The following is a 230,686-nucleotide window of genomic DNA, read 5'->3' as shown; positions in this document are numbered from 1 at the left end:
GTTTGATGACTTTACCATTGAGAAGGGTTAAACCCTTGCCAAGTGCGTAAGCCACATGCTCGTTCTGAACAGCATGTTCACGAACCAAACGACCATAAAAGTCATACAGTAACCAGCCGACACCGTTTCCTTCGTCACCATTTTGATCCATTCCTATCGCATCGCCAATAAGTTTAAACTCAGAATCAGCCGGTACTTCTGTTACTTCGTCAAAATCTTTTTCAACGATCAGGATGCCACCGGTGGCATTATTGCCATAACCGAAATTGCTGCTGTTTGATCCGTTATTCCCAGAGACATGGCTATTAAAGATATTGCTAAAGGCAATGTCCCAGTTTCGAGTTTGACGATTTGTTTCCGGTACGCCTTTATTGGTCTCCAAGCTATAATACACAGTCGGTGCAGCATTTTGGCCATCATTTTTGTCTGTAGCAGCGAAATCGCGTACCGTGATCAATTTATTGTAAAGACCCGTATTGCTTTCTTCTTCTTTTGGTGGCTCGACAATAGGTTCTACTGTTGAATCTGATTTGCTGCAAGCAGTATTGATTGCCAGACCAATGCAGAGCAATGCAATATACTTTGTTCTCGTGAGCTGTCTTGATATATTCATCTGTTATATTTCTATATTTATTTAAAATCATTCTAAATAATAGTAAAGGTAAAGAGTTTGACCTATAACTTGTGTATGAAAAATGATATTTTATATATTAATTTTGATTTTGACCTGTTTTGTACTTTCAGGATGTGGCTTGAGTTTTTTATCACATTGGAGACAAGCACAAGACAATATTTACAAAAAGAAAAGAATCCATATTGCGATGTGAATACAGATTCTCAGTTAGTCTTGTTATTAAGACTATTTTATAAACTTTTTAAAATTAATATTGTACGTTGCATTTCCATTGAGAGCTGTAATTCCAGCTGCCTGAATAACGAAAAGTTCGTCGCTCTTATCGCTTAGCTTTTCCCCTTTATACATTACGATGTAACGGTTAGGGGTGGGATATACAGCATGATTATTTTTAAAATCATAGATTATCCATGTTGGTCCTGTCGCTGGAGCACCAGCACTGGAAGCATCTATGCCCAATTTTTCTGTGGAGGTTATATTGGCACCTAGTACTGCCGCTAATGTCAATTTTTCAATACTTGTATTCTCTTGATCGAAATATCCCATTTTATAGTTTTCAGCTAATGTATTTTGCAGAGTAGAACCATACATGCCAGATAGATTTATCATACTTTTTGATTCCTCCTGAACACTATTTGTCTTGAAATCATAAAAAACTTTTGAGCCTGCGGGAACTTCAATTTTTGCGACTGCCGTTATAGCTGTTGCATCGTTAAGTTTGCTTTCTTCAACTTTATCATCATCCTTGCTACAAGAAGTAAAACCGAAACCCAAAGCACAAACAAGTGCTGCTGTTGTAAATAATTTGTTCATCTTTAATTTAATTGCGTAATTTTTACTTATTATAATGTATTTGTATTCAAGTTTTTACTACCGTCTTCCTGCATGTAATATTTAAAAGTGTAGTAGGGGGCGGGCCAGTTCATATTGGTCACTGCTGAGGGATTTCCCTTATAGGCATTGATCAATTGCAATTTGGCATATTTGCCATCAGGTAGGCGAATGGCATAAGTACGGTTTGGGAGGGCCTGCATGATATGCGTGCTCAGGCTGTACTGAAACCAGCCGAGCGATTCGGAATTGGATGCCCAGCCAATTTTACCGGTTCCGCTTTTATTGAATTCTTCATCCGAAGGGGCGACCGTAAGGCTTTGGTAAGATTGCTTTAATAGCATGACAGCTGTATTGTTGGCCTCCCCCTGATACCCCGGATTGAATTCATCCATGGCATTGTTGACAAAAACTTCAGAATTATATGGACCTGTAAAAGCAATGTCCCAATCTTTTGTTTTCAGCCATTGGATGGAGTCGGCCTTTGTCTTGATCCAGATTTGCTTTTTGTCCTTAAATCGGAAAAGAAACATGTTGAAGGGTCGTTTTTCTTTACCCTCGGCACCGTCACCCATTGCGGCATCGGTGTCGCCAGCCAGATCTTTAATGACCACACTCTTGCCATCTTCTAGTCCAATCGTATAGTCTTTGTCCTTCCCGCAGGAAAGGAGCATAAGTGCCAGAAAACCTGAAAAAATACAACGTCCAATCTTATGAAATGAAAGCCAGATGCTGCATTCCGCTATAATGATGTTAATTGTTCTCATTGTTTTATCTACTATTTTGTGTACTTCTCTTTAGCTTTAATATCCAATCTCTAATCCTTCATCCAGCGATAACTGACTCCGCCCATAATTACCCTGCCCGGCTGGCCCAAAAGGTAGCGGCTGGTGAAATTGAATAGGTTGTCGCCGATCAGACGAAAGGTTAATCTTCGGTTCATTAGACTTTTTTCGACCGTCATATTCACAAGTGTATGGTAGGGGATAAAGATGTCATATTTGTCAATGAATTGATTGCCGTTATTCTCCTGAAAGGGTGTTTTTCCACGGAAATTGATGCGGGCATTGACGTTTACTCCCCAAGGTTTATATTCGTATTGGGCTTTGAAATTGAACATATGGCGCGAACGGTCCTCAATTCCCCAATAGTCTGATTTTTTACTTTGCCGATAGAGGTCGGTTGCCGCATCATTGATTTGGTTATAGGGGTAATTGCCAGCTGCAATGCTATCCAACACACTGAGATCCTTTGCGATCAGGTATTGATAACCCATGGACAATTGTAGATCTTTGGTCGCCTGATAGGTCATGGAGACTTCAAAACCTTTGTTCATCGCTTTCGGTAAATTACGGTAACTGTAGATCTGTGCGATGCTAGTACCGTTACCTACGCTGACGGTATTGATCTGATTGTTGATGCGGTGATAGAAAAGGGAGAAATCTGCCTGAAATTTCTTTGAAGGATTCCAGGTTAGTCCGATATTGTTGGACAGGCTAGTCTCGGCCTTTAGGTTGCCGGCGACTAAATTCAGCATATAGCTGTTCTTATAACTCAATTCGCCCGCCTGGTCCATGGCGGCAATAACGTCGGCTACCCGTTCGCTTCCCACAACTAGATAGTTGGCGGCTGGGTTGAAGAAGACCTGATAGCGCATCTTGTAGTCTGGTGCTTTGAATCCTGTACCAAGGCCGCCTTTGACCAATAAGGTTGGACTGATATGGTATTGCAAACCCAAGCTTGGACTCAAATGCCCGTTATAGACGTTGGTTTGATCATAGCGCAAGCCTAATGTCGTCAGCAAACGGTCAATCGGTTTCCATTCCGTCTGAAGATAGACAAATGCGCTGTTCAATGAGCGTTTGGCATCCAGGTCCTGATTGTCCATTTGCTCTACACTGCCACCTATTCCACCGGTGAACTTAAGTTGTTGCACCGGACTGTAGGCAAATTGTTGTTCGATGCGATGTACATTTTGGCCAAATTCTTCAGCGCTGGCCAAAACCCCTTGTTGCAGCCACTGTGCCGCAATCTGAGAATGGAATCTGGAAAAGTAATATCGTGTCATGCTACGCAGGCCCGAATCAAAATTGTGGTCGTAGCTGGCCGATAGATTAATGTCCTGATCTTTTTGTTTATCCTGTAGCGTTCTATCCTCCGACCAGGCATTGATCATTTCGGATTCACGCGCTGCAAATCGACCCGTGATGCCCAGTGTTCCAAGTTTACTGGTGCGGTAGCGTACCCGTCCCTGAAAGCTATAGTTGGTATAGGGGGGGAAGGTTGTACTTTTCGAGTTGAGGTATTGTTTGTCGGTATTGAAACCATCCGTACGGTAATAGTTGCCGGAGACAACAGCGCTGCCGCGCTGATTGGAAAATGGTGTTTCGCCCTCTATTGTTGCATCGACCGTATTTAATGTGCCGTAGAGTAGCGAAGCATGTGCTTGGGGGGTTAGGGCGCCATGACGTGTAATGATATTGATAGCACCGCCAAGTGCATCGCTGCCGTATAAACAGGACGATGCTCCCTTAATGATCTCAATGCGTTCGATATTGGTCACTGAAATACGTGAAAGGTCAAAATTACCGCTATTACGGCCAAGCATAGGCTGCCCGTCGACCAAGACCATGACATAGTTGCTGCTAAACCCCTGAATTTGCACACCTACAGCTCTGGAGCCACCTGCAATATCGTTCACAATGGCAATACCGGTCTGCTCTTTCAGCACTTCGTCTAACCTCCGACTCCCCATCAATTCAATCTCTCTCTTGGTAATGACCTTGACCGGCATAGCTGCATTTTCAGCTTTGATCAAGTTATCAACAGCTTCCAATTTGCGGTTGACCTCAACCTCGTCGATCTGACGGTTATCTGTTTGTAAAGTGATTGTGAGTTGCTGGTTTTTATCCGTCAAATCTACAAATTGACGCAGCTCCTTATAGCCTAATGCTTGCGCGACAAGTTCATAACGACCCGTATAAAGTTTATTAAATTGAAATCTCCCGGCTGTATCGGTCTTAAAAGCGTATTTATCCGGATACAAATAGACGGTCGCACTGGCTATTGCCTTGTTCGACTCGTTTTTTAAAGTTCCGGAAATCTTCCATTTTTCCTGGGCTTGCACAACATAAATTTGGCAGGCACATAAGGTGATTATCGTATTTATTCGAATAGAAGAGAGGTTTTTAAACACTATTTTTATTTTTAATCATTCTAAATAATGTTACAAAAAACGGGAATACTATTGGATTTTTCTATATGCAAATTGTCATAAATTCTATTTATTTCGATTTTTATTATTGGTAAGGGGGTTTATTTTTCAGTGTATTAGTCTGTTTTACAACTGCATATATTGTTTTTGTTGTTGTTTGAGTTTATTTATATGGATTGAAAATAATTTGTATTTAGACTGATTATTGATTTGTTTTGTAGTCAAATAACAGTGCTGTGCCGAAAAATTGGAATCAAAATTCTGTACAGTTTTAAAGGAGTTAAAGAAAGAGATGCGTAGAATTTACTTAATTATGCTATGTTGTTTGTTGCATATCGGCGGATGGGCAAACGCGCAGCAACGGATTATTACATTGAACAGTTCGCTGACGGAAACAATTTATGGGCTTGGTTTAGGCGATCGCATGATCGCAACAGATGTGACCAGCATCTCCCCAAAAGCTGCAGCGGCATTGCCGCGGGTGAGTAAAAACCGTTCTGTTTCGGCTGAAGGGGTATTGTCTTTTAAACCTACGCTTGTACTAGCAAATGAGGGGGATGTGGCCAATGCGGTCATTCAGCAGATCCGTGCCGCCGGTGTAAAGTTTATTTCGGTCAAACCGAATTATTCTGCTACTGGCGCTTTACGCTATATCCAGGAAGTGGCGGATGCTATCGGAGAGCCATCCTTAGGGAAATCTTTGGTATCACATACAAAAATAAGTTTGGATCATACACTAGCATTGGTGAAAAAAGAAAATAAAGGTAAAGCAGTTCCGAAAGTATTGTTTTTGTATGCGCGCGGAACAGGGACAATGAGTGTGGCAGGAAAGGGTAGCAGCCTGGATGCCATGATCAATTTAGCCGGTGGAAAGAATGCCGTACAGGAATTTTCGGATTTTAAGCCGTATACGACGGAGGCATTGGTGCAGGCCAATCCAGATATTATATTACTGTTTGATTTTGGTGCGAGTAGTTTAGGTGGAAAAGAAGCTATTCTTAAATTGCCGGGGATGCGCATCACGAATGCCGGTAAAAATGAACGTATACTGGTGATGAATGCCTCCTTACTAGTCAACTTTAGTAATCGGCTGCCTGATGCGATCTTGGAACTGCACCGTGGATTTGGAAAAGTAATGGATTCAAAATAGATCAGGTGCAAAAGAAACAAAAGTTAATATTGCTGGCTTTGAGCCTGATATTGTTTATTACGTGTATTATTGCATTAGGTCTGGGAGCCTATCATATACCGGCAGGAGATATTTTATCCATGCTCATGCAGAAGCTGCATTTGTCTGCAATTTCTAATCAAGACAGCATGCATGCCGACGTTTTATTTGAGATCCGTATGCCACGTTTATTACTGGGGCTTTTGGTCGGAGCCGCTCTGGGTATCTCGGGCGCCGCCATTCAGGGAATTTTTCGAAATCCGCTCGCAGAACCCGGGTTAATCGGTATTTCTTCTGGCGCCTCCTTGTTCGCTGTACTGATTATCGCATTTGAAACGTTCCTGTTGACCTCGCTGTCAGCGTGGCTGGGTTATTATATTTTGGCTTTTGGTGCTTTCGTTGGTGCCGGACTAACTGCATTTTTAGTGTATCGTATTGCCAGTAAAAATGGCCGCCCCAATGTGACAACGATGCTGTTGGCAGGTATCGCCATCAATGCATTTGCGGGCGCGCTTACAGGTTTGATGACTTACATGTCTACAGAGCAACAGCTCCGCACCATTACGTTTTGGATGCTGGGCAGTCTAGGGGGTGCAACCTGGGACAATTTATTGGCTATAGGTCCTTTTATATGTATCTCCCTGCTTATTCTTCCGTTTTTTGGAAAGTCTTTGAATGCATTTGCCCTGGGTGAACTCCAGGCCGATTTATTGGGGATGCGTACTGATCGTGTAAAAAGGTGGGTGGTCATCTTATCGACTTTGGCTGTCGGTGCCTCGGTAGCTGTCTCGGGAATTATTGGTTTTGTAGGACTTATTGTCCCGCATACTATACGTCTGATGGGAGGGCCAGATCATCGTTTTGTACTTCCGGGCTCGCTGCTCTTAGGTGCTTTGGTGCTGACGCTGGCGGACGTTGTCGCCAGGGTATTGGTAGCACCCATAGAATTGCCTATCGGTGTGATTACGGCCCTGTTGGGGACGCCTGTATTTTTGTATATTTTAATCAAGGATAAATAGTCTTCTTTCGGATGTTTAAATACTATTTTTTATGTTGCGTGTAGAAAAAATCAACTATGAGGTGAAAGGCCGAAAACTACTGAAAGACATCACCTTTCAGGTTCGTAAAGGTGAGATTTTAGCTGTCCTTGGAGCTAATGGGGCCGGAAAGTCTACCTTGATGGGGCTCCTGTGTGGTGAAAAGAAGCCTGATTCTGGACAGATTCATTTCAATGGCAAATTGTTGTCTGCGTACGATGCAGCGACATTGTCCAAATGCAGGGCGCTCCTGAGTCAGCAGCAACAGATGACATTGAGTTTTAAGGTGGAAGAGATCGTATTGATGGGGAGGTATCCGCATTATAAAAATACGCCCACAGTGCGTGATCATCAGGTGGTGGCCGAAACGATGGGGCTCTGTGGTGTCACGGCATTCGCTGACCGGGATTTTTTGAGCCTTTCAGGGGGGGAGCAACAACGTGTTCATCTCGCGCGTGTTTTAGCACAGATCTGGGATAATCCCGACGCGCTCCTGTTACTTGACGAACCTATTTCGGCTTTAGATCTGCATTATCAGCAAAAGGTGCTGGCGATTGCACGTGCATTGGCCCGTAAAGGATTTATGGTTATTTTGATTGTCCATGATGTTAATTTTGCAGCGATGTATGCCGACCGAATCCTGATGCTTAAACATGGACGTAAACTCTTTCATGGTACACCAGTGGAGGTTTTGGCACAGAAGGAAATCTACACGATTTTTTCGGTTGAATCCAATGTGATCATGAATCCACGTACATTGAAGCCTTATGTTCAATTGAAGGAGATGGAGATTGACCTGGAGTAGACCTGACAATCTTCACGTTGTTTCTGTCTAACAGGGATTTATTTAGATAGATTATAAATAATTTTTATTTACCACCCTAATTCGTTAATTTTAACTGTATCAGGCTTATTTGGATTGTAATCATGTTGGTGAAAAGTAAAATAGTTGAGTTGGCGGATTGGCTTTTTGAAGAAGAAATTCCAGACGGATATGTGCCTGATAAGCCTTTAGTTGAAAATAAAATCACGATCCATACGGAGCCCGTTCACATGGAGAATTTTCAGCTTTCTACCTCGGGTTTGTTTATATTGCATTCGAAAATGCAATTTGATCGGCCCGTTCAGATATTGACCGAAATCGAAGGGGAGACCATTACCAGTCAATTTATATTTTTTAAACCAACGGAGAGTAAATTGCCCTATGGGATGAGCAGACATAATATCCGGTATATTCCATCTGTTAAATCGATTCATCAAGTGGAACCTGGTATAGAGTATACCTATTTTATTGCTGTGATATCCAAGGAGTATTACCTGAATCTTATTAAGCGGGATTCATTATTGCACCAGCAGTTTGTGCATGAAATCGAAAAAGGGGAGTATACATCGTTTTCAGAAGAAGATCTGATGGCGACCTATGAGATGCAGCACACCATAGCCGAACTCATCGAATCGAAGAAAAAAGGTGAGATACGTCGGCTGCATACCGAGTCTCGTATTGTTGAATTGTTGATGTATCAATTTGAGCAGTATAACGAGAAAAATGATCAGGCCGTTTCATTGTTCCATGACGAAGATGTGCAACGTCTGGAGCTGGCCCGGCAGATTCTCGAACAGCGTATTGCCAATCCACCGACACAAAAAGAACTCGCGGCAGAGGTATTGACAAGTGAAAGTAAGCTGCGAAAGGATTTTAAAGAATATTTTTCGGTTACAATCCACGATTATCTCACTCGAATCCGCATGGAAAAAGCCAAAAGTTATTTATTGGATGATAAGATGACAGTTTATGAAGTTGCTTTGCTGACCGGATATGGTCATCAGAATAACTTTAGCAGTGCGTTTAAAAAATACTATGGAATTTCCCCCGGCGAGCTTAAAATGTAATTAGCTATTCTTTAGGGGCAGGATTATTTCATCGTGCAAAGCATAGCAATCGTACTCCGGCTGCATTTTTCGGCTATCCAGTCCCGTAAACTTGCTAAATGCCGGTAGGATAATCTGTTGTGCGGAGACCCAGAAGCAGGGCAGACGGAGATGTTTATTGGGGGGAAGCTTAATACTGACGCCCGGATGAATATGTCCACTGATGGTGAAAGCCGAAGGAGCTATGATCGGTTCATGTATAAAGGAGATCTGCTCCAGCTCGAATTTGTCGTTATGATAGATCAAATCAATCTGCTTAGCTAATTTCTCCACCTTTCTATCATGGTTACCCAGGACGAGATGAAAATTGAGATCAGCATATTTTTGTTTAAACGCTGCCAGTAAAAGTACTTCCTGATTGACTCCTGCATGAATAAGGTCGCCGACAACCAAAATATTACCCGCCTGGTAGTGATCAATTAAAGAAGCTAGTCTTTGGAGGTCGAGGCTAGATGTATCTGAAGGGATAGGAATTCCATGTTTACGGAAATGTGCGGCTTTACCGAGGTGAAGGTCGGATAGAATGAGGGTATTCTGCTTCGGCCAAAAGATCGTACGTTGATTGTTAAGGATGAGTGTTTGTTTATTGAATGTAATGTGCTGTTCCTGTATATTCATTTTCTTCGTCCACGTTTTGATTTATTTGCATGCTCCATGCGTTGAATCCGTTCGATCAACGCTTCACTAGAAAGGGACTGACGTAAACTGTCCACTTTGATCGGGAAACTTAACGGTGTATATTCCTCTGCAAAGGTATAGATGATTTGGCTATTGTTTATTCTCTCAAATGCTTTTATCAGACGGTATTCCTCGAGTTGTTGGTTGAACACTTCGGTGAAAGCTTGCTTTAACAATAGATTGTCCGGATCATGATCCATTAAAACACGAAATATAATACCCGAGGAAGCTTGCAAGGATTTGTTGTTTTGTTGGGTACCAGGATAGTTTTGTATCACCAATCCGGAAATTACAGCAATATCGCGGAATTTGCGGCTCGCCATTTCAGCAGCATTGATGCTACTGATCACATCTTCCATGAGATTCTCCCGGCTCAGTACCTCGGTTAATTGCGCTTGATCCAATTGAATTTCTTTATCGGAATAAAGTTCGAAGCCATAGTCATTCATGGCCATGGAAAAACTAATGGGGTAGCGTTTGCTGATCCGGTAAGCGATCAGCGCAGCCATGACTTCGTGGATCAATCGGCCTTCCAGGGGATAGAAAAACAGATGGTGTCCTTCTCTGGTCTTGATGTGCTCGACAAGAAATTGTGACTCACCGGGCACGGCCGAGAGGCTTTGCTGCTTCTGGATCAACGGCGCGAGGAAGCGCAATTCTTTTTCAGTGTTGTCGGGACTTATTGCTTCTGCAAGTTTTTTACGTAGAAAATGGCTCAGGTTGGAAGAAAGTGGTAATCTGCCTCCCAACCAGCTTGGTGTGATGGCCTTACCAGATGAATTTTTGACAAATACAGTCATATCCTTGACCATAACAAGTTCGAGAATCCGGCCAGCAAGGTTAAATCGTTCGCCTTTCTTCAATTTGCTGATAAAATATTCCTCAATCATACCGATATATCCGCCCGAGAGGAACTTTACGCGCATCATCGCATCACCAACAATAGCGCCGATATTCAGCCGATGGAGCAGGGCGATGCGTCTATTTTTTATTATCCAGTTGCCATCATTGTCCTGTACTACTTTGTGAAATTCTTCATAACGTTTGCCGATTTTGCCACCTGCGGTGATAAAATACATACACCATTGCCATTCCTCATCTTCCATATAGTGGAACGCATGGGTCCGGGCAATGATCTGATGGAGTTCTGTCGATTGGAAACCGCCCCCGAGCGCGATCGTGACCATAAATTGCACTAACACATCGAAACCCTGGACCATGGGGTCGCGGTTTTCTATCGTTTGGGTTTTGACAGCTTCCTTTAAAGCGGCAACTTCGACGAGTTCCAGGGAATGTGTCGGAACGAAATAGATAATGGATGTTTCAAAAGGGCTGTGGCCACTTCTTCCGGCGCGTTGCATAAATCTGGCGACACCTTTGCTTGATCCGATTTGAATCACGGTGTCCACAGGCTTAAAATCCACGCCCAAATCAAGTGATGAAGTAGATACCACTGCTTTTAGCTTTCCACTGCTCAGATTTTCTTCGATCCATTCGCGTATGTGAGCATCTACTGAGCTGTGATGCAGTGCAATCTGTCCCGCAAAATCGGGATGCGCTTGTAGTAATAGCTGATACCAAAGTTCACTTTGGCTACGGGTATTGGTGAAAAGGATCGTACTCTTGCTTTCCAGTATAATGGGGACAACCTGATTTACAAGATTGCCTCCAAGATGCCCGGCCCAGGGAAGGAGCTCCACTTTGTCGGGATAGATGGATCTTATCGCAATTTTCTTTTTCTCCTTTGCGATAATCTGCACGCTCTTTTTTGCTGCCGGCAACAGTACATCCATCGCTTGATCCAGATTGCCTATAGTGGCGGTGATACCCCAGATCTGGAGATCTTTATATTTATATTTTAAGTATGATAATGCCAGTTCGACCATGACACCACGTTTATTTCCAATAAGTTCGTGCCATTCATCTACAGTGATACAGCGGATATTTCTGAAATATTTGTCACGTTGTTTTTGAGCGAGCAGGAGATGAAGGCTTTCCGGAGTCACCAAAAGGATATCGGGCATTGCTTTGGTTTGTTGCGCTCTGATCTTTGGATCAGTGTCCCCATTCCGTACCTGTACGATCCAATCCAATCCGATATCGTCTATAGCGGTCTGCATTGCTCTGGCCAAATCCTTTGCCAGGGAGCGCAAAGGCGTGATCCATAGTAATTTTAGTCCTTTTTGGTAGCGTTCGGGATGATTCATGTAATCGATCAAGACCGCCATAAACACCGAAAATGTCTTGCCAAATCCTGTCGGGGCAATGACCATTCCACTGTATCCCAGCATGTACCGGTCCCAGGTTTTAACCTGAAAGCCAAAAGGGGTATTGCCCAAGGATTCAAAATAACGATTGACGACCTTGAATCCTTCACTGTGTATTATCTTCTGACTCAACTTATGGTATTAGTTTTTTAATATTTTCCAATGTATCTATATCCGCTGCTTTTTTGTCCCTGCGCCAACGCAAAATGCGTGGGAAGCGCAGGGCGACCCCCGATTTGTGGCGTTTGCTGTAGCCTATTCCTTCGAAGGCAATTTCAAATACAAGTTCGGGTTTAACAGTTCTTACGGGCCCGAATTTCTCCACGGCATTCTGCCGAATATAGCGACTTACCTCTAGTATCTCTTTATCTGTAAGTCCCGAATATGCTTTTGCAATGCTTACTAAGTGATCACCATCTTTAACCGCAAAGGTATAGTCCGTATAATGTGCACTTCTGCGCCCGCTGCCTTTTTGCGCGTATATCAACACGGCATCGATGGTCATGGGATTGACTTTCCATTTCCACCAGCCACCTTTTTTTCGGCCAACATAATAGATGGAGTCTTTCTTTTTAAGCATAATGCCTTCACTGTTCAGCGCACGCGAGGCCGCTTGTAATTTCCGTAGGTCTGACCAATTTTCACCATGAATAAGTGGAGACAATTGGATTGTGGAACCAACTTGACCTTGGCACAACTGTTCCAATAATTTACGCCTTTCTTGCAGCGGCTCAGATCGGAGGTCTTTACCATCCAGCTCCAATAAATCATAAAGGTATGCAACAATAGGGACTTCTTCACGTAAAGTCTTGGAAATTACCTTGCGATTGATCCTTTTTTGTAGTTCATTAAAATTCAATATCTGACCTTCTTTCGCGGCGAGGATTTCACCATCCAAGACAAAGCTCCCTTTCCATTGTTTGAGCGCCTCGGTGATCTCTGGGAACTGTACAGTGACAAGTTCCTCGCCTCTTGACCAGATAAAGATTTCGTCGCCTCGTTTTATCAGCTGTCCGCGTATACCGTCCCATTTGTATTCGCATTGCCATTCCGCAATCAGACCGAGTTCTTCCACTTCTTTTTCAACAGGGTAGGCCAGACAAAAGGGATATGGTTTTGAGAGGCTGGTATCGCTATATTCGCCACGAACGAGTTTGTCAAATGCGTATTCATGAGGATTCCACTCGCCCATAATACTGTGGGTAACAATACTTGGTTCGATCTGGAAATGTGTCGCAATGGTATTTATCAGCCCTTTGGACGATATTCCTAAGCGAAAGCTGCCACCCAACAATTTGTTGAAAATAAAACGCTCAATGGTGTTGAGCTTGTTCCAGGAAGTGAGCACAAAAGCTTTTTTTTCTTCCATTGAAGCATTTGCCAATTGTAGGATTTCTTCCATCCATTCGCTGAGACTTTTGTCTATTTTTTCAGATGCGGGGGGCAGTAATAAAGCTAAGGTTTCGGAGAGGTCACCGACAGCAGCGTAGCATTCGATAAACAACCATTCTGGAATACCGGTAATTTCCATTACCCAAGTTTTAAGTTCTTTGATGGAAATCACACGCCTTGGCCTTTTGCCGGTCATTAAAGCGAGAAACCAGCGTTTATCTTTCTCAGGCGCAAAGGTTAGAAAGCGGATAATCGCTTCTTTTTTTAAACTGGCTTTATTGCTGCTGTCCAATGCATTGATCAATGTCGCAAATTCTATCATACGCTTAATTCTTCTCCGTAATTCGTATTTACCTCCTCGGCTTCAATACCTATTTCATTCAGATATTTGCTGAATGAGGCTGTCTGTCCATGCGTGACATACACTTTTTCAGCCCCACTTTCCTTTACTGCTTGCAACAACCCATTCCAGTCCGCATGATCGCTGATAGCGAAACCTGCATCTGCGCTGCGCCATCTTCGTGCACCACGGATTTGCATCCAGCCGGAGCATATCGCATAGGCAACATGTGGTATCTTTTGGAGCAGTTGCGTATCAAGTAATGCCGGTGGTAGCAATACGATCTTGCCGTCGAGCTGTTTCATATCCGTCATCAGGTCGATAATTTGATAGGATGGTAATTTTATACCGGCATCGCTATAGGCCATATTTAATTTAGCGATACTATTATGCACATATATTTGGCCCATATCCTTTACCGCATTTAATATCCTTTGGGACTTGCCCAATGAGTAGCCAATAAATACGGATGTCTTTTTGTATCCCTGATTGTGTGTGATCCATGCATTTAATCGTTGATTTTGGATTTCGACACTTTCCCAGCGATAGAGCGGCAGACCAAAAGTACTTTCGGTAATTAGCTCATGACATTTTACGGGTTCAAATGGGGTAGACAGCCCATCATCCTGGATCTTGTAATCTCCGGTAAAGACCGTCACTTTACCTTTGTATTCCAATCGTATCTGTGCTGAGCCAATGATATGCCCTGCAGGATGTAAAGAAATTTTTACACCGTTGATCTGGATCGTCTGGTTGTAAGCTAAGCCTTCAACCCGAATATCGGACCCAAGACGACTTTTCAATATACCAACGGTAAAATGGTGACAAAGATACTTGTTCATGCCCGGGCGCGCATGGTCTGCATGGCCATGTGTAATGATAGCAAGATCAACGGGTTGCCACGGGTCCAGGTAAAATTTGCCGGGAATACAATAAATGCCTTTTGATGTGAATTGAATCATATCGAATCCTTGTTTTTGACAACATGACTTCTATTTGTAGCATGTTATGTATTCAAACAGGCAGGGATAAGTTAAAGTTTTGTTTATTTTTTAGTGAAAGTCGATCCTAGTGATTAAATTGCGGGGGTAAGGAAATTTTTTACCTGAAGAATGGATCCGGTTAATTTTTTTACATTTGTTTACTTTGATTCTTAGTTTAAGCGCTCTATGATATTGATAGTCGATGACAACCCAGATAATATTTATTCGTTACAAAAGTTATTGGAATCCAAAAATTTCAAAGTCGATACTGCCCATTCCGGTGAAGAGGCTTTAAAGAAGATTTTAAAATATAATTATGCTTTAATCATATTGGATGTGCAGATGCCCGATATGGATGGTTTTGAAGTTGCTGAGAACATTGCAGGATTCAGTAAGACTAAGGAGACACCGATTATATTTTTGTCTGCTGTCAATACCGATAAACGTTTTATTACAAAGGGTTATGATTCAGGAGGGCTGGATTACGTCACCAAACCTGTCGATCCGGATATCCTGATGCTCAAAGTCAAAACATTCTATCGGCTGTATGAGCAGACTCAGGCCCTCAAGGATATCCAGCAGACTTTGGAAATGGAAGTGGAAAGACGGAAGCAGGCGCAATCGGAACTTCGTTCAAAAGTTGACTATTTACATACCTTACTGGAATCTTTACCACAAATTGCTTTTACCTGTGACCATCTTGGTAATATTGGCTTTGTCAATGGCCGTTGGTTCCAGTTTTCGGACAGTGAGAACACATTCCCGCAGACGCATCCTGAAGACCGGTCGATCATGGCTGAATTGCAGGAAAGTCTTGAGTCCGGTAAACCTTTGGAAATGGAGGTACGGGTTAAAAAGCAGGATGAATCCGGTTATACATATCAATTATTAAGGGTGTGGCCCATTTTAGAGAATGGCGAAAATAATTGGGTGGGGACATTTACTGACATCGACGTCCAAAAGAAAGCGGAGAAGGAGAAGGATGAGTTTTTGAGTATTGCGAGCCATGAACTGAAAACACCGCTAACAAGCATCAAAGCTTATATGCAGCTACTTGACCGCAAGTTAAGTCTCGACAAAAGCTGTCCAGAGGCCAAGTATGTTGGCCGGGTTCAGGATCAGGTCGAAAAGCTCAACAGTTTGATCACGGATTTGCTCGATCTGTCGAAAATCGACAATGGTAAACTAGGGATCAATAAAAAGGTATTCTCGCTTGAACGAATGGTACAAAATGCCATTGATTCCATTGTTCAGACCCATGATCAGAGTAATATGGAATTGTATAGACAGGGGGATATCTCGGGACTAATGGTCTATGGTGATGAGATACGCCTGGAGCAGGTTCTTGTTAACTTTTTAACAAATGCTTATAAGTATGCCGCCGGGACAGAGAAGGTGATCGTCGATTGCAGTGTAATGACGGATGTCGTAAAAGTCAGTGTAATTGATTTTGGAATCGGTATACCTGAAAACAAACTGTCTGATGTTTTTGACAAGTTTTACCGTGTAGAAGAAACTTCCTTTGATTTCCAGGGACTGGGAATAGGGCTTTATATTTGTTCGGAAATTATCCGTAGCCATCAAGGTACCATTGCCGTCGAAAGTTCTGTCGGTAAAGGGGCCACATTTTATTTTACATTACCATTAAATCTGCCTACAGATGCCAAATAAAACACTTAATAACTTATCTATAGGAATTGGTTTTTCACTCCTTGCCCTGTTGGTGAGTTCTACAGCATCGTATCTGGGGATTAAAGAACAGAATAAACACCGTCAGGAGCTGGCCGTTACCCGAAAAATAATCAGTTTATCAAATATTATCCTTAACTCTCTGCAAGGGGCAGAAACGGGAAACAGGGGGTATCTGCTCACGGGGAAGGAGAATTACCTGGAACCATTCAACCAGGCTTTAGCGAGCCTACCGGGTGAGTTGAAGGAAATAAAGGAGCTTACGAAAGCAGATCCTGAGCAAAATGTTCGCGTAGATAGTTTATTTACAGCGGCCCAGCAAAGGTTAGCCGTATTAAAGGAGTCGGTGAATGTCAAAAGGAACGGTGGGACTGTTAGTCTGGCGCAGCTGGATGAGAGCAAATCCGCCATGGACAAGTGCCGTAGCATCATTAAGGATATTATTCATTTCGAAGATGATGGTATCGATCAGAAATCTATCAATTTAGATAATTCTTCGTTTATAACGACCTTATTTATTGTGATCAGTGCATTGCTATCACTGGTGATTACGGCATACTTTTATTTTCGGCTAAGGGCAGACTTTCTTAAACGCTTAGCACTGGAAAAGTCGCTCCGTGAGAAGGATGAAGGGATTGCCCGCAGATTAAATATGGTTCAAAAGATCACTAATCGTATTGCGCTAGGGGATTATGATGTCAAAGCGGAGGATATTGAGGAAGACGACCTTGGCGCGATAGCAAAATCCGTTAACCGGATGTCAAAAGCCTTAAAGAAATCATTCGATCAGCTTAAAGATAACGACTGGCTGCACATGGGATATGCCGATCTTTATACCGGATTGGTTGGTAACAAAACCGAACGGATACTTACCACAGATTCGGTAAGGGGATTGGTCAATTATATAGGGGCTATTACCGGAGCGATTTATGTTTTTAATGAGGAAAAACTTGAACTATCTGGTGCTTACGGATTGGACCCAAAAGCACAGCAATATTTTCTCCCAAATGAAGGTTATGTCGGACAGGTCTTTGTTGATAGGGAAACGAAAATTATAAATAATATAAACACGGAAGACTATATCGTGAGTTTTGCCAGTGGAAAGGTCAATGTACAGCACCTTATTTTTGTACCTATTGTATTGGCTGATCAGGTATTGGGCGTGCTGGAGATCGGGCACCGTCAGCCTTTTGCGGAAATTGAATCAACATTCCTGACGGAATGTGCCAGACAACTTGGTATCGCTATCGCTTCGGCGAGGGGCCGGGCTAAAATTCAGTCACTTTTGGAAGAAACTCAAGTACAATCTGAAGAATTGTTGACCCAGCATGCGGAGCTGGAGAATCTGAATACGGAATTGGAGGCGCAGACCTTGCGTCTGCAGTCGTCCGAGGAGGAACTGAAGGTGCAGCATGAGGAATTGATGCAATCAAACCAAGAACTGGAAGAACGTTCAAAACTGTTGGAAGACAAAAATCTATTGATTGCCGAACGTAACCTGGAAATTCAGCAGAAAGCGGAAGAACTCGCTTTAAGTACCAAATATAAGTCTGAGTTTTTGGCAAATATGTCCCATGAGCTGCGTACACCATTAAACTCCATCCTGCTACTTTCGCGTTTGCTATCTGAGAATAATGAACACAATCTTAGCGCTGACCAGATCGAATCGGCTAAAGTGATCCAAAGCTCGGGAACGAGCCTTTTAACCTTGATCGACGAGATATTGGATCTTTCAAAAATTGAGTCGGGTAAAATGACATTGGAGTATGCGACACTGAATTTAAATGATATCTCGGCAGATCTGAATAATTTATTTCTTCCGATTGTCAATGAGAAGGGCCTGACGTTCACAATCAATATTGATCCCGGGGTCAATAAAAATTTTCAGGGCGACCGGCTTAGAATTGATCAGGTGCTACGGAATCTGATTTCAAATGCGGTTAAATTTACAGCAGCCGGTGAGGTGAGACTGGATATTTACGAGGATAGTACCGATAAGGATAAGCTTGTTTTTGCCGTGATCGATTCGGGTATAGGGATTCCGCTGGAAAAACAGAAGATAATTTTCGAGGCTTTCCAACAGGCGGATGGTTCGACAAGACGAAAATTTGGAGGGACAGGACTAGGTTTGTCTATCAGTAGAGAGATTGCACGCTTGCTGGGCGGTGAAATCAGGCTTGAGAGTGAGGAAGGAAAGGGAAGCACGTTCTTATTTGTTATTCCGAATCATCCGGTAGAGCCCGGGGAGCTGCGTACGAAAGAAGAGTTGCTTGTAGAAGAGATCCATTCTGAAATAGAGGAGGTGCGCGAGCTTGTGGCGGATGACGTCTATAATCCCGCTACAATACGTATTCCAGAGGAGTTGCCTGATGATCGGGATAGCATTGTTGAAGGCGATAAGGTTATTCTGATTGTCGAAGATGATATCAATTTTGCGAAAGCATTATTGAAATACACGCATAGTCAGCACTACAAGGGTGTTGTTGTTGTGCGTGGGGATCATGCATTGCCGGCGGCCAAGAAATATCACCCACAGGCGGTTCTATTAGATATTCAGCTGCCAATCATGGATGGCTGGGCAGTAATGGATGAGTTAAAAGGGGATAAGACCACAAGACATATTCCGGTACATATCATGTCTTCACTTGAAGTGAAAAAGGAGAGTCTGTTAAAAGGTGCAATTGATTTTATCAATAAACCCGTCGCTTTGGAGCAAATGACATCTGTTTTTCAGAAAATCGAATCTGCTTTGAGTAGGTCTCCTAAGAAGGTGCTGATTGTCGAAGAGAATCCTAAACATGCTAGCGCATTGGCTTATTTTTTAAGTAGTTTTAATATTTCACTTGAAGTAAAAGATAATGTTGAAGATAGCATCACAGCGTTGGGGACTGCTGAGGTAGACTGCGTAATTTTGGATATGGGTGTTCCCGATGAAATGGGTTATAATACCCTGGAGGCCATCAAACAGCATGAGGGACTTGAAAATTTACCGATTATCATATTTACGGGTAAAAATCTGTCGAAGTCAGAAGAGCTGAAGATTAAAAAATATGCAGATTCGGTAGTTGTTAAGACTGCACATTCTTATCAACGGATTTTGGATGAGGTCGGCTTATTTCTGCATTTGATTGAGATAAACAGCTCGGATGATGTGCGACGAAAAAACAACGGACTTGGCGCATTAACGGATGTGCTGAAAGGAAAAAAAGTGCTGGTGGCCGATGATGACGTTCGCAATATATTCTCGATGACAAAAGCGTTGGAGAAATTTCAGGTACAAGTTATTCCAGCAATGGATGGCAAGGAGGCGCTGGACGTATTGCGCTCGGGTGAAGCGATTGATATTGTGCTGATGGATATGATGATGCCCGAAATGGATGGGTATGAAACAATCAGGAATATCAGGCAAACACCTCAATTTGCGGCATTGCCGATTATCGCAGTCACCGCAAAATCAATGATTGGCGATCGCGAAAAGTGTATACAGGCCGGAGCTTCGGACTATATATCGAAACCTGTGGATATAGACCAGCTATTGTCGTTACTGCGTGTATGGTTATATGAAAATTAATTAAGGCGGTTTAATGAATCAAAATAAAGTGATATTAATTGTAGACGATGACAACCGGAATATTTTTGCGCTCGGTTTGACCTTGAGAGCGAGAGGATACCAGGTTGTCAGTTGTACTTTAGCAAAGGATGCAATTCAACTTTTGGAAGAGGGAAATGATATTTCATTGGTGCTAATGGATATGATGATGCCTGAGATTGATGGCTATGAAGCGATTCGTTTGATTAAGGCTTCCACGGTCATTAAAGATCTTCCCATTATAGCTGTAACTGCCCAGGCAATGCCTGGTGATCGGGAGAAATGTCTGGCATCGGGGGCGAAGGCTTATGTTTCAAAACCGATTGATGTTGATTTGCTGTTGACAGAAATAGAACGATTGATATAGCGATGTTAGGTCATAATATAATTAAAGATGAGGAGATCGATATTTTATTGGAAGATATCTATCGGCGCTATGGCTACGATTTTATACAGTATAGTCGCGCATCAATCAAAAGAAGGATCAACCGGATTATGACGAATGACCGATTTGCGAGTTTTGCCGAGCTCCGATTCGCATTGAAAGACGACCCGGAGTTTCTGCAGCATTTTGTGGAGGAGATTACGGTGAATTTGACGGAGATGTTTAGGGATCCCTTGTTTTTCCGGCAATTGCGTGAGGAGATTTTGCCGCAACTGGGAACCTATCCGCTGATTCGGATTTGGATCGCTGGATGCTCAAGTGGAGAGGAGGCTTATTCGCTCGCAATTTTATTGAAGGAGGCCAATCTGCATCATAAATCATTGATCTATGCAACGGATATTAATCCGCGGGTGTTAGAAATAGCGCGTAATGGAATATATCCGTTAAGCCAGATTAAGTCGTTTTCAGAAAACTATATTGAATCCGGTGGAAAGCAAGACTTTTCTAATTATTATACGGCAAATTATGAATGGGCGAAATTTGATCCGGAGCTGAAACAAAAAATGATCCTATCAACCCATAACTTGGTGTCAGATACCTCATTTAACAGCTTTCAATTAATACTGTGCCGGAACGTGTTAATTTATTTCAACAAGGATTTACAAGACCGCGTTTTTAAGCTATTTGATGTAAGTCTGGAAAATTTGGGATATCTTGCATTGGGCAGTAAGGAAACCATAAGGTTCTCCAGTATACAACAGAATTTCACCGCAGTGGGTGATCAAAAAATTTGGAAAAAACTTTATTCGTTATAATAGGGTTCTATTTAAAAATGATACGACATTCAAACCATAGTAGACCCCTATAAAAGACATAAATTAAGCTATATGAGTAAAAGAAAAACTGTACTGATATTTGAAGATGATACGATTATTTTGGAGGTCATAACAGTCGTGCTGACAGATTTGGGGTTTCATGTTGAAGTTTCCGAGACTTCACACGATATTATTCAAAAGGTAGAAACAACAGAACCTAATCTTATTTTGATGGATAATTGGATCCCAAATATTGGGGGAGTAGAGGCAACCCGCCTGCTGAAGGCTGATGAGCGGTTTAAACATATTCCGGTTATTTATGTGTCTGCCAATAACGATATTGAATCATTAGCTGCTCGTGCAGGGGCAGATGATTTCCTATCCAAACCCTTTGATCTGGAAGATCTGGAAGATATTGTTAATAAACATATCTAACAAAGATCGGATCGTACTATTGTTATATCCTATTGACAAACGACTTATAGCCTACAGATTTTTGTAGGCTTATTCAATGAGCTATGATGTTGAATCCCCCGTCGGTATCCGTTGTAATTCACTCGGTTCATTTTTTTGTCGTTTAATACTTTTGATCAAACATTGTTTGCAAAAGTCTATAAACGACAAAACCCGACTACCGTCGGGCTTTATTTTTGGTGGCGGAGAGTGAGGGATTCGAACCCCCGAACCTGTGACAGTTAACGGTTTTCAAGACCGCCGCATTCGACCACTCTGCCAACTCTCCGCGACAAAAGTACGATTTTTTGCTCTCCTGCCAAATTTTATTTTAGAAATACTTCTTATTTTGCTTTTATAAACTGGATATCAGCACTAAATTTTACGTCATCACTCACCATCACACCGCCTGTTTCCAAAGCCGCATTCCAATTAAGTCCAAATTCTGAGCGTTTGATCTTTCCTTCTACGATAAATCCAGCTTTGGTATTTCCCCAAGGGTCTTTCTGAATACCTGCAAATTCCACTTCAAAAACAACAGGTCGAGTCACGTCCCGGATAGTCAGATTTCCTTTGATTTGTTCATTCGCTAAGCTTGTTGCTTCAAATGTTATCACTGGGTATTTTTCTACGTCAAAAAAATCAGCACTTTTTAAGTGTCCATCCCGTTGTTCATTTCGTGTATTGATTGACGCGGTATTGATAGTTACCTTTGCAAGTGCATTATCAAAAGTATCATTGTCTGTATCGAGATCTATTTGAAAACTGTCAAAGTTTCCTTTAACGTTTGTGATCATCATGTGTTTTACTTTGAATTCTATCTCGCTATGTGCAGCGTCTAATTCCCATTTTCCTTGTGCCATAATTTTTGTGTTTTCTTATTTGTTTAATAACACAAAGGTAACAGCAGCTTTTAAATTTTTGTTTGACCTAGATCAATAAAATAATCTTGTTGAAAAGCAATCAGTTATTGAAAAACCGCAAAAAAAAGCAGATGATATTTTGGAATTGTTGAACAAATGTCTACTTTTGCATTACCGAAAACGACGCGCCAATAGCTCAGCTGGATAGAGCATCGGTTTTCTAAACCGACGGTCTCAGGTTCGAATCCTGATTGGCGTACGAAACTGTAAAAAGGTCCTTAATATCCTTATTAAGGACCTTTTTTACTTATTAGCAAGTTGCAGCCATGCTACATGCATCTTGACCCAACCTAGGATCTGAACAGGTATTGTTCTCCTTTTCAATTTGTCCCTTTCATTAAAAATTGCACTGTTTTTAGCGAAACTATGTAGCCTGAGGATAATTTATCCACGATTTAAGTGTAGTCATCCTATCGTTAAGCATCTGTTTTTTTGTATCTTTAGTGAAATTTGATATATATTGATTTTGGCTTATCATTACTGATCTGAATGATCTATAAGGGGTAATGGTAAGTTGAATTAAAGATCTAATGGATACAATATGGATGAAACATTCAAACAACAGGTGTATGAATTGGCGAGACTAATTCCAAAAGGGCGAGTCTCAACTTATGGCGCAATTGCTAGAGCGCTGGGGTATCCAAATCATTCCCGCCATGTTGGAAAAGCAATGGGGGGGTGTCCCAAAGATGTGCCTGCGCATCGGGTGATTTCAAGTGGCGGAGTACTGTCGGTTCCAGAGTTTCAGTCTAAACTGGAGAACGAAGGTGTTGGAATAAATAATCTCAGGATCAAGGATTTTAAAAAGATATTTTGGAATCCGATGGATGAAGTTTAATAAATCGATAAAAGATGAAATACTGCGCTTTTCTACGAGGGGTAAATGTAAAGGGAACCAACATGAAGATGGTCGATGTATGCCAGGTATTTAAAGATGTTGGGATGGATCATGTGAGTTCAGTGTTGGCTTCCGGAAATATTGTTTTTTCTTCGGGTAGGTCTGCGGAAGAACTTAAAATAGTTCTGGAAGCAGCGATGTCCAGTTACTTTTCCTATGAAGCCTTTCTTTTCATTAAGTCGCAGGAAGAAACAAATTTATTTTGGAGTAGCATTCCCTTTGAAAAACATCCCGATTTTCATATTTATGGTTTTGTAGGTTTACATGGGATAGAAGAAGTACTCATGGATGAATTTAATAAAAGTGCCAAAGCCGATAATGAAAAAGCGGAAGTGATCAATGGACTGTTTTACTGGCAGATCCCCAAAGGAAATACATTAGATTCAACATTCGGAAAAGTTTTGGGTAAGAAAAGTCTGAAGGATAAGTTCACCAGCAGGAATGTGAATACATTTGAAAAAATTTTGAAGATCATGCATTAAATCAATGTGTGTTGATATAATGAAATTATATGCAAAAAGTGTATTGATTATCGGAAGGCAATCAATACACTTTTATGTTAATGAAGTAATTTATACTTTGATTTAGCCCTTATTAATCTCCGCAGATTGAGCCCATATATTGATATGTCCATCTTTTGCATACAGATCAATTTCCCGGATTTCCTCTGGACTAAATGATAGATTTTTGAGCGATCCCACACAATCAATGACCTGTTGTGGCTTGGATGCGCCGATCAGTGCCGAAGTCACTTGCTGTTTGCGAAAGACCCAAGCGATGGCCATTTGGGCCAAAGACTGCCCCCTACGTTGTGCAATAGTATGAAGTGCCTGTATATTATGTCTGTTTTCCTCACTTAAGAACTTGGTCTGCAATGATTTTGACTGTGATGCCCTGCTATCCTCTGGAATATGATGTAAATATTTGTCCGTTAGCATACCCTGGGCGAGTGGCGAAAAAACAATAGAGCCAATACCGATTTCATCCAGTGTGTCCAATAGCCCATCTGTCTCAACCCATCTGTTTAACATAGAATAGCTGGGCTGATGAATAATAAACGGTGTTCCCAAGGATTTCAATATTGCGTAAGCCTCTTTGGTGCGTTGCGAATTATAAGACGAAATACCAATATAAAGGGCTTTTCCACTTCGTACAAGTTGATCCAACGCCATCACGGTTTCTTCTAATGGTGTATTTGGGTCAAAGCGATGTGAATAGAAAATGTCAACATAATCTGTACCTAGACGTTTTAAAGATTGATCACAACTCGAAATAATATATTTTCTGCTGCCCCATTCGCCATAGGGGCCATCCCACATGTGGTATCCTGCTTTCGACGAAATAATCAATTCATCCCGGTGGTCAGCAAACTGTTGTCTAAGAATTTGTCCGAATGCAATTTCTGCACTTCCTGGAGGCGGACCATAATTATTGGCGAGATCAAAATGCGTGATTCCAAGGTCAAAGGCCGTCGTGCAGATATCAACTTTGGTTTGATGGGCCGTGTCGTTTCCAAAGTTGTGCCATAGACCTAAAGAAATAGCTGGTAACTGAAGACCGGATTTACCACAACGATTGTATATCATCTGTTGGTAGCGATCAGGGTGTGGGATATACTGCATAAATTTGAATTGTTATAATCCAAATATAATAATAAACGGATTTCCTCGAATTGAAATTTAGTGTATTTTTATACGAAATTTTGAATAAGCTTATTCTATAAAAAAATATGAAGAAAATCACACTGATTATAGGCCTGTTGTTCATTTGGATGAGTAGCAGTAATGCACAGTCAAAACGGTTGTTATTTAAAACCACATTTGGAGAATTTAAGGTGGTACTTTATGATTTTACGCCAAATCATCGGGATTTGATTTTAAGGTCGATAAAGGATACTGTTTATCAAGGTGCATTGTTTAATCGCATTATTGAAAATTTCGTGGTGCAGGGTGGCGAGCACGATATAGATATTGAAAGGAGAGAAGCGGTAGACCCCCAGCACCGTAAACCACGTTTGGCGGCTGAGTTCGACCCGCGTGCTTTTCACAAAATGGGCTCATTGGGGGCGGGACGTGATGGTAATTCTGAAAAGGCATCTTTCTTAAATCAAATCTATTTTGTCGTTGGAAAGAAGATCAGTGCCGCTGATCTCGATAGTCTGGAAATAAAAAAGGGTATAAAATATAGTAAAAAACAGCGTAAGGAATATTTAGCGCACGGTGGGCAACCTAGACTTGATCATGATTTTACAGTCTTTGGCGAAATATATCAGGGTCTTGATGTAATCTTGAAGATAAGTCAGGTGAAAACAGATCAACAGGACTTCCCTTTAGAAAAAGTGCCTTTCAGTATTGTGGAGATCAAAGAATAAAACCATCTTTAAAGATGGTTTTATTCTCACAGAAGGAAGCTATTTTTTATATACTTTCCTTTATTTGTTGTGTTGTTCAAACTCTTCTTTTAATTTCTCGTAACGTTCTTTCCATTCGTTAGGTAGTTTTTCGGGGATATTTTTCAGGCTTTTCAACTGAAAAGCAAATACACAGGCGGCAAAGCCGACTGTACTAATTGCCATCCCGGTCCATATTACCAGAGATAACCCAGCAAAAAGTGGGTTCCAAAGTAAAATAAAACTAAAAACAATCCCTAATAACGCAAATAATGTAATCCAGCCCCAAGATTTACTACCATAGTTTTTGAGATCAAAGGAGAAGGACAACAATTGAAAAGACCTAAACAAAGCATAAAATCCGACAATAAAAGCCAAAGTTCCCGCAGATAACAGGGGGTTGGTCATCAATAAAATTCCAAATAAGGCGTAAAGGATACCACCGGTAAGGTACCAGCCCCAACCGTCAACCTCATTTTTGTTTTGTAAGGCAAAAATAATCTCTAGTATCCCCGAAACAATGAATGACCAGGAAAACAACATACTCAATGCGAGAAAGGATGCGACCGGCGTGGATATCGTATAGAAACCCAATAAAATCAAAAGAATTCCAATGATAAGCGGAATATACCAATGTTTAATGGAGGATCTGATTGTTTTTAAAAATGAATTTGCCATAATAATGTTGTTAAATTTAAATCTTTCCAATCTCTTTCAAAATAATGTAAGATGCCTATACAATATTGACTTCAGTATTTGCATACTTCAATCCCGCTTCAATTTTATGAACGTAAATGTTTATATTATAGATTATTATTTTCAATTCGCCAATTGGTTCAAATACTTTTTTCAATCATATGCTACTTCGTATCAGCAAACGTTTTGTTGTATATGGAAACATTACGCTGAGGGCAGGCCTCGTCGTATTTAATAATATATGAGTGTTAACAGTTACGTTAAACATTTGTTTCGGATACGCTCATATTTCTTGTTTTTTTGGAATTTGTAAATCATTTTGAAATCATGGACTCGAAGCTAAAAAGAATGAAACTAGCAACGTTAATAATTGGGAGGCGTCAATTTATTGACGGACAGGATATAGTAGGCGAACTTGCTGTCGCAATTCAAAATCAAAAAGTGTGAGGTGGAGAAAAGATAAAAAAGAAGAGTCCTCCAAGCATATTCGCTTGGAGGACTCTTTCTATGTGATTTGAAAGACTATCGATGATTTAGAATGCTACTTTTTTAGGATCCGATCCGGAGAAACCCATTGCTGGTAATGTCCGAATTGTCTTGATATCCTCCTCCGTAAGATCGAAGCTATCAATATCCAAGTTCCGTTTAATATTTGCCGGATTGGTGGATTTTGGTAGTGGTAAGATCCCCTGCGAGAGCGCAAATTTAATACAGATCTGTCCGACGCTGGTAGACTTCTGCTCAGCCAAAGCGATCAGGGTCTCGTCCTGCAATATTCTTCCTGATCCCAGTGGAGACCATGCCTGCACTAAAATATCATTTGATTTGCAAAGGTCAACAGTTTCCTGTTGAAGGTAACCAGGGTGGAATTCGATTTGATTGATAGCTGGGATGATTGCTGCTGTTTCCAATAATTTGGCGAGATATTCTTTTGGGAAATTGCTAACCCCGATAGCTTTCACTTTTCCTTGTTGGTATAAATACTCCAGCGCTTTCCAGGTACCGGCATTAATCGCTGCCCAATCCTCAAATTGAGTTTCGTTGGCAGGCCAGTGTATCAAATAGAGGTCTAAATACTCCAATCCCAAGTCTGTAAGGGATTTTTCGAATGCAGCGATTGCCTTATCATAACCGCGTTCAGTATTCCAAAGTTTGGTTGTTATAAATAAAGTATTACGGGCTATTCCACTGTCCTTGATCGCTCTGCCGACACTTTTCTCATTACCATAAATTGCCGCAGTGTCAATATGTGTATATCCTGCAACCAGAGCTTCCTTAACAGCTTGGTATGCGTCTTCTCCTTCCGGAATTTGCCAGGTTCCAAATCCAATTGCTGGAATATCAATTCCATTGTTCAATTTGAATGATTTCATGCTTAATTGTATTTTTTTGTTTGACTAAATTAGGGTTTCAATCGTATTATCTCGTCACTGAAATGTCAAGAGGGCTGCATTTTAAACCGACAGCGGCAAACTTATTCTGTATTGCCAAAATATATTTATTTTCACAATTTTATTGTCAAAAAGGTCGGATTAACGCATGGTTTATAGCATTAATTGTTATCTTTAGGCGAAATTTTGAGAAATTTAGATTTTTCACTGATTTCACATAGCATTAAAAATTAAACATATTTCTAATAGATTACTATGTCAAACAAATCAAAAATTGTTTGGACAAAAACAGACGAAGCACCTTTGTTGGCGACTTACTCGTTTTTGCCTATTGTACAAGCGATTACAGCTACAGCTGATATCGATGTTGAATTGAGAGATATCTCTTTAGCAGGTCGTGTTCTTGCAAGCTTTCCAGAATTTTTAAAAGAAGATCAAAAAATTGCCGATGCATTGGCAGAGTTGGGGCAGATGGCAACAACTCCAGAGGCAAACATTATTAAGTTGCCAAATATTTCAGCTTCTATTCCACAGTTGAAGGGTGCTATTACCGAATTACAAAAAGCAGGTTATGCTATTCCAAACTACCCAGATGAAGCAGCTACTGAGGAAGAAAAATCCATCAAAGCTAAATATGCAAAAGTGTTGGGATCAGCTGTAAACCCGGTATTACGTGAAGGTAACTCTGACCGTCGTGCACCTAAGGCTGTGAAGAATTATGCTAAAGCAAATCCACATAAGATGGGCGCTTGGGCAAAAGATTCAAAAACTAAGGTAGCTTCAATGACATCTGGTGATTTCTATGGTTCAGAACAATCTGTAACAGTAGAAAACGCAGGTCAATTCAAAATTGAATTTGTGGATGCGCAAGGAGCTGTTACTGAATTAAAAGGTCTTTCGCCGTTAAAAGCCGGTGAAGTAATTGATACTTCGACTTTAAGCTTGAATGCATTGAAAGGTTTTGTTGTTGATGCGATCGCTGAAGCGAAAGCTGCAGGTGTATTGTTATCTGCGCATTTGAAAGCAACAATGATGAAAGTTTCAGATCCAATTATCTTTGGAGCAGTGGTTGAAACATACTTTGCAGATGTGTTTGCAACTTATGGCGACTTGTTCAAAGAATTAGGGGTCAACAAAAATAACGGTTTAGGTGAAGTATATGCTAAAATTGCAGGTCATGCAAAAGAAGCGGAAGTGAAAGCTGCTATCGATGCTGCGATCGCGCAAGGCCCTGCTTTAGCGATGGTTAACTCAGATAAAGGTATTACAAATTTCCATGTTCCGTCTGATGTGATTATTGATGCTTCTATGCCTGCAATGATCCGTATCGGTGGTAAAATGTGGAATAAGGAAGGCCAAGAAGAAGATACGCTCGCCATGGTTCCTGACCGTTCTTATGCAGGTGTTTATGAGGCTACAATAGAAGACTGTAAAGCAAATGGCGCTTTGGATCCTAAAACAATGGGTTCTGTTCCAAATGTTGGTTTGATGGCTCAGAAAGCTGAAGAATATGGTTCACACGACAAAACTTTCCAAGCTACTGGTGATGGTGTGATCCGTGTCGTGGATGCCGAAGGTAATGTATACATGGAGCAAAAGGTCGATGAAGGTGATATCTTCCGTATGTGTCAAACAAAAGATGCACCTATCCAAGATTGGGTAAAATTAGCAGTAAACCGTGCGCGTTTGTCTGGTACGCCAGCGATATTCTGGTTAGATAAAGATCGTGCTCACGATAGAGAGATCATCAAGAAAGTAAAGAAATACTTGCCTGATTTTGATACAACAGGTTTGGATATTAGAATCCTATCGCCAATAGAAGCTACTAAATTCTCTTTGGAGCGTATCCGTAAAGGCGAAGATACGATCTCTGTAACCGGTAACGTATTACGTGATTATCTGACAGATTTATTCCCTATTTTGGAAGTCGGTACTTCAGCGAAAATGTTGTCTATTGTACCATTGATGAATGGAGGTGGTTTGTTTGAAACTGGTGCTGGTGGTTCGGCTCCAAAACACGTAGAGCAATTTCTTCAGGAAGGTTACCTACGTTGGGATTCATTAGGCGAATTTTTGGCACTGGGTGCTTCTTTGGAGCACTTGTCGCAAACGCAAAATAATGCTAAAGCATTAGTTTTAGCAGAGACGTTAGACGAAGCAACAGAGAAATTCTTGGCAAATGACAAATCTCCGGCACGTAGAGTGGGTCAGATTGATAACCGTGGATCTCATTTTTATTTAACATTATATTGGGCTCAGGCTTTAGCTGCTCAAACGAAAGATGCAGATTTAGCAAATCGATTTGCAGGTGTTGCAAAAGTCTTGACAGATAACGAAGCTAAAATCAATGAAGAATTGATCGGAGCACAAGGTCAGGCACAAAACATCGGTGGTTATTACTTCCCTAATGACGAATTAGCCACAAAAGCTATGCGTCCTTCCGAGACATTAAATAATGCAATAGCAGGTATCTAATCGCAATTGTCTTAATTAAATAATGAGAGCCCCGATCATTGATCGGGGCTCTTCTGTTTAGGTTTGGTTGTTTATATGCTCTTACTATATTGGGAGGAATGATCTATTTTAATGAATGTTTGACACCTTTAAAGGTCATTTCGACAGGTAGAATGTGACCATTTTTGTCAAATTTCATCTCATCGATACAGGTGACACGCTCATTGGCTCCTTCCTTACCTAGTGGTCTACGGTGATAGACGATGAAATATTTGTCTTTATTGGGTACTTTGATAACGGAATGATGTCCAGCACCGACAGCAACCTTTGGATCGCGTTCGAGAATTGTTCCGATACGTTCAAATGGCCCAAACGGGGAATCGGCAATTGCATAAGCCACTTTATAATCCGGACCAGTCCAACCACCTTCGGACCACATGAAGTAATATTTACCATTTTTAATAAACATAAATGGCCCTTCCACATAATCCTTTGGTGTAATTTCCTTGTAATAGGTGCCGTCATCGAATGGAAGCAAGCCTGTAAAATCAGATTTGAGTTTGACCATATTACAATGCTTCCAGCCACCATAGTACATGTAGAACGTTCCATCCTTATCTTTAAATACAAACTGATCTATAGGCTGCGCACCATTGATAATATCATTAATCAATGGCTTTCCTAGCAAATCTGTATAAGGCCCTTCAGGTTTGTCTGCTACTGCCACACCAATTCCGCCGATTTCCCCCTGATGGACATCGTTTGCGCTAAAGAATAGATAATATTTGCCCTTATTTTCAAGGACAGCCGGAGCCCACATCGCTTTTTTTGCCCATGTTACCTGATTGTTCTGAAGTACGCGAGGATGTTTTGTCCAACTAGTTAGATCTGAAGAGGAAAATGCATCAAAAAATACCTGTTCTTCGTAAGGTGCCGAATAAGTGGGAAAAACCCAATATTTGTCCCCATAGATGATACCCTCGGGATCGGCATAGTTTCCACGAATGACGGGATTCTGTTGTGCAAGGAGTGTGGTCGCCAATAATAAAGATGTTGTCGTAAAAAATGTTCTGATCATCGTTATGCTTTAAATGCTTAAGATACCACATCTTGCTTGTTGGGGTATTCAAAAAAAAATCATTTTTATGCTGATTTTTCTCAATATTTTCAAAATGTTAAAATTATGTTAAAAAGAGGCGATGCTTTCGATTCTTTCCGCTTTATTTCACATATTTGTTTATGTCATTTCCAAATGGCATAAATACTTTTCATAAAATAGGTTAATAATATGGCTAAGATACCCGAAGTCCCCCAGACTTCGGGTGTTTTTTTATTCACGCTCTAAACCGAAGATCATGACTAACCTTCCGTCGATATATAAGTTCAGCGTCTGCTCGGCGATATCAAATTGAATCTGCTTTTGCTCAACAACTGCGAAGAAATCATTTTCAATATTGGGGCCATTACAAGACTTCATGGTGCTTGCCAAGTGCGGAAAGCTTATCAGATTGTCTTTAATGCTAAAATTTCCCCAAAAATTATTACACCCCGTCGATCCGGCGATCGTTCCATTTTTTGCATCGAAACCAATATTGGCCCTATTGCTTGTTACATCTTTGCCATTTAATTGAAGTAAATTCCACTTAAATCTGGCTAGGAATGCGGCAACACTGGGGAGCTCAGTGACTTTATCTTTGGAAATAATATTAAGCAATTCATAGCGTATGCTGTCTGTATCTTTTGCTTTCGTTTGCTTTACTTTGATGCGATAACGATAGTGTTCCTGGTAATCAAAACCGAGAATGGGTAGCGAAATATATTCCCATTTGTTTTTTTTGTTGGATTTTATTTGTAGACAGGTCAATTTTCCGGAGACTGGATCATTGACATAATTCTCACCGATATCCCAAATGGCGATGTCAGAATGTTCAACTGGTAATTTGCTAATAATTTCCTCCAGTGTATAGATTGATGCTTGTGCTGTTTTTGTCTTTTTTACACGAATATTGTACTCAAAACCTGCATTGTAATTAAACTGTTGGATTTCCGTATAAAAATTCTCCCAATCCTTACTATTGTAATACTTTACAAGGTAAGGGGGCGTATTGTCAAGTCCAGATTTTACTTTTATCCGAAAGGAACTGCTCTGTGCCTGTAAAGTGTATTGGAATAAAAATAACGGAATTAAAAATAAGCTGGATTTAAGGGATTTCTTCATAATGGGCATTAAATATCAATAAAAACGTATCTTTAAACATGAATATTGCACGAACAAAAGTACTCTTGATGATTGTACTTTTTTTGTCCGGCCTACGGATATATGCCCAAAATAACAAGGATTATTTTAAAACACAAATCTCCTTAGGTGAATTGACAGATACACAGCTAAAAGAAGTGTCTGGAATTATGGCGGCTCAAGAGGAGGGGTGTTTTTGGGTTCATAATGATAGTGGTGATGGTGCAAACATCTATCTGATCGATCGTCAGGCCAATCTACTCAAAAGATTTAGGCTCGAAGGTGTAGATGTGATTGATTGTGAAGATATCGATCGCGTAAAAATCGACGGTAAAAATTACTTGATTTTGGCTGATATCGGCAATAACCTTGGGAAGCGAACTTGGGCAAGCTTGTATGTATTTCCTGAGCCTTCAGCCGATGATTCGCTAGTCATATCCAAAAAAGATATTAAAACCATATTTGTCAAATTTCCGGGGCAAAAACGTTTAGATGCGGAATCCATTATGGTCGATCCCCGTGATAATATGTTGTATATCGTTTCCAAACGTGAATTTCATTCCACAGTATACAGTGCTGCTGTTTTTAAGAGTGTCCGGCAACAGTATTTTACATTAACTAAAGTCGCTGAACTTCCTTTTACTTTTGCTACAGCTTCTGCTATCGATCCAACAGGAAGAGAGATGCTTATCAAGAATATTACCCATATCTTTTATTGGAAGAGAAACTCGGGTGAATCTTGGTCAGGGGCGCTACAACGGAAACCAATCGAAGTACCTTATGCAGTAGAGCCCCAAGGGGAAGCAATTACTTTTGACAATAAGGGTACTGGTTTTTATACAATTAGTGAACGTCCATTTGGTTTAAAATCCTATCTTTATTATTTTGAAAAAGTGTCTAAATCAACCGATAAATAACAGATCCAATTCAGTAAAAAAGCTTATTGATATGGGCCTGAATAGATTGAATGAATATATATCCAATTGCTAACATCATGAATTTAAAACAATTTTTACTTTTAACACTTGCGCTATTTTGCTTTGTAGCGGGTAGTAAGGCTGCGAGGGTGGATACCTTGAATATTCCGAGTCGGAGCATGGCAAAAGAGATTAAAACAGTGGTTATTCTACCTAAAGGTTATTCGGTGAATACGAAATATCCTGTTCTCTATTTACTTCACGGATATTCAGGTAATTATAGTAATTGGGTTAAAAATACCACTGTAGCTTCGTTGGCAGATCAATATGGATATATGGTGGTTTGCCCGGATGGAGGATTTGGAAGTTGGTATTGGGATATCGCAAATGATCGGAATTATCAATATGAAACATTTGTTTCCAAAGAACTGGTTGATTATATAGATCAGCACTATGTGACAGTCAAGGACCGAAAAGGTAGAGCAATTACTGGCCTGAGTATGGGAGGGCATGGCGCTTTGTCTCTTGCGATCAAACATCAAGATCTCTATGGGGCAGCCGGTAGTACGGCAGGAGGTGTTGATTTTAGACCGTTCCCTTTAAATTGGGAAATTAAGGATCGTATCGGTAATTATGCAGATGCACCGCAGATTTGGGATGACCGAGTGGTGATCAATATGATTCCGAAATTGCTGAATAATAAACTTCGTTTAATGATTGATTGTGGTAAAGAGGATTTTTTCTACCCTGTCAATGTCGCACTGCATGACAAACTCATGTATCACAACATCAACCATACCTTTGTTACAAGTGAGGGTGGGCATAATTGGACCTATTGGTCACGCTCTATTATCTATCAAATGGCCTTTTTTAATGAATTTTTCAATCAAGCAGAAAAAAAATAGAAAGAAAAATAGATAAATATTTGGCTTAAATGAATAAAATGCTATTTTTGTTTGCAGAAGATCTTGACTAACAAATTATAAACTTATTATTAAGCCTTGCAAATTGTAAGGCTTTTTTATTATTTTCAATAAATTTTTGATTTCAATCTGTTATGCTTAAACCTATAAAGGTTGTTTTTTATTTTTCTTCTATTTTGTTTTGCGCACAGCAATCCTACGGCCAACAATCTAAATCTATATCGGGATTTATCAGAGATAGTATCAGTGGTGAAAATATTATTGGCGCTTTGGTCCGTAATGACACAGAAAAAAAATCGACGGCTTCTAATAAATATGGATTTTTTAGTTTATCCCTTCGTGGAGAGGAGGCCTTTTTGGAAGTTTCCTCAATGGGATATAGAACAAAGGTTCTACCCGTCCAAATAGGAAAAGACTCTACTTACATTGTGCAATTGGTACCCGAGGAAAATCAATTGGCTGAGGTGGTTGTCACTGGAAATAAAAGAAAATCGATCAAAGATTTGACTCCCGGTTTGACACAATTTAGCCCGAGGGAGATTGAGAAAGTTCCTGTATTATTTGGAGAGAAAGATATTTTAAAGACAATTCAATTGTTTCCAGGTGTGACAAGTGGAGGTGAAGGAAGTAGCAATTTTTATGTTCGTGGAGGTGGTGGAGACCAAAATCTGATTTTGTTGGATGAAGCCCCAGTTTACAATAGCTCTCACCTTTTTGGTTTCTTTTCAACCTTTAATTCCGATGCCATCAAAGATGTCAACTTTTATAAAGGTGGTGTACCCGCTCAGTATGGAGGGAAGATCTCTTCGGTCATGGAAATAACAACCTTGGATGGAAATAACCAGCATTTTAATGTTGAAGGGGGATTGGGATTAATAGCGTCACGACTGAAGGTCGAAGGGCCTATACAAAAAGGAAAGAGTTCATTTATGATATCCGGTAGACGTACCTATGCCGATTTATTCCTGAAGCTTTCAAGTGATGAGAATATCAAGAAAAGCGCATTATTCTTCTATGATCTTAATGCCAAGCTGAATTATAGGATTAACGATAAGAATACCCTTTATTTATCGGGATATTTCGGTAAAGATGCCATGGCATACCATGATTTATTTGACTTCAATTGGGGAAACGCAACCGGAACGATGCGCTGGAATCATGTCTGGAACAATCGCTTATTTAGTAATACTACCTTGATATTCAGTAAATTTAATTATCAGGTGAAGATTGAAGACGACAATAATTTCAAGATTCGTTCGGATATCTTCAATTATAACTTTAAACAGGATTTTCAATATAGCCTCTCGGACAGTCATAATTTAAAGTTTGGTCTACAGGCGGCTTTACAGGAGATTCGTCCAGCAAGTATCGAAGCTGGTGAGGATTCCAAAGTAAATTCACTGCATATTCAAAAGCGCAAGGGGCTGGACATTGCCGCTTACATTTCGGATGATTGGGCGATAAATGATAAATTTAAATTGAACTATGGTGTTAGGGCGACGGCTTATGCCGCTTTAGGACCGGGTATGTTCTATACCTATGATAATGCTGGAGAAGCTGTTGATTCAACCTATGTGGGAAATGGAGAAATGGGTAAAAAATATGTTTACCTGGAGCCACGTCTCTCTCTAAACTATGCCTTGAATGAATTGACAACATTAAAGGCTTCTTATAATAAAAATGTGCAGTATCTACATCAGTTGAGTAATACAACTAGCAGCTTACCCACAGATCAGTATGTATTAAGCAATAATACGATAAAACCGCAATTGTCAACACAGTATTCCCTGGGCTATTTTCGCAACTTTGCATCCAACAGGTATGAATTTTCTGTAGAAGGCTACTATAGAGACCTTAAAAATCAGATCGACTATAGGAATGGAGCGGATCTACAGGCCAATGAACTTTTAGATGGTGAACTGCTATTTGGAAAAGGAAGAGCATACGGCATTGAGTGGTTTATAAAGAAACGATTGGGAAGGCTGAGTGGATGGATAAGTTATACATTATCCAAAAGTGAAAGACAATTTGATCAGATCAATGATGGACAGTGGTTTAATGCGCGCCAGGATAAGATTCATAATATTGCTGTAGTAGCGCAGTATCAATTGAATCCGAGATGGAATCTAAGTGCAAACTTTGTATATTATACGGGTGATGCTGTAACAATGCCCGCAGGAAAGTACTTTGTTGACGATAGAACGATCTTCTATTATGATAAGCGGAATGGCCAACGTATGCCGGCCTATCACCGCTTGGACCTTGCCGCAACGTATGATATCAAGCGTACAAAAAACACTTATTCCAGTTTATCTTTCGGAATTTATAACGCATATAATCGAAAAAATGCTTATTTGATTGATTTTAGAGAGAAAGAAGGACAATCCAATGTGACAGAGATCTATAGGATAGCATTGTTTGGAACCATACCCTCCATTACTTGGAACTTTAAATTTTAACACAACATGAGAAAGATAGTAGGATTGATCGCCATAGCCTGGATAACTTTGATTGGTTGTGAAGATAAAATTGATTTGAAATTACCTGAAAACACGGGACAGCTGGTGATCACGGCTGATCTAATGGTGTCGGATCAACAACATGAGATCAGTATTCAAAAAGTCGTCAGTTTAAAAGAATCAATGTTGGCTCCGATAACAGATGCAGAAGTTTACGTAAGAAATCTGCAGAATAATCGCATGTATACCTTTTTGCCCGGAGCCAATGGTGTTTATACCAACAAGACATTGCGGCTACAGGAAAAGTCCAGTTATCGACTGTACATCAAAACCGCTGATGGAAAAGAAATTGAAGGAACTTCGACAGTGCCATCCTATGTAGACGTGGATTCGATAGGGCTTTCCGAACGGATCATATTTACAGATACCATCTATTATCCCACACTGGTCTTTAACGATCCTCCGGAAAAAGGAAATTATTATAAATATAAGATGTCTGTGAATGGGGGAGAGCTGCGCTTTATAGATGTGTTCAGTGATAAATATAATAATGGTCTGCAAGTACAACATGATATTGTCGACCGCGATAGAGATCTCAAGATAGGAGATAGGGTACGGGTTTTGCGTCAATGCATTGATCTTGGCGCATATAACTATTGGAATAGCTTCCAGATGATTAATCCTGGAGCAGCATCGCCTTCCAATCCGATTTCAAATCTTTCCAACAATGTTTTGGGATATTTTAGTGTGAGTGTGGGGAAATATTACGAATCTGAAGTGGTTTTATCAAGAACTAGGCCCTAATACTTATTCTAGTCTTGCTATTTGATATTGATTTGCTAGGAGAAATTCAATCGTTTTAGGTAAAGCATATTCAACTCGGGGAATGGCTTTGATATTGTCATGGAAGATGATGATCGAACCATTTTGTATGTTGGTAAGTACGTTTTCAAGGCATTTTTCAGGACTTAGGCTCTGATCAAAGTCACCGGACATGATATCCCACATTATCACACGATAATTTTTGTATAACTTTTTAAGCTGTGATTTTGTTGCTTTTGCATAAGGTGGACGAAAGAGATCGGTTTGTGTTAGCTCTTGACATTGAGTTACATTATCGATATAGACCTCGTCATTTGTATCCCAGCCTTTGAGGTGATTGTAAGTGTGATTACCCACTTGATGTCCTTCTTGTAAAATTCTTTGGAACAAATGTGGATTTTTTTTAATATTTTCACCAACACAAAAAAATGTTGCCTTGACCTGATATTTTTTTAGGATATCGAGTATAAAAGGTGTAATTTCAGGAATTGGACCATCATCAAAAGTGAGATAGACTTTTTTTTCCGTCCTCGGCATTTGCCAGATCGATCTGGGGTAAAACCAACGAAGGAAAAAAGGGGATTTGACAAAATACATAACCGATAAATGAAGTTCAAATCTATAAAAATTGTATGGTTCTACATATGAACATGAAAAGATTTTATTATTCTGCAGTAATATTTACTGGTTTTTTTCTTGGAACGAACAACCTAATCCAAGCTCAACAGGTAGTTGGGGTAGCCGAAGCTATACGCATGACTTTGGAACGTAATGTGCAAATTAAGCAAGCCGAATTGAGCAAAGATCTCGCTGCTCAGGACCTATTTCAATCAAAGAGTAATTTATTACCTGATTTAAGAGCTTCCGTTGATCAAAATTTCCGTTACGGCTTTGCCTTCGATTTGACCTCGGCACAAATTGTCAACAATGCATGGACTAGAACTACCGCTGGATCGGTAGGGTCTAGCGTGAATATATTTCAAGGTTTCCAACAAGTCAATCAAATAAAGGCAAATAAATTACAGCTGGAATCAGCAGCTACACAGGTGGATAAAGTGAAAAATGATCTTGTTTTAAATGTCCTTGTGAACTATTTAGAAGCCATCACCAATCATGAATTGATGGTAGCAAGTGAAGATCAGATTGCCTTATCGAAACAACAATTTTCATTAGACTCTATTCAGTTTTCTGTTGGGAATAAGACCATTGCTGATCTTGCAAAATCAAAAAATCAGGTCGCTACGAATGAATTGAACAAAGTAAATTTGAAGAATTCGTACGAGATGTCCTTATTAACTTTGAAACAATTGATGGAAATGCCTTCCGAAACAGTAATTTCTTTAGAACGCCCAAGTTTGGAATCTGTTTTGCTAAATGCAGTAGATAAAAATGCGATGGATGTATATCAGAAAGCATTAACAAGACAACCGGATATTCATAAATCTGCTTTGGATAAGGATGCCGCATTAAAGCAAATCGATATTGCCAAAGGGGGATACTACCCAACACTCAATTTGAGCGTAAGCTATGGTACAAATTATTCTTCAGCGACAACTCGACAAACTGACCCATTAGATATTACAACGATATATCGTGTACCTTTTAGCCAACAAATATCGGACAACAAATCATTTTTTACAGGTTTGTCACTTGCTGTTCCAATTTTTTCTAAGAATCAGAATAAGGTTAACGTTGCGAAAGCTAAGATTGGTTTAAAACAGGCGGAGGCTGCTGAGCAATTGGCAAAGAACAATTTAAATAAGGCCGTTAGTCAAGCTGTTTTGGACGTTAATGCCGCCAAACAAAAATATACTTCAGCAACGACAGCATTCGAAAGTGCTGAAACGGCTTACAAAGCAACCAAAGAACGATACGATATCGGCATGGCAAATTCCCTGGAATTATTTACGGCGCAAACCGAACGGAACAAAGCGGAATTTGATCTGATTCAAGCAAGATATAACGTAATATTCAGATCTAAGATTATTGATTATTACTTAGGAAATCCAATTCAATTCGACAACAATTAACCTATTTGATTAGCAAAAACAATGGCAAAGAAAAAACGTAGTGTAGTAAAGATTCTATTAATAGTCGTAGCGCTCCTGGCAATTTTTGTTTTTATCGGCTTTCAGGCCGGTTGGTTTGGAAAAGGAGAGATTACTAAAGTCGCTGTAGACGTTGTGAAGGAAACGGATGTAGATGAATTGGTGTCTGCCAGTGGAAAAATACAACCGGAAATAGAAGTTAAGTTGAGCTCGGAAGTTTCGGGTGAGGTTGTTGAACTAAATATCAAAGAAGGTGACTTTGTAAAAAAAGGACAAGTACTCTGTCGGATTAAACCCGATATCTTACAGTCTGGCTATGATCGCTCTGTAGCAGCGATGAATTCGCAACGTGCCAATCTAGCGGCTGCACAACAACAACTAAAACAGCAGGAAGAAAATTTCAAAAATGTAGCTGCAACTTACAAGAGAAACCAGGAGCTTTTTGAAAAACGGGTTATTTCCGCAGCTGAAATGGATAAGAGTTCTTCTGAGTACTTTTCGACCCTCGCAGCGATACAGGCTCAAAGAGAGACTGTAAAATCAAGTAGATATGGTATCGATCAATCACAAGCTTCTGTAAAAGAAGCTCAGGATAATCTGAACAGAACAACCATTTATGCTCCGACGGATGGTATTATCTCTTTATTGTCTATCGAACAGGGAGAACGTGTGGTGGGAACAGCGCAAATGGCAGGTACTGAAATTATGCGCATCGCCAATATGTCTTCGATGGAAGTAAATGTTGATGTCAATGAAAATGATATCAACAACGTCAGAGTAGGAAATCAAGCTGAAATTGAAGTAGATGCTTTTCAAGATAGAAAATTTAAAGGTATTGTTACCGAAATTGCAAGCTCATCCAAAAATATCGCAACGACAACAGCGGCAACCTCATCGACAGACCAAGTCACCAATTTTAATGTAAAGGTGCGTATTAGCGCGGAATCTTATCAGGATCTGATCAAAGAAAATGTCGCTTCGCCGTTCAAGCCTGGATTATCCGCTACTGTACAGATTTTTACAAAACATGATAAAGGCCTGGTTGTACCTATCCAATCGGTTACTGTAAGATCGGATGATAAAGATTCTACGAATACAAATAAGAAAATACAAGAATATGTATTTGTTTTAAAAGATCAGACAGTAAAACAAGTTCCGATCAAAACTGGAATTCAAGATGATAAAAACATTATTATTCTATCCGGATTGAAAAAAGGAGATCAAGTCGTTTCTCGACCATTTGATGCTATCTCTAAAACGCTAAAGGATGGTAGTAAAGTGGAAAAAGTAGATAAATCGGTGTTATAAAATTATATCGGTACAATATTTATAACAAAAGAGAGGTGTTTTTTAATACCTCTCTTTTTATTTTCCTTCTAATTTATTAAATTTATGCAACCCAATCCCTAACAGCTTATGAAAAGGCTATTGACTTATTTTAAATTTAACAAAACAGAGCAAAATGGGTTCTTTGTTATATTGGTGATAATCATCGTCTTTAGTATTATATATTCCCTTGTTAGTAGAGAAGATAAAAATGACCCGATTGCCCATCAAGCAAGGGTTTTTGAACAGTCATTTCATGATTCAACTGATGCCGAAGATTATCCAAATAAGAAATTTAAGGTAGCCGATGTTCATTTGGAAAAGAGGGTAGCTCGTTCAGGTCCGGATCCCGGTATAGAAAATAACGTTGTAGATACTAAGCTATTTTATTTTGATCCCAATAATTTATCTGTAGAAGCATGGCGCGAGCTTGGCCTCTCGGATAAGCAAATTGCTGTGATCAAGAACTACGAGAAAAAAGGTGGCCGGTTTAAAGATAAAAATGATGTTAGGAAAATGTATTCCATCAACGCAAAATTATACAAAAAACTAGAACCCTTTATCCGCATTAAAGTGGAGACAACAGGTCCAAGTACGGTAGCTAAGGCCCCCTTGCTTTACGATAAATTTGAAATCAATCATGCCGAACTTATAGATCTTAATACCTGTGACACAATAGCCTTGATGAGCCTCAAAGGGATCGGTGCAATTCTTTCTAAACGCATTTTGAAATATAAAGAGGTGCTTGGCGGTTTCTATCGGATAGAGCAGCTAAAAGAAGTTTATGGTGTCACTTCGGAAACATATGAACTCATTAAGGACTATATTACGGTGTCTAATGTAGAGGGAATCAAAAAAATCAATATTAACCAGATTGATGCCAATTCATTGGGCAAACATCCGTATCTTAGCCCAAAGGATGCGAAATTAATAGTTAATTATCGAGATCAACATGGCAATTATGCTAATATAGAAGATTTTACCAAGATAGGTACACTTTCAGATCTTGCTATTGCTAAAATCGCGCCGTATTTAATATTTGAGAATGATTCAAGATAAATTGAAACTGGAAATCCGGGATATTGTGGATTTTCCAAAACCGGGTATTGTATTCAAAGATATTACCCCCTTGTTGAAAGATGCTGAACTTTGCAATGAAATGATCGACGCGATTATTGACCAACTTCAAGGAATAGAAATTGATGCTATTGCAGGTATTGAAAGCCGTGGATTTCTTTTTGGATTTTTACTTGCCAACAGATTAGGATTGCCCTTTATTCCAATTCGTAAGCAAGGAAAATTACCATTTAAAACGATTTCTGAGTCTTATGCGCTAGAATATGGTCAGGCAACGATAGAAATTCATGAAGATGCATTCGAAAAAGGTAGCCGTATTTTGATCCATGATGATCTGTTGGCAACGGGCGGAACTGTCGTCGCAGCAAGCAAACTTATTGAAAAATTGGGCGGAGTGATTGCAGCTTATAGTTTTATCATTTCATTGGATTTTCTCAAAGCAAAAGGCAGATTGTCTCGATTTAGTGATACGATCTCCTCGTTGGTGAGCTATTAATGTAGAATTTAAGTGTTGATTTAGACGATATCATATGATACTCTTTGCAAATGCTAAAATAAATATTGGACTGCAGGTGGTTGCCAGGCGAACGGATGGCTATCATGAATTGAATAGCATTTTCTATCCCTTACCAATCTATGATATTATAGAGATACTGGAGACAGATGCACAAGATTCCGCGCTGACAATACAGGGGAACCACATACCCGGCGAATTCGCAGATAATCTCTGTTTAAAGGCGCATGCATTGTTAAAAAAGGAATTTGACATTCCTGCTGTCAGGATTGATCTAATCAAACAAATTCCAATTGGAGCTGGATTGGGCGGCGGATCTGCGGATGCATCGTTTGTATTGAAAGGACTTAATGAGCTGTTTAAACTAAATTTGACAAGTACACAGTTAAGGAGATATGCCGCGAAATTGGGGGCAGACTGCCCATTCTTTATTGCAAATACGCCCGTGTTTGCAACTGGGATAGGGACAGATTTTAAGGAGATACCGCTTGATCTGAATGAATACCATATCGCGGTTATTATGCCTGATATCCATGTCTCTACAGTCGAAGCTTACAGTGGAGTGAAACCGATGCCCTCAGATATTAATCTGGAAGAGGCGATCCGATTGCCTATTCAGGAATGGAAATTCCATATTCGAAATGATTTTGAAGAATCTATTTTCGAGCGTTATCCCTTGCTCAAAGAAATTAAAGATGCTTTGTATCATAAAGGGGCAATATACTCCTCTATGTCAGGTTCTGGCGCTGCAATCTATGCCATTTTTTGGAAAAAGATGGATTTAAGTGAGTTTTCCAAATATGGTAAGGTTTACTATCCCGTTGTGTTAGACAGATAATTAAAGTTTGTAAAAAGCAATAGGCCATACTTAGTTCTAAATGTATGCCTATTGCTTTTTTAGACTGATAATATTAATATTCTTCTTCTACTTTGTAATCTAATAGCTCACTGGCTTCTTTGAGGACCTTCTCTTTTCTTTCCTTGTTAAGTCCAAGAATATCCAGTTTATCCGGATTGTTTACAAGATCTTTTACCAAGATCAACTGATTTTTTAAGAGCTGCTGTTCTTCCAGGTCCGAAAGTGTGGTTAAACAGGTGACCGGATAAAAGACTGCTTTATCGACTCTTCTTTTGATACTATTCTCTTTTGGATAATCCCAAGAAAGCAAGTTGATGCCGTAATAAGTTGCAAAATCGATCGAATCTGATGTAAAGTAGGCATTAGTGATGAGCCAGCCTTCCTGAAACTGTAATTTTTTGCCAAAAAAATCATAATCAATTCCACTGATATCTTTGAACCTCGATAGGTAGTACATTGGTGTGGTAACGGAGATCTTGGCGTCAATGTCATTTCTAAACTTACACTCCGCTGTCATCAACTTACCGTCTTTATAAGCGACAACATCCAATTCATGGGAAACAGCATGACCTTGTACCGTCTGCCCAGTGGTGCTTTCATATCCGATTGAACGAAGCAAATGTGAGATGTATTTTTCAAAATAAAAACCCTCAGGTCCAAGATCACGTAAGGCTTTTTTTAGGCTGTATCGCGCGGCAAATGAGTTTCGAACGGTTTTCAGTGTATCGAAAGCCAACTGATATAACTCCCTGGTTGAAATCCCATCGTATATTTCACCGACAACACTATTATATACTTCGTTTACCTGATCGCTATTTGCTCCCGAACGGGAAAGAGAATGCCGTAAGGCGTCTCCATTAAAGGGTACTAATTCTCCAGAATATTTTTTGACTTGCATGGATGTTTAATTTGATAAATACGAATATAAGGGATGTGATCCGAGAAATCATATAAAAACTATTATTCTATTTCTAAACTTTTTTGGATCATAATTTGTTTACATAAAGAAACAATACTTAAATATAGATAATTATGAGTAACCTATTGCTATTTGCATTTGACAAGATTAAGGCTAAGATAAAAGATGATTGCATTGAGGAGAATATCGGTGCTTCCGAACGCGTGCTGTCTGTGATTGCGGGTGGCTTTATTTTGGGTTTGGGCGTAAAAAAGATATTTAAATCTCCACTGACTGGGCTTTCAGGATTGACCCTTGGTGGGACGTTAATTTATCGTGGTGTAACAGGACATTGTGATGTCAAAAAATTGCTGGAAGATAAAGATGTTAAAAAAGTTGAGGTAATAGAACACCGTTATTTTGTTAAATAACAGAGGGAATAACTGTATTCTGCTAATAAATAAACCAGCTTTTGTAGCGGCTTACCGATATTTTATTTGAAGATTTTAAGGTACACACTTTTTCTTGTTAGTAAGCTGTCATCATCATGTTGGTGCAATGACTCGGCTATAGATAGGTGGACTCAACGTTGAATAACTGGGGTTGTAGTAAATATAGAGCGAATATACTGGAAATTTGTGGGTTAAAATGTAGTGCAAAAATAAGCGGCCGAAAATTATCTTTTCAGCCGCTTATTTTTTTAAATCCTGCTGTTTAGTCAGCTATTTATACATTAAAACGGAAGTGCATAATGTCACCATCTTGCACAATATAAGTTTTTCCTTCTACAGCTAATTTGCCGGCTTCCTTTACAGCACTTTCTGAACCTAGACTAACAAAGTCATCATATTTGATCACTTCAGCACGGATAAATCCTTTCTCAAAATCTGTATGAATGACACCAGCTGCCTGAGGCGCTGTGAAACCAGTCTCAATTGTCCAGGCACGTACTTCTTGAACGCCTGCTGTAAAGTAGGTCGCTAAATTTAATAAGGAATATGCTGCTCTGATCAACTTATGGACACCAGATTCTTCTAATCCGAGGTCATCCAAAAACATCTTACGCTCTTCGTAACTCTCCAATTGAGCGATTTCAGACTCAATTTGTGCAGATATAACCAATACTTCAGCTTTTTCATCTTTCACGGCTTCTTTTACACGATCCACATAAGCGTTACCCGTATTGACAGAGCCTTCATCCACATTACATACGTAAAGTACTGGCTTTGCGGTTAACAAGGCTAAGTCTTGGATAAATTCAAAATCTTCGGCTTCAATAGGTGCTGTACGTGCTGACTTGCCTGCCTCCAAATGTTCTTTAACGACAGATAGGATGTCAAAGGTCTTCTTAGCATCTTTATCACCACCGGTTTTTGCCATTTTCTCAACTTTTTGGATACGCTTTACCACAGTATCCAAATCCTTAAGTTGCAATTCTGTATCGATGATTTCTTTATCTCGGATTGGATCTACCGATCCATCCACGTGGATGACATTACCATCATCGAAACATCTCAAAACGTGGATGATCGCATTTGTTGTGCGGATATTTCCTAAAAACTGGTTACCTAATCCTTCACCTTTTGATGCTCCTTTTACCAATCCGGCGATATCGACGATTTCAATGGTATTTGGAACGATACGTTGTGGATTGACTAACTCAGCTAATTTATTTAGACGGGCATCCGGTACGGTAATTACCCCAACATTTGGTTCAATTGTACAAAATGGAAAGTTTGCTGCCTGTGCTTTCGCATTCGACAGACAGTTAAATAATGTTGATTTACCAACGTTTGGTAAACCTACGATACCGCATTGTAAAGCCATATATAGTGCAAATTTTTGAAATTCCACAAAGATAGAAAATTCACTGTAATTTTTAACTATCTTGTGGAATGCTTCGATGGTACAAAATTGATAACGCCCAATTTCTAAAGGATAAGGGGATAACAGAGCATAATTTTGGCGGAAAGACCATTTGTCTTACTTGGTTTGAAGATCAATTGCATGCCTTCTCCAGGAAATGTCCCCATGCGGGCGCTCCGCTCAAAAATGGTTGGTGTGAACGGGGTAAAGTGATCTGTCCCTTCCATCGCCATGAATTTGATCTTGTAACAGGCAAGGGTAATCCTGCCCAACATGACTTTATCCATATTTACCCCGTTAAAGAGGAAGAAAACACCTATTATGTGGGTCTTGAGAAAGGATTTTGGCAAAGTTTTCTCGGTTTTAAAAGTAACTAAAGTATCATATCTCTTGATGCAATCGCATATCTAAGCAGTAAATAAGTATATTTGCTTTCGAAAACAAATTAAAAACATGCAGGGGAAAAAGATTGGTATAATTGGTAGCGGAAGCTGGGCGACGGCCATGATTAAGATGCTATGCGAAAATGACCAAGACAAACATATTTTTTGGTGGATTAGAAAAGAGGAGGATGCAGAGTATATTCAACAATTCAAACACAACCCGACCTATTTGAGTGGTGTTTCTGTTGATTTGAGTATTACAACCATCGATACCAATGCCAAAAATGTTGTTGTTAATTCAGATATTGTTATTTTAAATACGCCAGCAGCCTATTTAAAAGATGCATTGAGAGGAGTCACAAAAGAGGATTTTAAAGATAAAATAGTCGTGTCAGCCATCAAAGGGATTATTCCTAAGGATAACCTGATTATCGGCGAATTTTTGGAACAGCATTACGCGGTCGATATCGAACGGATCTGTGTGGTCGGAGGACCTTGTCATGCGGAAGAAGTCGCATTAGGCAAGCTTTCCTACCTGACATTTGGATGCAAAAATTTGGATAGTGCAGCACTGGTTGCTTCGTTTTTGTCTTCCAGAGTCATTAAAACGATCTTGTCAGAAGATATTTTAGGAATTGAATTTGGAGCGGTATTAAAGAATATTTATGCCCTTGCCGGGGGTATATGCCATGGGTTGGGCTATGGCGATAACTTTCAGGCAGTTTTGGTTTCCAATGCTATCCGCGAGATGCGTCGGTTTGTTGCTAAAGTAGATGGCGATACATCCCGAGATGTCAATACCTCAGCTTATTTGGGAGACCTGTTGGTTACAGCATATTCGCAGTTTAGCCGCAATAGAACATTTGGTAATATGATCGGTAAAGGGTATAGCGTGCAATCGGCTCAGCTTGAAATGAATATGGTGGCCGAAGGTTATTATGCTTCTGCTTGTATTCAGGAATATGCCGAAAAATATGCTGTCGAATTACCTATTTGTGATGCCGTATATCAAATTTTATATCAACATCAGCCTGCATCTAAAATTATTCAAGCCCTGAGCGAAAAATTAACATAAACTAGCGATAGAGTAGATGATTACAAAAGAAGCGATAGCTTTAGCTTATAAAGAAATTCAAGATGAAATATGCCAGGCTTTGGAACGCTTGGACGGTTCGGCCCGCTTTGAGGAGGAACTATGGGAAAGAGAAGGTGGTGGTGGTGGCCGAACACGGATTATTCAAAACGGCAATATATTGGAAAAAGGTGGAGTTAACTTTTCCGCTGTGCATGGCAAACTACCCGAGACAATAAAAAAAGCGTTTGGCGTCGATGAAGACGATTTTTTCGCCACCGGAGTTTCGATTGTCATTCATCCCAATAATCCGTGGGTACCGATCATTCATATGAACATCCGATATTTCGAATTGAATGAACAGATGCGTTGGTTTGGAGGAGGGATTGATCTGACACCACATTACGTGAATGAAGATGATGCGCAGTTTTTCCATCAACAATTGAAAACGGTCTGTGATAAACATAATCCGACTTTTTATGATGAATTTAAAAAATGGGCCGATGACTATTTCTTTATTCGTCATAGACAAGAAACCCGTGGAATAGGAGGGGTTTTCTACGATAAATTAAATACAGCGAAAACAGGTATGGCTATGGAAGATATCTTGGCATTTTCCTGTGACTTAGGTCGTAGCTTTGCACCGACCTATACTGCGCTGGTTGAAAAAAACAGAAATAAAGTATATAACGATACGCAGAAAAATTGGCAATTGATCCGTCGGGGACGCTACGTTGAGTTTAATTTGGTCTGGGATTCTGGTACTAAATTTGGACTGGAAACAAATGGCCGTATCGAGTCCATACTGATGAGTCTACCATCTCAAGCCAATTGGGTATACGATCATCACCCTGAAGAAGGCTCCGAAGAAGCCAAGACCTTATCCTTGTTGCGAAAAGGTATTAACTGGATTTCATAAAATCGAAAAAGAACTAGATGGTTTCATACCAAAAATTTACTTTAGAAAACGGCCTACGTGTGTTGGTACATGAGGATCATAACACAGCAATGGCCTGTGTAAATATATTGTACGATGTAGGTGCAAGGGACGAATCTCCGGAGCAAACCGGTTTTGCTCATTTATTTGAACACTTGATGTTTGGCGGTAGCGTCAATATCCCTAGTTTTGATACAGAATTACAAAAAGTAGGTGGTGAGAATAATGCTTTTACCAGCAATGATATTACCAATTACTATATTACTTTACCCTCTTCCAATCTGGAAACAGCCCTTTGGTTAGAATCGGATCGTATGTTAAGCTTAGCATTCTCTCCACAGAGCCTTGAAGTACAGCGGAATGTAGTAAGTGAAGAATTTAAACAACGTTATCTCAATCAGCCTTATGGGGATGCTTGGCTTAAATTGCGTCCTTTAGCGTATAAAGTGCATCCATATCGTTGGGCCACCATCGGCAAAGAGCTAAAACATATCGAAGATGCGACCATGGAAGATGTCAAGGCCTTCTTCAAATTGCATTACAATCCACAGAGTGCAATTATGGTTGTCTCGGGTGATGTTCATTATGAAGAAGTTAAATCCTTGGTTCAGAAATGGTTCGGCGATATTGATCCCGGTCAAAAATATAACCGTCAGCTACCGCAAGAACCGATACAAAAGGAACTAAGAAGGGAAACGGCTTTTGCTCCAGTACCACTAGATGCACTTTACATGGCTTTTCACGGACCGGCACGACTGGAAGATGGTTACTTTGCGATGGACCTACTCTCGGATATTCTTTCCAGAGGATCTTCATCAAGACTATACCGTAGACTAGTAAAAGAAGAGCGGCTTTTTAGTGAATTAAATGCTTATGTGATGGGTAGTATTGATAATAACCTGTTTGTTATTGAAGGTAAGCCTTCCGAAGGAATATCGTTGGAAGAAGCCGAACGTGCAGTATGGGGAGAACTCGATCTGTTGAAAAAAGAATTGGTGTCTAATACCGAGCTGGAAAAAGTTAAAAATAAAATCGAGTCAACAAATGTATTTGCTGAATTATCAATCTTGGATAAGGCAATGAATTTGGCCTTTCATGAGTTGCTTGGTGATGCCGATGGTATCAATACCGAAGTGTCGAAATATTTGGCTGTTACGGCCCAAGAAGTACAAGCACAAGCACAAGCTATTTTTAATCCCGAAAACGCATCAGTATTAATGTATAAAGCACAAGAGGAGGAGATACGACATGTTGGATAGAACAAAAGCACCTGAATTCCGTGAAATCGGTCATATAAGTTTGAAAGAACCTGTCAAAAAGCAGTTCGCAAACGGGTTGCCAGTGTATGTATTTCATTCTCCTGAACAAGAACTTGTCCGCATTGAATGGATTTTTGAAAATAAATACCTCGATGTACAAAATGAAAATCCGCTACTGAATAGTGCATTAAGTGCATTGCTAAAAGAAGGTACAATGAGCATGTCAAGTGCCGAGATTGCAGACAAAGTAGATTTTTATGGTGCATTTCTCGTCCCTGAATACTCCTTTGATGTAACCTCCTTGTCTTTGTATACATTGAACAGACATAGTCAGGTTTTGCTACCGCTTGTCAAAGATATACTGACAGAAGCATCTATTCCACAGGAGGAACTTGATACCTATCTACGTAACAACAAGCAAAAATTTCAGGTATCCATTCAAAAAAATGATTATTTGGCACGACGTAAGTTTTACAACTTGGTTTTTGGTGAAAGCAACCGTTATGGTCGTACGCCAAAACTAGATGATTATGATGCGATTAATCGTGATCAATTGATTGCATTGTATCAGAAAGAGATTGTACCGAGCAATTGTACATTGGTTGTGTCGGGAAATGTTTCTGATAATTTGATGAAAGAGTTGGAGCAGATTTTTGGATTCGAATGGCCCGACGATACAGCAGTCACTACGGCAAATAATCCTGTATTTATTCAAGATGCCGGTGGTATAGCTTATGAAGAAAAAGAAAATGCACTACAATCAGCTATTCGTCTGGGGAATCAAACCATTTCGAGAACCCATCCCGATTACCCTGCGCTACAATTTGTAAATACATTATTGGGTGGATTTTTCGGTTCGCGATTGATGCGAAATATCCGTGAGGAAAAAGGATATACCTACAGTATTGGTTCGGCGGTTGCGACCTTAAAACATACCGGCTTTTTAACAATTGCTACGGAAGTTGGTGTAGATGTAACAAATGCAACGTTAACAGAGATCGAGAAAGAAATCAACCTGTTGAAGACCACATTAGCCATGGACGAAGAAGTCGAGTTGGTGAAAACCTATATGGAGGGATCGATGTTGGGTTCTTTGGAGAGTATCTTTTCTCACGCGGATAAATTCAAAAATGTCTTGTTGAACGATATGAGCTTAACGTATTATTCTTATTACATGGAACAGGTCAAAAACATGACACCCGAGAAAGTTCGTGATATCGCAAATAAATATTTCGATTTTAACCAAATGATTAAGGTTGTCGTAGGTAAATTCAATCAGTTGGAACCGATTCATCAAGCGGTTGTAAATTAAATTTCACAGACTACAAAAATCAAATTCAACTTTGTATTTTTGGTTTTTGTAAAAAAAGCATACTATCCAGCATGGAATTAAAATTAAAGAGGCCATTGGTATTTTTCGATTTGGAGACGACAGGAGTTAATGTCGCGACAGATCGTATTGTAGAAGTATCATTTTTGAAAGTGGTGCCCAGTGGTGAAGAAACTGTATATACGAAGAAAATTAATCCAGAAAGACCGATTCCTGCAGAATCAACGTTCTTTCATGGTATTCGTGATGAAGATATCAAAGATGCACCAACATTTAAAGCCATTGCGGTAGAATTAGCGGCATTTATTGGCGATGCGGATTTGGCAGGATACAATTCAAATAAGTTTGATGTACCTATGCTTATGGAAGAATTTTTACGTGCAGGCGTAGATTTTTCGTTGGAAGGGCGTGCCTTTGTTGATGTACAGAACATCTTCCATCAAATGGAACAGCGTACTTTAAAGGCAGCGTATAAGTTCTATTGTAATGAAAATCTTGAAAATGCACATACTGCTGAAGCGGATGTTCGTGCTACGTATGAAGTCTTAAAAGCACAGTTGACAAAATACGAAGGATCAGCATTTGAAGATCGTCATGGCGTTGTATCTTATCCTGTTGTCAATGATGTTGCTGCATTGCACGATTTTACAAATTTAAGTAAACCCGTAGATTTTGCAGGCCGCATCGTATACAACGAAGATGGATTAGAGACCATTAATTTTGGTAAACACAAAGGAAAACCGATTGTAGAAGTCTTTGAACAGGAGCCTAGCTACTATGCGTGGATGCAGAACGGTGATTTTCCTTTATATACAAAAAAAGTACTGGAAAATATCTGGATCAGATATAAGAAAGAAAAAAGCGAGCAAAAAGCGAAAGCAGCTCCGACGCATTCAGTAGAAGATAAAAAAACTGCTAAAAAGGAATTCAATCAGCAAAAAGAGGAGAAACCTCAAAATATCTCTTTGGATATGTTGAAAGGATTGCAAGATAAATTTAAAAAATAACTTTATTAATAGCTTAGAAAAAGGATTATGGAATTCAAACAAGAAGTGGAGCATGTACAATGTCTGATTATTGGTTCAGGACCGGCGGGATATACTGCAGCAATTTATGCTGCCCGTGCGGATATGAAACCAGTGGTATATACAGGTATTGTACCGGGGGGGCAGTTGACACAAACCACAGAAGTGGACAATTTTCCGGGATATCCAAAAGGGATTACCGGTCCAGTTATGATGGAAGACTTACGGGAACAAGCTGAACGCTTTGGAACATCCGTACGCTTTGGTTATGTGACAAAAGTTGACTTCACAGGTGATGTACACCGCGTAGAAATTGATGGAACAGTTCAGGTTACTGCCGACACAGTGATTATTGCTACAGGAGCAACAGCGAAGTGGTTGGGCTTAGAATCTGAACAAAAATATAACGGTTTTGGTGTGTCAGCTTGTGCTGTCTGTGACGGTTTCTTCTTTAAAAATCAAGAAGTTGCCATCGTAGGTGCTGGCGATACAGCTGCAGAAGAGGCGACTTATCTCGCAAAATTGTGTTCGAAAGTACACATGTTGGTGCGTCGTGATGAGTTCCGCGCTTCTAAAGCAATGGTGCACCGCGTCATGAACACACCGAATATTGAAGTACATTACAACTCAGAGGCTAAAGAGGTTTTAGGGGATGGTCAAGTGGTGACAGGAATCCGTGTAATTAATAATAAAGATCAATCTGAGAAAGATCTTGAAGTAACAGGTTTCTTCGTTGCAATCGGTCATAAACCCAATACGGAGTTGTTTACTGGCGTATTGGAAATGGATGAAACAGGCTATCTTATTACCAAGCCAGATAGTACTGCAACCAATATACCAGGAGTGTTTGCCTGTGGAGATGTACAGGACAATATATTCCGCCAAGCGATTACTGCGGCTGGTACTGGTTGTATGGCTGCACTTGAAGCAGAAAGATATCTTGCTGCAAAAGAAAACGGAGAATAAGATCCTCCAAATCGTGGATACCTTTGGGATATCAACTCTAGCGAGGATGAAATCGCAAAAAAATTATAAACATAAGCCCGATTCGATATCGGGCTTATGTTGTTTTAGACCATTATCCTCTACAATAATCCTATTGATAGATTTATCTTACGAGAATAAATAATTTTTTTAGGGAAGAACTGTCACTAATACCCCGCTAATTGATCCTTCTCACACAATAAAGAGCCTTTTATAAGAAGATCATAAATAGTTTTCAAAAAGACTACTTATTTAGTAGTCTTTTTGAAAACTATTTATATATTTGTATTGTCGTTAACAATTGGCGTTGGCAACGAATATAAAATCTAGACTACAAATTTTGAACAAGTATGAAAAACGACTATCTAAAGCCGCTAAAAGGCAACCTAAAACCTATCCCAACTTTTAATCTCTTCCTCTTCATTTGTCGAATGCGAATGTGTAGTTAAGCACAACCATCTTTCTTGTTTATAAATCATTAGACAAGCAATTCGCATTTTAAAAAAACAAGAGTACCAAATGGCATTGGCACTTGTTTGCATATTCATATTAAATAGAACTGACAATGAAAAATTTCAGCGTACTTTCGTATGCTATTTTAGTCGTGCTTTTTCTCTATACATTCGTATCTGCGAAAGCACAGCAACCTCAACCGATTATCAACGCGTCCCTAATAGGTACAGTTATTGACGCAACGACCAAAGAACCCATTGAGGGGGTGACCATACAGTTGGAGGCTGTTACACATAGCGTAAAAACAGATCAGAAAGGGAAATTCCAATTCGTAACCGGGCAAAAACTCCCTTTTACATTAATCTTAACTTTTGTTGGCTACCAGAAGAAAAGAATAATCGTCAACACATCACCGGCAATTATTGAGTTGGTTCCTTCATCTGAAGATCTGGAGGAGGTTGTCGTGGTGGGGTACGGTACTCAAAAGCGCCGTGATCTGACGGGAGCTGTGGCATCTTTGCCAGAAAATCTGCTCCGGCAGCCTGTTTCTTCGCTAGATCAGACCTTGAAAGGAGGTGTCTCCGGTGTTCAGGTTACACAAACTTCGGGACAACCCGGCGGAGGGGTGAGCATCCGCATTCGGGGTGGGGCTTCCATACAAGGCGGAAATGAACCACTGTATGTCATCGATGGATTTCCAGTCTACAACCAGACAGAAAGCACTGGTGTGGGAAGCGGTACCCCTGTCAATCCGCTGGCCAGCATAAATCCAGCAGATATAGAAAGCATTGAGGTCCTAAAGGATGCGGCTGCAACAGCAATATATGGATCTCGTGGAGCAAATGGCGTTATCTTGGTCACAACTAAAAAAGGTAAGGCTGGCCATGTACAATTGAACTATGACGGTAGTATAGGCGTACAGCGTGTGCTCAAAAACATTGATGTCTTGAATGCCCATGATTTTGCTATCCTTCGTAACGAAGCCTTATATGATGCTAATCCCAGCTTAGGTCCATATCAATATCGTAAACAGGCAGAGATAGATCAATTGGGCGAAGGAACAAATTGGCAAAAAGAAGCTTTTCGGACAGGTAACATACAAAATCATCAACTTGCACTGTCTGGTGGTGCCGAAAAAGTACAGTATTTCCTCGGTGCCAATTATTTTGATCAACAGGGTGTTATCGCAAATACAGATTTCAAACGCTTGGGGTTCCGTTCCAATATCAATACAAATCCTTTTGACCGTTTGCAGGTAGGAGCCAATGTATCTATCAATAAAACCAATGCACAGATTGCCCCAACGGGTATTGTCAATGCCTTGCTCATTATGCCTCCCACAGCAACAATCTACGAGCCAAATGGTGGGTATACGTTACGCAATCCATTTGAAAATATTTTTGCAAACCCCATTGCGACATTGAAAGAAACCACAAATACATCAAATGGTTTACGGATTCTGGGTACTTCCTTTGCGCAGTATCGTATATTAGAGGGGCTACAAGCTAAAGTGCTTTTTGGGGTTGATCTCAACAACCGCGATGATAAATTCTATCTACCATCCTACATCTATGAAGGGAGCGGATCAAAAGGTGAGGCAAGTCTAGGAAATTTAGATGGAACATCCTGGTTGAATGAAAATACCTTAACCTATACCGGCGCTATTGGACAGCATAATTTTAATGCTTTGCTTGGTTTTACACAGCAGGAAAATAAAAATGAAGTTTTTAGGGCTGGAGCACAGAATTTTGTTACAGACGATTTGCTTTTCAATAGCCTACAAAGTGGTTCCACCATTATACGCCCTTCTTCGGATACCTACAATTGGGTGCTACATTCGTACCTGGTGCGGGTTAATTATAATTATGCCAATAAATACTATGCATCAGCGAGCATACGTCGCGATGGAAGTTCCAGATTTGGTGCCGACAATAAATGGGGTAATTTCCCCTCATTGGCATTCTCCTGGCGTGTAGCGAATGAGCCTTTTTTTAAGCAAACTTTTCCCGGCGTCAGTGATTTTAAGATACGCACCAGTTTCGGTACCACAGGAAATCAGGAGATCGGTCAATATCAGTCGCTTTCAACCCTGTATAGTTTAAATTACCTCTTTGGAAATAACCTGGCCACAGGCTTTGCCTCGCAACGGATACCCAATAAAAACCTGGGCTGGGAGACGACCTTTCAATATGACGCTGGTTTTGATCTTGCTGTCCTGAACAATAGACTACAGTTTACGATTGATTATTATTATAAAAAGACAAAGGATCTATTACTAAATGTGGAGATCCCCTGGACTTCGGGTTATGCCACTTCATTGCAAAACTTTGGTTCAGTTTCCAATAAAGGCGTGGAGTTTGGTTTGAAATCAAAAAATTTACAAGGTAATCTGAGCTGGAATACCGACCTGAATGTTTCGTTTAACCGCAATAAAGTACTAACTATCGGTGAAGGTGCGATATCTTATATTTCTGGAAACTATATTATTAAAGTCGGTGAGCCCCTGGGTACTTTTTATGGTACCGTTACCGACGGTATTCTACAGTTGGGAGAGGAAAGTAGTAAAGGCGCATTGACGGGAAATGCAAATCCAAAGGCCGGGGATCGCTTATATAAGGATATTAATGGAGACGGTCAATTTACAACCGCCAATGATCGCACGCTAATTGGTAATGCACAGCCTGATTTTATATTCGGTATCAGCAATACTTTTTCCTACAAGGGGTTTGATCTCTCTTTCTTGATTCAGGGAACAGTTGGTAATGATCTGCTGAATATCAACCGTCAAAATCTTGAGATGTTTACAGGACAACAGAATGCATCCATCGATGCACTTGACCGTTGGACCGCGAGTAATCCAAGTCAACTGTATCCTAGAGCGAAACTAGATCCCGCTCCTATATTTTCGGATCAATTTGTTGAAAGTGGTTCATTCGCACGATTGAAGTCCTTACAACTTGGCTATAGCTTTCCAAAAGAATGGTTAAAAAATGCGCACATTACAAATCTGAATCTGTATCTGGCGGCGCAAAATCTATTGACCTGGACGAGTTATAAGGGATTTGATCCGGAGGTAACTTCGGGCAGCAATGTTCAGATTGGGACGGATGCCGGCATTTACCCAGCTGCCAAATCCGTTTCCTTAGGTGTTTCCTTAACCTTTTAAGTTTTACAGATACCAATGAAAAAAATATATTTCAATCTTACCGTAGTATTGATTTTGCTGACAGGGATATCCTGCTCAAAATTGACAGAAAACCCCGAAAGCACATTAGTTTCGGAGCAGTTTTACCTCGATCAGGGGCAAGCCGTTGCCGCAGTAACAGGTACTTACCGCAAATTGTATGAGACAGGGCAGTCCCTTTACAACAGCCTTTTCCAGATTGGAGTAGAGATGGCTACAGATGATTATGAAGCTGGACCCAGAGCACGAAATGCCCATGTACGTGCCCTAAGTAATCTGACCCATGATGCCTCAAATGATCGAATGGAGCAACTCTGGAAACAGAGTTACGATGCAATTAATGCATCAAACCTAAACATTGTCCATATCGAAGCGATGACACAAAATCAGATTGATGCAACGGTACAGCAGCGTTTGATCAATGAGGCAAAATTTCTCCGTGCACTGCACTACTTCAACCTGGTACGCTGGTTTGGTCCAGTTCCACTTGTGGTACGTCCTATAGAAACCTTATCCACACAAGAGCTGTATGTGACAAAGGCCTCTGAAGATGATGTGTATGCACAGATCATAAATGATCTGAAAGCGGCCGCCGGTCTACCGAATTATAAGAATTATAGCGATGCAGATAAGGGACGCGCTACATCCGGCGCGGCCAGAAGTCTTTTGGCTAAGGTATATCTAACGCGAGCGGATTGGACAAATGCCAAACTGTTTGCTCAGGAGGTGATTGATAAAGAGGGTTATGCACTTTTTCCGAGCTTCGCTGATGTCTTCGATATAGAGAAAAAGAATGGTGTTGAACATATTTTCTCGGCACAGTTTAAAGGGAACAGTGGCTATCAGGGCAATTCATTGGCCAGTCGTTCGGCACCAGCCGATATACCCGGTATCAATGGGGATTATGCCGACGCCCTACATGCCGAAGGTGGGCTTTACAAAAGCTTCGTAGCAACCGATAAACGTCTCCCCATCACATTTACAACTGGCATGACATCACCTACTGACGGAAAATACTACGCATTGGCTAAGCCACAATTCAATAAGTATTATGATGAGACCGTGGTCGGTAACCAATCACAGTCCGCTAAGAATACACCCATCATCCGTTATGCTGAGGTCTTACTCATTTTTGCTGAAGCGGAAAATGAGTTAAATGGTCCAACGAAGGAAGCAAGAGATGCAATCAACGCAGTACGTACAAGGGCAGGGGTGGAGAACGTGCTGGATAAGGAGAATAAAGATAGTTTTCGGGAGCTTGTATTTGAAGAACGCCGCAAGGAATTGGTGTATGAGTACCAGCGCTGGTTTGACCTCGTACGTCGGGGAGCAAACTATTACATCACGAAACTCAAAGCAGCGGGGAAAATAAACGCAGCAGCAAGACACCTTCATTTTCCAACTCCGCAGCGAGAGCTGAATTTAAACCCAAAACTGGTCCAACATCCGGATTGGTTGACGAAATAATAAAGATATAAGTTCAACAAAACGAGTTAAATTATGAAAACAGTATTTATTCTTTTATTGACCGGTCTAAGTTGCTTCCTGAATAGAAGTATAGCACAGGATAAACGGCCAAATATTGTCTTGATTCTGGTCGACGATTTGGGTTTTTCAGATATCGAGCCTTATGGTGGAACAGATTTCCATACACCAAATTTAACGGAATTGGCACAACAAGGCACGCGTTTTCAGGAGTTTTATAACAATTCAATCTGTGCCCCAACACGCGCAACATTGTTGACTGGGCAATATGCCCATCGTGCCGGTATGGGCTATTTTAACGTTAATCTCGGTTTGCCCGCCTATCAGGGATTTCTAAATCAAGAATCGCGGACATTGGCCGAAATACTGCGAGGAGCTGGTTATTCGACTATTATTTCCGGAAAATGGCATGTCGGCGACGATAATGATCAATGGCCTGCACAACGTGGGTTTGAGCGCTCCTTTAATTTTGTGGGTGGAGCCTCCAATTTTTATGAAATCAATGATCCCGAAAATCCCACCGTACCCTTGTATCGAAATAACAAAGCCTTCTATTTACCTAAAAATCGGTATCTAACAGACGAAATCACTGATCAGGCAATCGGTTTTCTACGCGAGCAAGCACAGGATAAAAAACCATTTTTCTTATATCTCGCCTTTAATGCACCACATTGGCCTTTGCAGGCTCCGGAAGAGGAAACCCAAAAATATAATGGTGTATACCAACAAGGTTGGGACAGCCTGCGTGTGAAACGCTACGAAAATGCACTTCAAAAAGGTGTTTTTCCTAAAGGTCAGACAATCGCTGCAAAGGACTCCAGTGTGCAGGAATGGAACAAGCTTACTTATGATGAACAACAATATTGGCAACGTCGGCAACAAGTGTTTGCCGCAATGATCGATCGTGTGGATCAAAGCATCGGAAAGGTTCGGCAGACATTAAAAGAACTAAAAAAAGATAAGAACACCATTATCATCTTTTTATCCGACAACGGCGCCCAAGGTGGTGAGCGTAATCGCATTTATACATCCCGAAATACCGAAACCGTTGGTTTGCCCGGCTCCTATGATGTACAAAATAGCAGTTGGTCTCAAACAGGCAATTCACCCTTGCGAAGCTATAAGGACAATCCTTACGAGGGCGGCATTGGTTCACCATTTATTGTCTGGTATCCCAAAGAAGTTAAAGCCAATGTTGTGAAGCGGGGAACAGGACATCTGATTGATATTGCGCCTACATTGTATGATTTTGCACAAGCGAAATATCCATCGAAAGAAGGAGACTTGACCACCAATCCACTACCAGGTATAAGTCTACGGCAACTACTGCGTACAGACAAAAACCAAGTTGACCGCCAAGCCCCCCTGTTTTGGGAACGGGCCGGAAACAAGGCTGTTCGATATGGTAAATGGAAACTTGTCTCCTTATTTAAGGAGGGAAATAAGCCGCAACTTTATAATATCGACGAAGACCGCGGGGAAAATAGAGATCTCGCCGATCAATACCCTGAGATCGTTAAAGACCTCGAGGCTCGTTATACAGTCTGGGCAAAAGAGAATGGTGTAGTAGATTATAGACTGCTGAAACCAACTGGTCAATTTCGCTAAGTTCAGAAAGTAACTAGTTGATGGACACATAATTTAAATAGATGAAACCATCATGATTTATTCAATCGCACTGGGAAATGAATAACCGAGCAAAGCGAGTTCATGAATACCGCTTAAAACATACACTCGATGAATAAATCCGATAGCTTCATCACGATTAAAAAACAAATTTATAAGCATGAAAAAGATAACATTATATATAGCCCTTATTTTGGGATGGGCAAGTACTGTTCTGGCACAAAGTAAAAAGCCAAATATTATCTTGATTCTCGCGGATGACCTTGGGTATTCAGATTTAGGTGCCTACGGCTCAGAGATTGAAACCCCCAATCTCGACCGTTTGGCGAATGAAGGGATACGCCTGAAACAGTTTTACAATAACTCCATATGTGCACCTACGCGTGCATCGCTGATTACGGGGCAGTATCAACACAAAGCAGGGGTGGGGTATTTTTCAAATGATTTGGGCCTACCGGCTTATCAGGGTTATATCAATGCGGAGTCGTTGACTATCGCTGAGGTCCTTCGCTCCAATGGCTACATCACAGCGACATCAGGCAAATGGCATGTATCTGGTAAAGGTAAGAGTCTACCTTGGGATCGCGGTTTCGACTTAGTTTTCCCGAGAGAGGAAAAGAATGCTGATTCGGGCGCTCCAACTTTCAATAAAACAACAGATTCCGCGGGTTATCCCTTGGAAAGTTCCTTTTCCACAGAGCTGATCAATCGGGCAGCTGAAGGCTTTTTGGATCAGATCAAAGGTCAAGATAAACCTTTCTTTTTGTACTTGGCACATACTGCCCCACACTGGCCTTTAGTTGCCCTGCCAAAGGATATTGCCAAGTACAAGGGACGCTATGATAAAGGATGGGAAAGTATCCGTCGTGAGCGTTTTGAGCGTCAGAAACAATTGGGTATTGTTGAAAATGGGAGTACGCTCTCTGTTGCTGATGGGGATATTTATGATTGGGAGCGTTTATCTTTTGATCAAAGACAGCTATGGGCCAAGAAAATGGAGGTATTCGCTGCGATGGTCGACCGTTTGGATCAAACTGTAGGCAAACTATTGCAAAAACTGAAAGACAACGGACAATTGGACAATACCTTAATAGTGTTTCTGTCTGATAATGGAGCACCTGCAGAGGATCTTGTTCGTTGGTTTCATGGTGCTCGATTAAATAGCGGTTCGGTTGGTACCGTGGGTTCATTCGAATCACAAAGTAAAAACTGGTCCTATGCATCAAATACACCATTCAAGGCCTTTAAAGATTATACCTATGAAGGTGGTATCAATGCGCCGTTTATAGCTTGGTTTCCGGGCAAGATCGCACAGGGTATTAAAAAGGGTACTGGACATATCATAGATTTGGCGCCGACCTTCTATGAATTGGCTGGAGCTGCGTATCCAAAAGAATATCAAGGACATCAGGCGAATAAGCTTCCAGGGAAAAGCCTAGTTCCCGTACTGTTACAGCAGGAGGATACGGTCAAACGGGAAGAAGGTCTGTTTTGGGAACGGGCAGGAAATCGTGCCGTACGGATCGGAAAGTGGAAATTGGTATCAACCTGGCCCTCCTATAAATGGGAATTATACGATCTGGAACAAGACCCTACAGAACGAAAAGATATAGCGAGCCAAAATCACGAAGTTGTATCACGTTTATCAACAGCTTATTTTCGCTGGGCAAGGGATAATGGGGTGGTGGATTTCGCCGAATTGGAGAGCAAGGAGCCTGTCAGTATGAAGGAGTTTAGAGCGAGTAAAACCCAAGAAATCGCTACACCAGCGTTTCGCTTTTAGGAGGGAGAAGCATTGATAAAATTGAGCTACTGATATATGCGAGGGGAATGTAAATTGATTCGAAGAAGTCTAGGCCAAACAAAAGAGCAGCAAATCCCTTGGATTTGCTGCTCTGCTATAATAATTGAACATACGATATTCAATTCTAATTTGGTTCAGTTTTACAAAATTGACTTTTGGAACAGTTGTATTCACTATTTGTTTTCTTCGACTTCAAATACTGTATCAATCTTCCAGGTAGTCTTATCTTTGGAAGCAGCAACAGCCAGGCGGTCGCAGCGTTCGTTCAAAGGATGACCAGCATGCCCCTTGACCCATACCAGTTTGACCTTGTGTAGTTTATAAACGTTCATTAAACGTATCCATAAGTCCTTATTCTTTTTACCAGCAAATCCTTTTTGGATCCATCCATAAACCCATTTTTTATCAATCGCATCAATGACATATTTGGAATCGGAATATACGGTAACTGTTTGGTTTAAATTTTTTAATGCTTCCAGCCCCACAATAACAGCCATCAACTCCATGCGGTTGTTTGTCGTTTTTCGATACCCTCCTGAAAATTCCTTTTCGATGAGTTTCCCTTTAAATGCTTCGTTGTCGCCTGTATAAATGGTCCTCAAAATGGTTCCATAACCACCCGGTCCCGGATTTCCGCTTGATGCCCCGTCTGTATATAATTCGATCATACCCTTCAAACTTAGATAAATTTGCGTTGAAATACAATTATAATTGCACCCCTTGCCTCTACAGCTTGGTACTCTGTCACTAATATTGGGGAGTTATACGGTTTAGCAAAGGCTTCTTCGCTGTAATTTATCGCTTACACAATAGGATTCTGACGATTTATATGTATTTTGCCGGCTTAAACTCGTTATGTAATTGATAATTTAGCTTTATGAAGTTTCAAAAGGTTTCTCTTTTTGTTCTTTTGGCGTCGACCTGTCTAAACGTCACCGCCCAGAACAATGTACCAGCACAAAAAATGGAATGGTTTGAGGATGCCAAACTGGGGATTTTTATTCATTGGGGTATTTACTCCGTTGATGGTATCTCAGAGTCGTGGTCATTCTTCAATAATTATATTAACCACGATAATTATATCAAGCAGCTTGATGGATTTACAGCCAAAAATTATAAGCCAAAGGAATGGGCTAAATTGATCAAACAAGCTGGGGCAAAGTATACGGTTATCACGACAAAACATCACGATGGGATTTCCTTATGGAATACCAAAGCGGATAAGGCTATTACAACAATGAAAGATGCTGCTGCAAAACAAGATGTTATTACACCATTTGTACAAGCTATACAGCAAGAGGGCCTGCATACAGGTTTATATTATTCATTGCCAGATTGGAGCCATCCCTATTATGATGTGTTTACTCGCGCAAGAAAGCGTTATGAACTGGCCAAAGAACCCAACCGTTGGAACCATTATGTAGAATATTATCAGAAACAACTCAGTGAGTTATCACAGCAATATAAACCCGAACTGATCTGGTTTGATGGGGACTGGGAACATAGTGCCGAGGAGTGGAAAGCAAAGGAAACTCTGGCGCTGTTGCGTAAACATAATCCGAATATCATTATTAATTCGCGGTTGAACCATCACGGTGATTACGAAACGCCTGAACAAGGTATTCCTGTAACCCGTCCGGAAACTAAGTTTTGGGAACTCTGCTACACCATGAACGACTCCTGGGGCTATCAACCATTTGACAAGAAATACAAATCACCCAACATGATTATCCGCACCTTGGTTGATTGTATCTCGATGGGCGGAAATCTGTTGTTGGATATCGGTCCAAAAGCCGATGGAAGCATTCCTGAAGAGCAAATGAATATTTTGAAGCAGCTGGGAAGATGGACAAATAAACACGCAACGGCTATTTATGGTACAAGAGCAGGTATTCCATTTGAGAATTATCAAGGAAAGTCCGCTTTGTCAAAAGATGGGAAAACACTTTATCTCTATGTATATGAGCAAAAACCGCAATTACAACTAAAGGGTTTGCTGAATACAGCTCTTCCAGAGCTTTCAGTTGTGGGGGATGCCGCCTCAAAGGTGACAGCAACTACTGCCGATGCAGCAATCCAATTGGATCTAACGAAAGTTAACTTCGATCAAGATGTTACCGTTTTGGCGTTGAAATTCAAGGATAAGGTTCAATGGCAGGCTCCACATGGAAAAGAGGTAAGCCTGGAAAATGTTTTAAACAACAAACATACTGGTACTGCGTTAAATCAAATTGCGTCAACACTGCATGTTGGAAAGAATATCTTCGATCATTCCGGTTTGACATTAGACGGTATGGAGACTAAGTTGGCTACGGGGCACCTGACAAATCCAATCGTGTTGGATTGGGTTAAAAAGCATGCTGAAGCACTTTACGAAACCGGAAAAGGCTTGCCAGAGGGACATTATGAAGGCTTAAGTGCACTTTCCAAGGATCGTCAGACCCTTTATCTTTTTGTGGAAGGAACTCCTACAGGACCTATTGCACTTAAAGGAATAAAGAATGGTATTGCACGTATTCGAGTCGTAGGTGAAGGTTCTATGATTAACCATGAGATTTTCAATAAGCTCTATTGGAGCAGTATTCCGGGGATAGTTTATATCCAGGTACCAAAAGAGCGTTTGGATAAAAATATGACAGTGATTGCGGTATTGTTGGATTCGCCTTTAGCATTGCACCGCGAAAAGGTAGGCGCAATTGAAAATAATCTGTAACTTCCTTTTATTAAATTATATCTAGCCCAAGATAATCCTATCTTGGGCTTTTTAGTTCTAGATGAATGGTAATATTTGATGCATATCTTATGGAGAGAAGCATTTTTTATACTAACTTAGGCAGATGAGTCTATCGTATATTTTTCTGTTGTCTTTGTCAACGGTTATGCTCTTAGTTTCCTGCAGTGCCGGAGATGGAAATAAAATGGAACGACAACGGGCGGATTCGCTTTGCAATGAAGTAATCAATGGAAAATTAAACCTGGAGAAATTGGCGGAATCCGATGAATTTATGTATTTCGATGAAAAATATTTTCATGAGCCTGCCGATTTGAAGACAATCACTGCTTTTGATAAGGTACAGATTCAGGTTGTAACTTATCGGATTTACAAACATGTCAAACTTGTGGATAACAGATACCAATTTGCTGTAAAACAAGCCAAGGATCTACATATACCCAACAAAGCATTTGTCTATTACCAGCGGTCTTTTGATGAAATGAACCGAAAGGCGGCCGCTAGCAAGGATTCGATTCGGTTGGAGCTTCCAGATGATTATGCTACTAGGTTGATAAAGGAATAAGACAGGTTGTTCATTTTCAAAAGAAAGTATGTCTGAATCTATCAAAATCGGGAGATTTTCTTATTTTTAAAGGACTAAAAAGCCAAATGGAAAAGAAAAATATCATTGTATTGACAGGAGCAGGTATTTCTGCCGAAAGTGGTATACCTACTTTTAGGGATGCGAATGGGCTATGGGAAGGGCATGACGTGATGGCTGTCGCCTCAATCGAAGGCTGGAACAAAAATCCAGTACTGGTGCAGGAATTCTACAACCTTAGACGGAAAGCAGCATTGGCCGGACAGCCAAATGCAGCACATCTGGCCTTACGTCAATTAGAGTCAGCTTACCAGGTTACGATCATTACACAAAATGTAGACCTATTGCATGAGCGGGCTGGTTCCACAAAGATTATCCATTTACATGGCCGTTTGGATCAATCCAAGTCATCCCTTGATGATCGGTTGGTTTATCCAATTGAGGGGGACGAGATAAAAATGGGCGAACTCTGCGAAAAAGGTAGTCAACTGCGACCAAATATTGTCTGGTTTGGTGAGGCTGTCCCAGAGATTGAACGGGCGATGTTGCACGTTGCTGAGGCAGACATCCTGATTATTATCGGAACTTCGTTACAAGTTTATCCTGCCGCGGGACTTCGAGAATTTGCACCGAGCCATTGCCGATCATTTTTAATAGACAAACAGATTCCGAATAGTACAGCATTGGGCCGTGTGCAATGTTTTGAACAGGCAGCGACGGTGGCAGTACCAAATTTAGTAACACAGCTACTTCAGGAAGCCTTGGATAAAGGCTAATATAACAATGAATTATAAACCCACCATGGTTGTGAGTTAAATGGAATAAATTTTTTAAGATGAAAAGAATAATAGGATTGTTCTGTGGTTCTGTTTTGGCGGTTGCCTGCCACAACAACTCGGAGGTAAAAGTAAACACAAGTACAAACAATGCGCCGATACAACTGGATAGCGCACAGGCAAAACATCTCCTTACATTGCCCTTGCACTGTATTGAAGTTGAATATCCCAACAAATTGGGACAGGTGCTTGGAAGTGATCAGGATTTGAAGGGACCACGGACTTTGCATCCCATTTTTTATGGCTGTTTTGACTGGCATTCATCTGTTCACGGCTATTGGTCCATCGTACGCATTTTGAAGCAATTTCCGGATTTGGATAAATCTGGAGCTATACGGAAGCAGCTTAATCACAATATCACAGCCGAAAATGCAGCAGTAGAACTAACTTTCTTCCAGGATAAAAATAATAAGAACTTTGAGCGGACCTACGGTTGGGCATGGCTCTTACAGTTGCAAAAAGAATTATTGACCTGGAAAGATCCGGATGCAGAACGTTGGGCAAAAATTCTGGATCCAATGGCAAAGCATGTTATGAAAGCTTATCAGGAATATTTACCGAAATTGGTCTATCCGATCCGGACAGGCTATCACGATAATTCAGCTTTTGGTCTTTCATTGGCATTGGACTATGCACGGGGGACAAACAATGCCGCCTTCGAAAAATCTTTGACGACAAACGCTGTGAGGCTATATGATCTTGATAAAAACTGTAATATCTCTTTTGAACCCAGTGGAAGCGATTTCCTTTCACCCTGTCTTGAGGAAGCGCACTGCATGAGTGTAGTTTTAGGCGAGGACCAATATCGAAAATGGTTGAAAGATTTTCTTCCCGAAATTTTTAATCCGGATTTTAATTTGGAACCTGGTATCGTAAAAGATCGTACGGATGGACATCTGGTTCATTTGGATGGCTTGAATTTTAGCCGGGCTACCTGTCTGAATGGTATCGCTAAGGCACTCCCTGAATTGAAGCATTTGCATGGTTTGGCCAATAAACATTTAAAATATTCATTACCTAATATCACTTCCAAAGATGATTATATGGGATCGCATTGGCTGGGTACTTTTGCCCTTTATGCGCTTTCTAAAAATTAATCGTCAAAAAAAATAATAGAAGCTGTACAATCGATCTTCGGACAACAGCCAGAAAATACAATCCTCCTATTTTTATTAATATTAGGATTGTATTTTACATGTTTTTCTCACCCCATTCATCCATGAGGACCAAGATTTTTTCCAGTGAGCGACCAAGATCGGTCAGTTCATATTCAACTTTAGGTGGTACCTGCTGATAGACAATTCGATTAATCAGCCCGTCCTGCTCCAGCTCTTTCAATTTAGCAATGAGCATGCGCTCTGAAATGCCAACCAACCTTTTTCGCAACTCACCATAACGTAGTCTTTCCTCATGGAGGAGATAAGACAGGATATTTATTTTCCATCTTCCACCAATAGTAGATAAGGTAAATGCAATACCACAATGATCTTTCCAATAAGTTTCATTGATTGTATTGGTGGAATTCTCTTTTCTGTTGTTCATACTTACTTTTTTGTTGGTATCATACAATTTGGTACGTACTGTTATTCATGCAATTTAATAAAGAAATTTGTAGCTCATCAAATAAAATATAAAAATGGAAACTATAAAATCTATTGTTCATTGGTTGAGTTATGCCTATTACCTATACGTATTTGGGTACGCTTCATTGTTTAAAGTCTTTCAGAAACAGTCCATGATGCAGAGCATGGATTCATTAGGCTTTAATAAAATATGGACGTTGGGCATTGGAATAGGAGAGCTGTTCGGTGTTATACTCCTGCTGATCGGTTTATACAAACCCGAGTTTAAGAATATCGGTGTCTTGCTTCTGTTTCCGTTTGCCGTAGGGGCGTTGACAGCACATATGGCTCATCAGGAATACCATCATTTCTATAATTCGCTAATCATGTGTGTGCTGAGTATTGTCATATTGGCGACGGACAAACAGTTTAAAATCACCGTCTAGTTTTTTTGTGTAGCACAAATCGAAATCAATTGAAATATATTCATGATTTGTGCTACTTTTTAATTGTTTTGATCAATACGATCTGAGTGTTTTATTTGGCTTTACTTATCCAATAGAATTCCTGATCGGTATATTCTTTACCATTCGATTAGACTTTACTGCTAAACTTCCTGCTATTTCTTGGTTAATTACACATAGCGCATTTTTTTTATGCTATGTTATGTTTCACTCTTGTTTTGGAAGTAACGGCTTTTTTAACATCAACATCATCTGTACACATGAGTACGATACTTTATGCATTTGCCATCAGGGCCATTACAATCAGTTTTTTCATACGGCATCTGGTCCTGACCATCGGATATCCTAAGTAGCCATCATTAATAAATAATAGCCTTTTTCTATACCCAGTTTCAAGAAAATGTCTGCACGGACTATTTATTTCGAGGTCCAATCTAAACAATATCAGTCGGGTGATGGTTTACTTACGGGATTTACTCATAAGCATCATATGATGCTTTAAATAGATTTGTTATAAAATATATGATAGAAAAGAACAATTCAAAAAAGATCAATGACCATTTGGCTAATGAACGTACATTCTTAGCTTGGATAACGACGAGTTTGGGGATTATGGGTTTTGGTTTCGTTGTCGTCAAATTTTCCTTATTTATACAACAGGTAACACTCATGCTCAGCTCAAAAAAAACGATGGATATTGAACATGAATATTCAGGAATTGTTGGTGTTTCAATTGTTATTATAGGTTCAATTACTGTCGTATTAGCTTATATAAAATATAGAAAAGTGACCAAACAGATAGAGGCGGAAAACTTTACCTATGGCTCGTATACGATTGCATTGATGTCTGCTTGTTTTCTGATTATCGGCCTTCTGCTCGGATGGCATTTGATCGTTAGCTTATAAAATCAATATCTGCCAAATGGATAATACGATTTACATCAGGCGTTGTTGACAAATAGACCATAAATCTCAAGAGTAGGAATACCATGACTGGCGTTACGGATATTAAATGAACAGTAATGAATTTTAAAAGAATGCCTAACAGGTGAAAATATCTATTTACTTTGTATGATGTAACAGAATAGATATGGTAAAAGTTCAATAGAGATAGTGAAATTGATAATGGTTTTGCTATTAACAACGAATAGCAAAAAATAAGATATCCTACAATCCTTCGTAAATAAAAAAAATACTTGTCAAATTTTCGGTTGTAGAAAGAATGTATTCGCTATAGATTTGTTCTATCATCATAAATAATCGCATTATGGAATTAAGTTTCGAACAAATGTATCAGGCTATCATTGATAAAGATATCAATTATGAGGGTATATTTTTTACTGCTGTAAAGACAACGGGAATTTTTTGTCGACCTTCCTGTACTGCAAGGAAACCCAAACCTGAGAACATCGAATTTTTCAAATCGACCAAAGAATGTATCCTGCGTGGATATCGTGCATGCAAGGTATGCCATCCACTTGAGATGTTAAGTGAAACACCCGCCTACATCAAACAGATTATAGCCGAACTATCAGCCGATCCGAGCATAAAGTTCAAGGACTACGATCTACGTCAACGCCACATCGAGCCGAACCAATTGCGACGCTGGTTTATGAAAAATCATGGCATAACCTTTCATGCCTATCAGCGGATGTTTAGAATAAATTCGGCATTTAAAAAAATCCAAAAGGGCGCTTCCGTGACAGATGTCGCTTTTAACTCCGGATTTGAGTCACTTAGTGGTTTTGGCGATTCCTTTAAGCATATTTTTGGAGTCTCTCCGAAGAATAGTAAAGCGCAAAGTATGATTGATTTAAAGCGAATTGAGACCCCGTTAGGCACTATGTATGCTTGCGCTGTACCACAAGGTGTATGTCTACTTGAGTTTACAGATCGAAAAATGCTCGAAACAGAGTTCAAAAATCTTGCGAAAGCACTCAATGGAACAATTGTCCAAGGCGATAATCCCCATTTTCCCTTGCTAGAAAGGGAGCTTCAAGCTTATTTCGAGGGTAGACTAAAAGAATTTACAGTGCCACTATTTACACCAGGTTCGGAATTTCAAAATTCTGTATGGCAGGCGTTGAGAGAAATTCCATACGGACAAACAAGATCTTATAAACAGCAGGCGCTTCATATCGGAAAACCAGAAGCGTTACGTGCTGTCGCCAATGCCAACGGAATGAATAGGATTTCCATTTTGGTACCCTGCCACAGAGTGATCGCTGCCGATGGAGGTCTAAGCGGTTACGGTGGTGGTATCTGGCGAAAAAAATGGTTGCTGGAGCTAGAAAAGCAATTGTGCTGATCGCACGAATTCCTGTATTTCCTAATTTATAAACATTAATTCTATTCCCATGAGTACGACTATTAATAAGTGGTATGCACTCCTTATTGTGCTTACAGCACCCTTATTGTATGTGATTGATATATTTATCATCAATATTGCCATACCAACAATCAAAAGTAGCCTGCACGCATCTGATGGTGAAATACAGCTTGTTATCGCATCCTATTTATTGGGTAGTGCATGTTTTTTGATCATTGGTGGGCGAGCGGGAGATTTTCTGGGCAAAAAGAAAGTTTTCTTTTGGGGGATGTTGGCCTTTACATTAACCTCCTGCATCTGTGGACTAAGTCAGACAGCAGCACAGCTAAATATTGCCCGGTTTTTTCAAGGTGTAAGTTCTGCTTTTATGGTTACCCAATCTATTTCTTTGATTCAATTGCTGTTCACAGATACAAAAGAGAGGGCAGTTGCCATTGGATGGTATGGTATAACTTTGAGTATTGCTGCGATTATTGGACAGGTATTGGGGGGGTATCTGGCCGAAATATATTTTTTCGTTGAAGGTTGGCGTTTAATATTTTTTATTAATCTTCCTGTTGGGATCCTTTCGCTTTTGGCTATCCATCGTTACTTGATCGAAACACCGAAAACTGCTCAGGGTAGATTTGATTATCTAGGCGCTTTTGTGCTAACAATCGGACTAGCCTGTCTGATCTATGCATTGACAGAGGGAAGGGAAAATAACTTTCCTTGGTGGTTTTATGTGTTGTTTATCCTGTCGCTGTTATTTTTGACCTTGTTTGTTTTTATTCAGCAAAAGAAACGATTAAATAAACAGTATCCGCTGATTGATATTTCACTGTTTAAAATAAAGGATTTTAGCATTGGCTTATTTGCTGTATTGTTTCACTTTATGCTCCATACCGCATATTTATTGATAATAGCTGTTTATTTACAAAGTGGATTGGGGGTAACGGCATTAACATGTGGGTTGTATTTTATCCCCCATGCGATTTTCTTTATGTTGTCTTCTCGAATTGCTTCCATGTTACTGCCGAAGTTTGGCAAGACGGTTCTACAATTGGGATTAGCGATCATATTGCTTTCGTTTTTAATGCAGATTTTCTTTTTTACAGAGCAAGACAAGCCGTTCCTATCAGTGTTTTTTTTAGCCCTCTATGGTCTTGGAAATGGCTTTGTATTACCTTTTCTCTTGAATGTCGTTTTAAACAATATCCATGAAAAAGATGCAGGTGCTGCTTCAGGAGTATTTTCAACATTTCAGCAAACAGCGTCGGCTTTGGGAATCAGCGTTATTGGAGGCGTTTTTTATACCGTATTGAACACAGGGGGCTATCTTGGGAACTATCTGTTTGCTTTACAGTCCGGACTCATGGTATGTATCCTCTTCTTAATAGTTGTTTGGGGAATGTTATGTCTATTGCCGAACGAGAAAAAGCTGTAATTATTTGGCAGTTGATCCACATATAGGGTAGTACAAATAAGTCGCATCTTTTGTCAAGCCAATTTTTATGTCTAATCGTAATGATTTAATCATCTTTTGAACATCAATCCTACTAATTGATGTTCAAAAGCAAGATTAGCTTTTCATATTCATTCTTTCTTCCTGAAGATCGAGTATGCGAAGGTGTTTTCTAATGATTTCTTCGTCTAATAAAAGCTCTTCACGATTCTTATTGATCAACCACATTCTTTGAGTTTCTAGGATGTCGATATAGATTTTTCTGTATTCAGCGTAGTTAATGATGATTTCCGAACTGGTCAATTGGTTTTCATATTTCTGCAACTGATCTTTCAATGTCGGAAAGCTGTCTACTTTGTCAGCGTAATCTTTACGAATTTTCTCTACAGCTACTTGGGCAAGTTTGTTTTGGATTTCGTAATCGATTTCCTTTTCTGTCCGCACAAAATCTCGATCTACTGGCGGGAATTTCTTTAATAAAAAGGGAAGCGTAAGCCCCTGTACAAGCAATGTTAATAGAATAGCGACAAATGTGATAAAAAGGATCAGATTTCTTTGTGGAAAAGGTGCCCCATTCTCTAAAGTTAAGGGAATTGAAAGTGCTGCAGCCAGGGAAACTACCCCCCGCATTCCGGTCCAGCCAATGATCATGGGTGTTTTCCAGCCTGGGGACTGTGCGTCTGCCACAGTGATGAAATTTCTCATCACTAAAGTGGTAATTACTGCCGCATAACCCGCCAGAATCCGCACAATAACCAGCACCGCTGTAACCGCAACTCCATAACCAATTGCGGTGTAAATATCAGTATCCCCTAAACCGTTCACAATTTCGGGCAAATCCAAGCCGATGAGCATAAAAACAATTCCGTTGAGCAAAAAGCAAAAACTTTCCCAGACTGTTACTGTGCGTATTCTGGATGCACTACTCAAAAAATCGTGACTGCGATAGGAGAGAAACAATCCACCGCTTACCACTGCTAGCACTCCGGAGGCATGAAGCTCCTCTGCCGCCAGATACATGGAGAATGGCGCAATGAAAGTCAGCAATATATCTGTATTTGGATCCGTTGGTAGGATTTTGTGCATTTTCAAGAAAATATATGCAAGTGTAATTCCGATACCTACACCACCGACGCACATCCAGACAAAGCTTCCTGCTGCCTCATACCATACAAATTGGCCTGTTGCAGCGGCAATCATCGCAAAACGGAAAATGATCAGCGAAGAAGCGTCATTCAGCAAACTTTCGCCTTCAAGAATTGATGCCAGTCTTTTCGGTACTTTTACAAATTTTAAAATTGCACCTGCGCTTACCGCGTCAGGAGGAGAAACTATTCCGCCCAATAAAAATCCCAAGGCTAAAGAGAATCCTGGGATAAAATAGTTCGCGAAAACCGCAACCGATAATGCAGTGAAAAAGACAACGACGAAAGCAAAGCTGAAGATAATCCTGCGCCATCGCCAGAGTTCCTTCCAGGAAGTTGACCAAGCGGCTTCATACAATAATGGTGGTAAAAAAATAATAAATATTAATTCAGGCTCCACTTTTATCGGTGGTACCCCTGGAATAAAACTTATTAAAAGTCCTGCCAATACAAGCAAAACAGGATATGCAACCTGAATTTTTTTTGCCAGCATAATGAGCATGGTAATCAACAGGACCAGAAAGAGATAGAATGCGAAATTTTCTAACATGTATTCGTTTTAGATACATAAATATATATTAAAATTTTAAAAACATGTATAGCCCGTTTAAAATTTAAATTGAGCTAAAAGCTGCACAACTTTGCTCAGCATGATGCTCAGAAAAATATGTTAGAAACCTTTGGCATTGAGAACAACTTTGAATTAATAGGACACAGAAATTTGATAAAAGAACAAAACCTGTAGGTATTCTCCAAGGCATACCATCTCGAAAAGCATAAATCATCCTTCCATTCAGTAATAAAGAGTCAAGCCCAATGAGATGACTCTTTATTACGTTGGTGTAAAAATGAAGCTGATCTTTCAGAAAACACTAAAATGTTGGTGGTGTAGTATTTAGATCAGAATTCAAGAAGTCATCAATCATCGGAACTAACCAATCTATGCGGTACATCATACCGATATGTGTTGTTCCGGGTAGAATGGCCAGACGAGATTTAGGTAATCCATGTATATCACCCATTTTCCCACCGCCCAAGGCGCGAAATAATGTTAATGCATGTTCATATTGTATGCCATCGGCATCACCAATAACCATAAAAAGGGGGGCTTTTATTTTTTTCGCGTCTTTGGACCAGTCGTAAGGTTCCAGGTCGATGCTGATCACTTTCTTTACAAATTCGGGAAAATGTTTTGGATCGTTGCCAAGACTGTCGTATTGTTTCTCGATGGGCGAACCTTTAAATATATCCGCTGTTATCGATCGATAAGAGGCTTCTACATCAGGCCACCATCCATCATGTGCATAACTGCCAGACAGTACGATTAACCTCCGCACCTGTTCGGGATGCCGTATGGCCAGCTGAAAAGCTACGCCGCCACCCATGCTGTAGCCCAATATGTCGGTACTATCTATTTGAAGATGTCTCAATAATCCAGATACATCATCGGCCATACCCTCATAACTGATTTTTCGAGCAATATCTCTGGTACGTCCGTGCCCCTGCATTTCCGCGACAATTACTTTTCGCCCCTTAAACATTGGGATGGCCTGAGACCAGTTCAATGGAATCGTCATATAGGATCCGTGGAGTAATACAAGAGGCTTACCTTCACCATAAACTTCATAATACATTTTTAATCCATTGACATCAGCATAACCGGTTTCTGATGGTTTGTTAACAATCGATGTATTCGCTGGAGAGCCCGTTCGATCGTTTTTCTGTTGTTGACAGGATATAAATAACGCAAAAACTAGTGTTATTATTAGCCCTAATGTCATTTTTGTTTTCATATTTATTTGATTGTTAAAATATTATAAACAAATTTATTCTTTTTCAATATTGAGTTTAGGTTGAATATCCGACAATTTAAAGGGGGAAAAACGACAAAACGATAGGGGATAATTATTTTAACTATTTTAGTGGGAGAAAAGCGGAACATCGAACGTTCCAGTATGCTTACAGACTCTTAGGATAATCGGTCAATCATGGGAAATACCGTTGCGGAAATGTTAGAAATGTATGGGCTTAGTACAGCTGAGAGCTTGATCGATAACTTGGGCACTACTTGGAGTGAAAATGAAATAAGGGAATATTGTTGGCAGGTACTAAGAACTTTTCCTGATCTAAAAAAGGAAAACTGGTCAACAGGAATAGAAGGTGGAGATTATATCTATAGTTTATCCGGTCATTATATATTTATTACAGATGATATCTGGAGCTTTAACCTGATTGCTCAGAGACTAGTATTGGAGTTGTTGGTCGCAGAAATGATTGGGTTAAATAAAACAAAGCATGATGATATTTAATATTGGCGGATGGGGTCACGGATCCTTGTCTTATCGTTCGATTCTGAACATACAGTGTCCGATTATGATCAATATCTGACCGTCAATATGTCGTAGTGTGTTGTTTAACAGTAGTATACTGTTTTGGCAAGTGAGTTGATAAAGAAGTTAATCGAGAAAATTGCGTAAAAGATGAAGCGGAAATCATCAGCTTTTTTGCAACAAAAACCGAAAAAAGCGATATGAATTATATTATTCGGAATCTAAAACTTAACATCTTATGAAGATCATAAAATCTTTACCTATTGCCCTAATTTTCGGCCTAACGGTCTCAACAGCTTGTGCGCAAACCGAAAGTCAGCTCCAAAAAGAAATTTCCGGTGTTGAATCAGGGTTGATACCACCTGTCCGTTTTGAGGGGGAGCAGTCTTGGGATATTGCCTCACGTATGAAGTTTTATAATATTCCCGGTGTGAGTATTGCTGTTATCAGAGATTCAAAAGTTATCTGGAGTAAAACCTACGGTGTTGTAGATCTCGAATCCAAGGCTCCAGTGACCGCCAAGACATTGTTTCAGGTTGCTTCTATGAGCAAGCCGGTCAGTGCTTACGCTGCGCTAAAGGAGGTAGAGCTTGGCAAATTAGCTATAGATAAGGATGTGAATTCATTTCTAACTTCGTGGAAAGTTCCGGATAATGAATGGACAAAAACGAAAAAAGTCACCCTTAAGAATATCGTCAGCCATACTGCTGGTTTTACAGTAAGTGGATTTCCGGGATATAAAGTAACAGATCCGATTCCCGGGGCAGTAGCCGTATTGAATGGAGGGAAACCCGCCAACACTCCTGCGGTCTTTGTAGATAAGCTTCCAGGGGCAAATTTTCGCTATTCAGGAGGAGGATATACTGTGATGCAACAGATGCTTATGGATATCGAAGGGAAAGATTACACGAGCATTATGAATGAGAAAGTACTGCTACCATTGGGGATGAAGAATAGCACATTCGCACAACCACTTCCAACTGGACAAGCAGCGTTTGCAGCCACAGCCTACTCTGCAAATGGAAAGCCTGTTGAAGGGAGATACCATGTTTATCCAGAGCAGGCTGCAGCAGGATTGTGGTCTACAGCCGAGGATTATGCAAAGTTTGTTATCGATATTCAACATACATTGGCTGGCAAAAGCAATACAGTTATTTCCAAAAAGACAGCAGAAGAATTTACCAGCCCTTTCATTGAATCCTTTATCGGTCTAGGGCTATTTATTGAAAACTATGCTGGAGCGGTGTACTTCTGTCATGGTGGTTGGAATGAAGGTTTTAGTTCCTATTTTATTGGAAGCAAGACTAGTGGAGACGGGGTTGTCGTATTGACAAATACCAACAAACCTCTATTTATTAACGAACTCGTTCGCGCTGTCGCTTTAACCTATAAGTGGCCCAACTACATTGCTCCAGCTAATAAAATTTTACCGGCAACCTCACAAGAGCTCAGTTCCTATATCGGACGTTATTGTGCTGATAAATATGGATTAATCAAAGTCTATAAAGAAAATAATAAACTGATGGCTATACAAAATCTGGACCCGCCTGTCGAACTGATTAAAGTGGGGGTAGACACATTCGCGATGCATGACTGGGATTTTAAAATGGCTTTTGTAAAAGATAAAGCTACAGGTAAGGGGGAGCTTGTTCAGGTTTTGCGTGATAAAACAATCCATGCCAGAAATCCAAAGCTTAACGAAGGCGATGTCATTCCGTTGGAGCTGATTTTAGGAGGTCATTTTGAACAGGGCGTAAAAGCCTATCAACGTGCAAAAGAAGAGGATAGCGAACATAGACTGCTTTCAGAAGAGTTTCTGAATGGTACAGGTTATGAGCTCCTTTCTCAAAAGAAATTGACCCAAGCGATCGATATTTTCAGAGTCAATACGATTTTATACCCCAAGAGCGAAAATGTATATGATAGCCTGGCCGAAGCTTATCTGAAAGCGGGCCAAAAAGACAAAGCAAAGCAGAACTACAAAAAGTTGATGGAAATCAATCCTAAAAACGAAAAAGTAAGTAAGATATTAGAAACCCTATAATAAAAGTGTAATGAGGTAATTTTTTGTTAATTTGCACACATGTCAATGCAAGCAAATGCCTATCAATTATTTTCCAAAGAGATTCTATCTATCTGGAAAAGTCAGGATGTGTCCTATATTAAAGTGGAAGAATTATCTACCATCGAAGGGATTACCTTTTTTGAGCTAATCCCTGATTCAGAGCTTTTGGATGGGGGAGAACTCGATACACTTTATGCGATAGATTCGGAGGATGTCGATGATATGCTATTATTCAGTAAGAATGTTAAGTTTGTCGTCCACAATATTTATTTGGAAGAAGATTAAGTAGATTAAAGAACAGCACAAATGACCTTGGGTAGTTACAATCTATTGCGCGCTGCGGTTGATATGGACCAGCGGTTGAGCAGTGACGGTAAGTTTTTAGGACGGTTTAATGTCATGGGAACCAAGAAGGAAAATTTTCAGCAAAATGTCGGTCACGAACAGTTTGTTTTGAACCCATCCTTTAAGTATAATGCCAGCGAAAATACGAACGTAATATTCGAATATATTCTCTCTCAAAATAATTTTGAAGGTGGATTTTCAAGGTATGCCTATGGCATAGACGATTTTAAGGAGGTGAAAAAGAACTTTTCATTTAGCGATCCGATTATGAATCCTACCAAGTCCTAGGAACACAATATCTATGGGACAATCAACCATAACTTTAACGAGGATTGGCTGTTGACTCTATGCGTTGTATGATGAAACATTTCAGGAGCAAGTGGGATTGTTGCTGGATGGAGGGACTGCAGATCCATCCTACGGGCGAAACAAAGAGATTGGCCTGAAGAAAACCTGGTTTCAGAATAAATTGATGACCAATTTAACAGTTTACCATTTGACAAAGACCAATATGCTCACTGCGGAGGCTGGAGATATACGCACTATGTATGGCGTGCAGTCAATCCGTAGGGATTTAGGTTGAACCTAGCCTATAAGTTCTAATGCGTGCCGTTACACAGTAAAAATTATTTGTCATATATTTTACTGGGGTGTCCAAAAAATCGGGCACCCCTATTTTTATGCAGTTCTGCTTACTTCCCCACGACAAGCTCACGTTGACTATTCCATAGCAGATTAATTATAAGAAAATGCGACACTAAGTAAAAGCGTGGACATATGGACGATTATACTCTAACCATAAATGGTATTTGTAATAAGCGATTGATCTGCGATTTCATGTTGATCAACAAGGTAGATCTGTCAAAAGAGAGATAACCGTTACAAAAGGCTAATCAGCAATTTATATTTTTTGGGATAATTATTTTGGAAATGTATCGTATTTATTGAAAGTCATTAGAATCGATTTACCATTTTTTTGATCACTCAGGGATCATTCGCTTGCTATTATTTAACCTATCAGTCAACAATAGGATGTCTTGTTATTTGTAATTAGTCTAATTAATTTCATTTATACAATTGGATGTGCTATATTCGGCTCCATAATTTTTTTTTATGGGAATCAGATCTATATCTATTGCAGTAGCGATGCTTTCGCTCACAGGAGTCGCCAATGCGCAGACAGCGAGTATCTTTGGTAAAATAACTACAATTGATGGTAATCCGGCAGAGTCCGTCAATTTGACCATTAAAGGAATTAATCGGCAGACGCGGACAGATAGAAGTGGGAACTACAAATTTGACCGATTGAAACCTGGAAGTTACCAGATTGTCGTCAGTTTCACAGGGCTAAATTCGATTGAAAAGGAAGTAACTGTTGAAAATAATAAACCTGTCATCTTGGATTTCGCTTTAAATGAGAACTACGCTCAACTGCAGGAGGTACTGGTATCTGCTTTCAAAGTCAACCGAACGATCAGCGCTGTAGCCAAGATGCCCTTGAGCAATATAGAGAATCCGCAGGTCTATAGTACCGTTTCGCATGAGTTATTAAAACAACAGGCAATCACAAATTTTGATGATGCCCTGATCCGAAATGTCTCGGGGCTCAGCCGCACATGGGAATCCACAGGTAGAGCAGGAGATGGAGGTGCATATTTTTCCTTGCGGGGTTTTGAAGCACAAAGTAATCTTGTCAACGGACTTCCTGGTTTATCCAGCGGTATCCTAGATCCGGCCGGAATAGAGGAGATTCAAGTCTTGAAAGGACCCTCCGGTACGTTATTCGGCGCCAGTTTTTATGGGTATGGTGGTGTAATCAATACGATTATGAAAAGACCGTATTTTGAAAATGGAGGTGAAGTTTCCTACAACTATGGTAGCAATAAGTTGCATCGGGCGACAGTTGATCTCAATGGCGTACTGAATAAAAGTAAAACCCTGGCACTCAGGATCAATTCAGCCTATCATCATGAACACAGTTTTCAGGATGCGGGATTTAAAAAATCCTTTTATTTTGCACCATCGTTGACCTATAAAGTAAATGATAGGCTTACAGTTAATCTGATGACCGAATTGCTTGATATGAAAAGGGCTGTTGCTCCCGTTTTTTTCCATTCGGATAGGGTAGCACCGCTTACATTTAAAACTATAGACGAACTAAACCTTGATCCCAAGCTTTCCTTTACAAGCAATGAACTGACCATCAAAAATCCGCGGACGAATATACAGGGCGAAGTACTCTATAAAATCAATGAAAAGTGGAATTCGCAGACCGTGGTTTCATTTGGAAAGGTGAAGTCGAATGGAATATACACTTATATATGGGGTAACCAGGGCAATTTTTTTGACCAATATTTTCACAATGAAAATCAAAAGACCAGAACCTATGATCTGCAGCAAAATTTCAACGGTGATTTTAAATTGGCTGGCTTAAGAAACAGGCTTTTGGTTGGTGTTGACTATTTTTCAAGGAATGTAAAGGAAAATGGATCCGGCTGGGGACTAGGGCGTAGGGTAAGCCCACAGGGTGAAATAAAAGTACCATTGGATGAAAACTCAACAGTATTAGATCCCGTTCCACTGACCAAGGATGCCATTGACAAGTTGCTTGCAGGGACACAAGCCGGAGGTTCTTCCCATATCAAAAATAGCTCATTTAGTGTATATGGTTCCGATCTAGTGGATCTTACAGATAAACTCTCCGTTATGGTGAGCCTGCGGGCAGATTATTTTGACTCAAAAGGCGATGTTTCCAATAAAGACGATAATTATAGCCAATGGGCACTTTCTCCAAAATTTGGAATTGTCTACGAGATCGTAAAAGATAGAGTCTCGATATTTGCTAATTATATGAATGCTTTCTATAATGTCGCACCGAGCATAACCTATGACGACAATAATGTAAAAACAGGTGTACAATCATTTAAGCCCGAACGGGCTAACCAATGGGAATTTGGCGCCAAAGCAAATTTGATCAAAGATAGACTATGGACCACATTAGCATTATACGACATTACAGTTGCAAATAGAGTATACAGTACACCAATCGGATCTATACAAGGGGGGAAGGTAGAAAGCAAGGGTTTTGATTTTGATATTGAAGCATTGCCTTACCAGGGAGTTTCGGTAAAAGCTGGCTTTAGCTATAATGATATCCAGATAATTGCCGGGAATGGAAATGACTTCTATAATGAAAAAGGACGAGCTCCCGGAGGACAAGGTCCGGGTACTTTGGCAAACCTTTGGGGAAGTTATCAGATTCAGCATGGGAAGTTGCGAAATCTCGGTTTTGGAATCGGAGGTAACTATGGTGGAAAATATAAGGTAGTAGACAATAGTGTGACGGGTGTATTTGAACTTCCGAGTTATGCGCTTTTAAACGGAAGTATCTTTTATTCTTTTCATAAATTCCGCGTAAACTTTAATATGAACAATATCAACAATAAACAATACTATATTGGTTATTGGTCTGTTAATCCACAACAAAAAAGAAATTTTGTGACAACAGTTTCCTACAAACTGTAATTTAAGATGCTTACCAAATTGGAGGAGATTTAGCTGAAATCCTTCAGACGCTCCAACGGCAGATCGTTTAAGGACCTGCCGTTTTTGTTGCTATATCCAGGGATTTTATTTCCCATTTTATGTTATCAAAAGGCCAAGCTTCTCGAAGGAGAGCGCAACTGGCCAGCAGCGAAGTAGATTTTACTAAGTATGTGCCATCGGGGATTTGTAAATTTGAACACGGACAAAAAATAGTTGTTTGGCGACTTGGCTACTATTGATTCCAATCGGGGTAACTACAGGCTGGTTACTTTAGAATCTGCTCTCTGTACCTGATTCCCATGCACCCATGGTATCAATAATTTGATGAAGGCTTTTTCCGAATTCAGTCAGTTCGTAATCAACCGATACAGGCATGGTATTATTTTGTGTTCTAGTGATAGCTTGTTCGGTTCAAGGAACCTGTTTTTATCCCTATGAATTAGCCGGAATTATTTTTCGGATGGCATTGCTTAAAACCTGTATCCCAGTGACAATGCGGTGCGGAGCCCCGCAAAGGGTCCTTTGGTTGTTATGGTGACACCTTCGGCGCTGACTTCTTTTTTCAGATCTAGTACATCGATGTCAAAATGGTCCAATTGTTTTCGAACCTCCCGTTGTTCCTCTGCGCTAAGTTGCATTTTCCCCTCAAATGTACCTTTGTTGAATCCATAATTTGGACCGATAATCCGCCAGTCTAAATAGATCGCATCACCGAGGCGCCATTGGCTACCGATCGCCACTCCGACAGTAAGAGCATTCAAAGAGCCTGAAATAGGAACCTTTTTTTGATAGTCTGACTGATCGACCGAAAGTATGGTGGAGAGGTGGTAGTTGGAATACTTGATAAAGGGTGCGATATAAAATCCTTTAAACGCTTCTTTATTTCGGAGGTAAAATCGCAACTCTGGTGTAAACGAAAAAGCCGCAAGTTTTGCCTCGCCAAGAATATTATAAGTATCATCGACACCGGATTCCCATATCGACCGGAATGGAAGGCCAGATTTGGGACGTAAACTAAGCGTTCCGTTCAGTGATATATGCTCCTGAATGGTTTTTTCATATTCAAATGCAAGGTTACCAACTGAGAGAGGCAGTAGATTCAATTTAATTAAATTGGATGATTTCTGTGCCTTTAGTCCGGTAATTGCTAATAATCCAATAACCAATGTCGTCAAGTAGTGCAGATTCATAGTTGATGTCGTAAAATAAAATGCCAAATATATCGGAATAGATGATATCATCCAATGTTATTATACAATTTGGGAAATTCTTTTTTATTCATGGAAACGTTGTTTTACAAGGATTTATTTTATCTCGATGGAAAAATAAAAAAGGATAACCAGCTTGCTGAGCCAGTAAACTCCCCGACAACTATATGGTAACAATTTAACAAGATGAGCTGGATAAAGATTAATCAGCGGTAAGACATTGTTTTTAATCTAAACACGTTAAAATTTCTTTAAAGTGTTTTAAAATTAATTTGTAGTGATTGAAATGATTTGTTGTTAACTATTGTGATTTAAGTGTTTCAAAACTATAGTGTTTATTATACACTATAACGTTTTCGGTAATTACGCAATCGTTTGATGAAATTTCTTAAAGCTTTTCCGCCTATATTGTTACTGATTTTAAACCGCTAAATTTCTTGATATAGAAATTTAAAGATACGATGAAAATAGGTAACGGATATAAAAATCCGGGATGGGGTTCTTGCGAATAAAATAATTAATACAATTCATAAACTTAATTTAAAAACCAATGAGAAAGAACATCTTTTATGTTATTGCATTCTGCTTTATTGCTGCATTTTCATCCTGCAAAAAGGACGGTGGTTGGATGATTCCTATTCCTGCTGATCCACAAACCCTGGAACTGGCTGTTGCAGACAGTGTGCAGATCTTCAAAATTACACCATCGGCTTCTACAGAGGTGGATCGACTACAATTCAGGGCAAATCACAACGATATGCAGGCTACAGGATTTTATGTCGCTCCCAATAGCACAATTACGCTGAACGTAAAAATCAATGCCGGTACCACTGTTGCCCGTCTGGCAATTGGTACGCCTTTTCGAGATAATATTCGACCAGTTAGACAGTATTTTAATCTTCAGGCGGGAACGCAGACCTTCACAGCCGATCAGTATGGAGGTTTAGTGTATGTGATTTATACCACCAACAATTACAGTACCCCCGGAGAAATTGAATTGACCTTTGGAGATGGCTTCATTCCTGTTCCGTATTTCCAAAAAGGGAAAACAACACATGCACAATGGTTGTTGACTTTGGACTCGCTTAAAAATATAGCGCCGGATGTCATGTTCTCTTCTGACCGTACGATTATGGTCGCCAATATGGATGAGGCTCTTCTATATCGGAACGAAGATCAGCAGTTAATTGTCGATCGACTGGACTCTATCATCGGCTTTTCAAATTATATTAGTGGCTTGAGTGGGGCAAGCGGCGTACATGCAATCCCTTATAACAAACATCTAATTACTGTTAGAGATTCTTCTGCTGGGGGGTATATGGCCGCTGGTATTTCTATTTATTTTACAGAATCATTATCGTATAGAATGCTGCAACCTAAATACCTCTCCAATACAAATGGCTGGGGAATCTGGCATGAAGTGGGGCATACTTATCAGCAAAAGGCTTGGACTTGGGGCAATCTTACCGAAACAACAGTGAATGTCTACTCATTGGCCAGCGAAAGAGGATTTGGTATTCCTGTGAGCCGTATTACCGCAAATAATTCCTGGCCAAAATTAGATACGTACTTTCAAAAGAATATAGCAGACCGTGATTTTAATGCGGGTGATAATGACCTAAAAATGATTATGTTCCATCAATTATGGTTGGCATTTGGCGATAACCTCTATATTAATTTGAGTAGATCTACACGTGAAAATCGACCAACCATTTCTACTGATGCCGAAAAGATGCGTTACTTTATGCTTTCAGCCTGTCAGATTACACAAAAGGATCTCTCAGATTTCTTTAGAAAATGGGGCTTCAAAGTTGATGAATCTGTTTATACAGAAATTGCTAACCTTAGTTTAACTGCACCGGCTCAGGATATTACCTTATTGAGGGATTAGACGATTTGATGTCGCTGTCAGCTGACATTATCCTCATTGTTCAGATAGTCTTTTAGAATAGAGGATATTGGAAATAAAAAGGCAAATCATTTTATTGATCTGCCTTTTTTGGGTAAGTAATGGGGCTCGAACCCACGACCCCTAGAACCACAATCTAGTGCTCTAACCAACTGAGCTATACCTACCGTGATTTTGATGTCACAAAAGTAGTATTATAGCCCATATCTTCCAAATGTTTTTTAAACTTTTTGATTAAACAATTGTCTATCAAATGGTATATTTTTATCGGAGCATATTGAAAGGCGACAAAAGATAATATTCGCGTAACAATTTCGGTTCAAATGGCCATAATTGGACCTTGGTCTATTATTTGTATTATACTATTTATGGGAAAATTTTTAAAATTTTTAATCGTTGTAGCCATTTTGGCAGTAGGAGCCTGGTTTGTCTATCAAAAATATAATAGCGGACCACGGGTAGAGAGCAAGCATCAGCTTCTTGTTGATCGCATTGAAGCTATGGGTAAATTGGAATTGGTGAAATATCGCTACAGCGATGTTGTTGAACATAAAAATATCAATACGTTCTTGCCTACGGCAAGCGTATTGCTAATTGTCAAAGCTGATGCTGTTGGTTGTGTGAATTTAACAAAACTGACACCGGAGGATATTAAGGTGGTAGGGGACTCTGTTTCCATTAAATTGCCCGCTCCGGAGATTTGTTATATTAAGATTGACCACGAAGCATCAAAGGTATATGATACCAAAATGGCTTTCCTCCGGGAGGCGGAATTGGTTGATGAAGCTTACAAAACTGCTGAAAAAGCTGTAGCAGATGATGTGAAGAAATCCGATATCCTGCAACAAACCAAAGCAAATGCAACGACTGTGTTCAAACCATTGTTGCAGGGACTGGGCTTTTCGAAGATCAACCTTACTTTTGAGTAGATGGGTTAAGCTCATGTTGATTTTTTCTTGATCTCAGAAAGGTTTGTTTTAATGCTGTATATGTGATCTGTACCTACTTGGGGTAATACCTTTGATGGATTTAAAAATTTTATTAAAATTCGAAAGGCTATTGAAACCACAGGCAAAGGCTATGTTGGTGATCTGTAATTTATTTTCAGTAATCAGTCGGCATGATTCACTGATGCGTACTTCATTGACAAACTGAACAAAGGTCTTTTGTGTACGGGACTTAAAATAACGACAGAACGAATGTTTGGACATATTCGCTAGGGTCGCAACCTGATCCAGCGGAATCTCTTTTGTAAAGTTGTTGAACACAAACTTAAAGATACGGTCGATTTTCTCATTATCTACCGAACTGTAATTGTGCGTGTAACCTGGACTGGAAAGATACGCATATTCATCGGTTGTAATCAACAATTCGATGATTTCAAACAGCAATATTGTTTTTCTAAAACCATAGTCAAGATGAACTATTTGTTCCAATTTGTGTTTTAGCTGCTGCTTTGTTTCTCCCCGAAATAGAAGTCCCCGCTTGGAGGCAGTCAGAAAAGCCTCTATTTTATGTGTTTTAAAAAACTGCCCCAATACCTCTAAGAGTAATTTAGGCTCGACATAAAGTGCCATTGAGCGCGATAGATCTGTCGAATCCTGATTCGAGTTGTCATTGTGCCAAACATGGGGTAGGTCCGGCCCCACAAAAGTCAATTCATCGGTCGAAAAACTGTCGATACTGTCACCTATAATACGTTTACCCTCACTTTGGACAATATAAGTCATCTGGCAGGCACTGTGAAAATGGAATTCGGTGGAAAAAAACGGCTGACAGACTTCTTTTGTTGCAAATGTCGCTATCTCGGATCCCTCCAATATTTTTGTGAAGATGGGTTTCATTTACTGGTTATCATGTTGTTTAATGGAGGTTAAATATAGCTTATTTTGTCATAAATACGAAATTATAGTCAAAATATCGTTAATATAGTGTCAGTATTGAGCAATCTAGGTACAGTTTTATTGTCCTAAGAGTAGTAGTTTAGCATGATGTAAAAAGGAATATTGATAACAAGAATACCTAAATATGATATTAAGAAAATTAGTTCCATTTGTACCCTTTATGCTCGTTTGTGCAATCTCGATTTTAATGGTTTGCTGTGGACGGGGTGGAGAAATTGAATCTGTCAAACGCTATGCTTCCATTACAGGAGTAAAAGCTGAAAAATTGGAATATTACAAAAAACTACATGCGGATGCGTGGCCGACGGTGCTGCGGAAAATCAAGGAATGCCATATCCAGAACTATTCTATTTTTTTGAAAGAGGTGGATGGGCAACATTATCTATTCAGCTATTTTGAGTATACCGGAGCGGATTTTAATGCCGATATGCAGCGGATGGCTGCTGATCCCGAAACGCAACGTTGGTGGAAGGAAACGGATCCTTGCCAGCTGCCACTCCCGGATGCCCGTGCCAAAGGAGCGGTCTGGTCGGATATGGAAGAGGTATTTCATACCAACTAACTGAAATAGAAAATCCGAATAATAACCTAAAACAAAAAAATGATGAAACCATTATGATTTATTCAGCTACTCTAAAAAGTGGATAAATCTGATAGCTTCATCACAATTGAAACCGCCGAAGGCAGCATGAATGCCTTAAAGAGAAAATTGACTAATGAATAAACAAATTTATACAGATGAAAAAGCAGGTGTTTTTTAGTTTAACCTTATGCTTATTGGCAGCTAAGGTAATCGCCCAAACGAAAGTTGTTATACCTACAGCATCCGATAAACCCAATCGATACCAACAGGAGCAGATCGATCGCAAGTATGGAATGTTTATCCATTTTGGTATAAATACCTTTCACGATCAGGAGTGGACGGACGGGTCAAAACCCACCAGTTCTTATACCCCAACAACCATTGACGCAAAACAATGGGTATCTACGGCGAAAGCTGCCGGAATGAAATATATCATATTGGTCAGCAAGCATCACGATGGTTTTTGCTTATGGGATAGTAAATATACTGATTACGATGTGGCAAATTCAGCTAACAAGACGAATGTTGTGGCGGCGCTGGCAAAGGAATGCCGTAAGCAGGGCATCCGTCTGGGACTTTATTATTCCTTGTGGGACCGGAAACAGAATGGCAATGTGAATGACAGAAAAGCGGATAGAGCCTATAATACCTATATGCTCAGTCAATTAACGGAGCTGCTTGATATGACCAAGAAGTATACAGACATCGTTGAACTTTGGTTGGATGGCGGCTGGGAAAAGGAGAATTACAGATGGCCCGCACAGGAAATCTATACGCTGGTCAAAAGTAAGGCTCCTCAGTGTCAGGTGGGTATCAATTGGACCATTGGTAGTCCCGAAAATGCAGATAAACACGTTGTGCAGCCTAAGGATCAACAGAATTTATTCCCGATACGTTATTTCCCAAGTGACTTCCGTTTAGGTGATCCATATTTGCCAGGTACACCCGATCCTAAACTCTTTACAGCACAGGGAAATATCTACTACATGCCTTTCGAGACAACAGTTGTACTCGGCGAGCGCTGGTTTTATAATACAACAGACAAAAAATACAAGACACTTGCAGAACTGGAAGATATCTACCGTACAGCAACAGCACAGGATAATATACTGATCCTGAATGTTGGACCCAATAGGGAAGGACGTATCAAAGAGACAGATGTAGCGTTGCTTCTCCAATTGAAAGAAAAATTAAAATTATAAAGCAGAAATACACCTATCCATAGATTATAAAAATTAGTATTAGTATGATTACAACGTACGATATCCAGGATCGCCGATTTCCCTTAAATACTGGAGCAGGTAGCGATGCTATACATAAAGATCCTGTATATTCTTATGCCGTTACCCGTTTGTTAGACGATAAAGGACGTGTGGGCACTGGCTTGGCATTCACCATAGGAGCGGGAAATGAACTGGTCTGTCAGGCGGCAGCATTTTATGCGGAGCGGATCAAGGGAATACCCATCGAAGAGCTGATGGCGAACTTTGGCGCAATCTTCAATACACTGAGCAATGAACAGCAGTTTCGTTGGCTAGGACCGCACAAAGGTATTGTACACCTAGCGCTGGCATCGGTGACAAATGCATGTTTTGACTTATGGGCGAAAACGCGAGCTGTTCCGCTCTGGAAATTATTGATCGATCTAACGCCAGAGGAAATTGTCAACACCCTGGATCTTTCCTATCTGGAGGATGAGCTGACAAAGGAAGAAGCCATTGCGCTGATTGCTGCAAATAGACAGAGCCGTCAGGAACGAATGAACATTATTGAAAAGGGATATACGGGTTACGATACCTCTGTTGGCTGGTTTAACTATTCAGACGACCAGGTCAGAGAAAACTGTAAACGGGCTATTGCAAACGGCTTTACGGCCATGAAACTGAAAGTGGGTAGCGCGGATCCGCTCCGTGACATCATACGGGCCCATATTGTTCGGGAGGTAGCTGGTGATCAAGCGACAGTCATGTTGGATGCTAATCAACAATGGACATTACCGCAGGCGCTGGCGATATGTCATGAACTCAAGGCAATGAATCCGTTTTGGGTGGAAGAGCCGACACATCCAGATGATATCGTTGCGCATAAAATACTGACTGATGCCATTGCACCGATAAAGGTCGCTATGGGGGAACATGTGCCTAACCGGATTTTATTCAAAAACTACCTCCAGTTAGGGGCTGCAGGTTTTGTACAGGTAGATGCGGTCCGTGTTGGCGGTGTGAGCGAATTTATTGCGGTCAGTTTGCTCTGTCGCAAATACGGTATCCCTATTGTACCACATGTAGGGGATATGGGACAATTGCACCAGCATCTTGTGTTGTTTAATCACATTAGTCTTGGCCATGAAGCCCTGTTTCTTGAACATATTCCACATCTCAAATCTCACTTCGTACATCCTGTAGTCATCGAAAATGGTGTTTATCGGACGCCGATGGAAGCTGGAAGTAGTTGTGACTTAATCTAAAAATTAGCTTATGTTAGGAAATATAGATTTGGGTATCGCAGTAGCCTATATTGCATTGATCCTGATTGTCGGTATTCGCGCAGGTATCGGCGGTAAGAGAAATACAGGAACGGCCGAAGGTTACTTTCTCGCCGACAAAAGCTTGCGGTGGCCAGCAATCGGATTGGCGCTTTTTGCGACAAATATATCGACTGTACACTTGGTGAGTCTTGCGCAAAGTGGATTTGATACGGGTTTACTTAATGGAAACTTTGAATGGATGGCCGCATTTACTTTGATCTTATTGGCTTTGTTTTTTGTACCCTTCTACCTCAAATCTGGTGTGGCAACGCTCCCGGATTTTTTGGAAAGAAGGTATGACCGTTCCAGTAGAGATTGGCTGACGTTTATTTCCATTATATCTGCCATAGTGATTCATATTGCCTTTTCCATGTTGGCCGGAGGTATTGTACTAAAGACCCTTTTTGGGATCAATATGTATTTGAGTATTACAGTAATATGTATTATTACCGGAATGTATACTATCCTTGGCGGACTGCGTGCGGTGGTTGTGACAGAATCCATTCAGACCATTGTATTATTAGCTGGCGCATTTATCATCAGTTTTGCGGCCTTCAATCGCATGGGTGGGTGGATACCGATGAAAGATGTCCTGATTGCTGAGGGTGGACTCGACCGCTTGTCCATGCTCCGCGGTGCTGATGACAGCAGTGGCATGCCCTGGTATGCGGTGTTCTTTGGTTATCCCATTCTGGGGATCTGGTATTGGTGTGCGGATCAGACGATTGTCCAGCGCGTACTGGGGGCGAAGGATGAGAACCATGGTCGTGTGGGTGCGCTGTTCTGTGGTTTTCTGAAAATTTTGCCCGTATTTATTTTTGTACTTCCCGGGTTATTCGCTTACACTCTCTTTAAGAGTGGGCATCTTGATCTAAGTAGCCTGGGCTTAGACGCAGCAGGCCATGTGAATTCCAAAGGAATATATACGCTGATGATCACGCAGCTGTTGCCTTCTGGCTTGATTGGGATCCTTGTGGCAGCTTTGTTGTCCGGGTTAATGAGTCAGATTTCTGGCGCCCTTAATTCGATCTCTACGATGGTCAGCTATGACATTTTTAAGCAACGGAAGCCACAGGCCACTGATAAACAGCTTATCCGTATCGGGAAAATATCCGCTGTGATCGCGATGGCTTTTTCGCTAGCTCTATTGCCATTACTGGACAGGTATGAAAGTATTTTTAACGGAATAAACGATGTGATCGCCCATATTGCGCCTCCCATTACCTGTGTATTCCTTTTGGGGGTGTTCTGGCGGAAAGCGTCGGCGGTATCGGCCAAACTGACGCTGTGGATCGGATCTTTTTTTGGTATGGGAGTCTTTATTCTGAATAAGGTCCTGCCAGATTCCTGGATCGGGCAAACTCCATTTATGATGATGGCATTCTATCTTTTCTTGACCTGTATGATCATTCAGATTATCTTATCGTACCGGTATCCGGTACAGCACAGCGCGGAAAGCGAGCAGCTCTATTGGAAGAGTCCATTGGAGCCACTTCGTGGGGCCGCATGGAAAGGAATAGGGAATTACCGCGTTTTATCGGGACTATTGTTGGCTATTGTCACAATTTTATACATAATTTTCAGGTAAGAAGTTACTTGTCGTATTTTAGATCTTAGAATTAATTGAATAAGCTTTTATAGATTTATCGTGAATAGATTGAAGGATAAAGTGATATTAATCAGTGGTGGTACTGCTGGAATCGGTCTGGCATGTGCGCAGGCCTATGCAAAGGCTGGGGCTCAAGTTGCTTTTATCGGCCTTGATCAGGCCTCTGTCGCTGCTACTGGCGAATTATTAGGTACTCCACATCTGGGTATCTGTGCCGATTTCTCCCAGGAGGAGGATGTGAAGGCAGCGATAGACCAAACAGTCGCAACCTTTGGGCGATTAGATGCCATTCACAACAATGCTGGTCTTGCGAGTCCATCCAAACCGTTGCATGACACCACGGGACAGGAATGGGCCAGATTGTTCGATGTCAATGTGAAAAGTATTTTGTTGACAACACGATATGGCTTTTCTCATCTGAAAGCCTCAAGAGGGTGTATATTAAATACAAGCAGCCTCGTGGCGGAAATTGGCCAGGAAAATCATGCCGCTTATGCCGCAACAAAAGGTGCTGTCAATGCCCTGACCAAATCAATGGCGATAGATTACGCAACATTGGGGATCAGGGTTAATTCTGTCATGCCCGCGGCGGTGATGACGCCTATGCTTCAGCAATGGGCTTTGGAGCAACCGGAGCCGGAACAGATATTTGGTTTTCTAAAAGATATCCACCTCTTGGGCTATTGCCCGGAAGGGGATGTAATCGCAGATACCTGCCTGTTTTTGCTGTCCGACAGTGCCCGGTTTATTACCGGGGTGAACCTGCCTGTGAGTGGTGGTGCCGAGCTTGGCTACCGACGGAATAGCTAGGAGATTATTGCTAAATAGCGAACTAATTTCAAATTATATAGTATATTTGGCGCGCAGATAAATCACTGCCAATATTTAATACATCAATCATGAGCCAAAAGTTTACATACAATACCCGATTTCCTGCTGTTGAAGACTTGAGAAGACAGGCAAAGAAAAGAATTCCAAAATTTGCATTTGACTATTTAATAGGCGGTTGCAATGAAGAACTGAATCTTGCTAGAAATGAAAATGATTTTGACAATATTCTATTAAAGCCGCAGTATCTTCAGACGAGCGGGGAAATTGATATGTCCGTAGAACTTTTTGGTCGCCACTATAGTGCACCATTTGGTGTTTCGCCGATTGGTTTACAGGGCTTGATGTGGCCCAATGCGCCAGAAATTCTGGCGAAAGCCGCTGCAGAAAATGATATCCCTTATATATTGAGTACTGTATCGACAAGTAGTATTGAACGTATTGCTGAGGTGTCACAAGGTAAAGCCTGGTTTCAGCTTTATCATCCTACGGAAAATAAGTTGCGCGATGATATCCTGCGACGTCTGAAAGAGGTAGAATGTCCTGTGCTTGTTGTGCTGGTTGATGTTCCTGCTTTTGGACTACGGTACAAAGAGATTAAAAGTGGATTGTCCATGCCGCCAAAGATGAACGTCGCCAATATCCTACAGACGTTTGCTTGTCCTACCTGGGGAATTGAAACACTTAAACATGGTATTCCATCTTTTGCAACCTTAAAGCCTTATATGGAAAAAGGCCTGGATCTAGCGCAACTGGGGCAATTTATGAACAGAACGTTTACGGGTAAAGTAGATGTTGAAAAGATCAAAGCTATTCGGGATTTATGGAAGGGACCTTTGGTATTAAAAGGGATTGCGACAGATGAGGATATGCAGGCTGCTATTGTATTGGGCGTAGATGGCGTTATCGTTTCTAATCATGGCGGAAGACAGCTTGACGCCAGTGAATCATCCATTAATTCATTGATTCATCTGGCAGCCAACCCAGACTATAAAAGCAAAATCAAGATTATGTTGGATGGTGGTATCCGTTCTGGAGTAGACCTTGCCCGTGCACATGCTGTGGGATCTGAATTTAACTTCATGGGGCGACCATTTATGTATGGCGTAGGTGCACTGGGAAATGCCGGCGGAGAACATACCATCAATATGTTCAAAGCACATTTATTTCAGGTGATGAAACAGCTAAGCATTTCGAAGATTGATGAGTTCCCAAAACGTTTACAGAAGATATTATCGTAATACAATCATAATAGCATTAGAAAAGCCGTATTAAACACAACTATTGCTGTGCGTAATACGGCTTTATGAATACAGATTCTGTGTGGCTTGTTACCAGTCTATTGTTCTGCTGTCATTGTCGCCAAGACCCCATTGTTCGTTGACTTGTCCGTTGGAGTCTTCGGGTCTAGCAGTTGCTGAACCGGCTGCGATACCTTGCTCGAGTTCGATCCGGTACGCCTTAACCTCCGGTGCGATATAGGCTATTTTCTTTTTCATAGTCTTTTATTTATTGTATTATATTTGATAAATCTGTTCTTATTTTTTTAGCTATAAGTTCTTAGCTACAAGGTATTTTCTTCTTTCCTGCACCTACACCTTTAATGATAGTACGACCATCAACAAGCTGAGTTACTTTTACAGTGTTGCTCTGTGTGCTTCCCCAAGGAAAGGTATTGAAGGCATTACCATTGTTCAATACAAGTTCATATAAAGGTCCACCATTAACCTTACTGCCAAACATGGTCACTTTACCTGTTCTGCTGATCACAAGTTTGATCAACGGGTTGGCTGCAGTTCCTTGCATATTATAGACCTGGTCAATTCTTTTACCTGTTTGTACATTTGTGCCGGCATATTTACTTCCATCTAGGAATTGGATATTTTGTGCTGAAGATGCGCCAACTTCAAACTGGATTTCATTTTTTGCCAGTTTCACGCCATTAATTTCCATATTGAAAGCATTGTCCAGTTCGGTGATATCAAACACAAATCCATAATCTGCTGCAGGAGCGGTGAAGCTTCTGGAGATCGTGGTTCCGCTTGGATAAAATACACCATCAATACGGATTCCGGTTTTACCGTTAACGACCACTGCTGGATAGCTCCAGTTTAATCCATTACTGGTCACATCTTGTGTACAGGTTTTGAAATTAAGCTTCAGATCATATTTCTGTCCGGGATTGATCTTTACATTTGGAATGGTAACATTTGATTTGGTTTCACCATCAATGGTCAGGCTTCCAAGTTTAAGCGTTCCAGTACTTGTTGCTGGGTGGATCAATAGGGAAGGAGTGCTGACAACTGTACGTAGGCCAATACCTAAAGCCGGAAATTGTGCTTGTACACCTGCGTCGTTTAATCCGTTGTATGTAAGCGCTTCATCCGAAAGTTTTAAGTTGGCCGATGTATGACTTGGTTTAAACACTGCATTTTCAAGTTTAGTGATGGCCCCGGTCATGTTGGCATCCATTGTCAAAGTTGTGATAATCTGACTGAAGCGGTGTTTCAACACAACATCTAGGTTGTTAACGCCTTTGTTTACTTTCAGTGTGTTCGCGAAATACATCAGGTCGCCACTGATATTATTGAGGCTTGCTGAGGATAAAGTACTTTGATTGCTAATATTAGGTACTGTACTTGTGCTATTTGTTGAGTAAGCAACAAATGTATAGGTTTTTCCAGCATCAAGAACAATCCCCTCTGCAACAGCTTCTCCACCATAGCTATAGGTCTTTTCAGTCACGTAATTCCCTTGGCTATCAAAGACAACTACTTTATATTTAACATCTTTGTCCAGTTTTTTCTCAGTTACTTGCGTTGTCGTTGTTGCTTTGGCACCCGATGAGGCCACCAATCCTTTATTGACTGCGGTAGCTGAGCTATTTGTCAATACAACATCAATGGAAGAACTATTGCCAAAAGGAACAGTCATCTCCTGTACTTCGGAAGCACTGCTTGCGGTAGAGGCTTTTGTGGACCCTTGCTTTTGACCGATAGCGTTACTTTCGTTCTCACCATAGGCCTCAACCCCCTGAAGATTGATCTTAACCACAGTTTCCTCGGTTAAGGGGGTGGTTTCGCCACTCTTTTTACAAGAGTAAATACTTGAAGCAACCAGCATAATGCATCCCAGCATCAATACATTTTTAAGGTTGCGGTAATTTTTCGTTTTCATGTAAGTAGACATTTTAATTTTACTTGTTTCTTAGTGTTTTTGATTGATTTGTACTTGTGTGATTTTTTACTTTTTATTTATAGGGTTACTATTTAAGCGTATTATCATTTTTATTTTTTTCACCTTGTCAAAATTTACAGGTGCAATTATATAGATAGCTTTCTGCTTAATCATTATGATTTTCATTAAGTAATTTTTCTTGTAGTGAAAGTTCTACAAACAAGCATTAGTGTTTAAACGTTGATTTTAAGTGCTTTGGTGGTGATTGTCTACTTTTTTATTTATAATTCTATTGGATTAATATTTTCTCCTTGGTTAATATTGGATTTGTATGGGATAATCTGATGGGAAGGACTATGATGATAGGATGTCTGCTATTATGGCACAGTTTTCGTGTAAATTATTTATATGACTGGGTAAATACGGTATTCGTTATTAAGGAATGTTGCCTGTGTACGTCAATTTGGACTAAGCGTAAGCTTGGACTACAGCGTTAGTGAGACAGCGCAGTATGCAGTTGAATGTTTTAGGACTTTAATAGTTAGTCTCTATACAGAAGATTGTTGGCGATTGGTTTAGTGTGATAGGGGCTGAAGCCTATTGCAAACTTGATTAATTTAGTTCGCCAGTAAAGCGATGTTATTATAAAAGAATAAATTTTTGAAATATTTTTCTAAATTTGTATAACAATGAGGGTAATTGTTTTCATATTGATCACCTATATCTTGGGACTTTCCTTTGTCCCATGCAGTGACGCGAACATTCGCAGCGAGGTGACAGCCATGGAAACACAATTCAATGAACCTCATAATCATAGTGAAGATACCACCGATGCCTGTTCTATTTTCTGTTATTGCAACTGTTGTAGCGGAAATATTACAGCCTTCGAATATCAGTTACCAAAAATTGAAGGTATCCCGATTTCAATTTATTTTGATAATCGGATGCCGGTTCTCAATACACCTATTTTATCTAGCTACTTCGGAACTATCTGGCAACCGCCTAAGGTAGATGCTTAATTATCACTTTTTATAGCCGTACGCAAACATTATTAAGGAATTTTGCTTTTCTAATTAATGTTAGCCATCGGTGTGTAGCTGTAACTTTTGAGGTTACAGGGGAATAGGATATTCTATATATCTATTATTTAAGCATTAATCAAGTATATTGTGTTAGATAGTATAATTAAATTTAGCATCAAGAATAAGATCATTATTGGTTTAATGACCTTGTTACTTATTATTTGGGGCGGTTGGAGTGCTACAAAGCTGCCCATAGACGCCGTTCCGGATATTACCAATAATCAAGTACAGATTTTTACCTCCTGTCCGACCTTGGCGGGTCAGGAAGTGGAGCAGCTGGTTACTTTTCCGATCGAACAGAGTATCGCTACGGTACCGAAGATCGAAGAAATCAGAAGTATTTCCCGTTTTGGACTCTCGGTGATTACTGTTGTTTTTGAGGAAGATGTCGATATCTACTTTGCGCGACAGCTTATCAGTGAGCGCCTAAAAGAAGCAGTGGACCAAATTCCACAAGGCATCGGTAAACCCGAGCTAGCGCCCGTTAGTACGGGTTTGGGGGAGGTCTATCAATATATCATTCACCCCAAAAAAGGCAGCGAAAGCAAGTATAATGCAAAGGATCTTCGGACCATGCAGGATTGGATTGTTGCGCGCCAGCTTTACGGTACACCCGGTATTGCTGAGGTCAACAGCTTTGGTGGTGAATTGAAACAATATGAGGTCGCCGTTGACCCCAATCGCCTTAAGGCGATGAATATCACCATTCCGGAAATTTTCACCGCATTGGAGAAAAATAATCAGAATACCGGTGGAGCTTATATTGACAAAAAACCGAACGCATACTTCATTCGTGGCATTGGACTGGCTACGTCGCTGGAGGATGTGAAAAATATAGCGATTAAAAAAACTGGTGCTGTACCTATTTATGTCAAAGATGTGGCCGATGTGCGTTTTGGACATGCGGTCAGGTACGGTGCTCTGACATATAACGGGGAAGTGGATGCCGTGGGCGGTGTAGTGATGATGCTGAAGGGTGAGAATAGCAATGAAGTGGTCAAGCGTGTGAAAGAGAAGCTCCCTACGATCCAAAAATCCCTACCCAATGATGTGGTGATCGAACCCTACCTGGACCGTACGGATCTTGTTGGTCGTGCAATAGGTACTGTTGAGAAGAACTTAATCGAGGGCGCGCTGATCGTTATATTTGTATTGGTGCTATTTTTGGGAAACCTCCGGGCGGGGCTTATCGTTGCCTCAGCCATCCCATTATCGCTGCTCTTTGCGTTGGGATTGATGAATGTTTTTGGTGTGAGTGCTAATTTAATGAGTCTAGGTGCGATAGACTTTGGTCTTATTGTCGATGGCGCGGTAATTATCGTGGAAGCAACGCTTCACCATCTTGGCCTGCGCAAGTCTACTGAAAAGCTGTCACAATCGGAAATGGATCATGAGGTGTTTGAATCTGCTTCAAAAATCCGGACCAGTGCGGCATTTGGTGAGATCATCATTCTGATTGTCTATATTCCTATCTTGACATTGGTCGGGGTGGAAGGCAAGATGTTCCGCCCGATGGCACAGACCGTAGGTTTTGCGATCTTTGGCGCATTGATCCTTTCGCTGACATACATTCCAATGATGTGTGCCCTGTTTTTACCTAAAAAACATCATGACAAGAAAACGTTCAGTGACCGTTTTATCGAAAAACTTCAGCGTATCTATGCGCCTTTATTGCAGAAAGCTATCCGTTTCAAATATATTATCGTCAGCTTGACAATCGCTTTCTTTGCCATATCTGTTTTCTTCTTTAAAAATATGGGGGGAGAGTTTATCCCGCAGTTGCAGGAAGGGGATTATGCTTTTCACTGTATATTACCACAGGGAAGCTCTCTCTCGCAAAGTATAGAAACTTCCATGCAGGCTTCCCGTATCATTAAAGAGTTTGACGAAGTAGAAATGGTTGTTGGTAAAACCGGAGCCGCTGAAGTACCGACGGATCCGATGCCACCGGAAGCGACCGATTTGATGGTGGTACTGAAACCCCAGAAGGAATGGAAGTCCGGCCGAAGTTATAATGAACTCGGTGCAGCCATCCTTGAAAAACTGGAAGTTATCCCAGGTGTTTTCTTTGAAAAGAACCAGCCGATACAGATGCGATTCAATGAGCTGATGACCGGGATCCGTCAGGATGTGGCCGTGAAGATTTTCGGTGAAAATATCGACTCTCTGGCATCTTATGCGAATATCGTGGCGGCACAGATTCAGTCCGTTAAAGGGGCTACTTCTCCACAGGTGGAGCGCGTGTCGGGGCTGCCACAGATCAATATCGTATATGATCGTACACGTATTGCCAATTACGGTCTAACGATTCAAGATGTCAATGATGTGGTAAGTACGGCTTTCGCTGGTCGCAGTACTGGACAGATCTATGAAAATGAACGTCGTTTTGATTTAGTTGTTCGTTTGGATACGACACACCGCAATAGCATAGACGATGTACGCAATCTGATGATTCCAACGGATACAGGTATTCAGATTCCACTGTCGCAGGTAGCAGCCATTGATTATAAACTTGGCCCCGCGCAGATTAGTAGAGAAGCCGGAAAGCGTCGGATCGTCATTGGCTTCAACGTCTCGGGAAGGGATGTGGAGAGTGTGGTCAAAGATATCCAACAGCAGTTGTCGACCAAAGTGAAATTACCTGCTGGTTATTATTTCACGTATGGAGGGCAGTTTGAAAACTTACAGAAAGCAAGCGCTCGTCTGATGATCGCAGTGCCTGTTTCCCTCTTGCTGATCTTTATGCTATTGTATTTCACATTCCATTCCTTTAAGCAAGCAGCGCTGATCTTTACAGCCATTCCAATGAGTGCAATTGGAGGTGTTTTTGCCCTGATGCTCCGCGGTATGCCTTTCAGCATCAGTGCCGGAATCGGTTTTATAGCTTTGTTTGGTGTTGCTGTACTAAATGGTATTGTACTGATCGGGACTTTCAACCAACTGAAGAAGGAAGGTATGGATGATATTTTTCAGCGCGTGAAGGAGGGAACATTGACAAGGTTGCGCCCCGTACTGATGACAGCTACTGTGGCTTCGCTGGGCTTTTTGCCTATGGCAATTAGTACGAGTGCTGGAGCGGAAGTTCAGAAACCGCTGGCGACGGTTGTTATTGGCGGACTGGTGACAGCAACCTTCTTAACATTGTTTGTACTGCCTTTGCTGTATATTATTTTTAACTCAAAACTGAATATGAAAAAAGGAAATGTGGGTAAGACCATTGCAACGGTATTGGTTTTCCTATTTTCTACCATTGGATTTAAGGCCTTTTCACAGGAACGGATCGGGATTGATAACGCAATCGGTATGGCATTGAAGAGCAATCGCCAGTTTCAGGTCAATGAGGCCGAAATAACTGGAGCAACTTATAATGTTAAGTCTGCGAATGAAATCCCAAAGACGGGTGTTTTTGTGGAGAATGAAGATTACCGACCCAGCGATAAGACAGGGATCATGAAAATCGGTATCACGCAAAGCATCGCATGGCCGGGACTCTATTCGGCGCGTAAGGAATATTTTAAGCAGCAGCTAAAATATGCCAATCTAAATACCGAAGTACTCCATGCCAATATTAAGAAAGATGTGCGCACAGCATACTATCAGCTCTGGTATCTTCAAGATAGACAGAAGCTCTATGTGGAGTTGGACAGTATCTACTCGGCAATGTTTAAGGCGACCGAATTACGTTTCAAAACCGGAGATGTCGCAGCATTGGATAAAATTGCGGCGGAGGCGAAATTACGGGAGTTGCAAGCGCAATTGGTTCAAAACAAGAAGAATATGCTGGTTCAGCAGCAGCAATTGATGATGCTCCTCAACCGCAATGAATGGATATTACCTGTAGAGCAAGCGCTGGAAAAGATAAAAATGGACGCGGATGTACAAAATCCATCGGTTGATGCCTCACATCCTGTTTTAGCTTTGCAACAACAGAATGTCAATATTGCCTCCTCCAATATTGCGGTACAGAAAAATACAAATAAGCCTGAATTTTCGGGCAGATTCTTTTCACAGCGCCTTTGGGGCGCAAAAGATCCTTTTACGGGATTCTCGGTATCGGCATCATTTCCTGTATTTGGCCTGGGTGCTTATAAAAGCAAGGTAAAAGCTGCAAACGCGGAAATGGAGGCGCAACAAAGACAGCTGGAATATGATACACAAGTTTTTCAGACGAATAAGGTGAATGCATTGGCTGATATTGAGAAAAATACTGCACTGTTGCAGTTCTATGAATCCGCAGGCCTCAAGCAAGCTGACGCCATCATCAAAGCCGCGAGCCTCGGTTACAGAACTGGTGAAATAAGTTTTGCAGAGATGAGCCAGTTCTTAAGTCAGGCGATCGGGATCAGACAGAACTATTTAGACGTGCTCAATCAATATAATCAATCAGCAATCCAATACAATTACTTCAATAATAAATAAGTCAACGATGAGAGTTATCATAAAAATATTTTTTGCACTAGCGATTACAACAGTTTTATATAGCTGCGGATCAGATTCAAAAGGTGCTGGTGATGCCAAGAAGGAGGAAGGGAAAGGTGCTGCCGAAGAAAGCCATGAGGAAGGGCCCGTGACGGTAGCGGCATTGAGTGAACAACAGATAAAGGCTGTAGGTATTGCTTTTGGAACTATAGCGGAAAAGGAGCTGACAGCGACAATCAAAGCCAATGGTCTTCTCAGTGTTCCCAATAACAACAAAGCCAATGCGACAACCTTGTATGGTGGCGTAATTAAGACTTTAAATGTGCAACTAGGTGACATCGTGCGCAAAGGCCAGGTTATTGCAACCATTACGAATCCACAATTTATTCAGCTTCAGGAAGAATATGTCGCTCTGGCGAGCAAAATTACGCTTGCAGAACAGGAGATGGCAAGACAGCAAGAACTCAATGAGGGCAACGCTGGAGCAAGAAAGAATTTGCAGTCTGCAACGGCGGATTTCAATAGCCTTCGAGCCAGAAAGGCATCGTTGCAACAGCAGATTCAACTGATGGGCATCAATCCCAACAGTGTGAGCCTTTCCAATTTGCGGGCTTCACTCGTGGTGACAAGTCCGATTAATGGTACTGTGAGTAATGTCTTTGCCAAGATAGGTAGTTATGTGGATGTTTCATCACCGGTTATTGAGATTATAGATAATAGTCTATTGCACCTTGATCTTCAGGTTTTTGAAAAAGACCTTCCTATGATCAAAATTGGACAGATTATTAATTTTCAATTGACAAACAACCCTGATAAAACTTATTCGGCTAAAGTATTTACCATAGGATCGTCTTTTGAAAATGATAGTAAAACAATTGCTGTTCATAGTACGGTGATCGGTAGCAAGGTTGGTCTGATAGACGGTATGAATATCACAGGTATGATCGGGATCAATAATGTGACCACTCCGGCGGTTCCGAACGACGCGATTGTGGAAGCGGATGGTAAGTTCTACATTTTCGTAGAGACAAGCAAGCAGGCCGAAGAGCATGAAGAAGGCCACGATGATCACGGACATGCGCATGATGAGGGTGAGGCTAAGCACGAACATAAAAATGAATCAGAAGCTGCTAAACATGCAACTGAACAGGGTAAGAATGTGAATTTTGAGAAAATTGAAATTCAAAAAGGCGTCTCCGCATTGGGATATACTGCCATTACACCAGTACAGGAAATTCCTGCGCAAACTAGAATCGTTGTGAAAGGAGCATTTTTTATCAATGCTAAGATGAGCAATACAGGTGGGCATGAACATTAAGTAGTAGCATTTGTTAACGAAGTAATCATGATAAGGTATGGAACACAAACATATTTATGATGGACAAGGTAAACAACTTTGTTGTACACAGACGGAAAAAATATATAATCAGGCAGGCGCCCAACGTTTAATACAGGGCGCGCCTGCCCAGGATCAGGCACATAGTCACAGTGATGATGACGGTCATGATCATTCAGTGGCGGATGGCAGTACATTGAAACTCTTTCTGCCAGCAATAATTTCATTTGTCCTGCTGATTGGGGCCATTGCAATGGACAATTGGGTACCACAGGAATGGTTTAAGGGCTGGATCCGGATCATTTGGTATGTACTGGCTTACATTCCGGTTGGATTCCCCGTGATTAAAGATGCATTGAAGAGTATTGGAAAAGGAGAGATTTTCTCTGAATTCTTACTGATGAGTATCGCAACCATTGGTGCTTTTGCAATCAAAGAATACCCAGAGGGTGTTGCTGTCATGCTTTTTTATGCGGTAGGGGAAGTGTTTCAGACATTGGCTGTCAGCCGTGCCAAGAGCAATATTAAGGCGCTCCTGGATCAGCGCCCGGATGAGGTGACCATTGTTGAAGCAAACAGTAGCCGGGTGATCAAAGCTGAGGCTGCAGCAATAGGTGATGTCATCCAGCTGAAGCCCGGGGAGAAGTTGGGCTTGGATGGGGAACTTATCTCCGATACGGCCTCCTTCAATACGGCGGCGTTGACGGGAGAAAGTAAACCTGACACAAAGACCAAAGGTGAAGTTGTGCTGGCCGGAATGATCAACATGAATACTGTGAGTCTGGTAAAGGTGACAACAGCATACCAAGACAGTAAGTTGAGCAAAATCCTTGAACTTGTACAAAATGCGACCTCGCAGAAGGCCCCTACGGAGCTCTTTATCCGGAAATTTGCGAAAATCTATACGCCGATTGTGGTACTTTTGGCGATAGCGATTTGTCTGCTGCCTTACTTTTTTGTCGGACAATATGTATTTAGCGATTGGCTTTATCGAGCGCTTGTATTTCTCGTGATTTCCTGTCCATGTGCCTTGGTGATCTCGATTCCATTGGGCTATTTTGGTGGCATAGGTGCTGCGAGTAGAAACGGTATCCTGTTCAAGGGAAGTAATTTTCTGGATGCGATGGCAGCGATACAGAATGTTGTCATGGATAAAACCGGTACGATGACTGAAGGGGTTTTCAAAGTTCAGGAAGTTCGTTTAGAACCAGATTTTGATGAAGCGACAATCCTCAAATTGGTCAATAAAATCGAAAGTCATAGCAGTCATCCGGTAGCTACAGCAATTAGGGAATATGCGGGTGAGGTCGATGAATCTGTAAATTTGACTGATGTCGAAGAAATACCGGGGCATGGACTGAAGGGTAGTGTGGACGGCAAGGTGTTTTTGGTTGGTAACTTTAAGCTTTTGGACAAGTTTAATATCAGCTATACCATCGATCCCAATACAATCGTTTATACCACAATAGCCATTGCATTGGATAGTCGCTTCGTCGGATATGTTACCATTGCAGATAGTATCAAAGAAGATTCTGCACAAACCATACAACTCTTGCACAAACTTGGAGTGAAAGCGACCATGCTAAGTGGCGATAAGAGTACGGTCGTCACTTATGTAGCGAAGGAATTAGGTATTGATAAAGCCTATGGAGATCTTCTTCCGGAAGATAAGGTAAATAAAGTCAAGGAGATAAAGGCTATTGGTGAAAGTGTGGCTTTCGTTGGTGATGGCGTCAATGATGCCCCCGTAGTGGCCTTGAGTGATGTTGGTATAGCTATGGGGGGACTGGGCAGTGATGCAACCATCGAAACTGCTGATGTAGTCATACAAGACGACAAACCATCTAAGATACCAATGGCAATTAATATTGGTAAACAGACCAAAAAAGTGGTTTACCAAAATATAGGATTGGCATTTGTGGTCAAAGGGGTGGTTTTGATCCTTGGCGCCGGAGGGTTGGCTACGATGTGGGAAGCGGTGTTTGCGGATGTGGGTGTATCTCTTATTGCTATACTGAACGCCATCCGGATCCAAAAGATGAAGTTTTAAATCAATTTTTAGTTAGGATGTGCTTACCCTTCAAGTTGAAATATTGGAAGGGTAGGTCTTCTATTGTCTAATTTTTAAATTCTCCATGACATGAATATAGTCCAATTTATAACGACCCTATTTATCCTATGGTTTGTATTACTATTGTTCCCTTTATTGTTGCGCGCTCAGGATAGTCTTGCACTTAAAACAAGTAGAGGAATGCAATTTTCCGCTATTGATAACCACGATTTCCAGTTGCGGAAGTTTATCGTTCCAACAGCGCTCATAGCCTATGGTGCGAGCAGCTTTGCCATCCCCAAGATGAAGAAATGGGACTTACAGACCCGGAATGAAGTATTACATAAGAATCCTGCAAGGACAACAATAGACAATTATACCCAGTATTTCCCTGCGGTGATGGTGTACGGTCTCAATGCATTTAATATTGAAGGGTTTCACGATTTTAAGGACCGCACGCTTATTTATCTTACTTCGCAGCTGATTTCAGGGGCGATTGTGTTTCCTGCCAAACAGTTTATAGCTGAAGAGCGCCCCGATGGATCCAATAAGAAATCCTTTCCTTCAGGCCATGCGGCGACCGCATTTGCGACAGCCCATTTTATGTATAAAGAATATCGTGATAAAAATATATGGCTCGGTCTTGCAGGATATCCTTTTGCGTCATTTACTGGTATATATCGAGTGATCAATAATAGACACTGGGTGAGCGATATCGTTGCAGGCGCGGGAATAGGCATCGCCTCCACTGAGCTCACCTATTGGCTGTACCCGAAGATGACAGGTCTGTTTCGAGGGGGAAAACAACGACAAGGACAAACAGCATTTATACCCTATATAGGACATAATAGGTTTGGAATAAATGCTGTAAGATCATTTTAATAAACTTTTTAAACACTAATTTCTTGTAAAATAGCAAGCCCAATGATTCGGGTATCTTATAGGATTTAGTCGAGCCTGCGTATAGCTTTCGTCTTAACTGCTTCGGCATGTGTCCGCTATGAATCCGACATGAGTCCGTGGTGAGTCCGAGTTAAACACGGTATCATAGCGGTATGACGATACACTCATTATGATCTCATATCGACTGAGGGGCGAAGAAGGCCATATCCTGTCTCAAATCAGATCCGAACTTACGTCAAATAATGGATAAAACACGGAATCCGTTCCGGAAAGCTAAAAGTATAGTATGTTAATCAGTTTAAATGTATAATATATAAATATAATCGTATAAATATTAAATACGTTAAAATTTAAATATTTAAATTTATCCATATATGGGTATAGATTTTATATATTTTTCAAAGGTTGCTGAATTGAAAAGAGCTGACATTTATTTTGCCACGAGTTTTTCATACAGCGGCCAGAGTTCCGCAAGGTCATCATCTGATTGTGCTTCTGGATAGTGCTCATCATGGAGATTGCGGATTTCGACACCCTGTCCCTGATCATTTACCACAACAGCGGCCCGAAGTTCGTCGGTTCCATCATAATAAATGCCCACACCAACAAGCTCGCCATTGAGAATAATTTCACTGACAATATACTTTCTTGCAGCCTTACCTTTGTGGGTACTATGACCACTAGAAATCGTGTTTCCTTTGTTATAATGTCTTTCCATAAGCATAGAACACTGGAAATATCAATTTGTTGTTTTTTTTAGCTATTTTCTGCCTTCATGCGATCGAAAATAATTTAAAATAGTTCGGAATATTCCATAGAAAAGGGGGGCTTACCTTATATTGTGTAATACAATGGAAAAGAAAACATATCTTATTTTCGGCATTAGTAAAGGATTGGGAAGGGCAATCACACTGCATCTTCCAGATCCGTCTGATGTTGTATTTGGAGTGTCCAGAAGTAAACCCGATTATTTGGAGGACAACGCTAATGTGTGTTGGGTGCCGTCTGACCTATCCAACCCTGTGGAGGCTGTTAACGCAATCAAAGACAGGATAAAAAATGCGGAAATTGACTATTTTATCTATAATGTCGGTATTTGGGAGAATAACGCTTTTAGCGACGACTATGATTTTGCGTCTTCTACGGTAGCGGAGATTAGCAGCCTGATCAATACCAATGTCACTTCATGTATTTTAAATATTCAATCAGCATTGGATAATTTGAAGCAGGCCGAAAATGCCAAAATTATTTTGATCGGTTCTACATGGGGGCTTGACAACCACAATGGAAGGGAAGTTGCGTTTTCAGCAACAAAATTTGCACTGCGGGGTGTGGTTCATGCATTGAGAGAACAACTTCGACCTGATCAGATTGCAGTATCTATATTGAACCTTGGTTATCTGGCAACAGCGCATGATGATGAGAATAATCTGGAAACGAACACTCATGAAATAAATGACGATCTTATTCCATTATCGGATGTCATTCAGGCGTTAAGATTTATTATCTCGACATCAAAAGCAAGTTGTGTAAAAGAGATTCATATGCCGGCAATGAATGACAGGAATGTATAATGATCCGAATGCAGGAGATGTAGATCCCTATTGTTCTAATGGCCAGTTACAAACTTTAATCCAAGAATAGAGGCGATTAGCGTACCGATAAAGAATAGACGCCAGAAGCTTACGGGATCTTTAAATACAAGGATTCCTATAATGACTGTGCCGACAGCCCCAATACCCGTCCATATTGCATAGGCGGTTCCTAAGGGAAGCCCTTGCACGGATTTGATCAATAACACCATACTGACGATGAGACATAATACGAAGATACCGTACCAGGTATAGATGGCATTGCCTGATACCTCTTTTGTTTTTCCCAGACTGTAAGTGTATCCTACCTCAAAGAGTCCGGCGATGATTAAAATTACCCAATTCATATTTTATTCTTTTATACAAAGATCAGTAATGATATCTTTTTAACATTTTACAAATGTTAAAAAACAAGGGGCTAATGATCTAGCCAATATTACCTCCAATTCTATTGTAGATAGCGTCAAATTTCACCGGTATATCTTCCCCCAAATACATACGCTTGGCAGATCTATATTCCTTGTATCCTGCATTATAAAGAAATGAAATGGCATCTAAGTTATTTTGTGGTAATACAAGGCTAGCGTTTGAGTTGATATGAAATTGCAGTAACGCAAGTCCAGCAATCCGCTGTTCTGCAACGATAAGACCATCTCCTAAAGAAGGGAGATAATAGCCCGATAACGTCCCGTCTGTAAGGTAGACAAAGGACTGATTAAGCTGTGTCTCTAGTTCGTTGGATCTATCTTCTCCGGAAACGGACTGATCCATAGTCAATATTGCATTTCGGTAATCGGGAGTATATTTTTTGATATGCTCATCAGGCGTATCGGGCAATATAGGGTGTATGTCTTTAAAAAACAGGTATTTTGTGCTTTCTTTAAACCCAATTTTATGATAGAGGTAAGCCCCCATATCAGTCACAATTAATTGAATGCTTCTACAGCCATGAGTATGGGCTATCCGAATCAGTTCCAAAGTAATGGATTTACCGTAGTTTTTTCCCCATTCATTTTTGTCGACGATGATATGCCCCAACCATGCGATATCATGGTGTATAATACAGGCACCGATACCAACAATTTTGTTCTCAACAATCAGTTTGATCGGAAAGCAAAAGTCCGAAAGGATATAGTTGGTTACTTTAGCAGAAATTGAGCCCCATTCTTCCGGAGCTAATACCGATACAGATTCAACATCATTAAGAAGAATGGGTTCAAAAGCCATATAATGTGCGTTTAGGAGATCGATAGTGAAACGATCCTTTTTGCTTATCTATTATAATTTTACTGCTCTGGTAGCGATAAATGTAGGTACGTATTTATCAATTAAAAAACGAGGATTGGGTTGCATCTCCTCATCAAAGTCTGTGATCACAAAGCCTGCCTTTAATTGTCCACCAATCAGATCAGAGAGGGAGTGGCCAAATACAAGGGCTTCCTTATTTTCTATTTTTCTTGTGATCTGTTCCGGACTTAAATCTTTTACATCTGCATAAGGCAAGCTGTATTTGGGTCTAATAATTCCAGCTGCTATGTCTTCGGGATTTCGATCAGCAACAAAAACAACAGGGTTAAAAAAACTAGTGAGTAATGTTCCCCCCTTTTTTAGAACGCGGTAAGCTTCCTTCCATACCGGATTGACATCCGCTACGTAATGATTGGATACAGGGTGGAATACCATATCGAATGATTCGTCCACGAAAACGGCCAGGTCGGTCATATCTCCCTGAATGGTTGTTAGCGACAATCCGTCACGTTCGGCAACTTGGGCATCCTGTCTCAATTGCTCCGCTGAGAGGTCAAAGACAACGACATCAGCTCCTGCAGCAGCCAAAATTGGGGCTTGCTGACCACCGGCAGAGGCTAAGCATAGTATTTTCTTCCCTGCCACATTTCCGAGCCATGCCTTATCCAATGGTTTTGGTAAAAGGTGTATCTCCCAATGTCCATTTTTTGCTTGATTAACCAAAGTGGTATCGACAGCATTGGACCACTCATTTTGTTCCAATGCTTGTTTGTTCCAAGCCAATTCATTGTGCTGTAAAAAATCTATTTCCTGTTTCTGCATGCTATACGTTATGATCAACGATAACTAATATTATCGTAAGGATAAATATAAGTAGTTTCGTAGAACTTGGCTTTAATTTTTATCGCAGGAAATAATTTTTACCAAAACATTACGAATGTAGAACAAAAATCATTATTTCATTGCAGATTTATTGTATTTGTTACGATAGGCTAAAGGAGAGAGGCCCGTAACTTTGCGAAATATTTCCCTAAAGGCTTTTGAATCGGAATAGCCTACTTCATACATGACTTCGTTCACTGTTTTTCCAGAGATTTCCAGTTCTTTTTTTGCAGATTCGATTTTTACACGTTGTAGATATTCAATGGGTGTGTTACCTGTCGCTTTTATAAATCGCCGGTCGAAGTTCCGTCGGCCTACGGTAAATCGTTCTGAAAGTTGTTGAATGGAAATCTTCTCAGCGAAATTATGCTCAATATACTCCTGAGCTTTGATGATCATTTCATCCCCATGCCTTTTTTGACCATTAAAGATAACGAAATCAGATTGTTGTTGCCGGTCAAGGTCAATCTGGAATATCTTGGAACAATAGATTGCTGTCGGCCGATCATAATACTTTTCAACCAGATAAATGAGCAAGTGTAAAAATGAATATCCACCACCGTTGGTACAAATACCTTCTTCATCTGTTATAATGCTGTCAGTCTTCATGGTGACACTGGGAAATAACTGCTTGAAATTTGTTTCAGCACTCCAATGGATTGAGCAGTTTTTGTTTTCCAACAGACCCGTAGAGGCGAGTATATAGGCTCCAGTACACATGCTGGCCACATTGGCACCATGGGTATATTGATTACGTATCCAGTCAAGAAATGGGGTGTTTTTGGTATCTAATGCTGTAAAGTTCGGGGCGACGGCAGGAATTACGATCAAGTCGGTCTTGATGATGTCGGTAATTTCTTTCTGCGGCATCACAGCAAGTAAGCCATTCAAGAAAACGGACTGTTTTGAAAGACCGACCAGTTCAATTTTAAACATTGTTTTATCATGATGCTGATGGTGGTACCTATTGGCTTCGGTAAAGATATGATAGGTACCAACAATGCATGACAATGTATTGGGGCCAGTCTGAACTTCGGGGACCAAAATTGTTAGGTGTTTCATCTTTCTTGTTTAACATTGAATAATCTGATTGATCATCTATTACTCAAATATAAGAAAATGTGTTGTCCAAATCAACCGTTCATAATGTCTATTTGGCACCCTGTTTTAGATTTAAAATGTCGATATCTTTGGTTTATATAGGGCAGGTTTGATATTTAAGTAATTGAAAAATAAATACTAACAAAAAATAGATGATGAAAAAACTGGATTTTACAACCGACATAATCGTTGAAGCGAAACCGCAACAGGTATTTGATGCGATTATCAATGTTCGTGGCTGGTGGTCAGAGAACATTGAAGGGGGGACAGAAGCACTACATGATGTATTTTCTTATCACTACCAGGATATACATCAGTGTAAGGTAAAGATAGTTGAAATACAGCACAATGTCAAAGTTGTATGGCAGGTGTTGGAGAACCATTTCAAATTTACGACCGATAAACAGGAATGGGTGGAGAGCTATGTGATCTTTGATATTATTGATCTCGACGGTAAGACACAATTAAAATTTACTCATCAGGGGCTTGTACCTGATATGGAATGTTATGATGTTTGTCAGGCAGCCTGGACATATTATATCCATGAAAGTCTGAAGCAATTGATTCTAACAGGGCAGGGACTTGCTACGCTCAAAGAGAGCGTGCTGTCCCTGGCGGAAGTTAAAGAACAATTATTGGCGAAACAAAAGGGTAAAAGCATCTATCATAGATTGCTGATTAAAACCCCAATTGAAAAAGTATACTGGGCAATCACGACTCAAGAAGGGTTGGCAGGCTGGTGGACACCCGATACCATTGCTGCACCCGCGGTAGGTAGCATCTTGCGGTTTGGCTTTGGCCCGGATTATTTCAAAAAGATGGAAGTTCTTGTGTTACATCCCTATGCACTTGTCGCATGGCAATGTAAAGAGGGGTTTGAGGAATGGATAGGCACAACACTGACATTTGAATTAATACCACATCAGCAAGGCTGTTCACTTTTATTCCATCATGACGGTTGGGATAATTATAGTGGAGAATTTGCTTCCTGTAGCTATGATTGGGCATTGTTCTTTAGGAGCCTCAAATTTTTGTGCGAAACAGGAAAAGGATTTCCGTACCCTGAATTCAATCAGTAAGGCAAAAGCGCTTCATCTAGATTCAGATTTTGGGGGCAGTTTTCGCTCACCGTATGAGCATTGACTTCTTTAAGAAAGCGCTGGAAATATTTAACTAGGCGCCGATGCAAGAGCAGTCCCAATTATACCGCAATAATTGGGACTGTTATTTCTAGCAGAAGACGGGTTATCCAGGACGATTTTTTTGTCTGACAGACATGTGCAAATAGAGCCAGAAATGGACAACAGAACTAGTAAATGCAAGATCGTTCCACAGGCAGTCGGTATTTCGGCCAACTGTTCATACTTGGAAATCGAATAGTACATAGCTTATTTGACCTTCCTGTCTATGATCTGGAGGCTGTCTTTTGGAAAACGGTTTTTTAACCAAAGACGTAATTTTAATTGTTGTACTTCAGCTAAAGGATTTTTTGACGCATAGATAAAGGCAACGACATTTGCTAAACTATCTTTTTTTGCATAATACTGTTGTTGTCCTATGCTATAGGATTGTAGTTCTGGAAAAAGTACTGCTAGATCTTTATCTAATTGTGGGCTTGCTACCTGATATTTCGCAAGTTCATTGTTGAGCGCCCGTATGGTTAAATCTTTATCATTTACAGCAGCACTTCGTTTGTCGATTTCACTAAGAATAGTTGTTTTTAAATCGAGGCTATCCTGTCGAATGATCAGATCAGTTTGCGCGATACCAAATGATTCCATGGATTTTTTCAAAGCCGCGATTTCTCGGTCACTAAATTTCTTCGCTAAAAAGGCTAATTCTAAACGTTTCGGTTTAGTGAGCAATTTTTCGTAGACGACCGTGTAACCTTTATCACTAAATTGTTGCTGAACAAATTGTTTAACCTTATTCGTGTATTTCTTCTCTTGTAGTAGATTATAGGCGAAGTATAAGCTTGGTATTACTAAGGCAAGAATAATCAGTGTGATGCTCTGACTTATTCTTTTTTCCCTTTTTGGATCAACATAATGTTTCTTGGGATATCTGAGGTATTTTACGATCGTAAATGTCGCTATACATATAAATACACAATTGATGATGTAGAGGAATAAAGCCCCAGCAAAATAACTTAGATTTCCAATGGCCAGTCCATAGCCTGCGGTACAGAGCGGAGGCATCAGCGCTGTCGCAATGGCCACGCCTGGTATTGGATTCCCTTTATCTACCCTGGTTATGGCGATAACCCCGACCAATCCGCCAAAAAGTGCAATAAGTACATCATAGATATTGGGCGAGGTACGCGCGAGCAATTCCGATTGCGCTTCTTTAAATGGGCTCAGGAGAAAATAGCAGTATGATACAATCAGACTGATCAATGTTGCGATCAGTAAATTCTTGATCGATTTCTTTAAGAGTTGAAAATCAAATGTACCCAGCGCAAAACCAGCTCCCACGATCGGTCCCATCAACGGGGAAATAAGCATAGCACCAATGATTACCGCGGTTGAATTTACATTGAGGCCGACAGAGGCAATAACAATCGCACAGGCCAAAATCCATGCATTGGCACCGTGGAATGAAATATTGTTGATCACATTGTCAAGAACGGCTTCTTTTCGTTCCTCTCCTGGATGTAAATCAAAAAATTGGAGTATCTTATTCATAACAGATTGTTTTTCTCTATGCGAATATACATAAGAGAACTGATTGTTCTTAAATGAAAGAAGTTTGCTAACTTAGAAAAACCGAATAGGTAGCGTTACCATTACAGGATGAGTTTAGCAAGGATTCAACAGATCATTAGATACATTGAAAAACATTACGATAAAGACCTTTCCATTGAAAGACTGGAGTAGCTGTCAAATTATTCCTGCCAAAATACATAACGCATATTAAAGGGATGTTCAATGAATCGATTGGGGCCTTTCAAAAACGATTAGAACTTGAAAACGCGTATAAAAAACTGATTTATACAAATGAATCTATTAGCACGATCGCTTACGCGGTTGGCTTTGATAGCTTAAAACCTTTTTCCAAATATTTCAAAAAACAATTTGCACATTCGCCTAGTGATGCACAGAGTGAAAAGGCGAGCATTTTCCGGGATTTTATTGCTGGAATAGCAGTAGAACATCAATCTATACATCATTATATTGTCTTTTTGAGGGCAGAACAGGATATTAACAAACTATATGCAGCAAAAAATAGTGCGGATATCTCTTACCAGATTGTCAAACTTCCGCTAACGCAAAATAATGTGGAAACTGCGTACCAGGAAGAGTCGTCATCGGTATTGATGTTCGAAATCTATACGCTAATGGCGGAATGATTCACTGTGTTACCCAGCAACAACCTCAATAATTTACTTCGAGGATCTAAATTGGAAAATCGCTACTCTTATAATTAAATATCTTTTTTTGACTTAAGTCAATGTTTAGGGAAAAGCAGCTGCTGATCTTTGTCCTCTGACTATGAAACCACTGAACAAGTAATGTCCTTTTTTAGCGCTTTACTTGTTCAATGCACTTTATCAGGGTGTAAGCCTTGATAAAGTGTTTTTATAACATGATGGGGGCAGCGGTTGTACATAATGCCATCCTGTGATATAGGATGCCATATAACATATTGATTAAATTAAAAATGATGGAGAATCTATTGGAAGTATTTGGTAGTAATGCACATGAAAGAGTTGAACGTGCGCTGACAGAACTCCGTAAGGGAAGAGGTATTTTACTCATTGACAATGAGGATAGGGAGAACGAAGGTGATCTTATTTTTTCGGCTGAAAAAATGAACCATGGGGATATGGTGCAGATGATCCGCTATTGCAGTGGTGTAATCTGTCTATGTCTGACGCATGAAAAAGCAGATGAACTGGAATTACCTTATATGGTCAATGACAATTCAAGTCCATTTCAAACGCCGTTTACGGTTTCTATCGATGCAAGATTGGGTGCTACAACTGGGCTTTCGGCTGCGGATAGGCTTGCGACTATAAAAGCAGCCTCTGCGATTGGCGCCAGCCCTGAAGACCTGGTGCGCCCGGGGCATATTTTTCCGTTAAGAGCTCATGCCGATGGCGTACTGGGTAGAAACGGACATACGGAGGGTAGTATTGACCTGATGCGTTTGGCAGGTTTACAGCCGTTGTCGGTATTATGTGAACTTATGAATGCGGATGGTAGCATGTCACGTTTGCCGCAGATTGTGGCATTCGCATTAAAGGAGGAGCTTACTGTCTTGTCAATAGCAGATATTATCGTTTATCGCCAATCGAATTAAGCAGAAAGTTGATTAGTCATGATCACAAATTATATTGTTTATGAATGAGAAAGATTCAAAAAAAATACGTTCGGTATTTACTGTGAAAGACAAAAAATACCTAACTCCACATCTGATTCGGGTAGTTTTTGAGATTAACGAAGAACAACTTGTCTGGCTTTCGGGTGTTCGATCCGGTTCCAATAATAAACTGTTTATTTCAACATCGGATGACGAAAAGCCACAAGTAAGAACCTATACAAATCGTCAAATAAATCTTGTCGCAAAGGAACTCGCTATTGATTTTGTCCAGCACGGAGATAATGGCCTGGCATCAGCGTGGGCGATAAATGCCGTGGTTGGGGACCGTTTGGAAATCGGTATGAAAGAAAGTATGAGGCCCTTGGTTCCGGATGCCGCACATTATTTAATTGCTGGTGATGCCACCGCTTTACCTGTCATTGCGGCTATTTTGGAACAGCTACCCTTAGGAGTGAAAGTCAAGGCCTTTATAGAAGTTGCGACAAAAGAAGATGAACTTGTGCTTTCTACGATTGCCGATGTAGATCTCGAATGGATCCATAACCCACATCCCGAACAGGGAAGTGTACTCGCAGAGCGCGTAAAGGCATTTGAATTTGATGACAATGGTTTTGCCAGATATATCTATCTAGCAGCAGAATATGATATCATTAAAACTTTGCGCCATTATTTTCGTGTCGAAAAGTGCTGGAATACAAAAGAGATGTATGCCTGTTCGTATTGGAAAATCGGTGCCAAAGAAGGAGAGCATTCGGATGAAATAAAACCCTAAAGCTTGATCATTACGATAGATTTGTCCTTGCAATTTTGCTAACTTTGCTGTTTCGCGACTTAGGACAAATGCATGGACAATCTATTGATATCATATATAACAAGTAAGATAACTGTAACAGATGAAGAACTTAGTACTATACTCGGTTTTTTCAAACCTATCAAATTAAAGAAAAATGAACTATTGCTGGCGAATGGAGAGATTAGCCAGCGTTCTTTTTTTGTTGTCAAGGGTTGTCTACGGATCTTTTTTATTAATGAAAATGGACAGGAAGCGATACGTTATTTTGCTTTTGAAAACCAATTTGCGACCGCCCTTGTCAGCTTTATTACCTCAGAAGAATCCGAGGAATTTATTCAGGCTGTTGAAGAATCTGAAATCTATGCCATCAGTCATAAAGATTTCTACCATTTGTTGAACGTTGTTCCGCAATGGGAGAAATTTTATCGGATTTACCTGGAAATAGCCTATGTTACCAATACCAGACGCTTAATGTCTTTCCTTATGCAGGATGCGCTGGAAAAATATCGACAATTGTTGACAGAAAATCCGATGATCGTCCGTAGAATGTCGAATAAAATGGTCGCATCTTATTTAAATATTTCGCAGGAGACACTCAGTCGCTTGAAATCGAAATTGTAGTTTTTTGTGTTGCGTTCATTTTTAGCAAAAGGATGGAATGTTCTCGGATGCTTTTATTAGGGTCGTTTTACCTGATACGGCATATGTGTTCATTATTGGACAGTCAAACGTTCATTAATGGACATCTAAAAGAAGGTGTTATTTTAAGTTGTTGTGATTCAGTAAGTAATAATATTGGTAGATTAGTTGAATTTGCTTTAATTATTAAAATAGCCGTCAAATACAATAATAACCTGGTTCGGTAAAGATTTCGATTATCGCGTCATTGAATAACAACATATGAAAATTAAAATAGTACTATCCGCGATATTGATCGCCTATTGTGCACAATCGCAAGCACAGAAAATCAATTTTAAATGGGAAAAGGATTCTATTGGTGAGAGACTGATCGACAAAATTGCGATGAGCGTACCGGTCACTATAGAAAATAAGACTTATGCTTTTCAGTTTGACCTGGGGGCTAATGCGACATTAATTTATGATCAATGCTTCTCTGACGCGGCATTTATTAAATCGAAAAAGATAGATCCTACTTCTGATGCGGGAGGGCATACTATTTTTACCATTGATGACCAAAGTTTTAATATTGGTGACTATCCGATAAAGAATCATAAGCTCTATGGTCTACTGAATCATAGTCAAGGGGAATCTTGTGGAACAGTTGGAGCAGATGTCTTTCAGGGGAAATGCCTAATTATTGATTTCCCAAAGCAAAGCATTACTGTTGTTAACGAAGTGGATAAGGATATGGACCGCAAGACGGCATTCGTACCAATGAACATCGTCAATAATAAAGCAATAATCCCCTTGAAGATCGATGGTAAAACGTATAATTTTTTATATGACAGTGGTTCAAGTATATTTCCGATCGTAAGCTACAGACAGAATTTCGATCGTTTAATCACAAATGCAAAAGCTAAAGATGAACTGAATATTCGAAATTTTAATAATCCTCTTATTGTAAAATCTGTTGAGATAAATACGGCAGTCCAGATCGGAGATAACACATTTGGTTTGAAGGAATTTTGGTATACTGAAGATGATTTCTTCTCCTTTAAACAAGATAATATTGATGGGATTATCGGCAATATCTTCTTTATGGATAAAACGATTGTTATTGATTTTAGAAATAAAAGATTTGGCATTATAAAAAAGTAGACAGTTGTATTTTAATCTTCAGATGTATCAGATTGATATCTGATAAAAGAAAAGGCCAGCTCATCTTTTGATGGGCTGGCCTTTGTTAGATAGTATTGTCTTCGGAATTTAATTTTCAAGCTGTTCTTTATTCTTTCGTCTGAAGGCTGAATATACGATAATCACACTGATTGTCATTAGAATAAACGCGAGGAAAAAAGGCGCTCCGGAGAATTTGAATGGCGCATTATCATGTGTAAAAAAGTAAAACAGATTGGTCATCATTGGAGGGCCTATAATCGATGTTGCACTCATTAAACTGGTTAACGCTCCCTGAAGTTCTCCCTGTTCATTCGATGGGACATTTTTAGTAATGACAGATTGCAGTGCAGGACCACATATTCCACCTAGGCAATAAGGGATAAGAAAGACAAACATCATCCAACCTTGATTGGCAAATGCAAACAATAAGAGTCCTATCGCATAAAAGATCAGTCCATAATAAATGCTTTTTTGCTCACCGAGTTTTGGTGTGGTCCAACGTATTAAGACGCCTTGTACCAGACCGATCAATAAACCGATGACCCCAAGTGAGATACCAACCATTCTTTCGGTCCAGTTAAATTTGTACATGGTAAAGAAATTCCAGTTACTCTGTACGGCATGGCCCGCAATATAGATCAGGATCAATGCGACGATCAAACCTGAAATTTCGGGGTGTTTTCCCAAAAATCGAAAGGATCCGATGGGATTTGCGCGCTTCCAGTCAAAAGCCCGTCGCTTATCTTTGTCTAAACTTTCGGGCAGAATAAAATACCCATACAGAAAATTCAATAGACATAAACCTGCGGCAGCGTAAAAAGGAACTCGTGCACCGTAATGGCCAAGCAATCCTCCGATGACGGGGCCAATAATAAAACCCAATCCGAAGGCAGCACCAATTAATCCAAAGTTTTTGGCCCGATCCTCATCGGTAGAAATATCCGCGATATAAGCACTGGCGGTTGTGAAACTTGCTCCGGTCAATCCTGCAATAACCCGCCCCAAAAATAGCCAACCTATCGAAGGGGCGAGGGCGAGAAAAATGTAGTCTACTGCAAAGCCGAATAAAGAAATCAAAATAATCGGTCTTCGTCCATATTTGTCACTCAGATTACCTACTACAGGAGAGAATATAAACTGTGTAAAAGCATAAGCGAAACCCAGCCAGCCACCGTACTTTGCAGCTTCACTGATGTCGCTGTGGATCAGTTCTTCAATCAATTTTGGAACCACTGGAATGATAATACCCCATCCTGTGATATCGATAAGTAAAGTGATAAATATAAAGCCTATGGCGGCCTTTTTCTTGGAGTTGTCAATCATGGCCTAAAAATAGAAAATTCCTGAAAAAATTCACCTAAATTTTAAAAGGTTAATTTGTGGTAAACTATTGGACTAATTGAGAAAGTTGATCGATAATGCCACTGTGCATGTTGTAGGTTTCAAATCTACTGGGAAAAATAAGTTGTATTGTACCTATATTCAGCACTTAAATAGTGTGGCAAACAGCATGATGTCGTACCGGGAAGTTACAGGAATTGGCTATAAAGCAAAGTTGATTTGCTTCGTGATGTAGTGATGTCGCCAATACTATTTTATCAGGATCTGAAATAACCACTTCTGGAAACAGATCAACCTGCACAAATCTGCCACTTGCATCAGGGCTGGTTTCTAATACCGCCTCGGCATTGTCCGTGTACGAAATCACCTCGATGTTATTTTTGGAACATACATATAGATAAGACATCATATGGCAGGAAACAAGGCTACTCAGTAAAAGATCTTCAGGGTTATATAATGTTGGGTCACCCTTGAAAGCTTTTGCCGCTGAGACCTGTAAATCTGCCTTGCCCTGGATGGAAATCCGATGGCTCTTATTATATACCTTTGGTAAGGATGTAGACTGTTCCTGATGAAACCATGTTAAACTGGCCTTAAAGTAATGTTTGAAACTCATTCTATGAAATAGCGCTTTTATTAATTTCTACTTATGATACCAATACTATATTCGAACAAACGAAATATAATCTGTGTTGATCGGATCAAGTCCATTTGTTCTCATTTCTGAGGCTATCTGCGCTCTGTGATAAGTGCCATGATTAAATACATGTAACAGGATGTCTCCAAACGAATTCTGGAACTGTTCATGCTTTGTATTGGTATAGGATATGATTGTAGCGATCTCAGCAGCATCAGCGTAGACCTTTTCCTTAAATCCCGAAGAAGCCAGTTGATGGTAGTGTTCACATGTTAATAAACTATGCTCATCCCAAACACCTACGGGAGGTTTTTCTCCATTCAGTCGATATAACCATATCAGCTGTGCATTCATTATATGACTGAATAATTGTAAACAAACTGAAGGAGTTTTTTCGGCTTCCTGTTTCATTTTCTCGATGAGCAGGTTATTCGCCCAATCGTTATATAACCATAATTGTATTAGCGGAGTTGACATCTCGAATTACTTAGTTGCGGTATTAAATATACGTAAGTTAAGTATATAAAGGTGGGTTGAAGCATTAATTTTATTGCTGTCCGGTAAGTTAAGTTCACCCACAAACGAACAATAATTGTCCGCAAACGGACATATAATATGATTTTAAAATTATTTAATATATTGTTTATCAGTTGTTTGTTTGAATTGTCGGGCAGATTGATTATGGATTTAACCTGATGAGCAATTATGTCAAGACAGCCTTCCGCAGTCTGATAAGAACGAAGGGATTTACAGCGATCAACATCATCGGCCAGGCTGCGGCGATGCTGATTACATTATGGGTAGATTCTTAGCTTCATTTTGATAGGGGGTATCCAAAAACAGACCGTCTTCATATCGTCGGATCTATCGGTAAAAATAATCAATCCATACATGCTTCATTGGCTAATCCTGTGGATTGTTTAAGGGACGAATGATAAGCTGAAATGATTATCTTTGCGGATAATTGAAAAACACTGAATGGATAGTAAAAAAGTTTATAGGGTCATTGGTTACAATGTATTGTATATTGCAACCAATCTTTTGTTGTATTATCCATTCGATATGAAATCGACAGGACTAGGCTTTTGTGCTGTTGGCTTGGCCCTGATCAATTTATATTATTTTCTGGAATGGAAAAAAGATGCCAAAAAAGTGGAGTTTGTACAAAAGTACAAAGCTGTTCATCAGCGGTCCTTGAGTAAAGCCACAATAAATTACAAAGAGACATATACTGTAAGTTCAAGTATATTAGCGATGATGATTTTTGGGTCAATTATTTGCTTTTCGGGAATTGGTATGTTTTACGAGAAATCAATCTTCGGTGTTTTCGTCTTGTTTCTTGGAGGGAAATTTCTACTGATTCCATTTACAGAGAAAACAACCATTAAGTTGGCTCCTAACGGGATATACATGAGTGATTATCAGTTTGTGTTTATCAATGATATCCAGGAAATTAATTTTAAACGCTACCTTGGAAAGAGTAAATGCGAAATGTTTCTGAAGATAAAAGATCCGGCATTGTATGGCTTAAAAGATTCACGTATAGCTGTTCCAATTGGGGGGGATATGAAACAGGTTGAGCACTTGATTGTCGTCGTGAAAAAGTTATTTTCAAATATACGGATATCTCAAGATATTTAAATATTCGTTTGATCGAAATAAATTTATTATTTTTAGTAATCTTTTGATTAATAGACTTAAAGGAAAACTTGATGAGAACTTCTTTACTGTGTTTATCGATGTTTTTACTATTTCCTATTTTGACCTTTGCTCAGAATAATTACTTCATTACAGGCAAAGTAGATCAGTTGAAAGATAGCAGTAGGCTTTTTCTGGTTTATAACAGTGATGGTGTCTCGTTTGTTGATTCCACAGAAACGAAAGGGGGACGCTTTACGTTTAAGGGGCAGCTCGCGTATCCGGTTTATTCTGCGCTTTATCTCCATAAAAACCCCTATGTGAACAAGCTACAGCCCAGTGAGAAGCTGGATTACTTCCGCTTTTATCTGGAAGCTGCTCAAATCGGGATGAATGCGAAGGATTCACTAAAAAATATTGTAATGAATGGATCCAAACTCAATACGGAAAATGCAAAGCTTCTAGAGATGAAAAAAACTGTTGACAATAAATTCGACGCATTAAATAAAGAATTTTCCAAACTTCCACTAGAACAACAGAAAGATTCTGTCATATTTGCCCAGTTTCTCGCACGGGAAATGAATCTTATGGATGAAAATTACAGTGTCTACCTGGATTTTGCTAGAAGCCATCCCGATTCATACCTCAGTGTAATTGGTTTAAGTTTTGTCGCAGGTCAGGAGAAATTTTATGCATCGGCCAAGTCAGCGTTTGAAGGTCTTTCGAGTAGGCTAAAAGAAAGTCCTCTGGGCAAGGTGATTCCGTTGCAACTGGAAGCCCAGTCCAAGACCAAAGTCGGGCAGCAGGCGCCAGACCTAACGCTCAAAAACCCGGAGGGGAAAACCATCAAAATTTCGGATTTTTCGGAAAAGTATTTACTCTTGGATTTTTGGGCGAGTTGGTGTGGTCCTTGTCGTGCAGAAAATCCGAACCTTGTAAAAGCTTATCAAAAATATCATGACAAAGGATTTGATATACTGGGAATCTCCCTGGACGATGCGGCACGGAAAGCTGCCTGGATCGATGCAATAAAAGGAGATAGCCTATTATGGGCTCAGGTTTCGGATCTAGGGGGCTGGGACAGTTATGCAGCAAAAATTTATGGAATTAATGCTATTCCTGCCAGTTTTCTGCTCGATCCGAAGGGTAAAATAATCGCCCGTAATCTAAGGGCTGAGGAATTACAAAATATGCTGAAGAGGATCTTCGCGGATCTACCGACTCCGTAAGATCGCTATCTTCCTATCCAAAATATCCCTGTAAATTGGGCTTTTACAAAACATGACATTTTGTTCCAAAAATAAGTATGAAAAATTGCCTACAATTGCAAGCGATTTTCTATCTTGCGCCTTTAATTAGAGATCACATGGCTATAAGATATTCGGGCTGTAAGCAGGTTTAACTGAGTGCTGGATGCTTTAAAAATTTATTTTTTCAATTGTATCTTATTTTGATACAGGTGACAGAATGAACGCGTCAGGTCATCGGTGGAAGAGCGGCCGATTATTTTTGTTTTAGATATTATTCGACTTATTTGATGGATGTTTTTTTTGAATTTCTAAATAACCTCACAAATCCAGACTGGATTGTTTCCCATGGAGGTTTGTATCTTCTGTTGTTTATTATTTTTGCTGAGACAGGTATACTCATTGGCTTTTTCCTTCCTGGAGATCCTATTCTTTTCATTGCAGGAATGATTGTTTCCAATATGAGCATTTCGCCTTCGGAACAGGTGCCTACCTTACTATATTGGATTGTGCTTGTATCGTTGGCTGCAATTCTGGGTAACTTTGTTGGATATTGGTGTGGGAAGATCTTTGGGAAAAGAATCATGAGCATGGAGGATAGCTGGTTTTTCAAAAAGAGCTATATCTTTAAAGCACAGGAGTTTTACGAAAAAAGGGGCGGAGGTGCTATTGTGCTTGCAAGGTTTCTTCCTATTGTTCGGACTTTTGCTCCAATTGTCGCTGGTATTGTTGGGATGGAGTTCAGAAAATTTGTGTTGTACAATGTGATTGGTGCGGTTGTCTGGTCAGGGAGTCTAGTTACACTTGGTTATTTGTTAGGTGAGAATGTATGGGTGAAGGAGAATCTGGAGCTTGTTATTATCGTTATCGTTTTGATAGCAACGGCACCAGTCATTATAAAAGCATTTACTTCGAAAGACAAAGCAAAGATTGCCCAATAAGATATTGATCATCTTCCTAAACCAATAGGAAGACTATATGATGCAATAACAATTAAGATGATCGTCCACTTTGTAGGGGTGATCCGCTATTTGTTTGATTTCATCGCCTTCACTTTCTTTGTGGTCGCGTCATTTATAAAATTTCGGTACTCTTTGGTTTCCATTCCATAGCCTGCTATTTTGCCATCGTGATTACTATGGATTCCAAACCCATAGATTTTTGTAAGTGGAGATGCACGTAGGCAAGCTTGCCCTTTTGAAAAGAATATATTCTTTGCCTCTTGATAGTCTGCTTCATTAAGTGCGTTGCGATCAGCATAAATCTGAAAAAGAAGTTCATCGGAAGTGTATCTATATGGAAATTGTGTGATCAGTTCATATTGTATTTCCGCTATTGTCTTTCTATTTCTTATAGGAGGGACTGTTCCTTTGGATACTTGTGTATCTTCAGCTACTTCAATAAATGTGTCAAAGTAGTTGGTGGAATGAAATTTCATATGTTATTTTTTAGGTGTACTGTCACAATAATTCAAGAAATAAGATGGGAGCAAAATAGGTATTCCTATGGAGTTGTCAAAAGTTTTTAAGGAAATTATTATCTGTATTATTACTAATTTCATCTGTGTTTTAAACATTTTTTTTCACGAAAAAGAAATGTTTTGCAGTATTTTTCTTAGATTTACAGAATTATTACGCAGCACCCTACAGTATACCTATCATAAATGGCTACAAATCAATAGATTAGTGGCCATTTTTCTTTCAATACACTATACGGTATTAATGATTAATCCATTTGCTAATTCACATGAAAATATAGCATAAAGTAACAAATGGTTGTTCTAGCCCTTTTCACTATTCAAATTTATAACAATAATTTATAATATTCCTTGTTTTGAGAAAATTTATTGTTCGAATATAGGTTGGCTATGTTATTTTCTTATAGGAATGAAAAAATATAATAACTATAGTTACAATGGTCAAACATGTATATTCGTTTTGTGTAAAACTTGTCTCTCAAGGACTGTATAAGTATTTTTATATTTTTTTTAATTTTAACATACAAGGGAAATTTTATTTTTCTATATTTGTATATCGTTAAAACATTTTCTACTTATTCAGCTTGAATGCGCGATCTGAGTAAGCTTTTATAGGGGAGTATTTCCATATAAAAATGTACATATGATATGTATACTGTAGGTAGGTGTATAATTTAACAGTGGTAGCTGTAGGGGCTACCACTGTTGTTTAAAATAGCTTTTCTTAAATTAATGCTATGATCTAAGTTTTATTTCTTTATTGAGAACTTCAGCCCGCCCTAGGCTGTTTGTGTTAAAATTCGATTTTCATAGATCGGTGTGTTCCGGTATGTCCTAAGTATATCATCAAAAATTTCCAGCAAATGACTCTCTGAGCAGATGGGTGATCTATTTTTTACTTTATATTTATGGTATTATTATGAATACCTAAAAAAATATCTATGGAAATTAACGAACACATTGATTTTGCAACAGCAAGCTTCAAAGAATTTGAGAATATTGCTGGTTTTGATATGATGGATACTGCAAAGTATTTTAGTTCCTACATCAATTATATGAAAGAAAATCAGCATCTTAACTTTAGATTTATAACACAAGGCTGTGGGCCGACCGCTATAGTAAATTCACCATTTTTAGAGAAACCAACAGAGTGCATAAGTCTTGTGTCAAACGATTACCTTAATTTTTCCCAACATCCGAAAGTGAAAGCTGCAGCAATAGCTGGGATAGAAAAATATGGCACAGGGGCAGGAGCATCACCGTTAATAGGAGGGCATCATGAATACCATGTCGCATTGGAAGAGAAGATTTGTAAATTTTTCAATCGTCCGGACGGTTCGAGTATCGTTTTTACAACTGGATATACCGCAAATAGTTCTACTTTATTGAGCTTGTTGAAACAGGAGGACTGTGCTATTGTTGATATGGAAGTACATGCAAGTGTTTATGAGGGCTTATTGAATACAAATGTCAAGCGATTTCCACATAACAGTATGATTCATCTTGAACGTGCGTTGGCTGACGCGGAGAGTAAGTTCAGAACTAAGTTGGTGATCATCGACGGTGTATATTCCCAAAATGGTGATTTAGCCACGATGGATGAAATTTATACATTAACCAGAAAGTATGGTGCCTATTTAATGGTGGATGATGCGCATGGAATAGGTGTAATGGGGGATAAAGGTAGGGGAACCATTGAAGCCTATAATCTTTTGGATAAAGTAGATATTATTGCTGGTACTTTGAGTAAAGCGTTTGGTCATATAGGAGGTTTTATAGTTTCAACGCCAGAAATCATTAATTACCTTCGTTATCAATCCAGACAGCAGGTATTTTCCTCTACATCGACCCCCGCAAGTTTCGGTTTATTGAAAGCCATTGATTTAATTGACGAAGAGCCTTATTGGCGAACAAGACTCAGTGACAATGTGGCTTATTTTAAAGAAGGGCTGTTGTCTCTTGGTGTAGATATTGGTATGTCGGCATCTCCAATTATTCCAATAAAGATCGGTGATCCAATTAGAACTGCTCAGGTATCGCGCATGTTATTACAAAAAGGTGTTTATGCAAATTGTATTGTCTATCCTGGCGTGGCAAAAAAAGATGCCCGTATCCGCACAAGTCTGATGGCTACTCATACAAAGGAGCATTTGGACAAGGTATTAAATACACTGGAGGACATCAGTAAGGTTGTAAGCCTAAAAAAATCAAGATAAATTAATCTTATAATATTTAATTATTTATTATATTGATCTGAATGCTTAATTTTAGCGGTTCAGATCAATACCATATCAATAACAGATGCGTAAAACTTATAAAGGAGAAAAGAATGATAAAGAACGTACCATGAACAAACTTATTTTGTCTGTTGGTCAGGTTCTTAGAGATAAGGGGTACACGGGCTTAACAATTGCTAATATTTCTAAAATTGCAGGTGTTGATAGGAAGCTCATTTCACTTTATTTCGGCTCCGTTGACAATTTGGTTGAAACATACATCAGAAGTAAAGACTACTGGGTGTCTGCTACGCTGGGTGCTGTTGAATATTTTGGTACTGCTCCAACCGAGGGCTCAAAGGGCTTTCTCGAATCATTATTACTAAACCAAATGGATAGCTTTCTGGAGAATACCGAAATGCAAAAAGCGGTTCTTTGGCAGATCAGTGAAAAATCTGAGATTATGTCTCAGATCACAAGAGAACGGGAAAAGATGAGTGCTTTGTTTTTCGCCTTTGCCGATAAGGAAATGGAGGGTAAAAATGTCGATTTGCGGGCTATTAGTAGTATTCTGACTGCTGGAATCTATTATCTGGTATTACATTCTATAAATACAGAAAGTACTTTTTGTGAGATTGAGCTTAACGCTGATGGTTTAGACAGAATTCGCAATGCGGTTAAAACAATTCTCTCTTGGGCTTATGGAGAGAACGAAAAACATCCGACCGAAGCTTGATAAGGGGGCAGTATTGCGCTATGCCACTCTGTCAATTATGGCAAAGAAATTCAACTGATTATGACAGACATTGTCATACAGATATCAATATTCTATTTAAAGAATCGTTCAATTCGTCATCATCATTTTTTGGCATATCATTCGCCTGTTTAGATTAAACGATTTGAAACATGGCAAAGAGGTTATTGCTCATATTAATGCTGTTTGTAATTGGTGATGCTTATTTCTTTCAGGCATTCACGACCGTTATTCATACTCCATTTTTACACAAAATTTATTGGTATCTAGATGTATTGTTGCTTATCGGAGTGTTTACCCTGATTTTTCTTCGGCAACAGGGCAAAGATATTCAGCGACTGGCAGGAGATCTGGTTACTTCTTTTTTGATCGTATTTATTCCAAAATTGCCAGCCTTTCCGATCCTATTGGCGGAGGACTTGGTACGACTATTACAGGGATTTCCTCCACGAAGTATTTATCTAAGCGAATTTGTGCTTGTACTGGCTTTACTGATTGTTTTAATTATTATTTTTGGCCTCACCAGAGGGCGACATCTATATCGGGTAAGGGAGGAAGTCTTAAGTTTTCCGGATCTGCCAGATGCATTTGATGGATTTAAAATCACACAGATTTCGGATATTCATTCTGGAAGCTTATCGGATGTTAATGGAGTCCGAAAAGGCATCGCACTAGCGAATGCCCAGGATGGTGATCTTCTCCTGTTTACAGGTGACCTCGTCAATAATAGAGCCGTTGAAATGGAATCCTGGATCTCAGATTTCACTTCGCTAAAAGCTCCGTTTGGTAAATATTCTGTACTCGGAAATCATGATTATGGAGATTATACACAATGGGATAGTGTTGAATTGAAAGCATCTAATCTTATTAGGTTGAAAGAAATTCATGGGGAGATGGGATTTCAGCTGTTGATGAATGAATCTATATCAATTCGAAAAGGGGATGCTAGCATTGCGTTGATCGGGGTGGAAAACTGGGGAAAGGGTGGTTTTCATCAATATGGAGACTTAAGTAAAGCAACATCCGGTCTCTCTTCGGACTCTTTTAACATATTGATGTCACATGATCCTTCTCATTGGGATCATGTCACTTTAGATCACGAAAAACATGTGCATCTGACATTGGCCGGGCATACGCATGGGATGCAATTTGGTATAGAGTTGTTCGGATTTAAATGGAGCCCGATACAATATTTCTATGAACAATGGGCTGGATTATATCAAAAACAAGGCAAATACTTGTATGTCAACCGCGGCTTTGGCTATCATGAACTCAAGGGCAGGATAGGTGTATGGCCAGAGATTACGGTTATCACGCTAAAAAAATCTATTTCATAATTTTCGGAAGGTGTTGAGCTGATGCTGTTCGGAAGGTCAGACTTATTTTGCAAATCAAATTTTAGGCATATTCATGGACAAGATTGGATAATATTTTTTGTTCCGAAGATTAATTTTATTATATTTAGTCATCGTAGCTTGTTCTAAAGAGGAGCGATAAGCTAAGTAGTAATAACCAATTGCATCAAATTAAACAAAAGAAAAATATCCTGTTCTTGACCTAATATAGGTAAATATGATCAAGCGGATTGTCATATAGATCCTTCAATGGATGCGTTCGATAGTTAATTAGATTTGTAAACCAATTATTTAATTTGAGGTATGGCACACAAAGTAGTTTCCCTTATTTTGGGAGGGGGTAGAGGGTCTCGACTTTATCCATTGACACAACAGCGTTCTAAGCCGGCTGTTCCCATTGCTGGGAAATATCGATTGGTCGATATTCCCATTTCGAATTGTTTAAATTCTGGATATAACAAGATATTCGTTTTAACACAGTTCAATTCAGCTTCTTTGAATACGCACATCAAAAACGCTTATAATTTCAGCATTTTCAGTAAAGGTTTTGTTGACATTTTGGCTGCTGAACAAACGAACGAGGGCGATCGATGGTTTCAGGGAACAGCTGATGCCGTGAGACGTACACACAAGCACCTATTGAATGTTGACTACGATTATGTATTGGTCTTATCGGGCGACCAGCTCTATCAAATGGACTATTCTGCTTTAGTCGACTTTCATGTGCAGAACGGCGGGCACATCACAATTGCAACCATTCCTGTCAATGTAGCCGATGCGACCGGGTTTGGCATTCTCAAAGCCAATGAGGCAAATGTAATTACGGCGTTCACCGAAAAACCCAATAAAGAGGAGGTGTTGAATTGGTCTTCAGAAGTCTCCAGTGAGATGGCCAAATGTGGACGGAATTATCTGGCATCGATGGGGATTTATGTTTTTTCAAAAGGTGTTTTGCTCAATTTACTGCTTGCCAATCCAGGCATGGACTTTGGGAAGGAAATATTACCAGATGCCATTAACAAGTATAAAGTACTCAGCTATCAGTTTGATGGTTATTGGACAGATATCGGAACGATAAAATCTTTTTTTGATGCCAATATTGGATTGACTGCAGATGTTCCTGATTTCAATTTGTTTGATGAAACAGTATTTACACGAGCGCGTATGCTACCACCGTCAAAGATTTCAGGAACTACACTTAATAATACAGTTATCGCAGATGGTTGTATCCTCAATGCCGATAAGCTCGAACGGTCAGTGATCGGTATACGTTCCCGTATTGGTGAGGGCACGGTAATTAAATCGACTTATATGATGGGATCAGATCATTACGAACAACTTGAGGAAGTCATTGAATTGGGGAATACCCAAAAACCGCCACCGGTTGGTGTTGGAGAACGTTGTTATATCGAAAATGCCATTTTGGATAAAAATTGTAGGATAGGCAATGATGTCAGAATAAAAGGAGGACCACATCTGGAGGATGGCGATTTTCAGACGCATACAATCTGCGATGGCATCGTTGTTGTAAAGAAAAATGCTGTAATCTCGAATGGTGTAAGTATAGGCTGTTAGCTATTTTTCAGACACAAATGAGTAAAGGACTAGGAGCTTTATGCACCTGGTCTTTTATTGAATTGTTTGCCTGATCCGAATTTGCGTTAACATTTACACAATTCTAGCGCAAGTTGTCATCAACACGACCACACATAGTATCAATAAAACGATGACAGTTGTAGTATAAGGGGTTCTTCTCATGATCTTTTTTTATTTATTACTTATAAATTTAATTTGGCAAAAGTCATGCCCATTATCATAACCTTCATCTTGATCGTTAAAACTGTAGTTTGAAATCTACAATCGATTGGTTTTGTGCAAAATGTTTAAATTCTATCAAGCGTAGCCAGGAACTTTCGAAAAATACGCAATCTACTCTCTTTTTATTTCTTATTAATCAAGGTAATTGATAGGTGTACTTGAACATCTGATCTTATGCGGTTGGTGTAACCCCAATTTCCTTCAGCGAAAACAGTTTCGTGAAATGAATAATACGTACTAAAAGAAGGAGATTTTAGCCGGATTGCGCAACCAACGCTATTTTTTATCGCTGAAATGTGAGATTTGAAATCGATTAATATTAGGAAAAATTATCCGTTTTTTATTTTATTATTTCTTATTTTCGGCACGATATTAATCATCGGAATAGTTGACGGAAATTGGATGTTTTTCTTGCTTTTCGTTGGTTAACATAGATATTTCACTTTATAAAACTATAATGTTTAAGCTAAAAAATAACATAAAGATAACCCATTTCGTGTTATTGATAAGTATTCTTAATTTTATATTTTTCCATATCCCTTTTTTCTCATTTGTTTTTAAAAATATTGATTTTAAAAGTCTGAATGGCATTGTTCTGATCCTAAGCTTAGTGATTTTAATGCTGGTTTTAAACGCTTTTGTACTCTATTTAATATTTTTTCTGTCACGCCTTGTTGGCAAAGTTTTGCTGATTTTCTTTTTCATTGGCAATTCCATCGCGGTTTATTTTATCAATACCTATAGTGTTATCATAGACGAAACGATGGTGGGGAATATCCTCAATACCAATTACGCAGAGTCGAGTAGTTTTTTCTCTATTAAACTGATTTTATATGTCGTTCTATTGGTTATCCTACCGAGTATCTACATTGCAAAAGTGAAAATAGAAAATGTGAAATTAAAGCGTTTTCTTGTTACTTCTGCGCTCAGCCTATTGTTTATTATTGTTCTGATTTTTGCGAATGCGAGTAATTGGTTATGGATCGATAAAAATTCAAAAACGTTAGGCGGGTTAGCGATGCCTTGGTCTTATACGGTAAATTTCACACGTTTTTATATTCATCAGCAGCAGGAAAATAAAAAGGAAATCTTACTTCCTGATGCCAAAATAATGGATAACAAAAAGTCCGTTGTTATTTTGGTAATAGGTGAATCTGCTAGAAGTCAGAATTTTTCGTTGTATGGTTACAAGAAAAATACAAATCCCTTACTATCCAAGATCCCGAATCTACATCATTTTGAAGCTACTTCCTGTTCCACTTATACAACCGCAGGTGTAAAATGTATTTTGGAACATAAAAATAGCGGGGATTTATATGAGATATTACCAAACTATCTGTTCAGGAATGATGTAGATGTTGTCTGGAGAACTTCCAACTGGGGCGAACCTCCGGTTCACATCAAGGATTACAAAAAAGCAGAACAATTAACATCGAATTGTCAAGGCGAGGGCTGTAGCTATGATGAGGTTCTTTTAGCAGGATTAAAAGAGCAGATATTAGCCAGTAAAAAGGATAAAATATTTATTGTACTACACACAAGTACAAGCCATGGGCCTACTTATAGTAAAAAATATCCTGCTCAATTCGAAATGTTTAAACCTGTTTGTAATAGTGTAGAGTTGGGAAAATGTTCTAAGGAGGAACTTGTCAACGCTTATGACAATACTATTGTATATACCGACTATATCCTAAATCGCTTGATAGAAGATTTAAAAGAATTGAAGCAGTACCAAAGTGCGATGCTTTTTGTTTCTGATCATGGTGAATCTTTAGGTGAAAACAATTTATATATGCATGGACTGCCAATGAGTATCGCTCCTAAGGAGCAATATGATATTCCTTTTATCGTTTGGGTTTCTGATCCAGCGAAAGAGCTAAAACCCAATAAAATATTGACCCAGAACCATATATTTCACAGTGTTCTGAACTTTTTAAATATACAGAGTCCTATTTATGATGAAAATATGGACATCTTTAAATAGTATCCAGACCAATGGTGGGAATCGTTTACAAAAGGCGGAGTATGCGATTGATTATTGGGGAGTAGGCCTGTAATATAGAATTGTGGCACCACCAGCAAAGGTTTTAGTCTTTAGGTATGTCAGCTGTATTTTTCTGTTTATGTTGTTGAATAAAGGCAAACCATTTCCAGCGATAATGGGGTGAATACAAATTTGATATTCCTCTATAAGGTCGCTTTTTGTCAATGCAACAATTAGACTAGGACTACCTATCAAAATATCTTTGCCCGGTAGTTGTTTAAGCGCCAGAATCTCGTCAACGATAGTTCGCTTTGCCAGTCTTGCACTATCCCAATCCAGGTTTTTTAGGGTTCGTGAAAAGACGACTTTCGGTATCGTGTTCATGACATGCGCAAATTCGTCTGAGGATTTATTACCACTAGAGGTTGTTAGGAAGGCCCGCCAATATTCCATGAGCTGATAGGTTATCCTGCCATATAATATTGTATCAGACTCTCGTAATAAGTCGGTATAATGTTGATGAATTTCATCATCAGGAAGCATTAAAGTATGATCGCAAAAGCCGTCTAGGCTCATATTAATCGCCGCTATTACTTTTCTCATATCGTGCTTTATATTTCTATTCACTGAATTTACGAAAAAGCAGGGGACTGTTAACTTTTGATAGAAAATAATTTGGGCATTAACCAATTACTGATGATTGAGACAGATAGCCATATTATGGGAAATTGGGGAGCTTATTCGTCTACAATAGTTAAGTTGCTGACTACTTCGAAAGTTGAGACGTGGTAATCGTCTCCAAAAAATAGACCATTGATATAATGTTGAATTGGGTAAAAAAGGTCTATCGGAATACCTTTATAGAAAGTTTTGAAATCGTTTGGAATAGAATAAGCATGATTATACCTTCCCTTGCCGAGACTGATACCACCTATTTTTTTTAGGTAGCCAGTTATTTTGTGTTTAGAGGAATTGGAAAACTTTTCACTTGTTTCTAGGAAATAATCCTGAATATAAAAATTTCTTATATTTTTCAATTTGATTGCGGAGGTTTTATCCAGTTTTATCCTTCGCGAATAGGATATATCAGTTAAAATGCACGTTGCTTTCTGCACTGTCGAGACATCAATAAAATAATCTCCATCGACCAATAGATGCTTACTATCTTTATAGATGCCCAGGATCATCTCGTTGATTTCTCTATCAGAATAATCCATTATATTTGAAGATCTCCCAAACTTTTCGAATTGCAGTCCGCTATCTTTGACATTTTTCCTGATTTTATTTAGCTCATATTGCTGAAAAGTCCTTATTTTTTCCATATCCGTTGCGCATTATATTTAGCACTTTAAAGATAATTTTAAAACTTTGCTTTCAATCTCTTTACAGGCATCTAATTGCAATTTGAATCAAATCTAATTTAACAGTACGCTAACGCTTAAGTAACAAATCACCCAATATTGGGGTGATTCTGCTATTAAAAATCAAATTCTCTGGAGGTCATACGACCCTGACCGTTCAGGTCTATTCGGTGGGGGGATAGTTCCAAAACCCCATAAGCATTTTCATTGTTGGTTTCGATCATTCCCTCAAGTGTAATCATGGGAATCCCTTTATAGTTAGCAAAGTTACCAGGATGATGATGTCCCGAGATAACTGCTTTCACACCAGGGTATTTTTCTATTATGGCCAATATATCCCTGTTATTGAGTGTTTCAAGCCCGTTTTCTGGAAATAAGGGATGATGGGTGAAGATGATCATACTCTTAGCATCTTTTTCTGCTTTTTTTAGCTGTTTTTCCATCCATGCAAGTTGTTGTGTGCTGATGCCACCATTCCATAGCTGTGTATTTTTCCGTTCCTTGAGTTTCAGCTGGTTATTTAATGCTTGCCAAGCAGCGCGCTCAGCTGAAGCTTCTGATGTTGCGTATTCGCTGAGTTCATTGGTGTTAAGGAGAATAAATAACCAATTACCTTTTTCTATGATATAGTAAGGGGCGGGCATGCGATAGGCCTTGTAGAGTGTGGCACCGTCTTTCACATCGACATAATCATGGTTGCCCAGTAAATTGTAAACTGGTGTATTGAGTTTGTACAGATGCTGCAAGGCCGGAGCCAAATCTTTTGTCCCCACATCGACTAAATCTCCTACCATAACCGTAAAATCCACGCCAGCTGCATTTATTGCTGTCGTTGCTGAATTTAATTTCGAAAGTGAATTGCGGTAAAATCGACTCCCTTTGGTGTTCTGATCAGCATATTGTGGGTCTGCAATTAAACCTATTTTCAATGGAGCATTCTTTTGTTGGCCAAGGCTCACACCATGTAAGAGGACAAGTAAAAGGGAGAATACTAAAATTTTAATTTTCATTCTGGATTATTTTAGATTTTGCATGCCATAGGGCATCTATTGGTTATATTCCTAATTAGTTGTTAAGCTTTTCGAAATAGATGCCATTAGGCTTATGTCTCGAAAACGAACTGATTAGACCACTGATTTTAATTTTGGTTCTTTTGCTTAATCGGTGGTTCTTACAAGCATACGTGATTTTTTTACGTTTAAAAGTAGAAATTAATAGCAATCGATTGCATAAAATTCAGAAAACCATGGTGCTACACTGGATATCCATTATTTAGATGATGGTATTTGCTCGTCATAATTTCGCATGATATAATAGAAATACGCAATCATTTTCATATAGTTTTCGATACTGATATATTCATTGGTACTGTGCATGCTTTGCTGTTCGGAATGATTGATTTTGATTGGCATAAATCGGTAAATATTCTTGCTGAGCTCTTGGTATTTGATGGCATCTGTACCACCAACGGTCAGGTATGGTGTGACAATAAGGTCAGGGTATAACTTTCGAATGGAGGCTTCCATCATCTGATACGCTTTCGTATCAATAGAAGATACACTGGAGGCCTCCCGGGCATTATCAACCTGTTCTATTTCGACATCAAAACCGGCTGTCGCTTTCTTTACGTGTGCTTGAACTTCCTGAATTGTATTTTCAGGCAATAGTCTAAAATTGACAACAAATTCGACTTCTGGTGACAGTACATTGGGGGCATCGCTGCCTTTCATCATCGTCAGCGCTGTGGTGGTGCGTACCAAGGCGTTGGTAGAATGATTTTTAGTTAACTGGGCAAGTAGGATAGGTTCCATCAACCATCTATTTGCTATCGCAAGGCGCGAAACAAAAGGCATTGAACCACCTATCTGCTGAAAAAAACGCTGAATAAGTGGACTGATCATCGGTTTCATCTGCTGTTCTTCGAGTCGTTGCATGATCACCGCGGCTTTGCCAATGGCAGTTTCAGACGGCGGCATAGATGAATGTCCACCTAGACCTTTAACTTTGATCTTTAAAGACAGGAACCCCTTTTCAGCACAGCCAATTAGTGCTACATCTGAATTTATTCCATTAACAGATCCTTTCTCCAGAATGAGTCCTCCTTCATCGTAAACAGCTTCAAATCGTAGCCCCTTGCGTTTGAAATCCGTTGCTATTTTGCTTGCCCCAAGTTCGCCACCAACTTCCTCATCAAAGCCAAACGCAAGATAGATATCACGCTGAGGCCTTTCCTTATCCAACAGTATTTTCTGCATGGCTTCAAGTAATGAAAAGAGCATCCCTTTCATATCCAATGTTCCGCGCCCATAAATCCGACCATCTGCTACAGCACCAGAAAAAGGGGCATAATCCCAATCTTCTGCTATTGTGGTAACTGGGGGGAGTGGTTTGTCTGAAGGACGGAAAACATGTTCGGACTTGTTTTTAATTTCAGCTGAACCTGGAGGAACAACATCATAATGGGACAAAAATAGGAGTGGTAATAAATTGCTATTGCTACCCTTAAGTTTAAAAACTAAACCATAGGAATGGACTGTATAGATCTCCAATTGCTGGTGGATAAGGGGATAACTTGCTGCGATATACTGCTTAAAAGTATCAAATGGGGCGTATGCGAATAAATTTGGGTCACCATTGGAAACAGACGGTATCTTAATTCCCCCAGCTAATCGGGATAAGATGCTATCATTGCTTATAGGCTGGAATGCTTGTGCATCGTATTTTTTTGTCTTGGCAAAAGGGAAGAGCAATGTGTTGATCAATAAACCAACAAAAATCACAATCAGTAATAGCAATAGAACCAAAAGTAGCTTCTTCATAATAGCGTTGTTTGCGGTGGAACGTTTATATCAATACCATCTCAAATAGAGACCTATGGATAAAAACATCATACTGCCCACTTTGTTTTAGGTTGAGATCTGGAGCCCGAATCAACCAGCGCAAATGTTATTTGAAAATTATCAAATCAAGTCAAATTCCATTTCCGATGTTTCCCTGCCATTGACAATAATGGAAATCTTATGTTTACCAATATAGAATTTTCTGGTGGTTATTACCTTAAATGATTGTCTGCGCTCAATCCGATTTTTTTCAGCTGATAAATAGATCTTCTCGCTAATCTTAAATACTTTACGGGACATTAAACCATTTGATTTTTGATAATATAATCCATACTCCAAGCGGAGTGGTTTTGATTGCGCATGTGTATTTTCGATCTGAAATGAAAAAAAGACATATTCACCAATTTTTACATATGGTGTTTCAATGCGTAGATCGGAAACCTCAAAATCTGTTCCGTCCAAACCATAGTAGTGTAAAATCTCGGGATGCCCTTGTTTAAGTAATGTGCGGCAGCCGTGTTTAATGATTCCGTCTGTATCTTTACTGATCCCTTTCCAATTTTTCGCAATGGCCAGCAAAATATCGGGGTTATCTTTAGAGATATCGTTTAAATTGTTAGCGACACTTCTTCTTACAGTTTCTGATACATCATTTTTTAGTAAATCCAAAATAGGCAAAATAGGGCTTGGATCTTTCTTCAGAAAGGGGATAGCCATAGCCCATGGTAGTCGTGGACGAATACCTTCGCTTGCCAAACGGCGAACTTGTGCATTCGGGCTTCGTGCCCATTGTTCCATTACACTGATCATCCGTTCTTTATACTTGATAATAAAAGGGCGAACAGCAAATTCACAAGTGATGAACTGTGTAATTATTTCAAGGGATTGCACGGCGGTTTCAAAATGCTCAACACCATAAGTTTCGATGTAGTCAGGGAATATAATATATTCAAGTCCACCAGAATACCCTGCCGCAATTAGATTCTCAACAACTTGAGTGATTAAGGCGATTGCCTCGGGAAAATTGGATGGCATAAATTCATGCAAGGTTTGTGTTGTATGTTTGGTCCTTTGCTTCCATTCCATATTGTTGAAATCAGCGCTAAAGATTCTCGTAATAAATTGCTCTTTATTGAAATCGGGATTTACCTGACTAAACTGATCTGCAATTAGTTGATAGAAATTAAGCGAATAGATATCTTTGATAAGACTCATAAATATTTTATATAATTCAAATATATATTTAAAACAAGATGTGGCCACAACTTGACCGAAGTTTCATCGTGCCAAGTTGTTAATTAGAGACAAAATTAGATGATAGAACTGACAACTGCTTGTCAATAGCTAAATATGTTGAATCACAAATAAACATCCTGTTGCTGATAAGTTTTCCAGGTATTCGGTATAGCATATTATTTCGTACTTTGAATTCGAACTTTAGCTCTAGTAGCTGTAACCGTCGTTGTATCTCATTGGGTCGCAATAGCAAAGACCATGATCCTTTGCAATAGTAACTGGTTGTGAATTACTAACGGTATTTACATTAACGAGAGGCAGCACAAGAATAATAGAAGCAGCACTAAATCATCGTATTAATCTTTTACCTGTTGCATAAGCTTATGAAGAAGTAAAGTAAGTGTTTTTAATTCATCCTTTGCCAAAGAGCGTGAGGCTTTTTTTGCAATACTTTCCCTAAAGTTTTCCGAATTATCAATGATATATCGACCTTCATCAGTCAGCGTCAGATCAAAAAATCTACGATCTATTGTAGATTGTTGTTGCTTGATAAGCGTATTTTCGGTCAAAAATTTAAGCTGCTTAGAAATAGCAGCCTGACTGATCTGAAAGGCTTCAGCGATCTGCTTACCAGTAACCTGATGACCTCTATAAATATATTCCATTATATTGTAATGTGTGGCGGTTACCCCATGTATATTTCCTCGGTTCATATTGGCTAATATAAAACACTGTAGATCTGTAAAGACCTGATAAAAATCAGTTTCGCTCTTATTCATAAAACAATAGTTTAGTTAACTTTGTTAAGTATTATGTTTAACTAAGTTAATCAATATCAAAGATAATTAAAATGGATTATATCGTCATCGTAAATGCAAAGCAAAACAATCTGAAGAGTGTTTCGCTCAACATCCCCAAAAGAGAGATCACTGTTTTCACGGGTGTATCCGGTTCAGGAAAATCGTCTTTGGTATTTGAAACGATCGGAGCAGAAGCACAGCGACAGTTTAACGAGACTCAGACGAGTTTTATCAGAAATCGTTTGCAGCACATCGGGGTTCCAGAAGTAGATAAGATTGAACACTTAAATGTACCTATTATTATCAATCAAAAAAGGCTGGGTGGGAATGCCCGTTCCACAGTAGGTACAGCTACAGATATCTATAGTTCATTGCGATTGCTTTTTTCTAGAATGGGTACTCCGTTTGTGGGATATTCCAATGTATTTTCATTTAACAATCCACTGGGTATGTGTCGTGAATGTGAGGGACTTGGTTTTGTACAGACCCTTGACATTACACGACTTTTGAATATGGAAAAATCTTTGAATGAAGGTGCAATCGCATTTCCGACATTTCAGCCTGGGGGATGGCGCTTAACTCGATATACTTTATCTGGATATTTTGATAATGACAAGAAATTAAAAAATTATAGCAAATCAGAATGGGAGATGCTTTTGAATGCGACGGAACATAAACCCAGATTCCCTGACAAACAATGGGGAAAGACTGTGAAATACGAGGGCTTAATTCCTCGTATCGAAAAGGCATTCTTAAAAAAAGATTCGAAGGAGAATATAACTCGTAAAGAGGCTCTCAAAAATGTTATAATCACAAAAAAATGCCCTGTATGTAACGGCACAAGGCTAAATAGAAAGGTGCTATCGTGTAAAATATCGGGGAAAAGTATAGCGGATTGTGCATCACTCTCGGTGGACGAACTACTTGATTTCATAGCTACCATAAGCTCTAAAACTTATCATGTATTATTAAATGAACTGAGCAAGAAATTACATGATATAGTCAATATCGGCCTTCAATACCTCACGTTGGATAGACGTACAGATACCTTATCTGGTGGAGAATCTCAACGCATCAAGATGGTGCGTAATCTCGGTAATAGTTTAACTGATTTGCTCTATATTTTTGATGAACCGAGTATTGGTCTCCATCCTAAAGATTTGCAAAATATCGGAACAATTATTCAACAGATCAAAGCGAAGGGCAATACTGTAATTATTGTAGAACACGATCCAGATTTAATTAGAATTGCAGATTGGGTTGTCGATATGGGGCCGGGATCCGGAAAATCAGGTGGTGAAATCGTCTACGAAGGCAAATTTGAAGGACTGCAATATTCAAAAGGAAAAACAGGATCTTACTTTGGCCGATGTTTCGATTTCAATCAGACACCAAGAAAGGCCCAAGGCTATCTGGAAATAAAGAATGCGAGCTTGCATAATTTGAAAAATATCCATGTAAGAATACCCAAACACGTGCTTTCTGTTGTCACAGGTGTCGCCGGTTCAGGTAAGAGTACGCTGATCAACAAAATATTGCCAATGTTTTATCCAGAGATTAAAGTAGTTGATCAGGCACTATTTGCGGCCAGTGTACGTTCAAATCTGCTCACGTATCTTAATTTATCAGATTTGATCAGGAAGCTTTTTTCAAAAGCAAATAAGGTCTCTGATAAATTATTCAGCAGAAATAGTTTAGGGGCATGTGAAAATTGCAACGGATTGGGCGTTGAGAAAATTGATCTGGCTTTTATGGATGATATTGAACAACCTTGCGAGCTATGTGGTGGTTCAGGATTCACAGCACAGGTACTAGATTATCATTATAAGGGTAAAAATATAGTCGATGTTATGAATATGACTGTCACGGAGGCAGCTGCATTCTTTCCCGATGAGTCCTTTCATGATGCTTTTAACATGTTATCCAACCTTGGCCTAGGTTATCTCAGCTTAGGACAGCGACTAGATAGCTTTTCAGGTGGTGAACGACAGCGCCTGAAGCTTACAAGAGAACTCAACCAAAGGAATGGTATAATAGTCCTCGATGAGCCAAGTACGGGATTACATCCATCTGATACACAAAAACTATTGAACTTTATAGATGAACTTGTGAAAAATAGGAATACTGTTATTGTGATCGAACATAATCTTGACATCATAGCTCAGGCGGACTGGGTGATAGATATTGGTCCAGGAGCTGGCAAATATGGTGGTGAGCTGCTCTTTGAAGGAACAGTGGCTAACCTGTTGGAAGATAAAATATCAATAACTGCTATATATTTAAGGCAGCATTTAAAAATGACTTAGGATACAATAAACGGGGTCTACTCTTAGATCAGATTAAAAGTTTAATCGTATATCTAGGAATTGTAGGATAGAAAACAAGCCATAATATTACAAATCAATTCCGTAATTCTGTAATGATTTACTCCAGGTTTGTGGCCAAATTTGTAATGTAAGATTAATACATACAGATATGGCTACAAATAATTATAACGAAACAATTTATATTCCTTTGGAGGATGTAGAAAGTGAACATTGCGCATTAATTGTTGAAAAAGAGTTGGCCTTGGTAAAGGGGATAGAGAGCCACAAAGTTGAACTGAACAATCGTAGGGCGGCTATTACTGTCAAAAATAATGAGGTTGTAGCTAATGCTGTGAAAGCTGTTAAGGATCTTGGCTATGGCGTGTCGACAGTAGTCAAAACATTTCCCGTGTTAGGAATGACTTGTGCTTCCTGTGCAGGGAGTGCAGAAAGTATGGTAAAATATGAATCTGGTGTAGTGAATGCTTCTGTAAATTTTGCTACAGGAAACTTGACTGTTGAATATCTTCCGAATCTCACTGATGCCGCTAAAATTCAAAAAGCTGTACAAGCAGGCGGTTATGATCTATTAGTGGAAGACGAATCTACGCAACAAGAAACGTTGGAATCTATCCATGCTGAAAAATTCCGGACACTCAAAAGCAAAACGATATGGGCAATTATCCTATCACTTCCCGTGGTGGTGATCGGTATGTTTTTCATGGATATTCCATATGCAAATCCAATCATGTGGTTCTTTGCAACACCTGTTGTACTCTGGTTGGGTAAAGACTTTTTCATTAATGCATGGAAACAAGCAAAGCATCGTTCAGCAAATATGGATACCCTGGTTGCATTAAGCACTGGGATCGCCTATATTTTTAGTGTTTTCAATATGTTATTTGCCAATTTCTGGCATCAGCGGGGGCTGCATGCGCATGTGTACTTCGAAGCTGCAGCGGTGGTTATTGCCTTTATCTTGCTTGGGAAATTATTGGAAGAAAAAGCGAAAGGTAATACTTCTTCGGCTATAAAAAAATTAATGGGATTACAGCCCAAAACAGTCATGGTCATACAATCTGACGGATCCGAAATACAAGTTGCAATAGAAGCCGTAAAAGCAGGTGATATTATCTTGGTAAAACCTGGTGAAAAGATTGCTGTGGATGGTATGGTCACTGTGGGCGATTCCTATGTTGATGAAAGCATGTTGAGTGGTGAACCGGTTCCGGTGTTCAAAAAAGAAAACGAAAAGGTTTTTGCTGGTACGATTAACCAGAAAGGTAGCTTTCAATTCAAAGCGGTCAAAGTAGGTAAGGAGACGATGTTGGCGCAGATCATTAAAATGGTTCAAGACGCCCAGGGTAGCAAGGCTCCAGTGCAAAAGATGGTCGATAAGATTGCTGGAATATTTGTTCCAGTGGTGATTGGTATTGCCTTATTTACCTTCGTATTGTGGTTTATTCTGGGCGGTGAAAATGGTGTGGTACAAGGGCTGCTGGCTGCTGTAACGGTATTAGTTATAGCCTGTCCCTGTGCGCTTGGCTTAGCTACGCCCACAGCAATTATGGTAGGTGTTGGCAAAGGGGCAGAGCAAGGTATTCTGATCAAAGACGCAGAGAGCTTAGAGCTTGCCAAACGTGTCAATGCAATTGTCTTGGATAAGACTGGAACAATTACCGAGGGCAGACCGCAGGTAACAGGTATCCAATGGTTGAACAGCGATGATACGACAAATGCAATATTATTAAGTATAGAAAAGCAATCTGAACACCCCCTTGCGGAAGCGGTAGTTAACCATCTTGAAGGTGTAATAGGAACGTCAATATCGGCATTTGACAGTATTACCGGGAAAGGAGCGAAAGCCAATCATGATCTGGAGACTTACTATGTTGGTAACAGGAAACTATTGGTTGAAAATGGCATCGCTATCTCAGAGCAATTGCAGGATCAGGCAGAACAATGGAGTGAGGAGTCGAAAACTGTTATCTGGTTTGCCAACAGTACCCATGCGTTAGCAGTGATCGCTATTGCTGATAAGATTAAGGAAACCTCGGTATTGGCCATTCAAGAGATGCAGGCAATGGGTATTGAGCTTTATATGCTTACAGGCGATAATGAATCGACTGCCAAAGCTATTGCAGAACAGACAGGCATTAAGCATTATAAAGCAGAAGTGATGCCGCAAGATAAAGCTGATTTCGTAAGAGCGCTCCAACAACGCGGAAAGGTAGTGGCGATGGTCGGTGACGGTATTAACGACAGTACAGCATTGGCAACTGCGGATGTCAGTATAGCGATGGGTAAAGGAAGTGATATTGCTATGGATGTGGCAAAAATGACAATTATTTCCTCGGATTTGACTAAAATACCACAGGCAATCCGCTTGTCGAAACAGACGGTGGCCACCATCAAGCAAAATCTGTTTTGGGCTTTTATTTATAATGTAATCGGTATTCCAGTTGCTGCAGGTATACTCTTCCCAATCAATGGTTTTCTTTTGAATCCCATGCTCGCTGGAGCAGCAATGGCCTTAAGCAGTGTTAGTGTCGTGAGCAACAGCTTGCGTTTAAAATGGAAAAAATAGATAGTAATAGTAAATAATAACTTTAAAATTAAATAACATGGAAAGCAAAAATATTCAATTCAAAACAAACCTCAACTGTGGTGGCTGTGTATCCAAAGTAAGTGCAGATTTAGACAATGCAGCAGGGATCTGTGAATGGAGCGTCGATACATCAAACAGTGATAAAATTCTTACAGTAAAATCGAACGGTATCTCTGAAGAAGAGGTTATAGAGATTGTCAAAAGGAGAGGGTTCATTGCAACGTCACATTCTGCATAAATTGAAAGCGGGAATTAAGAAAAAGTCGTCCTTTATCCGGGACGACTTTTATTTTTTGGCTTAAGTTGTTACAAGGCCATAGGGTCCTCTCAACACTTGAAAGCGACTATTGTCTTGCCTATACTAACCGACTGATATGAGCAACAACAAGCGTGGCTGAATTGGGTGTTTTTTTATCGCTAGCCCAATCTTTTTATGAAGAGGTCTAGTTATATAGACTGCCTGTTGAAGAAAAGCAATAGCCTTTGAAAATAAATAAAAATAGCTTAAGCTACTTGTGTGCTAGCGCAAATAAGCTTATTTTAGCCATTAATGGGCAGCATTAAATCTAATATTCTCAGAAGCTATGGACAATACATTACTATTTTGGTAATGTTTATTCTTGTATTGCTAACATCCTGCCCAATAAAAAATGGAATCAAAAGTCTCATAGGGACACCAATGAATACGGAACAGGGGAGAATAGCGGATCGGGCCATACCCCTTGATAACGGATTTGAGCGCTGTAGTGAGTCGGTAGATAATGGAAACGCCCGACTAAGCTTTGTACAGGAAACTCTTCTTTTACCGGATGATGTGCAAATCCTTAGGTCGTCTTATCCTTTTAGCATACAGGAGCGTCTGCAACTGTCCGCTAATCGAAACGGTCGCCAGAAGATTGTGCATACTTTACCCATTTTTCTCCAATATCGAACATTACGCATTTAGAATTCTTTTTCAATCAGTTCTGTCTTCGCTAGGAGATCGTCTTGATATTCATCTGTTTTTATACGGTGAGGAATCCTTAAGATAAGGAACAAATAAACAGTTGGTAGTTTTTTTGTGTTAGTGTATAGATAGTTAAAATTTAGTAATTTACATATATAATAATGAATATAAAATTTAATAGGATTATAACAGGTTTTGGACTTTTTATTATTGCTGCAAGTGTTTTGACTGCTTGTGGAAACTCGGCGGATGGTAACAAACCCAAAGCAGAAAAAGAGCAAGCTCAAGCCGTTAAAGAAGTTGAAGAGCCAAAAGTGGCCGACGTTTCCTTCAAAGATAAAGCCGGTAATGTTGTTAAACTAAGTGATTTAAAAGGGAAGGTTGTCTTTATCAATTTCTGGGCGACTTGGTGTCCACCGTGTATACATGAAATGCCGTCCATTAATACCTTAAGACAGGGATTCAAAGACAACAAAAATATCGTATTCCTAATGGTTGATGTCGACAATGATATTGAGCAATCGGCGGCGTTTCTGGAGGAGAACAAGTATGATTTACCACTATATACTGCAACAGGAGAAATTCCACCAGAATTTTTGGGTGGATCCATTCCTACAACGGTGATTTTGGACAAAAATGGACAAATTGTAGAACGTTTGGAGGGGAGCAGAGATTATGCAGCTCCAGAGATTGCAAAGGCTTTAGTAGAGCTGACAAAGGCAAATTAGCATTACTAGAGCATAAGGAAGGTTGCAAGGACTAAAAAGAGCTAAGTAGGTTTAACGCCTATTTAGCTCTTTTTATGATTTTTGCGCTAAGATACTGCTTCAACCGCCTCTTTGATCAATGCTGTAATTTCGTTTGGATGGGTAGCTAGTGAAGCGTGGCTGGCTTCCAAATGAATAATTTTACGAGCATTAATTCGTTCCGCCATTTCCTGTTGAGTCACTGGCGGTATCATATGATCATTGTCTGATACCTGATACCAGCTGGGTTTTGTTTTCCAAGCTGGCTCTCCCGCCTCTGCCGCAAAAATACTTCCATGTGTTGGTTTCTGTGCCAAGGACATTGCGATCGCATCTTTTTCATCTAAATCTTGAGCGAAGCTTTCGTGGAATTTATCGTATTTGATCCATAGAAATCCTTTTTCATCAGGAACAAGGTTGGCCGCACCGGATGGTGGTTCTCTACGGCCGAAGATACCGCCCAGACTTTCACCCTTGTCCGGAGCAAAGGCAGCGATATATACTAAGCCTGCAACTTTTTCATGATGTCCAGCGGCGGATATTACGGCTCCACCATAAGAGTGACCAACCAAAATAACTTTACCCGTTTGTAGGTCGATCAAATCTTTGGTCTTTTGGATATCGTCTTCGGCAGATGTCAATGGATTTTGTACGCTTCGTACCGTGTACCCTTCCGCATGAAGATTCGTGATAACGTGTCTCCAATGAGACCCGTCTCCCCAGGCTCCATGGACTAAAATAATTGTTACATTTTGATTTCCCATATTCGTTGAAGTTTATAGAACAAATATATGTTTAAGTCGCTATTAAACATATTAACTTAAGTTAACGTTTTAAAATTCGTCGACGGATTCTACTCAATGAGGGTGGCTTAACGCCGAGATAACTGGCAATATGTTTTTGGGCTACGAGCTGAAAAATTTGTGCATTCTCGGCGAGTAGATTATTATACCGTATTTCTGGCGAGTAATATAACAACTCTTCGATTCTCTTTTTAGCCCCGAGGTAAATGACCTCGGTCATCTTTCGCCCAAATTCTTGCCAGTAAACATCCTTTTGATAGAGTTTTTGAAGATCATCTTTGTGTAGAAGTAATACCTCGGCATCAGATACCGCTTTAATATTCATACGCGACTTCGTATTACAAAGGATACTTTCGTAATCGGTAAAAAAGTAATTGTCAAAATGGAAATTGAACGTTACATCTTCTCCGTTATCATTGATATAAAACGTTCGCATAAAACCGGTTTTTAAAAAACCTAAGTATTGACATTTTTCGCCTTCTTTCAAAAAAAAATCGGACTTTTTATAGGTTGTCGATTTGAGATAACTACAAAATTCAGAATAGTGTTCTTCATCGACCAAAAATAAAGGTCCAAACTTGGTATATTCGTTTACAATCTCAGACATAGCTGGTAAAAATTTTAAGCCACAATAATTTTGTATTAAAATTATTGAAAACTTTTGATAGTATGTCACAACATTGAATCATATACTTTCTTTACAGTTGACTATAAAAATATTACCTTCGTAATACATCACAGCAACAATGATATGTCCCAAATCAAAGAGCAAACAGCGATAAAAACTACCTATTTCAGTATTATCGGAAATACAATGTTGGCTTTGCTGAAGTGGTTGGCGGGTTTTTTTGGAAATTCATACGCACTTATAGCAGATGCCATTGAATCCACCGCTGATATTTTTTCTTCTTTTTTAGTTCTTCTTGGATTAAAATATGCCCAGCGGCCTGCTGATGAAAATCATCCCTATGGCCATGGAAGGGTAGAGCCACTTATTACGTTTATCGTTGTTGGCGTTCTCATTGTATCAGCTACGATCATTGCATATGAAAGTATAGAAAATATTGGGACAGCCCATGAACTACCGAAGCCTTGGACATTATTCGTTCTCGGAGGAATCATTATTTGGAAAGAAAGTTCCTACAGAATTGTGATGAAAAAGAGTCGAGAGACCAATAGTTCTTCGCTAAAAGCGGACGCTTGGCATCATCGAAGTGATGCGATTACTTCGGTGGCGGCTTTTATTGGTATATCTATCGCCTTAGTATTAGGTAAGGGATATGAGAATGCGGACGATTATGCTGCGTTATTTGCCGCTGGATTTATTTTGTATAATTGTTACCATATTTTTAGACCTGCTCTTGGTGAAATCATGGATGAAAATGTTTACGAGGAAGTGATCGAGGAAATCAGAAAATATGCTTTGGAGGTAGCGGGTATAAAAGCGACGGAGAAATGCTATGTTCGAAAGTCGGGAACAAAATATCACGTCGACCTACATGCGATTGTGGATAGTGAGATCACGGTGAGAGAAGGCCATACACTGGCTCATGAGCTCAAGGACTATCTGATCGAACATATACCCGACCTTGGTCATGTTATGATCCACATCGAACCGAGTACATATATAGACTAAATGGCTATGTTTGGCAAGAATTAGCCTGTTCGTATATCAAATAGCAATGTTCGTATAATTTTGTCAATTTGTATTTATTTTTCCTTTAGCTTTATTCTAAATCACAATTTATTTCTCTGGAAATAGATTGTCTGTAAGTTTTCTCCTCCTGTTCACGATGAGGGTGCTTTGTTAAATATACATGCAGTTATGTTGGATGGATTGTTGTGAGAAGCTTATATCGTAAATAACATTGTATGCTAGTCAACAAAAGAATGAAAATAGTATTTGCCGTAACAGTAATTTTTGGAATGTTGTGTACACATAAAGCGTTAGCGCAATTTGGAATGGGACTTAGGGCCGGCGGGAATCTATCTGGTACAAATGGTTCGGCTTTTCGTTCCGGTAAAAGAATCGGTTTCCAGATCGGAGGGGATTTTAGCTATCATTTTAACAAAAACATAGCGTTACAAGTAGAACCGGTCTATAATTTAATGCGGATTCGTAATAATGATCAGACTGCAGAAAGTGAATATGGGATAGGAGCCGGAACCAGAAAATTGGAATATATGAGTGTGCCGTTGTATCTAAAGGTAAATTTTACCCGTACAATTGCGATTATGGGGGGACTGGATTTTAATTTTTTGCTCAATGATGACCGTTACAAACTAAACAACGGAGAGAACGCATTTCGTAGTAAGCCGAGAACAGGATACAGTTTAGGTGCAGAATTGGGTAAGATTTATTTTCGATATCGAAAATTTAATCGAACAAATAATATTATTGACAATTGGACTGCGGATATTGAACAATATCAACTGGGAATCAAATTTGAGTTATTTTAAAATCGATTTCAATGCAAAATCCATTTGTGAAAGACTTTGCTAAACTATTAGTTTTTAATGCATAAAAATTGATATTGGCAATATAAACAGGAGAGGACCATCCCAATTAAATTGGGATGGTTTTTTGTGTTAAAAGCTGCTGCTTTTGTGCTTTGGTCTTTACGGTTGCCTTATTAATGCTATATGCTATTATCGGCAGATAACATTTCAATTTGCCATCTGATATGGTCCATTGTAATTGGATATTCGACCTCATTAACAAGGTTCTCATAGATAGCGTTGAATATTAGATTATAATCTCCTTTATGTGGAAGCGGATAAGAAATATGCTTTTGATTTGTGTTGTCGATAGTCACCAGTTTACCCTCACTGCCATTCGGTTCGACACCATAGGTTGGGTTATTGGGAAGCATGCCGTCAATCAATTGCTGTTCTTGCACATCAGCCATCGTTTTTATGAAGCTTCCTTTGGTACCATGTACCACAAAAGCGGGCAAGGGATCGGCCACAGCAAGGCTCCCCGTTAGAAATACATTCAGTTCATTGGGGTAGCGTAAATGATAATGGAAGTAGTCTGCTACCTGCGAGTCGGGCCGATTAATTGAAGTTGTTTTGCTAAATTTCGATGGTTTTCCGAAAAGCGAAATAGCCTGATCTATAATATGAGGCCCCAGATCATAGGTGAGACCACTCGAAATATATTGGTTATTTTCCTTGAAATATTTTTGACCTAATTCCATTTTATAGCGGTCGAAGCGGAAAGATACTTCGGTCAATTTACCAAGATTGCCGCTTTCAATAACTTTCTTTACATCGAGAAAATGGCTGTCATAACGTCTATTTTGATAAAAGAAAATCCGCTTCCCACTTTTTTTGCTGATCTCGGAAAGTTTGTTGAACTGTGTTATATTTTCCACGGCTGGTTTTTCGATCAGGACATGTTTTCCTGCTTTTAGCGCCTCTGTCGCGAACTCAAAGTGTGTATGATTTGGCGTGTTTACGATCACCAGTGTTATTGTATCGTCCGCCAATAATTGATCTACGGTATCATAGCTTTTTATTTCGGGATAAAGTTCATGTGCTATTTTCTGAGACCGTTCGACAACGGCAACTAGGTTAAAATGTGGGTTGATATGGATGAAAGGTGCGTGGAAGACGCGACCCGACATACCAAAGCTTAAAATTCCGGTATTGATCTTGGTATTTTTCATTTTTATATGATCTTGTTGAAGCAAGGTTATTTGCTGTTGAATATTCTTTTTGTAATTACTTCTATGAACCGTTGGACCGAAGTAGGGTCTGGATATAAATATAAGTATATCTTGTCTTATTTTAGATCGATCCTCACATATTTGGATTGATTTTTCTTTAGGAAAATCACATTTGCCGTCCACTTTATCTGGATCTTGCCTATCGATACCTATATACCATCATTGTTCATTACAAATCTGTGATAACAATAGGCCAGCGAAATACGCCGAATTTAGGAGATATAAAGAAGTACATTTCTTACTCGAGTAAATATATCCATTTGTTTTCATTCTTAAGAGTAACTTAATGTAGTATCACTTGATATGATCAAAGACAAGATAATTCTTGAAAAAATAATGAGCTATGTGCAATAGTTTAGTGAATTTTATTTAATTGATTATTAGTTGATTGTGTGTTATTCACTGTGAGGATAGTTTTTTACCTTCGGTATTTTAAAACTTATGCAATATATAATATAGAGTTGGATGGCAAGATATGGCAGCGAAACCAGGTCATCGGACTTTACTATTTATTGTATAAGAGATATGGAAGTTTTAATCAGCTCATTAACAAGTAAAGGACACAAATTAACACCTCAACGCCTACATATTATCAAGCATTTGTGGCGCAAAGTTATTATTGACAATATTGACGACCTCTATGTTGAGTTACGAACAATACAACATATCAGTTGGGCAACTTTGTACTCTACAATTAAATTGCTGCATGCTCTTGGTTGGCTCGAACTGCGTGGGAATGGCCCTAGAGGACGATATTATCGTTGGATCAGGAAAGATGTCAAAGCAGTGGGCGTGTAGAAAAGTGTTTCATGTTGCAAGTTATAGATAGGGGAAGTAAATTGTCGTGTTGTTGAGTAAAAATATAGCCGGTACAAAAATGGAAAAAGGGCAAACCAATTTGTTTTGATTTGCCCTTTTCGGGTAAGTAATCGGGCTCGAACCGACGACCCCTAGAACCACAATCTAGTGCTCTAACCAACTGAGCTATACCTACCGTGATTTTGATGATACAAAAGTACGATTAAACCCTATTCCCTCCAAATATTTGAATGAAAAAAAACCGGTATTAAAGCCAACTAGGTGAAGGTTAGTTTATTAAATTTTAATAAAAAACGATTGTAATAGCCCTTAGGACGTGATTTGAGATTTTTATTTAAAAAGGGGTCTATTTTTGTTCGGTAATTGAATCAAAAAGCATAAAAAAAGCGATCACCTGACGAGGGCGATCGCTTTTCTATATGGTTGTTGTTCCTATTAGATCATCTCAACACTTCTTTTTACAAAAGATGTTAGATCTGCACCGGATAACAGACCTCTTGACAAGAGTGCTAGATCAAAGGCTTGTTTCGCCAATTTCGCACTTTCTTCGTCAGAAGAAGATAAAATTCTTTTGATCAACGGGTGATTGCCGTTAACCGTTACTTTGTAATTATCTGGCAATGAACCATAAAAGTTCATACCACCACCGCCAGTTTTGGCCATATCTTTCATACGACGCATAAACTCATCTATAGTAACGGATACGGGTAAGTCGCCTTCACGAAGGGCATCTACCTCAACTTTCATATCCTGACGCGAAATCGCTTTTTCGAAAACTTCCAAAGCTTTTTTAGATTCCTCCTCAGATAATGAGAGTTCGATCTTCTCATCTTTTTGAATAAGCTTGTCGATCACATCTGCGTCTACACGTTTAAGCTGTACCTTTTCGCCTCCTTTTTGTTCCAAATAGGAGGTGAAATGTGTGTCAAGTGGGCCATCAAGTACCAAAACATCGTAGCCTTTGTTTAACGCTGTTTGGATAAAACCATCTTGCTGAGCAGCATCATGTGTATATAGGTAAACAATATTACCATCTTTATCGACTTGAATATCTTTTACCTTTTCATAGTATTCTTTGATTGTAAAACTCGCGTTGTTCGTGTTTTTTACCAAGCAGAAATCACTCGCTTTTTCCGCGAACTTTTCATCGCTTAGCATGCCGTACTTGATAAACAAGCCAATATCTGTCCATTTTTCTTCAAAACCTTTGCGGTCAGTTTTGAATATTTCATTTAATTTATCCGCAACTTTTTTTGTAATATAGCTATTGATCTTCTTAACATTGCTATCTGCCTGTAAGAAAGAGCGTGAGACATTCAATGGAATATCTGGTGAATCAATTACCCCATGAAGTAACATCAGGAATTCCGGTACAATATCCTTTACTTCATCGGTAATAAATACCTGTCTAGAGTAAAGCTTGATTTTGTTGCGTTGGATTTCCAGCTCGTTTTTCACTTTAGGGAAGTAAAGAATACCGGTCAGGTTAAATGGATAATCTACGTTAAGGTGGATCCAAAACAATGGCTCATCCATCGAATAAGGATATAGTTCGCGATAGAAAGCTAAATAATCCTCGTCTTTTAACTCTGAAGGAGACTTTGTCCAAGCTGGATTTGTATTATTGATGATATTGTCAACGTCTACAGATTTGTATTTTGGTTTACCTTCCTCATCTTCTCCATCTGGCTCCGAGCTTGTCTTGGTGCCAAAACGAATTGGGATAGGAAGGAACTTTGCATATTTGTCCAAGATGTCCTGTAGACGAGCCTGACTCAAAAACTCAGTGGACTCGTCATTGATATGCAAAATGATGTCCGTACCACGTGTTGTTCTAGTCCCTGTTGAAATTTCGTAAGAAGTACTACCGTCACATGTCCAATGCGCTGGTTCGGCCCCATCTTGGTAGGATAATGATTGAATTTCTACGGTGTCTGCCACCATAAATGCTGAATAGAATCCTAATCCAAAGCGACCAATAATCTCATTTGCGTCGTTAGCTTCTTTGAATTTCTCCATGAATTCTGTTGCTCCCGAAAACGCGATTTGATTAATATATTTTTTGATTTCTTCGGCAGTCATACCAATACCATTGTCTGAAATCGTAATGGTCTTGGCCGCCTCATCAAACTTCACATCTACGATTAACTCACCTGTTTCGCCATTGTATTGCCCCAAAGATGCCAAACGTTTAATCTTTTGGGAAGCATCAACTGCATTAGATACCAGTTCGCGCAAGAAAATTTCATTATCTGAGTATAAGAATTTTTTGATTACGGGAAATATGTTCTCCGTGTGGATTGAAATACTACCTTTTTCTGGATTCATAATTTGTATGTTGCTATTTAATTTTATGATTTTGGTGATTAATGCACAATCTGTGTTCCAAATAGTGATTGTAGGACAGGATGGCAGAAATTCATTCATTTTGTCATAATCGTTCAATATACCCTAGTAATCGTATTTGAACCTATGTCAGGATAGTTTAGACAAAAAAATATACAGGACTCGGGATGGGGGCAAGTAGACGTTTGAATCGGTCGACCAGCAATACAGTAGAAGATTTAGATCTACAAATAATATTAATTTAATTCGGGGCTCTGTGGGAAATTGGCGACATGAGCATATTTTGGCCCCAGCCCGATTATGGCATCCTTCCAGAGCAACTCACCATTACCCTCAAAAATAAGCTGATGATTGTATTTATTTTGAACAGCCCAGCTGTTTTCGTTTATTTCCTTATCCAATTGCCCACTTGACCAACCTGAATAGCCTATGAAAAACTTAATTTCATCAGATTTAATCTGATCCTGTTGAATCGCGTCAATAAGTTTCTCTTCGTCGCCGCCAAAATAGAGGTTTGGAGCAACCTCTTCACCACTTAGTAGAAGGTCAAACCGACTATGTACAAAAAATAGGCTCTCCTGTGCCACAGGTCCGCCTATATAGATCGGGAAATGACATTGCGCTATTGATTCTAATAATTGACCAATATGGACATTTGTTTTATTATTCAATACAAAGCCTAAGCTTCCTTCTTGGTTATAATCACATAACAGGATAACAGACCTTAAAAACCGGGGGTCTAACATAAATGGCTCTGAGATCAGCAAGCTTCCTTTTTGTGGGTCTAATTCATTAAACATAGGACGCAAAATTAAGTACATGTCGAAATTAATCCTTTTTTGCTTAACTCATGCGAGATTTGTGCAAAAAAAACGTTTTTGGTAATTTCTACTAAGTTTATAGAGAAAAAGCAATGATTTTAGTAAGTTTGTAGGAATATAAAAATAGGTTTCTATGTCCATTCAACATAAAGATATTGCAGCGATCAGACAAGATTACGTATTGGGTAACCTATCTGAATCGGATGTGGATCATGATCCCATTCATCAGTTTAAAAAATGGTTTGATGAGGCTACTCATAGTGAGGTGATTGAGCCCAATGCGATGGTGTTGTCCACTGTCTCGTCACAGCATTTGCCTTCCTCAAGGATTGTTCTATTAAAAGATATTTCAGAAGGAGGGCTGGTATTTTTTACAAATTATGAGAGCCGAAAAGGGGAAGATATGAAAGACAATCCGCATGCTGCGCTTTTATTTTTCTGGCCTGAGCTACAACGGCAAATCCGTATTGAGGGTATCATCGAGCTTGTAAATGAATCAGATTCGGATGAATATTTTCAATCGCGCCCTAAGGGTAGTCGCATAGGTGCCTTGGCATCACCACAAAGTCGAGAGATTCCAAACCGAAATTTTTTAGAGAGCAGAGTAGAAGAGCTTTTGGATCAATATACGGGTGATGAGATCATACCTCGACCGGCACATTGGGGTGGTTATATCCTAAAACCGATCTATTTTGAATTTTGGCAGGGACGTGCTAGCCGTCTTCATGATCGTATCGTCTATAAAAAGGTTTCGGATTCTTGGAAAATCACGCGTCTAGCTCCGTAATATGACATTTGAAGAAATTAAATTAAAACTAGTTTCCAGATTTGGAGATTCAGTAATCCTGAAAGAGGAGGTGACTGGCTTACAAGCCGCTTTGTTTGTCCATGTTGAAGATCTAATTCCTGTTTGCTCTTTTCTTAGGGATACCGATGGTCTCTATTTTGATTTTTTGAGCAATATAACTGCTGTAGACTACGAAGATCACTTTACGATCGTCTATCATCTGAGTTCATTGCCTTATCAACATACAGTCGTATTGAAAGTGGAACTGGAGGGCAATCGCTCATTGGATGAGCTACCAGAGATCCCGTCCGTTACTTCCGTTTGGCGTACAGCAGATTGGCATGAAAGGGAAGCTTTTGATCTGATGGGAATTTATTTTTCAGGGCATCCCGATCTAAGACGAATTCTCTTGCCGGATGATTGGGAGGGTTATCCGCTACGAAAGGATTATCAGGAGGCTGAAAAATATCATGGCATTAACATTAATTGATCTGTATGGCGAATCCAAAATATAAAGAGGCGTTAGATCGTTATGAAAGACATCTCACGGAGATTTCCACGCAAGAGATGGTCTTGAATATGGGGCCGCAGCACCCTTCAACACATGGTGTATTGCGTTTGCAGTTGATCACGGATGGGGAAATCGTCAAGGAAGTCGTTCCACATTTGGGGTATCTGCACCGATGTTTTGATAAACATGCGGAATCTTTAAACTATGGGAAGACAATTCCATTTACCGATCGTCTAGATTACTTGGCATCAATGAACAATAGCCATGCATTTGTGATGGGGGTGGAACGCATGTTGGGGCTGGATAGTAAAATTCCTAAAAGAATAGAATATATTCGGGTACTGGTCTGCGAACTCAATCGCATTGCATCACATCTAATTGCTATTGGTACCTACGGCATCGATATTGGTGCTACAACACCTTTTCTATGGTGTTTTAGAGATCGTGAACATATTATGAATATGTTGGAATGGGCATCCGGTTCGCGTATGTTATATAATTACATCTGGGTCGGCGGTCTTTTCTATGATTTACCTGTTGGTTTTGAAACGCGTTGCGCAGAGTTCATCAACTATTTTAAACCGAAATTGATTGAATTGGATGAGATATTAACCCAGAATCAGATATTTATATCTAGGACAGCAAATATAGGTGTCCTTCCGGCGGATGTTGCCATCAATTATGGTGTTTCGGGTCCTATGTTGCGCGCATCTGGTATTAAATGGGATTTGAGGCGGATTGATGGATACTCAGTCTATCCGGAAATAGATTTTGAGATTCCAGTAGGAAAAGGGGCTATGGGGAGCATTGGAGATTGCTGGGATCGCTATAAGGTTAGGGTAGATGAGGTGCATGAATCTGTACGTATCGTTGAGCAGTGCCTTGAGCGGCTGCAGAAAGATTTTAAGCGTACAGCTGATTTTGATCCACGTGGACTCGTACCCAAAAAAGTGAATTTGAAAGCTCAAGATTACTATGTGCGTGCGGAAAATCCGAAAGGCGAGCTCGGTTTTTATTTTGTGACGAAAGAGAAATCCGATATTCCATTGCGGGTAAAATCGAGGGGACCAAGTTTCAATAACCTCTCTGTTATCTCCGAATTGGGAAAAGGGGTGCTGATTGCTGATCTAATTGCTATACTTGGGTCAATTGACATTGTTTTGGGTGAAGTAGATCGATAAATTGCAGTATTATGCACATTATGAAGATGTTTTGATAAAAAATGGGATATTGTATTGAAAATGTTGCATGAAAACGCATAAAAATTTGCATATGTAAGCAATATTCATCATATTTGCAGTCTCATAATTTAAGTTTATAATTGGTTAATGAAAGCTCGTTACTCCCATAGTAGCGGGCTTTTCTTTTTTTAGTTATTATACAAAATATCCCATTTGTGAAGATTTCATAGAAATTCCTAGTATAGAATTTGGCTTAAATTATTACCTTTACGGGTCTTAAATAAAAGAAAAGTGGCGGAGAGTTTAGTAATTATTCCAACATATAATGAGAAGGAAAATATTGAAAAGATTATTCGTAAAGTTTTTTCCTTATCACATGCATTTGATATTCTGATTGTGGATGACGGGTCGCCTGATGGCACAGCAGATATCGTAAAAAATTTACAATTGAACGAGTTCGCTGACCGCTTATTTATAGAAGAACGGAAAGGGAAGTTGGGCTTGGGGACCGCCTATATTCATGGGTTTAAATGGGGGCTTGCCAGAGAACATTATCAATATATCTTTGAAATGGATGCTGATTTTAGTCACAATCCGGAGGATTTGGTCCGTCTGAGACAAGCCTGTGTGGATGGCGCTGATATGAGTATTGGTTCTCGCTATATAAAAGGCGTAAATGTTGTCAACTGGCCGATGAGCCGGGTCCTGATGTCGTATTTTGCGTCTGTATATGTCCGTTTTATCACTGGAATTAAAATTCAGGATGCCACGGCTGGTTTTGTCTGTTTTACACGGGAGGTGTTGAAGACTATTCCTTTGGACAAGATTAAATTTGTAGGATATGCTTTCCAAATTGAGATGAAATTTACGGCCATACAATATGGTTTTAATGTTGTGGAGGTTCCTATCATATTTACGGATCGAACCGAAGGCACCTCTAAAATGAGTACGAGTATCTTTAAGGAGGCTTTTTTTGGTGTGATCCAGTTGAAACTGGGGAGTATCGGAAAAAGCTATAAGAGAAATTAATAATATTGGTCAATGAACGAAAATTTAGATCCAAATCCGGAACGTTTGAACAATACAGATCGTGACATCGAACGGGCGTTGCGACCTCAAGCATTTGAAGATTTTACAGGGCAGGCAAAAATATTGGAGAATCTAAACATTTTTGTGAAAGCCGCACGATTGAGAGGTGAAGCTTTGGATCACGTATTGTTGCATGGCCCTCCAGGACTAGGTAAAACGACACTTTCGCATATTATTGCGAATGAAATGGGGGTAGGTATAAAAATTACCTCAGGCCCGGTCCTGGACAAACCAGGGGATCTTGCTGGGTTATTGACAAATTTGGAGGAGGGTGATGTGTTGTTTATTGACGAAATCCATCGTTTAAGTCCTTTGGTGGAAGAGTATCTTTATTCGGCCATGGAGGATTTTAAGATCGATATCATGTTAGAAACAGGGCCTAACGCCCGTTCTGTGCAGATCTCATTGAATCCCTTTACGCTAATTGGTGCAACGACACGATCTGGTTTATTAACGGCTCCGCTGCGTGCACGTTTTGGGATCAATTCACGGCTCCAATATTATGATGCAAAACTATTGACAACAATCGTACTTCGTTCTGCACATATTCTGAATACACCTATTTCTGATGAGGGTGCTTACGAAATAGCACGTAGGAGTAGAGGGACTCCACGGATAGCAAATGCTTTATTGCGTCGTACGCGAGATTTTGCTCAGATAAAGGGAAATGGAAGTATCGATCAAGAAATTGCAAAATATGCGCTGCAAGCGCTGAACGTGGATGAAAATGGCTTGGACGAGATGGATAACAAAATCTTGACTACAATTATTGACAAATTCAAAGGCGGGCCAGTAGGACTTAAAACTGTTGCTACCGCTGTGGGGGAAGACGAGGGGACAATTGAAGAGGTGTATGAACCCTTTTTGATTCAGGAAGGTTATATTATGCGTACCTCGAGGGGGCGTGAATGTACTGAAGCTGCCTATAGACATCTTGGCCGGGTACATAATCCAAAAGGAAATACATTGTTTTGATTTCTAATGATTTAGGCGGGCGCTTTTTTTAATTGCGTCGGAGGATCCGCTTCGTTCGGCTCAATAATGCCGGACTAGGTTTCATTTTTTGAAAATGATCTATCTGAGCAAAAAGCTCCTCTTTTATCCAAGTATGTTTCTTGCTCAGATTATTTAATATATCCAAACAATTGACCAAAACAGCTACAGGGCATTGTTGTTCAATCATCCATTGAAAAGCCTGTTCAATAAGTTCTTCTTCGGTCTTTTCATCAAGATCATAGCGTTTATTATTTTTTGAGGTCAAATACATCAAAATTTTGCTATAACTCCTAAGACAGCTCCAATTTTTTTGCTTTTTCAAATTATCAAAAAATTGTGGTAACAATCCTTGAAGTAAGGCCGTGTCCTTTAATACAATGATTTCAAATACCCAGGCAGCCCGAAAAGAAACTGTTTTATCTTTCTCCAGCGAAATGTCAAGCAAGTCCTGAAGGCTAATATCGCCAAGCATATTCAAAGAAAAATCCGTTACCTCAAACGATCTTAAGGTAACGGATAAAAACTTTATTTTTTCGATGTAGGTCATAAAACCTATTATTTTTGAGGTTTTTCTCTATTCATTTCGGTCATATCGACTTCATTCATTTTGGAATCACCCAAGAGATATTGGCTGAAATAATCGCCCATTTTCCAGAAGAAATATTCAGTCATATCACCAAATCCATGCCTTTGTCCTGGTAAGAGCAGGAAGTCGAATCGTTTATTAGCTTTGATCAATGCATCGACCATTCGGATCGAATTTGCTGGGTGAACATTGTTGTCAATATCACCAGTGGCAATCAATAGTCTTCCTTTTAGATTCTTGGCTAATTCGGTATTCTTGTTGATCTGGTATGAAAAAGTTGTATCACCTTTTGCTGACACTTTTTCTGTCACACCATGGTGGCGTTCGCTCCACCATCTGTTGTAGATTTGATTTTCGTGGTTGCCGGCTCCCGATACCGCTACTTTGAAGAAGTCTGGGTAAACAAGCATTGCTGCAGTTGACATAAAACCACCGCCAGAGTGCCCTGTAATACCTACACGATTGATGTCAATAAATTTATAACGGTCAGCAAGCTGCTCCGCTGTCACCTTTTTGTCTTCCAATCCATAATCACGTAGATTGCCATAGCCATAGGTATGGTACCATTGTGAACGGGATGGATGTCCGCCTCGATTTCCTACGGTAATAACGATAAAGCCAAATTGGGCCAATCGATCTATCCGATCCATGCTCCGTCCAAAAGATTTATTGACAGCTTCTGTTTGTGGGCCTGGATAGACATATTCTACGATAGGATAGGTTCTTGTACTATCAAAATCAAAAGGTTTGTACATGACACCATAGAGATCTGTGGTACCGTCTCCAGCCTTTACTTTAAACGGTTCAGGGAATTTATAACCTGCGGCAAATAGTAACGACAGATCTGTCTTTTCAAGCGTCATGATCTTCTGTCCATTGCTATTCAATAATACAGATTCTGGTGTAGTATTTACTCTTGAAGAGTTATTGACAAAATACTTGGAGGATTCGCTCATCTCAATCTGATGATCAAAGTTTCCCGGGTTCAGCAGTTTAATCCCATTGCCGTTGAGATTGACACTATAATGATGAAGGTAATAAGGATCTTCATTTTTCTCACGACCGGATGCTGTAAAAAACAAAGTCTGAGTTGTCGGATCTATCCCAGTAATTTCCTCACAATGAAAACTTCCCTTGGTAACTTGGTTAATCAGTTTTCCGTTGGTATCGTAGTGGTAGTAATGTCCCCACCCATCTCTTTCGGACCAATGAACCAATCGCTTTCCATTTTCGGTCAGGAGCGGTTTTTGGACATCAAGATATACGTTTGAACGTTCCTGAATAATAGGATTGACCGCTCCATTTACATTCACCTTCAATAAGTCTATTCTTTTTAAATCACGGCTGGAACGGGAGATATAAAACTCTTCGTTACTTCCTAGCCAGTAGTTAATGTAATAATCCTCTTTGTATGAATTTCTGTCTGGCGTTTTTGTCCAGTTGGAGATAGTTTGGTTCTTAAAAGCTGCGATATTTATCCTGCGCGGTGCCTTTGTTGCCGCTTCAAAGATATAGAATTCGGTTTCGGTCGAGTCAACCTCACCTGGCATTTGGTATTTATAAGTTTCCAGGGTAGGGCGAGCAGAACCGACATTATTTATCACCCACAGAGGTTTTAATGATCTGTTATCTTTTCTTGTCAGGGTAAAATAGCGACCGTCTGGTGACCAGCTGATCCATACACGCTTACGTTTCGTTTCACTATCTTTATCCTTTTCGTCACCTGTGGTAGTGCTATATTCATCACCACCCCAAGCATAATATTGTACACCGTCTTTTGTCATCTGGTGCTCAACAATGGTGCTGTCTTTTTCATTTTTGACCGCTTTGAGATAGTTGGCTTTGTCCATCCAATACAGATTAAAGTCTTTGGCGAAGTAGACCGTATTGGTGTCCGGTGAAAAACTTGCCCAAGCTAGCGGCGCTTTAACCTTAGTAGAATCACTGATTTCAGTTACTGTCTTTGAAACAAAATCATATTCTAGATAAAAAAGCTTTTTCTTTGTTGTGTCTGATTTGTTTTTAAGTTTTTCGATCTCATCTTTAGACTTCACCGTGTCTTTCGTGCTCTGGATCTGAAATCTGATCTTTTTTTCATCTTTGGTGAATCTCAGACCCTGTAATTCCAGATGCTGTGCATCGACAGGATTTTTAACAATCTTGGTTATTTGAGCGGCTACACTCTCGCTGTCAAAAAGGGTCTCTTTCTTTTTAAGTGCTGGATTGACGATATACCAGTTTTTTCCTTGTGGACTTGCGTAATCATACCAGAAGCGATCCGAAAAATTGATCCAATTTGGTTTGATGCTTGTAGAGAAAATCATTTTTTTTAATTTCTCTGGTGAAAATTTGGCGGCCAACTGATAATTCGCTTTTACCGGAGGTTCTTGAATCTGCTGTCCGGAGCCGAAGTAGGGTAATAGACTGGCTGCAAAAATAAAATAGAACTTATGCATTAAATAAATATAGATAATTGTGTAATCTTGGTTTTGACCACTAAAATATTCATTATTGTACAGCCACACGAATGATTCGTGTAATAATACTATGATGGATAGAAGTTTTCATTAAAGTTTACCAAAAAAAGTTCCTGTGTGGCTCGGGTAACACCAGTATATAGCCAGCGAAGAAACTCAAGATCTAGCATTTCATCGTTAATATAACCCTGATCGACAAATACAATAGGCCATTGTCCCCCCTGAGCTTTGTGACAGGTGATCGCAAATGCGAATTTAATTTGCAGGGCATTGTAATAGGGGTCCTTTTTAATAGCTTCAAGCCGATCTTTCCTGTCTAATATATCTGCATAATCCATACCGATCTCTTCGTACAGGTTTTTCTGACTTTCATAGGAAAGGCTGGGCCCTTCTGTATAGAGACTGTCTAAAATAACGCGACAAGTGATCGGTTCTATTTCATCAATATCCATAAATTCTAGTGTAACATCGGCAAATCTATAACCATGTTGTTCGTGGATATTGCTCACCTTTCGGACTTTGGCCATATCACCATTTGCGATAAAACCATCGCCCATATTGTTTTCCTGTAGCCAGAAGTAGTTGTTCTTCACAACCATGATATAGTCCCCACCTGTTAGTTCTTCGTCTCTAAAAAGAATCCTGTTGCGGATGTTCTGATTATATAGGTTTGCTGAACGGTTCGAACGGCATATGATCATGGTGTTTTCTACGCCATATTTATCATAGGCATAGTTTATTCCTTCAATTAACCGTTCACCTGTCATTCTGTAAAGATCTTTAAAACCTTTTGTTATAAATTTTGGAAAAGGGAAGTCATGTTGTCCTTCCTCAGCCGATATGATCTCATTTCGTATTTTGGTCGCATTGTACAATATGCCCGAATCTTGGGACTGCCGTACTACCGTAGTTAGCTCATAGGGATAGACACAGAGGTGAAATTCATTTTCAAGATAGCCGGGGTTCAATGCTGGACTGTCCAATAAACCAACCGGCGGCAATTGAGCGGTATCACCAACAAACAAGAGGCTGCAATTCTTGCCAGATTGTACATAGCGGAAGAGGTCATTTAAAAGACTTTTTGAAAATACATTTACAGCTTCATTGGAAATCATAGAGGCTTCATCTATGATAAATAAAGTATCTTCGTGCAAATTCTCCGCTAAAGTGAAGTCTAGTTGAAAGGAAATGGCGGATTTTTTTCGATAAATCTTCTTGTGGATGGTCAGTGCCTTTCGTCCGGAATAATAACTCATCACTTTAGCCGCTCTACCAGTTGGCGCTAGGAGCACTGCTCTTTTTTTCAATGCAGGCAATACTTTGACCAATGCTGCAATTAATGTTGTTTTACCGGTGCCGGCATAGCCTTTGAGGACAAAACAAGACTGCCTGTCAAAAGCAAGCAGAAATTCTTCCAATAACTCGAATGCTTCCAACTGCTGTGTGGTTGGTTGCCAGGGAAATTGTTGTATGAGCAGATTTTTGATGAACACTCCCAAAGTTATTTAAAAGGTTTGTCTTATCCTCTAGAAAAAGCTATTTTTGCTTTAACAAGTTTTTATTTTTACAATTCAGCGAATGAATTATATTTCAAAACAATTTAACATTCATTACTTACCCGAGTATAATCTTTTGGTAAAAGCTGGCTTCCAGAAAGATGTATTAGCGGTAGTTGATAAGAAGTCAGTAGCACCTATATTGATCGAATATTCCTCGGAGGAGCCAATTTTAGATGCAACAAGAATAATGAGTCTGCCTTTTCGATTCGTCCGGATTGTGATCCCACATCAAAGCTTTACATTTATACCAAAGGAGGTTTTTCAGCAGGATAATATTGCGCAATATCTGCAATTTTTGGGTACATCTGATCTTGAAAATACATTTATTTATTATTTAGATAATCTTGGTTTGGTAGCTTTATATCAATTTGATAAGCTTCTTTTGAATCGCTGGCGCAGGTTGTTTCCAGATGCTGTTATTCTTCCTGAATTTGCTGTTGTGTTGGATCGTGCACAAGAGCGTATATCTATTCGGGGTAGTGTATTGGGCTTACACTTTGTAGCTGATAACATTGTAGACTTTTATTTGTTCAAGAATGGTGTTTTTCAACTTTACAACAGCTTTGAAATTCATAATCTCGATGATGTTAGTTATTACATATTGAACATATTAACACAATTTGGCTTGGGCGATTCTATTGATAAAGTTCTCCTTTCTGGTGAGGTTCCCAACGAATCCTTTTATAAGCGCATAGCGTCCTATGCCGGAGATATCGAAGTATTAGATTTAAAAACAAAGGTGGTCTTGGCGGATCAGGAGGTGAATAGTAACTTAACACCATACAACATATTATTTGATTCAATATTATGCGAATAATAGGAGGTAAAATTGGTGGCTTAAGGCTGAATCCACCAAGCAATTTGCCGGTTAGGCCAACCACAGATATCGCCAAAGAAGCTTTGTTTAATATTCTGCAGAATCGTTTGGAATTTGATGGTCTAAATTGCCTTGATCTTTTTGCAGGAACTGGAAATATTAGCTTTGAGCTAGCATCCCGTGGGGTGGAGCATGTTGATTCTGTCGATTTACATTTTAAATGTGTACAATATATTACGGACACTGCTAAAAAAATGAAGCTGGGACAGATCAATGCCAGGAAAGCAGATGTTTTTAAATTTATTAACAGCTGCAAAAGTACCTATGATTTAATTTTTGCAGATCCGCCTTACGATATTCCAAAACTGCCCCAATTACCGAAATTGGTTTTTGATAACAATCTATTGAATAATAATGGGCTTCTTATTGTCGAACATCCTTCAACAAGACAAATGGAGGAGCATCCGAATTTCATAGAAACCAGAAAATACGGTTATTCATCTTTTTCATTCTACGCAAATCCCTTATAATATGAAAATTGCTGTTTTTCCAGGCTCATTTGATCCTTTTACCTTAGCCCATCAGGATCTGGTTGAAAGGGCGTTACCGTTATTTGATAAGATTATTATTGCCGTAGGTTATAATGCGAGCAAAAAGGGTATGTTAGACCATGACGAACGAGTCAATGCTATACAAGATGTTTTTCTAGGTACAGAGGCGATTGAAGCTGTGAAGTATAGTGGTTTGACCGTAGATTTCTGTCAGAACGTTGGTGCGAAGTTTATATTGCGTGGTTTGCGAAATACGGGAGATTTTGAATTCGAAAATGCGATCGCTCAAAATAACTTGTTGCTAAACTCCGCAGTCGAAAGTTATTTTTTGATGAGTAGATCTGGGAAGGCCCATATATCGTCAACTATTGTGCGAGATGTCTGGTTTAACGGGGGAGATGTTAGCGAGATGGTGCCTGTGGAAGTCCTAACCTTATTGGACGAGAAGAGATCACCAAAAAGCTAATCGCTCAATTTACCAGTACGAAATACAAAATATCCCAACAAAATATTATTTTGTTGGGATATTTTTTGTGTTGAAATACAGTATATTATGATGTTATATGTAAAGTGTATCTTTGCTATAAAGTCAGGTGTAAAGCCTTTTTATAAGGATACTTGCCAAATAATATTCTGATTGGCATTTAATTTGATTTTAAAAGCCTTTATATCAATGCTTTGTTTTTATTTCAAAATCAATTTTCTTCATATGCGCTCGCTGTATTTAATAGGGACATTTCTTCTGTTGACAAATTTATTTTGGTTGCCCTAGTTAGTTCCTCAAGTTGTTGCAAGGAGGTGGCACTTACAATAGGAGCGGTGACCGAAGGTCGATGAAGAATCCAAGCAAGTGCAATTGTCGGTATAGCGGCCTGTTGATTGTGTGCTACTTGAGCTAAGGCGTCCAGAATACGAAGTCCGCGGTTATCAAATCGGCCTTTTAAGGCGTCAGATCGTTTTGCATCTTTAATGTCATCTATCGACCTATACTTTCCTGAGAGAAATCCGCTTGCAAGAGAGTAATAGGTGATTACGCCTAAGTGATTTTCGAGCGCGAGTTGCTCATAATCTTTCTCATATTTTGAACGGTCGTACAAATTATATTCTGGCTGGATAGCAATATAGGTAGGGAGATTATGCTTCTCTGCGACAACTAATGATTCCTTTAGGCGTTCAGGGCTTAAATTAGACGCTCCAATCCATTTTACTTTACCAGCATTTATCAATTGCTGGTAAGCCTCTAACGTTTCATCTATGGCCGTTGAAAGGTCGTCGTGATGCGACTGATAAAGATCTATTGTGTCTACTTGCAATCTCATGAGCGATTCGTCCACAGACTTTATAATATGTTCTTTTTTCAAATTGGGTTTGTCATTGCCGGCCCGACGTCCACCCACTTTCGTTGCAATCTGAATTTTATCCCGCACATCCCGTTTACTGATCCATTTACCAATAATGGATTCGGACTCTGATCCTGTATGACCGGGCACCCAATGGGAGTAGTTGTTAGATGTGTCTATAAAACTAAAGCCCATATCGACAAATGCATCCAAAAGAGCAAACGACTGTTGCTCATCGACAGTCCAACCAAATACATTTCCGCCAAAAACGATCGGTTTAAATTCAATTTCACTATTTCCTAACTTTACTTTTTCCATGATTTGCCTAATTTTTCCAGCTTAAAATTAAGAAAAAAATGCCAGTTAAGCCTTTGGAGAGGCATTGTAAATAGTTTTATAAAAAATTTCTAATTCATTTTCAGGTAGTTTAGGAAAAGAAGCGGGCGATAGTTTGGAAAAATAAAAACTTTCCTTACTTTTGCATCATCCCAAACGGATATGCCCGGATGGCGGAATTGGTAGACGCGCTGGTCTCAAACACCAGTGGGAAACCGTGCCGGTTCGACTCCGGCTCCGGGTACAAAAAAAGGCTTTTCAATTTGAAAAGCCTTTTTTTGTTTGTCACGGCCAGTATGGATCATATCGGATTCTTGAGCGGATCATTCTATAGTTTCATTAGCCGATAAAGAGAGAATTGTGTCTCTCTAAAAGGGGACAGTTTTGTAAAATCTGGAAGTTTACTTTAAAGCTATCTATTCGGAGATTCTTGTCACTAGGCTTGCCTCACTATTTCTCTGCCGTTTGAAGCCTATTTTATTACCATTATATCAAAGAAACAGTGAAGAAATAACAAACGAAACCTAAGGAAAGTCCCTAGAAAGTCCGAAGAAGTCTCGAAGAACCAGCGTAGAAACGACAAAGAATAACCAAACAAACGCCAATAAATATGCGAAGAAACAGCAACAAATAAGTAAAGAATAGGCATTAAAAAACACCATAAGAGAAACCTTATGGTGTTACATAAATATATAGTTTGATTAGTTTTTCGCTATGACCATTTCTGGTTCTTCTTTGCCGCCATGACAAGTTTTACAAGAAATTGCTTTGGCCGGTGAGCTATCCCAGCTACGATTAAAATATTTTTTGTTAATCTTTTGAGTCATCTTGATCATTGCTCGGCCAATTTCCTTTTTATGGTTCTCATCACTCGCAAAATCCAGCTTTTTAGGATCCTCTTTTGAAGGAGCATGACAGAAGCCACATTTTACACCTAATGCGACATTAAACTCTTTCATTGTTGAGATCAACTCATCATGCGAGATATTCTTTGGTAAGACCTTTAAATTAGTTGGTTTAGGTTCTTCCTGAGGTTTTTCCTGTTGGAAGTTAAATGCACTCAAGGCGATGGCTATAGCAAATACAGAAGCAATTGCTCCAATTTTTTTGATGTGTTTCATTTCTCTTTTCCTTATGCTTGACTAAATATAGCGATAAGAAAATACTTTAGCAATGAAAAATGAAGTTATTATGACAATTTAGATTGATTATTATTTACGAATCCCGTCTTCTACAATCCAGCTTTGGCTATTTAGTTGGTAGTTTATTTTAAGTAATTTGCCCTCTATGGTCACATTTCTTAGTCCTGTTGTATCGCTCGAGATCCAGGTACTGTCGTTAACCGGTGTAAAGCGAACCCCTGTAATATTTGGCACCCCTGTAAAGAATTCAATTTTAAACGATTTGTCACCTCCATCAGGTAGAATACGGATCAATCTATTGGATCGATCAACAGACAATGAGTTACCCTGAAATTGAACCCTACCGACATAACTCCCTGTAACTCCAGCAGATCCTTCACCATCCGTATTTTCATTCTTCTTACACGAAAAAAAAGTGATAAGACATAAAATGAGCGCGACTAATGGTTTGAACAACTTCATATGTGTAAATTTTGCACTAAAATACGGTTTTTAGATTAAAAACTCAATTTATCAAACCGGAAATGATATTGATAGTCAATGCCACCACGAATGTGTTGAGTGCAAAGGAGAGGAGACCGTGAAACAACGCAACACGTCTTATCTTTTTCGATGAAATACCCACATCAGACACTTGAAATGTACAGCCCATTACAAAGGAAAAATACGCAAAATCCAAATAGTCCGGTTTGTCGTCCCCTGGGAACTCCAATCCACTGCCCTTGGAACCATTTTCATAATATAAACGTGCATAATGGAATGTGTAGATGGTATGAACCAGACACCAGGACGCCAGTATGGCTAGCATACAGATGACGATAATAAATGAATCACCAAGCTGTTTATCCTTAGTCGATATAATGATCATCAGTACAGAAATAAAACAGCTAACCGTAACTACTATTATAAATAGGGATACAAAAAGTCGGCTACCGTCTTCCTGTTGTGCTTTCTTAGCGATTGTGGTCACTGGCATGGTGTAAAACGTATACCAGGAGACCAATATATAGGAAATACAAAAGCCAAACCAACATAAAACCAAACTTAGCAAGGGTAGGGATTTAATTGGGGAGAAGATGTACACAAGTATAAAAACACAAATTGCGATTAGAGCCCGATGAATGGACTTCATTTGATGCAGGACTGTCTTTATGTTTTCCATGACCATAAATTAACAATCGAACTGTTCACTCGCCTCGAAAATCAAAGGTTTTCCGCCATTGGAAAGAAATAGTAATGTAGTTTCTTCCTCATAGTGACTTGGATTGGAAAAGATAAAATCCAGCTGTCCATCACGATCTATATCACCAACAAACTGTGTAGACATAAATACATGATCATATTGGTCTTTTTGAAATAAAGTTATTTCTTTAGCTCCCCCAAAGGTTGCATTAAGCTTGTAATGTGCGACTTCGTGAAATAGTTTTTCATGTCCCTTTTCATCGGTCTGCACTTCAGTGGATTTGATGTCTCCAAATCCTTTCAGAATAATCTGTTGTTTTCTAAAGTTATATTCTACGGATTCTTTGGGCCAGATTTCCGAATGGTTGATCTTTATATTTTCCACGGCCCCCGGTTTTAATCCCTTTATATTCAGAAATAAAAGTGAGTTTCTTTTGGACTCGACACTTTTTGACGGAACCTGAGCACATTCATCATAGCTATCCTTAATTTCATAACTCACTTTCTCCAGATAATATTTCCCCTCGCGCTCATAAAGATCAAACCAATCCTTATTCAATACAGCGGTTGGATCCTCTTTTTCCCAGATGCGATAACTGCGAACCAAAAAAATCTGTCCCTTTGAACTATCGGCCGCTGCCGAAATTGACACGCCTGTGCTGTCTTTCGACGTCAAAGATGAACTATCTTTCGTGGCAACCGAATCTATTGGGGTATCATCTTTTTTCGTTGTGGGACTGTGACAAGCTTGGATGAATAATAGTCCAAACAGTAAGGTCAAAGCAGAATAGCTGTTCATATTATTGTGAATTTTTATTTAAATATATAAAAATTCACAATATATAAACCCTTAGCTTTGTTAGGAGAGTGCTTCCTTAAGTAAGGAAAATGATTTCAGGCATTTTTCATCGTCAAAGATATAGGAGGTCGCCATAATTTCATCGACTTTATGATCTTTGACAAATTTCTCTATCTCTGGGGCGATTTTATCTTTATCTCCCACAAAAGCACAGGAAGCCATGCTGTGTACAGCTTGTTCGATGGCCGGAATGCCTTTGTAAATCACCTCTTCCGTTGGAGGCGATAAGGGTCTCCTTGTATTTGTTACTATACCAGCAAATAAATTATAGAAACTGGTTGATAAAAACTCAGCCTCTTCTGTACTGTCTGCAGCAATAACATTGACACAAGAAATAAAATAAGGTTTATCCAATACCTCCGATGGTACAAAGTTTTGATGATAGATCATACTTGCTGAGGCAAATTGAGCTGGCGCAAAATGTGTGGCAAAGGCGTAAGGAAGCCCTAAACTGGCCGCTAAATAAGCACTGTCCGTACTAGATCCCAGAATATAAAGGGGGATTTCCAGTCCTTCGCCAGGGAATGCTCGCACCTTTGCATCATAGTTATCGGTACTAAAATAACGCTGAAGATCTTTGACCTCCTGTGGAAACTGAAAGGCAGTATTTAGATTATTTCTTCGCAAGGCCATTGCAGTTAATTGATCAGTACCTGGTGCGCGACCTAAGCCAAGATCAATTCGACCGGGAAATAACGTTTCCAATGTACCAAATTGTTCGGCAATCACTAGTGGAGCATGATTAGGCAACATGATACCACCCGAACCTACTCTGATCCGGTCAGTATGTGAAGCAATATGTTGTATAAGCAGTGAGGTTGCCGAACTTGCGATATACTCCATATTATGGTGTTCAGCTACCCAGATTCTTTTAAAATCTAGTTTTTCGATATGTTGGGCAACTTTTACACTGCGAGCGATAGCACTAGCTGCATTTTCTCCCTTTTTGACAGGAGCTAAATCTAATGCTGATAATACGATTTTATCCATACATTAAAATTACGGAGAAGAAATAGGACAATTGTAATGAAATTGTCTATTCTAGGATTCGCTGTGTATGTATGACAATAAGCTGATCATTCAATAGTGTTGTGAAGAAGCTAAAGGTGTCTCCGGTATCTTTAATCTTAAACTTCTTTTTTATCTCCTCCGTTTTTAATGGAAAATTTTTGGCGATAATATCAGCAATTAAAGGACTTTTGTTTTTCTTGAATTCTGTGAAAGATTCAACCTGTTTTATCATAAATATTTTACCCGGAAAATCAGGGATTTTCTGATCCGATGTATATAAATGTGTGCTTTTGTGTAGTTTTTTTAACCCGAAACGATTGGCTATTGTTCTAAACGCACCAGCTTTGGTCAGGGCAACATCGGGCTCATAAAGATAGGATAAGGGGGCACTATAATCGACAAGGGTAGCCCGTTCCTCCTTATAAGTAAAGGAGATGATCTGTTGTTCCTCTTTAAAAAGTCGGACAGCGTGAATGACCGGCTCACCTATGTATCCTTTCTCTTGAATAAAAATAAGCTCTTTACAATCATTTTGCAAAGAAACAACATAAATATCCTTTACATGGACTAACATGCTCAATGCTGAGGAGATATCCAATAATGGCGCCAGCTTGCTGATAATAACATCTGATCGTTCGAAAAAATCGTATTGCAGTGCAACCAGATTGGGTTCACATTCGTCCAGTAAAAATACTTTCTTATTTTGAACTCTACGCGAAGGGTCCAGATAGATATAATCAAAGTGCGCCTGTGGATTATTAAGTATGTGATCTACACCATTTGTCGCAATAACCTCGATATTTGCAGCAGACAATATCCTGGCATTATATGCAGAAATTTGTGCAAGATCAGGATTGAGTTCGCATGAAATCACTTGTTTTGCTCGCGTTGAAAAATAATAGCTGTCGACACCAAAACCGCTTGTCGCATCAACTAAATTTGTACCTTCCTTAATAAGGGAACTTTTGAATAATGCCGTTTTTTCTGATGAACACTGTTCTAGATTTAGTTTAGCAGGAAAATAGACTCCTGGAGTCCCTGCCCACAAAGGTATTTTAATTCGTGTACGCTGCTTCCCGTCGAGTTGTGCAGCTAATTCAGAAGACGATATTCCTTCAAAAGGAGATTTCTTTAAAGCTATTTTAGTAGGAGACTCGCTCAGGTTTTTTTCCAAAAACAGCTGTACCTCCTTTTGAAGAATCAATCTATTCATTTATATTTTCTTAACAAGAAGCTGGCACGTATATCTATCTTTTAATTCACTGATCACCTCTTTATCAACCAAAACACGGTCGATGGTTTCTTGGTTATAATAACGGATCGTGATTAACTCAAGACCAGACTCGTAGGTAACTTTAAATCGTTGTTCAAGATCGTTAATTAAATCCACTAGATTCTTTCCAGTGTCATCCACGGAGACCGTAAAATTGATCGCTGTGTTGTGCATCATATTTATTTTGATACGATGTTCATGGAATAGATTAAAGATGTCTCTGAGGTTATCTTCCACGATGAAAGAAAAATCCCGGGGCGAAATGGAAATAAAAATCTGATTTACTTTAAATATAAACGAAGGAACCGGTAATGTCTGATTTGTACTTCGAATTATTGTTCCGGGAGACTCCGGATCAACAAAAGAACGCACATTTAAGGCAATTTTCTTATTCTGCAGTGGTTTGATCGTTTTCGGGTGAATTACTGTCGCACCATAATAGGTCAGTTCGATCGCATCCGTATAAGATAGTTCAGGGATCAATTCAGTTTTTTCAAACCATTTAGGATCAGCATTGAGTACACCTGGGACGTCTTTCCAGATTGTTACATTTTCGGCATTTAAACAAGACGCAAATATCGCTGCAGAATAATCAGATCCTTCACGACCCAATGTCGTTGTGAAATTCTCAGATGTAGATCCTAGAAAACCTTGTGTAATGACAATGTATTCGTCTAATATGGATGGAAGTTCAGCACGGATTTTTTCTTCTGTTTTGTTCCAGTCAACTGCAGCCTCTCGGTAGGTGTTATCTGTTAAAATATAATCACGTGCATCTAACCATTTAACTTTTTCACCAATAAAGGCAACATAGGCAGCGACAATTTTAGTGGATATCAATTCACCCATGGATACAATTTGGTCAAAGAGGTAATCGTAGGAGTCTTGAGGATCCTCTTCCAAAATCCATTCAATCTCGACAAAACAGTTGGCAATTTCATCGAATATTGGGTGTTCACCACCAGGAAATAGGTCCTGTAGAATTTGAAAATGGAATGCTTTGGCATCTTCAAGAGTTTGAAGCTGGGAGCCCGTATTGTTATAATATTCTCTGGTCAATTTCTCCAGAAGGTTTGTTGTCTTACCCATGGCAGAGATAACGACCAACAAAGCTTCGCCTTTGTATTTCGAAATAATCTTTGCTGAATTTCTGACACTTTCCGCATCCTTTACCGATGCACCTCCAAATTTAAAAACCTGCATTTATTTTATTGAGTTTAGTTGATTGCTAATTGATGCTATTGATATAGTGTAATCCTTTTTCTGATATTAGATCTTTAATAGCGGTGTAAGGGATGCGTAATTCAGTACTACCTTCCGCATAGGATTTAATTTCATAGATATTATAGTAGAATAATAATTCGTTTTTTTCAAACGTAAAATTATCTGCAAGTGAAAACTTGCCCTCTTCAAAAAAATACTTACCATTTAAGGGATCATCCTTATTTAATCCTTCTTGTTTACGAAAGCATTGTTCGGCTATGTTTGTAAATCTGCCTTTATCTTCTTTGCGAATAATATCGTCAATCGTGATGAAACGATTAGACTGTCTATCAAAGTTTGAATATAACGTTACATGATCGCCATGAGCTCCACCAGTATATTCTTCCTGTTTCGTTCGTATAGCAAGATAGACCGGTGTGTTAGCAACTACATCTACCTGAAGATCTCGATTCCAGGTCGCAGTAGATTTGCCGTTGTTATCATCCACATATTCATTGTAAGCACTGATAAAACGATGGGCAGCTTCTTCCATGCTTGTATCTCCTTCGAGATGAACAATAGATGAAACAAGATCATTGATTTTTACTTCATCGAATACCGGATAGCTTGCCCGAAAGTATGTGGTATCCAGCTGATCATCTCCTTTTAGAAAATAATTACTATGCTCATCAACCATTTTTTTATGATATGAGAGCGTATCTCCAGTTTGTGCAAGAGAAGGTGCGGCACTTTTGTTTTGACATGAATACAAAAAACTGCCTATAAATAAAATTTTCAAAAAAAGATAAAACCGCATTGAATTGATTGCTTCCCCTCTAATTTAATAAGTGATTGATACATTAATCCACTCCGAATCAAAATCAGCTTTATACCGTTCGTAGAATTTTATGGCAGACTCGTTCCAGTCCAAAACTTGCCATACCATGCCATGATAACCGCATTCTTTGCCGTAAGCCAGTGTTCTGTCAAAGAGTTGTTTACCCATTCCCAGTCCACGCATTTTTTCGGTGACGATTAAATCTTCCAGATAAAGCCTTCTTCCTTTCCAGGTGGAGTATCTGACGTAATATAATGAAATTCCAACAATTTCGTCGCCAACTTCCGCTACAAATGCACCCCAAACAGGATTATGTCCAAATCCTGCTTCTTCAAACTCCGCGGGGGAAACCGTTACTTCATCTGGTGCTTTCTCATAGATCGCCAATTCTTTGATTAGCTCAAGCATTTGCGGGCAATCGGACTTAATTGCTGCACGTATAATTGGTTTAGTCATTGTTTTTATAATGTTTAATTACCCTTTTACCAAAGATTGTACTTCCAATACGAACCATAGTGGAGCCTTCTTCAATCGCTAACTTGTAATCGGAAGACATTCCCATGGAAAGTATGTTAAAATAATCATCTTTACGGTAGAAGCTAGCTTTAACTCCATCAAATAACATCTTTAATTCGTAGAATTCTGCTTTAATCACCTTTTCATTGTCTGTATTGGACGCAATCCCCATTAGCCCACAAATTCGGATATTTTTTAGTTCCAGGAATTCTTCATCACGAAGCAACTCGATCAATTCGGCATGATCCAAACCGAACTTGGTGTCTTCGTCGGCGATATAGACTTGTAATAAACAATCGATGGTACGATTCGCTTTTAACGCATGTTTATTAATTTCCTTTAGCAGTTTTAAGGAATCAACAGAAGCAATTAGGCTAACAAATGGAGCAATATATTTCACCTTATTTGTCTGTAGATGTCCAATCATATGCCATTGAATATCTTTGGGTAAGAGTTCTGCTTTCTCAATTAATTCTTGAACGTGATTTTCGCCAAAAATACGTTGTCCAGCCTCATAGGCTTCCATGATTTCTGAATTGGACTTTGTCTTTGAAACTGCTACAAGCTGAACGCCCTTTGCTTCAGTTTCCAATCTTAAAGCTTCTAAATTACTCGCAATACTCATTTCCGATATAGTTTGATGATGTAAAAAGTGCCAAATGTCGGTGCTTTTTGTAAATTTGTACAAAACTACGAAATGCTACGATTAATACTGAATCTACTTGCGGTGATTTTTTTATTTGGTTCCTGTGTCAGACCAGAGGAGAAGGATATTATCTCACAAAGCAAATTTGTAAATGCTTTGACAGAAATCCAATTGACAGATTCATATCTCAATATTTTGCCCATTGATAGTGCACGCAAAGTGATGGTGCCTTTGTATCAGGTGACGTTTGATAAATACGGACTGGATTCCGTTTCCTTTAAAAAGAATCTGGACTATTACGGCAAAGATGCTGAGGTTATGTCAGCCATTTACAAGAAAGTGGAAGATAACTTGACGAAGGAGAATAAGTTTTATACAGATATCGAACGTAAAAAGCAAGATTCTATCCGAACAAGGGATTCGATTGTCAATGCGAGGATTCAGGATAGTACGAGTCGTGTGATGCGACAACAGCAACAGTATCAAGAACGTATTGCTGCACTTATCCATTACAAATCAAGTAAGGAGAAATTCAGTTTTAAAGAAGCTTCTTCGTTGTTTAACAAAAATTTCCAACAGAAAACAGGTGTTAGTTTGGATAGCTATTTAATGAACCAGCTAACTATAGGTAGTTCAACTACTCCAGCTGGATCACCACCGCCTGTTTCTTCAGGAAATCCTGCGTCCCCAGCATCAACACCTGGCGTTTCGGCAAAGGACACAGCAACGTTACCAAAACAAATGGAGCAAAGGCTTGAAAAACCTATTCTTACTCCACCACAGGCATTAAAGCCAGTGTCAAAACTTTAACCATCAAAGAATATAATTTTATGGTATATCCATTAAATGCGATAGATAAACTCGGCTTTTCCGAGATAAAAGATAAAATAAAACAAAAATGCCTGAGTGAATCGGGTCGTGAACTGGTCGAAAAAATTCAACCACAAACTCGCTATGATCAGATAGATCGCTTTTTGAGACAGACAAGCGAATTCAAAGATCTTCTTGTCAACGATGGGGCATTTCCAGTCGAGAATTTTTTTCCTTTAAAATCCATTATTGAAAAAGCGAGGGTGGAAGGCGCCTTTCTACTTGAAGAAGAGCTTTTTCGTGTCCTGTTATCTTTGAAAACTGTTTATGCCATCATTCGCTATTTTAACGAAAGAGAAGGCCTTTATCCGAATTTGGAAGTGCTATTTGAGCATTTGCCTATCGAGAAGGGAATCATCCGTGATATTGAAATAGTGATTGACGAGCGAGGAAAACTCAAAAATAATGCGTCACGCTTATTGCTCGAAATCACTCAACAAATACAACGGGCAGAACAAGATGCGCTCAAACGTATAAATAGTATCTTCAAAAATGCCCAGGACAGCGGGTGGACCGCGGATGGCAATTTGACTGTACGCGATGGACGTCTATGTATTCCGATCTTGGCTGAAAATAAAAGGAAGCTTAAAGGATTGATTCATGACGAGTCAGCAACAGGACAAACGGCTTATATTGAGCCAGAAGAAGTATTTCAGCTCAACAATAAAATTAGAGATCTTGAATTTGAGCGCAGGAGAGAGGTCATCCGAATTCTTGTGGAACTCACAGATAAAGTGCGGCCGCATCTCCCTTTATTGTTATCCTATCATGGCTTATTGACCAAAGTTGATTTTGTTAGGGCCAAAGCATTGTTTGCCTTGGATATTGAGGCCGAAATGCCTGAACTGTCCAAAGAAGCGGAGATCAATCTCATCAATGCCCGTCATCCATTGCTCATACTTAACGAACACCATAAAGGCACTGTAGTTCCTTTGAATATACAAATCGACCAGTTTCAACGTGTTATTGTTGTCTCCGGACCAAATGCCGGTGGTAAGTCAGTCTGTATGAAGACAGTGGGCTTGCTACAGATTATGGTGCAATCAGGTCTATTGATCCCGGCTGAGCCGACTACGAAAGTAGGTGTATTCAAGCAAATATTTGCTGATATTGGTGACGATCAATCTATAGAGAGTGACCTCAGTACGTACAGTGCACACTTGTCGAAAATGAAGTATTTTACGGAATTCGCCAATGGACGCACCCTGGTACTCATTGATGAATTCGGTACCGGAACAGACCCTCTATTTGGTGGACCTATTGCCGAAGCCGTATTGGAATCGTTGAACAAAAAGCAGATTAGAGGCGTTGTAACAACCCATTACTCAAACTTAAAGGTATTTGCGAGCAATACAACGGGTCTGGAGAATGCTTCCATGTTGTTCGATAACCGCGAGATGCGTCCAATGTACATTCTCCAGATCGGTAAACCTGGAAGCTCCTATGCCTTCGAAATTGCACAGAAAATAGGGCTAGGAAAGGATATTCTAGAAGCCGCCAAAGGGAAAATCGGTGTACAACAGAAAAAGGTAGATACCTTGTTGATCGATCTTGAACGTGAGAAGAAAGAGGTGTTTGATACAAAAGTTGCCATCAATAAAAGAGAGAAAGAACTTGAATCTCTTAAATCGGAGTACTTGGAATTGCAAGATTATCTTGAAGAAAATAAGCGGGTTATCCTGAAAAAAGCCAAAGAGGAGGCTCAGGAAATCATCAGAAACTCCAATAAATTAATCGAAAATACGGTTGCACAGATCAAATCAGCGAAAGCTGATAAGGAGAAAACCCGTGAGTTGCGCAGTAATCTGGATCAAGCTCTGAAAGCTGTTTTGCCGAAAGAGCAAACAGTGAAGCATGTCATTAAAGAAAAAGTAGCCGAGTCCTCCGAATTGAGTATAGGGGACTGGGTACAGATTATTGATAATGGAGCTGAAGCACAGGTTGTTGAAATTGCTAAAAACAACTTGATTCTTGCTATGGGAGAATTGAGAACAGTACAGAAGCGAAAGAATGTTATTAAGCTCGAAGGACGTGAAAACAAGAAATCAGCAAAAAGCTTGTCTAAATCATTGTCTGCGGGTACTGTCGCAGATTTTAATCCGGAACTTGACCTAAGAGGGATGCGCACCGAAGATGCGTTGAATGAATTGGAGAAAGTACTGGATAGGGCCGTTATGGTGGGCTACCCATCATTAAAAATTATCCACGGTAAAGGAGACGGCATTTTACGAAAATTCATTCGGGATTACTTGCGTAAATACAGCCATGTCAGCCGGTTTGAAGATGAACATCAAGACCGCGGTGGAGACGGAATAACTTACGCTTATTTATAGCAATAGAAAGAACTCGCAGATGTAAGATGCGAGTTCTTTCTTATCTTTTTAGATCGCCTGATCTTTGCCACCAAAGGTGATCATCACCATACCTACAATGATAACAAACATACCGACAACCTGCTGCCAGCTCAGTGGACTTTTAAAATAAAATGCCATTGCCAATTGGACAGTCAGAAAAGTCCCTCCTGAACATAATGCGATAACAATAGGTTGAGAGACATTCTTAAATAATTGAATGAGAAACCAACTTGCCGAAAGCAAAATAATATTCCCAACAATCAACGCTGCCCATTTATACTTGGGGTGAATACCGCCCAGTTTAAATAGGATAGAGGAGACAATTTGGCAAGCCCAAAATGCCGCAAAATAAAGGTAGTTTAACATATTGCCGTTATTCGTATCTACTGTAAGCACCGTTAAAAGATTGACGCATTAAGGAGAACTGATCTATCACAGTTTTAAGAAATTCCTCATCAAGCAATTCAAAAACACCATTTACACCACCTATGATGTCAACCTCTGCAATTTTATAGGATTGCTCCAAATTTCCTTGTTCAAATTTGATGATGAATTTCTGGTTCATTCCAAAGATGGAAATCTTGCAATCAGGATGGGGGAGTTCCGCTATTAATCTCATGTAAATCTCTTGTTTTAAAAATTACCATAAAAGTATAAAAAAACGCCCAAATGAAATACATTTGAGCGTTCAGGATTATGATATGATTAGAAAAAGGCTGATTATACAACTCCCTGAGCTTTCATGGCATTAGCCACTTTAATAAAGCCGCCAATATTGGCACCTTTTAAGTAGTTAACAAAATCACTTTCTTTGCCATATTTCAAACAAGTCTCATGAATGCTTTCCATAATTGTTTTCAGACGGCTATCAACTTCCTCAGTACCCCATTGTGTACGGATCGAGTTTTGGGACATTTCCAGGCCACTTACGGCAACCCCGCCCGCATTTGCAGCTTTCCCTGGTGCAAAACTAATTTTAGAATCTAAGAAAACCTTAATTGCTTCAGCAGTGGAAGGCATATTAGCGCCTTCAGCAACACAGATGCAGCCGTTTGCCACAAGTGTTTTTGCATCGGATTCATCCAATTCATTTTGTGTCGCACATGGTAATGCAATATCACATTTGAATTGCCAAGGTTTTTGTCCCGGTAAAAACTGTGCATTTGGATAACGAGCAGGGTATTGGTCTAAATTCCGTCCCAAAGTTGCTCCAAAAGCCATTTTCTCTGTGTCAAATCCATCTGGATCATACAATGTGCCGAGGCTATTGGAGACGGTAATTACTTTTGCACCTAACTGCATTGCTTTTTCAACTGCATAAAATGCAACATTACCAGCACCTGAAACCGTTGCCACTTTTCCCTGTAAAGATTGTCCTTTATGTTTAAATATACAGTCTACGAAGTATAGTAGACCATATCCGGTAGCTTCCGGACGAATATAGGAGCCGCCCCATAATTCACCTTTGCCTGTTAGGACTCCTGTAAAGTTATTCTGAAGACGCTTGAATTGTCCGAAAAGAAAGCCAATTTCACGTCCACCAACACCGATATCTCCGGCAGGAACATCTGTATCTGCACCTATATGACGATATAATTCCGTCATAAAGCTCTGGCAAAAACGCATGATTTCATTATCTGATTTACCTTTTGGGTCAAAATCGGAACCGCCTTTACCACCACCGATCGGTAAGCCTGTTAAACTGTTTTTGAAAACTTGTTCAAAAGCAAGGAATTTCAAGATACTTTGATTTACAGAAGGAGCGAAGCGGAGACCTCCTTTATATGGACCTATAGAACTATTCATTTGCACACGGTATCCGCGGTTTACCTGTACTTGATGATTGTCATCTAACCAAGTTACACGAAAAGAAATAATACGTTCAGGCTCGGTCAGGCGTTCAAGAATTTTTTGGTCGAAAAATTCAGGATGATTGTTTGCGATATAAGGAAATAAATCCTCTGTAACTTCTTTTACAGCTTGTAAGAATTCTGGCTCATTTGGATTGCGTTTCTCAACGCTCGCAATGAACTCGTTAAAATTTTTTGACATGTTTTAATTAGTAAAATTTCCCTTTGGCTGGCACTAATTTATGTATTTTTTAATAAAAATCCAATTTTTGTTAATTTTTTATAAATTTTAAGTTGTTATAATGAAATTTCGAATTCTATAAAATATGGCTATTTAGCTTGATAATATAGAATTGTAGCCGAAATCAAATCATCCACGTATTTTATTCGACACTTTAGCTAAAAAAAAGAATCATTTTCGTTTTTATAATAGAACAAACTAAACGTAATGATTTGTGTAATTCTAAGCCTTATAAATTTTAAAATTTATAAGGCCACCATGAAGTCTTAATAAATTGTACGATCTAATTTTAAGCGGAATTACAATTGGTTATGGTGCAATGAGAATAGAATCTTCGTTATAACAATGTAGCAATACGATTTTATTACAAAATAGAACAAATCGTTGGGTAAAAGGGAGGGTTTACAAATTACTATTTAACATAATATAAATTATAATAATTATATGTACTAATGAGGGCTGAGGCTTTTAAAAGAATTATTTGATATAGTTATTTCAATTTTGAGGTTACTATAAAATAAGCTTTCCTACAATGATTTGCAAATAAGACTTACACATTTTAATAATAAAATAAAAAAGGAATCCAAGCATTTTGCTTGGATTCCTCAATAAATATTTAGGTTGAGTATTTACAGATTAAAAAATGTTAATCAATAGCCTGAATCATCAAAGCGCCAACTGTTAAGTTAGTCCGTGGATCAATGACAATGGCTTGAGAATTTGCAGAATTTTCTGTCTGTAAATCAAATACAAGATTTTCAGCAGATTTGATTGCAATGCGACCAATATCATTGAGCTTGATTGTTTCGTCGAAAACTTTATCCTGTGTGTTGATGTCAAATTTATAAAGCACATCAACAATCTTAATTTTTGTCAATTTACTGTGGCTCTGAAGCAAGTAGATCTGTTCGGTATCCAAGGGTTTATTGTCAAACCAACATACGTTTGCCTGTATATTACGCTCAAATTTTGGCTGTTTTTCAACATTTGCAATCGTGTCGCCACGGCTAATGTCCACATCGTCTGTTAAATGAAGGATAACTGACTGTCCATTTTCTGCACGGTCAAGCTGTAGGCCGTTAAATTCTATAGTCTTTACAGTACTGTATGTTTCAGAAGGATAAATAATCACCTGATCGCCTACAGTAAGCCCCTCTCCTAACACTCTGCCGGCATATCCCCTATAGTCATGGAGATCATCTGTTTGTGGCCTTACAACCCATTGTACAGGGAATCTCCAATTCGCCGCTTGATTTTCGTGGATTTCAACATTCTCCAGGTAATCCAATAGCGATTCTCCTGAATACCATAGCATACGATCAGATTTATGAACAATATTGTCTCCTTTTAATGCGGATACAGGGATAAAATCAACATCCTGAAGTCCTAGATTGGCAGCCAATTGCTGGTAATCATTTTTGATTTGTTCAAAAACAGTAGCACTATAATCTACCATATCCATTTTATTGACACACACCAATACTTGTTTCATTGCCAGTAATTTAGCAATAAACGAATGCCTTTTCGTTTGTTCAATAACCCCCTTTCGTGCATCTACCAATATGATGATCAGCTCAGAATTAGATGCGCCGGTAACCATGTTTCGCGTGTATTGAATATGGCCTGGAGCATCAGCGATAATATATTTTCGATGATCGGTCTGAAAATATTTGTAAGCAACATCGATGGTTATCCCTTGTTCGCGTTCTGCCTTTAGTCCATCCGTTAATATCGCTAAATCTACTGTTCCATCATCATTTTTTCGGTTGGCACGCTGTATCGCTTCCAATTGGTCATCCAAAATAGAATTGGTATCGTATAGCAATCGACCGATTAGGGTGCTTTTACCATCGTCTACCGAACCAGCTGTTATAAATTTCAATATATTCATTGTTGTCAATATCAAGTATTAGATTTGAGAAATTAAAAATATCCCTGTTTTTTGCGTTCTTCCATTGCTGCCTCGGATACTTTGTCATCCATCCGAGCCCCACGTTCACTGACTGTTGATGCCTTGATTTCCGCGATGATATCATCTAAAGCAGTTGCTGTAGAATCTACTGCCGCAGTACAGGTCATATCACCCACCGTCCTGAAACGAACAGATTTAGTTTCAACAACATCCTCCTCATCAATATTCAAAAATGGTGCAGCCGCCATTAATTGTCCGTTACGGGTAATTACCTCCCGTTCATGGCTAAAATAAATGGATGGCAATGCAATTTGTTCGCGTTTGATATAATTCCAGACATCGAGCTCAGTCCAGTTTGATATCGGGAATACCCGTACATTCTCGCCTTTGTTTATCTTACCGTTGAAAATACTCCACAACTCAGGTCTTTGTCTTTTTGGATCCCATTGTCCAAACTCATCGCGAACGGAGAAAATACGTTCTTTTGCACGTGCTTTTTCCTCATCCCTACGTGCTCCTCCGATACATGCATCGAAACCGTGCTTCGAGATCGTATCGAGTAAGGTAACAGTCTGAAGTGCATTACGACTTGCGTTTTTACCTGTTTGCTCAACAACTTTGCCCTGATCTATACTGTCTTGGACATAGCCAACAATAAGTTTTTCTCCGATTTCTTCAATAAGACTGTCACGGAAAGCAATAGTTTCTGGGAAATTGTGCCCAGTATCAATATGAACCAGTGGAAAAGGAAATTTACCCGGTCTAAAAGCTTTTTTTGCTAGATGAACCAATGTAATGGAATCTTTTCCGCCCGAGAATAATAATGCTGGTTTTTCAAACTGTCCAGCAACTTCTCTTAATATATATATTGCTTCCGCTTCTAAATGATCTAAATAGTCCATTCTTTGAAATAATAAAATTTGATTTAATGAATTCGGGTTTACGCTTTTTATAATTAAGCTTTAACAGCATGTAAACCACATTCTTTTTTACTCTGATCTTCCCACCACCATCTTCCGGCCCGAAAATCTTCTCCTTCCTGAATAGCTCTTGTACATGGTTGACAACCAATGCTCGGAAAACCTTTGTCATGTAAGACATTATAGGGAATATACTGTTCTTTACAATACATTTTTACCTGTTCAAAGGTCCAGTCAAACAGTGGATGGATTTTTATGATATCATTTACTTCGTCATATTCTACAAAGTCCATATCATGTCTATTGACCGATTGTTCAGACCGAATGCCGGTAATCCAGATTTTTTTTCCTTTGATAGCACGCTGCAACGGTTCAATCTTCCTGATCCGACAACATTCTTTACGGTTTTCAACAGATTCATAGAAAGAATTAGGTCCCTTTTTACTGATAAAATCTTCCAACAATGTCGTATCCGGTGTGTATGTTTTGATATTCAGTTGATAACGTTCTAATGTGCGACTCCACAAAGAGTATGTCTCTTTGAATAATCGCCCCGTATCTAAAGTGAAAATCTCGATACCAATATTGTTTTTGCCAATCCATTCGGTGATAATCTGATCTTCTATCCCAAAAGAAGTCGAAAAAACAACTTCTGAAGGATATAGCGTTGCAATTGCTTGCAGCATCTCCGTTCCTTTTTTATCGCCGATAATTTCTTTAATTTCCTTAACGCTCATGACGTAATATATTTTTGGTATGTTCGTTCAGCTTCTTTACCTTAAATTCAAAGTCTCCTTTCAGCTGTTCACGATATTCGCTCATCAATGAAAGCGTTTCGTCGATTTCGGCTGGTAATAGATCGTTGAGCAATTCCTTCACCCTTTTTGCAATTGTTGGTGATTTGCCGTTTGTGGAAATCGCGACTTTTAGATCGCCCTTAGTAACAATAGATCCCAAATAAAAGTCGCATAGATCTGGTTTATCCGCTGCGTTGAAAAGTATATTGTGAAGTGATGTTAACTCACGAAGTTCATCATTCAGTTCCATATTGTTCGTCGCAGCAATCACAAGGTGCTTGTGCTCAATGTCACTCGTCTCAAAAGGACGGATGTGAAGTTGAGTGTGAGGGTAATTCCTGAGTAATATTTCAAATTCTGGAACAATTTCCCTTGCGACAACAGTTAGTTTCAATCTCTCATCACTTGTTATCAATGCCTGGAATTTTTCCAATGCAACTTTTCCACCTCCGACCAATAAGGTCTGGATCTGATCAAGTTTAACGAATATGGGAAATAAATGATTCATACTTATTTATAATGCAAGTGCTTTTTCTTTAATCTGTTGAAACGATCTGTGTTTCGCGACAACTTCACCTATGATGATAATAGCTGGTACACCGATTCTCTTTTCGGTAGATTCATCTAATATATTGTCTATTGTTCCCAATACAACTTTTTCATTGGGCAATGATCCATTCTGAATCAAAGCGATTGGTAGATGATGAAGATTTTTATCCCGGTAGATGGCTACAATTTCAGCTAATTTTCCATAGCCCATCAGGACGATCACAGTCGCATTGGATTCTGCCGCCAAGTATAGGTCGCTAGATAAACTGCCATCAGATTTTGACCCTGTTATCACCCAAAAGCTTTCGCTAATCCCTCTATAAGTCAAAGGAATCTGCTGTAGCCCTGTTAGGCCAATAGCGGAGGAAATACCAGGTACAACGGCTGTTTCAATGCCATATTGTGCCACATGATCGATCTCCTCACCTCCACGTCCAAAGACAAAGGGATCTCCACCTTTCAAACGCACCACATGCCCATAATTCAAGGCATAGTCAACCAATAAACGATTGATTTCATCTTGCGAGATTGAAAGCTGTTCAGCACGTTTCCCGACATAAATTTTTATACAATCTGCTTTCGCATAATCCAATAATTCATCATTGACAAGCGCGTCATACAAAATAACATCCGCTTTCTGGATTGCTTTGATCCCTTTTAGGCTAATCAATTCTGGATCTCCTGGCCCCGCACCTACCAAAGTTACTTTTGCTTCTATCGACATTCCGTTCCCTCCTAAGCCAATACAGGCGTTAAATTTTTACGTTGATAAACCTCATTGATAAACTTTGTGGCTTCTTGCAGATAACCTGTTGCAAAGCCCTCAGTAGGTTCATTTTTACTGATTTGTAAGACAAGCTCCGGAAATGACTGATCAAAGTTATATTCCCCAGACTCCACAAAATGTGTCTGGAATTCATTGATCACTGTATTTTGCGTGCTTGCGCTAATACCTTTATCTAACAACAAGGCTTTTGCTGCCTGAACAAAGGCATTGTATGCATGATAGATAGCGTCTGCGAATTTTGCTTCCTGGAACGTCTCGTTTGCCCATTGCAGTTTTTCCTCCGCCTCATAAATCAATGTTGCCACGAGATCGATCACCACTCCGGCACACTCACCCACACCTATTGCTGTTTGGAAAGTCCCCTCATGGCCCCAATCCACAAACTCATCTTCCGCAAGTGTGGTCAGATCCGACAATGGTTTTAATAGATTGTAAAAATAATTTTTACCCTGTCTGTCGTAATACGTATGAAAGTTTTCAGTTTCTTCAGCATTCTTTTTGTAATCGTTCAGTACGAATTCCACCACATGCAATACGCGCTTGGTTGGTACTTTGATAATTCGTTCGGCAACCCGGCCTTCGCCATCGCCGATCGTACCACCACCAAGCATAACCTGGGCAGCGGGAACTACCTTGCCCTCTGCTTTAACTGAGCTGCCATGAAAGCCAATATGTGCCAGTCCATGTTGACCACAGGAATTCATACAACCGGATATCTTAATTTTCAAATCTCTGTTGAAAATAAAATCTTGGTGGAATTCGGCGATATACGATTCAATGACCCGCGCCATTTCGGTACTATTTGAGATGCCAAGATTACAAGTATCCGTTCCGGGACATGTTGTCACATCTGCAGTACTGTCAAAACCTACCTGTGCAAGATCAAGTGATTTGAGCAATTGGTAAATATGAGGTAGCGATTTCTCAGTTGCATACTTCAATAGTAAACTTTGGTTTTGTGTTATCCGGATATCATCCGCAACGAGATCTTTTAATCCAGCGACCAAGGATCGCGCTTTATCCGTGCCGATATCTCCAGTAGAAACACGTACATAGACACCATAATAGCCTGCTTGCTTTTGTTCAAATGTATTCGTATTCTTCCATACCTGATAGTTTAAGTCGCTATCCAGATCAAGTACAGTAATTTTGCTGTCATCAGGTGGCAGCGGTTGTTCAATTTTGGTTCGATCAATAGCGAAAGTCTTTACTTTTGTAGCAATCTTTTCTGCTTCGATTAGATTCAATACCTCTTCCAGGCCAAGTTTTTGAATAAGATATTTAAAGCGGGCCTTGTTACGGTTATTGCGTTCACCATATCGGTCGAACACCCTTAAGGCAGCCTCGATATAAGGAATAAGTTCGTCTTCTGGTAGAAATTCATTTGTTAGCGATGCTAAAAATGGCTGTGATCCCAGTCCACCTCCTAGCAAGACTTTGAAACCACGTACTTCCACACCATCAACATACTTCAATTTTGGAATAAAACCCAAGTCATGAATATAGGAAAAAGCGGTATCCTCTTCACTTGCAGAAAAAGACATCTTGAATTTTCTGCCCATCTCCGCACAGACCGGATTACGTAGAAAATATTCAAATGTCGCCTGTGCATACGACGAGACATCAAAAGGTTCTTTTGGATCAATGCCCGAAGTTGGCGAAGCCGTTACATTACGAACGGTATTACCACAGGCCTCCCTTAAGGTAATATCGTCCTCTGCCAATTTTGACCAAAGTTCTGGAGTTCTGTCCAGACTTACGTAATGAATCTGAATATCTTGACGTGTGGTCAGATGCAGGTTGCGACTTGCATATTCATCAGATATTGCCGCGATTTTGATCAATTGTTTAAAAGTAACTTTTCCAAATGGAAGTTTGATACGAACCATTTGAACCCCTGGTTGTCTCTGTCCATATACTCCCCTGGCTAGACGCAATGATCTAAATTTCTCATCAGCGATCTTACCTTCGTGAAATAACCGAATCTTTTTTTCAAGTTCAATAATCTCCTTTTCCACGACTGGATTTTCTAATTCTGTACGGAAGCTTTGCATAAAACAAATAAAATCTATTGATTTAGTATTCTTTTCTCGAGTCAAATGTAAAAATATTTTTTTAATATTCTATAATATCTACCAAATTAATATATATTTGCCGTATAAAATTTAATATACTAAACCTGTAGACTAATAGGTGTAATGATAAAAAGATGTTTTATAGCCCTCGTTTTTAGCTTTATAGTTGTATCTAAGATCTCGTCATGCGCGCCAAAAATAAAGAATGGATATAGCAAAGAGCGTGGGTTTGAAGGTAATATTTCATTATCTGGAGCCTTTGCCCTCTACCCTTTGGCGGTAATCTGGAGTGAAGACTTTAAAAAAATTCACCCTCATGTTCGTTTTAATATTTCTGCAGGCGGAGCGGGAAAAGGAATAGCCGATGTGTTAACTGGTATGGTAGACATTGGCCTAGTATCACGGGATCTTCATGCACAAGAAATCAAAAAAGGTGCAGTTCCTACTGTCGTTGCCAAAGACGCTGTAATATGTACATTGAATCCTGGCAATCCAAATTATAAAGCATTACTGAAACGGGGCTTAACACGGGAGGAGCTTTCGGATATTTTTGTTAATCAAAAATTGAAAACATGGAATCAAGTTGATCCGCAATTTACTTCGGATCCGATTAATGTCTACGTGCGTTCGGATGCCGCTGGAGCGGCAGAAACATGGGCCAAATTTTTTGGACACAAACAGGAGGATCTGCAAGGTGTTGGCATCTTCGGGGACCCTGGCATCGCCCAAGCTATTAAAGATGATAAGTTTGGCATTGGCTTCAACAACATTAATTATGTATATAATTTAAAGACAAATAAAGTGTTTGATCATATTGATGTATTGCCATTAGATTTAAATAAAAATGGACAGATTGAAGCAGATGAACAATTCTATGGCTCCCTGTCGGACTTGACAGGAGCAGTTGCGGCGGGAAGATACCCTGCCCCTCCTTCGCGTGATCTGACATTTGTCACACGAAATAAAACTGAGTCCTTGCTTTTGAAGGAATTTATCTCATTTGTACTGCAGAAACAGGCGCAATCACAATTACTGGAAAATGGTTATGTACCATTGAGTGAAACACTGATTAATGAAGAACTAAAAAAGTTATAGCATGCTAAATACACGTCTAGTTAAAGATACTTTAGTAAAACGGTCCACATTATTGTTGCTGCTGATTTCGCTTTCAGTTGTCCTTATTATTGCGGTCGGTTTAACCGTAAAATCCATTCCACTATTTGAATATAGTAATGTATTTCAGCTGTTGACAGACAAAGTATGGGCACCTATGAAAGGCTCATTCGGATTTTTGCCTTTTATCGCCGGCACACTTGCTGTCACATTGATATCCCTTGCCATTGCCATACCACTGTGTATATTAACATCTGTTTATTTGACTGAATATGCTTCAGATGCATTGAAAAATATGATGCTCCCGCTTGTCAATGTTTTGGCTGCCATTCCTCCAGTGCTATATGGTGTTTGGGGCGTGTTATTTATTGTACCATTGATCCAGCTTTATATTGCTCCAATTTTTGGCGTGGTGACATCTGGTTATTCGGTGTTAGCCGGAGGGATAGTATTGGCAGTCATGATATTTCCGATCATGATTTCAATTATGGTTGAGGTGCTCCAAACGATTCCGTATGAATTAAAAGCAGCCTCTTTGTCTTTAGGAGCAACAAAATGGGATACCATAAAACATGTTATTCTCAAAAAAGCAAAGCCCGGTATTATTGCGGCAATTGTCTTATCGACCTCTCGTGCGTTTGGAGAAACGATTGCTGTATTAATGGTTTGTGGTAATGTATCCAAGGTTCCTACGTCCATCTTTGATGCCGGTTACCCCATCCCAGCTTTAATTGCCAACAATTTTGGTGAGATGATGTCCATCCCACTTTATGAGTCTGCATTGATGTTTTCAGCATTATTGCTATTTGTGATCATATTTGTTTTCAATTTAATATCACGTCTGATCTTGAGACGTCTCGAAGGAGGTTTAGATGGATAATACCAAAAGAAGGTTATTGAGCGAAAAAATCGCGAAGGGTTTCATGCATCTGTCCGGAATTACAGTAACTGCTTCCCTGTTTTTTATTGTAGGTACGATCCTCTATAAGGGGCTTCCCTATCTCAATTGGGAGATGGTCAGCCAATTGCCCAAAGGTGGGTTTTACATAGGTAAAGAAGGCGGAATCTTAAACGCCATATTAGGTTCGCTCTATCTGGCAGGTGTAGCGACCGCCCTTTCCGCTTTTATTGGCATCCCAATATCTCTTTATCTTAATATTTATTTAGGGACAAATTCCAGAGTAACACAGTTTTCAAAGCTTTTGTTCGATGTACTTTATGGTGTTCCATCCATTGTTTATGGTGCTGTCGGCTTTGGTATCATGGTCTATTTTGGTATTAGAGCTTCGCTATTGGGTGGTATCATTACGGTCACATTATTGACGATCCCTATTGTGGTACGTACAGTAGACGAATTAATCAAAACGATTCCTGAAGATTTGAAAAATGTCACGCTTTCCCTTGGTACAACACGTTGGGAGCTCGCTAAGGTTATGTTGCGGAGCATTCGCGCTGGATTATTGACGGCTATTCTGTTGGCGTTTGGAAGGGCTATTGGTGATGTTGCTGGTGTGCTATTGACAACAGGCTTCAGTGATAATCTGCCTAAATATATTGACGAACCTGCAGCAACACTTCCCTTGGCTATATTTTTTCAGTTAAGCAGTCCAATTCCTGAGGTACAGGGGCGAGCTTACGCTTCAGCCCTGGTTTTAACAATCATTATTTTAATTATCGTAGTATGCACACATATCCTTCAATCGAAACAAAAGAATCGTCGTTAAACAGCCCATTAACTGATCCCCATATACAGATTAAGGATCTTAATGTGTATATCGACGGACGACATATCTTAAAAAATATTAATCTTGCCTTACCCAACAATAGTGTAACTTCTATCATAGGACCTTCGGGTTGTGGTAAGACCACCTTGTTGAAAACACTTAATCGACTTGTAGACGACACAAAAGGTGTTGAAATAACTGGGTCTGTGCTTGTGAACGGTGAGGATATTTATGGTAAGGATGCTGAAGTGACACATATCCGTAAGAAGATGGGGCTTTTATCCCAGAAACCTTATCCCTTACCGATGTCCATCTACGATAATGTCGCTTATGGCCCGCGTATACATGGCACCAAGAATAAAAAAGAACTGGATAAGATTGTCGAGACACAATTGCGAAATGTGGCCTTATGGGATGAGGTCAAGGATCGTTTGGGGCAGTCTGCAAGTGGTCTTTCGATTGGACAGCAACAACGGCTTTGTTTAGCTAGGGGTCTTGCTGTTGAACCTGAAATTATACTTGGTGATGAATCGACTTCTGCATTGGATCCACTATCTACAGCAAAAATTGAAGAATTATTAATCGAGCTGAAGCAGGATTATACCATTGTTCTGGTGACACATATCTTACGACAAGCTAGAAGGGTGTCCGACTATATTCTTTTCGTTTATGGGGGTGAAATCCTTGAATTTGGCCCCACTGAGCAAGTGTTGTTAAGCCCGCAACATGAGATCACAAAACAATATGTAAAAGGTTTTATCTCCTGATAAACTACCTATCATTTATAAAAAAGCCGAAGATTTTATGGTGTCCATAGAATCCTCGGCTTTTCACTTCTTTATTTTTATTACAGCTTCTTTATCTCAGGTCGAATAGATCATCAACACCTAATATCTTTTTAGAAGTAAATCCTTCAGCATATTTTGCCTGGATATAACGGCCAAATTCTCTCGCTCTAGCAGCAGTAGATTCCATAAAATCCGGATTGGAGATATAGGTTTGTGGCTCGTCTGGATTGGTGTTTTCACCGGTATAGAATTGTGTTTTGTATGCTAGGATTGACTTCTCCTTGATAGTATAGTAGTCCGTAATATCAATAACCACATCAGGTTTGATATAATAGTCCTGTACAAACTGTAATACCAAACGTGGCCGAAAAGCTTCCTGTATATGATTATTTTCATCTCTTGTTTCCACTTTTCTTAAACCCGAAAGGAAACAGGCTTCATTCACAAGCTGCCCTGCCCTGCCATGATCAGGGTGGCGGTCGGTAATCGCATTGGTGATAACAATTTCAGGCTGGTATTTCCTTATTGCACTTATAATAGCCATTTTTTCTTCGATAGCATTTTCGAAAAAGCCATCTCTGAGACCGAGATTTTCGCGAGCAGCCAATCCCAGGATCGTTGCGGCATCTTTCGCCTCTTGCGCTCTGGTCTCCGCTGTACCGCGTGTACCTAGTTCGCCCTGTGTCAGGTCTACAATTCCTACTTTTTTTCCTTCAGCAACATATTTTGCCATTACTCCGCCTGCCCCTAATTCTGCGTCATCGGGATGCACAGCAATGACTAATAAATCTAGTTTTAGCATATTGATATCTTATTTTTTGTTTACAGCCTCCAATTTCACCAAAATCGGTTAAAAATGATTCTGCAGTTAATTCTTTTATATTGCTAGCTTATTTTGAAGATAGCCAACATATATAAGTTTTACTGTTATGAAGCTGAGGTCAAAGGTAGAAAGTTTGTTGTTTACTCCGCTAAAAGTCGTTCGATATTACGACAAATTTTACCTGACAATGGCGAAGTAGTGGGGTAATAGAAATCCACAACTTCTCCCTGCTTGTTGATCAGGTACTTGTGAAAGTTCCAGGAAGGTTTGCTATTTATATGACCGTTTTCTGTCTTATTTGAAAGAAAATTATACAATGGCGTCGTATAGGTGCCAATGACATGGCTGCGCTTAAAGACCGGAAAACTGACTTGTTGGTTTATTCGACAAAATGTTTCCAATGTACTGCCTGTCAAGGGTTCTTGATTTCGGAAGTTATTGGACGGAAATGCCAGTATCTCAAACCCTTTTTCTTTATACTTTTGGTAGAGCTTTTCAAGCGATTTAAATTGTTTTGTGAACAGACACTGACTCGCTGTATTGACAATCAACAAAACCTTTCCTTCAAAATCCCCCAGAGATTTCATGGTTCCATTGAATTGCAAGGCATCAAAGTCATAAATCGTTTTCATATTATCTTAATTTAGGTATTTACATGAGGATCCGGATACTTTTTTCAAGTCTCCTAGCAATTTGCATACTGAAGTCTACATGACTGGTTTAGGTCTTGATCTTTCAAATTCCCGGATAATATTTTCGATTTCGAAGTCCTCCTTTGGATCATACGCTGATTTTAGATTATGTCCAAAAATTTTGGCAACACCTTGATAAAAGAACGCGGAAATTCCACCTTTCATTTCTTTTACCATTTCGTAGCTTGTGTGTCCTGTATAGCGATCGATCAGTTTTATAAGAATTTTACCCTGGGAAATGGTCATGTTTTTAATTTCCCTATTAAACATTTGTTTTACGTCATTTTCACACCGTTCCACCAGCGCTTCATGCTCCTTTTTTTCAGATGTCAGGGCTAGATCCCGATCTAGCTGGTCGTATCTTTTTTGTGCATAGATCGCATAAGGGAGTACCTTCAGTACATTTCGTCTAAAACGTAGATATTCCCGTCTTGCTTCCTCGCTTGACCATACTCGTTTTCTGACAATAACAACCTCTGGGATGGGAAACCAAGGTAAAATTTCGCCCGAAGGTAATGTTGTTTTCATATAATCAGTCACAGTCTCTTGCGCCCCTTCACCATACAATGGAAGAACAAGAGATTGAGCCTGTGTCACACCTGACAAAGTCCCAAGAAGAAAAAGCAAACCACCTACTATTGTCTTCATCTGAATGACTATATAACTCTTTTAATTTGTCAATGCTATTATATTTTGGTAAATTTATTACAAAATAAGTTAGCTTGATAATCGTATTCGAAATACATTAACTAAATTAAACAAAAATACTCAAAAAAACATCATTTACCTGCAACGTTTATGAAAGATTATGTGATTGATATAGAGGTAGAAAACAAAGAGATAAGAAAACGTTACCGTGCGTTATTGCGTGCCTGCAAGCCTACTTTGCAGCGCGGGGATAAGCAAGAGATTCGTAAAGCTTTTGATTTGGCATTGGATAGTCATAAGGAAATGCGCCGCAAATCAGGAGAACCTTATATTTATCATCCTATTGCTGTAGCGCAAATTGCTGCTGAGGAAATAGGCTTAGGTACGACCTCCATTGTATGCGCTTTGCTCCATGATGTTGTTGAGGATACCAATGTGACCTTGGACGAAATTGAGGAAATGTTTGGAAAAAAAGTTCGTCGCATTATCGACGGATTAACTAAAATTTCCGGAATATTTGATCCTAATAGTTCAATGCAGGCCGAAAACTTCCGTAAAATGCTGCTCACCCTTGCAGATGACGTGCGTGTTATTCTTATCAAATTGGCGGATAGGCTGCATAATATGCGGACGATGGAGTTTATGGCAAGAGACAAACAGCTGAAGATTGCTTCGGAGACCAGTTATCTCTATGCCCCTTTAGCTCATCGCTTGGGTCTATATGCAATTAAATCAGAATTGGAGGACTTGTCCATGAAGTTCACCGATCCGGATACCTACAAATTTATTGCTCGAAAACTGAATGAGAAAAAGGCCGAGCGCGAGAGATTCATTGGCGATTTTATCGACCCTATTAAGGAAATTCTAGAAGAACAAGGCATTATAGCATCTGTGTTTGGAAGGCCTAAATCCATCCATTCGATCTGGAACAAGATGCGCAAAAAGTCAATTCCATTTGAGGAAGTATATGATTTATTTGCCATTCGTATCGTTATCGATGCGGTAGACGAAAAGGAAAAAACCGAATGTTGGAAAGTATATTCCATTGTTACGGATTTATACCGCCCTAATCCAGACCGTTTACGCGATTGGATCTCCTCCCCCAAAGGGAATGGTTATGAATCTTTACATACCACAGTGATGGGTCCCAAAGGCCAATGGGTGGAGGTTCAGATTCGGACCAAACGGATGAATGAAATTGCAGAGAAAGGATTTGCGGCCCACTGGAAATATAAAGAGTCTAATTCCGATTCAGGCCTGGATCAATGGATCAAAAAGGTACGCGATGTACTGAGCAGTCCTGATCAGAATGCCATGGATTTTGTGGATGATTTTAAGATGAATCTGTTTTCCGATGAGATTTTTATCTTCACGCCAAAAGGCACCTTAATCCAATTGCCTAACAATGCCACAGCATTGGATTTTGCCTTTGAGATTCACTCCGATATAGGTGCCAACTGTATTGGAGCTAAAGTGAACCATAAATTGGTTCCACTTAGCCATGTTTTGCAAAATGGTGATCAAGTGGAGATTATAACCTCCAGCAAACAGTCTCCAAAAGAAGATTGGCTCAATTTTGTCGTTACTGCAAAAGCAAAATCTAAAATTAGGTCCTCCCTTAAAGAAGAGAAAAGAAGAGTTGCAGAGGATGGCAAGGAGATTCTGGAGCGTAAATTGAAGTCTCTGAAAGTGACTTACAACACCGATAATATCAATAAGATTGCTAATTATTTAAAGTATCCAAGTTCTCAGGACCTTTTTTATAACGTCGCAAAAGGCATTGTTGATATCAAGCAATTGCGCGAGTACGTGGCGCATGAGAAAGCGGTTGAAATCAATGCAGGTTCTTCTTCCGGAAATCAGTTCAATAGCCATATAGGTGGTTTAGTCGAAAAGATCAATAAGAAAGAGTTTGATACCATCCTTATTGGAGACGATATGCAAAAAGTTGACTATACCCTAGCCCCTTGTTGCAATCCGATTCCTGGCGATGATATTTTCGGCTTCCTGACAGTCAATGATGGTATCAAGATCCACCGTACCAGTTGTCCCAATGCGTCCAAGTTAATGGCGAATTACGGCTACCGTATCCTGAAAGCACGCTGGGCTTCTACAAAGGACTCTGCATTTCTCACAGGGTTGCATATTGTGGGGATCGACGATGTTGGTTTGGTCAATAAACTCACTACGGTTATTTCTCAAGAATTTGCGGTCAACATACGTTCCCTATCCATATCGAGTAACGATGGTATTTTTGATGGGAATATCATGGTATACGTCAATGATACACAGCAATTGGAGAGCTTGATGAAAAACCTCAAACAAGTAAGAGGGATTACAGGAGTAAATCGTTATGAGTCTGAAAATTAATCAAATGAATATCACAATTTAGAAATACTATCAAATGTCAATCTAAATTGGTAAATTTGTACAAGAATATTTTTACTATGAATCAAGCTGAAAATTTTGCAACTGTAAAAAAAATCTTTGAAGCATACTTAGAAAATAAAAATCTAAGAAAAACTCCAGAGCGTTATGCTATCTTGGAAGAGATCTATTCACGTACTGATCACTTTGATGTAGAGTCTTTGTATATCCATATGAAGAACAAAAAATACCGTGTCAGTCGTGCTACAGTTTATAATACCCTCGAACTATTAGTATCTTGTGATTTGGTCACCAAACATCAATTTGGCCGCAACATGGCTCAATTTGAAAAATCTTACGGTTTCAAACAACACGACCACGTGATTTGTATTGAATGTAATAAGGTTGTTGAATTTTGTGACCCTCGTATCAACCAGATCCAGAGCCTTATGGGGGATCTATTGAAGTTTGACATCAAACACCATTCTTTAAATTTATATGGTGTATGTCAAGATTGTCAGGAAAAAAATAAAAAAGAAGAAACCGTAGCCCAAGAAGCTATTTCAAATTAATCTTATATTTTTGTTAAATATAATAGTACATTTGTTCAGGAATGTTCAGGAGAAAAATTCCTGAACATTTTTATTTTTTTAATGAGTCTATTTTTATTAATAACATTTTAATTACTATACTTTAAAAGCTATGCAAGTTGATGTGCTTTTGGGCTTACAATGGGGTGACGAGGGTAAAGGTAAAATCGTAGACGTATTTTGTCCAAAATACGATTTAATCGCTCGTTTCCAAGGCGGCCCTAACGCCGGACACACGTTGGAATTTGATAACAAAAAATTCGTGCTCAACACAATTCCATCTGGTATCTTCAATGAAGGTACACTAAATCTTATTGGTAATGGTGTCGTTATTGATCCGATTATCCTAAAAAGAGAATTAGATAACCTTAAGACAGCTGGTTTTGATCCGGTGGGTAAAGGCAATTTGGTGCTAGCGCGCAAAGCACACCTTATTTTGCCAACACACCAATTATTGGATGCCGCTTCAGAATCGAAAATGGGCGCAGGCAAGATTGGATCTACCTTAAAAGGTATCGGGCCGACGTACATGGATAAGACTGGTAGAAACGGCTTACGTGTAGGTGATACAACGCTTCCAGATTTTCAAGAGCGTTACCAAAAGCTGAAAGAAAAGCATTTAAATATTCTTTCACACTATGGTGATATTCCTGATTTCAGTGAAAAAGAACAAGCGTTCCTGGATGCTATCGAATTTATTAAAACCATTCCTCATGTTGATTCAGAGCATTTAGTTAATCAATATCTGAAAGAAGGCAAACGTGTATTGGCTGAGGGAGCTCAAGGTACCCTTTTAGATGTGGATTTCGGTTCTTATCCATTTGTTACTTCATCAAATACAACTACCGCAGGAGCTTGTACTGGTCTTGGTATTGCTCCCAATAAAATTGGTAAGGTATACGGTATTTTCAAAGCTTATGCGACCCGCGTAGGTGGAGGCCCCTTCCCTACTGAACTTCATGACGAGACTGGTGAAAAACTACGTCAATTGGGTCATGAGTTTGGTGCTACAACAGGACGTGCTCGTCGTACAGGTTGGATTGATATTCCTGCGCTGAAATATGCGATTATGCTGAATGGTGTGACTGATTTAATCATGATGAAGGCCGATGTATTGGATACTTTCGACAAGATTTATGCTTGTACACATTATAAATATAATGGTGAGGTAATTGACTACATGCCATACGAGATTATTACCCATCAAGCAGAACCGATCTTGGAGGAAATTCAGGGTTGGAAACAAGATTTGACTGGTATCACATCTGAGGGAGAGATTCCTGAGGCATTAAACAACTATATTTCTTATTTGGAGAAAGCACTTGAAGTTCCTATCACAATTTTATCGGTAGGTCCGGATCGTAAACAAACACTGGCTTTATCAAAGTAAAATATGAGGATCGAAAGTTTTGATCTTCTCGATTCTAAAGATAAATTTCATCAGAAAGCCCTGCATTGGTCAGGGCAATTTGATGAAATTTCTTTCTTTAATAGTAATGGCGCGCCTGACGAATGGGGAAGATTTGAGAGTGTATTGGCAGTGAAGGCCTTGCATTCATTTTGTGCAGATGATGATGTATTGGATCAATTACAGCAATTCCTAGTCAAACATCAATGCGAGTTTATTCCGGGATTTCTATCCTATGATCTTAAGAATGAGATCGAAGATTTGCATACTAGTGCCATTGATAAGCTCGGATTTCCAGCTGCCTATTTTTTTGTTCCAACCATTACGGTCAGATGGGCCGCTAATCAGGTTCACATCCAAGCCGATGATCCAGTTGCGGTGTATCAGTCCATCTGCGACACAACAATTCCACAGATAGATGCTACCCTGGATCTGCACCTACGCTCGCGGTGGACTAAAGAAGAATACCTTGATGCCTTCGATAAAGTGCAGCAACATATTCAACGTGGTGATATTTACGAAGTAAATCTTTGTCAGGAATTCTTCTCCGAAAATGCCAATATTTCCCCGATCGATATTTATTTAAAACTGAATGCCGTATCACCTACTCCATTCAGCAACTTTTTTAGAGTTGGGCATCATTTTATCATGAGCGCTTCTCCAGAACGTTTTTTGGCAAAAAGAAAAGGCAAGTTGATCTCTCAGCCGATTAAAGGCACTGCAAAAAGAGGTGTTACAAAGCACGAAGATCAACTTATTATTAATCGTATGCTCCAATCGCAGAAGGAGATTGCCGAAAATGTAATGATCGTGGATTTAGTCCGAAATGATTTGACACGAAGTGCCCTCCCCGGAACAGTTGAAGCCACACGTTTGTTTGAAATCCAATCTTTTAAACAGGTACATCAGATGATATCTACCATCACCTGTACTCAAGATCCAAAGGTGCCCAATATGGACGTATTTAGACATACATTTCCTGCGGGTTCCATGACAGGGGCTCCCAAGATTGCTGCTATGCGCATTTGCGATCAGATTGAAGATTCCAAAAGAGGTGTATATGCGGGTTCCATAGGCTATTTTGATACCTTACATGACGAATTTGATTTTAATGTCGTGATCCGCTCTCTCCTTTACAATCAGCAGGAACATTACCTCTCTTTTCATACAGGCGGGGCGGTTACCAACCAAGCATTAGCAGAACAAGAATATCAGGAGTGTCTACTGAAAGCCTCAGCTCTTCTATATGCATTGGATACGGTGGTACAATGATAAAACTATACTAATTTTATAGAGAATATTTTTTGCTTCAACTATTTTTTCGACCTTTGTGCTGTTGAAAATGCAGATTCCTTATATTGATATACATACACATCGGCCCAATGCTATAGAGGATGGCTCCTGTCTATCTATTGTAAATGTAGCATTGAACCATAATGAGACTATCATTAAGGGAGACTGCTCGATTGGGTTACATCCATGGTATATCAACAACAATACAGAAAAAGCATTGGAATTGATGCGTATAATGATAGAGGAAACAAATGTTTTAGCAGTAGGTGAATGTGGTCTAGACAAAAATAGTGACGTACCCTTCGCGGAACAACAAGCAGTTTTTGACCAACAGATTCTATTGGCCATAGCTTTTCAGAAACCGCTGATTATTCATTGTGTTCGTGCTTTTCAGGAGATTCAGGCTTCTTTGGCGAAAGAAAAATTTCAACTTCCGGTTATCTTTCATGGTTATCGCAAGAATTGGACCTTAGCCAAACAGCTCATTGATAAAGGGTACTTCCTTTCAATCGGTGTCCATTGTTTGGATGGCAGCCAGGATCAAGTCGTGAAAAATATTCCCCTTGCACATCTATTTTTGGAAACAGATACCGATATAGCAACGGAAATTGCTAGCCTATATCAATATGTCGCTCAAGTCCGATCTATTCCAGTAGAGATGTTAAAGCAGGCATTATATCATAATTATAAGATTGTATTAAAAAAATGAAAGATTTAAGTTGGCTGTCACGCACTGAGGCATTGGTGGGTAGGACAGCTTTGGAAAAATTAGCGGATTCACACGTAATGGTTCTGGGCCTGGGTGGTGTAGGTTCCTTTGCGGCCGAATTTATATGTCGTGCAGGGGTTGGTAAAATGACCATTATAGATGGTGATACAGTAGACCCATCTAACAGAAATAGACAACTCCCAGCTCTTGCAACGAACCACGGTGAAGCGAAGGCTGAAATCATGAGACAGCGTCTTTTAGCTATCAATCCAGAATTAGAGTTGACCGTGATCCAGGACTTTATTATCCCTGAAAAAATACCAGCATTATTGGACATGAAGCCTGACTATTGTGTGGAAGCCATCGATAGTATCACTCCAAAGCTATTCTTCATCAGACTGGCACTCGATGCAAAAATGCCATTTGTAAGTTCAATGGGTGCGGGCGGTAAAGTTGATCCAACTAAAATTGAGATTGCCGATATTAGTAAATCCTATAACTGCAAGCTAGCCCAGCACATCCGCAAAAAATTGCGTAAACATGGTATCCGTGACGGTGTTAAAGTTGCCTTCTCAACTGAATTGCCAGACAAAAAATCCTTGCTGTATACCGATGGAAGTAATTTCAAGAAATCAGCTTATGGAACAATGTCCTATCTACCGGCAGCTTTTGGAGGTGCGATTGCTTCAGTGGCTATTCGGGATTTGATGGAAAATACCTAAATTAGTGCTAAATAAACATATGCATAAATTATAAGAGCTACTCGCCTATAGGTTTGTAGCTCTTATTTTGTTATGGATACGAGTGAGCTATCGACTCGTTATTCCTTTCATATCAAGACCTTTTGGTTTAATATGTTCCAATCTTTTCTTTAACGAATCCAATTGTGATTTTTCAATATTTCCAGTGACTATAATTGTTCCCTCCTTTACTTGAGCTGTAATCGTCGGAAAATCCTTTAAAACCCGATTGACATCTCTGGTTAAAGTCGAATCCACCGCCCCCTCAACTATTTCATGATATTTTTCGCGTGCGTCTTCCGGTTCCGGAAGATTGACCATAATATTGTTATGGATAGATTTGATACTTTCACCACCGGCCAATTTTGTTTTCTCTTCAATAACCTGTTTCAATGAATCTGATCCTAATTGTCCGTTCAAGGTAACATTACCCGCTTCTACATCCACTGCTATGCCTTGGTTATCTGCTAAAGCTTCTTCAATTTTAGACTTTAACTTATCATCGGATTCTGGTGACCGGCATGAGTGAACAAAAGGTAAAACACCTAATGAAAATATCAAAAGTAAGTTGTTTAATTTCATCGCATCGTTTTATTTTCGTTCATAGTAAAAACAGTTAGATTGAGATATTGTTTAGCTTTCCTGTATTTTGGTGATTAATAGACTCCTGTAATTATCTGATTTAGTTTGTTAAATAGAAAGCTATCTCCTATTTTTTTACTCAGAAGCAGCTGACCTATAGGTGATACCGGTGAAATTGCAAAGACATTCATATCGCCTATTTTTAATGCACCGATACTAGTTGCAATAAAGTAGAGCCCTACATTTGTCTTGACAAGGCTGCCCAGTTTGACAAAGTCTGTCGCGTCTGCTATTGTTGTCGCAATATTGGTCAGTTGTAACAGGTCTTTATTCGCTTCCAGAAGTTGTCCCTGGTAGCGATTTATATCTTGTTGGATCATCTCGCGGGAAGTTTCATATTTGTCACCAGCGCTACTTTTTGTATCGTCATTACTGGAATCTCTAGCGGTTTCCAGAGCAGATTCAATCATCGCGATCCGATCATTTGTCCGTGCGATGGAAACTTCTAAAACCATCTTTTTTATATCAAAATAGCTATTTGTCATTCTGAAAAATAAGAAATATGTTTTATTCAAAAAAAAATAAAAACAATAGGCTTAAGTTCAGTAGTATAGAAAAAATCAAGCTATAAAAAACATGAGCGGTATTGCAATAAAGTAAAAAATTACTACATTTGTGCACTGAAACACGGAAAGGTGTCAGAGTGGTCGAATGAGCAGTCCTGGAAAGACTGTATACGGGATGACTGTATCGAGGGTTCGAATCCCTCCCTTTCCGCAAAATAAAGAGTAACTGTAAAAAGTTGCTCTTTTTTGTTTTGTAGAAACTCCCCTTCTTTATTTTAGGAAAAATTTGATAAAGTACACATACACATTTTTTTGATTTTATAATGTAAGCTTTTGTCTACTGTTTTGATATCTTACTATCTTAATGCAAATAATTTAATCGTTGTTTCACAATAAAAACAATTTAATACGTTATCTTTATTAGTAGCGTAAATCGCATTTATCACATAAAAATTTATAATAGAAAAAATGGGAAAATTTGTAGTGAAAACAAGAAAAGATGGCGAATTCCAGTTTAATTTAAAAGCTGGAAATGGTCAGGTTATTTTGGACAGTGAAGGGTATAAAACAAAGGCGAACTGTTTAAATGGTATTGAATCTGTAAAACGGAATGCGCAGGATAACGATAAGTTCGAAAGAAAGATTTCAACGAATGGAAAACATTATTTCAACCTGAAAGCGACCAACGGCCAAGTTATCGGAACAAGCGAAATGTATGAAAGTGCGAGTGGAATGGAAAACGGTATTGAATCTGTAAAATCAAACGCACCAGATGCAACGATCGAAGATCTTGATTAGCAAATAAAAATGATTTGTATAATCAAGCGCAAGTAAAGCCCGATATTATATGTTGGGCCTTACTTATATAAGAAGATGGTAGTTTCCGTTTTCAAAAAGCAATAACACTTTTACAAATACCGATCCCCCTCTGCTATTTCTAAATCATTAATACTCGCGTACCGTTTTCTCATCAGACCATTTTCATCAAACTCCCAGTTCTCATTTCCATAGGCTCTAAACCATCTTCCATCTTTGTTTCTGTATTCATACTCAAATCGGACAGCAATTCTATTTTCGGTATGAGACCAATACTCTTTTTTCAATTTATAATCAAGTTCATTCGCCCATTTTGTCGTTAGAAACTGGACAATCTCTTCCCTCCCATTGATAAATAGATGCCGATTTCGCCATTCGCTGTCTATTGTATAAGCCATGGACACCCGTTCAGGGTTCTGGGAGTTCCATGCATCTTCAGCCATCTGGATTTTTTGTTTTGCCGTTTCCAATGTAAAAGGTGGCAATGGATGTTTCTGTTCCATAAATTTTAAATAATATGATTAACAATTTCTTTTGATTTTAGAACAAGTTCATTTGATCTAAAAAGCCGACTTTCAATAATAGCGCTTTCAAACAATAGATAGATATGCGTAGCCAATAAGCCCTCACCTAGTATTTGTGTGAAAAAATTCCTCAGATCATTTTTGTGAGACTGTATGACAGAAAGAATTGCACTTTGATTTTTTGAGAGTTCAGAAAGAATATTTAGGAAACTACAACCTCTAAAATTCTCTTTATTATTCATATGAATAATAAAATCAAATGCAGCCAATATGGATTGTTTATGGCTGACTGAGTCCGGTGTATATGCGCGGAGCTCCGAAAACCAAAAGGTATGTCTGGAGGTCAAAAAAGCGATGCAAAGATCATCTTTGGATTTAAAATGCTGATAAAAACTAGCTTTGGCAACCTTTGCCTCACTTATGATCTGATTTATCCCCGTGCTGTTATATCCCTGTTGATGGAATAATAAGGAGGCTGTATTTAAAACTCTCTCTCTTGGGTTATCCATTTCTTTAAAATTTTGTAAAACAAAAATAGAAAACAACTATCAAACAGACAAGTCTGTCTGTTTGATAGTTGTTTTAAATAGACGCATAAAAGATACCAGTCATGAAACAATAATAGATGTAATTTGTGTTATATTCAGTTGGTTATGGTTGTTTTTTGGAAGTTGTCGCTGTATATAAAATTAGTTGTAAAGAATTTTTTATCACCATTCTCAAAAACTTAATGTGCATTAAGTTTACTACTTAATCTAGATTATTCTTTAAAAGAGTGGCCTTATCTAATTTTATCAGTGAGAAAAATAGGTTGTTAATGTGGCCTATTGAGATTATCAAAAAAATAAAAAAACAACGTTATGACAAGTTTTCCAATTCGTGATCAAAAGAAGGATCATTTGATCACTCCAGAAAATGCGGCTCTAGTCATTATTGATTATCAGCCAGTACAGGTTAATTCGATTGCCTCTATGGATAGGCAACTCCTTATCAACAATATTGTTGGGTTGGCCAAGATGGCAAAGCTCTATAATCTTCCTATCATCCTTTCTACTGTCAATGTGAAAACTGGTTTGAACTTTGAAACAATTCCCCAATTACGGAAGGAGCTTAAAGGAATACCTTCCTATGATCGAACAACAATAAATGCTTGGGAAGATGTAGAATTTTTAAAGGCTGTTAAAGAAACAAAACGGTCTAAACTCATTATGACTGCCTTATGGACTGAAGCCTGCCTTTCTTTCCCTTCTTTGGATGCACTACAAGAAGGATTTGAAGTTTATCCAGTCGTTGATGCTGTCGGGGGTACTTCTATAGTAGCACATGATGCCGCATTGCGCAGAATTGAACAAGCCGGAGGTCAGCCGGTTAGTGTTGCACAACTTTTCTGTGAATTACAACGAGATTGGGCGAGAGCGGATACTGCCCATGGCTTTATGAATCTTTTTATAGAAACTGGCGGAACTGCAGGTATTCAATTTTCTTACGACAAAGCTGAATAAATAATGGATGCAAGGTCATAAAAATAGTTAACAATCTATCCCCAGGATAATTTTTATCAACGATCATGGGGATAATTGAAGGTAGCTCAACGATTTCTGCCAATCATCAACTAACTTTATGTAAAAGAGCCTAAAAAATGAAAAAAGTATCTAACTATTTGAAGGTGATCATTTTTTACCTACTTACATTGCTCATTTTTGTTGGCTCATCTGCTATTACAAAACAGCTCCCGTCATGAGATCTGCTTTCTATAATCATTGCATCCACCCTTACTTTTGCCTTGGTTTATTGGTTCGTTCGGAATGATAAAAGTACACTTTCCAAAAATGAGCAACAGGCGGAAACGATCGCATTTATAGGCTATGTTGTGGCAATGGCAATAGGCATCGGTGTAGTTTATCTATTCTTTAAACCTTTAAAACTGAGATTGGAAAAATAGAGAATCAACTAAAAATCATCAATACTAGGAATACTGTAGCCAATAGCCCAAGAACATTTCCTGAAATTTGAATCACAAAAAACTAAATCTCCCGAAATTGTAAAATTCTGTAATTCAATTAAATTACAGAATTTCTGTTCTCATCCAAATATTGTTTTACAAAAGGCTGTTTGTAATATCTTTTTCGCGTATGGTCAAATAAGGCATTTGCTACAGCGGCAAATATCGGTGGAAACAGGGGTTCCCCCATACCCGTTGGGTTATCCTGGTTTTCCACAAAATGTACTTCGATTTTTTCTGGAGCCTCATTCATGCGGATCATCCGATAGGTATTGAAATTACTTTTCAATGGTACCCCATCCATAAATAGTTGTTCGCCATATAAAGCGTTACCTATCCCATCAATGAGTGCGCCCTCAGCCATATTAACGGCAGCGTCTTTATTGATGACAATACCACAGTCTAGGGTGGCCAGGGCTTGTTTGACATAGGGTTCATTATTCTTCATGCCTATATCTACCATTGCAGCAGCATAGGTATTATGGCAATAATAAGCCGCCATCCCTCTTCCAGTTCCAGCTGGCCTTGCTAAGATTGCCGTTTTGTCCTTTAACAATTGGATTACGCCTGCATAGCGGTCAGCATCATAGTCATTGCGCTGTCCGACAGGTTTTTCTTTTGCCCGTTTGAGCAATTCCAACCTGAAATCTAAGGGGTCCTTCTTCATTTCAAAGGCCAGTTCATCCAAAAATGACTGTTCAGCACTGGCGATAAAGTTGGATCGCGGTGCGCGAAAAGCTCCTATTGTAATCGCTGAAGGTATTGCCCAGGCTTCAGCAAGGTAATTGTCTATCGCTCCAGCTGGAAATCTATTTTCGTGCAGTGGAGTTTCGGGGATACCACCCGCTTTGATATGAAAACCAATTAATTGATTGTTTTCATCTAACGCAGCCCTATAGGTCGCGCTGTAACTTGGCCGGTAAATGCCGTAGGTCGCCTCATCCTCGCGTGTATACATCAACTTGACCGGAGCTTTAATCTTTTGGGAAATAACTGCGGCCTCGACCACATGGTGTCCGTAGGCCCGTAATCCAAAACCACCACCCATTCGAGCTAGATTAATTTTTATTTTCTCTTTTGGTAAGCCCAGTCGAGCAGACAAGGTTGTGGTAATAAATTCGGGTGCTTGTATGGGGGCATATAATTCAGCATGATCTGCCCCGACATCAGCAAAACAGCTTACCGGTTCCATCGTATTGTGTACTAGGAAAGGCGCTGTATAGGTACGTTCAATAATGCGTGCAGCGTTTTTAAAAGCCGACTCAGGATTACCATCTCGACGTTTCACCTCCGCTGGTCCTGTGGAATAATGGTCCATATCTGCATAATGTCGCGCTGTGCTTTCCAAAAAATCAGGTTTTCCATTTTGCGCATTGCCTGTCGGGCCGCTCAGTTGCAAGATCAATTTTTTCTTCGCCTGCATTACCTCCCAAGTAGTGTTTCCAACGATGACAGCGACATGCTCATAAGTAAATACATCGAATCCGTTTTTCTTATAATCCTTGAGCAAAGGCTCCATGATAAATACATCTTTTATTCCCGGCATTTGACGAACGGCTTTATCATCTATGGTTGTAATTTCTCTGCCGAAACTTGAAGGATGGACAATCATAGCGATTAGCATCCCCTCTTTTTTATAATCGCTTGTAAATAATGGTTTCCCGGTCACAATATTGTCGATTTCAACATTGTGTTTGGATGAACCAATAATTTTGAAATCGGCAATCGCTTTAAGTTTCACATTTTTTGGCAGCGGTATCAGGGCAGCCGCAGAAGCAAGTTCGCCATAGGACAGCTTGCGGTTGCTTTTTTTATGATACAGGGTACCCGCATCAGTCGTTATTTCATCAGCTGAAACAGCCCAGTGTTGTGCGGCAGCAAGGATCAGCATTTGTCGTGCGGTAGCTCCAGCAGTACGCAACACGGGCCATGCTCTACGGATGGATTGGCTGCCTCCAGTAAACTGACGTTCAAAGCGTTCCGGGAAAAAGTCCGCTTGTTCAACCTGCACAAGGTCCCAACTGACGTCTAATTCTTCTGCCAAAATCATCGGCAACGAAGTTTTGACGTTTTGCCCAAACTCTGGATTGGGATTAAAAAGTGTCACTTTCCCATCCGGATGGATCTTAATATAACTGTTTAATGTAAAGTGTTCCGATTCGGCCGGACTGTTTTCAGCAGCTGCCGTAATCGCCCCAGGCCAGCTAAACTGCAAAATCATTCCACCTCCAGCCAACAAAGCGGCCTTCAAAAAAGATCTCCTATCTATTGTTGTTTTCTCTACTTTCATCGTTCATTTTTCAAATTTGATCCATCCAACCCTTGTTGCTTTGGTGCATAAGCACCAGTAGTCAACCAGGTGATCCATGCCTCTTTAAATTTGGCATGACTTATAGGCGGCAATGTCCTGCCCTCGCCGGGGTTCCAACCCCACTTGACCAGACCATCATCGGCATGTGCAATCAATGCTTTGAGATCTTTGTTCCCATTTTGTTTCGGATCCACCAATTGCTTTGCAAGTTCATGCGCACTACGTCCTTGGAACACCATTTTCATTGTAGCTGATGGTAGATGCCATTCCGGATTTCCTGGGGGTGTTTTTAAACCCGCTGTATTTTCGGTCTGATGACAGTTTGTACATTTCATCGCTAATATGCCCTTACCATCAGTACCACGTTTGGGAAACATGGCATGGAGCCTGTTATCATCGCCTTGCAACGGGATATCACCGCTGGGATGGCAATTCATGCAACGGGGACTCTGTAATACCGCGTATACTTTTTTAAAGGCGTTGACAGATTTGACACTATCTTTTTTCACAGTGGCATATATTTCTTCATGTGTAGTATAGTTGGTTTCATCCGAGAAAGCTGAGACGATTCCAATTAAAAACAGTGCTATAACAATCAGTGTTACAGTGAATCTGAGCTTTATTAGCTGTTTTTTTTCTTTATATAGTTCCATGGATATGCTTATTCTTTAGCCCTTTTGATTCTGGAGTTCCGCAGCATGATGAATAGCTTTACGAATACGTGAATAAGTCCCGCAACGACAGATATTTCCGGTCATTGCATCGTCGATATCTTGGTCTGTAGGATCTGGACGTTCGCGTAGCAGTACGGCGGCAGACATAATCTGTCCGGCATGGCAATAACCACATTGTGGTACATCAACATCTTTCCATGCAAGTTGCAACGGGTGGTCACCATGTTCTGACAAGCCTTCAATAGTGATGACTTCTTTACCTATTGCACGTTTCATCTTAGTCACACAAGAACGTACAGCTTCCCCATCGAGGTGAACGACACAGGCACCACATTGTGCAACTCCGCAACCATATTTTGTACCTGTCAATCCCACATGATCTCTTAGGAACCACAATAAAGGCATTTCGCTATCTACGTCTACCGTATATTTCTTTTTATTGATTCGTATGCTGTTCATAATTGTTTATTCTTAGTTACCCCACGATGGAATCCATATATAAAAATAGGTATTTGACTAATATGTAGGATAAATTATTACTGAAATAGGTAATATTGGTAACAAATTCCGTAATTGGGGTTAGCGGTCAATATACTATCCGTGGGATAGGAAAGTGATATTTTCCTGATCAAACTAAATTACGTAACTTCAATAAAATTGATTGACAGATAGCAATACCAATGGTTTCCAATGATACTATATCCCCTAAATTAAATGGCCTTGTACTTATAGGCGGCAGAAGTCAGCGTATGGGAAGCCCGAAAGAAAAGATCCAATGGCATGGTAAGGAACAACGCTATTATCTGCTCGATCTGCTGCAGCCTTACTGTGAAACTGTTTATATTTCCTGTCGTGCGGAACAAGCTAGAGAGATGGCAGATAGTCTTGAATTGGAGCAAAGCTATAAGCTGCTGCCCGATAACTACCCGAATATTGGCCCTATAGGTGGTATACTAACGGCATTGGATCTGCTGCCTGAGCAGGCTTGGCTCGTTCTTGCTTGTGATTTACCACTAATAGACAGCGCAGCTATCGCTTATTTGATCCAACACCGCGATCCACTAAAAATTGCGACAGCATTCACCAATCCACAACATATGCTCCCCGAACCCTTATTTGCTATTTGGGAGCCGAGCAGCTACCCTATCCTCAAACAACAGATCGCTCAAAATAGACTATCCCCACGCCAGGTATTGATCCAGCAGCAGGTCGCGCTGATTGATTCTGCTGATGCTAGAACGCTTATCAACGTTAATACCGTTGCCGAGGTCAGCAGGGTGAAAGCGATTATTGCGGACAAACCTCAGGGCCTTTGAAGCGCACCGCGGTAAAGCATTTCATCCACTTTTTTATACACCTCAGAATCATGTTTTTTGATCTTGATCTTCACATATTTGGAAGCCGGCATATTGCTTTCCTTTACCACATTGTTGACCGATATCAGCACATTTGTTTCGGGGAAATAGGTGACTGTATTCTTTTCAGGAATTGCATAGGATACAATCAAAAACAAAGGTGCTACGCGTTCTATCCCATCATCATAGTTATAGAGATCCACTTTGTCTCCAGCTTTAAAACCTGCTTTGGCTATATCCTTTTGGTTCATAAAAATCACACGCCGCTCATTTTTGATACCCCGATAGCGATCGTCCAGTCCATAGATGGTGGTATTAAATTGATCATGCGTACGTGTTGTCGCCATCATATATTCGTCTTCCTCCAGGTGGTTTTCAGGTATTTCGGTTCGTGTAAAGGGGGCTAAACCACCAAGTTGCTGTGCAAAAAACTGCGAATCCCGAGCTTCATTGGGTAAATAGAAGCCGTCTTTCTGCCGTACCCTGACATTATAGTTTTCAAAACCGGGGATACAGTTTTCAATTGCATCACGCACCGCATCATAACTATCGTGATAACGCTGCCAGTCGACCACAGACCGATTGCCCAATGTAGCCATCGCCATACGGCATACAATCTGTGTTTCATTGATCAGATTTTTAGATACTGCATCCAGCACACCTTTCGAGGACTGTACCACGCCCATGGAATTCTCGGTACTGACGATCTGTACCTCCCCATTGACAATATCCTTGTCACTACGACCATAAGTAGGCAAAATCAGTGCTTCTTTGCCATGAATCAGATGGCCACGGTTTAATTTTGTAGACACGCAGACCAATAGGTTAAGCTTGCGCAATGCATGCGCTGTAAATGTTGTGTCGCGCGTCGCTGACAGAAAATTTCCACCCATACAGAACAGAAATTTAATCTTTTCAGCATGCATGGCTTTAATGGCACGCACCACGTCGTAGCCATGTTCGCGCGGGGGTTCAAATCCAAAATACCGCTGCAACCTGTCCAACTGTTCATTCGTAGGTTTCTCGTCAATAAGCATGGTACGGTTGCCTTGTACATTACTGTGGCCACGGACTGGACAGACACCACCCCCTTTAATACCGATGCTCCCTTTTAGCAGCAAGATATTCAGGATCTCGCGGATCATGTCCACGCCATTGGGTTGCTGCGTCAAACCCATCCCCCAGCAGAAAATAATTTTGTCCTTAAAGGCCATCATTTCAGCAGCTTGCTGGATATCAGCCAGAGCAACTCCACTCTGTTGGCTTAGGTGTTCAAGATCGTATCTGGAAGTATCAAATTGTTCTCGAAAGGCTTCATAACCCGTTGTTTTACTTTTGATAAAGTCGGCATGAAGTACTTTCCCGGGGTTTTTATGCTCCAGGTCCAGTATAATAAGCTCCAGTGCTTTTAAGAGAGCCATATCACCATTGATCTTCACAGGTAAGTAGAGATCAGCCAAACTTACGCCCTTACCGATGATTCCATTGATCTGTTGTGGGTTATGGAATCCCATCAAACCTGCTTCCGGCAAAGGGTTAATGGCAATAATTTTGGTACCATTTTTTTTGCCTTTTCTAGCGCACTCATCATACGTGGGGCGTTAGTACCTGGATTATGGCCAATGATAACAATCAATTCACTTTCATAAAAGTCAGCAAGTGTGACAGTTCCCTTTCCTATGCCTATTGTAGGACGCAATGCCGAACCCGAAGTTTCATGGCACATGTTGGAACAATCGGGCATATTATTGGTACCAAATTCTTTGGCAAATAACTGATAGAGAAAAGAAGCCTCATTGCTAGTACGGCCTGAGGTATAAAAAGCGGCTTCGTGCGGGGATGTCAATGTATGAAGTTGTGCTGCAATTTTTTGAAAAGCAGCCTCCCAGCTGATTGGTTCATAATGCGTTCCGCCGGGGGCTAGATACATCGGATCTGTCAGGCGCCCCATTTTGCCAATCTCATAGTCGCTGAGTTGCGAAAGATCATAGATCGAATTATTTTTAAAGAACTCCGGAGTCACCCTTTTTGTGGTTGCTTCTTCTGCTAAGGCTTTTGCGCCGTTTTCGCAGTATTCACCTACAGGGGAACGTTCATCGTCTGGATCAGGCCAGGCGCAGCTAGGGCAGTCAAATCCCCCAACCTGATTCATTTTGAATAGCGCTTTGGTTCCTCGAACGAGTGTCTTTTCTTCAATAAGATCTGCAAAGGCTGCTAATACCGCCGGGATACCCGCTGCTGATTTTTCCACGGGTGTCAACTTGATGTCGAGGAGCTTATAGGGATTTTCCGCCTGTGGCTCAGCCTTAATTTCTTGTTCCAGTTTTTGCTTTTTGTTGTTATCTTCCATGATGATTGGCTATTTGGCATACCTAATATTTTTTATTAGGAGGTCAGCATTTGAGATTCGGATTCGGAAAATTGTCACTCTGATCCTCCACAGTATTGTCAATACAGGCAAAATCTTTTTCAACAAGCAATTTCACCTTTCCCGATTGTCCCTCGAAGCCTATCCGATCCGTCTGGACCAATTCCTTGATCATGACAGCAGATAGGCCAATAGTAATTTTATGATCAACAAAAGAGGCGACGAGTGCTTCTGTATCTGTCTGTACAATGCTGTAATTTAGAGGTTGTTGGATAAATTCAGTGCGACCAAATACTTCACCTTCGGTACCTAACCGATTAATTTCAGACATGGTCAATCGTAGTCTAACCGTATTATCCTTGATCCTTATTTTCATCTTTTATCTATTTATCAATTTACTGTCCGATATTATCATTCTTTGTAAATATACATAGGCTCAAACAATATTAGCCTTATATTACCAACCCTTCATACGATTAACCCTTCAATCTCAATATTGTTTCCAAGGTGATAAATATTGAATCTGTGATCTCGCAAAAAGCCCAATAAGGTAATGTCAAATTCTTTGGCCAATTCTATCGCCAGGCTTGAAGGGGCACCGATTGCTGCAATGATGGAGATGCCTGCCATAGCAGCTTTCTGCACAAGCTCAAAACTAGCGCGGCCACTCAGCAGTAGTAATTGTCGCTGTAGTGGTAATAAATCAGCCATTAGTGCGTGGCCAATGAGCTTATCGAGTGCATTATGGCGGCCTACATCCTCGCGTAGCGCGATAAGCTGTCCTTGGAGATCAAATAGCCCCGCGGCGTGTATACCACCGGTTGCTGAGAAATTACCCTGCGCAGCGTGAAGTCGATCAGGTAAAGCATAGAGCATATCGCAGCTCAAAACGCGACATTCGGGAACAAGGTCTCTAAAAATGCTAACGGTTTTAATTGCAGCGATCGAACCTTTTCCGCAGACGCCACAACTGGAGGTCGTGTAAAAATTCCTATCCAGGGCGGTTGTTTCTGGTGCAACCCCATTGCTTAGTTCAACAACAATAATATTATGGCTATTTCTTGTACATAGCACATCTACATGATCCACCGATTTGATCTGACTGGCTTCAGAAATAAGGCCTTCAGTAAAGAGAAATCCAGTTGCGAGCTCAGCATCATTGCCCGGAGTACGCATGGTGACGGAGATGTTTTTATTGGCTGCACTCCCGTCAACTGTTGTTCGTATCTGAATTTCCAAAGGTTCCTCAACCGAAATGCAATCCGTTATCCATTCCTGCGAACGATTAGTTACTTTAACGAGGTCAATGTGTTTTATTGATGTGTGATGTTGTAATGCCTTGGATTTCATAAAACGGGTTCAACGAGCTTAAAGTGCGGTATTTTAAAACTTCTGTATAAGCAAAGGAAGCCTACTATCATCGGCTTCCTTTTTATGGTTTATTTTGTCATGCAGTATTGCTTATTTTATGATTTCGTAGGATAAGCACACGTGCATCAAACTGTCAGATCAATCGGCAATGTATAGATCCGTTTTCCAGTCACGGCATAAATGGCATTGCAGAGCGCTGGTGTAAACGGTGGTACCGGTGGCTCACCCACACCAGTCGGTTTGGCGTCACTGTCTAGAATATGGACATGGATTTGCTTAGGCGAATCAGGCATCCGAATGATCTGATAACCGTCAAAGTTACCCTGTTCTACTTGGCCATCTTTTACAGTGATTGTACTTTTGAGTGCCAGACTGGCTGAAAATTGTGCTCCACCTTCAAATTGTGATTTGATCCGGTCTACATTGACAGCAAGACCACAATCGACGGCATAATATACATTGGGGATGCTGATTTTTTTGTCTTGATCCACTCGCACCTCCACCACACAGGCGACATAGGTTAGAAAGCTTTTGTGTGCTGCAAAACCCAGTGCACTTCCCGCGGGCATTGTTTTACCCCAGCTCGATTCCTTGGCGACCCGTTCGATCACCTTTTTCATCCGCCCTGTATCCCAAGGGTAGTCGGCGATCTTTTCCCCATAGTTGGGATAAGTCGTTTTGATCAGCTCCTGTTCAAAAGTAATATGACGGTCTTCTCCAAGCAGTTCCAATGCATTGGCAACGGGGTCTATACCCCGGGCTTCGGCGATTTCATCGAGCATGGTTGCAGCTGCAAATACCTGCGGGATATTGCGTACTGATCTCAGCCAGCCGATTCGAAGGTGTGCTTTGGCATCATGTGTGGCAATATTGATGGCCGGAACATTGTAGGGGAAATCCGAAGCTCCCAGCATCAGTTCCCCATCACTGGGTTGTACCACAGCTTGATCTTCGGTCGCAGAGATAGACGGATTGGCGATATGGTGGGCCCAGCCGCTTAATTTATTTTGGCTGTCGATGGTTGCTACAATACGTTGCACACTCATCGCATGGTAGTAATCATGACGGATATCATCTTCTCTCGTCCACTGCACCTTGATCGGGAGACCCGACTCTTTGGCTAGGATAGCCGCTTCCAGAATAAAATCGGGTTTCGACTTCCGGCCGAATCCGCCGCCCAGCAACGTTACATTCATTTTTACTTTTTCCACAGCAATCCCCAACTCCTTGGCTACAGCATCACGTGCGCCCTGTGGGTTTTGGGTACAAGCCCATATTTCACAACTCCCATTTTTTACCATGGCCAGGGCACAGGGTGGTTCTATGGTAGCGTGCGCCAGGTATGGCGCGATATAGGTGTGTTCAATCACTTTTTTAGCATTGGCCTTGGCAGCATTGAAATCACCCCGTTTGCGACGTATTGTACCTTCTTGCGCGACCACCTGTTTGAGTTCTTCGATCTGTTTGGCGGAGTCGTAGCCTGCATTGGGCCCGAGTTCCCATTGGACTTCCAACAGATCTCGAGCCTTGATCGCCGCCCAGGTATTCTCGGCGATCACCGCTACCCCACTGAGTGGTCTGGATAAGGTTGCCGGTAAGCCAGCACCTTTGATCGTAATCACTTTTATGACACCGGGGACGGCCAACGCTTTACTATCGTTGACAGATTTTACAGTACCGCCAACAACAGGACAGCGTTTGATCACCGCGATTTTCATCCCGTCGGCAATCGCATCAATCCCAAAAACGGCCTTACCTGTGACGATATTGTGCAGGTCAATGATGGGCGTTTCCTTGCCTATCATATTAAAATACTGCCTATCTTTTAGTTTGATTTCATTTACTTTTGGAATAGGCAAGGATAGCGCAGTTTGTACAAGATCGCCAAAATCCTTCTTCTTACTCGATCCACGTTGGATGACCTGTCCATTTTTGGTGTCTAATTCAGCGATGCCCACCTGCCATTCTTTGGCTGCGGCCTGTAACAGCAGCAACCGTGCGATGGCACCGGCCTCCCGCATGGGTTTATAAAACATGCGTACTGAAAATGAACCATCGGTGTTCTGGTTTCCATATTTCTTTTCATCCCCCTCGGCTTGTACAATTTCTACCTTACTCCAGTCTGCCCCGAGTTCATCGGCGACGATAAGTGGTAGTGAGGTGCGGATTCCCTGTCCCATCTCCGAACGGTGTGCGACAATGGTTACTTTGCCATCCGAGGCAATGCTCAAATAAACATGAGGTGCCACAGTGGCCACCTTTTTGCCTTTATCGTCACAGCTGAAAAAGCTGACCCCGAGTACCAATCCTCCGGTTAACAGCCCACTGGCTTTTAAAAAGTCTCTCCGGGAAACACTAAAAATCTCCGAGTCTACCCTTTCGGACTTTCTTTCTTGAAAAGGAGCTAATATTTTCATGCGATCTCTACTTTTTTGGTGAAGGCTTAGCCGGTTGTGACCGGAGTGCCGGCCGCATCCATGATGGCTGCTTTGATTCTGTTATAGGTGCCACAGCGACAGAGATTGCCCTGCATGGCCTGCTCAATCTCCTGTTCCGAGGGTTTTGCATTTTTTTTCAATAATGCCGCAGCATTCATAATCTGTCCCGTTTGACAGTAGCCACATTGGGGGACTATATGTTTTTCCCAGGCCTCTTGTACCAGATGGTCGCCCTTTTCAGACAGTCCTTCGATAGTTGTCACCTTGCCATCGCCTATGGCAGAAATAGGAAATGAACAGGATCGGATTGCTGTATCATTGAGGTGCACGGTACAGGCACCGCAAAGGGCTTTGCCACAGCCAAATTTGGTCCCCTTTAGACCTATGATATCACGGAGCACCCAGAGCAAAGGCATATCGTCCAACACATCAATATCGTGCTTTTTACCGTTTACCAGAATTGAATATTTTGCCATAATCGTTATTTTTTTCTTGTCCTTACAAGTTTTTATTTAATCGGTTTAATGGTTTTATTTCTTGTCGTTGTATACGATAAGTTTTTACTTATGTATTCGCTTTCAACCTATTCACTACTGCAAAATCTTATTTAAATTAATCAAATAATTATACATTTTACAGATGTTTTTACCATTATTACAGTTTTCGTGTTTTTTACCGTGTAAATCGTTAAATTTGATCAACGGAATTGTAATAAGAAAGCTGTTCAATTTAATCATTATATCCACGTTCAAACCGTCTTGCCCATAATTGCATGAAAGAGATCAAAGACATTGTTTTAGCTGCGCGTGTAGCCGCTTCCGAAGATAACGCTATGGTACTTGCCACGGTCGTCAAGGTGGAGGGATCTTCATATCGTAGGCCGGGCGCCCGTATGTTGGTGACTGAAGATGGCCAGATGACTGGTGCTATTAGTGGTGGCTGCTTGGAGGGTGATGCGTTAAAAAAAGCACTGTTGGCCATTCATCAGCGAAAAAATAGGCTTGTCAGTTACGATACCAATACAGAAGAAGGTTCAGCAATCGGACTGCAGCTTGGATGTAACGGTATTGTCCATATTCTTTTCGAATATATTGATCTACAGCAGGCCGATCATCCAATTATATGGCTGGAAAGCTTATTGCAACAGCGACAAGAAGCCCTATTGATTACCCAGTTTTCAATTGACCGACAAGTAGAACAAGGCGGAACCCGGCTGCTTGTTGTCGGGTTAACAGATGAAATACCGCATGAAGATACGCAATCGCCGGAACTGAAGGAGCACATCAGGCTAGCCAAAACAAAACGGCAGTCTGTGCTGGCTTCCTTTGAGGAAGCCGGAAAAAATAAGGAAGTGCTTATTGAATACCTCGCTCCTGCCACACACCTGGTCGTTGCCGGTGCGGGCAATGATACACAACCTGTTGTGGAAACGGCTAAATTATTGGGGTGGGAAATTACCGTGCTGGATGGACGGGCCAGTCATGCCACGACGGGGCGATTTTCGAAAGCCGACCGCGTTATTATTGGCCCGGCAGACGAGGTCATAAAAAAAATAAGTATAGATCCCTGGACCGTTTTTGTACTAATGACGCATAATTATCACTATGACCTCACACTACTTAAAGAGCTGATCCACACACCGACCAGCTACATCGGTTCGTTGGGGCCGAAAACCAAATTGCTCCGCATGTTTGATGATCTGGAGCAAGTTGGAATCGAACTCAGCGCAGTACAGCAAAAGATTGTTTATGGCCCTGTCGGTCTTGATATCGGAGCCGAAACATCAGACGAAATTGCAATTGCTGTTATCGCTGAGATCAAGGCTGTTTTAAGCGGTCGATCAGGTGGCTCTCTTAAGTTTCTTGCAACAAAAATACATGCCGAAAATCCACTAATACGTTAAATACCATGCTCAAGGATACATTTGGTCGCATACACAACTATCTACGGATATCGCTTACCGATAACTGCAATCTGCGCTGCTTTTATTGTATGCCGGAGGAAGAATATAATTTTACACCCCATGGTCAGCTGATGCAGGTCGACGAGATCGAACTACTTGCCAAATTGTTTGTGGATCAGGGCATCAGCAAGATCCGTCTAACAGGGGGCGAACCGTTGGTGCGGAAGGATGCTCCGGCTATTATTGAGCGTTTATCCCAGCTTCCAGTTGAACTTCATATGACCAGTAATGGCATCCGGATTGACGATATGTTGCCCCAGCTTGTGGCGGCGAATTTCAAAAGCATCAATATCAGTCTGGATACCTTACGATCCGAACGTTTTTTTCAGATCACCCGGAGAGATTACTTTGACCGTGTGCGTGCCAATATTGATCTGCTCCTGCAGCATGGAATCTGCACCAAGATCAATATGGTTGTCATGAAAGGTGTCAACGATGATGAAATTCTCGATTTTGTCGCCTTAACCAAAAATAATCCTATAGAGATCCGTTTTATCGAATTTATGCCGTTCAGCGGAAACAAATGGGCCAGCAACCAAGTGTATACACAGGCTGATATCCTCCATCAAATTCATAAGGTCTATCCTACCGACCCCATTCCCGCGGGCCCTCACGATACAGCTAGAGCATTTGCGATTGCCGATCATGTAGGACGTATTGCGCTGATTAGCACCATGACAGCACCCTTCTGTGCGGGATGCAATCGGATACGGCTCACAGCGGATGGTAAACTTAAAAACTGTCTGTTTTCCCAAGGCGAAACAGATCTGTTGACAACTTTGCGGGCTGGTGGCGAAGTGTTGCCTTTGATCCAGGAAAATATACGGTCCAAGTCCAAGGAACTTGGTGGACAGTTAATGACAAATTTTGAACAGATAGACACCGATTTTCTGAAAAATCGGAGTATGATAACGATTGGTGGATGACAAAGCAAACAGGTATAATTATATTGGCGGCGGGCAATTCTTCGCGGCTTGGTCTTCCCAAACAATTGCTTGAGTTTGAAGGTGAACCTTTGTTGAAGCGTATCAGTAGAGCTGCCATGACCGTTCCGGATGTCAGCGTAAGTGTTGTTATCGGCGCTTATCCCGATCCGATTCATGCAGCACTGCAAAATAGTAAGGTCAGTGTTGCGATCAATCCACATTGGATGGCAGGCTTATCCACTTCTATCATTGTTGGATTAAAAGATCTTTTAAAAAATCAGCCACAGGTTGACCGGTGTATTATTAGTTTATGTGATCAGCCTTTTGTGGATCAACATGTCTTCCAACAGCTAATTCAACTTGCCGATAGCAGCGGTAAGGGTATTGTCGCAACAGGTTTTTCCGGAACATGGGGGGCACCGGTTCTTTTTGATAAAAAATACTTTGATAACCTCATGCAGCTCGAAGGTCGGCAGGGAGCAAAGAAACTTGCAGAACAGCATCCCGATGATCGGATCATATTTCCTTATGAAGCAGCAAAATATGATGTGGATACCCAAGAAGATTACTTCCGCCTCCCCCATCAGTTTATTGGTGTCCAACAGGCTAGAGATATCATTCATCATTACCTGCCTCCTCCACGGGAAGAACGGCTCGCCCTTCCAGATGCATTGGGTTACATCCTATCACAAACGGTAATTGCTGCACAAGCTATTCCTGGATTTGCACAGTCTTCGATGGATGGCTATGCCCTCCGCTTTGCGGACATGGCGCTGGAACTTCCCGTTGTGGATAAGATCCCTGCAGGTACGACTACGACAAGGACACTCCATAGCGGCCAGACTATGCGCATCTATACCGGTGCACCACTGCCCTTAGGGGCTGATACGGTGGTGATGCAGGAGAAAGTAAGGCTAACTGAAACAAATACAATTCTTATACAGGACGACGCCCTAACATTAGGAGACAATGTCCGTCCCGCAGGATCCGAAGTGGAAGCCGGCAGTATCGCTATGCTCCCGGGTACGACCATGACCCCAGCTGCCATTGGTTATCTCGCCAATATCGGCTGTACCGAAGTGATGGTTTATGCCGCTCCCCTTGTACATATTATTCTCACCGGGGATGAACTTAGATCCTCGGGTACAGCGCTCGGTTATGGTCAGGTCTATGAATCCAACTCCTATCAGCTCAAAGCTGCTTTACGGCAGTTGGGCATATACAAGGTGGAAAGCAGCCATGCGCGCGACGACAAAAACCTACTCCATTCAGCGCTTGAGGGGGCGTTGGAAAAGGCTGATGTTGTCCTTTTGGTCGGCGGCGTCAGCGTTGGTGATTACGATTATGTGGTGGATGTTGCCAAAGGCTGTGGTGTTAAACAACATTTTCATCGTATCCGTCAAAAACCGGGTAAACCTTTGTTTTTTGGTACACATGAGCAGAAACTGGTTTTTGGCTTACCGGGTAATCCCTCCTCTGCCTTGACCTGCTTTTATCTCTATGTTGCAGCGGCATTGGAGCGTATCATGCAGCTGCCCGAACGCAACCGTTGCATCAAGACACATACCACCCGCACTTATAGCAAAAAACCCGGCTTGACCCATTTCCTCAAGGCGCACTATGATGGGCATGCCGTCGAACCTCTGCATGCACAAGAGTCTTATCGGCTACAATCCTATGCTCAGGCCAACTGTCTGTTGATCCTGGAGGAGGATTCGGATGGCTGCGTCGCAGGCGACGAAGTTTTTATCCATCTTTTAACCTAGGGAACCATGCATTTTGAGCTCTTCTATTTTTTTCTGTTTATTCTCGCTTTCCTTTATGCTGCTGTTGGGCACGGCGGTGCCAGCGGTTATCTGGCCCTAATGGCCCTGTATGGTATTGCACCACAGGAGATGAAACCTACAGCGCTGGTACTTAACCTTTTTGTGTCGCTGACCTCTTTTATACAATATTACAGAGGTCATTATTTTAAACGTAATCTGTTTCTGATGGTGGCTGTTGCTTCTGTGCCTATGGCTTTCATTGGTGGAATGATCACCTTGGAGGATCATCTCTACAAACGTTTACTGGGCCTGCTGCTGCTCTTTCCGATCGTTCGGTTTTTCTTTTTTCGAAGTCCGGCCGAAGATGAATTAAAACCTTACAACAACCTTGGTGCACTGGCAATCGGTGCTGTTGTCGGCTTATTATCCGGTATGATCGGCATTGGTGGCGGGATTATTCTATCTCCCTTTTTGATCCTGCTCAAGTGGACCGACCAAAAACAGACTGCAGCAATCAGTGCTGCATTTATTTTTGTAAATTCATTGTCGGGACTTGGTGGTATGCTCATACAGGGTATCTCATTCAATGCGCATATGTGGACTTATGTCGCTGTGGCATTCATTGGAGGCTTATTGGGCGCATATCTGGGGTCAAAAAAATTAAATCAAGATGTATTAAAATATGTGCTCGCTACCGTGCTTTTGGTGGCAGCCTATAAATTATTGTTTACAACAGCTTAATTCATGGTATGAAAATAACGTTTGCAACCCTCATTTTATCCTTTTTGTGTATTGTACTGTATGCGCAACAACCTTCAGGTATCGTTGTTACCGTTTTGGGAAAGCAACAGGCCAGCATGAGCCTGGATCAGATCAAGCAACTTCCCGGACATACGGTGGATAGTCTCCGGATTTATAACCATACTGGGGCTTATCGTTCTACGCTTAAAAATATCCAGGGAGGTCTGCTCAAAGATCTGCTGAAGGATATTCCTTTTGGAGCCGAATCACCAAAGGTACTCAGTGAATACTACCTGGTCTGTGAGGCCACTGATGGCTATAAGGTTGTATTTTCATGGAACGAGTTGTTCAATACGGCAATTGGTAACCAGGCCTTACTGGTAACCAATATTGAACAGGCCAGCAATGGTAAAGAAAAAGATCCTTTTGCGCTGCTTTCGACCGCAGACCTTGCCACGGGCAGACGCTATGTAAAAGGCTTACGTAATATACACATTAGACGTATCGGGCAATGAAAGTACAGGTAAAGACATTTGGAGCTTTGACAGACATTCTGGAGAAGGAATTTTATACCACAGCAGCTGATACCGAAGAGCTCCTGACGGTATTATCAAGTCAGCATACAGCACTTAGCCATCGTAAGCTGCTGATTGCTGTCAATAATACAATTATCAATAAACCTGTCGTATTGCAGGAAAATGACGTCGTGGCTTTGATGCCACCCTATTCAGGAGGATAAATATGCGGAATGAGCGTTATGCAAGGCATTATGTGCTACAGGGTTTTGGTGAAGTGGGCCAACAAAAATTACAGGCAGCACGTCTGCTTGTCGTAGGTGCTGGAGGACTGGGCTGCCCGGTCCTACAATACCTCACCGCTGCCGGAGTCGGTCACATCGGTATTATAGATGATGACCGGATTGACCTGAGCAATCTGCATCGGCAGGTGTTATACGATACGGCTGATATTGGTCAGGCCAAAGCTGAGGTCGCTGCCCGTAAACTGCGGCTGCAGAACCCTGATATCGAAATTACGTATTGGGTGGAGCAACTGAAGTCTACAAATGCTGCTGAACTGCTTCAGTCATACGATGTCATCTTGGATTGCACAGATAATTTCGCGGCGCGTTACTTATTGTGCGATGCCTGCCATCTCCTCGATAAACCATTGATTTTTGGCGCTATCTATCAATATGAAGGTCAGCTCGCTGTATTCAATGTAGCCGATGATCAGGGTATTAAGACAAGCTACCGGCATTTATTCCCACAACCTCCAAGTCCATTAGAAGCACCAGACTGCAATGCAGCCGGTGTTCTGGGTGTGCTACCCGGTATGATAGGAATTTTACAAGCAACAGAAGCCATCAAATTATTGACTGGTATTGGTGTTGTATTGATGAATAAGTTGATGACTGTCAATTTACTCGATCATAGTACTTTTACTTTTGATGTGCCTCCCGCGACCCCCGAAAGCAGCAGCTATCCCCAAACATTGGAGGCATTAAAAGATTTCGATTATATCAATTCTTGTGCTTCGGCAATTGGACAGATACAGGTCATCACTGCTGCGGAACTTATTACGCATTGGCATGCTACAGATATGTTGCTTGTCGACGTACGGGAGATCGACGAATTGCCACGGCTTCCTGTGCCCCATCTTTCCATTCCGCTCGCCACATTGCCAGTGCAGTTGGAACAAATCAATAGCGCACGCGTTATCTTTATCTGTCAGAGTGGCAAACGAAGTTTGACGGCGGCACAGTATTTCCATGAGCAGGTAAACAGCAACCAACAGATTTTTCATGTGGATGGTGGCATGATGGCCTTAAAAAACTATTTAAATGACTAAACAAAAAAAGGATATATTTATTCAGGGGCCCATTGCTCCTGAACAGATTGCATCAACTATTGTAATGCATGGCAGTAAATCCGAAATAGGTGCCCATAGTATCTTTCTGGGACAGATCCGGGCCGATCAGGTGGAAGGAAAGACTGTTCGGTCTATTGACTACAGCATCAACCGGGAACTGGCCTTGGCAAAGATGTCGGAGATCCATGAAGCAGTTTTCGACAAATACTCCTTGACCTGTATGCATGTCTATCACAGTGAGGGGCTCGTTCAGGTCGGTGAAATCTGCTTTTTTGTTTTTACTTCTTCAGCACATCGGCAGGCAGCTATGGATGCCTGTGGGGAGCTTGTAGAACGTATTAAAAAAGAAATGCCCATCTGGGGCAAAGAAATATTTGAAGACGATACCCATCAATGGAAAACTAACACATAACATGGTCGATATTACACATAAAAGTGCCACCCTACGGAAGGCTATTGCAGAGGCTACGGTAAATGTTTCATCCGAAAATACCATCAGGCTGATCGAGCAAAGGCAGATTCCTAAAGGTGATATATTTGAATTTGCACGTGCTTCAGCGCTACTCGCCATAAAAAAAACGGGCGATATGATTCCAGACTGCCATCCTTTACCAGTCGAGTATGCCGCCATTCGCTATTCCTTAGCAGGATTACAGATTAGTATTGAGGTCGAGGTACATACGATTTATAAAACTGGTGTGGAAGTCGAGGCCATGCACGGTGCTTCGGTCGCCGCCTTGGTCATCTATGATATGCTAAAACCTGTGGACAAACAAGTGGAAATCGGCGGTATCCGCTTGCTGGAGAAACGTGGTGGTAAGAGTAATGAATCCCTTCCCTGGGTTGGACAGCTCAAAGCCGCAGTCGTAGTCTGTAGCGATTCGGTTGCTAAGGGCCACAAGCAAGATGTTTCGGGGAAGCTCCTTTTTGAACTTCTTGAACAACAAGGTTTACGTGATATCGCCTATGCAGTGGTTGCTGATGAGCCTGCTGCAATACGAGAGCGTGTGGAACACTATCAGCAAACAGGAATAGACCTCCTGGTTTTTACGGGCGGGACAGGTCTCTCCGATCGCGATATTACGCCCGATACCGTGGCCCCTTATATAACCAGGCATATACCCGGTATTATGGAGACGGCACGACAGTATGGACAACAACGTGTCAAGACGGCCATGCTCTCCAGAGGCATTTCGGGCTTTGCCGACCGTATGTTGATACTCACACTGCCTGGATCGCCCAACGGTGTACGCGAGAGCATTGAAGCATTATTTCCGCAGGTTCTTCATGTTTTTCAGGTCCGGGAAAATACAGGACATTAGTCCGTATTTCTCAGTTTTTGAACGAGCTGTTTAACCCGTTCGATCGTTTGGTAGATTTCCGCTTCATGGCTTAGTCGGCCTAGGCTAAAGCGAATAGAAGACAGTGCGTCGAGATCTGGGAGCCCCATCGCTTTGAGCACATGTGAGGGACGTGAAGTTACCGCCGTACAAGCCGAACCACTGGACACAGAGATTGTCCCTAGCCGCATGATAAGTTGTTCGGAAAGCACACCGGGAAAACAAATATTTGTCGTATTATAAAGTCTATTGATAGGACTACCATTTCGGAACGCCCCATCGATAGACAGTAGTTCGGTCTCTAGCAGATCTCTTAACGTACCTATTCGCTGCTGCTCCTGCTCCAATTCACTTAGGGCAATGCGTAGGGCTGCAGCCATTCCGATAATCCCCGTCGTGTTGACTGTACCACCACGCCATCCCTGTTGCTGCCCACCACCCTGTATTAGCGGCAGTAGCTCTTTTTTTGCATGATCGGCAATATAAAGCCCCCCGATTCCCTTTGGACCATAAAATTTATGTGCCGAAAATGCCAGTAAATCAACAGCTAGCTCCTGGAGGTTAACAGGCATTTTGCCGACTGCCTGGGTTGCATCACATAAGACCAATGCATTGTGCTGATGGACAATTTCGGTGATTTCCTTTACTGGAAGTATAATACCCGTTTCGTTATTCGCTAGCATGCAGCAGACCAGTACGGTATCTTCGCGGATGGTTTCCGCCAGCAAAGTTAGATCAGGCATCCCCAATTCATCTACAGTAAGATAAGAGATCTCAAATCCCATCCGCTCCATAAAAGCGCAAGTTTCCAATACAGCTTTATGCTCGACGGCAATACTGATGATATGTTTCCGCGGAGAAAATTGTAGTCCCCGGATCGCCAGATTGATTGCTTCAGTAGCACCCGAAGTATAGATGATATTTTTTGTCTGCGTACCCAATGCGCTTGCTATTTCCTCAGTTGCCTGTTCGATGGTATCCTGTACGGTCATACCAAACAGATGTGCACTACTCGGATTGGCGTAATTGATCCCGAAAAATGGAAGCATTTCATGCAGTACACGTTCGTCAATGGGGGTTGTTGCGTTATAATCGAGGTAGATAAAATTTGAATTGCTATAGTCCATGTAATCCCTTGTTTTTTTAATTTCTCCTGTTATACAGCTATAAATGTAACATGCCAAAATTGAGTAACAGTAAAGAAATCCAATGATATACAAATGTAAGTATTCACATCCAAAGCTTCTCACCTGATTTATTTAGCTTGCAAGCAGGTACAACAATTCAGCATCGGTATGCCACGGCAGGAACTTGTTATTCCGCCGTATATCTATACTCGTTTGGAGCTCATGGATGGCGATATGCATTTGCAGTAGGAAAATAACGATATTTTGATCAAGATTCAGATCCCATTTAAAGCAAGATAAATAGGTCGAATAGTGTATTTTCTTGAACAAGAAAAATTATCGCATAAAAAGGGCCTTAATGCTTTGTAAAGGCTATAATTGAATTTATTCTAAAAATAAAAAAGTAAAACCTATTATATATCAATATTTTATACCTATACTTGTAACATAATCAGGCTCCGCCTTTGCTTTTCTGAAATCGTCAGGTATCCCTTTCCGCTCAGTTTTTGCATTTCCAGAAGCTAATTTTGTTGTCAAAATAATAGGTGAAGTACCTTTTTTGAACTTGCATAAACCCAAGCCCATTAAAATACAAAACATCATTTCTTGCGAACAAATGGATTTATCATTGCAGGGATAGCAGTATCTTTTCGATGGGTTTAATAATGAATAATTTAATACTAATATATAATACAATGCAAGAAGGAACAGTAAAATTCTTTAATCAGACAAAAGGTTTCGGTTTTATTACACCAGCTGATGGTGGTGAAGACATTTTCGTACATGTTACCGGTCTAATCAATGAAGTACGCGAAAATGATAGCGTAACATTTGATTTGGAAAACGGAAAAAAAGGCGTTAACGCAACTAATGTACGTATCGCTTAATTAAGTAGAATACTCAATCTCGAAGTTGCATGGCGCATCTTCTAAGAAAGTGTAACAGATATCTGTTGCACTTTTTTTTGTTCCTCCCCTTATCAATTAATCGAGTGTTCCTTAGCTCCTTTTAAGCTGTCCATCAAATCAGTAATTTACGAAATTCTAACGAATCTCCTTCGGAGGTCCATCGCGGATACCAGATCTCTTTTATTGACCAGAAAAATACGAAAGCTCAATTAGCTTTGCTGCTAGGTTTATCTTGATCATTTCATTAGTTTTGGTAGCGTTTCCCCGTCAGGAAAACGCTTTTTTAATGATCAATATAGTCCATTGGATGTTGAAAGAAGCCCGAAAAAACAAAAAGGCAATGTCGTCCTGATTATTCTTGCTTTGCCGTTTTATTACTGTCAAACTTGTAAGTTCCGAAAGGATAGACTGCCTGTTTGTCGTCCAACAAGGTAAGCTCCGCCATAAAATCACCATTCGTCACATATTTGCCGATTTTAAAATGATACGTTTTAATTTGCTGTAATGAGGTAATATCGAATGCTGACTCATTGGAATTTCTGACAGAACAGATTGCATATAGTGAAAACTGTACTTCTTTTCCACCTATTGAAACTCGACTACGTCCAAAAGCGTCCTTTGGTTCAGAGAAAACAATAGAAACTTCGTTTTTTCTGCCAACTCGGTAAATTCCATTTGTCCTCATGGTATTAAGACCAATGCTTGGAGAATACCGGGAGTATGTCATTTGAATACTGTCTTTGTCCAAAAAATGTAAATAGACATCATCGGAAAAGATAATCCCGCCACGTTTATTCATTACACGGCTTTTACCGACATGCCATACTTTCCCGTTCAGATCTGAACTGTTTACAAACTCATTTGTATGTGGCCTATTTTGTCCATTACAGCTAATAAAAGGAAAAATTGCAAGCAATATTAAGCATTTTTTCATACCTACATAATTTGATTTTTCATGCTACTATTATGGTCTTATTTTAAACAAAAAGGCTATAATTACAATGACTAAAAATAGGATGCAATACACAAACAATATATTGTACAGCCATGATCCCTGTGGATAGAAATTATCGTTAGCTAGAAAAAACTTTTGCTGTTCTGGATCGTTAGGATTATAAAACAATAAGTATTCTTTAGCTACATTTTTTTTGGTTGCTCTGTCTAACAATTCAATCCGCATTTCTTCAAAACGTCGCTGACCGATAATTGGAAAAAAGGAATACAACTTTTCTACCTTATCCATTTTTTTTGAATACGAATGTTTGCTGGCAGTAAACTGGTATTCCAAATCGAGATACGCGTATTTTGTCTTCCCGCGTTGAATGTTACAGGCAAGGTTTCGGATGGAAGGTGTTACCGCGATCCAGTTCGGATGCGTGACCATAAACTCTTTCCGCTCCAAATGCGGACTTACGGAAAAGACGGAAACCAGTACAACATAAACACCGACCAATAAAACGACAAAGGTGGTAAGCTTGCTCATTTGCATTGTTACACGTTTTCCGTTGACATCATATCGAACCCTCTTGCTACCATTTGGATTGCTTAATTTGCTGGCAATTATTTTTGTCAATGGAAAATAGAGCACGGAAGAACATATCAAGGCATAGAGCAGATAACGGTAACTGTTGAATACAAAAACGAACACAACGATGAAGGTGGCAACCACTAACCATTGAATGCATATCCAAATTATTTTCATCTATATAAATTTTCGAAATAAAAATAAGCGATTCGACAATATCCATGACCTCCTGTTTAAAATCCGTGAACAGAAAATTACGATTCGTTGAACAATTGCAAAGAAACGTTTTCCCATGTCGTTCCCGCCCCCTTGAATCGCTAACACTTATATCATGGTTTCTACTACCATTTTCTCCATACCTACATCTACAATACTGTGTTTCAGCATTCGGTTGTTGGACGATAGATAAATAATATAGATAACGCTAGCCTGATATTTATGCGAATTCATCTCTCTTGTTTAGAATTATTACTAATAATACTGTACTTTTGTCCCATTATCATACTTTATCGAAAACAATGGCAAATAAGACGACCAAAAAAACAGTCTAAAAAGGGTATTTCAACAACTACATCTCTATATCGGATTGTTTTTTGGTCTCATTTTTTTGACCGTTTGTGTTACAGGTATGCTACTGAGTTTTGAGAAGGAACTGACGCCTTTGCTATGGCCTAAAGAACAGCGGGTTGTTGTCCTAGAAAATCGTCTACCTCTTGATGCGGTTGTATCAGAGGCAAGAAATATTTTTCCGAATAAAAGGCTTTTTCGTATAGAAATCTTCGCTGATCCCTCAAGGAGTTATCGGGTTCAATATGGCTCAAAAAAAGAAAAATATTGGTATGCCTATATCAACCCTTATACGGGTGAGGTCTTGTCTAAAGGAGCACAGGCGGAGCGTTTTTTTCAAAAAGTATTGGACATCCATCGCTTTCTTTTGATCGACAAAATTGGAGCTACCATTACGGGGATTTCGGCCATTGCGACCCTATTTCTTGCGATAAGCGGGATTTATCTATGGTGGCCCAAAAATAAACTTCTGCTCAAGCAACGTTTTAAAATTAACATGTCAGCTTCTACCAAAAGAAAAGTATGGGATTTTCACGCTGTGGGAGGATTCTATGCGGCATTGTTCCTCCTTATTTTTACCCTAACAGGTTTAACCTGGAGCTTTGACTGGTACAATAAGCAGTTTTTTAGACTATTTGGTGCAGGTGTCAAGACGATAAAAGAAAAAGTAAAAAATCCAACATTGGAAATTCCTGTTGGCTTTTCGCCGCTTGAGGCAATGTATCAGCAGATTAACAACCTTTATCCTAATCCTGGAAATATACTAATGACATTTCCGGATCAAGGAAATCTAGCTTTTTCATTGACAAAAGAATCATTTGCTGGCGCACTGTTGCAGATCAATCAGGCTTATTTCGACAGTAGATCTGGTAAGCTCATTAAAAACAAACCCATGAACAAGTTGCCTTTGGCCGAGCAAATGCGAAAGATGGTCAAGCCCATTCACGTTGGTTCCGTATTTGGCCTTCCTTCAAAAATTGTTGTGTTTTTAGCGGTTTGCCTAGCGGCCAGCCTCCCCATAACCGGTCTGTGGATATGGCTCAACAAGAGCAGTAAAAAGACGACTCCCAGAAAAAAGCGTAGACCTAGAGGTCAAGCTGTACCCCTAAATTTGCCATAGTGCCAGCTCCCTTGATGTAATAGCGCCCCTCATTGGTTGCACCACGTACTTCGGCATGGATGGGATAATAATCGGCATTGAATAAATTGTTGATGGAGAATAAAAAGGTAAATTTCTGATATTTGTATCGCGTTTGGAAATCAACAAGATTATAACCGGAAATCGGGTATTTTCCATAATTATATTCTGAAGTAGGAAATACGTCCCGCCCACCCAAATGAAGGTATTGCAAATACACATTCCATTGATCCGTTAACTTGAAATCGGCATTTAGATTAATCTTGAACGGAGAAATAATGGAGTTGTCTAATTTATCTTTGTAGCTGCCTTCATTTTTCAGATCTTGACGTCCATCCATATAGCCAAGCACAGTACCCAATGATAGCCATCCAACGGGTTTTACGTTTCCGACAAACTCAATACCATAAATGCGTTGTGGTACTTGGCTCAGTTCGTAATTGCCTGGCGTAGAAGTCTCCGCGAAAGTGGTCCCTTTCTTAGACGTACTATAATACCCTGTCACCTGGTAGTCCCATATATCCATCTTGCCATTTACACCCAATTCGAAATTATTGACCACAACAGGCTTAGGATCAATTTGGCTCAATGGCACACCATTGCGCAGAATAAGTCCGACATCGCCGATAGAATATCCTTGTGAAAAGGAAGCAAAAGGTTGCGCGTAACTATACTTATTGTACCGCGTAGCGATATTAAATACAAAGGCATCTGAATTATTATTTTCGCCAGCAGTTAGTTTGCCATTTTTGATCAGATCCCCCACCTTAAAGCGGATATTTTCATAGCGCACCCCGCCTTTTAGAATCCAATCAGCACCGATGTTCAATTTACTCTGCAAGTAAAACGCGATATTGTTCATATTCATATCTGGTGTAACCAGATCATCTTTCATGGTTTTCTGTACGGTATGATCCTTCAGAAAATCGGCTCCGTAGATCAGAGACATGCTGGTCGATGCACCCAGCTGAAAAGGTGTATTAAAATTTAACCTTGCTCCTTTGTGGTCAGAATAATTTTGGTTGTAAGTTTCAAAGACCGTATTCATATCCTCATAGTACAAGCTCAAATTTGCTGCCGTCTTTCCATATTGACCATCGTACTTTAAATGAAATGCTTTATTATAAGGGGTGCCACCGTTAATGATGGTATCAGAAGGGATGCCAATAGCAGGAGATTTGCCGAAATCGCCCTTGGTACCGACATATTTACTGTCCTGTAAACTACGATAATAATTACCCATAAATTCAACATGATGGTCAGGGGCTATTTGATATCCAATTTTGGCGAGGACATTATAAGAGTCTGTCTCACCCAGTCCATAGAATGGACTGGCAACAGCCCCATCGGAGTTCCGAACCACACCGGTACGCCCAGCTTTACCCTGAATAACATAATCCCATTTGTCTAACTGCCCTGAAAATACCTGAGCGATGTTGTACGCATAAGTTTCGCTCGGCTTTACCAGATTCAATGAATTATTGAGATAGGTTGACGAACTCAGTTTTTTACCTTTCTGCGGTTTTTTGGTAATGTAGTTTATCACACCTCCCGCGGCTCCGTTACCATACATCGCAGTAGCACCATTAATAACCTCGATGTGATCGATTGCACTGGCATCGATCGTCCGCAAGTCGCGCCCACCGTTGCGTAAAGGAGTAGACTGTGGAATACCGTCAATCAATACCAAAAAATTGCGCCCACGAATTTTTGCTATAAAGTTATTTTGGCTTTCTTCACTGGGTGAAATGCTGGGTACCTTCTGCATCAAGATGGATGGTAGATTATCGTTGATCTGTCGTTGCTGATCGAGCGCCTTACCACCGATATAGGTGATCGATGAGGGTACCTCATCAATATGTTCCGCTAATCGACTTGCTGTCACCACAACCTCATCCAAACTCTGTTGTTCAGCGGTCAATATAATGGGCTCTAAATCAAGTTTCCCTTCGCGCAATTCAATATCTTGAGATAGCTTGCCAAACCCCACGGAGCTTAATGTCAAATGGTATCTACCATAATCAATATCGGCTAATCTGAAGTAACCATCTTTGTCAGACTTGGTGCTCTTTGCCCCATGTAGCTGAACATGCACATTTGACAAAGGAATACCTTGTGCATTGACCACCCGACCTGAGATCGAACCCTTTTGTTGTGTATTGAGAACCGAATTGTATAAAGGGATTATGCTGCTAATTGCTGACCCTGCGGAGACTAATGGGTATAACGAAAAAGAACAAGATAATAACGCGACTGTGAGCTTAGATGGATTAACTTTCATTTCTTGTAGCGGTCTGATAGATGATTATGGTACCGAATAAATTCAAAATAATAACCTCCCAAAGATATCATTATTTTGAATAAATCTAAATAGAGGTGCAAGAAAAATAATGATAAGCTATCCATTATTCTACACGCAGCAGAGACAACACGGTTGTCCCTGCTGCGTGCTTAACCTTTGTGCAAATCCCCCACTGTGTAACCTGAAAGCTACTTTGAATTGCATTAAGCTTGGTATAGAGTGTTGTTAATAAGGGAGATGTTGTATCTAGCTTAAAGTAGTTTATCAAAACAGACTGCAGCTCTTCTTCGCTCGTAATTTGACTACTTTTCTTGTCGCCATCATTATTACGGATAGTGACCAGCTTATGGAAAATATCCGCTGTATCTATTGCTTGGACAATGCCCGTAAATAAATCTATATTTTCAAAGGAACATGCTTTGGATGCGCCTGCGTAAGCTTTTTCAAAATTTCCAGATCTCCAGAAACAGCTTCCGACAGCGCTATTCGCTCCAGATAGCTTTTAATGTTGAGCCTTTCATTGTTTAAAAAACTAAATCTCTATTCTCATTTCCAATAAATTGGGCTTAAACCCTGCTTTGCTATATGCTTTTTTTGCACTTTCATTCTGATCATAAACCTGAAGCCTGACTTCAGAAATCTTTCGTTCCTTTGCCCAGCTTGTTAATGCCTCCAGAATCAATTTATTAATACCCTGACCACGATATTCAGGCCTGACATACATAAATCCCAAATGGACATATTTCGCATACTTTTGATAAGGTTTGGCGTCGACTATTTTGGCATAGCCCGATCCGACGATCTGATCGCCGGTTGCAGCAACCAGTACCTCTGCTTCCGTTGATTTTATTAATTCCAGCAGATCATAATAATGAAATTTTCCATCCTTTAAGGTTTCGTCATAGGGGCGCTCGGCTGCAACAATGCCCTGTTCAAATTCCAGTAATACATCGATTTCATTCTCCTGTGCTTGTCTGATTTTTAGTTCCATTTCTAAGAGCTGTATTTGTACTAAAGTGTAATTATATCTGTTCAAATTTGGGGTAATAAGCGGTTAATGCAATATACAAAAATTGGTGGTTCAAGAATCGGTTCAAATGTCAAGCCGTTGTAAATTGCCGCAAAAGTGCAGAACTTGTTACAGAATTAAATAGCACAATCGATTGCGTTTAATTTCTTTTCGTAGCATGTAAGTTTTTTGATAAATTAATAGTAAACAATTAAAGATAAA

Annotated in this window: 208 protein-coding genes, 6 tRNA genes and 2 pseudogenes (1 of these 216 cut by a window edge); 122 read left to right on the top strand and 94 right to left on the bottom strand. The window is 40.0% G+C overall.

The annotated features are described in order from the left end of the window. The 4 genes from AC07UV_RS10240 to AC07UV_RS10225 form a co-directional block, all read right to left on the bottom strand. Window positions 1–613 carry the 5' portion of an HmuY family protein gene (locus AC07UV_RS10240; RefSeq protein ID WP_495183627.1) on the bottom strand. Its footprint begins 176 nt before the window's first position, so only the first 613 of its 789 coding nucleotides appear in the window; it begins with the start codon at window positions 611–613; its stop codon lies beyond the left edge, outside the window. Window positions 614–859: 246 nt separating this feature from the next. Continuing rightward, window positions 860–1,447 carry a hypothetical protein gene (locus AC07UV_RS10235; protein WP_495183626.1) on the bottom strand — a complete coding sequence of 196 codons (588 nt, stop codon included), beginning with the start codon at window positions 1,445–1,447 and terminating at the stop codon, window positions 860–862. Between the two features lie 29 nt (window positions 1,448–1,476). Next, window positions 1,477–2,232 carry an HmuY family protein gene (locus AC07UV_RS10230; RefSeq protein ID WP_495183625.1) on the bottom strand — a complete coding sequence of 252 codons (756 nt, stop codon included), beginning with the start codon at window positions 2,230–2,232 and terminating at the stop codon, window positions 1,477–1,479. A gap of 50 nt (window positions 2,233–2,282) precedes the next feature. Then, window positions 2,283–4,661, bottom strand: coding sequence for a TonB-dependent receptor (locus AC07UV_RS10225; RefSeq protein ID WP_495183624.1), 2,379 nt, complete (start codon window positions 4,659–4,661; stop codon window positions 2,283–2,285). Window positions 4,662–4,971: 310 nt separating this feature from the next. Here AC07UV_RS10225 and AC07UV_RS10220 point away from each other — a divergent pair, with 310 nt between their 5' ends. The 4 genes from AC07UV_RS10220 to AC07UV_RS10205 all read left to right on the top strand — a co-directional run bounded on the left by AC07UV_RS10220 (window position 4,972) and on the right by AC07UV_RS10205 (window position 8,774). Continuing rightward, complete coding sequence (locus AC07UV_RS10220; RefSeq protein ID WP_282254120.1) at window positions 4,972–5,829, top strand: heme/hemin ABC transporter substrate-binding protein; 858 nt, start codon at window positions 4,972–4,974, stop codon at window positions 5,827–5,829. A gap of 5 nt (window positions 5,830–5,834) precedes the next feature. Further along, the gene (locus AC07UV_RS10215) at window positions 5,835–6,866 is read left to right on the top strand and encodes a FecCD family ABC transporter permease (RefSeq protein WP_495183623.1); all 1,032 of its coding nucleotides are present in this window, start codon (window positions 5,835–5,837) and stop codon (window positions 6,864–6,866) included. Between the two features lie 31 nt (window positions 6,867–6,897). Further along, the gene (locus AC07UV_RS10210; protein WP_495183622.1) at window positions 6,898–7,689 is read left to right on the top strand and encodes a heme ABC transporter ATP-binding protein; all 792 of its coding nucleotides are present in this window, start codon (window positions 6,898–6,900) and stop codon (window positions 7,687–7,689) included. A gap of 122 nt (window positions 7,690–7,811) precedes the next feature. Next, window positions 7,812–8,774 (top strand): helix-turn-helix transcriptional regulator, encoded by a 963-nt coding sequence (locus AC07UV_RS10205; RefSeq protein ID WP_495183621.1) that lies wholly within the window; start codon window positions 7,812–7,814, stop codon window positions 8,772–8,774. Here AC07UV_RS10205 and pdeM read toward each other — a convergent pair whose 3' ends face one another. From pdeM to AC07UV_RS10185, 4 genes are read right to left on the bottom strand one after another with little or no spacing between them, the layout of a single operon-like run. Further along, window positions 8,775–9,431, bottom strand: a complete 657-nt coding sequence (gene pdeM, locus AC07UV_RS10200; RefSeq protein WP_495183620.1) for a ligase-associated DNA damage response endonuclease PdeM — start codon at window positions 9,429–9,431, stop codon at window positions 8,775–8,777. Further along, window positions 9,428–11,890 (bottom strand): ligase-associated DNA damage response DEXH box helicase, encoded by a 2,463-nt coding sequence (locus AC07UV_RS10195; RefSeq protein WP_495183619.1) that lies wholly within the window; start codon window positions 11,888–11,890, stop codon window positions 9,428–9,430. Before AC07UV_RS10195 ends, pdeM begins: the two co-directional genes overlap by 4 nt. Before the next feature lies 1 nt (window position 11,891). Then, complete coding sequence (locus AC07UV_RS10190; protein ID WP_495183618.1) at window positions 11,892–13,472, bottom strand: ATP-dependent DNA ligase; 1,581 nt, start codon at window positions 13,470–13,472, stop codon at window positions 11,892–11,894. After that, the gene (locus tag AC07UV_RS10185; protein ID WP_495183617.1) at window positions 13,469–14,452 is read right to left on the bottom strand and encodes a ligase-associated DNA damage response exonuclease; all 984 of its coding nucleotides are present in this window, start codon (window positions 14,450–14,452) and stop codon (window positions 13,469–13,471) included. Before AC07UV_RS10185 ends, AC07UV_RS10190 begins: the two co-directional genes overlap by 4 nt. Before the next feature lie 207 nt (window positions 14,453–14,659). Between AC07UV_RS10185 and AC07UV_RS10180 the strand changes: the two genes are divergently transcribed. The 5 genes from AC07UV_RS10180 (at window position 14,660) to AC07UV_RS10160 (ending at window position 21,386) form a co-directional block, all read left to right on the top strand. Then, window positions 14,660–16,144, top strand: a complete 1,485-nt coding sequence (locus AC07UV_RS10180) for a hybrid sensor histidine kinase/response regulator (protein WP_282254136.1) — start codon at window positions 14,660–14,662, stop codon at window positions 16,142–16,144. Next, window positions 16,134–19,733: a response regulator gene (locus AC07UV_RS10175; RefSeq protein ID WP_495183616.1), complete on the top strand. Its 3,600-nt coding sequence runs from the start codon at window positions 16,134–16,136 to the stop codon at window positions 19,731–19,733. Before AC07UV_RS10180 ends, AC07UV_RS10175 begins: the two co-directional genes overlap by 11 nt. Window positions 19,734–19,746: 13 nt before the next feature. Beyond that, window positions 19,747–20,118, top strand: coding sequence for a response regulator (locus AC07UV_RS10170; protein WP_282254140.1), 372 nt, complete (start codon window positions 19,747–19,749; stop codon window positions 20,116–20,118). 2 nt (window positions 20,119–20,120) lie between these two features. Next, window positions 20,121–20,951 carry a CheR family methyltransferase gene (locus AC07UV_RS10165; RefSeq protein WP_495183615.1) on the top strand — a complete coding sequence of 277 codons (831 nt, stop codon included), beginning with the start codon at window positions 20,121–20,123 and terminating at the stop codon, window positions 20,949–20,951. Between the two features lie 72 nt (window positions 20,952–21,023). Next, complete coding sequence (locus AC07UV_RS10160) at window positions 21,024–21,386, top strand: response regulator (RefSeq protein ID WP_495183614.1); 363 nt, start codon at window positions 21,024–21,026, stop codon at window positions 21,384–21,386. A gap of 219 nt (window positions 21,387–21,605) precedes the next feature. Here the strand turns inward: AC07UV_RS10160 and AC07UV_RS10155 are convergent. Further along, window positions 21,606–21,693, bottom strand: a tRNA-Ser gene (locus tag AC07UV_RS10155). Window positions 21,694–21,748: 55 nt separating this feature from the next. Further along, window positions 21,749–22,267 carry a YceI family protein gene (locus AC07UV_RS10150; RefSeq protein WP_282254147.1) on the bottom strand — a complete coding sequence of 173 codons (519 nt, stop codon included), beginning with the start codon at window positions 22,265–22,267 and terminating at the stop codon, window positions 21,749–21,751. A 185-nt stretch (window positions 22,268–22,452) separates the two neighbouring features. Between AC07UV_RS10150 and AC07UV_RS10145 the strand changes: the two genes are divergently transcribed. The 3 genes from AC07UV_RS10145 (at window position 22,453) to AC07UV_RS10135 (ending at window position 23,707) form a co-directional block, all read left to right on the top strand. Beyond that, window positions 22,453–22,526 (top strand) — tRNA-Arg (locus AC07UV_RS10145). 342 nt (window positions 22,527–22,868) lie between these two features. Beyond that, window positions 22,869–23,165, top strand: a complete 297-nt coding sequence (locus AC07UV_RS10140; RefSeq protein WP_495183613.1) for an MGMT family protein — start codon at window positions 22,869–22,871, stop codon at window positions 23,163–23,165. Window positions 23,166–23,179: 14 nt separating this feature from the next. After that, the gene (locus AC07UV_RS10135) at window positions 23,180–23,707 is read left to right on the top strand and encodes a DUF1697 domain-containing protein (RefSeq protein WP_495183612.1); all 528 of its coding nucleotides are present in this window, start codon (window positions 23,180–23,182) and stop codon (window positions 23,705–23,707) included. 102 nt (window positions 23,708–23,809) lie between these two features. Here AC07UV_RS10135 and mgrA read toward each other — a convergent pair whose 3' ends face one another. Next, the gene (mgrA, locus tag AC07UV_RS10130) at window positions 23,810–24,847 is read right to left on the bottom strand and encodes an L-glyceraldehyde 3-phosphate reductase (protein WP_495183611.1); all 1,038 of its coding nucleotides are present in this window, start codon (window positions 24,845–24,847) and stop codon (window positions 23,810–23,812) included. 107 nt (window positions 24,848–24,954) lie between these two features. On the opposite strand from mgrA, the gene AC07UV_RS10125 reads away from it, so the two are divergent. Beyond that, window positions 24,955–25,596: a peptidylprolyl isomerase gene (locus AC07UV_RS10125; RefSeq protein ID WP_495183610.1), complete on the top strand. Its 642-nt coding sequence runs from the start codon at window positions 24,955–24,957 to the stop codon at window positions 25,594–25,596. Between the two features lie 60 nt (window positions 25,597–25,656). Here the strand turns inward: AC07UV_RS10125 and AC07UV_RS10120 are convergent, their stop codons facing one another. Next, complete coding sequence (locus AC07UV_RS10120; protein ID WP_495183609.1) at window positions 25,657–26,292, bottom strand: HdeD family acid-resistance protein; 636 nt, start codon at window positions 26,290–26,292, stop codon at window positions 25,657–25,659. Between the two features lie 551 nt (window positions 26,293–26,843). Beyond that, complete coding sequence (locus tag AC07UV_RS10115) at window positions 26,844–27,683, bottom strand: aldo/keto reductase (RefSeq protein ID WP_495183608.1); 840 nt, start codon at window positions 27,681–27,683, stop codon at window positions 26,844–26,846. Between the two features lie 273 nt (window positions 27,684–27,956). On the opposite strand from AC07UV_RS10115, the gene AC07UV_RS10110 reads away from it, so the two are divergent. Then, window positions 27,957–30,176 (top strand): NADP-dependent isocitrate dehydrogenase, encoded by a 2,220-nt coding sequence (locus AC07UV_RS10110; protein ID WP_495183607.1) that lies wholly within the window; start codon window positions 27,957–27,959, stop codon window positions 30,174–30,176. A 103-nt stretch (window positions 30,177–30,279) separates the two neighbouring features. Here the strand turns inward: AC07UV_RS10110 and AC07UV_RS10105 are convergent, their stop codons facing one another. Further along, a complete protein-coding gene (locus tag AC07UV_RS10105; RefSeq protein ID WP_495183606.1) occupies window positions 30,280–31,233 on the bottom strand; it encodes a glycoside hydrolase family 43 protein in 954 nt (317 codons plus the stop codon). A 252-nt stretch (window positions 31,234–31,485) separates the two neighbouring features. Continuing rightward, window positions 31,486–32,373 carry a DUF4377 domain-containing protein gene (locus AC07UV_RS10100; protein ID WP_495183605.1) on the bottom strand — a complete coding sequence of 296 codons (888 nt, stop codon included), beginning with the start codon at window positions 32,371–32,373 and terminating at the stop codon, window positions 31,486–31,488. A gap of 38 nt (window positions 32,374–32,411) precedes the next feature. Here AC07UV_RS10100 and AC07UV_RS10095 point away from each other — a divergent pair, with 38 nt between their 5' ends. The 4 genes from AC07UV_RS10095 to AC07UV_RS10080 all read left to right on the top strand — a co-directional run bounded on the left by AC07UV_RS10095 (window position 32,412) and on the right by AC07UV_RS10080 (window position 37,494). Next, the gene (locus AC07UV_RS10095) at window positions 32,412–33,308 is read left to right on the top strand and encodes a hypothetical protein (protein WP_282254171.1); all 897 of its coding nucleotides are present in this window, start codon (window positions 32,412–32,414) and stop codon (window positions 33,306–33,308) included. A gap of 77 nt (window positions 33,309–33,385) precedes the next feature. Continuing rightward, a complete protein-coding gene (locus AC07UV_RS10090; RefSeq protein WP_495183604.1) occupies window positions 33,386–34,213 on the top strand; it encodes an alpha/beta hydrolase in 828 nt (275 codons plus the stop codon). Between the two features lie 152 nt (window positions 34,214–34,365). Further along, the gene (locus AC07UV_RS10085; RefSeq protein ID WP_495183603.1) at window positions 34,366–36,690 is read left to right on the top strand and encodes a TonB-dependent receptor; all 2,325 of its coding nucleotides are present in this window, start codon (window positions 34,366–34,368) and stop codon (window positions 36,688–36,690) included. Between the two features lie 6 nt (window positions 36,691–36,696). Continuing rightward, window positions 36,697–37,494, top strand: coding sequence for a DUF4249 family protein (locus AC07UV_RS10080; RefSeq protein ID WP_495183602.1), 798 nt, complete (start codon window positions 36,697–36,699; stop codon window positions 37,492–37,494). 3 nt (window positions 37,495–37,497) lie between these two features. On the opposite strand, the gene AC07UV_RS10075 is transcribed toward AC07UV_RS10080, so the two are convergent. Continuing rightward, complete coding sequence (locus AC07UV_RS10075; RefSeq protein WP_335995681.1) at window positions 37,498–38,049, bottom strand: polysaccharide deacetylase family protein; 552 nt, start codon at window positions 38,047–38,049, stop codon at window positions 37,498–37,500. A gap of 113 nt (window positions 38,050–38,162) precedes the next feature. On the opposite strand from AC07UV_RS10075, the gene AC07UV_RS10070 reads away from it, so the two are divergent. From AC07UV_RS10070 to ispE, 5 genes are all read left to right on the top strand, one after another. Then, a complete protein-coding gene (locus AC07UV_RS10070) occupies window positions 38,163–39,542 on the top strand; it encodes a TolC family protein (RefSeq protein ID WP_282254177.1) in 1,380 nt (459 codons plus the stop codon). 21 nt (window positions 39,543–39,563) lie between these two features. Next, window positions 39,564–40,868, top strand: a complete 1,305-nt coding sequence (locus tag AC07UV_RS10065) for an efflux RND transporter periplasmic adaptor subunit (RefSeq protein WP_282254178.1) — start codon at window positions 39,564–39,566, stop codon at window positions 40,866–40,868. A gap of 108 nt (window positions 40,869–40,976) precedes the next feature. After that, window positions 40,977–41,945: a helix-hairpin-helix domain-containing protein gene (locus tag AC07UV_RS10060; protein WP_495183601.1), complete on the top strand. Its 969-nt coding sequence runs from the start codon at window positions 40,977–40,979 to the stop codon at window positions 41,943–41,945. Beyond that, entirely contained in the window at window positions 41,932–42,459 is a 528-nt protein-coding gene (locus AC07UV_RS10055) for an adenine phosphoribosyltransferase (RefSeq protein ID WP_120257369.1), read from the top strand. The genes AC07UV_RS10060 and AC07UV_RS10055 overlap by 14 nt, the downstream gene beginning before the upstream one ends. A 34-nt stretch (window positions 42,460–42,493) precedes the next feature. Next, a complete protein-coding gene (gene ispE, locus AC07UV_RS10050) occupies window positions 42,494–43,315 on the top strand; it encodes a 4-(cytidine 5'-diphospho)-2-C-methyl-D-erythritol kinase (protein ID WP_495183600.1) in 822 nt (273 codons plus the stop codon). Between the two features lie 73 nt (window positions 43,316–43,388). On the opposite strand, the gene AC07UV_RS10045 is transcribed toward ispE, so the two are convergent. Beyond that, window positions 43,389–44,234 (bottom strand): ATP cone domain-containing protein, encoded by an 846-nt coding sequence (locus AC07UV_RS10045; RefSeq protein ID WP_282254183.1) that lies wholly within the window; start codon window positions 44,232–44,234, stop codon window positions 43,389–43,391. 134 nt (window positions 44,235–44,368) lie between these two features. Here AC07UV_RS10045 and AC07UV_RS10040 point away from each other — a divergent pair, with 134 nt between their 5' ends. Next, a complete protein-coding gene (locus AC07UV_RS10040; RefSeq protein ID WP_282254184.1) occupies window positions 44,369–44,665 on the top strand; it encodes a YgaP family membrane protein in 297 nt (98 codons plus the stop codon). Window positions 44,666–44,960: 295 nt separating this feature from the next. Here the strand turns inward: AC07UV_RS10040 and ychF are convergent, their stop codons facing one another. Then, entirely contained in the window at window positions 44,961–46,061 is a 1,101-nt protein-coding gene (gene ychF / locus AC07UV_RS10035; protein WP_495183599.1) for a redox-regulated ATPase YchF, read from the bottom strand. 68 nt (window positions 46,062–46,129) lie between these two features. On the opposite strand from ychF, the gene AC07UV_RS10030 reads away from it, so the two are divergent. The 11 genes from AC07UV_RS10030 to AC07UV_RS09980 all read left to right on the top strand — a co-directional run bounded on the left by AC07UV_RS10030 (window position 46,130) and on the right by AC07UV_RS09980 (window position 61,621). Then, window positions 46,130–46,477, top strand: a complete 348-nt coding sequence (locus tag AC07UV_RS10030; RefSeq protein ID WP_495183598.1) for a Rieske (2Fe-2S) protein — start codon at window positions 46,130–46,132, stop codon at window positions 46,475–46,477. Window positions 46,478–46,553: 76 nt separating this feature from the next. Next, entirely contained in the window at window positions 46,554–47,558 is a 1,005-nt protein-coding gene (locus AC07UV_RS10025) for an NAD(P)H-dependent glycerol-3-phosphate dehydrogenase (RefSeq protein WP_120257375.1), read from the top strand. Between the two features lie 16 nt (window positions 47,559–47,574). Next, entirely contained in the window at window positions 47,575–48,474 is a 900-nt protein-coding gene (gene hemF / locus AC07UV_RS10020) for an oxygen-dependent coproporphyrinogen oxidase (RefSeq protein WP_282254188.1), read from the top strand. Window positions 48,475–48,491: 17 nt separating this feature from the next. Further along, a complete protein-coding gene (locus tag AC07UV_RS10015) occupies window positions 48,492–49,751 on the top strand; it encodes a M16 family metallopeptidase (RefSeq protein WP_495183597.1) in 1,260 nt (419 codons plus the stop codon). Further along, complete coding sequence (locus AC07UV_RS10010; RefSeq protein WP_282254190.1) at window positions 49,741–51,063, top strand: M16 family metallopeptidase; 1,323 nt, start codon at window positions 49,741–49,743, stop codon at window positions 51,061–51,063. Before AC07UV_RS10015 ends, AC07UV_RS10010 begins: the two co-directional genes overlap by 11 nt. A gap of 71 nt (window positions 51,064–51,134) precedes the next feature. Continuing rightward, window positions 51,135–52,088, top strand: a complete 954-nt coding sequence (locus AC07UV_RS10005; RefSeq protein WP_495183596.1) for an exonuclease domain-containing protein — start codon at window positions 51,135–51,137, stop codon at window positions 52,086–52,088. 27 nt (window positions 52,089–52,115) lie between these two features. Continuing rightward, on the top strand, window positions 52,116–53,072 hold the full coding sequence (trxB, locus tag AC07UV_RS10000; RefSeq protein WP_282254192.1) for a thioredoxin-disulfide reductase: 957 nt from the start codon (window positions 52,116–52,118) through the stop codon (window positions 53,070–53,072). A gap of 583 nt (window positions 53,073–53,655) precedes the next feature. Continuing rightward, window positions 53,656–56,709: a SusC/RagA family TonB-linked outer membrane protein gene (locus AC07UV_RS09995; RefSeq protein WP_495183595.1), complete on the top strand. Its 3,054-nt coding sequence runs from the start codon at window positions 53,656–53,658 to the stop codon at window positions 56,707–56,709. Window positions 56,710–56,724: 15 nt separating this feature from the next. Then, complete coding sequence (locus AC07UV_RS09990) at window positions 56,725–58,194, top strand: RagB/SusD family nutrient uptake outer membrane protein (RefSeq protein WP_495183594.1); 1,470 nt, start codon at window positions 56,725–56,727, stop codon at window positions 58,192–58,194. A 33-nt stretch (window positions 58,195–58,227) separates the two neighbouring features. After that, window positions 58,228–59,820, top strand: coding sequence for an arylsulfatase (locus tag AC07UV_RS09985; RefSeq protein ID WP_495183593.1), 1,593 nt, complete (start codon window positions 58,228–58,230; stop codon window positions 59,818–59,820). Between the two features lie 178 nt (window positions 59,821–59,998). Next, window positions 59,999–61,621 (top strand): arylsulfatase, encoded by a 1,623-nt coding sequence (locus AC07UV_RS09980; RefSeq protein ID WP_495183592.1) that lies wholly within the window; start codon window positions 59,999–60,001, stop codon window positions 61,619–61,621. A 194-nt stretch (window positions 61,622–61,815) separates the two neighbouring features. Here the strand turns inward: AC07UV_RS09980 and rnhA are convergent, their stop codons facing one another. Then, window positions 61,816–62,310, bottom strand: coding sequence for a ribonuclease HI (rnhA, locus tag AC07UV_RS09975; protein ID WP_282254197.1), 495 nt, complete (start codon window positions 62,308–62,310; stop codon window positions 61,816–61,818). A gap of 209 nt (window positions 62,311–62,519) precedes the next feature. On the opposite strand from rnhA, the gene AC07UV_RS09970 reads away from it, so the two are divergent. The 4 genes from AC07UV_RS09970 (at window position 62,520) to AC07UV_RS09955 (ending at window position 66,889) form a co-directional block, all read left to right on the top strand. After that, window positions 62,520–64,355 carry an alpha-L-fucosidase gene (locus AC07UV_RS09970; RefSeq protein WP_495183591.1) on the top strand — a complete coding sequence of 612 codons (1,836 nt, stop codon included), beginning with the start codon at window positions 62,520–62,522 and terminating at the stop codon, window positions 64,353–64,355. A gap of 124 nt (window positions 64,356–64,479) precedes the next feature. Then, window positions 64,480–64,938 (top strand): hypothetical protein, encoded by a 459-nt coding sequence (locus AC07UV_RS09965; RefSeq protein WP_495183590.1) that lies wholly within the window; start codon window positions 64,480–64,482, stop codon window positions 64,936–64,938. Window positions 64,939–65,024: 86 nt separating this feature from the next. Beyond that, window positions 65,025–65,732 (top strand): Sir2 family NAD-dependent protein deacetylase, encoded by a 708-nt coding sequence (locus AC07UV_RS09960; protein ID WP_495183589.1) that lies wholly within the window; start codon window positions 65,025–65,027, stop codon window positions 65,730–65,732. A gap of 59 nt (window positions 65,733–65,791) precedes the next feature. Then, window positions 65,792–66,889 carry a DUF2891 domain-containing protein gene (locus AC07UV_RS09955; protein ID WP_495183588.1) on the top strand — a complete coding sequence of 366 codons (1,098 nt, stop codon included), beginning with the start codon at window positions 65,792–65,794 and terminating at the stop codon, window positions 66,887–66,889. A gap of 94 nt (window positions 66,890–66,983) precedes the next feature. On the opposite strand, the gene AC07UV_RS09950 is transcribed toward AC07UV_RS09955, so the two are convergent. Beyond that, window positions 66,984–67,334, bottom strand: a complete 351-nt coding sequence (locus AC07UV_RS09950; RefSeq protein ID WP_282254202.1) for a winged helix-turn-helix transcriptional regulator — start codon at window positions 67,332–67,334, stop codon at window positions 66,984–66,986. 94 nt (window positions 67,335–67,428) lie between these two features. Between AC07UV_RS09950 and AC07UV_RS09945 the strand changes: the two genes are divergently transcribed. From AC07UV_RS09945 to AC07UV_RS09930, 4 genes are all read left to right on the top strand, one after another. Next, on the top strand, window positions 67,429–67,800 hold the full coding sequence (locus AC07UV_RS09945) for a DoxX family protein (protein WP_282254203.1): 372 nt from the start codon (window positions 67,429–67,431) through the stop codon (window positions 67,798–67,800). Between the two features lie 540 nt (window positions 67,801–68,340). Then, window positions 68,341–68,724: a YidH family protein gene (locus AC07UV_RS09940; RefSeq protein WP_495183587.1), complete on the top strand. Its 384-nt coding sequence runs from the start codon at window positions 68,341–68,343 to the stop codon at window positions 68,722–68,724. A gap of 361 nt (window positions 68,725–69,085) precedes the next feature. After that, window positions 69,086–70,126 carry a bifunctional transcriptional activator/DNA repair enzyme AdaA gene (locus tag AC07UV_RS09935; protein WP_282254205.1) on the top strand — a complete coding sequence of 347 codons (1,041 nt, stop codon included), beginning with the start codon at window positions 69,086–69,088 and terminating at the stop codon, window positions 70,124–70,126. A gap of 49 nt (window positions 70,127–70,175) precedes the next feature. Further along, window positions 70,176–71,573 carry an MFS transporter gene (locus tag AC07UV_RS09930; protein ID WP_495183586.1) on the top strand — a complete coding sequence of 466 codons (1,398 nt, stop codon included), beginning with the start codon at window positions 70,176–70,178 and terminating at the stop codon, window positions 71,571–71,573. A 135-nt stretch (window positions 71,574–71,708) separates the two neighbouring features. Here AC07UV_RS09930 and AC07UV_RS09925 read toward each other — a convergent pair whose 3' ends face one another. Beyond that, window positions 71,709–73,286: a Na+/H+ antiporter gene (locus AC07UV_RS09925; RefSeq protein WP_282254207.1), complete on the bottom strand. Its 1,578-nt coding sequence runs from the start codon at window positions 73,284–73,286 to the stop codon at window positions 71,709–71,711. 322 nt (window positions 73,287–73,608) lie between these two features. Beyond that, entirely contained in the window at window positions 73,609–74,529 is a 921-nt protein-coding gene (locus tag AC07UV_RS09920) for an alpha/beta fold hydrolase (protein ID WP_495183585.1), read from the bottom strand. A 195-nt stretch (window positions 74,530–74,724) separates the two neighbouring features. Here AC07UV_RS09920 and AC07UV_RS09915 point away from each other — a divergent pair, with 195 nt between their 5' ends. The 6 genes from AC07UV_RS09915 to AC07UV_RS09890 all read left to right on the top strand — a co-directional run bounded on the left by AC07UV_RS09915 (window position 74,725) and on the right by AC07UV_RS09890 (window position 81,001). Continuing rightward, window positions 74,725–75,045: a hypothetical protein gene (locus AC07UV_RS09915; RefSeq protein ID WP_495183584.1), complete on the top strand. Its 321-nt coding sequence runs from the start codon at window positions 74,725–74,727 to the stop codon at window positions 75,043–75,045. Window positions 75,046–75,304: 259 nt separating this feature from the next. Beyond that, complete coding sequence (locus tag AC07UV_RS09910) at window positions 75,305–77,110, top strand: serine hydrolase (protein WP_495183583.1); 1,806 nt, start codon at window positions 75,305–75,307, stop codon at window positions 77,108–77,110. A gap of 39 nt (window positions 77,111–77,149) precedes the next feature. Next, window positions 77,150–77,416 (top strand): hypothetical protein, encoded by a 267-nt coding sequence (locus AC07UV_RS09905; protein WP_495183582.1) that lies wholly within the window; start codon window positions 77,150–77,152, stop codon window positions 77,414–77,416. A 21-nt stretch (window positions 77,417–77,437) separates the two neighbouring features. Beyond that, entirely contained in the window at window positions 77,438–77,764 is a 327-nt protein-coding gene (locus AC07UV_RS09900) for a hypothetical protein (protein WP_495183581.1), read from the top strand. A 64-nt stretch (window positions 77,765–77,828) separates the two neighbouring features. Next, window positions 77,829–78,059 (top strand): TonB-dependent receptor domain-containing protein, encoded by a 231-nt coding sequence (locus tag AC07UV_RS09895; protein WP_495183580.1) that lies wholly within the window; start codon window positions 77,829–77,831, stop codon window positions 78,057–78,059. Window positions 78,060–78,589: 530 nt separating this feature from the next. Beyond that, entirely contained in the window at window positions 78,590–81,001 is a 2,412-nt protein-coding gene (locus AC07UV_RS09890; RefSeq protein WP_495183579.1) for a TonB-dependent receptor domain-containing protein, read from the top strand. Between the two features lie 291 nt (window positions 81,002–81,292). Here AC07UV_RS09890 and AC07UV_RS09885 read toward each other — a convergent pair whose 3' ends face one another. Both AC07UV_RS09885 and AC07UV_RS09880 read right to left on the bottom strand, forming a co-directional pair. Continuing rightward, window positions 81,293–81,421: a winged helix-turn-helix transcriptional regulator gene (locus AC07UV_RS09885; RefSeq protein WP_495183661.1), complete on the bottom strand. Its 129-nt coding sequence runs from the start codon at window positions 81,419–81,421 to the stop codon at window positions 81,293–81,295. A gap of 71 nt (window positions 81,422–81,492) precedes the next feature. Continuing rightward, on the bottom strand, window positions 81,493–82,212 hold the full coding sequence (locus AC07UV_RS09880; protein WP_495183578.1) for a DUF3575 domain-containing protein: 720 nt from the start codon (window positions 82,210–82,212) through the stop codon (window positions 81,493–81,495). A 568-nt stretch (window positions 82,213–82,780) separates the two neighbouring features. Here AC07UV_RS09880 and AC07UV_RS09875 point away from each other — a divergent pair. Further along, window positions 82,781–84,121, top strand: coding sequence for a M60 family metallopeptidase (locus AC07UV_RS09875; RefSeq protein WP_495183577.1), 1,341 nt, complete (start codon window positions 82,781–82,783; stop codon window positions 84,119–84,121). A gap of 111 nt (window positions 84,122–84,232) precedes the next feature. Here the strand turns inward: AC07UV_RS09875 and AC07UV_RS09870 are convergent. Further along, window positions 84,233–84,306, bottom strand: a tRNA-His gene (locus AC07UV_RS09870). Between the two features lie 201 nt (window positions 84,307–84,507). Between AC07UV_RS09870 and AC07UV_RS09865 the strand changes: the two genes are divergently transcribed. Continuing rightward, window positions 84,508–85,068: a DUF4230 domain-containing protein gene (locus tag AC07UV_RS09865; protein WP_257090936.1), complete on the top strand. Its 561-nt coding sequence runs from the start codon at window positions 84,508–84,510 to the stop codon at window positions 85,066–85,068. A gap of 48 nt (window positions 85,069–85,116) precedes the next feature. Here AC07UV_RS09865 and AC07UV_RS09860 read toward each other — a convergent pair whose 3' ends face one another. Beyond that, window positions 85,117–85,983, bottom strand: a complete 867-nt coding sequence (locus AC07UV_RS09860) for an AraC family transcriptional regulator (RefSeq protein ID WP_282254217.1) — start codon at window positions 85,981–85,983, stop codon at window positions 85,117–85,119. Between the two features lie 184 nt (window positions 85,984–86,167). Here AC07UV_RS09860 and AC07UV_RS09855 point away from each other — a divergent pair, with 184 nt between their 5' ends. The 6 genes from AC07UV_RS09855 to AC07UV_RS09830 all read left to right on the top strand — a co-directional run bounded on the left by AC07UV_RS09855 (window position 86,168) and on the right by AC07UV_RS09830 (window position 92,831). Beyond that, the gene (locus tag AC07UV_RS09855) at window positions 86,168–86,605 is read left to right on the top strand and encodes an L-rhamnose mutarotase (RefSeq protein WP_495183576.1); all 438 of its coding nucleotides are present in this window, start codon (window positions 86,168–86,170) and stop codon (window positions 86,603–86,605) included. Between the two features lie 176 nt (window positions 86,606–86,781). Then, the gene (locus AC07UV_RS09850; RefSeq protein ID WP_495183575.1) at window positions 86,782–87,828 is read left to right on the top strand and encodes an alpha-L-fucosidase; all 1,047 of its coding nucleotides are present in this window, start codon (window positions 86,782–86,784) and stop codon (window positions 87,826–87,828) included. Window positions 87,829–87,872: 44 nt separating this feature from the next. Beyond that, window positions 87,873–89,093 carry an enolase C-terminal domain-like protein gene (locus tag AC07UV_RS09845; protein ID WP_495183574.1) on the top strand — a complete coding sequence of 407 codons (1,221 nt, stop codon included), beginning with the start codon at window positions 87,873–87,875 and terminating at the stop codon, window positions 89,091–89,093. A 10-nt stretch (window positions 89,094–89,103) separates the two neighbouring features. Continuing rightward, the gene (locus AC07UV_RS09840) at window positions 89,104–90,741 is read left to right on the top strand and encodes a sodium:solute symporter (protein WP_495183573.1); all 1,638 of its coding nucleotides are present in this window, start codon (window positions 89,104–89,106) and stop codon (window positions 90,739–90,741) included. Between the two features lie 60 nt (window positions 90,742–90,801). After that, window positions 90,802–91,572 carry an SDR family NAD(P)-dependent oxidoreductase gene (locus tag AC07UV_RS09835; RefSeq protein WP_495183572.1) on the top strand — a complete coding sequence of 257 codons (771 nt, stop codon included), beginning with the start codon at window positions 90,802–90,804 and terminating at the stop codon, window positions 91,570–91,572. 89 nt (window positions 91,573–91,661) lie between these two features. Next, window positions 91,662–92,831, top strand: a complete 1,170-nt coding sequence (locus tag AC07UV_RS09830) for an alpha-hydroxy acid oxidase (RefSeq protein ID WP_495183571.1) — start codon at window positions 91,662–91,664, stop codon at window positions 92,829–92,831. 90 nt (window positions 92,832–92,921) lie between these two features. Here the strand turns inward: AC07UV_RS09830 and AC07UV_RS09825 are convergent, their stop codons facing one another. Next, window positions 92,922–93,089, bottom strand: a complete 168-nt coding sequence (locus AC07UV_RS09825) for a hypothetical protein (RefSeq protein WP_282254225.1) — start codon at window positions 93,087–93,089, stop codon at window positions 92,922–92,924. A gap of 61 nt (window positions 93,090–93,150) precedes the next feature. Then, window positions 93,151–94,767 carry a fimbrillin family protein gene (locus AC07UV_RS09820; RefSeq protein WP_495183570.1) on the bottom strand — a complete coding sequence of 539 codons (1,617 nt, stop codon included), beginning with the start codon at window positions 94,765–94,767 and terminating at the stop codon, window positions 93,151–93,153. 689 nt (window positions 94,768–95,456) lie between these two features. Between AC07UV_RS09820 and AC07UV_RS09815 the strand changes: the two genes are divergently transcribed. The 5 genes from AC07UV_RS09815 to AC07UV_RS09795 all read left to right on the top strand — a co-directional run bounded on the left by AC07UV_RS09815 (window position 95,457) and on the right by AC07UV_RS09795 (window position 104,536). Then, entirely contained in the window at window positions 95,457–95,786 is a 330-nt protein-coding gene (locus tag AC07UV_RS09815; protein ID WP_495183569.1) for a DUF6660 family protein, read from the top strand. A 150-nt stretch (window positions 95,787–95,936) separates the two neighbouring features. Beyond that, window positions 95,937–100,268 (top strand): CusA/CzcA family heavy metal efflux RND transporter, encoded by a 4,332-nt coding sequence (locus AC07UV_RS09810; protein ID WP_495183568.1) that lies wholly within the window; start codon window positions 95,937–95,939, stop codon window positions 100,266–100,268. A 7-nt stretch (window positions 100,269–100,275) separates the two neighbouring features. Next, entirely contained in the window at window positions 100,276–101,586 is a 1,311-nt protein-coding gene (locus AC07UV_RS09805) for an efflux RND transporter periplasmic adaptor subunit (RefSeq protein WP_495183567.1), read from the top strand. A gap of 37 nt (window positions 101,587–101,623) precedes the next feature. Further along, window positions 101,624–103,654, top strand: coding sequence for a heavy metal translocating P-type ATPase (locus AC07UV_RS09800; protein ID WP_495183566.1), 2,031 nt, complete (start codon window positions 101,624–101,626; stop codon window positions 103,652–103,654). Between the two features lie 90 nt (window positions 103,655–103,744). Continuing rightward, window positions 103,745–104,536 (top strand): phosphatase PAP2 family protein, encoded by a 792-nt coding sequence (locus tag AC07UV_RS09795; protein ID WP_495183565.1) that lies wholly within the window; start codon window positions 103,745–103,747, stop codon window positions 104,534–104,536. A 451-nt stretch (window positions 104,537–104,987) separates the two neighbouring features. Here the strand turns inward: AC07UV_RS09795 and AC07UV_RS09790 are convergent, their stop codons facing one another. After that, window positions 104,988–105,275 carry a hypothetical protein gene (locus AC07UV_RS09790; protein ID WP_147430503.1) on the bottom strand — a complete coding sequence of 96 codons (288 nt, stop codon included), beginning with the start codon at window positions 105,273–105,275 and terminating at the stop codon, window positions 104,988–104,990. A 133-nt stretch (window positions 105,276–105,408) separates the two neighbouring features. Here AC07UV_RS09790 and AC07UV_RS09785 point away from each other — a divergent pair, with 133 nt between their 5' ends. Next, window positions 105,409–106,131 (top strand): SDR family NAD(P)-dependent oxidoreductase, encoded by a 723-nt coding sequence (locus AC07UV_RS09785; RefSeq protein ID WP_495183564.1) that lies wholly within the window; start codon window positions 105,409–105,411, stop codon window positions 106,129–106,131. A gap of 35 nt (window positions 106,132–106,166) precedes the next feature. Here AC07UV_RS09785 and AC07UV_RS09780 read toward each other — a convergent pair whose 3' ends face one another. The 4 genes from AC07UV_RS09780 to AC07UV_RS09765 all read right to left on the bottom strand — a co-directional run bounded on the left by AC07UV_RS09780 (window position 106,167) and on the right by AC07UV_RS09765 (window position 109,341). After that, the gene (locus tag AC07UV_RS09780; RefSeq protein ID WP_120257434.1) at window positions 106,167–106,496 is read right to left on the bottom strand and encodes a DMT family transporter; all 330 of its coding nucleotides are present in this window, start codon (window positions 106,494–106,496) and stop codon (window positions 106,167–106,169) included. Window positions 106,497–106,575: 79 nt separating this feature from the next. After that, the gene (locus AC07UV_RS09775) at window positions 106,576–107,376 is read right to left on the bottom strand and encodes a GNAT family N-acetyltransferase (RefSeq protein WP_495183563.1); all 801 of its coding nucleotides are present in this window, start codon (window positions 107,374–107,376) and stop codon (window positions 106,576–106,578) included. A gap of 51 nt (window positions 107,377–107,427) precedes the next feature. Then, window positions 107,428–108,219, bottom strand: a complete 792-nt coding sequence (locus tag AC07UV_RS09770) for a class I SAM-dependent methyltransferase (RefSeq protein ID WP_495183562.1) — start codon at window positions 108,217–108,219, stop codon at window positions 107,428–107,430. Window positions 108,220–108,351: 132 nt separating this feature from the next. Continuing rightward, window positions 108,352–109,341 (bottom strand): GlxA family transcriptional regulator, encoded by a 990-nt coding sequence (locus tag AC07UV_RS09765; protein ID WP_495183561.1) that lies wholly within the window; start codon window positions 109,339–109,341, stop codon window positions 108,352–108,354. Between the two features lie 191 nt (window positions 109,342–109,532). On the opposite strand from AC07UV_RS09765, the gene AC07UV_RS09760 reads away from it, so the two are divergent. After that, window positions 109,533–110,459 carry an SRPBCC family protein gene (locus AC07UV_RS09760; protein ID WP_495183560.1) on the top strand — a complete coding sequence of 309 codons (927 nt, stop codon included), beginning with the start codon at window positions 109,533–109,535 and terminating at the stop codon, window positions 110,457–110,459. A 309-nt stretch (window positions 110,460–110,768) separates the two neighbouring features. On the opposite strand, the gene AC07UV_RS09755 is transcribed toward AC07UV_RS09760, so the two are convergent. Further along, window positions 110,769–112,064, bottom strand: a complete 1,296-nt coding sequence (locus tag AC07UV_RS09755; protein ID WP_495183559.1) for a DUF389 domain-containing protein — start codon at window positions 112,062–112,064, stop codon at window positions 110,769–110,771. Window positions 112,065–112,300: 236 nt separating this feature from the next. Between AC07UV_RS09755 and AC07UV_RS09750 the strand changes: the two are divergent. The 6 genes and pseudogenes from AC07UV_RS09750 to AC07UV_RS09725 all read left to right on the top strand — a co-directional run. Next, window positions 112,301–112,465, top strand: a pseudogene (locus AC07UV_RS09750) (helix-turn-helix domain-containing protein); the annotation flags it as partial. Window positions 112,466–112,686: 221 nt separating this feature from the next. Beyond that, a complete protein-coding gene (locus AC07UV_RS09745) occupies window positions 112,687–112,761 on the top strand; it encodes an agmatine deiminase family protein (protein ID WP_408022397.1) in 75 nt (24 codons plus the stop codon). A gap of 279 nt (window positions 112,762–113,040) precedes the next feature. After that, entirely contained in the window at window positions 113,041–113,682 is a 642-nt protein-coding gene (gene ribB, locus AC07UV_RS09740) for a 3,4-dihydroxy-2-butanone-4-phosphate synthase (protein ID WP_495183558.1), read from the top strand. 40 nt (window positions 113,683–113,722) lie between these two features. Further along, a complete protein-coding gene (locus AC07UV_RS09735; RefSeq protein WP_495183557.1) occupies window positions 113,723–114,475 on the top strand; it encodes a siderophore-interacting protein in 753 nt (250 codons plus the stop codon). 72 nt (window positions 114,476–114,547) lie between these two features. Then, window positions 114,548–115,117: a Crp/Fnr family transcriptional regulator gene (locus AC07UV_RS09730; RefSeq protein WP_495183556.1), complete on the top strand. Its 570-nt coding sequence runs from the start codon at window positions 114,548–114,550 to the stop codon at window positions 115,115–115,117. A 279-nt stretch (window positions 115,118–115,396) separates the two neighbouring features. After that, complete coding sequence (locus AC07UV_RS09725; protein WP_495183555.1) at window positions 115,397–116,275, top strand: pepsin/retropepsin-like aspartic protease family protein; 879 nt, start codon at window positions 115,397–115,399, stop codon at window positions 116,273–116,275. Window positions 116,276–116,383: 108 nt separating this feature from the next. Here AC07UV_RS09725 and AC07UV_RS09720 read toward each other — a convergent pair whose 3' ends face one another. The 3 genes from AC07UV_RS09720 to AC07UV_RS09710 all read right to left on the bottom strand — a co-directional run bounded on the left by AC07UV_RS09720 (window position 116,384) and on the right by AC07UV_RS09710 (window position 118,751). Next, window positions 116,384–117,619, bottom strand: coding sequence for a TCR/Tet family MFS transporter (locus AC07UV_RS09720; protein WP_282254242.1), 1,236 nt, complete (start codon window positions 117,617–117,619; stop codon window positions 116,384–116,386). 166 nt (window positions 117,620–117,785) lie between these two features. After that, window positions 117,786–118,253, bottom strand: a complete 468-nt coding sequence (locus AC07UV_RS09715; RefSeq protein WP_495183554.1) for an OsmC family protein — start codon at window positions 118,251–118,253, stop codon at window positions 117,786–117,788. 45 nt (window positions 118,254–118,298) lie between these two features. Further along, entirely contained in the window at window positions 118,299–118,751 is a 453-nt protein-coding gene (locus tag AC07UV_RS09710) for a DinB family protein (RefSeq protein ID WP_495183553.1), read from the bottom strand. A gap of 501 nt (window positions 118,752–119,252) precedes the next feature. Between AC07UV_RS09710 and AC07UV_RS09705 the strand changes: the two genes are divergently transcribed. From AC07UV_RS09705 to AC07UV_RS09695, 3 genes are all read left to right on the top strand, one after another. Next, entirely contained in the window at window positions 119,253–119,915 is a 663-nt protein-coding gene (locus tag AC07UV_RS09705; protein WP_495183552.1) for a hypothetical protein, read from the top strand. Between the two features lie 71 nt (window positions 119,916–119,986). Next, window positions 119,987–121,141 carry a redoxin domain-containing protein gene (locus AC07UV_RS09700; RefSeq protein ID WP_495183551.1) on the top strand — a complete coding sequence of 385 codons (1,155 nt, stop codon included), beginning with the start codon at window positions 119,987–119,989 and terminating at the stop codon, window positions 121,139–121,141. A gap of 308 nt (window positions 121,142–121,449) precedes the next feature. Then, window positions 121,450–122,100, top strand: a complete 651-nt coding sequence (locus AC07UV_RS09695; RefSeq protein ID WP_172394057.1) for a DedA family protein — start codon at window positions 121,450–121,452, stop codon at window positions 122,098–122,100. Window positions 122,101–122,186: 86 nt separating this feature from the next. Here AC07UV_RS09695 and AC07UV_RS09690 read toward each other — a convergent pair whose 3' ends face one another. Beyond that, window positions 122,187–122,597 carry a DUF6157 family protein gene (locus AC07UV_RS09690; protein WP_282254248.1) on the bottom strand — a complete coding sequence of 137 codons (411 nt, stop codon included), beginning with the start codon at window positions 122,595–122,597 and terminating at the stop codon, window positions 122,187–122,189. 980 nt (window positions 122,598–123,577) lie between these two features. On the opposite strand from AC07UV_RS09690, the gene AC07UV_RS09685 reads away from it, so the two are divergent. The 5 genes from AC07UV_RS09685 (at window position 123,578) to eptA (ending at window position 130,763) form a co-directional block, all read left to right on the top strand. Further along, complete coding sequence (locus AC07UV_RS09685; RefSeq protein ID WP_282254249.1) at window positions 123,578–124,852, top strand: aminotransferase class I/II-fold pyridoxal phosphate-dependent enzyme; 1,275 nt, start codon at window positions 123,578–123,580, stop codon at window positions 124,850–124,852. Between the two features lie 85 nt (window positions 124,853–124,937). Next, window positions 124,938–125,588: a TetR/AcrR family transcriptional regulator gene (locus AC07UV_RS09680; protein WP_282254251.1), complete on the top strand. Its 651-nt coding sequence runs from the start codon at window positions 124,938–124,940 to the stop codon at window positions 125,586–125,588. Window positions 125,589–125,758: 170 nt separating this feature from the next. After that, window positions 125,759–126,943, top strand: coding sequence for a metallophosphoesterase (locus tag AC07UV_RS09675; protein WP_495183550.1), 1,185 nt, complete (start codon window positions 125,759–125,761; stop codon window positions 126,941–126,943). A 321-nt stretch (window positions 126,944–127,264) separates the two neighbouring features. Next, window positions 127,265–128,536 (top strand): glucose-1-phosphate adenylyltransferase, encoded by a 1,272-nt coding sequence (locus tag AC07UV_RS09670; protein WP_495183549.1) that lies wholly within the window; start codon window positions 127,265–127,267, stop codon window positions 128,534–128,536. 700 nt (window positions 128,537–129,236) lie between these two features. Further along, the gene (gene eptA / locus AC07UV_RS09665; protein WP_495183548.1) at window positions 129,237–130,763 is read left to right on the top strand and encodes a phosphoethanolamine--lipid A transferase EptA; all 1,527 of its coding nucleotides are present in this window, start codon (window positions 129,237–129,239) and stop codon (window positions 130,761–130,763) included. A gap of 51 nt (window positions 130,764–130,814) precedes the next feature. On the opposite strand, the gene AC07UV_RS09660 is transcribed toward eptA, so the two are convergent. The 6 genes from AC07UV_RS09660 to AC07UV_RS09635 all read right to left on the bottom strand — a co-directional run bounded on the left by AC07UV_RS09660 (window position 130,815) and on the right by AC07UV_RS09635 (window position 136,979). After that, entirely contained in the window at window positions 130,815–131,366 is a 552-nt protein-coding gene (locus tag AC07UV_RS09660) for a dihydrofolate reductase family protein (RefSeq protein WP_495183547.1), read from the bottom strand. 134 nt (window positions 131,367–131,500) lie between these two features. Beyond that, window positions 131,501–132,085 carry a hypothetical protein gene (locus AC07UV_RS09655; protein WP_495183546.1) on the bottom strand — a complete coding sequence of 195 codons (585 nt, stop codon included), beginning with the start codon at window positions 132,083–132,085 and terminating at the stop codon, window positions 131,501–131,503. A gap of 155 nt (window positions 132,086–132,240) precedes the next feature. Continuing rightward, window positions 132,241–133,134, bottom strand: a complete 894-nt coding sequence (locus AC07UV_RS09650) for a metallophosphoesterase (protein WP_495183545.1) — start codon at window positions 133,132–133,134, stop codon at window positions 132,241–132,243. Window positions 133,135–133,392: 258 nt separating this feature from the next. Continuing rightward, complete coding sequence (locus AC07UV_RS09645) at window positions 133,393–134,943, bottom strand: M20/M25/M40 family metallo-hydrolase (protein ID WP_495183544.1); 1,551 nt, start codon at window positions 134,941–134,943, stop codon at window positions 133,393–133,395. 141 nt (window positions 134,944–135,084) lie between these two features. Beyond that, on the bottom strand, window positions 135,085–136,179 hold the full coding sequence (locus AC07UV_RS09640) for a DNA alkylation repair protein (RefSeq protein WP_495183543.1): 1,095 nt from the start codon (window positions 136,177–136,179) through the stop codon (window positions 135,085–135,087). A gap of 377 nt (window positions 136,180–136,556) precedes the next feature. Next, window positions 136,557–136,979 carry a MarR family winged helix-turn-helix transcriptional regulator gene (locus AC07UV_RS09635; protein WP_495183542.1) on the bottom strand — a complete coding sequence of 141 codons (423 nt, stop codon included), beginning with the start codon at window positions 136,977–136,979 and terminating at the stop codon, window positions 136,557–136,559. Window positions 136,980–137,050: 71 nt separating this feature from the next. On the opposite strand from AC07UV_RS09635, the gene AC07UV_RS09630 reads away from it, so the two are divergent. From AC07UV_RS09630 to AC07UV_RS09610, 5 genes are all read left to right on the top strand, one after another. After that, window positions 137,051–139,306: an ATP-binding cassette domain-containing protein gene (locus AC07UV_RS09630; protein WP_495183541.1), complete on the top strand. Its 2,256-nt coding sequence runs from the start codon at window positions 137,051–137,053 to the stop codon at window positions 139,304–139,306. Window positions 139,307–139,475: 169 nt separating this feature from the next. Then, window positions 139,476–141,893, top strand: a complete 2,418-nt coding sequence (locus tag AC07UV_RS09625; RefSeq protein WP_495183540.1) for a heavy metal translocating P-type ATPase — start codon at window positions 139,476–139,478, stop codon at window positions 141,891–141,893. 37 nt (window positions 141,894–141,930) lie between these two features. Then, window positions 141,931–142,152, top strand: coding sequence for a heavy-metal-associated domain-containing protein (locus tag AC07UV_RS09620; protein ID WP_495183539.1), 222 nt, complete (start codon window positions 141,931–141,933; stop codon window positions 142,150–142,152). Window positions 142,153–142,593: 441 nt separating this feature from the next. After that, entirely contained in the window at window positions 142,594–142,860 is a 267-nt protein-coding gene (locus tag AC07UV_RS09615) for a hypothetical protein (RefSeq protein WP_495183538.1), read from the top strand. Between the two features lie 161 nt (window positions 142,861–143,021). Further along, the gene (locus tag AC07UV_RS09610; protein WP_495183537.1) at window positions 143,022–143,588 is read left to right on the top strand and encodes a TlpA family protein disulfide reductase; all 567 of its coding nucleotides are present in this window, start codon (window positions 143,022–143,024) and stop codon (window positions 143,586–143,588) included. A gap of 86 nt (window positions 143,589–143,674) precedes the next feature. On the opposite strand, the gene AC07UV_RS09605 is transcribed toward AC07UV_RS09610, so the two are convergent. Together AC07UV_RS09605 and AC07UV_RS09600 are read right to left on the bottom strand one after the other, a co-directional pair. Then, window positions 143,675–144,370, bottom strand: a complete 696-nt coding sequence (locus tag AC07UV_RS09605; RefSeq protein ID WP_495183536.1) for an alpha/beta fold hydrolase — start codon at window positions 144,368–144,370, stop codon at window positions 143,675–143,677. Between the two features lie 61 nt (window positions 144,371–144,431). Next, window positions 144,432–145,016: a Crp/Fnr family transcriptional regulator gene (locus tag AC07UV_RS09600; RefSeq protein ID WP_495183535.1), complete on the bottom strand. Its 585-nt coding sequence runs from the start codon at window positions 145,014–145,016 to the stop codon at window positions 144,432–144,434. Between the two features lie 144 nt (window positions 145,017–145,160). On the opposite strand from AC07UV_RS09600, the gene AC07UV_RS09595 reads away from it, so the two are divergent. Both AC07UV_RS09595 and AC07UV_RS09590 read left to right on the top strand, forming a co-directional pair. Further along, window positions 145,161–146,045: a cation diffusion facilitator family transporter gene (locus AC07UV_RS09595; protein WP_495183534.1), complete on the top strand. Its 885-nt coding sequence runs from the start codon at window positions 145,161–145,163 to the stop codon at window positions 146,043–146,045. Window positions 146,046–146,299: 254 nt separating this feature from the next. Then, window positions 146,300–146,869 (top strand): outer membrane beta-barrel protein, encoded by a 570-nt coding sequence (locus tag AC07UV_RS09590; protein WP_495183533.1) that lies wholly within the window; start codon window positions 146,300–146,302, stop codon window positions 146,867–146,869. A gap of 179 nt (window positions 146,870–147,048) precedes the next feature. Here AC07UV_RS09590 and AC07UV_RS09585 read toward each other — a convergent pair whose 3' ends face one another. Then, window positions 147,049–148,080: a Gfo/Idh/MocA family protein gene (locus tag AC07UV_RS09585; protein ID WP_495183532.1), complete on the bottom strand. Its 1,032-nt coding sequence runs from the start codon at window positions 148,078–148,080 to the stop codon at window positions 147,049–147,051. Window positions 148,081–148,605: 525 nt separating this feature from the next. Between AC07UV_RS09585 and AC07UV_RS09580 the strand changes: the two genes are divergently transcribed. Beyond that, on the top strand, window positions 148,606–148,938 hold the full coding sequence (locus AC07UV_RS09580) for a transcriptional repressor (RefSeq protein ID WP_282254272.1): 333 nt from the start codon (window positions 148,606–148,608) through the stop codon (window positions 148,936–148,938). Between the two features lie 122 nt (window positions 148,939–149,060). Here the strand turns inward: AC07UV_RS09580 and AC07UV_RS09575 are convergent. From AC07UV_RS09575 to AC07UV_RS09565, 3 genes are all read right to left on the bottom strand, one after another. Beyond that, window positions 149,061–149,134: transfer RNA gene (locus tag AC07UV_RS09575), tRNA-His, on the bottom strand. Window positions 149,135–149,394: 260 nt separating this feature from the next. Continuing rightward, entirely contained in the window at window positions 149,395–151,287 is a 1,893-nt protein-coding gene (htpG, locus tag AC07UV_RS09570; protein WP_495183531.1) for a molecular chaperone HtpG, read from the bottom strand. Between the two features lie 254 nt (window positions 151,288–151,541). After that, the gene (locus AC07UV_RS09565) at window positions 151,542–152,126 is read right to left on the bottom strand and encodes a YqgE/AlgH family protein (protein WP_495183530.1); all 585 of its coding nucleotides are present in this window, start codon (window positions 152,124–152,126) and stop codon (window positions 151,542–151,544) included. 133 nt (window positions 152,127–152,259) lie between these two features. Between AC07UV_RS09565 and pdxH the strand changes: the two genes are divergently transcribed. The 5 genes from pdxH (at window position 152,260) to ruvB (ending at window position 156,669) form a co-directional block, all read left to right on the top strand. Next, window positions 152,260–152,913 carry a pyridoxamine 5'-phosphate oxidase gene (pdxH, locus tag AC07UV_RS09560; protein WP_495183529.1) on the top strand — a complete coding sequence of 218 codons (654 nt, stop codon included), beginning with the start codon at window positions 152,260–152,262 and terminating at the stop codon, window positions 152,911–152,913. Between the two features lies 1 nt (window position 152,914). Continuing rightward, a complete protein-coding gene (locus AC07UV_RS09555) occupies window positions 152,915–153,403 on the top strand; it encodes an NADH-quinone oxidoreductase subunit C (RefSeq protein WP_495183528.1) in 489 nt (162 codons plus the stop codon). 5 nt (window positions 153,404–153,408) lie between these two features. Beyond that, complete coding sequence (locus tag AC07UV_RS09550; RefSeq protein WP_495183527.1) at window positions 153,409–154,605, top strand: NADH-quinone oxidoreductase subunit D; 1,197 nt, start codon at window positions 153,409–153,411, stop codon at window positions 154,603–154,605. 291 nt (window positions 154,606–154,896) lie between these two features. Beyond that, a complete protein-coding gene (locus tag AC07UV_RS09545; RefSeq protein WP_172394084.1) occupies window positions 154,897–155,634 on the top strand; it encodes a polyprenol monophosphomannose synthase in 738 nt (245 codons plus the stop codon). A 12-nt stretch (window positions 155,635–155,646) separates the two neighbouring features. Then, entirely contained in the window at window positions 155,647–156,669 is a 1,023-nt protein-coding gene (ruvB, locus tag AC07UV_RS09540; protein ID WP_495183526.1) for a Holliday junction branch migration DNA helicase RuvB, read from the top strand. 28 nt (window positions 156,670–156,697) lie between these two features. Here the strand turns inward: ruvB and AC07UV_RS09535 are convergent, their stop codons facing one another. The 3 genes from AC07UV_RS09535 to AC07UV_RS09525 all read right to left on the bottom strand — a co-directional run bounded on the left by AC07UV_RS09535 (window position 156,698) and on the right by AC07UV_RS09525 (window position 161,246). Then, complete coding sequence (locus AC07UV_RS09535) at window positions 156,698–157,237, bottom strand: HEAT-like fold family protein (RefSeq protein ID WP_495183525.1); 540 nt, start codon at window positions 157,235–157,237, stop codon at window positions 156,698–156,700. Window positions 157,238–157,245: 8 nt separating this feature from the next. Further along, on the bottom strand, window positions 157,246–159,732 hold the full coding sequence (locus AC07UV_RS09530; RefSeq protein ID WP_495183524.1) for a S9 family peptidase: 2,487 nt from the start codon (window positions 159,730–159,732) through the stop codon (window positions 157,246–157,248). 89 nt (window positions 159,733–159,821) lie between these two features. Beyond that, a complete protein-coding gene (locus AC07UV_RS09525; protein WP_495183523.1) occupies window positions 159,822–161,246 on the bottom strand; it encodes an ATP-dependent DNA helicase in 1,425 nt (474 codons plus the stop codon). 85 nt (window positions 161,247–161,331) lie between these two features. Between AC07UV_RS09525 and AC07UV_RS09520 the strand changes: the two genes are divergently transcribed. From AC07UV_RS09520 to coaD, 3 genes are read left to right on the top strand one after another with little or no spacing between them, the layout of a single operon-like run. Further along, the gene (locus AC07UV_RS09520; protein ID WP_495183522.1) at window positions 161,332–162,129 is read left to right on the top strand and encodes a DUF3822 family protein; all 798 of its coding nucleotides are present in this window, start codon (window positions 161,332–161,334) and stop codon (window positions 162,127–162,129) included. Continuing rightward, complete coding sequence (gene rsmD / locus AC07UV_RS09515; RefSeq protein WP_495183521.1) at window positions 162,120–162,659, top strand: 16S rRNA (guanine(966)-N(2))-methyltransferase RsmD; 540 nt, start codon at window positions 162,120–162,122, stop codon at window positions 162,657–162,659. The genes AC07UV_RS09520 and rsmD overlap by 10 nt, the downstream gene beginning before the upstream one ends. A 1-nt stretch (window position 162,660) precedes the next feature. Continuing rightward, the gene (gene coaD, locus AC07UV_RS09510; RefSeq protein ID WP_495183520.1) at window positions 162,661–163,146 is read left to right on the top strand and encodes a pantetheine-phosphate adenylyltransferase; all 486 of its coding nucleotides are present in this window, start codon (window positions 162,661–162,663) and stop codon (window positions 163,144–163,146) included. Window positions 163,147–163,375: 229 nt separating this feature from the next. On the opposite strand, the gene AC07UV_RS09505 is transcribed toward coaD, so the two are convergent. Continuing rightward, complete coding sequence (locus tag AC07UV_RS09505; RefSeq protein ID WP_495183519.1) at window positions 163,376–164,338, bottom strand: aldo/keto reductase; 963 nt, start codon at window positions 164,336–164,338, stop codon at window positions 163,376–163,378. A 182-nt stretch (window positions 164,339–164,520) separates the two neighbouring features. On the opposite strand from AC07UV_RS09505, the gene AC07UV_RS09500 reads away from it, so the two are divergent. Beyond that, window positions 164,521–164,600: transfer RNA gene (locus tag AC07UV_RS09500), tRNA-Leu, on the top strand. Window positions 164,601–165,057: 457 nt separating this feature from the next. Here the strand turns inward: AC07UV_RS09500 and AC07UV_RS09495 are convergent. The 10 genes from AC07UV_RS09495 to AC07UV_RS09450 all read right to left on the bottom strand — a co-directional run bounded on the left by AC07UV_RS09495 (window position 165,058) and on the right by AC07UV_RS09450 (window position 173,005). Beyond that, complete coding sequence (locus AC07UV_RS09495; protein WP_282254285.1) at window positions 165,058–165,477, bottom strand: c-type cytochrome; 420 nt, start codon at window positions 165,475–165,477, stop codon at window positions 165,058–165,060. Window positions 165,478–165,567: 90 nt separating this feature from the next. Beyond that, complete coding sequence (locus tag AC07UV_RS09490; protein ID WP_282254286.1) at window positions 165,568–165,960, bottom strand: hypothetical protein; 393 nt, start codon at window positions 165,958–165,960, stop codon at window positions 165,568–165,570. Window positions 165,961–166,003: 43 nt separating this feature from the next. After that, window positions 166,004–166,630 carry a DUF1345 domain-containing protein gene (locus AC07UV_RS09485; protein WP_282256128.1) on the bottom strand — a complete coding sequence of 209 codons (627 nt, stop codon included), beginning with the start codon at window positions 166,628–166,630 and terminating at the stop codon, window positions 166,004–166,006. Window positions 166,631–166,669: 39 nt separating this feature from the next. Beyond that, the gene (locus AC07UV_RS09480) at window positions 166,670–167,479 is read right to left on the bottom strand and encodes a hypothetical protein (protein ID WP_495183518.1); all 810 of its coding nucleotides are present in this window, start codon (window positions 167,477–167,479) and stop codon (window positions 166,670–166,672) included. A gap of 60 nt (window positions 167,480–167,539) precedes the next feature. Then, window positions 167,540–168,529, bottom strand: coding sequence for an LLM class flavin-dependent oxidoreductase (locus AC07UV_RS09475; RefSeq protein WP_495183517.1), 990 nt, complete (start codon window positions 168,527–168,529; stop codon window positions 167,540–167,542). Between the two features lie 46 nt (window positions 168,530–168,575). After that, window positions 168,576–169,763 carry a class I SAM-dependent methyltransferase gene (locus tag AC07UV_RS09470; protein ID WP_495183516.1) on the bottom strand — a complete coding sequence of 396 codons (1,188 nt, stop codon included), beginning with the start codon at window positions 169,761–169,763 and terminating at the stop codon, window positions 168,576–168,578. Beyond that, window positions 169,764–171,026, bottom strand: a complete 1,263-nt coding sequence (locus AC07UV_RS09465) for an aspartate kinase (protein WP_495183515.1) — start codon at window positions 171,024–171,026, stop codon at window positions 169,764–169,766. It lies immediately after the preceding gene. A gap of 25 nt (window positions 171,027–171,051) precedes the next feature. Then, window positions 171,052–171,723 (bottom strand): DUF3298 and DUF4163 domain-containing protein, encoded by a 672-nt coding sequence (locus tag AC07UV_RS09460; RefSeq protein WP_495183514.1) that lies wholly within the window; start codon window positions 171,721–171,723, stop codon window positions 171,052–171,054. Between the two features lie 144 nt (window positions 171,724–171,867). Beyond that, complete coding sequence (locus tag AC07UV_RS09455) at window positions 171,868–172,320, bottom strand: GNAT family N-acetyltransferase (RefSeq protein WP_495183513.1); 453 nt, start codon at window positions 172,318–172,320, stop codon at window positions 171,868–171,870. Beyond that, window positions 172,313–173,005, bottom strand: a complete 693-nt coding sequence (locus tag AC07UV_RS09450; protein ID WP_495183512.1) for a YggS family pyridoxal phosphate-dependent enzyme — start codon at window positions 173,003–173,005, stop codon at window positions 172,313–172,315. The genes AC07UV_RS09455 and AC07UV_RS09450 overlap by 8 nt, the downstream gene beginning before the upstream one ends. Before the next feature lie 72 nt (window positions 173,006–173,077). On the opposite strand from AC07UV_RS09450, the gene AC07UV_RS09445 reads away from it, so the two are divergent. Together AC07UV_RS09445 and AC07UV_RS09440 are read left to right on the top strand one after the other, a co-directional pair. Continuing rightward, window positions 173,078–173,836, top strand: a complete 759-nt coding sequence (locus tag AC07UV_RS09445) for a DUF4296 domain-containing protein (RefSeq protein ID WP_495183511.1) — start codon at window positions 173,078–173,080, stop codon at window positions 173,834–173,836. A gap of 20 nt (window positions 173,837–173,856) precedes the next feature. Next, the gene (locus tag AC07UV_RS09440) at window positions 173,857–176,229 is read left to right on the top strand and encodes an endonuclease MutS2 (RefSeq protein ID WP_495183510.1); all 2,373 of its coding nucleotides are present in this window, start codon (window positions 173,857–173,859) and stop codon (window positions 176,227–176,229) included. A gap of 48 nt (window positions 176,230–176,277) precedes the next feature. Here AC07UV_RS09440 and AC07UV_RS09435 read toward each other — a convergent pair whose 3' ends face one another. From AC07UV_RS09435 to AC07UV_RS09395, 9 genes are all read right to left on the bottom strand, one after another. Further along, window positions 176,278–176,616, bottom strand: coding sequence for a hypothetical protein (locus AC07UV_RS09435; protein WP_495183509.1), 339 nt, complete (start codon window positions 176,614–176,616; stop codon window positions 176,278–176,280). Between the two features lie 7 nt (window positions 176,617–176,623). Next, a complete protein-coding gene (locus tag AC07UV_RS09430) occupies window positions 176,624–176,869 on the bottom strand; it encodes a hypothetical protein (RefSeq protein ID WP_495183508.1) in 246 nt (81 codons plus the stop codon). Between the two features lie 101 nt (window positions 176,870–176,970). After that, the gene (gene gdhA / locus AC07UV_RS09425; RefSeq protein WP_495183507.1) at window positions 176,971–178,302 is read right to left on the bottom strand and encodes an NADP-specific glutamate dehydrogenase; all 1,332 of its coding nucleotides are present in this window, start codon (window positions 178,300–178,302) and stop codon (window positions 176,971–176,973) included. Window positions 178,303–178,987: 685 nt separating this feature from the next. Beyond that, complete coding sequence (locus AC07UV_RS09420; RefSeq protein WP_495183506.1) at window positions 178,988–180,232, bottom strand: sulfate adenylyltransferase subunit 1; 1,245 nt, start codon at window positions 180,230–180,232, stop codon at window positions 178,988–178,990. 32 nt (window positions 180,233–180,264) lie between these two features. Next, window positions 180,265–181,155, bottom strand: coding sequence for a sulfate adenylyltransferase subunit CysD (gene cysD, locus AC07UV_RS09415; RefSeq protein WP_282254300.1), 891 nt, complete (start codon window positions 181,153–181,155; stop codon window positions 180,265–180,267). 53 nt (window positions 181,156–181,208) lie between these two features. Beyond that, window positions 181,209–181,910: a phosphoadenylyl-sulfate reductase gene (locus AC07UV_RS09410; RefSeq protein WP_282254301.1), complete on the bottom strand. Its 702-nt coding sequence runs from the start codon at window positions 181,908–181,910 to the stop codon at window positions 181,209–181,211. Next, window positions 181,900–182,478, bottom strand: a complete 579-nt coding sequence (locus tag AC07UV_RS09405) for a precorrin-2 dehydrogenase/sirohydrochlorin ferrochelatase family protein (RefSeq protein WP_282254302.1) — start codon at window positions 182,476–182,478, stop codon at window positions 181,900–181,902. The genes AC07UV_RS09410 and AC07UV_RS09405 overlap by 11 nt, the downstream gene beginning before the upstream one ends. Window positions 182,479–182,484: 6 nt before the next feature. Then, window positions 182,485–183,243 carry a uroporphyrinogen-III C-methyltransferase gene (cobA, locus tag AC07UV_RS09400; protein ID WP_282254303.1) on the bottom strand — a complete coding sequence of 253 codons (759 nt, stop codon included), beginning with the start codon at window positions 183,241–183,243 and terminating at the stop codon, window positions 182,485–182,487. Between the two features lie 11 nt (window positions 183,244–183,254). Continuing rightward, entirely contained in the window at window positions 183,255–185,360 is a 2,106-nt protein-coding gene (locus AC07UV_RS09395; RefSeq protein ID WP_282254304.1) for a ferredoxin-like domain-containing protein, read from the bottom strand. 144 nt (window positions 185,361–185,504) lie between these two features. Here AC07UV_RS09395 and AC07UV_RS09390 point away from each other — a divergent pair, with 144 nt between their 5' ends. The 4 genes from AC07UV_RS09390 to AC07UV_RS09375 are packed head-to-tail and all read left to right on the top strand — an operon-like array spanning window position 185,505 to window position 188,985. Further along, window positions 185,505–186,476, top strand: a complete 972-nt coding sequence (locus tag AC07UV_RS09390; protein WP_282254305.1) for a PstS family phosphate ABC transporter substrate-binding protein — start codon at window positions 185,505–185,507, stop codon at window positions 186,474–186,476. Window position 186,477: 1 nt separating this feature from the next. Continuing rightward, window positions 186,478–187,374 carry a phosphate ABC transporter permease subunit PstC gene (gene pstC / locus AC07UV_RS09385; RefSeq protein WP_495183505.1) on the top strand — a complete coding sequence of 299 codons (897 nt, stop codon included), beginning with the start codon at window positions 186,478–186,480 and terminating at the stop codon, window positions 187,372–187,374. Then, the gene (locus AC07UV_RS09380; RefSeq protein WP_120257508.1) at window positions 187,367–188,218 is read left to right on the top strand and encodes a PstA family ABC transporter permease; all 852 of its coding nucleotides are present in this window, start codon (window positions 187,367–187,369) and stop codon (window positions 188,216–188,218) included. The genes pstC and AC07UV_RS09380 overlap by 8 nt, the downstream gene beginning before the upstream one ends. Beyond that, complete coding sequence (locus AC07UV_RS09375; RefSeq protein ID WP_282254307.1) at window positions 188,176–188,985, top strand: phosphate ABC transporter ATP-binding protein; 810 nt, start codon at window positions 188,176–188,178, stop codon at window positions 188,983–188,985. Before AC07UV_RS09380 ends, AC07UV_RS09375 begins: the two co-directional genes overlap by 43 nt. A gap of 91 nt (window positions 188,986–189,076) precedes the next feature. Here AC07UV_RS09375 and bshB1 read toward each other — a convergent pair whose 3' ends face one another. From bshB1 to AC07UV_RS09360, 3 genes are all read right to left on the bottom strand, one after another. Then, complete coding sequence (bshB1, locus tag AC07UV_RS09370; protein ID WP_282254308.1) at window positions 189,077–189,808, bottom strand: bacillithiol biosynthesis deacetylase BshB1; 732 nt, start codon at window positions 189,806–189,808, stop codon at window positions 189,077–189,079. 161 nt (window positions 189,809–189,969) lie between these two features. Next, entirely contained in the window at window positions 189,970–190,461 is a 492-nt protein-coding gene (locus AC07UV_RS09365; RefSeq protein WP_282254310.1) for a glutathione peroxidase, read from the bottom strand. A 75-nt stretch (window positions 190,462–190,536) separates the two neighbouring features. After that, window positions 190,537–191,169 carry a DUF4294 domain-containing protein gene (locus AC07UV_RS09360; protein ID WP_282254312.1) on the bottom strand — a complete coding sequence of 211 codons (633 nt, stop codon included), beginning with the start codon at window positions 191,167–191,169 and terminating at the stop codon, window positions 190,537–190,539. Between the two features lie 150 nt (window positions 191,170–191,319). Between AC07UV_RS09360 and AC07UV_RS09355 the strand changes: the two genes are divergently transcribed. From AC07UV_RS09355 to AC07UV_RS09330, 6 genes are all read left to right on the top strand, one after another. Continuing rightward, window positions 191,320–193,539 (top strand): RelA/SpoT family protein, encoded by a 2,220-nt coding sequence (locus AC07UV_RS09355; protein WP_495183504.1) that lies wholly within the window; start codon window positions 191,320–191,322, stop codon window positions 193,537–193,539. Window positions 193,540–193,616: 77 nt separating this feature from the next. Further along, window positions 193,617–194,108 carry a Fur family transcriptional regulator gene (locus tag AC07UV_RS09350; protein ID WP_104381932.1) on the top strand — a complete coding sequence of 164 codons (492 nt, stop codon included), beginning with the start codon at window positions 193,617–193,619 and terminating at the stop codon, window positions 194,106–194,108. A 130-nt stretch (window positions 194,109–194,238) separates the two neighbouring features. Next, window positions 194,239–195,516, top strand: a complete 1,278-nt coding sequence (locus AC07UV_RS09345; RefSeq protein ID WP_120257513.1) for an adenylosuccinate synthase — start codon at window positions 194,239–194,241, stop codon at window positions 195,514–195,516. 3 nt (window positions 195,517–195,519) lie between these two features. Beyond that, on the top strand, window positions 195,520–196,806 hold the full coding sequence (locus AC07UV_RS09340) for an anthranilate synthase component I family protein (RefSeq protein WP_495183503.1): 1,287 nt from the start codon (window positions 195,520–195,522) through the stop codon (window positions 196,804–196,806). Between the two features lie 70 nt (window positions 196,807–196,876). Beyond that, a complete protein-coding gene (locus AC07UV_RS09335) occupies window positions 196,877–197,536 on the top strand; it encodes a TatD family hydrolase (protein WP_495183502.1) in 660 nt (219 codons plus the stop codon). After that, entirely contained in the window at window positions 197,533–198,258 is a 726-nt protein-coding gene (locus tag AC07UV_RS09330) for a tRNA threonylcarbamoyladenosine dehydratase (RefSeq protein WP_282254320.1), read from the top strand. The genes AC07UV_RS09335 and AC07UV_RS09330 overlap by 4 nt, the downstream gene beginning before the upstream one ends. An 87-nt stretch (window positions 198,259–198,345) precedes the next feature. Here AC07UV_RS09330 and AC07UV_RS09325 read toward each other — a convergent pair whose 3' ends face one another. Together AC07UV_RS09325 and AC07UV_RS09320 are read right to left on the bottom strand one after the other, a co-directional pair. Beyond that, window positions 198,346–198,858 (bottom strand): BON domain-containing protein, encoded by a 513-nt coding sequence (locus tag AC07UV_RS09325; protein WP_495183501.1) that lies wholly within the window; start codon window positions 198,856–198,858, stop codon window positions 198,346–198,348. A gap of 74 nt (window positions 198,859–198,932) precedes the next feature. Beyond that, window positions 198,933–199,373 carry a 3-oxoacyl-ACP synthase gene (locus AC07UV_RS09320; RefSeq protein WP_282254322.1) on the bottom strand — a complete coding sequence of 147 codons (441 nt, stop codon included), beginning with the start codon at window positions 199,371–199,373 and terminating at the stop codon, window positions 198,933–198,935. A 174-nt stretch (window positions 199,374–199,547) separates the two neighbouring features. On the opposite strand from AC07UV_RS09320, the gene AC07UV_RS09315 reads away from it, so the two are divergent. Together AC07UV_RS09315 and AC07UV_RS09310 are read left to right on the top strand one after the other, a co-directional pair. Then, a tRNA-Ser gene (locus AC07UV_RS09315) sits at window positions 199,548–199,635 on the top strand. A 257-nt stretch (window positions 199,636–199,892) separates the two neighbouring features. Then, window positions 199,893–200,222: a YegP family protein gene (locus AC07UV_RS09310; protein ID WP_495183500.1), complete on the top strand. Its 330-nt coding sequence runs from the start codon at window positions 199,893–199,895 to the stop codon at window positions 200,220–200,222. Between the two features lie 110 nt (window positions 200,223–200,332). Here AC07UV_RS09310 and AC07UV_RS09305 read toward each other — a convergent pair whose 3' ends face one another. Continuing rightward, entirely contained in the window at window positions 200,333–200,743 is a 411-nt protein-coding gene (locus AC07UV_RS09305; RefSeq protein WP_495183499.1) for a DUF1348 family protein, read from the bottom strand. 5 nt (window positions 200,744–200,748) lie between these two features. Further along, window positions 200,749–201,273 (bottom strand): TetR/AcrR family transcriptional regulator, encoded by a 525-nt coding sequence (locus tag AC07UV_RS09300; RefSeq protein ID WP_495183498.1) that lies wholly within the window; start codon window positions 201,271–201,273, stop codon window positions 200,749–200,751. A gap of 351 nt (window positions 201,274–201,624) precedes the next feature. On the opposite strand from AC07UV_RS09300, the gene AC07UV_RS09295 reads away from it, so the two are divergent. Further along, window positions 201,625–202,266, top strand: a complete 642-nt coding sequence (locus tag AC07UV_RS09295) for a hydrolase (protein WP_495183497.1) — start codon at window positions 201,625–201,627, stop codon at window positions 202,264–202,266. A 558-nt stretch (window positions 202,267–202,824) separates the two neighbouring features. On the opposite strand, the gene AC07UV_RS09290 is transcribed toward AC07UV_RS09295, so the two are convergent. From AC07UV_RS09290 to AC07UV_RS09280, 3 genes are read right to left on the bottom strand one after another with little or no spacing between them, the layout of a single operon-like run. Beyond that, window positions 202,825–205,056, bottom strand: a complete 2,232-nt coding sequence (locus AC07UV_RS09290) for a xanthine dehydrogenase family protein molybdopterin-binding subunit (RefSeq protein WP_495183496.1) — start codon at window positions 205,054–205,056, stop codon at window positions 202,825–202,827. Beyond that, window positions 205,053–205,730 carry a hypothetical protein gene (locus AC07UV_RS09285; protein WP_282254337.1) on the bottom strand — a complete coding sequence of 226 codons (678 nt, stop codon included), beginning with the start codon at window positions 205,728–205,730 and terminating at the stop codon, window positions 205,053–205,055. The genes AC07UV_RS09290 and AC07UV_RS09285 overlap by 4 nt, the downstream gene beginning before the upstream one ends. Window positions 205,731–205,745: 15 nt before the next feature. Continuing rightward, the gene (locus AC07UV_RS09280; protein ID WP_495183495.1) at window positions 205,746–206,210 is read right to left on the bottom strand and encodes a (2Fe-2S)-binding protein; all 465 of its coding nucleotides are present in this window, start codon (window positions 206,208–206,210) and stop codon (window positions 205,746–205,748) included. A gap of 221 nt (window positions 206,211–206,431) precedes the next feature. On the opposite strand from AC07UV_RS09280, the gene AC07UV_RS09275 reads away from it, so the two are divergent. After that, a complete protein-coding gene (locus tag AC07UV_RS09275; protein WP_495183494.1) occupies window positions 206,432–207,067 on the top strand; it encodes an NTP transferase domain-containing protein in 636 nt (211 codons plus the stop codon). On the opposite strand, the gene AC07UV_RS09270 is transcribed toward AC07UV_RS09275, so the two are convergent. From AC07UV_RS09270 to AC07UV_RS09245, 6 genes are all read right to left on the bottom strand, one after another. After that, window positions 207,055–208,620: a molybdopterin-dependent oxidoreductase gene (locus AC07UV_RS09270; protein WP_495183493.1), complete on the bottom strand. Its 1,566-nt coding sequence runs from the start codon at window positions 208,618–208,620 to the stop codon at window positions 207,055–207,057. The genes AC07UV_RS09275 and AC07UV_RS09270 overlap by 13 nt on opposite strands. Beyond that, window positions 208,620–209,456 (bottom strand): molybdopterin-dependent oxidoreductase, encoded by an 837-nt coding sequence (locus tag AC07UV_RS09265; protein WP_495183492.1) that lies wholly within the window; start codon window positions 209,454–209,456, stop codon window positions 208,620–208,622. The genes AC07UV_RS09270 and AC07UV_RS09265 overlap by 1 nt, the downstream gene beginning before the upstream one ends. A 43-nt stretch (window positions 209,457–209,499) precedes the next feature. Continuing rightward, window positions 209,500–209,850 carry a DUF7009 family protein gene (locus AC07UV_RS09260; protein WP_282254341.1) on the bottom strand — a complete coding sequence of 117 codons (351 nt, stop codon included), beginning with the start codon at window positions 209,848–209,850 and terminating at the stop codon, window positions 209,500–209,502. A 92-nt stretch (window positions 209,851–209,942) separates the two neighbouring features. Continuing rightward, window positions 209,943–210,824, bottom strand: coding sequence for a formate dehydrogenase accessory sulfurtransferase FdhD (gene fdhD / locus AC07UV_RS09255; RefSeq protein ID WP_282254342.1), 882 nt, complete (start codon window positions 210,822–210,824; stop codon window positions 209,943–209,945). A 146-nt stretch (window positions 210,825–210,970) separates the two neighbouring features. Next, complete coding sequence (locus tag AC07UV_RS09250) at window positions 210,971–213,262, bottom strand: xanthine dehydrogenase family protein molybdopterin-binding subunit (protein WP_495183491.1); 2,292 nt, start codon at window positions 213,260–213,262, stop codon at window positions 210,971–210,973. 26 nt (window positions 213,263–213,288) lie between these two features. Further along, complete coding sequence (locus AC07UV_RS09245; protein WP_495183490.1) at window positions 213,289–213,759, bottom strand: (2Fe-2S)-binding protein; 471 nt, start codon at window positions 213,757–213,759, stop codon at window positions 213,289–213,291. A gap of 296 nt (window positions 213,760–214,055) precedes the next feature. Between AC07UV_RS09245 and AC07UV_RS09240 the strand changes: the two genes are divergently transcribed. Genes AC07UV_RS09240 through moaCB form a run of 9 tightly spaced genes read left to right on the top strand, consistent with a single transcriptional unit; the run spans window position 214,056 to window position 221,870 of the window. Beyond that, window positions 214,056–215,186: an XdhC family protein gene (locus AC07UV_RS09240; protein ID WP_282254346.1), complete on the top strand. Its 1,131-nt coding sequence runs from the start codon at window positions 214,056–214,058 to the stop codon at window positions 215,184–215,186. A gap of 5 nt (window positions 215,187–215,191) precedes the next feature. Continuing rightward, window positions 215,192–216,172: a GTP 3',8-cyclase MoaA gene (gene moaA / locus AC07UV_RS09235; protein WP_495183489.1), complete on the top strand. Its 981-nt coding sequence runs from the start codon at window positions 215,192–215,194 to the stop codon at window positions 216,170–216,172. Then, a complete protein-coding gene (locus AC07UV_RS09230; protein ID WP_495183488.1) occupies window positions 216,169–217,938 on the top strand; it encodes an NTP transferase domain-containing protein in 1,770 nt (589 codons plus the stop codon). The genes moaA and AC07UV_RS09230 overlap by 4 nt, the downstream gene beginning before the upstream one ends. Before the next feature lie 6 nt (window positions 217,939–217,944). Continuing rightward, window positions 217,945–218,679 (top strand): sulfite exporter TauE/SafE family protein, encoded by a 735-nt coding sequence (locus AC07UV_RS09225; RefSeq protein ID WP_495183487.1) that lies wholly within the window; start codon window positions 217,945–217,947, stop codon window positions 218,677–218,679. A gap of 8 nt (window positions 218,680–218,687) precedes the next feature. Next, window positions 218,688–219,194 (top strand): molybdopterin-binding protein, encoded by a 507-nt coding sequence (locus AC07UV_RS09220; protein WP_495183486.1) that lies wholly within the window; start codon window positions 218,688–218,690, stop codon window positions 219,192–219,194. Next, on the top strand, window positions 219,191–219,418 hold the full coding sequence (locus tag AC07UV_RS09215; protein ID WP_282254351.1) for a MoaD/ThiS family protein: 228 nt from the start codon (window positions 219,191–219,193) through the stop codon (window positions 219,416–219,418). The genes AC07UV_RS09220 and AC07UV_RS09215 overlap by 4 nt, the downstream gene beginning before the upstream one ends. A 2-nt stretch (window positions 219,419–219,420) precedes the next feature. Continuing rightward, entirely contained in the window at window positions 219,421–220,527 is a 1,107-nt protein-coding gene (locus AC07UV_RS09210; protein ID WP_495183485.1) for a ThiF family adenylyltransferase, read from the top strand. Next, window positions 220,520–220,960: a molybdenum cofactor biosynthesis protein MoaE gene (locus AC07UV_RS09205; protein WP_495183484.1), complete on the top strand. Its 441-nt coding sequence runs from the start codon at window positions 220,520–220,522 to the stop codon at window positions 220,958–220,960. Before AC07UV_RS09210 ends, AC07UV_RS09205 begins: the two co-directional genes overlap by 8 nt. 1 nt (window position 220,961) lies before the next feature. Then, window positions 220,962–221,870, top strand: coding sequence for a bifunctional molybdenum cofactor biosynthesis protein MoaC/MoaB (gene moaCB, locus AC07UV_RS09200; protein ID WP_495183483.1), 909 nt, complete (start codon window positions 220,962–220,964; stop codon window positions 221,868–221,870). Here the strand turns inward: moaCB and AC07UV_RS09195 are convergent. Next, entirely contained in the window at window positions 221,867–223,015 is a 1,149-nt protein-coding gene (locus AC07UV_RS09195) for a cysteine desulfurase family protein (protein WP_495183482.1), read from the bottom strand. The two genes, moaCB and AC07UV_RS09195, sit on opposite strands and share 4 nt — an antisense overlap. A 695-nt stretch (window positions 223,016–223,710) precedes the next feature. Between AC07UV_RS09195 and AC07UV_RS09190 the strand changes: the two genes are divergently transcribed. Further along, window positions 223,711–223,902, top strand: a complete 192-nt coding sequence (locus tag AC07UV_RS09190; protein WP_223584858.1) for a cold-shock protein — start codon at window positions 223,711–223,713, stop codon at window positions 223,900–223,902. Between the two features lie 373 nt (window positions 223,903–224,275). On the opposite strand, the gene AC07UV_RS09185 is transcribed toward AC07UV_RS09190, so the two are convergent. Together AC07UV_RS09185 and AC07UV_RS09180 are read right to left on the bottom strand one after the other, a co-directional pair. Then, window positions 224,276–224,857: a hypothetical protein gene (locus AC07UV_RS09185; RefSeq protein WP_495183481.1), complete on the bottom strand. Its 582-nt coding sequence runs from the start codon at window positions 224,855–224,857 to the stop codon at window positions 224,276–224,278. 30 nt (window positions 224,858–224,887) lie between these two features. After that, complete coding sequence (locus AC07UV_RS09180; RefSeq protein WP_495183480.1) at window positions 224,888–225,625, bottom strand: hypothetical protein; 738 nt, start codon at window positions 225,623–225,625, stop codon at window positions 224,888–224,890. 400 nt (window positions 225,626–226,025) lie between these two features. On the opposite strand from AC07UV_RS09180, the pseudogene AC07UV_RS09175 reads away from it, so the two are divergent. Continuing rightward, window positions 226,026–227,135 (top strand): annotated as a pseudogene (locus AC07UV_RS09175) (PepSY-associated TM helix domain-containing protein); the annotation flags it as partial. Here the strand turns inward: AC07UV_RS09175 and AC07UV_RS09170 are convergent. Both AC07UV_RS09170 and AC07UV_RS09165 read right to left on the bottom strand, forming a co-directional pair. Then, window positions 227,101–229,434 carry a TonB-dependent receptor gene (locus AC07UV_RS09170; protein WP_495183479.1) on the bottom strand — a complete coding sequence of 778 codons (2,334 nt, stop codon included), beginning with the start codon at window positions 229,432–229,434 and terminating at the stop codon, window positions 227,101–227,103. The pseudogene AC07UV_RS09175 and the gene AC07UV_RS09170 sit on opposite strands and share 35 nt — an antisense overlap. Before the next feature lie 553 nt (window positions 229,435–229,987). After that, complete coding sequence (locus AC07UV_RS09165) at window positions 229,988–230,446, bottom strand: GNAT family N-acetyltransferase (protein ID WP_282254361.1); 459 nt, start codon at window positions 230,444–230,446, stop codon at window positions 229,988–229,990. Between the last annotated feature and the right edge of the window lie 240 nt (window positions 230,447–230,686).

Source organism: Sphingobacterium sp. GW821-FHT03E03, from assembly GCF_059420745.1.
Note: the sequence above shows the minus strand (reverse complement) of the source record. Positions and strands in the feature narration are given on the sequence as shown.

Bases quoted from the DNA above. Each gene is read 5' to 3' on its own strand.
- AC07UV_RS10080 (WP_495183602.1), top strand. From the start codon at position 36,697: ATGAGAAAGATAGTAGGATTGATCGCCATAGCCTGGATAACTTTGATT.
- AC07UV_RS09820 (WP_495183570.1), bottom strand. From the start codon at position 94,767: ATGAAAACGAAAAATTACCGCAACCTTAAAAATGTATTGATGCTGGGA.
- AC07UV_RS09860 (WP_282254217.1), bottom strand. From the start codon at position 85,983: ATGAAACCCATCTTCACAAAAATATTGGAGGGATCCGAGATAGCGACA.
- AC07UV_RS09470 (WP_495183516.1), bottom strand. From the start codon at position 169,763: ATGAATAGATTGATTCTTCAAAAGGAGGTACAGCTGTTTTTGGAAAAA.
- AC07UV_RS09340 (WP_495183503.1), top strand. From the start codon at position 195,520: ATGAGGATCGAAAGTTTTGATCTTCTCGATTCTAAAGATAAATTTCAT.
- AC07UV_RS10165 (WP_495183615.1), top strand. From the start codon at position 20,121: ATGTTAGGTCATAATATAATTAAAGATGAGGAGATCGATATTTTATTG.
- AC07UV_RS09755 (WP_495183559.1), bottom strand. From the start codon at position 112,064: ATGAATAAGATACTCCAATTTTTTGATTTACATCCAGGAGAGGAACGA.
- AC07UV_RS09640 (WP_495183543.1), bottom strand. From the start codon at position 136,179: ATGAGTCTTATCAAAGATATCTATTCGCTTAATTTCTATCAACTAATT.
- AC07UV_RS10230 (WP_495183625.1), bottom strand. From the start codon at position 2,232: ATGAGAACAATTAACATCATTATAGCGGAATGCAGCATCTGGCTTTCA.
- AC07UV_RS09245 (WP_495183490.1), bottom strand. From the start codon at position 213,759: ATGGCAAAATATTCAATTCTGGTAAACGGTAAAAAGCACGATATTGAT.
- AC07UV_RS09805 (WP_495183567.1), top strand. From the start codon at position 100,276: ATGAGAGTTATCATAAAAATATTTTTTGCACTAGCGATTACAACAGTT.
- AC07UV_RS09955 (WP_495183588.1), top strand. From the start codon at position 65,792: ATGAAAAGAATAATAGGATTGTTCTGTGGTTCTGTTTTGGCGGTTGCC.
- AC07UV_RS10065 (WP_282254178.1), top strand. From the start codon at position 39,564: ATGGCAAAGAAAAAACGTAGTGTAGTAAAGATTCTATTAATAGTCGTA.
- AC07UV_RS09305 (WP_495183499.1), bottom strand. From the start codon at position 200,743: ATGGAACAGAAACATCCATTGCCACCTTTTACATTGGAAACGGCAAAA.
- AC07UV_RS10235 (WP_495183626.1), bottom strand. From the start codon at position 1,447: ATGAACAAATTATTTACAACAGCAGCACTTGTTTGTGCTTTGGGTTTC.
- AC07UV_RS09630 (WP_495183541.1), top strand. From the start codon at position 137,051: ATGGATTATATCGTCATCGTAAATGCAAAGCAAAACAATCTGAAGAGT.
- AC07UV_RS09720 (WP_282254242.1), bottom strand. From the start codon at position 117,619: ATGATTGACAACTCCAAGAAAAAGGCCGCCATAGGCTTTATATTTATC.
- AC07UV_RS09440 (WP_495183510.1), top strand. From the start codon at position 173,857: ATGGTATATCCATTAAATGCGATAGATAAACTCGGCTTTTCCGAGATA.
- cobA (WP_282254303.1), bottom strand. From the start codon at position 183,243: ATGTCGATAGAAGCAAAAGTAACTTTGGTAGGTGCGGGGCCAGGAGAT.
- AC07UV_RS09555 (WP_495183528.1), top strand. From the start codon at position 152,915: ATGACATTTGAAGAAATTAAATTAAAACTAGTTTCCAGATTTGGAGAT.
- cysD (WP_282254300.1), bottom strand. From the start codon at position 181,155: ATGGACTATTTAGATCATTTAGAAGCGGAAGCAATATATATATTAAGA.
- AC07UV_RS09790 (WP_147430503.1), bottom strand. From the start codon at position 105,275: ATGGAAAGACATTATAACAAAGGAAACACGATTTCTAGTGGTCATAGT.
- AC07UV_RS10015 (WP_495183597.1), top strand. From the start codon at position 48,492: ATGGTTTCATACCAAAAATTTACTTTAGAAAACGGCCTACGTGTGTTG.
- AC07UV_RS10220 (WP_282254120.1), top strand. From the start codon at position 4,972: ATGCGTAGAATTTACTTAATTATGCTATGTTGTTTGTTGCATATCGGC.
- AC07UV_RS09165 (WP_282254361.1), bottom strand. From the start codon at position 230,446: ATGGAACTAAAAATCAGACAAGCACAGGAGAATGAAATCGATGTATTA.
- AC07UV_RS09195 (WP_495183482.1), bottom strand. From the start codon at position 223,015: ATGGACTATAGCAATTCAAATTTTATCTACCTCGATTATAACGCAACA.
- AC07UV_RS09965 (WP_495183590.1), top strand. From the start codon at position 64,480: ATGAGTCTATCGTATATTTTTCTGTTGTCTTTGTCAACGGTTATGCTC.
- AC07UV_RS09420 (WP_495183506.1), bottom strand. From the start codon at position 180,232: ATGAATATATTGAAATTTATAACAGCTGGTTCGGTAGACGATGGTAAA.
- AC07UV_RS09285 (WP_282254337.1), bottom strand. From the start codon at position 205,730: ATGGAACTATATAAAGAAAAAAAACAGCTAATAAAGCTCAGATTCACT.
- AC07UV_RS09530 (WP_495183524.1), bottom strand. From the start codon at position 159,732: ATGCATAAGTTCTATTTTATTTTTGCAGCCAGTCTATTACCCTACTTC.
- AC07UV_RS09915 (WP_495183584.1), top strand. From the start codon at position 74,725: ATGGGAAATACCGTTGCGGAAATGTTAGAAATGTATGGGCTTAGTACA.
- AC07UV_RS10210 (WP_495183622.1), top strand. From the start codon at position 6,898: ATGTTGCGTGTAGAAAAAATCAACTATGAGGTGAAAGGCCGAAAACTA.
- AC07UV_RS09775 (WP_495183563.1), bottom strand. From the start codon at position 107,376: ATGGCTTTTGAACCCATTCTTCTTAATGATGTTGAATCTGTATCGGTA.
- AC07UV_RS09900 (WP_495183581.1), top strand. From the start codon at position 77,438: ATGACCTTGGGTAGTTACAATCTATTGCGCGCTGCGGTTGATATGGAC.
- AC07UV_RS09690 (WP_282254248.1), bottom strand. From the start codon at position 122,597: ATGAAATTTCATTCCACCAACTACTTTGACACATTTATTGAAGTAGCT.
- AC07UV_RS09310 (WP_495183500.1), top strand. From the start codon at position 199,893: ATGGGAAAATTTGTAGTGAAAACAAGAAAAGATGGCGAATTCCAGTTT.
- AC07UV_RS09990 (WP_495183594.1), top strand. From the start codon at position 56,725: ATGAAAAAAATATATTTCAATCTTACCGTAGTATTGATTTTGCTGACA.
- AC07UV_RS09930 (WP_495183586.1), top strand. From the start codon at position 70,176: ATGAGTACGACTATTAATAAGTGGTATGCACTCCTTATTGTGCTTACA.
- mgrA (WP_495183611.1), bottom strand. From the start codon at position 24,847: ATGCAGTATATCCCACACCCTGATCGCTACCAACAGATGATATACAAT.
- rsmD (WP_495183521.1), top strand. From the start codon at position 162,120: ATGCGAATAATAGGAGGTAAAATTGGTGGCTTAAGGCTGAATCCACCA.
- pdeM (WP_495183620.1), bottom strand. From the start codon at position 9,431: ATGAATATACAGGAACAGCACATTACATTCAATAAACAAACACTCATC.
- AC07UV_RS09325 (WP_495183501.1), bottom strand. From the start codon at position 198,858: ATGAAATTAAACAACTTACTTTTGATATTTTCATTAGGTGTTTTACCT.
- AC07UV_RS09170 (WP_495183479.1), bottom strand. From the start codon at position 229,434: ATGAAAGTTAATCCATCTAAGCTCACAGTCGCGTTATTATCTTGTTCT.
- AC07UV_RS09830 (WP_495183571.1), top strand. From the start codon at position 91,662: ATGAGCCAAAAGTTTACATACAATACCCGATTTCCTGCTGTTGAAGAC.
- AC07UV_RS09635 (WP_495183542.1), bottom strand. From the start codon at position 136,979: ATGAATAAGAGCGAAACTGATTTTTATCAGGTCTTTACAGATCTACAG.
- AC07UV_RS09675 (WP_495183550.1), top strand. From the start codon at position 125,759: ATGGCAAAGAGGTTATTGCTCATATTAATGCTGTTTGTAATTGGTGAT.
- AC07UV_RS09360 (WP_282254312.1), bottom strand. From the start codon at position 191,169: ATGAAGACAATAGTAGGTGGTTTGCTTTTTCTTCTTGGGACTTTGTCA.
- AC07UV_RS10045 (WP_282254183.1), bottom strand. From the start codon at position 44,234: ATGCAAGTCAAAAAATATTCTGGAGAATTAGTACCCTTTAATGGAGAC.
- AC07UV_RS09680 (WP_282254251.1), top strand. From the start codon at position 124,938: ATGCGTAAAACTTATAAAGGAGAAAAGAATGATAAAGAACGTACCATG.
- trxB (WP_282254192.1), top strand. From the start codon at position 52,116: ATGGAATTCAAACAAGAAGTGGAGCATGTACAATGTCTGATTATTGGT.
- AC07UV_RS09610 (WP_495183537.1), top strand. From the start codon at position 143,022: ATGAATATAAAATTTAATAGGATTATAACAGGTTTTGGACTTTTTATT.
- AC07UV_RS09625 (WP_495183540.1), top strand. From the start codon at position 139,476: ATGGCTACAAATAATTATAACGAAACAATTTATATTCCTTTGGAGGAT.
- AC07UV_RS09730 (WP_495183556.1), top strand. From the start codon at position 114,548: ATGGACAATCTATTGATATCATATATAACAAGTAAGATAACTGTAACA.
- AC07UV_RS09390 (WP_282254305.1), top strand. From the start codon at position 185,505: ATGATAAAAAGATGTTTTATAGCCCTCGTTTTTAGCTTTATAGTTGTA.
- AC07UV_RS10120 (WP_495183609.1), bottom strand. From the start codon at position 26,292: ATGGCAAATTCATTTTTAAAAACAATCAGATCCTCCATTAAACATTGG.
- AC07UV_RS09270 (WP_495183493.1), bottom strand. From the start codon at position 208,620: ATGGGATTCCATAACCCACAACAGATCAATGGAATCATCGGTAAGGGC.
- AC07UV_RS09260 (WP_282254341.1), bottom strand. From the start codon at position 209,850: ATGAAAATAAGGATCAAGGATAATACGGTTAGACTACGATTGACCATG.
- AC07UV_RS09920 (WP_495183585.1), bottom strand. From the start codon at position 74,529: ATGAAAACAAAAATGACATTAGGGCTAATAATAACACTAGTTTTTGCG.
- AC07UV_RS09940 (WP_495183587.1), top strand. From the start codon at position 68,341: ATGATAGAAAAGAACAATTCAAAAAAGATCAATGACCATTTGGCTAAT.
- AC07UV_RS09880 (WP_495183578.1), bottom strand. From the start codon at position 82,212: ATGAATCTGCACTACTTGACGACATTGGTTATTGGATTATTAGCAATT.
- AC07UV_RS10030 (WP_495183598.1), top strand. From the start codon at position 46,130: ATGCTTCGATGGTACAAAATTGATAACGCCCAATTTCTAAAGGATAAG.
- AC07UV_RS09600 (WP_495183535.1), bottom strand. From the start codon at position 145,016: ATGTCTGAGATTGTAAACGAATATACCAAGTTTGGACCTTTATTTTTG.
- AC07UV_RS09980 (WP_495183592.1), top strand. From the start codon at position 59,999: ATGAAAAAGATAACATTATATATAGCCCTTATTTTGGGATGGGCAAGT.
- hemF (WP_282254188.1), top strand. From the start codon at position 47,575: ATGATTACAAAAGAAGCGATAGCTTTAGCTTATAAAGAAATTCAAGAT.
- fdhD (WP_282254342.1), bottom strand. From the start codon at position 210,824: ATGAAATCCAAGGCATTACAACATCACACATCAATAAAACACATTGAC.
- AC07UV_RS09705 (WP_495183552.1), top strand. From the start codon at position 119,253: ATGGATAGTAAAAAAGTTTATAGGGTCATTGGTTACAATGTATTGTAT.
- AC07UV_RS09275 (WP_495183494.1), top strand. From the start codon at position 206,432: ATGGTTTCCAATGATACTATATCCCCTAAATTAAATGGCCTTGTACTT.
- AC07UV_RS09785 (WP_495183564.1), top strand. From the start codon at position 105,409: ATGGAAAAGAAAACATATCTTATTTTCGGCATTAGTAAAGGATTGGGA.
- AC07UV_RS09910 (WP_495183583.1), top strand. From the start codon at position 75,305: ATGAAGATCATAAAATCTTTACCTATTGCCCTAATTTTCGGCCTAACG.
- AC07UV_RS09505 (WP_495183519.1), bottom strand. From the start codon at position 164,338: ATGGAAAAAGTAAAGTTAGGAAATAGTGAAATTGAATTTAAACCGATC.
- AC07UV_RS09935 (WP_282254205.1), top strand. From the start codon at position 69,086: ATGGAATTAAGTTTCGAACAAATGTATCAGGCTATCATTGATAAAGAT.
- AC07UV_RS09240 (WP_282254346.1), top strand. From the start codon at position 214,056: ATGAAAGAGATCAAAGACATTGTTTTAGCTGCGCGTGTAGCCGCTTCC.
- AC07UV_RS09180 (WP_495183480.1), bottom strand. From the start codon at position 225,625: ATGAAAATAATTTGGATATGCATTCAATGGTTAGTGGTTGCCACCTTC.
- AC07UV_RS10170 (WP_282254140.1), top strand. From the start codon at position 19,747: ATGAATCAAAATAAAGTGATATTAATTGTAGACGATGACAACCGGAAT.
- AC07UV_RS10160 (WP_495183614.1), top strand. From the start codon at position 21,024: ATGAGTAAAAGAAAAACTGTACTGATATTTGAAGATGATACGATTATT.
- moaA (WP_495183489.1), top strand. From the start codon at position 215,192: ATGCTCAAGGATACATTTGGTCGCATACACAACTATCTACGGATATCG.
- AC07UV_RS09450 (WP_495183512.1), bottom strand. From the start codon at position 173,005: ATGAGTATTGCGAGTAATTTAGAAGCTTTAAGATTGGAAACTGAAGCA.
- AC07UV_RS10180 (WP_282254136.1), top strand. From the start codon at position 14,660: ATGATATTGATAGTCGATGACAACCCAGATAATATTTATTCGTTACAA.
- AC07UV_RS09455 (WP_495183513.1), bottom strand. From the start codon at position 172,320: ATGACTAAACCAATTATACGTGCAGCAATTAAGTCCGATTGCCCGCAA.
- AC07UV_RS09490 (WP_282254286.1), bottom strand. From the start codon at position 165,960: ATGAAGTTGTTCAAACCATTAGTCGCGCTCATTTTATGTCTTATCACT.
- AC07UV_RS09795 (WP_495183565.1), top strand. From the start codon at position 103,745: ATGAATATAGTCCAATTTATAACGACCCTATTTATCCTATGGTTTGTA.
- AC07UV_RS09465 (WP_495183515.1), bottom strand. From the start codon at position 171,026: ATGCAGGTTTTTAAATTTGGAGGTGCATCGGTAAAGGATGCGGAAAGT.
- AC07UV_RS09735 (WP_495183557.1), top strand. From the start codon at position 113,723: ATGAATGAGAAAGATTCAAAAAAAATACGTTCGGTATTTACTGTGAAA.
- AC07UV_RS09205 (WP_495183484.1), top strand. From the start codon at position 220,520: ATGACTAAACAAAAAAAGGATATATTTATTCAGGGGCCCATTGCTCCT.
- AC07UV_RS09590 (WP_495183533.1), top strand. From the start codon at position 146,300: ATGAAAATAGTATTTGCCGTAACAGTAATTTTTGGAATGTTGTGTACA.
- ruvB (WP_495183526.1), top strand. From the start codon at position 155,647: ATGAACGAAAATTTAGATCCAAATCCGGAACGTTTGAACAATACAGAT.
- AC07UV_RS09395 (WP_282254304.1), bottom strand. From the start codon at position 185,360: ATGCAAAGCTTCCGTACAGAATTAGAAAATCCAGTCGTGGAAAAGGAG.
- AC07UV_RS10055 (WP_120257369.1), top strand. From the start codon at position 41,932: ATGATTCAAGATAAATTGAAACTGGAAATCCGGGATATTGTGGATTTT.
- AC07UV_RS09300 (WP_495183498.1), bottom strand. From the start codon at position 201,273: ATGGATAACCCAAGAGAGAGAGTTTTAAATACAGCCTCCTTATTATTC.
- AC07UV_RS09225 (WP_495183487.1), top strand. From the start codon at position 217,945: ATGCATTTTGAGCTCTTCTATTTTTTTCTGTTTATTCTCGCTTTCCTT.
- AC07UV_RS10040 (WP_282254184.1), top strand. From the start codon at position 44,369: ATGAGTAACCTATTGCTATTTGCATTTGACAAGATTAAGGCTAAGATA.
- AC07UV_RS09670 (WP_495183549.1), top strand. From the start codon at position 127,265: ATGGCACACAAAGTAGTTTCCCTTATTTTGGGAGGGGGTAGAGGGTCT.
- AC07UV_RS09580 (WP_282254272.1), top strand. From the start codon at position 148,606: ATGGCAAGATATGGCAGCGAAACCAGGTCATCGGACTTTACTATTTAT.
- AC07UV_RS09970 (WP_495183591.1), top strand. From the start codon at position 62,520: ATGAAGTTTCAAAAGGTTTCTCTTTTTGTTCTTTTGGCGTCGACCTGT.
- AC07UV_RS09815 (WP_495183569.1), top strand. From the start codon at position 95,457: ATGAGGGTAATTGTTTTCATATTGATCACCTATATCTTGGGACTTTCC.
- AC07UV_RS10075 (WP_335995681.1), bottom strand. From the start codon at position 38,049: ATGCCGAGGACGGAAAAAAAAGTCTATCTCACTTTTGATGATGGTCCA.
- AC07UV_RS09925 (WP_282254207.1), bottom strand. From the start codon at position 73,286: ATGTTAGAAAATTTCGCATTCTATCTCTTTCTGGTCCTGTTGATTACC.
- AC07UV_RS09475 (WP_495183517.1), bottom strand. From the start codon at position 168,529: ATGGATAAAATCGTATTATCAGCATTAGATTTAGCTCCTGTCAAAAAG.
- AC07UV_RS09825 (WP_282254225.1), bottom strand. From the start codon at position 93,089: ATGAAAAAGAAAATAGCCTATATCGCACCGGAGGTTAAGGCGTACCGG.
- AC07UV_RS09265 (WP_495183492.1), bottom strand. From the start codon at position 209,456: ATGGAAGATAACAACAAAAAGCAAAAACTGGAACAAGAAATTAAGGCT.
- AC07UV_RS10010 (WP_282254190.1), top strand. From the start codon at position 49,741: ATGTTGGATAGAACAAAAGCACCTGAATTCCGTGAAATCGGTCATATA.
- AC07UV_RS09685 (WP_282254249.1), top strand. From the start codon at position 123,578: ATGGAAATTAACGAACACATTGATTTTGCAACAGCAAGCTTCAAAGAA.
- moaCB (WP_495183483.1), top strand. From the start codon at position 220,962: ATGGTCGATATTACACATAAAAGTGCCACCCTACGGAAGGCTATTGCA.
- AC07UV_RS09770 (WP_495183562.1), bottom strand. From the start codon at position 108,219: ATGCAGAAACAGGAAATAGATTTTTTACAGCACAATGAATTGGCTTGG.
- AC07UV_RS09190 (WP_223584858.1), top strand. From the start codon at position 223,711: ATGCAAGAAGGAACAGTAAAATTCTTTAATCAGACAAAAGGTTTCGGT.
- coaD (WP_495183520.1), top strand. From the start codon at position 162,661: ATGAAAATTGCTGTTTTTCCAGGCTCATTTGATCCTTTTACCTTAGCC.
- AC07UV_RS09365 (WP_282254310.1), bottom strand. From the start codon at position 190,461: ATGAAAACGATTTATGACTTTGATGCCTTGCAATTCAATGGAACCATG.
- AC07UV_RS09220 (WP_495183486.1), top strand. From the start codon at position 218,688: ATGAAAATAACGTTTGCAACCCTCATTTTATCCTTTTTGTGTATTGTA.
- AC07UV_RS09800 (WP_495183566.1), top strand. From the start codon at position 101,624: ATGGAACACAAACATATTTATGATGGACAAGGTAAACAACTTTGTTGT.
- AC07UV_RS09410 (WP_282254301.1), bottom strand. From the start codon at position 181,910: ATGAGCGTTAAGGAAATTAAAGAAATTATCGGCGATAAAAAAGGAACG.
- AC07UV_RS09380 (WP_120257508.1), top strand. From the start codon at position 187,367: ATGGATAATACCAAAAGAAGGTTATTGAGCGAAAAAATCGCGAAGGGT.
- AC07UV_RS09295 (WP_495183497.1), top strand. From the start codon at position 201,625: ATGACAAGTTTTCCAATTCGTGATCAAAAGAAGGATCATTTGATCACT.
- AC07UV_RS09250 (WP_495183491.1), bottom strand. From the start codon at position 213,262: ATGAAAATATTAGCTCCTTTTCAAGAAAGAAAGTCCGAAAGGGTAGAC.
- AC07UV_RS10025 (WP_120257375.1), top strand. From the start codon at position 46,554: ATGCAGGGGAAAAAGATTGGTATAATTGGTAGCGGAAGCTGGGCGACG.
- AC07UV_RS10005 (WP_495183596.1), top strand. From the start codon at position 51,135: ATGGAATTAAAATTAAAGAGGCCATTGGTATTTTTCGATTTGGAGACG.
- bshB1 (WP_282254308.1), bottom strand. From the start codon at position 189,808: ATGCTAAAACTAGATTTATTAGTCATTGCTGTGCATCCCGATGACGCA.
- AC07UV_RS09280 (WP_495183495.1), bottom strand. From the start codon at position 206,210: ATGAACAGCATACGAATCAATAAAAAGAAATATACGGTAGACGTAGAT.
- AC07UV_RS09350 (WP_104381932.1), top strand. From the start codon at position 193,617: ATGAATCAAGCTGAAAATTTTGCAACTGTAAAAAAAATCTTTGAAGCA.
- pdxH (WP_495183529.1), top strand. From the start codon at position 152,260: ATGTCCATTCAACATAAAGATATTGCAGCGATCAGACAAGATTACGTA.
- eptA (WP_495183548.1), top strand. From the start codon at position 129,237: ATGTTTAAGCTAAAAAATAACATAAAGATAACCCATTTCGTGTTATTG.
- AC07UV_RS10095 (WP_282254171.1), top strand. From the start codon at position 32,412: ATGAATATTGCACGAACAAAAGTACTCTTGATGATTGTACTTTTTTTG.
- AC07UV_RS10060 (WP_495183601.1), top strand. From the start codon at position 40,977: ATGAAAAGGCTATTGACTTATTTTAAATTTAACAAAACAGAGCAAAAT.
- AC07UV_RS09960 (WP_495183589.1), top strand. From the start codon at position 65,025: ATGGAAAAGAAAAATATCATTGTATTGACAGGAGCAGGTATTTCTGCC.
- AC07UV_RS09850 (WP_495183575.1), top strand. From the start codon at position 86,782: ATGAAAAAGCAGGTGTTTTTTAGTTTAACCTTATGCTTATTGGCAGCT.
- AC07UV_RS09650 (WP_495183545.1), bottom strand. From the start codon at position 133,134: ATGAAAATTAAAATTTTAGTATTCTCCCTTTTACTTGTCCTCTTACAT.
- AC07UV_RS09230 (WP_495183488.1), top strand. From the start codon at position 216,169: ATGACAAAGCAAACAGGTATAATTATATTGGCGGCGGGCAATTCTTCG.
- AC07UV_RS09855 (WP_495183576.1), top strand. From the start codon at position 86,168: ATGATATTAAGAAAATTAGTTCCATTTGTACCCTTTATGCTCGTTTGT.
- AC07UV_RS09335 (WP_495183502.1), top strand. From the start codon at position 196,877: ATGCAGATTCCTTATATTGATATACATACACATCGGCCCAATGCTATA.
- AC07UV_RS09330 (WP_282254320.1), top strand. From the start codon at position 197,533: ATGAAAGATTTAAGTTGGCTGTCACGCACTGAGGCATTGGTGGGTAGG.
- AC07UV_RS10090 (WP_495183604.1), top strand. From the start codon at position 33,386: ATGAATTTAAAACAATTTTTACTTTTAACACTTGCGCTATTTTGCTTT.
- ychF (WP_495183599.1), bottom strand. From the start codon at position 46,061: ATGGCTTTACAATGCGGTATCGTAGGTTTACCAAACGTTGGTAAATCA.
- AC07UV_RS10115 (WP_495183608.1), bottom strand. From the start codon at position 27,683: ATGAAATCATTCAAATTGAACAATGGAATTGATATTCCAGCAATTGGA.
- AC07UV_RS09695 (WP_172394057.1), top strand. From the start codon at position 121,450: ATGGATGTTTTTTTTGAATTTCTAAATAACCTCACAAATCCAGACTGG.
- AC07UV_RS10105 (WP_495183606.1), bottom strand. From the start codon at position 31,233: ATGATCAGAACATTTTTTACGACAACATCTTTATTATTGGCGACCACA.
- AC07UV_RS10140 (WP_495183613.1), top strand. From the start codon at position 22,869: ATGGATGAAACATTCAAACAACAGGTGTATGAATTGGCGAGACTAATT.
- AC07UV_RS10190 (WP_495183618.1), bottom strand. From the start codon at position 13,472: ATGATAGAATTTGCGACATTGATCAATGCATTGGACAGCAGCAATAAA.
- AC07UV_RS09945 (WP_282254203.1), top strand. From the start codon at position 67,429: ATGGAAACTATAAAATCTATTGTTCATTGGTTGAGTTATGCCTATTAC.
- htpG (WP_495183531.1), bottom strand. From the start codon at position 151,287: ATGAATCCAGAAAAAGGTAGTATTTCAATCCACACGGAGAACATATTT.
- AC07UV_RS09950 (WP_282254202.1), bottom strand. From the start codon at position 67,334: ATGAACAACAGAAAAGAGAATTCCACCAATACAATCAATGAAACTTAT.
- AC07UV_RS09700 (WP_495183551.1), top strand. From the start codon at position 119,987: ATGAGAACTTCTTTACTGTGTTTATCGATGTTTTTACTATTTCCTATT.
- AC07UV_RS09715 (WP_495183554.1), bottom strand. From the start codon at position 118,253: ATGAGTTTCAAACATTACTTTAAGGCCAGTTTAACATGGTTTCATCAG.
- AC07UV_RS09320 (WP_282254322.1), bottom strand. From the start codon at position 199,373: ATGGTTTTAGAAGTTTCCATCGCACGGACAAATGATCGGATCGCGATG.
- AC07UV_RS09480 (WP_495183518.1), bottom strand. From the start codon at position 167,479: ATGAACAGCTATTCTGCTTTGACCTTACTGTTTGGACTATTATTCATC.
- AC07UV_RS10135 (WP_495183612.1), top strand. From the start codon at position 23,180: ATGAAATACTGCGCTTTTCTACGAGGGGTAAATGTAAAGGGAACCAAC.
- AC07UV_RS09355 (WP_495183504.1), top strand. From the start codon at position 191,320: ATGAAAGATTATGTGATTGATATAGAGGTAGAAAACAAAGAGATAAGA.
- AC07UV_RS09605 (WP_495183536.1), bottom strand. From the start codon at position 144,370: ATGGGAAATCAAAATGTAACAATTATTTTAGTCCATGGAGCCTGGGGA.
- AC07UV_RS09655 (WP_495183546.1), bottom strand. From the start codon at position 132,085: ATGGAAAAAATAAGGACTTTTCAGCAATATGAGCTAAATAAAATCAGG.
- AC07UV_RS10085 (WP_495183603.1), top strand. From the start codon at position 34,366: ATGCTTAAACCTATAAAGGTTGTTTTTTATTTTTCTTCTATTTTGTTT.
- AC07UV_RS09520 (WP_495183522.1), top strand. From the start codon at position 161,332: ATGAATTATATTTCAAAACAATTTAACATTCATTACTTACCCGAGTAT.
- AC07UV_RS09840 (WP_495183573.1), top strand. From the start codon at position 89,104: ATGTTAGGAAATATAGATTTGGGTATCGCAGTAGCCTATATTGCATTG.
- AC07UV_RS09620 (WP_495183539.1), top strand. From the start codon at position 141,931: ATGGAAAGCAAAAATATTCAATTCAAAACAAACCTCAACTGTGGTGGC.
- AC07UV_RS10125 (WP_495183610.1), top strand. From the start codon at position 24,955: ATGAAGAAAATCACACTGATTATAGGCCTGTTGTTCATTTGGATGAGT.
- AC07UV_RS09185 (WP_495183481.1), bottom strand. From the start codon at position 224,857: ATGAAAAAATGCTTAATATTGCTTGCAATTTTTCCTTTTATTAGCTGT.
- AC07UV_RS09760 (WP_495183560.1), top strand. From the start codon at position 109,533: ATGATGAAAAAACTGGATTTTACAACCGACATAATCGTTGAAGCGAAA.
- AC07UV_RS09615 (WP_495183538.1), top strand. From the start codon at position 142,594: ATGAATACGGAACAGGGGAGAATAGCGGATCGGGCCATACCCCTTGAT.
- AC07UV_RS09345 (WP_120257513.1), top strand. From the start codon at position 194,239: ATGCAAGTTGATGTGCTTTTGGGCTTACAATGGGGTGACGAGGGTAAA.
- AC07UV_RS09710 (WP_495183553.1), bottom strand. From the start codon at position 118,751: ATGTCAACTCCGCTAATACAATTATGGTTATATAACGATTGGGCGAAT.
- AC07UV_RS09430 (WP_495183508.1), bottom strand. From the start codon at position 176,869: ATGAGATTAATAGCGGAACTCCCCCATCCTGATTGCAAGATTTCCATC.
- AC07UV_RS09645 (WP_495183544.1), bottom strand. From the start codon at position 134,943: ATGAAGAAGCTACTTTTGGTTCTATTGCTATTACTGATTGTGATTTTT.
- AC07UV_RS09865 (WP_257090936.1), top strand. From the start codon at position 84,508: ATGGGAAAATTTTTAAAATTTTTAATCGTTGTAGCCATTTTGGCAGTA.
- AC07UV_RS10070 (WP_282254177.1), top strand. From the start codon at position 38,163: ATGAAAAGATTTTATTATTCTGCAGTAATATTTACTGGTTTTTTTCTT.
- AC07UV_RS09435 (WP_495183509.1), bottom strand. From the start codon at position 176,616: ATGTTAAACTACCTTTATTTTGCGGCATTTTGGGCTTGCCAAATTGTC.
- AC07UV_RS09550 (WP_495183527.1), top strand. From the start codon at position 153,409: ATGGCGAATCCAAAATATAAAGAGGCGTTAGATCGTTATGAAAGACAT.
- AC07UV_RS09905 (WP_495183582.1), top strand. From the start codon at position 77,150: ATGTCAATGCAAGCAAATGCCTATCAATTATTTTCCAAAGAGATTCTA.
- AC07UV_RS10175 (WP_495183616.1), top strand. From the start codon at position 16,134: ATGCCAAATAAAACACTTAATAACTTATCTATAGGAATTGGTTTTTCA.
- AC07UV_RS10100 (WP_495183605.1), bottom strand. From the start codon at position 32,373: ATGAAGAAATCCCTTAAATCCAGCTTATTTTTAATTCCGTTATTTTTA.
- AC07UV_RS09765 (WP_495183561.1), bottom strand. From the start codon at position 109,341: ATGAAACACCTAACAATTTTGGTCCCCGAAGTTCAGACTGGCCCCAAT.
- gdhA (WP_495183507.1), bottom strand. From the start codon at position 178,302: ATGTCAAAAAATTTTAACGAGTTCATTGCGAGCGTTGAGAAACGCAAT.
- AC07UV_RS10150 (WP_282254147.1), bottom strand. From the start codon at position 22,267: ATGGCACAAGGAAAATGGGAATTAGACGCTGCACATAGCGAGATAGAA.
- AC07UV_RS09215 (WP_282254351.1), top strand. From the start codon at position 219,191: ATGAAAGTACAGGTAAAGACATTTGGAGCTTTGACAGACATTCTGGAG.
- AC07UV_RS09495 (WP_282254285.1), bottom strand. From the start codon at position 165,477: ATGAAACACATCAAAAAAATTGGAGCAATTGCTTCTGTATTTGCTATA.
- AC07UV_RS09405 (WP_282254302.1), bottom strand. From the start codon at position 182,478: ATGAATCATTTATTTCCCATATTCGTTAAACTTGATCAGATCCAGACC.
- AC07UV_RS09660 (WP_495183547.1), bottom strand. From the start codon at position 131,366: ATGAGAAAAGTAATAGCGGCGATTAATATGAGCCTAGACGGCTTTTGC.
- AC07UV_RS10205 (WP_495183621.1), top strand. From the start codon at position 7,812: ATGTTGGTGAAAAGTAAAATAGTTGAGTTGGCGGATTGGCTTTTTGAA.
- AC07UV_RS09290 (WP_495183496.1), bottom strand. From the start codon at position 205,056: ATGAAAGTAGAGAAAACAACAATAGATAGGAGATCTTTTTTGAAGGCC.
- AC07UV_RS10110 (WP_495183607.1), top strand. From the start codon at position 27,957: ATGTCAAACAAATCAAAAATTGTTTGGACAAAAACAGACGAAGCACCT.
- AC07UV_RS09460 (WP_495183514.1), bottom strand. From the start codon at position 171,723: ATGGTTGATGAGCATAGTAATTATTTTCTAAAAGGAGATGATCAGCTG.
- AC07UV_RS09875 (WP_495183577.1), top strand. From the start codon at position 82,781: ATGAGAAAGAACATCTTTTATGTTATTGCATTCTGCTTTATTGCTGCA.
- AC07UV_RS09780 (WP_120257434.1), bottom strand. From the start codon at position 106,496: ATGAATTGGGTAATTTTAATCATCGCCGGACTCTTTGAGGTAGGATAC.
- AC07UV_RS09995 (WP_495183595.1), top strand. From the start codon at position 53,656: ATGAAAAATTTCAGCGTACTTTCGTATGCTATTTTAGTCGTGCTTTTT.
- ribB (WP_495183558.1), top strand. From the start codon at position 113,041: ATGATGGAGAATCTATTGGAAGTATTTGGTAGTAATGCACATGAAAGA.
- AC07UV_RS09375 (WP_282254307.1), top strand. From the start codon at position 188,176: ATGCACACATATCCTTCAATCGAAACAAAAGAATCGTCGTTAAACAGC.
- AC07UV_RS09210 (WP_495183485.1), top strand. From the start codon at position 219,421: ATGCGGAATGAGCGTTATGCAAGGCATTATGTGCTACAGGGTTTTGGT.
- AC07UV_RS09845 (WP_495183574.1), top strand. From the start codon at position 87,873: ATGATTACAACGTACGATATCCAGGATCGCCGATTTCCCTTAAATACT.
- rnhA (WP_282254197.1), bottom strand. From the start codon at position 62,310: ATGATCGAATTATATACAGACGGGGCATCAAGCGGAAATCCGGGACCG.
- AC07UV_RS09585 (WP_495183532.1), bottom strand. From the start codon at position 148,080: ATGAAAAATACCAAGATCAATACCGGAATTTTAAGCTTTGGTATGTCG.
- AC07UV_RS09725 (WP_495183555.1), top strand. From the start codon at position 115,397: ATGAAAATTAAAATAGTACTATCCGCGATATTGATCGCCTATTGTGCA.
- AC07UV_RS09535 (WP_495183525.1), bottom strand. From the start codon at position 157,237: ATGACCTACATCGAAAAAATAAAGTTTTTATCCGTTACCTTAAGATCG.
- AC07UV_RS09985 (WP_495183593.1), top strand. From the start codon at position 58,228: ATGAAAACAGTATTTATTCTTTTATTGACCGGTCTAAGTTGCTTCCTG.
- ispE (WP_495183600.1), top strand. From the start codon at position 42,494: ATGATACTCTTTGCAAATGCTAAAATAAATATTGGACTGCAGGTGGTT.
- AC07UV_RS10185 (WP_495183617.1), bottom strand. From the start codon at position 14,452: ATGATTCAATTCACATCAAAAGGCATTTATTGTATTCCCGGCAAATTT.
- AC07UV_RS09595 (WP_495183534.1), top strand. From the start codon at position 145,161: ATGTCCCAAATCAAAGAGCAAACAGCGATAAAAACTACCTATTTCAGT.
- AC07UV_RS09445 (WP_495183511.1), top strand. From the start codon at position 173,078: ATGCTACGATTAATACTGAATCTACTTGCGGTGATTTTTTTATTTGGT.
- AC07UV_RS09565 (WP_495183530.1), bottom strand. From the start codon at position 152,126: ATGTACTTAATTTTGCGTCCTATGTTTAATGAATTAGACCCACAAAAA.
- pstC (WP_495183505.1), top strand. From the start codon at position 186,478: ATGCTAAATACACGTCTAGTTAAAGATACTTTAGTAAAACGGTCCACA.
- AC07UV_RS09485 (WP_282256128.1), bottom strand. From the start codon at position 166,630: ATGAAGTCCATTCATCGGGCTCTAATCGCAATTTGTGTTTTTATACTT.
- AC07UV_RS09890 (WP_495183579.1), top strand. From the start codon at position 78,590: ATGGGAATCAGATCTATATCTATTGCAGTAGCGATGCTTTCGCTCACA.